The sequence below is a fragment of the Chitinophaga varians genome (assembly GCF_014529945.1).
In the GTDB taxonomy this organism is placed as follows: Bacteria; Bacteroidota; Bacteroidia; order Chitinophagales; family Chitinophagaceae; genus Chitinophaga; species Chitinophaga varians.
The window spans coordinates 1-230,686 of sequence record NZ_JACVFB010000003.1 but is presented as its reverse complement, the minus strand read 5'-3'; the positions used below and the strand labels follow the sequence as shown (position 1 = coordinate 230,686).

Annotated in this window: 177 protein-coding genes and 2 tRNA genes (1 of these 179 cut by a window edge); 98 read left to right on the top strand and 81 right to left on the bottom strand. The window is 49.9% G+C overall.

The genetic code is table 11. From position 1 onward, the window contains the following. Together ICL55_RS15360 and ICL55_RS15355 are read left to right on the top strand one after the other, a co-directional pair. On the top strand, positions 1 to 631 hold the 3' portion of the coding sequence (locus ICL55_RS15360) for a TlpA disulfide reductase family protein (RefSeq protein ID WP_188098750.1). The gene continues 557 nt to the left of window position 1, outside the view; 631 of the gene's 1,188 nt are visible here — the last part of the coding sequence; its start codon lies beyond the left edge, outside the window; its stop codon occupies positions 629 to 631. A gap of 104 nt (positions 632 to 735) precedes the next feature. Beyond that, entirely contained in the window at positions 736 to 1,986 is a 1,251-nt protein-coding gene (locus ICL55_RS15355) for a hypothetical protein (protein ID WP_188098748.1), read from the top strand. A gap of 7 nt (positions 1,987 to 1,993) precedes the next feature. Here the strand turns inward: ICL55_RS15355 and ICL55_RS15350 are convergent, their stop codons facing one another. Further along, positions 1,994 to 3,106, bottom strand: a complete 1,113-nt coding sequence (locus ICL55_RS15350; RefSeq protein WP_188098746.1) for a phospholipase D-like domain-containing protein — start codon at positions 3,104 to 3,106, stop codon at positions 1,994 to 1,996. Positions 3,107 to 3,475: 369 nt separating this feature from the next. On the opposite strand from ICL55_RS15350, the gene ICL55_RS15345 reads away from it, so the two are divergent. The 5 genes from ICL55_RS15345 to ICL55_RS35085 all read left to right on the top strand — a co-directional run bounded on the left by ICL55_RS15345 (position 3,476) and on the right by ICL55_RS35085 (position 11,648). Continuing rightward, positions 3,476 to 4,072, top strand: a complete 597-nt coding sequence (locus ICL55_RS15345; RefSeq protein WP_188098744.1) for an RNA polymerase sigma factor — start codon at positions 3,476 to 3,478, stop codon at positions 4,070 to 4,072. Positions 4,073 to 4,198: 126 nt separating this feature from the next. Next, entirely contained in the window at positions 4,199 to 5,227 is a 1,029-nt protein-coding gene (locus tag ICL55_RS15340) for a FecR domain-containing protein (RefSeq protein ID WP_188098742.1), read from the top strand. A gap of 33 nt (positions 5,228 to 5,260) precedes the next feature. Beyond that, on the top strand, positions 5,261 to 8,809 hold the full coding sequence (locus tag ICL55_RS15335; RefSeq protein WP_188098740.1) for a SusC/RagA family TonB-linked outer membrane protein: 3,549 nt from the start codon (positions 5,261 to 5,263) through the stop codon (positions 8,807 to 8,809). 11 nt (positions 8,810 to 8,820) lie between these two features. Further along, positions 8,821 to 10,143, top strand: coding sequence for a RagB/SusD family nutrient uptake outer membrane protein (locus ICL55_RS15330; RefSeq protein ID WP_188098738.1), 1,323 nt, complete (start codon positions 8,821 to 8,823; stop codon positions 10,141 to 10,143). A gap of 23 nt (positions 10,144 to 10,166) precedes the next feature. Further along, positions 10,167 to 11,648 carry a TlpA family protein disulfide reductase gene (locus ICL55_RS35085; RefSeq protein WP_223151466.1) on the top strand — a complete coding sequence of 494 codons (1,482 nt, stop codon included), beginning with the start codon at positions 10,167 to 10,169 and terminating at the stop codon, positions 11,646 to 11,648. Positions 11,649 to 11,847: 199 nt separating this feature from the next. Here ICL55_RS35085 and ICL55_RS15320 read toward each other — a convergent pair whose 3' ends face one another. Continuing rightward, positions 11,848 to 12,306 carry an RrF2 family transcriptional regulator gene (locus ICL55_RS15320; protein WP_188098736.1) on the bottom strand — a complete coding sequence of 153 codons (459 nt, stop codon included), beginning with the start codon at positions 12,304 to 12,306 and terminating at the stop codon, positions 11,848 to 11,850. Between the two features lie 46 nt (positions 12,307 to 12,352). After that, the gene (locus ICL55_RS15315) at positions 12,353 to 12,784 is read right to left on the bottom strand and encodes a 6-pyruvoyl trahydropterin synthase family protein (protein ID WP_223151464.1); all 432 of its coding nucleotides are present in this window, start codon (positions 12,782 to 12,784) and stop codon (positions 12,353 to 12,355) included. Positions 12,785 to 12,887: 103 nt separating this feature from the next. Between ICL55_RS15315 and ICL55_RS15310 the strand changes: the two genes are divergently transcribed. Both ICL55_RS15310 and ICL55_RS15305 read left to right on the top strand, forming a co-directional pair. Beyond that, positions 12,888 to 14,675 (top strand): hypothetical protein, encoded by a 1,788-nt coding sequence (locus ICL55_RS15310; protein WP_188098732.1) that lies wholly within the window; start codon positions 12,888 to 12,890, stop codon positions 14,673 to 14,675. A gap of 39 nt (positions 14,676 to 14,714) precedes the next feature. Beyond that, a complete protein-coding gene (locus ICL55_RS15305) occupies positions 14,715 to 14,990 on the top strand; it encodes a hypothetical protein (RefSeq protein ID WP_188098730.1) in 276 nt (91 codons plus the stop codon). Positions 14,991 to 15,030: 40 nt separating this feature from the next. Here the strand turns inward: ICL55_RS15305 and ICL55_RS15300 are convergent, their stop codons facing one another. From ICL55_RS15300 to ICL55_RS15280, 5 genes are all read right to left on the bottom strand, one after another. Then, positions 15,031 to 15,942, bottom strand: a complete 912-nt coding sequence (locus tag ICL55_RS15300; RefSeq protein ID WP_188098728.1) for a DMT family transporter — start codon at positions 15,940 to 15,942, stop codon at positions 15,031 to 15,033. A gap of 352 nt (positions 15,943 to 16,294) precedes the next feature. Then, positions 16,295 to 17,002 carry a basic secretory protein-like protein gene (locus ICL55_RS15295; protein ID WP_188098726.1) on the bottom strand — a complete coding sequence of 236 codons (708 nt, stop codon included), beginning with the start codon at positions 17,000 to 17,002 and terminating at the stop codon, positions 16,295 to 16,297. A gap of 1 nt (position 17,003) precedes the next feature. Further along, on the bottom strand, positions 17,004 to 18,713 hold the full coding sequence (locus tag ICL55_RS15290; protein WP_188098725.1) for a RagB/SusD family nutrient uptake outer membrane protein: 1,710 nt from the start codon (positions 18,711 to 18,713) through the stop codon (positions 17,004 to 17,006). 11 nt (positions 18,714 to 18,724) lie between these two features. Next, on the bottom strand, positions 18,725 to 22,123 hold the full coding sequence (locus ICL55_RS15285) for a SusC/RagA family TonB-linked outer membrane protein (RefSeq protein ID WP_188098723.1): 3,399 nt from the start codon (positions 22,121 to 22,123) through the stop codon (positions 18,725 to 18,727). 291 nt (positions 22,124 to 22,414) lie between these two features. Then, on the bottom strand, positions 22,415 to 23,413 hold the full coding sequence (locus ICL55_RS15280) for a FecR family protein (protein WP_188098721.1): 999 nt from the start codon (positions 23,411 to 23,413) through the stop codon (positions 22,415 to 22,417). A gap of 118 nt (positions 23,414 to 23,531) precedes the next feature. Here ICL55_RS15280 and ICL55_RS15275 point away from each other — a divergent pair, with 118 nt between their 5' ends. Both ICL55_RS15275 and ICL55_RS15270 read left to right on the top strand, forming a co-directional pair. Further along, the gene (locus tag ICL55_RS15275; protein WP_188100580.1) at positions 23,532 to 24,158 is read left to right on the top strand and encodes an RNA polymerase sigma-70 factor; all 627 of its coding nucleotides are present in this window, start codon (positions 23,532 to 23,534) and stop codon (positions 24,156 to 24,158) included. 51 nt (positions 24,159 to 24,209) lie between these two features. Beyond that, positions 24,210 to 24,752, top strand: coding sequence for a GNAT family N-acetyltransferase (locus ICL55_RS15270; protein ID WP_188098719.1), 543 nt, complete (start codon positions 24,210 to 24,212; stop codon positions 24,750 to 24,752). 32 nt (positions 24,753 to 24,784) lie between these two features. Here ICL55_RS15270 and ICL55_RS15265 read toward each other — a convergent pair whose 3' ends face one another. Then, the gene (locus ICL55_RS15265) at positions 24,785 to 25,114 is read right to left on the bottom strand and encodes a hypothetical protein (RefSeq protein ID WP_188098717.1); all 330 of its coding nucleotides are present in this window, start codon (positions 25,112 to 25,114) and stop codon (positions 24,785 to 24,787) included. Between the two features lie 214 nt (positions 25,115 to 25,328). Further along, complete coding sequence (locus ICL55_RS15260; protein WP_169228178.1) at positions 25,329 to 25,598, bottom strand: hypothetical protein; 270 nt, start codon at positions 25,596 to 25,598, stop codon at positions 25,329 to 25,331. Positions 25,599 to 26,051: 453 nt separating this feature from the next. On the opposite strand from ICL55_RS15260, the gene ICL55_RS15255 reads away from it, so the two are divergent. Next, positions 26,052 to 26,660: a hypothetical protein gene (locus ICL55_RS15255; protein ID WP_188098716.1), complete on the top strand. Its 609-nt coding sequence runs from the start codon at positions 26,052 to 26,054 to the stop codon at positions 26,658 to 26,660. Positions 26,661 to 26,932: 272 nt separating this feature from the next. Here the strand turns inward: ICL55_RS15255 and ICL55_RS15250 are convergent, their stop codons facing one another. The 8 genes from ICL55_RS15250 to ICL55_RS15215 all read right to left on the bottom strand — a co-directional run bounded on the left by ICL55_RS15250 (position 26,933) and on the right by ICL55_RS15215 (position 38,467). Continuing rightward, a complete protein-coding gene (locus ICL55_RS15250) occupies positions 26,933 to 29,398 on the bottom strand; it encodes a YfhO family protein (protein WP_188098714.1) in 2,466 nt (821 codons plus the stop codon). A gap of 87 nt (positions 29,399 to 29,485) precedes the next feature. Then, positions 29,486 to 31,024: a DHA2 family efflux MFS transporter permease subunit gene (locus tag ICL55_RS15245; RefSeq protein WP_188100578.1), complete on the bottom strand. Its 1,539-nt coding sequence runs from the start codon at positions 31,022 to 31,024 to the stop codon at positions 29,486 to 29,488. A 29-nt stretch (positions 31,025 to 31,053) separates the two neighbouring features. Continuing rightward, the gene (locus tag ICL55_RS15240; RefSeq protein ID WP_188098711.1) at positions 31,054 to 31,794 is read right to left on the bottom strand and encodes an SDR family oxidoreductase; all 741 of its coding nucleotides are present in this window, start codon (positions 31,792 to 31,794) and stop codon (positions 31,054 to 31,056) included. A 71-nt stretch (positions 31,795 to 31,865) separates the two neighbouring features. Further along, on the bottom strand, positions 31,866 to 32,450 hold the full coding sequence (locus ICL55_RS15235) for a TetR/AcrR family transcriptional regulator (protein WP_188098709.1): 585 nt from the start codon (positions 32,448 to 32,450) through the stop codon (positions 31,866 to 31,868). A gap of 246 nt (positions 32,451 to 32,696) precedes the next feature. Then, complete coding sequence (locus ICL55_RS15230; protein ID WP_188098707.1) at positions 32,697 to 35,840, bottom strand: efflux RND transporter permease subunit; 3,144 nt, start codon at positions 35,838 to 35,840, stop codon at positions 32,697 to 32,699. Then, entirely contained in the window at positions 35,837 to 36,142 is a 306-nt protein-coding gene (locus ICL55_RS15225) for a DUF190 domain-containing protein (protein WP_188098705.1), read from the bottom strand. Before ICL55_RS15225 ends, ICL55_RS15230 begins: the two co-directional genes overlap by 4 nt. Before the next feature lie 10 nt (positions 36,143 to 36,152). Beyond that, entirely contained in the window at positions 36,153 to 37,208 is a 1,056-nt protein-coding gene (locus ICL55_RS15220; protein ID WP_188098704.1) for an efflux RND transporter periplasmic adaptor subunit, read from the bottom strand. An 8-nt stretch (positions 37,209 to 37,216) separates the two neighbouring features. Next, positions 37,217 to 38,467, bottom strand: coding sequence for a TolC family protein (locus ICL55_RS15215; protein ID WP_188098702.1), 1,251 nt, complete (start codon positions 38,465 to 38,467; stop codon positions 37,217 to 37,219). Positions 38,468 to 39,134: 667 nt separating this feature from the next. On the opposite strand from ICL55_RS15215, the gene ICL55_RS15210 reads away from it, so the two are divergent. After that, the gene (locus ICL55_RS15210; protein WP_188098700.1) at positions 39,135 to 39,386 is read left to right on the top strand and encodes a hypothetical protein; all 252 of its coding nucleotides are present in this window, start codon (positions 39,135 to 39,137) and stop codon (positions 39,384 to 39,386) included. A 31-nt stretch (positions 39,387 to 39,417) separates the two neighbouring features. Then, positions 39,418 to 40,038: a hypothetical protein gene (locus tag ICL55_RS15205; RefSeq protein WP_223151463.1), complete on the top strand. Its 621-nt coding sequence runs from the start codon at positions 39,418 to 39,420 to the stop codon at positions 40,036 to 40,038. A gap of 47 nt (positions 40,039 to 40,085) precedes the next feature. Here the strand turns inward: ICL55_RS15205 and ICL55_RS15200 are convergent, their stop codons facing one another. The 7 genes from ICL55_RS15200 to ICL55_RS15170 all read right to left on the bottom strand — a co-directional run bounded on the left by ICL55_RS15200 (position 40,086) and on the right by ICL55_RS15170 (position 49,108). Next, positions 40,086 to 40,487 carry a hypothetical protein gene (locus ICL55_RS15200; protein ID WP_188098698.1) on the bottom strand — a complete coding sequence of 134 codons (402 nt, stop codon included), beginning with the start codon at positions 40,485 to 40,487 and terminating at the stop codon, positions 40,086 to 40,088. 82 nt (positions 40,488 to 40,569) lie between these two features. Then, on the bottom strand, positions 40,570 to 41,169 hold the full coding sequence (locus ICL55_RS15195; protein WP_188098696.1) for a TetR/AcrR family transcriptional regulator: 600 nt from the start codon (positions 41,167 to 41,169) through the stop codon (positions 40,570 to 40,572). A 20-nt stretch (positions 41,170 to 41,189) separates the two neighbouring features. Continuing rightward, on the bottom strand, positions 41,190 to 42,473 hold the full coding sequence (locus ICL55_RS15190; RefSeq protein ID WP_188098694.1) for a TolC family protein: 1,284 nt from the start codon (positions 42,471 to 42,473) through the stop codon (positions 41,190 to 41,192). Positions 42,474 to 42,521: 48 nt separating this feature from the next. Further along, entirely contained in the window at positions 42,522 to 45,641 is a 3,120-nt protein-coding gene (locus ICL55_RS15185) for an efflux RND transporter permease subunit (protein WP_223151462.1), read from the bottom strand. Positions 45,642 to 45,674: 33 nt separating this feature from the next. Continuing rightward, the gene (locus ICL55_RS15180; RefSeq protein WP_188098692.1) at positions 45,675 to 46,697 is read right to left on the bottom strand and encodes an efflux RND transporter periplasmic adaptor subunit; all 1,023 of its coding nucleotides are present in this window, start codon (positions 46,695 to 46,697) and stop codon (positions 45,675 to 45,677) included. Between the two features lie 241 nt (positions 46,698 to 46,938). Continuing rightward, positions 46,939 to 47,847, bottom strand: coding sequence for a helix-turn-helix domain-containing protein (locus ICL55_RS15175; RefSeq protein WP_188098690.1), 909 nt, complete (start codon positions 47,845 to 47,847; stop codon positions 46,939 to 46,941). Between the two features lie 178 nt (positions 47,848 to 48,025). Then, positions 48,026 to 49,108: a linear amide C-N hydrolase gene (locus ICL55_RS15170; RefSeq protein WP_188098688.1), complete on the bottom strand. Its 1,083-nt coding sequence runs from the start codon at positions 49,106 to 49,108 to the stop codon at positions 48,026 to 48,028. A gap of 333 nt (positions 49,109 to 49,441) precedes the next feature. Between ICL55_RS15170 and ICL55_RS15165 the strand changes: the two genes are divergently transcribed. Then, positions 49,442 to 50,929 carry a LamG-like jellyroll fold domain-containing protein gene (locus tag ICL55_RS15165; RefSeq protein ID WP_188098686.1) on the top strand — a complete coding sequence of 496 codons (1,488 nt, stop codon included), beginning with the start codon at positions 49,442 to 49,444 and terminating at the stop codon, positions 50,927 to 50,929. Positions 50,930 to 50,940: 11 nt separating this feature from the next. Beyond that, entirely contained in the window at positions 50,941 to 51,720 is a 780-nt protein-coding gene (locus ICL55_RS15160; protein ID WP_188098683.1) for an immunity 22 family protein, read from the top strand. Positions 51,721 to 51,806: 86 nt separating this feature from the next. Here the strand turns inward: ICL55_RS15160 and ICL55_RS15155 are convergent, their stop codons facing one another. The 6 genes from ICL55_RS15155 to ICL55_RS15130 form a co-directional block, all read right to left on the bottom strand. After that, positions 51,807 to 53,255: an amino acid permease gene (locus ICL55_RS15155; protein WP_223151461.1), complete on the bottom strand. Its 1,449-nt coding sequence runs from the start codon at positions 53,253 to 53,255 to the stop codon at positions 51,807 to 51,809. An 89-nt stretch (positions 53,256 to 53,344) separates the two neighbouring features. Further along, entirely contained in the window at positions 53,345 to 54,547 is a 1,203-nt protein-coding gene (locus ICL55_RS15150; RefSeq protein ID WP_188098681.1) for a lanthionine synthetase LanC family protein, read from the bottom strand. A gap of 61 nt (positions 54,548 to 54,608) precedes the next feature. Beyond that, the gene (locus ICL55_RS15145) at positions 54,609 to 54,806 is read right to left on the bottom strand and encodes a class I lanthipeptide (RefSeq protein WP_188098679.1); all 198 of its coding nucleotides are present in this window, start codon (positions 54,804 to 54,806) and stop codon (positions 54,609 to 54,611) included. A 40-nt stretch (positions 54,807 to 54,846) separates the two neighbouring features. After that, a complete protein-coding gene (locus tag ICL55_RS15140) occupies positions 54,847 to 55,041 on the bottom strand; it encodes a class I lanthipeptide (protein WP_188098677.1) in 195 nt (64 codons plus the stop codon). 186 nt (positions 55,042 to 55,227) lie between these two features. Next, entirely contained in the window at positions 55,228 to 56,277 is a 1,050-nt protein-coding gene (locus tag ICL55_RS15135; RefSeq protein ID WP_188098675.1) for a glycoside hydrolase 5 family protein, read from the bottom strand. Between the two features lie 68 nt (positions 56,278 to 56,345). After that, a complete protein-coding gene (locus ICL55_RS15130; RefSeq protein WP_188098672.1) occupies positions 56,346 to 57,812 on the bottom strand; it encodes a hypothetical protein in 1,467 nt (488 codons plus the stop codon). A 169-nt stretch (positions 57,813 to 57,981) separates the two neighbouring features. Between ICL55_RS15130 and ICL55_RS15125 the strand changes: the two genes are divergently transcribed. Next, positions 57,982 to 58,737, top strand: a complete 756-nt coding sequence (locus ICL55_RS15125) for an SDR family oxidoreductase (protein ID WP_246496377.1) — start codon at positions 57,982 to 57,984, stop codon at positions 58,735 to 58,737. Positions 58,738 to 58,934: 197 nt separating this feature from the next. Further along, positions 58,935 to 60,101, top strand: a complete 1,167-nt coding sequence (locus ICL55_RS15120) for a glycoside hydrolase family 130 protein (RefSeq protein WP_188098670.1) — start codon at positions 58,935 to 58,937, stop codon at positions 60,099 to 60,101. Positions 60,102 to 60,172: 71 nt separating this feature from the next. Here ICL55_RS15120 and ICL55_RS15115 read toward each other — a convergent pair whose 3' ends face one another. From ICL55_RS15115 to ICL55_RS15100, 4 genes are all read right to left on the bottom strand, one after another. After that, complete coding sequence (locus ICL55_RS15115) at positions 60,173 to 62,980, bottom strand: tetratricopeptide repeat protein (RefSeq protein WP_188098668.1); 2,808 nt, start codon at positions 62,978 to 62,980, stop codon at positions 60,173 to 60,175. Between the two features lie 74 nt (positions 62,981 to 63,054). After that, positions 63,055 to 64,503, bottom strand: coding sequence for a glycosyltransferase family 2 protein (locus ICL55_RS15110; protein WP_188098666.1), 1,449 nt, complete (start codon positions 64,501 to 64,503; stop codon positions 63,055 to 63,057). A 2-nt stretch (positions 64,504 to 64,505) separates the two neighbouring features. Beyond that, the gene (locus tag ICL55_RS15105; RefSeq protein WP_188098664.1) at positions 64,506 to 65,654 is read right to left on the bottom strand and encodes a HEAT repeat domain-containing protein; all 1,149 of its coding nucleotides are present in this window, start codon (positions 65,652 to 65,654) and stop codon (positions 64,506 to 64,508) included. Positions 65,655 to 65,670: 16 nt separating this feature from the next. Next, positions 65,671 to 66,090 carry a response regulator transcription factor gene (locus tag ICL55_RS15100; RefSeq protein WP_188098661.1) on the bottom strand — a complete coding sequence of 140 codons (420 nt, stop codon included), beginning with the start codon at positions 66,088 to 66,090 and terminating at the stop codon, positions 65,671 to 65,673. A 517-nt stretch (positions 66,091 to 66,607) separates the two neighbouring features. On the opposite strand from ICL55_RS15100, the gene ICL55_RS15095 reads away from it, so the two are divergent. Continuing rightward, positions 66,608 to 66,934, top strand: a complete 327-nt coding sequence (locus ICL55_RS15095) for an ArsR/SmtB family transcription factor (protein ID WP_188098659.1) — start codon at positions 66,608 to 66,610, stop codon at positions 66,932 to 66,934. 10 nt (positions 66,935 to 66,944) lie between these two features. Further along, positions 66,945 to 67,409 carry an SRPBCC family protein gene (locus ICL55_RS15090; RefSeq protein ID WP_188098657.1) on the top strand — a complete coding sequence of 155 codons (465 nt, stop codon included), beginning with the start codon at positions 66,945 to 66,947 and terminating at the stop codon, positions 67,407 to 67,409. A gap of 284 nt (positions 67,410 to 67,693) precedes the next feature. Here the strand turns inward: ICL55_RS15090 and ICL55_RS15085 are convergent, their stop codons facing one another. After that, positions 67,694 to 69,796, bottom strand: a complete 2,103-nt coding sequence (locus tag ICL55_RS15085; RefSeq protein WP_188098656.1) for a right-handed parallel beta-helix repeat-containing protein — start codon at positions 69,794 to 69,796, stop codon at positions 67,694 to 67,696. A 145-nt stretch (positions 69,797 to 69,941) separates the two neighbouring features. Next, entirely contained in the window at positions 69,942 to 70,955 is a 1,014-nt protein-coding gene (locus tag ICL55_RS15080) for a LacI family DNA-binding transcriptional regulator (RefSeq protein WP_188098654.1), read from the bottom strand. A 265-nt stretch (positions 70,956 to 71,220) separates the two neighbouring features. Here ICL55_RS15080 and ICL55_RS15075 point away from each other — a divergent pair, with 265 nt between their 5' ends. The 9 genes from ICL55_RS15075 to ICL55_RS15035 all read left to right on the top strand — a co-directional run bounded on the left by ICL55_RS15075 (position 71,221) and on the right by ICL55_RS15035 (position 90,033). Further along, positions 71,221 to 74,373, top strand: a complete 3,153-nt coding sequence (locus ICL55_RS15075; protein ID WP_246496375.1) for a SusC/RagA family TonB-linked outer membrane protein — start codon at positions 71,221 to 71,223, stop codon at positions 74,371 to 74,373. Between the two features lie 20 nt (positions 74,374 to 74,393). Continuing rightward, positions 74,394 to 75,977, top strand: a complete 1,584-nt coding sequence (locus ICL55_RS15070) for a RagB/SusD family nutrient uptake outer membrane protein (RefSeq protein WP_188098652.1) — start codon at positions 74,394 to 74,396, stop codon at positions 75,975 to 75,977. Positions 75,978 to 75,987: 10 nt separating this feature from the next. Further along, on the top strand, positions 75,988 to 76,869 hold the full coding sequence (locus tag ICL55_RS15065) for a DUF5017 domain-containing protein (RefSeq protein ID WP_188098651.1): 882 nt from the start codon (positions 75,988 to 75,990) through the stop codon (positions 76,867 to 76,869). After that, a complete protein-coding gene (locus tag ICL55_RS15060) occupies positions 76,869 to 78,584 on the top strand; it encodes a sodium:solute symporter family protein (protein WP_188098649.1) in 1,716 nt (571 codons plus the stop codon). The genes ICL55_RS15065 and ICL55_RS15060 overlap by 1 nt, the downstream gene beginning before the upstream one ends. A 1-nt stretch (position 78,585) precedes the next feature. Next, on the top strand, positions 78,586 to 81,189 hold the full coding sequence (locus tag ICL55_RS15055; protein WP_188098647.1) for a glycerophosphoryl diester phosphodiesterase: 2,604 nt from the start codon (positions 78,586 to 78,588) through the stop codon (positions 81,187 to 81,189). Beyond that, entirely contained in the window at positions 81,179 to 82,603 is a 1,425-nt protein-coding gene (locus tag ICL55_RS15050) for an SGNH/GDSL hydrolase family protein (protein ID WP_188098644.1), read from the top strand. The genes ICL55_RS15055 and ICL55_RS15050 overlap by 11 nt, the downstream gene beginning before the upstream one ends. 157 nt (positions 82,604 to 82,760) lie before the next feature. Beyond that, a complete protein-coding gene (locus ICL55_RS15045; RefSeq protein WP_188098643.1) occupies positions 82,761 to 85,040 on the top strand; it encodes an FAD-dependent oxidoreductase in 2,280 nt (759 codons plus the stop codon). 493 nt (positions 85,041 to 85,533) lie between these two features. Then, a complete protein-coding gene (locus tag ICL55_RS15040) occupies positions 85,534 to 88,599 on the top strand; it encodes a SusC/RagA family TonB-linked outer membrane protein (protein WP_188098642.1) in 3,066 nt (1,021 codons plus the stop codon). Between the two features lie 21 nt (positions 88,600 to 88,620). Next, on the top strand, positions 88,621 to 90,033 hold the full coding sequence (locus ICL55_RS15035) for a SusD/RagB family nutrient-binding outer membrane lipoprotein (RefSeq protein WP_188098641.1): 1,413 nt from the start codon (positions 88,621 to 88,623) through the stop codon (positions 90,031 to 90,033). 41 nt (positions 90,034 to 90,074) lie between these two features. Here ICL55_RS15035 and ICL55_RS15030 read toward each other — a convergent pair whose 3' ends face one another. After that, complete coding sequence (locus ICL55_RS15030; protein WP_188098640.1) at positions 90,075 to 90,458, bottom strand: 5-carboxymethyl-2-hydroxymuconate Delta-isomerase; 384 nt, start codon at positions 90,456 to 90,458, stop codon at positions 90,075 to 90,077. A gap of 148 nt (positions 90,459 to 90,606) precedes the next feature. Here ICL55_RS15030 and ICL55_RS15025 point away from each other — a divergent pair, with 148 nt between their 5' ends. After that, on the top strand, positions 90,607 to 91,845 hold the full coding sequence (locus ICL55_RS15025; RefSeq protein ID WP_188098639.1) for an outer membrane protein assembly factor BamB family protein: 1,239 nt from the start codon (positions 90,607 to 90,609) through the stop codon (positions 91,843 to 91,845). 47 nt (positions 91,846 to 91,892) lie between these two features. Here ICL55_RS15025 and ICL55_RS15020 read toward each other — a convergent pair whose 3' ends face one another. Further along, positions 91,893 to 93,389: a T9SS type A sorting domain-containing protein gene (locus ICL55_RS15020; RefSeq protein WP_188098638.1), complete on the bottom strand. Its 1,497-nt coding sequence runs from the start codon at positions 93,387 to 93,389 to the stop codon at positions 91,893 to 91,895. A gap of 171 nt (positions 93,390 to 93,560) precedes the next feature. Between ICL55_RS15020 and ICL55_RS15015 the strand changes: the two genes are divergently transcribed. The 9 genes from ICL55_RS15015 to ICL55_RS14975 all read left to right on the top strand — a co-directional run bounded on the left by ICL55_RS15015 (position 93,561) and on the right by ICL55_RS14975 (position 108,838). After that, the gene (locus tag ICL55_RS15015) at positions 93,561 to 94,109 is read left to right on the top strand and encodes an RNA polymerase sigma-70 factor (RefSeq protein WP_188098636.1); all 549 of its coding nucleotides are present in this window, start codon (positions 93,561 to 93,563) and stop codon (positions 94,107 to 94,109) included. Between the two features lie 82 nt (positions 94,110 to 94,191). Continuing rightward, positions 94,192 to 95,193 carry a FecR domain-containing protein gene (locus tag ICL55_RS15010; RefSeq protein WP_188098635.1) on the top strand — a complete coding sequence of 334 codons (1,002 nt, stop codon included), beginning with the start codon at positions 94,192 to 94,194 and terminating at the stop codon, positions 95,191 to 95,193. A 109-nt stretch (positions 95,194 to 95,302) separates the two neighbouring features. Beyond that, a complete protein-coding gene (locus ICL55_RS15005; RefSeq protein ID WP_188098633.1) occupies positions 95,303 to 98,674 on the top strand; it encodes a TonB-dependent receptor in 3,372 nt (1,123 codons plus the stop codon). Positions 98,675 to 98,704: 30 nt separating this feature from the next. Next, positions 98,705 to 99,541, top strand: coding sequence for a DUF4397 domain-containing protein (locus ICL55_RS15000; RefSeq protein WP_188098630.1), 837 nt, complete (start codon positions 98,705 to 98,707; stop codon positions 99,539 to 99,541). A gap of 33 nt (positions 99,542 to 99,574) precedes the next feature. Further along, on the top strand, positions 99,575 to 101,275 hold the full coding sequence (locus tag ICL55_RS14995; RefSeq protein WP_188098628.1) for a hypothetical protein: 1,701 nt from the start codon (positions 99,575 to 99,577) through the stop codon (positions 101,273 to 101,275). Between the two features lie 134 nt (positions 101,276 to 101,409). Further along, a complete protein-coding gene (locus ICL55_RS14990; protein ID WP_188098626.1) occupies positions 101,410 to 103,608 on the top strand; it encodes an ABC transporter transmembrane domain-containing protein in 2,199 nt (732 codons plus the stop codon). A 6-nt stretch (positions 103,609 to 103,614) separates the two neighbouring features. After that, positions 103,615 to 106,152 (top strand): lantibiotic dehydratase, encoded by a 2,538-nt coding sequence (locus ICL55_RS14985; RefSeq protein ID WP_188098624.1) that lies wholly within the window; start codon positions 103,615 to 103,617, stop codon positions 106,150 to 106,152. A 3-nt stretch (positions 106,153 to 106,155) separates the two neighbouring features. Further along, complete coding sequence (locus ICL55_RS14980) at positions 106,156 to 107,022, top strand: thiopeptide-type bacteriocin biosynthesis protein (protein WP_188098622.1); 867 nt, start codon at positions 106,156 to 106,158, stop codon at positions 107,020 to 107,022. Further along, the gene (locus ICL55_RS14975) at positions 107,006 to 108,838 is read left to right on the top strand and encodes a lanthionine synthetase LanC family protein (RefSeq protein ID WP_188098621.1); all 1,833 of its coding nucleotides are present in this window, start codon (positions 107,006 to 107,008) and stop codon (positions 108,836 to 108,838) included. The genes ICL55_RS14980 and ICL55_RS14975 overlap by 17 nt, the downstream gene beginning before the upstream one ends. Positions 108,839 to 108,892: 54 nt before the next feature. Here the strand turns inward: ICL55_RS14975 and ICL55_RS14970 are convergent, their stop codons facing one another. From ICL55_RS14970 to ICL55_RS14920, 11 genes are all read right to left on the bottom strand, one after another. Beyond that, the gene (locus ICL55_RS14970; RefSeq protein ID WP_188098619.1) at positions 108,893 to 109,879 is read right to left on the bottom strand and encodes a DUF5007 domain-containing protein; all 987 of its coding nucleotides are present in this window, start codon (positions 109,877 to 109,879) and stop codon (positions 108,893 to 108,895) included. 8 nt (positions 109,880 to 109,887) lie between these two features. After that, on the bottom strand, positions 109,888 to 110,580 hold the full coding sequence (locus tag ICL55_RS14965) for a fasciclin domain-containing protein (protein ID WP_188098617.1): 693 nt from the start codon (positions 110,578 to 110,580) through the stop codon (positions 109,888 to 109,890). 18 nt (positions 110,581 to 110,598) lie between these two features. Further along, entirely contained in the window at positions 110,599 to 112,104 is a 1,506-nt protein-coding gene (locus ICL55_RS14960) for a RagB/SusD family nutrient uptake outer membrane protein (RefSeq protein WP_188098615.1), read from the bottom strand. Between the two features lie 18 nt (positions 112,105 to 112,122). Beyond that, on the bottom strand, positions 112,123 to 115,290 hold the full coding sequence (locus ICL55_RS14955) for a SusC/RagA family TonB-linked outer membrane protein (protein WP_188098613.1): 3,168 nt from the start codon (positions 115,288 to 115,290) through the stop codon (positions 112,123 to 112,125). Between the two features lie 808 nt (positions 115,291 to 116,098). Then, positions 116,099 to 116,281: a pinensin family lanthipeptide gene (locus ICL55_RS14950; RefSeq protein ID WP_188098611.1), complete on the bottom strand. Its 183-nt coding sequence runs from the start codon at positions 116,279 to 116,281 to the stop codon at positions 116,099 to 116,101. Positions 116,282 to 116,359: 78 nt separating this feature from the next. After that, on the bottom strand, positions 116,360 to 118,492 hold the full coding sequence (locus ICL55_RS14945) for a TonB-dependent siderophore receptor (RefSeq protein ID WP_188098609.1): 2,133 nt from the start codon (positions 118,490 to 118,492) through the stop codon (positions 116,360 to 116,362). 2 nt (positions 118,493 to 118,494) lie between these two features. Continuing rightward, the gene (locus ICL55_RS14940; protein WP_188098606.1) at positions 118,495 to 119,940 is read right to left on the bottom strand and encodes a DUF3526 domain-containing protein; all 1,446 of its coding nucleotides are present in this window, start codon (positions 119,938 to 119,940) and stop codon (positions 118,495 to 118,497) included. Continuing rightward, positions 119,924 to 121,303: a DUF3526 domain-containing protein gene (locus ICL55_RS14935; RefSeq protein ID WP_188098605.1), complete on the bottom strand. Its 1,380-nt coding sequence runs from the start codon at positions 121,301 to 121,303 to the stop codon at positions 119,924 to 119,926. Before ICL55_RS14935 ends, ICL55_RS14940 begins: the two co-directional genes overlap by 17 nt. 13 nt (positions 121,304 to 121,316) lie before the next feature. Continuing rightward, entirely contained in the window at positions 121,317 to 122,027 is a 711-nt protein-coding gene (locus ICL55_RS14930) for an ABC transporter ATP-binding protein (RefSeq protein WP_188098603.1), read from the bottom strand. Between the two features lie 58 nt (positions 122,028 to 122,085). Then, entirely contained in the window at positions 122,086 to 122,421 is a 336-nt protein-coding gene (locus ICL55_RS14925; protein ID WP_188100686.1) for a hypothetical protein, read from the bottom strand. 63 nt (positions 122,422 to 122,484) lie between these two features. Continuing rightward, on the bottom strand, positions 122,485 to 122,910 hold the full coding sequence (locus ICL55_RS14920) for a hypothetical protein (protein ID WP_188098601.1): 426 nt from the start codon (positions 122,908 to 122,910) through the stop codon (positions 122,485 to 122,487). 126 nt (positions 122,911 to 123,036) lie between these two features. On the opposite strand from ICL55_RS14920, the gene ICL55_RS14915 reads away from it, so the two are divergent. The 5 genes from ICL55_RS14915 to ICL55_RS14900 all read left to right on the top strand — a co-directional run bounded on the left by ICL55_RS14915 (position 123,037) and on the right by ICL55_RS14900 (position 127,095). Then, positions 123,037 to 123,372, top strand: coding sequence for a hypothetical protein (locus ICL55_RS14915; protein WP_188098599.1), 336 nt, complete (start codon positions 123,037 to 123,039; stop codon positions 123,370 to 123,372). Between the two features lie 21 nt (positions 123,373 to 123,393). Then, positions 123,394 to 124,089: a DUF4304 domain-containing protein gene (locus ICL55_RS14910; protein ID WP_188098597.1), complete on the top strand. Its 696-nt coding sequence runs from the start codon at positions 123,394 to 123,396 to the stop codon at positions 124,087 to 124,089. A gap of 93 nt (positions 124,090 to 124,182) precedes the next feature. Next, positions 124,183 to 125,064: a hypothetical protein gene (locus ICL55_RS14905; RefSeq protein WP_223151460.1), complete on the top strand. Its 882-nt coding sequence runs from the start codon at positions 124,183 to 124,185 to the stop codon at positions 125,062 to 125,064. Beyond that, the gene (locus ICL55_RS35080; RefSeq protein WP_223151459.1) at positions 125,061 to 125,519 is read left to right on the top strand and encodes a hypothetical protein; all 459 of its coding nucleotides are present in this window, start codon (positions 125,061 to 125,063) and stop codon (positions 125,517 to 125,519) included. Before ICL55_RS14905 ends, ICL55_RS35080 begins: the two co-directional genes overlap by 4 nt. A 55-nt stretch (positions 125,520 to 125,574) precedes the next feature. Next, positions 125,575 to 127,095: an FAD-dependent oxidoreductase gene (locus ICL55_RS14900; protein WP_188098595.1), complete on the top strand. Its 1,521-nt coding sequence runs from the start codon at positions 125,575 to 125,577 to the stop codon at positions 127,093 to 127,095. On the opposite strand, the gene ICL55_RS14895 is transcribed toward ICL55_RS14900, so the two are convergent. Continuing rightward, a complete protein-coding gene (locus ICL55_RS14895) occupies positions 127,092 to 127,943 on the bottom strand; it encodes an alpha/beta hydrolase (protein WP_188098593.1) in 852 nt (283 codons plus the stop codon). The genes ICL55_RS14900 and ICL55_RS14895 overlap by 4 nt on opposite strands. A gap of 115 nt (positions 127,944 to 128,058) precedes the next feature. On the opposite strand from ICL55_RS14895, the gene ICL55_RS14890 reads away from it, so the two are divergent. The 6 genes from ICL55_RS14890 to ICL55_RS14865 all read left to right on the top strand — a co-directional run bounded on the left by ICL55_RS14890 (position 128,059) and on the right by ICL55_RS14865 (position 136,783). After that, positions 128,059 to 128,646 (top strand): RNA polymerase sigma-70 factor, encoded by a 588-nt coding sequence (locus tag ICL55_RS14890; RefSeq protein WP_188098590.1) that lies wholly within the window; start codon positions 128,059 to 128,061, stop codon positions 128,644 to 128,646. Positions 128,647 to 128,727: 81 nt separating this feature from the next. Beyond that, complete coding sequence (locus ICL55_RS14885) at positions 128,728 to 129,864, top strand: FecR family protein (RefSeq protein WP_188098589.1); 1,137 nt, start codon at positions 128,728 to 128,730, stop codon at positions 129,862 to 129,864. Positions 129,865 to 129,958: 94 nt separating this feature from the next. Beyond that, entirely contained in the window at positions 129,959 to 133,270 is a 3,312-nt protein-coding gene (locus ICL55_RS14880) for a SusC/RagA family TonB-linked outer membrane protein (protein WP_188098587.1), read from the top strand. Between the two features lie 12 nt (positions 133,271 to 133,282). Further along, a complete protein-coding gene (locus tag ICL55_RS14875; protein WP_188098584.1) occupies positions 133,283 to 134,716 on the top strand; it encodes a RagB/SusD family nutrient uptake outer membrane protein in 1,434 nt (477 codons plus the stop codon). A gap of 20 nt (positions 134,717 to 134,736) precedes the next feature. Further along, entirely contained in the window at positions 134,737 to 136,197 is a 1,461-nt protein-coding gene (locus tag ICL55_RS14870; RefSeq protein WP_188098582.1) for a redoxin domain-containing protein, read from the top strand. 154 nt (positions 136,198 to 136,351) lie between these two features. After that, entirely contained in the window at positions 136,352 to 136,783 is a 432-nt protein-coding gene (locus ICL55_RS14865) for an SRPBCC family protein (RefSeq protein WP_188098579.1), read from the top strand. A gap of 1 nt (position 136,784) precedes the next feature. Here ICL55_RS14865 and ICL55_RS14860 read toward each other — a convergent pair whose 3' ends face one another. The 7 genes from ICL55_RS14860 to ICL55_RS14830 form a co-directional block, all read right to left on the bottom strand. Further along, on the bottom strand, positions 136,785 to 137,657 hold the full coding sequence (locus tag ICL55_RS14860) for a helix-turn-helix transcriptional regulator (RefSeq protein WP_188098577.1): 873 nt from the start codon (positions 137,655 to 137,657) through the stop codon (positions 136,785 to 136,787). Between the two features lie 9 nt (positions 137,658 to 137,666). Further along, complete coding sequence (locus ICL55_RS14855; protein ID WP_188098574.1) at positions 137,667 to 138,602, bottom strand: SDR family NAD(P)-dependent oxidoreductase; 936 nt, start codon at positions 138,600 to 138,602, stop codon at positions 137,667 to 137,669. 142 nt (positions 138,603 to 138,744) lie between these two features. After that, complete coding sequence (locus tag ICL55_RS14850) at positions 138,745 to 139,977, bottom strand: alkaline phosphatase family protein (RefSeq protein WP_188098572.1); 1,233 nt, start codon at positions 139,975 to 139,977, stop codon at positions 138,745 to 138,747. Between the two features lie 11 nt (positions 139,978 to 139,988). Continuing rightward, on the bottom strand, positions 139,989 to 141,449 hold the full coding sequence (locus ICL55_RS14845) for a SusD/RagB family nutrient-binding outer membrane lipoprotein (protein ID WP_188098568.1): 1,461 nt from the start codon (positions 141,447 to 141,449) through the stop codon (positions 139,989 to 139,991). Between the two features lie 10 nt (positions 141,450 to 141,459). Then, complete coding sequence (locus tag ICL55_RS14840) at positions 141,460 to 144,882, bottom strand: SusC/RagA family TonB-linked outer membrane protein (protein WP_188098565.1); 3,423 nt, start codon at positions 144,880 to 144,882, stop codon at positions 141,460 to 141,462. A 47-nt stretch (positions 144,883 to 144,929) separates the two neighbouring features. Further along, positions 144,930 to 145,919 (bottom strand): FecR family protein, encoded by a 990-nt coding sequence (locus ICL55_RS14835; protein WP_223151457.1) that lies wholly within the window; start codon positions 145,917 to 145,919, stop codon positions 144,930 to 144,932. A 198-nt stretch (positions 145,920 to 146,117) separates the two neighbouring features. Beyond that, entirely contained in the window at positions 146,118 to 146,687 is a 570-nt protein-coding gene (locus ICL55_RS14830; RefSeq protein WP_188098560.1) for an RNA polymerase sigma-70 factor, read from the bottom strand. Positions 146,688 to 146,954: 267 nt separating this feature from the next. Between ICL55_RS14830 and ICL55_RS14825 the strand changes: the two genes are divergently transcribed. Further along, a complete protein-coding gene (locus ICL55_RS14825) occupies positions 146,955 to 147,854 on the top strand; it encodes a Nif3-like dinuclear metal center hexameric protein (protein ID WP_188098557.1) in 900 nt (299 codons plus the stop codon). 65 nt (positions 147,855 to 147,919) lie between these two features. Here ICL55_RS14825 and ICL55_RS14820 read toward each other — a convergent pair whose 3' ends face one another. Further along, positions 147,920 to 150,373 (bottom strand): TonB-dependent receptor, encoded by a 2,454-nt coding sequence (locus ICL55_RS14820; RefSeq protein WP_188098555.1) that lies wholly within the window; start codon positions 150,371 to 150,373, stop codon positions 147,920 to 147,922. An 83-nt stretch (positions 150,374 to 150,456) separates the two neighbouring features. Further along, a complete protein-coding gene (locus ICL55_RS14815; protein WP_188098552.1) occupies positions 150,457 to 151,458 on the bottom strand; it encodes a helix-turn-helix transcriptional regulator in 1,002 nt (333 codons plus the stop codon). A gap of 166 nt (positions 151,459 to 151,624) precedes the next feature. Here ICL55_RS14815 and ICL55_RS14810 point away from each other — a divergent pair, with 166 nt between their 5' ends. The 3 genes from ICL55_RS14810 to ICL55_RS14800 are packed head-to-tail and all read left to right on the top strand — an operon-like array spanning position 151,625 to position 155,941. After that, on the top strand, positions 151,625 to 152,440 hold the full coding sequence (locus ICL55_RS14810) for a siderophore-interacting protein (RefSeq protein ID WP_188098550.1): 816 nt from the start codon (positions 151,625 to 151,627) through the stop codon (positions 152,438 to 152,440). Further along, positions 152,437 to 154,182 (top strand): ABC transporter ATP-binding protein, encoded by a 1,746-nt coding sequence (locus ICL55_RS14805; RefSeq protein WP_188098548.1) that lies wholly within the window; start codon positions 152,437 to 152,439, stop codon positions 154,180 to 154,182. Before ICL55_RS14810 ends, ICL55_RS14805 begins: the two co-directional genes overlap by 4 nt. Before the next feature lie 10 nt (positions 154,183 to 154,192). Then, positions 154,193 to 155,941 (top strand): ABC transporter ATP-binding protein, encoded by a 1,749-nt coding sequence (locus tag ICL55_RS14800; protein ID WP_188098546.1) that lies wholly within the window; start codon positions 154,193 to 154,195, stop codon positions 155,939 to 155,941. Between the two features lie 7 nt (positions 155,942 to 155,948). Here the strand turns inward: ICL55_RS14800 and ICL55_RS14795 are convergent, their stop codons facing one another. Further along, entirely contained in the window at positions 155,949 to 156,335 is a 387-nt protein-coding gene (locus ICL55_RS14795; RefSeq protein ID WP_188098544.1) for a VOC family protein, read from the bottom strand. 265 nt (positions 156,336 to 156,600) lie between these two features. On the opposite strand from ICL55_RS14795, the gene ICL55_RS14790 reads away from it, so the two are divergent. Next, positions 156,601 to 157,008 (top strand): BrxA/BrxB family bacilliredoxin, encoded by a 408-nt coding sequence (locus ICL55_RS14790; protein ID WP_223151456.1) that lies wholly within the window; start codon positions 156,601 to 156,603, stop codon positions 157,006 to 157,008. A 29-nt stretch (positions 157,009 to 157,037) separates the two neighbouring features. On the opposite strand, the gene ICL55_RS14785 is transcribed toward ICL55_RS14790, so the two are convergent. The 3 genes from ICL55_RS14785 to ICL55_RS14775 all read right to left on the bottom strand — a co-directional run bounded on the left by ICL55_RS14785 (position 157,038) and on the right by ICL55_RS14775 (position 158,870). After that, positions 157,038 to 157,415 (bottom strand): hypothetical protein, encoded by a 378-nt coding sequence (locus tag ICL55_RS14785; protein ID WP_188098540.1) that lies wholly within the window; start codon positions 157,413 to 157,415, stop codon positions 157,038 to 157,040. A gap of 57 nt (positions 157,416 to 157,472) precedes the next feature. Then, positions 157,473 to 157,961, bottom strand: coding sequence for a YbhB/YbcL family Raf kinase inhibitor-like protein (locus ICL55_RS14780; RefSeq protein WP_188098538.1), 489 nt, complete (start codon positions 157,959 to 157,961; stop codon positions 157,473 to 157,475). 93 nt (positions 157,962 to 158,054) lie between these two features. After that, positions 158,055 to 158,870, bottom strand: a complete 816-nt coding sequence (locus ICL55_RS14775; protein ID WP_188098535.1) for a helix-turn-helix domain-containing protein — start codon at positions 158,868 to 158,870, stop codon at positions 158,055 to 158,057. 173 nt (positions 158,871 to 159,043) lie between these two features. Here ICL55_RS14775 and ICL55_RS14770 point away from each other — a divergent pair, with 173 nt between their 5' ends. The 8 genes from ICL55_RS14770 (at position 159,044) to ICL55_RS14735 (ending at position 170,028) form a co-directional block, all read left to right on the top strand. Beyond that, positions 159,044 to 160,900 (top strand): WG repeat-containing protein, encoded by a 1,857-nt coding sequence (locus ICL55_RS14770; RefSeq protein WP_188098533.1) that lies wholly within the window; start codon positions 159,044 to 159,046, stop codon positions 160,898 to 160,900. A gap of 153 nt (positions 160,901 to 161,053) precedes the next feature. Further along, positions 161,054 to 161,641, top strand: coding sequence for an AraC family transcriptional regulator (locus tag ICL55_RS14765; RefSeq protein WP_188098531.1), 588 nt, complete (start codon positions 161,054 to 161,056; stop codon positions 161,639 to 161,641). 12 nt (positions 161,642 to 161,653) lie between these two features. After that, on the top strand, positions 161,654 to 162,217 hold the full coding sequence (locus ICL55_RS14760; protein WP_188098528.1) for a helix-turn-helix domain-containing protein: 564 nt from the start codon (positions 161,654 to 161,656) through the stop codon (positions 162,215 to 162,217). Between the two features lie 231 nt (positions 162,218 to 162,448). Beyond that, entirely contained in the window at positions 162,449 to 163,513 is a 1,065-nt protein-coding gene (locus tag ICL55_RS14755; RefSeq protein WP_223151455.1) for an efflux RND transporter periplasmic adaptor subunit, read from the top strand. Between the two features lie 18 nt (positions 163,514 to 163,531). Beyond that, positions 163,532 to 166,642, top strand: a complete 3,111-nt coding sequence (locus tag ICL55_RS14750; RefSeq protein WP_188098524.1) for an efflux RND transporter permease subunit — start codon at positions 163,532 to 163,534, stop codon at positions 166,640 to 166,642. Between the two features lie 18 nt (positions 166,643 to 166,660). After that, on the top strand, positions 166,661 to 167,998 hold the full coding sequence (locus ICL55_RS14745) for a TolC family protein (protein ID WP_188098521.1): 1,338 nt from the start codon (positions 166,661 to 166,663) through the stop codon (positions 167,996 to 167,998). A gap of 24 nt (positions 167,999 to 168,022) precedes the next feature. Next, positions 168,023 to 169,453, top strand: a complete 1,431-nt coding sequence (locus tag ICL55_RS14740; RefSeq protein WP_188098519.1) for an MFS transporter — start codon at positions 168,023 to 168,025, stop codon at positions 169,451 to 169,453. Between the two features lie 365 nt (positions 169,454 to 169,818). Further along, a complete protein-coding gene (locus ICL55_RS14735; protein ID WP_188098517.1) occupies positions 169,819 to 170,028 on the top strand; it encodes a heavy-metal-associated domain-containing protein in 210 nt (69 codons plus the stop codon). Between the two features lie 67 nt (positions 170,029 to 170,095). Here ICL55_RS14735 and ICL55_RS14730 read toward each other — a convergent pair whose 3' ends face one another. The 3 genes from ICL55_RS14730 to ICL55_RS14720 form a co-directional block, all read right to left on the bottom strand. Further along, positions 170,096 to 171,025, bottom strand: a complete 930-nt coding sequence (locus ICL55_RS14730) for an alpha/beta fold hydrolase (RefSeq protein ID WP_223151454.1) — start codon at positions 171,023 to 171,025, stop codon at positions 170,096 to 170,098. Between the two features lie 68 nt (positions 171,026 to 171,093). Further along, on the bottom strand, positions 171,094 to 171,981 hold the full coding sequence (locus tag ICL55_RS14725) for an alpha/beta fold hydrolase (protein ID WP_188098515.1): 888 nt from the start codon (positions 171,979 to 171,981) through the stop codon (positions 171,094 to 171,096). 74 nt (positions 171,982 to 172,055) lie between these two features. Next, positions 172,056 to 172,619 (bottom strand): TetR/AcrR family transcriptional regulator, encoded by a 564-nt coding sequence (locus tag ICL55_RS14720; RefSeq protein ID WP_188098513.1) that lies wholly within the window; start codon positions 172,617 to 172,619, stop codon positions 172,056 to 172,058. Between the two features lie 247 nt (positions 172,620 to 172,866). Here ICL55_RS14720 and ICL55_RS14715 point away from each other — a divergent pair, with 247 nt between their 5' ends. The 10 genes from ICL55_RS14715 (at position 172,867) to ICL55_RS14670 (ending at position 184,222) form a co-directional block, all read left to right on the top strand. Continuing rightward, positions 172,867 to 174,507 (top strand): AAA family ATPase, encoded by a 1,641-nt coding sequence (locus ICL55_RS14715; protein WP_188098511.1) that lies wholly within the window; start codon positions 172,867 to 172,869, stop codon positions 174,505 to 174,507. Positions 174,508 to 174,518: 11 nt separating this feature from the next. Then, positions 174,519 to 174,953 carry a hypothetical protein gene (locus ICL55_RS14710; protein ID WP_188098509.1) on the top strand — a complete coding sequence of 145 codons (435 nt, stop codon included), beginning with the start codon at positions 174,519 to 174,521 and terminating at the stop codon, positions 174,951 to 174,953. Next, entirely contained in the window at positions 174,953 to 175,165 is a 213-nt protein-coding gene (locus tag ICL55_RS14705; RefSeq protein ID WP_188098507.1) for a DUF2997 domain-containing protein, read from the top strand. The genes ICL55_RS14710 and ICL55_RS14705 overlap by 1 nt, the downstream gene beginning before the upstream one ends. A gap of 1 nt (position 175,166) precedes the next feature. Next, the gene (locus ICL55_RS14700; RefSeq protein WP_188098504.1) at positions 175,167 to 176,273 is read left to right on the top strand and encodes a ComEA family DNA-binding protein; all 1,107 of its coding nucleotides are present in this window, start codon (positions 175,167 to 175,169) and stop codon (positions 176,271 to 176,273) included. Between the two features lie 21 nt (positions 176,274 to 176,294). Beyond that, positions 176,295 to 176,927: a ComEA family DNA-binding protein gene (locus ICL55_RS14695; protein ID WP_188098502.1), complete on the top strand. Its 633-nt coding sequence runs from the start codon at positions 176,295 to 176,297 to the stop codon at positions 176,925 to 176,927. Positions 176,928 to 176,931: 4 nt separating this feature from the next. Next, entirely contained in the window at positions 176,932 to 177,537 is a 606-nt protein-coding gene (locus tag ICL55_RS14690) for a 4Fe-4S single cluster domain-containing protein (protein ID WP_188098500.1), read from the top strand. Between the two features lie 6 nt (positions 177,538 to 177,543). After that, positions 177,544 to 178,053: a hypothetical protein gene (locus ICL55_RS14685; RefSeq protein ID WP_188098499.1), complete on the top strand. Its 510-nt coding sequence runs from the start codon at positions 177,544 to 177,546 to the stop codon at positions 178,051 to 178,053. Between the two features lie 441 nt (positions 178,054 to 178,494). After that, the gene (locus ICL55_RS14680; protein WP_246496373.1) at positions 178,495 to 181,275 is read left to right on the top strand and encodes a type I restriction endonuclease subunit R; all 2,781 of its coding nucleotides are present in this window, start codon (positions 178,495 to 178,497) and stop codon (positions 181,273 to 181,275) included. 112 nt (positions 181,276 to 181,387) lie between these two features. Next, a complete protein-coding gene (locus tag ICL55_RS14675) occupies positions 181,388 to 182,668 on the top strand; it encodes a restriction endonuclease subunit S (protein ID WP_188098497.1) in 1,281 nt (426 codons plus the stop codon). A 9-nt stretch (positions 182,669 to 182,677) separates the two neighbouring features. Continuing rightward, positions 182,678 to 184,222 carry a class I SAM-dependent DNA methyltransferase gene (locus ICL55_RS14670; RefSeq protein WP_188098495.1) on the top strand — a complete coding sequence of 515 codons (1,545 nt, stop codon included), beginning with the start codon at positions 182,678 to 182,680 and terminating at the stop codon, positions 184,220 to 184,222. A 52-nt stretch (positions 184,223 to 184,274) separates the two neighbouring features. On the opposite strand, the gene ICL55_RS14665 is transcribed toward ICL55_RS14670, so the two are convergent. Together ICL55_RS14665 and ICL55_RS14660 are read right to left on the bottom strand one after the other, a co-directional pair. After that, positions 184,275 to 184,610 carry a DHCW motif cupin fold protein gene (locus ICL55_RS14665; RefSeq protein WP_188098492.1) on the bottom strand — a complete coding sequence of 112 codons (336 nt, stop codon included), beginning with the start codon at positions 184,608 to 184,610 and terminating at the stop codon, positions 184,275 to 184,277. Between the two features lie 283 nt (positions 184,611 to 184,893). Beyond that, positions 184,894 to 185,529, bottom strand: coding sequence for a hypothetical protein (locus ICL55_RS14660; RefSeq protein WP_188098490.1), 636 nt, complete (start codon positions 185,527 to 185,529; stop codon positions 184,894 to 184,896). Between the two features lie 296 nt (positions 185,530 to 185,825). Between ICL55_RS14660 and ICL55_RS14655 the strand changes: the two genes are divergently transcribed. Continuing rightward, on the top strand, positions 185,826 to 186,611 hold the full coding sequence (locus ICL55_RS14655; RefSeq protein WP_188098488.1) for a DUF6683 family protein: 786 nt from the start codon (positions 185,826 to 185,828) through the stop codon (positions 186,609 to 186,611). Between the two features lie 251 nt (positions 186,612 to 186,862). Beyond that, complete coding sequence (locus ICL55_RS14650) at positions 186,863 to 188,383, top strand: serine hydrolase domain-containing protein (RefSeq protein ID WP_188098486.1); 1,521 nt, start codon at positions 186,863 to 186,865, stop codon at positions 188,381 to 188,383. A 161-nt stretch (positions 188,384 to 188,544) separates the two neighbouring features. On the opposite strand, the gene ICL55_RS14645 is transcribed toward ICL55_RS14650, so the two are convergent. The 3 genes from ICL55_RS14645 to ICL55_RS14635 all read right to left on the bottom strand — a co-directional run bounded on the left by ICL55_RS14645 (position 188,545) and on the right by ICL55_RS14635 (position 189,716). Further along, positions 188,545 to 188,630 (bottom strand) — tRNA-Leu (locus ICL55_RS14645). 16 nt (positions 188,631 to 188,646) lie between these two features. Further along, positions 188,647 to 188,722 (bottom strand) — tRNA-Gly (locus ICL55_RS14640). 145 nt (positions 188,723 to 188,867) lie between these two features. Next, entirely contained in the window at positions 188,868 to 189,716 is an 849-nt protein-coding gene (locus ICL55_RS14635) for an RHS repeat domain-containing protein (RefSeq protein WP_188098484.1), read from the bottom strand. Between the two features lie 147 nt (positions 189,717 to 189,863). Here ICL55_RS14635 and ICL55_RS14630 point away from each other — a divergent pair, with 147 nt between their 5' ends. The 5 genes from ICL55_RS14630 (at position 189,864) to ICL55_RS14610 (ending at position 194,192) form a co-directional block, all read left to right on the top strand. After that, a complete protein-coding gene (locus ICL55_RS14630; protein ID WP_188098482.1) occupies positions 189,864 to 190,802 on the top strand; it encodes a DUF3667 domain-containing protein in 939 nt (312 codons plus the stop codon). A gap of 49 nt (positions 190,803 to 190,851) precedes the next feature. Beyond that, on the top strand, positions 190,852 to 191,748 hold the full coding sequence (locus tag ICL55_RS14625; RefSeq protein WP_188098480.1) for a DUF3667 domain-containing protein: 897 nt from the start codon (positions 190,852 to 190,854) through the stop codon (positions 191,746 to 191,748). Between the two features lie 41 nt (positions 191,749 to 191,789). Then, on the top strand, positions 191,790 to 192,692 hold the full coding sequence (locus tag ICL55_RS14620) for a DUF3667 domain-containing protein (RefSeq protein ID WP_188098478.1): 903 nt from the start codon (positions 191,790 to 191,792) through the stop codon (positions 192,690 to 192,692). Between the two features lie 48 nt (positions 192,693 to 192,740). Continuing rightward, on the top strand, positions 192,741 to 193,520 hold the full coding sequence (locus ICL55_RS14615) for an enoyl-CoA hydratase-related protein (protein WP_188098476.1): 780 nt from the start codon (positions 192,741 to 192,743) through the stop codon (positions 193,518 to 193,520). Positions 193,521 to 193,679: 159 nt separating this feature from the next. After that, positions 193,680 to 194,192 (top strand): hypothetical protein, encoded by a 513-nt coding sequence (locus ICL55_RS14610; protein ID WP_188098474.1) that lies wholly within the window; start codon positions 193,680 to 193,682, stop codon positions 194,190 to 194,192. 180 nt (positions 194,193 to 194,372) lie between these two features. Here the strand turns inward: ICL55_RS14610 and ICL55_RS14605 are convergent, their stop codons facing one another. Further along, positions 194,373 to 196,646 (bottom strand): Tex family protein, encoded by a 2,274-nt coding sequence (locus ICL55_RS14605; protein WP_188098471.1) that lies wholly within the window; start codon positions 196,644 to 196,646, stop codon positions 194,373 to 194,375. A gap of 215 nt (positions 196,647 to 196,861) precedes the next feature. Between ICL55_RS14605 and mazG the strand changes: the two genes are divergently transcribed. Together mazG and ICL55_RS14595 are read left to right on the top strand one after the other, a co-directional pair. After that, the gene (gene mazG, locus ICL55_RS14600) at positions 196,862 to 197,629 is read left to right on the top strand and encodes a nucleoside triphosphate pyrophosphohydrolase (RefSeq protein WP_188098469.1); all 768 of its coding nucleotides are present in this window, start codon (positions 196,862 to 196,864) and stop codon (positions 197,627 to 197,629) included. A 126-nt stretch (positions 197,630 to 197,755) separates the two neighbouring features. Next, positions 197,756 to 201,565, top strand: coding sequence for a sensor histidine kinase (locus ICL55_RS14595; RefSeq protein ID WP_188098467.1), 3,810 nt, complete (start codon positions 197,756 to 197,758; stop codon positions 201,563 to 201,565). 519 nt (positions 201,566 to 202,084) lie between these two features. On the opposite strand, the gene plsX is transcribed toward ICL55_RS14595, so the two are convergent. From plsX to ICL55_RS14580, 3 genes are read right to left on the bottom strand one after another with little or no spacing between them, the layout of a single operon-like run. Next, on the bottom strand, positions 202,085 to 203,032 hold the full coding sequence (plsX, locus tag ICL55_RS14590) for a phosphate acyltransferase PlsX (RefSeq protein WP_188098465.1): 948 nt from the start codon (positions 203,030 to 203,032) through the stop codon (positions 202,085 to 202,087). A 47-nt stretch (positions 203,033 to 203,079) separates the two neighbouring features. After that, positions 203,080 to 203,274, bottom strand: a complete 195-nt coding sequence (rpmF, locus tag ICL55_RS14585; RefSeq protein WP_073079237.1) for a 50S ribosomal protein L32 — start codon at positions 203,272 to 203,274, stop codon at positions 203,080 to 203,082. 12 nt (positions 203,275 to 203,286) lie between these two features. Beyond that, positions 203,287 to 203,829 carry a YceD family protein gene (locus ICL55_RS14580; RefSeq protein WP_188098463.1) on the bottom strand — a complete coding sequence of 181 codons (543 nt, stop codon included), beginning with the start codon at positions 203,827 to 203,829 and terminating at the stop codon, positions 203,287 to 203,289. A 247-nt stretch (positions 203,830 to 204,076) separates the two neighbouring features. Between ICL55_RS14580 and ICL55_RS14575 the strand changes: the two genes are divergently transcribed. Beyond that, positions 204,077 to 206,509 carry a PAS domain-containing hybrid sensor histidine kinase/response regulator gene (locus ICL55_RS14575; RefSeq protein WP_188098461.1) on the top strand — a complete coding sequence of 811 codons (2,433 nt, stop codon included), beginning with the start codon at positions 204,077 to 204,079 and terminating at the stop codon, positions 206,507 to 206,509. On the opposite strand, the gene ICL55_RS14570 is transcribed toward ICL55_RS14575, so the two are convergent. Further along, complete coding sequence (locus ICL55_RS14570) at positions 206,503 to 207,381, bottom strand: fructosamine kinase family protein (RefSeq protein WP_188098458.1); 879 nt, start codon at positions 207,379 to 207,381, stop codon at positions 206,503 to 206,505. The two genes, ICL55_RS14575 and ICL55_RS14570, sit on opposite strands and share 7 nt — an antisense overlap. Here ICL55_RS14570 and ICL55_RS14565 point away from each other — a divergent pair. Next, positions 207,342 to 208,478, top strand: a complete 1,137-nt coding sequence (locus ICL55_RS14565) for a DUF3810 domain-containing protein (protein WP_343067797.1) — start codon at positions 207,342 to 207,344, stop codon at positions 208,476 to 208,478. The genes ICL55_RS14570 and ICL55_RS14565 overlap by 40 nt on opposite strands. Here the strand turns inward: ICL55_RS14565 and ICL55_RS14560 are convergent, their stop codons facing one another. Beyond that, positions 208,479 to 209,426 (bottom strand): arginase, encoded by a 948-nt coding sequence (locus ICL55_RS14560; RefSeq protein ID WP_168872552.1) that lies wholly within the window; start codon positions 209,424 to 209,426, stop codon positions 208,479 to 208,481. Between the two features lie 247 nt (positions 209,427 to 209,673). Between ICL55_RS14560 and ICL55_RS14555 the strand changes: the two genes are divergently transcribed. From ICL55_RS14555 to ICL55_RS14540, 4 genes are all read left to right on the top strand, one after another. Beyond that, positions 209,674 to 210,813, top strand: a complete 1,140-nt coding sequence (locus ICL55_RS14555) for an acyl-CoA dehydrogenase (RefSeq protein WP_188098454.1) — start codon at positions 209,674 to 209,676, stop codon at positions 210,811 to 210,813. Between the two features lie 82 nt (positions 210,814 to 210,895). Then, positions 210,896 to 211,582, top strand: a complete 687-nt coding sequence (locus tag ICL55_RS14550; RefSeq protein ID WP_188098451.1) for a YggS family pyridoxal phosphate-dependent enzyme — start codon at positions 210,896 to 210,898, stop codon at positions 211,580 to 211,582. A 3-nt stretch (positions 211,583 to 211,585) separates the two neighbouring features. Then, positions 211,586 to 212,824, top strand: a complete 1,239-nt coding sequence (locus ICL55_RS14545) for a peroxiredoxin family protein (RefSeq protein ID WP_188098449.1) — start codon at positions 211,586 to 211,588, stop codon at positions 212,822 to 212,824. A 390-nt stretch (positions 212,825 to 213,214) separates the two neighbouring features. Continuing rightward, positions 213,215 to 213,517 carry a YtxH domain-containing protein gene (locus ICL55_RS14540; RefSeq protein WP_188098447.1) on the top strand — a complete coding sequence of 101 codons (303 nt, stop codon included), beginning with the start codon at positions 213,215 to 213,217 and terminating at the stop codon, positions 213,515 to 213,517. A gap of 132 nt (positions 213,518 to 213,649) precedes the next feature. Here the strand turns inward: ICL55_RS14540 and ICL55_RS14535 are convergent, their stop codons facing one another. Beyond that, positions 213,650 to 214,366, bottom strand: a complete 717-nt coding sequence (locus ICL55_RS14535; RefSeq protein WP_188098444.1) for an SRPBCC family protein — start codon at positions 214,364 to 214,366, stop codon at positions 213,650 to 213,652. 165 nt (positions 214,367 to 214,531) lie between these two features. After that, a complete protein-coding gene (locus ICL55_RS14530; protein ID WP_188098441.1) occupies positions 214,532 to 215,173 on the bottom strand; it encodes a tetratricopeptide repeat protein in 642 nt (213 codons plus the stop codon). Positions 215,174 to 215,272: 99 nt separating this feature from the next. Here ICL55_RS14530 and ICL55_RS14525 point away from each other — a divergent pair, with 99 nt between their 5' ends. Together ICL55_RS14525 and ICL55_RS14520 are read left to right on the top strand one after the other, a co-directional pair. Then, positions 215,273 to 216,121, top strand: a complete 849-nt coding sequence (locus tag ICL55_RS14525; RefSeq protein WP_188098439.1) for a 3-keto-disaccharide hydrolase — start codon at positions 215,273 to 215,275, stop codon at positions 216,119 to 216,121. 251 nt (positions 216,122 to 216,372) lie between these two features. After that, positions 216,373 to 217,593, top strand: coding sequence for a DUF4272 domain-containing protein (locus tag ICL55_RS14520; RefSeq protein WP_188098437.1), 1,221 nt, complete (start codon positions 216,373 to 216,375; stop codon positions 217,591 to 217,593). Between the two features lie 99 nt (positions 217,594 to 217,692). On the opposite strand, the gene ICL55_RS14515 is transcribed toward ICL55_RS14520, so the two are convergent. Continuing rightward, positions 217,693 to 219,447 (bottom strand): DUF885 domain-containing protein, encoded by a 1,755-nt coding sequence (locus ICL55_RS14515; RefSeq protein ID WP_223151453.1) that lies wholly within the window; start codon positions 219,445 to 219,447, stop codon positions 217,693 to 217,695. Between the two features lie 337 nt (positions 219,448 to 219,784). Between ICL55_RS14515 and ICL55_RS14510 the strand changes: the two genes are divergently transcribed. The 8 genes from ICL55_RS14510 (at position 219,785) to ICL55_RS14475 (ending at position 230,541) form a co-directional block, all read left to right on the top strand. Beyond that, complete coding sequence (locus tag ICL55_RS14510; RefSeq protein WP_188098436.1) at positions 219,785 to 220,498, top strand: RNA ligase family protein; 714 nt, start codon at positions 219,785 to 219,787, stop codon at positions 220,496 to 220,498. Then, entirely contained in the window at positions 220,479 to 221,585 is a 1,107-nt protein-coding gene (locus ICL55_RS14505) for an AAA family ATPase (RefSeq protein WP_188098434.1), read from the top strand. Before ICL55_RS14510 ends, ICL55_RS14505 begins: the two co-directional genes overlap by 20 nt. 118 nt (positions 221,586 to 221,703) lie before the next feature. Continuing rightward, positions 221,704 to 222,252: an RNA polymerase sigma-70 factor gene (locus ICL55_RS14500; RefSeq protein ID WP_188098432.1), complete on the top strand. Its 549-nt coding sequence runs from the start codon at positions 221,704 to 221,706 to the stop codon at positions 222,250 to 222,252. Positions 222,253 to 222,296: 44 nt separating this feature from the next. Further along, positions 222,297 to 223,415, top strand: a complete 1,119-nt coding sequence (locus ICL55_RS14495; protein ID WP_188098431.1) for a FecR family protein — start codon at positions 222,297 to 222,299, stop codon at positions 223,413 to 223,415. A 96-nt stretch (positions 223,416 to 223,511) separates the two neighbouring features. Beyond that, the gene (locus ICL55_RS14490) at positions 223,512 to 226,853 is read left to right on the top strand and encodes a SusC/RagA family TonB-linked outer membrane protein (protein ID WP_188098429.1); all 3,342 of its coding nucleotides are present in this window, start codon (positions 223,512 to 223,514) and stop codon (positions 226,851 to 226,853) included. 18 nt (positions 226,854 to 226,871) lie between these two features. Next, the gene (locus ICL55_RS14485) at positions 226,872 to 228,293 is read left to right on the top strand and encodes a RagB/SusD family nutrient uptake outer membrane protein (protein ID WP_188098427.1); all 1,422 of its coding nucleotides are present in this window, start codon (positions 226,872 to 226,874) and stop codon (positions 228,291 to 228,293) included. A 13-nt stretch (positions 228,294 to 228,306) separates the two neighbouring features. Continuing rightward, entirely contained in the window at positions 228,307 to 229,065 is a 759-nt protein-coding gene (locus ICL55_RS14480) for a DUF4843 domain-containing protein (RefSeq protein ID WP_188098425.1), read from the top strand. 36 nt (positions 229,066 to 229,101) lie between these two features. Next, the gene (locus ICL55_RS14475; protein ID WP_188098423.1) at positions 229,102 to 230,541 is read left to right on the top strand and encodes a PKD-like family lipoprotein; all 1,440 of its coding nucleotides are present in this window, start codon (positions 229,102 to 229,104) and stop codon (positions 230,539 to 230,541) included. Positions 230,542 to 230,686: the final 145 nt, after the last annotated feature.

The following is a 230,686-nucleotide window of genomic DNA, read 5'->3' as shown; positions in this document are numbered from 1 at the left end:
GGAGCACCCGCATACGGGAATGATGCTGAAACTGCTAAACGAATACACCCGGACAAAAATTGATCCCACGGTGATTGGACCGCTATACGAAGGCATGTTGCCGTCCTTAAAAGCATCTCCCGAAGGGGTAGCTTATGGTCAACGGCTGGCCAAAGCCCGGGAAATAGCACCCGGCATGCCGGCGCCCGCAGTGGCCCTGAAAGACCGCCAGGATAACCTGATCACGCTGGCATCCCTCAAAGGGAAAGTGGTGCTGCTCGATTTCTGGGGCAGCTGGTGTTATCCCTGCCGCATGAGCCATCCGCACCTGCGCGAAGCGTATGCCCGCTACAAAGACGCCGGATTTGAAATCCTGGGCGTGTCCAACGAGCGGGGAGATGCCGCTAAATGGAAAGAAAGCTGGACCAAAGCCATGGACGCCGACCAGATGACCTGGCTCAATGTCCTCAATACCGCCGCCAGTACCGATAAAGACAAAGGGGTGCTGGACGCTTACGATGTAAAAGCTTTCCCTACCAAAATACTGATCGACCGTGAAGGCAGGATTGTGGTAAAGCTGGTGGGCAACAGCGAAAGCAGCCGGGAAGCACTGGATACAGCGCTGGAACGCTTGCTGGGCAAAGGAAAATAATATTGTTTTTGGCGGCTGCCATATAGCAGTCGCCAAAATTTTTATTTTATAAAAGATGTTTTTGTCTTTATTGTACATTTGCTCCGGAAAAAAAATGCTGGCCTATGAAGCGTGCAAACACCGGGGACACGGAGCGGAAATGGATCACGATCGCCCTGATCAATCTGATGATCGTGGCCTTACTGGGATTATTATTACGGACAAACACCCTGTTTCCTTTACCGGGATTTAATTTTGGCAACTGGTTGTTTGCCCATACCCATTTCGCCTTCGGCGGATGGATAACCCTTTGTTTATTTACCCTGTTGACCTACCGGTTGTTACCGCCCGAATACAGCGGCAAACGTATATATCCCCGTTTACTGGCCGGTGTATTCATTACCTCGGTGGGCATGTTGATCAGTTTCCCTTTTCAGGGGTACGCCCTTTTCTCCATTATTTTTTCCACGTTGTTTATTGTCTGTACCTGGCTGTTTGAATGGGTATTTATCCGCGACCTGTTGAAAGCCGGCGTGGAGAGGTCTGTCGCCCTGCTGGCCACAGGCTCGCTGGTATCGTTGGCATTATCGGCCGTAGGGCCTTTTTACCTGGCTTATCTGATGACGCAACATCAGAAAGATACCATCCTGTACCACGATGCCGTATATACGTACCTGCATCTGCAATACAACGGGTTTTTCACATTGGCGGTGTTTGCGCTTTTCTGTCATCATCTGGGACCGGCAACCGCAGAGAAAATCCGTTATCGTTTTGCGGTGGTGTTATGCGCCGCGGTGCTGCCTACGCTGTTTCTCTCTTATCTCTGGCATCAGCCGCCGGTAGGTATCCGGGTGATGGCTGGCATAGGCAGTACGCTGTTGTTACTTGTGCTGGCCCGTTTTGCGGAACTGGCCCGTTCTGTAAAATCGGAGTTATATGGTGTGAACCCCCTCGCTCATCGTATTGGCGCATTGGCGCTGGTCGCTTTTGCGCTGAAAACCATTGCTCAGCTGCTGACGGTTTTCCCGGCTATCGGAGATGTCGTCTGTACCAATCGCCCGGTAATTATCATGTACCTGCATCTGGTGATGCTGGGCTTCGTGACGCTCTATATTTTTGCCCAGCTACTGTACGCTGGTTATTTTACGTCGCTAAAAGTGCTGGCCGGACTGGGAATGATCGTGTTCACCCTTGCCATGGTTTTGAATGAGGTACTGCTGTTGATACAGGGAATGTTTAATATTGCTGCGGAAGTATACCCGTGGGGGTTATGGCTGGCGGCTGCCGGCTTACTGGCAGGAACGGGCATGGTGGCGCTGGCGGCTGTGCGGTATTTCTTAAGGAAGGCGGATCTACCATATCGCAGCCATAGTTGAGGCTTTATCATGTATTATCACTACCTTCTAAGTATAAATAATAGTCTAATACGGTAAGGTTCCTGATGCCGGTCTCTATACAAACCTGTTTAAGAAATTTGCAGGTGATTTTATATTTTTCTCCTGCGGTTAGTCCACGGGGTAGCTGTATTCCATATATTCTCAATGTTGTTTCACTTTTATTGTTTTTTACGAAATATAGATCTGGTCTATGGGCGGCGAGAATTTTTGAAATAAATGCTTTGCCAACTCCGTCAACTTTTAAATCACCTGTAAGAACCCTGTTATACCGTTGGGCAATGTCAATATTTTCATCACACAAATACTTTAAAAGCCTTTTTAATTGCGTTATATTTCTCATAACTATTGGACGGGAAATGGCTATTAAATGTCCTAATTCCCAAATAGAAAAATATTTCTCAAGGTCAATGTTTTGATAGTTAGGATAGTCAAGGCTATCTCTCAATTCTGTTACAGCATGCCGCCTCTCTCTGACAATTTTTCCATAGTCCTCTTCACTTCGATACCGTATTAATTTTTCTATAAACTGGGTTTTCTTTGAAAGAGTGACTTCAAATTCCTTGTTTAAAATTTGTTTTTCCTCAGTTGAAATTTTCTCCTCTCTTTTCTTTCGATCCAACCTTTTGGCATATTGGACCTCATATCGTTTTATGAAGGAGTCGGTAAGAGGTTGACCAGACTTAACATGTTCTTCAAACCATTGGAGCAACTGTTTACCAACTATTTGATCCCTTGTGTGTGTTGTTAGCTCAATATTATTATTAAATCCCCCATTAGTACAATTGGCTGAACCCACAAATGCTGAAAATTTTCCCTTACTCTTTATCAGGTAAAGTTTTGGATGAAAGTACTCTCTTTGGGTATAAAGCTGAACACTCAGATCAGATTTAAATTGCAGCTTGTTGAGTTTTGCCAAAGCCTTCGGGTCAGTTGGTAGGTCAAAACCTATTAAATAGTTTTGTTTGCAGGACGGTCTTAAATTGTTAAGAATAAAATTAAGTCCATCTGCACTCATAAGCGCTACTGCAACCCAAATTTCGTCTGCAGTCTTTATTTCACTGCGTAAGTTCTCGGAAAGCTTAGTCAATATTGTAGTCATCGAAAATTATTAACCTGAAAAATAAAAAACTCAATATGACACCTTAATTGTTGACCAAATTGGTTTTTCGGAAATTACTCCATTTTTACGGGTAAAAAAGTGTTTGTTATAACAGTTCCGAACGCTGTTTATCATAAGTATAGCACAACGATGCCTAAAGGATATCCTTGTAAATGATTGAAAATCTTACAGATAGACGTATTTTGAAATGTTGAATATGAATCCTGGTGCTCTACTTCTAATACCCATTTTCACTTCCTTCTCAAACTTTCCCTCACATCATGTAAATTCGCCATGTCCATTTGACCATTTCCTGCCAAATGCGGAAGCCGGCCGCAATGAGACACCTTTATTAATGACCCGCTTATCATGAATGAACTGGCAGCTAAACCTATAACGTGGTGGAAATCTTTTCTGGGAGGGGATAAAGACGCTTTGTCGGCCCTCTACCGGTATTATTTCCCGGTGCTGTATGAGTATGGGGTGCGGTTGCACGACCAGGAGGAGTTGGTGAAAGACTGTATCCAGGACCTGTTTGTGAAGCTGTGGACGAACCGCAGCACTATACAGGAAGCCCGGGACCCCCGTCTGTATCTGCTGATAGCCCTTCGGGGAGGTATCTATAATAAACTGAGGCCGGCAGGTGTCCGTAGGGTGATACCGTATGAGGCGCACCATGATTTCCGGCTGACTTTCTCCGCCGAATCGGCCTATGTGAAAAAAGAGGCGGCGGGGTTACGGTCCAAACAGCTGTTGCAGGCCCTGGAAAAACTAAGCGCCCGTCAGAAGGAGATTATTTACCTGCGCTTCTATGAGGAAATGGAATACGAGGACATCGCGGCTATCATGGGAATCACCGTTAAAGCGGCCTATAAACTATATGCCCGTGCGCTCGACGCGCTGCGGGGACTGCTGAACATATCCATGTCTGCCTTGCTGGTGTTGCTGGCACAGCATAAAGGCTGACCATCCTTTGTCTCCTTTTCCCCACGGTCTGAAAAAAATAAAAAAACTTTAAAAAGCGTGGGGTGTTTTCTACTGTTGTGGCTGTCCTATATGTCTGGTATGTCAAAAAATTAAAAGAGAAAGGTATTGGACTATCATCAATTTGATAAGAACGACTTCCTGGAAGACGCCTCCCTGCTGGCTTACGTAAAGGGAGAAGACCCCGTCGTGATGCGCTTTTGGGAGGATTGGATACAGCAGCAACCGCCTAATATCCAGGAGTTCAGAAAGGCCATGTTCCTGTTGCGCCACCTGTTGTCCGCCGAAAGGGTGAGTGCCCGGCCGGGAACGGAGCAGGAGGTGTGGGACCGTATTGCGCAGTCGATAGATACCGCCGACGCTACGCCGGTGCGCCGCATCGGGCTGCGCAGATGGGTGGCCGCTGCGGCGATATGCCTGTTGCTGATCGGCGCCGGGGCAGCCTACTACGTGTACCGCTATACTGCTACCCAAACGGTGTATGCGGCTTATGGCACCAAAAAACAGGTGGTGCTGGAAGATGCTTCCGTGGTTACGCTGAATGGCAACTCCAGTCTTCGTTATGCCCGCCACTGGCGGAAAAACAGCGTGCGGGAGGTATGGCTCGATGGGGAAGCCTACTTTGAGGTACAGCACCTGAAAAAAGACAATCTCCCACTGAAAGCCGGCGAACGTTTCCTCGTACATATTGGTCAACTGGACGTCGAAGTACTCGGTACTACCTTTAATGTAAAAGACCGTCGCGGGATAACGACCGTATTCCTGAAAGACGGAGCGGTGAAAGTGGGTGCCAACAAGGCAAACGGCCTGGTGATGAAACCCGGGGAGGAAACGGAATACCACCAGCGGGAGCGCCTGCTCATCAAACATCCCGGTGATGCGGAGGCCGCAGCTGCCTGGATGGACAACAAAATGGTGTTGCATAATACGGCGGTGAAAGACATCATACAGGTACTGGAAGATACCTATGGCTATAAGGTGGTCCTGACGGATACCACTGTGGCCGACCGGAAAATCAATGGAGTGCTGCCATTAAAGAATACTGAAACATTATTGTATATACTGTCCAATATGCTGGATGTGGAGATAGACGTCCATCAGACAGACAGTACACTGCTGGTCAGGCCAGGTAAATAGTATTGTAGAAAAAACGTTAACCATTCCCTTTCGATGAGAAAAATGCTACCTTTTTGTAGTTTCCTGCTGTTGCTGTCACTGATCTCGTGGTGTGCCGCGGCGCAAAAAAAGATGTCGCTGATCGAGGCGCTGGACAAGGTGTCAGCTGTTCTTGGCACCCGTTTCGTATATGAAGCGTCCCTGCTGGCCAACAAAACTACCACGGCCGATCTTACAGACCTGAAAAATAAACCGGTAGAGGAGGTGCTCAAATCCATCCTCTATCCCCATGATTTGCTGTTCCTCTATGTGGATAAAAACCATTATACCATTGTGGCACGTAAGACCACCAAGCCCGGTAATCCGGAACAGCTGCAGCCGGCGGATGATACCCCTTTCCCTGGCGATGCTATGCGGCTGATACGGGGCAAGGTGTTGAGCAACTACAACGAGCCGCTGGCGGGTGTTACACTCAGGGCCGGCCACTATGCCGCGGCCACCAACAACGAGGGCGATTTTACGCTGAGAGTAAGCCCGCAGGAAACAGTCCTGGATGCAACTGCCATCGGCTGGCAACCGGTGCACATCGACATCTCCCGAAAAAACGGATCGTGGTACCCCATTACCATGCAGGCTTCTACCAGCCTGCTGAAAGAGATCGCCATCGTATCTACCGGCTATCAGAAAATTGAAAAATCACAACTCTCCGGAGCAGCCACCGCCATGTCTGCGAAGGATTATGATCAACGTGTAGCCGTTACCGGTAACTTCCTGGAAAACCTGGAAGGTAAAATGCCGGGACTGGTGTACAACAGCATCTCCCGTGACCTGTCTATCCGCGGCGTATCCACATTCGATGCGGTCAAACGCCCGCTAATAGTGGTAGACGGATTTCCGACCGAGATAGATATCAGCACCATCAACCCTAATGATATCATCTCGGTATCGGTGCTGCGCGATGCGGCAGCAGCGGCTATCTACGGAGTACAGGCATCTAATGGTGTCATTGTTATAGAAACCAAGAGGGGCAAAAGCGGCAAACCGGTTTTTAGCCTGCGTGCGACTTATGCTATGCAGGCTAAACCGGATTTCGGATATATGCACTATATCGGATCGGAGGAATACGTACAGCTGATGAAAGATCGCGTGGAACAGACCGGCTTTAATCGCAGGAACGTTATTAATGGGGCGCCGATTGATCCGGTATATGATATGCTGTTTCAGGTGCAGGAAGGTACTGTAACTGCCGAAGAGGGTAACCGCCGTATTGCGGCCATCGCCAGCTACAATAATCTGGCAGATTACAAACGCCTCTTTTATCAGACAAGAACTGCTCGCCAGATAGACTTCGATGTAAGCGGCGGTAGTGAAAAAAGTACCTATCTGCTTGGTATCAACTATCTGGGCGAAACACCGGTGGAAAGACGCTCCGACAATCAGCGCTTTGTTCTGAACTTCGCTAATACCTATAAATTTTCTGATCGTTTTTCATTCGATTTTCGGGCGGTATATAACAACAGTGTTAACAAAAGTGGGGAAGTAGCCCCCTACACGCATGTGCAGCCATTTCAACGGTTGGCTGATGAACAGGGAAACCCAGTAGCCTCCGTGTACGGACCTCGCCGGAACAGCCTTTTAGCCACCACCGTTGCTGACAATGAGAAAATAAAAGCTTTGGGCCTGTATGATCAGTTGTATTATCCTTACGGCGAGTTGTTTGCCAATACACATAAGGTCAACCTGTCTGCGCTACGGCTGCAGGGACGCCTCAATACAGTGCTCACCAACTGGCTCTCACTGGACCTGGGCGGTGCATATGAAAACCAGCTGGCGACTACCAGTGTATTAAATACAGATGATGCTTACGCCGTTCGCCGGTTGATCAACACCCGGGCAAAGAAAGATCAGTTTACCGGAAAACCGCTGTTCATCGATATTCCACAAGGAGATATCTACACACAGGATAATGTCAGAGGCATTGCCTATACAGTACGTGCCCAGCTGAATGTAAACAAAGACTTTGGCAACAACAGACATAATATCTCCGCTATCGCTGGTATCGAACAACGGCAACGGACCGAATCAGGCATCAAAAATTCTTACTTTGGTTATGACGGCCAGTCATTGATCAACAAACCCATTAATGTACAGGCGCTGAGCTCCTGGATTGTGCCGGCTTTCCGGGAAACCGGCCGGACGGCTTCCACTTTCTTTCCGGAAGATTATTTCAAAGAAACCAGCCTCGACAGAAGGTTCATATCGTACTATGCGCAGGCTACCTACATCTATCTCAATAAATATATCGCTACCGGCAGTTTCCGTATTGATCAATCCAACTTGTTTGGTGCTGACCCGGCCTACAAAAATAAACCGCTGTGGTCTGCCGGCGCCAGCTGGCGCATGCACGAAGAAAACTTCCTTAAATCCGTCAGCTGGCTCAATAATCTTCAGTTACGTGTAGCCACCGGCTTTAATGGTAACGTTCCTTCCAGTACCAGTGGCCCGTTTTTGTTGTTGTTCACAGGCATCAACGCGGTGCCTGCGGAAGCCGTAACTTACAACGATGTATTGTCGCCGGAAAACCAGTCCCTTCGCTGGGAGACCACCCGTAATTTCAACGTGGGCCTCGACTATGCACTGTTCAATAACCGTATTTCAGGATCTGTGGATATCTACCGTAAAAAAACAGCAGATGTGTTTGGCGCTGCGTCTGCCGATCCCACCACAGGGTTTAATACCTATAACGCCAATACAGCGTCTATCAGCAACGATGGCCTGGAACTGATGATAAACAGTATCAACATCAAAAAACGGCATTTCAACTGGCAGACACAGTTGACCGCCTCTTTCAATCGTAACAAGGTATTGAAAGTGATGGCTGATGAAAGGGAGGCTTCTGTTGATTTGGTGGCCGGAATGCAGTTACGGGAAGGATATCCGATCAATCCCTTGTTCAGCTACCGTTACGGCGGACTCAATGGACTGGGGCAGCCGTTTGTATATAACCGCAACCAGGAGGAGAAAGTGATGAACACATCAGGCGATAATATTGTGGATGTACGTTTTGATGATTTGGTATTCAGCGGTACTACGACGCCGAAATATGCGCTGGGTTTGAATAATCAGTTTACGCTGGGCGACTTCGATCTTTCCTTTCTCTTTATGTACTATGGGGGCCATGTGATGAGAGTAAAGCCGCCTTCCCCCTATGAGGTGGTGTTAGGGTATCCGTTGCCGGGGGCCTCCAACTTCTGGAAAAAGCCCGGTGATGAAAACCATACCGTGATACCGGGTTTTCCCAAAATCAACCAACCCGGTGAGTTCAACTATACTGCCTTGTATGGTTATACCTATGCCGATCGGTTTGTCCGTAAGGCTGACTACATCCGGCTTCGCGATCTGATACTGACCTATAACATTAAATCCGCTTTCCTGCAGCGAAGTGGATTAAGCCGTACCCAGCTGCGGCTACAGGCGCAGAATATGTTTCGCTATACTTTCAGCGGAAATGATATCGACCCGGAGGCCATCGACCGGGAGACAGGCGTCCGCAGCCTGCCGGTGGAACCATTTTATAGCTTTTCTTTTTACACTAACTTCTAATACTGTTGATGATGAAGAAAATATGGATCATAGTATTGATAACAGTATGTTGCTCATGCAATAAATTTCTGGAAGTAAAACCCAAAGGGGTGGTCATACCGGAAAAACTGGCCGATTTTGAAGGGCTGCTGAATTCACAAAGGATGATACTCAGTTTCCCGGAGGCACTGATGTATTGCACCGACGATTATTATGGCGTATACAACGTACAGGAAAAAAGTATGCAGGCCAATGCCTATTACTGGCGATCTGATATTGATATCAATGACCAGGTAAGCCCCGCCATATGGGGAAGCGGTTATGAAATTATTTATCGGGCCAATGTGATTATCAATAACGTGATGAAAGCTACGGAGAGCAATGAGCAGCAGCGCCGGCAGCTATTGGGAGAAGGGATGGCGGCCAGGGCCGAGGCTTATTTTAACTTGCTGACCGCTTTTGCCAAAGCATACAACCCCGCCACCGCCCAAAGTGATCCGGGCCTGCCGCTGGTAACCAGTACAAATGTAACCACACAGGTCCCCCAGCGCTCTTCGCTGCAAACAACACTCGATTCTGTTATCCACGATCTGCAATTGGCGGTTACCATGTTACCGGAACAGAATATTAACCGTTTTCGCTGTACTAAATATGCAGCCTGCGGTATGTTATCACGAATCTATCTGTATATTGGCAACTATGGGGAAGCGGACCGGTTTGCCGACAGCGCCCTCAAAGCAAGACACGAACTGCTGGATTACAATAATTTTCAAAGCTGGGAGGATTTTCCCGTGACTGATTTTAATCCTGAAATTTTGTGGCAACGGGGTACTGATAATTATATGTTGCCAGGCAGTATGTTATATGCGGACACCTTGAAAAGTTTGTTTCAGGAAGGAGACCTGCGATATAGTTACCTGACCGACAACACTTCGGACGGAATCATGAGGGCAACTACCGCTGGTGCAGCTAACTTCGGCATTACCTTCCCGGAATTATACCTGACCCGGGCGGAAGTAGCAGCCAGAAAAGGAAATATTCCCGCTGCCATGGATTTCGTAAATTTCCTTCGGAAAGCCCGCTTTGAAAAAGACACCTATACGCCTACTTCCGCTGCCACACAGGAAGAAGCGCTCGACATTGTGCTGGCAGAGCGGCGCCGTGAACTGGCCTTCGGAGGCCAGCGCTGGATGGATATGAAACGCCTTGACCGTGACGGCAGAATGCCGGCGATCAAACGGGTGAACAGGGAAACAGGCGCGGTGATCACCGTCCTCGAACCTAACAGCAGACACTATACGTTTCAGATACCGGCGCGCGTTAGGAAATTTAATCCGGATATGTCTATCAACTAACCTAAGTCAATAAAACGCCATTTATGAAACCTTGGTTAAGAAACACTGTACTGAGCATGGCCGCCACTGCTGCGGCTTTTCCTGCTTTCAGTCAGTCAAAAATCAGCGGTAAACTATTGCCCGGTCAGGAAACAAGCCTAAAATTTACGCAGCCGGGAATGGAAACATTAGAAGTACCGGTAGATAAGGCCGGCAATTTTTCGTTTGCCACCGGGAAGCTGCCCAAAGGCATCTATCAGCTCGAAGAGATCGGCCAGGTCTATCTCGAACCCGGCTACGCGCTCGAAATCACTCCGGAAGGCGGAGATTACCGCTTTAAAGGAAAAGGCAGTACGGAGAATAATTTGATCAGGGACGCAGGGAGCCAGCTGAAAGACTATGTGCCCATGAGCAAAGGGGACTATCTCTACTCCTTTTATATGTTGAGCCTGCCTGAATTCCGGCAGAAAATGAATGCCTGGCAACAAGCTGCGGCTAAAACGATGGAAAAATCAGGCAACCCTTATTTTATCGGACTGCAAAAGGCTGCCGTAAATTTCCGGATAAAAACCATCACACAGGACTGGTGGATCAACTACGGGGTAGATTCTGTAAAACGTATCGCGTTTCAAAAACTGCTGGAAATACCGCCTAATCCAAAAGACACGATGGCCCATGTGAAGTTCAGAAAAGCTTTCGATGAAATGCATCTGAAAAAACTGACCAAAGAAGAGAAAAAAGAACTCGATTCGATGATGTATGAAGGTTGGGACATGAACAACGAAGAATGGTTCCGCAATGTGGCTTCCTACCGTGATGTGCTCGACGGCAAGATTACCAACATCATGTACGCCGATTACCAGAAGGAGTTGATGGCCGGTAGAGAGATGGCTGTGCTGAAGGCGAGAGTGGTAGACACTAAAATTACTTCCCCCTTCATCCGTGAGTACTATCAATATGTTCAGGCATCCAGCGTTATCAAAATGAGCGACGATGACATCGAAATAGATACGGTGTATAAAAAATTTATCGCGCAGTCGAACAATGAGGTCTACAAAAAAAGTGTCAGCAACATATATAAGAACTTCAAAAAATATGGTGATAACCAACTGGCGCCAGACTTTGAGTTTGAAAACAACCATGGCGCGAAAGTGAAGCTGAGCAGCCTGAAAGGGAAATACGTCTACATCGATGTATGGGCCACCTGGTGCGGCCCCTGCAAAAGGGAAATCCCCTTTTTGACCTCCATCGAGGAAAAGTTTGCCGGGAAAAACATACACTTCATCAGCCTGTCGGTAGACAGACAGTCTGATAAAGGAAAGTGGCTGGATTTTGTGAAGGAAAAACAATTAAAAGGTGAACAATTGATCACTGATGACGACTTCAATTCTGACTTCATCAAAAACTTTAACATCAATGCTATCCCCAGGTTCATATTGATAGGGCCGGACGGGAAAATTGTTTCGGCCAGAGCGAAGCGGCCTTCAGACCCAAAACTGGAAGAACAACTCAGTAGTTTGCTATAATAGTGTACGGGGCCGCAACGATGAGCGGCCCCTGTTTTTTTAAATATCTTTCTTTCTGAAAATCCTCACCGCCAATATCAGTGGAATAACCATCCGGCACAACATACAGGCGGCGGTATAAATGGTCCCTGTGGCAGACCCCATAAATTTTTTAAACAATGCTGGGCACAAAAAATATATGGCTTGGGAAACGAGTGGGTTAACAAGGTTTGCGGACGCCTTTCAGGTTGTCAATAAAATAATTGCCTTTATTGAATTCTTCTACCAGCTGCTGGATAGATGTTTTTTCGAACATCTGTTTCAGCTGTTTTTTAATGTCTTTGTATTGGGTGTGCATGGGGCAGGGCCTTGTTTCGGAGCATTCTTTGAGGCCCAGTACACACTTGGTGATCACGTTCGCTTCTTCCACTGCTTCCAGGATCGCTTTTACCGGCAGTTTCCGGGCGCGGTCTGTCAGGAAAAAACCACCATTGGGGCCACGTACGGAACTGATCACACGGTTGTTTTGTGTGAGCAGCTGTAGTATCTTGGCCGTAAACGATTTGGGAGAATCAATGCCTTTGGCTATTTCTTCGATACCCAGCTTATCGTCTTCCGACCCTTTCAACGCAATGTATATGGTTGCCCTCAGGGCGTATTCAGCAGTTTTCGACAGCATAAGATCAATTCATGACGTTGCAAGATAGTAAGAAATGAGGTACCGGTCAAACCGCCGGCACCCATTCCGCGTAGGAATCACTGGTCTCATAGAGACGCAGGCCCGCCAACACTACCTCTTCGGGCAATGCAGCCCGCAACACCCGCTGCATATACAAGACCATGTTTTCCGCTGAAGGCTCCATGTCCCATACCCACAGGTTGTCCTGTGTGCCGCAACCAGGATGCGCCTGCATATAGGCGGCCGACAAGATCAGGCGGTGATCGAAATGCTGCACAATGGTTTGTTGCACCAACTCCTTGATTACCTTAAAATCCACCAGTATCCCCGGTGCCGGCAGATAGTCTTCACTACTGCTCCGGCCTCGTACCGTTACATGTAACTTATAGGAATGCCCATGAATGTTTTTGCATTTTCCATTATACGCGTGTAAGGCATGCGCCGTTTCAAAACTGAATATTTTCGTCAGTTGTAACATATCTCCCGTCTGTTGTTTGTAATGAATTGACCAAAGGTACATTTAAAAAAGGATATTTGTGTCCTTTTTTACTAATATTGCTGCCTGAAACAACTTCATCAACATGCACACATTCCATATACCTGTGATGGGACTGGCGTATACGATCGACAGTCCTATTAAAGTAGCGCGGTTTGGCATCTCTTCTGTCATCTCTATCATCGAAGACCGGCTCATTGAAATGATGCGGAGCCATTATTACCCGACAGTCGGGGAGACATACCGGCCCATTCCGGCAACGGAGCCAGACTACCGGGCCCGGCGTATTACGGATTACCTGAACCTGGTGAACCGTATCGTGAAGGAACAGATGGAGCAGCTCAAAAACAAAGCCTTTGAAGCCGGTTCCGAAATTGTCCGTTACTTCGAGATGTTACCCGAGCAGCATCCGCTCCAACAAATGTACCGGCAAATGACCCGCACAGCAGACGCCCGGGAGAAAGCCTCACTGGCGTCAGGCCTCTGCAAAGCCATCCGGCCCGGCAGCATCGATGTCAACATCATGACAAAAACAGACAAGGACAACTTCGATGCAAACGGACAGCCCATCACCGACGGCTCCGATGCAATAGCCGCCCTCAGAGGGTATGTCAACAGTGACCTGACCGATTCTTCCATCGTTTTCTCTGCGGGCATGAATCCCCGTCTGTACAACTACCTCGAGAAATACCCACAGTTCAACGCCGATGCAGCAGGCAACTTCAGCAAAAAAATCATCGTCAAGGTCAGCGATTTTCGCTCTGCCCTCATACAGGGAAAGTACCTCGCTAAAAAAGGCATCTGGGTCAGCGAATTCCGGATAGAGTCCGGACTGAACTGCGGCGGACATGCCTTCCCCTCCGACGGCACGTTAATGGGCCCTATTATGGAAGAGTTCAAACAGCGCAGACAGGAACTCATCGATACACTATTCGCGCTCTACAATCCTGCATTAGCCAACAAAGGGCTTACCACCTTTCCCGCTCCGCCACAGCTAAAAATTTCCGCACAGGGCGGTATCGGCACCGCCGCGGAAGATCAGCTGCTGCATACCTACTACGGACTGGACAGCACCGGATGGGGCACGCCTTTCCTGCTGGTACCGGAAGCCACCACCGTAGATGCTGACACACGCCGGCGCCTGCGCAAAGCCACCACGGCAGATCTCACGTTGAGCTATCATTCTCCCCTGGGCGCCCGCTTCCATTACCTGAAAGGCAGCACGGCCGAAAAAGAACGACTGGCACGTATCCAGGCCGGAAAACCCGGCAGCCCCTGCACAGAGAAACACCTGTCGTTTAATACTGAATTCACGGAAAAGCCCATCTGTACTGCCTCCCGCCAGTACCAACGCCTGAAAACAGCACAACTGCAATCGCTCCAACTGCCGGAAGACGTATACCTGGAACAACTGGCAGCTGTATTGGACAAAGAATGTTTATGTGTTGGGCTTAGTAATGCGGCCGCTATTGAATATGAACAGCCGTTCGTGAAAGGGCAGCATGCAGTCAATATCTGCCCCGGACCAGGCATCGCATACTTTAATAAAGAAGTATCGCTGCAAACCATGACGGACCATATCTATGGCCGTCAGGATATAATGGAAGGAAGCGCAAGACCTCACATGTTTATCACAGAACTAAAGCTGTACCTGGATTACCTGACCGAACAACTGGAAAAAGCCCGGCGGCAGCACACACTGGCGCAGCAACAAAAATATTTCCGCGCTTTCTGTGAACAACTCACCAAAGGCATCGATTATTATCATCATTTAACCACAACAGGTGTGTTGCCGGCGGAAGAACTATTAACAGGCCTGGAACAGGCTAACCTGCAACTGACGAATATTATAACGGCGTATGCACTCGCGTAAATCAATGAGGCATATGTCGCAATATAAATTATAGAGGGCATGCGTCCTCACACGAACGATCCCAGGGCTAAAGCCCTGGGCTATGATGTTGTTCAAATTTCTTTAATGATAAATGTTTTCGTTTACGAAGCATTACAGCATAGCCCGGGGCTTTGGTCAGAATCTTCTATCAATAACAGCATCCATCATCGAAAGAATTTGAATAACATCATAGCCCAGGGCTTTAGCCCTGGGATTAATGGGATGATTGGGATGATTGGGATCAATCGAATCAATCGAATCAATCGAATCAATCGATTCAAACAAATTCAATGAGATCTAATGGAATCCAATCCGATTTAATGGATGGATGAATCTAATCCTCCGAAACCTCCAAAGCACTACCATTCCCAGCCAATCTACGTTTTTGCCGCACTGAAATCACTGTTTGCAAAATCACAGAAACGCCTACCAGCAGCAGTCCCACATAAAACGCTCCATTTACCTGCTTGCCTTCTCCAAAGAACAGGAAAGCCATGGTGATGGCGTATATTGGTTCCATATTAAAACTCAGGTTTACCGTGAAGGCAGGAATCCTTTTTAAAGATTCTGCAAACATAATGTACAGTCCAACGGTGCAGATCAGGGATAACAGTAACAGATATACGGTGTCTTCGAGGCCCGGAATAATATTTTTTACCGGGAAGTAATGCAGGTATACCGGCAATAAAACTCCCCAGCCAATAGTGCCGCCCATCATCTGATAATAGTTGATCAGTTTACTGTCGTATTTTTTTACCAGCCGTTCGTTGTAAATGGTATACAGCGCGGCGAACGCAGACGAAATTGTGCCTAGTGCGATGCCCAGCTGATAAGACACATCGAAGTGAAAGATGAGGCTGATGCCCAGCAGGGTAAAGAGGCTGAGCACCAGTTCGGTGACGGCGAACTTCTTCCTGTTGATCAGCGGTGCGAAGATGGCCGTGAAGAAGCTGGTCAGGCAATAACAGACGGCCCCGATGGAGATATTACCGTATTTGATACTGCCATAAAAAAATATCCAGTGGATGGAGATCAGCAAACCGATTTTGGCAATATCCCACTTCTCCCGTGTGGAAATGGCGGTGTTTACCTTAAACAGTTTCACGATGAAAAACAACCAGACAAAAGAAAAGCATATTCTATACCAGACCAGAAGTCCTTCGTTGAGTGAAATGAGTTTTCCGAATATTCCGGTAAAAGCGGCGATGATCACCGATAAGTGTAAGATGAGATATGTTTTTTTCATAAAGAATTATCCGCCCGTTCTCGCGGAACAGGCACGTGAATGTATGAATCAATGGAAGAGGGTGGCATAAACAGACTGCCGGGGGGAACACTGTCGGCTATTGTCTTCTGATGAAGTAATACTAAGGTCCCGGAGGGGGGAGACAACTCTTTCTGTTCATATTTGGCGCAGTAAGGTTATCAAATATAGAAAAACAAAATTGTTTTCCGGGTCATTATTTCGTCAACTGTGGAGATGGAGGGAAGGGGGCTGCATTATTCCGGATAATAGTAGCCCCGGGCGGGAAGCCCGGGGCGTTGTAAAACGTGCATCACTACATTCCGATGAGTCGGGATGACATTTTTCCAGGTATTTATAAAGTTGGCCGGCTGGCGTAGTCCTGCCACAGGTCATCCAGTGTTTTGCCTGTCTGGGTTTGCCAGATGCCGGGTGAATAGGTTTTGCTCCGCATGCTGGCATCCAGTGTTTTGACGAGTTTGTCGTTGACATTTTTCTCCAGCCATACGAGGAAACGCGCAGTGATGCGGTAGCTGTTGTCGTATCGTTGCGACGGGGTATAGTCGGGCATGGCCCATCCGGCGCCGGCATTGTCCACACCATAACGGTAACGCACATAGTCTGCGATGCCTTCGGTGAGCCAGCCCGGGCCGGCTCCTCCCGGGTACGCCTGTACGATATGCATCACTTCATGTGTCACCACGTCGATGTCGCCGGGGTGCTGCCGGAACCATTCGGGGTTGTAGACTACCCGTCCACCGCTGGTGGCGGCCACGCCGGTGTAGCCAGGGTCTATCACAAAGGTGACTTTCTTCAGCGTGTTAGGGTTGTAGGCATTGGCCAGCACAGGATATACGGTGAAGAAAGTATTGATCATTCTTTCTTTCACCTGTTTGTCGAAAGTTGGCGACTGGTTGATGAACACCAGCGTATAGTCGCCACGGGTAATGGAATCGGTGGTGGCGGCTATCGTTGTGGCCTCCGCGGCGGGAGTACTGTTGTCGTGGGCACAAGCTTGGATGAACAGGCCGGTGCTGAGTATGAGTAATCGGATCGTTTTCATATTACCAGCCCTCATTTTGTTTTAATGCGGTATTACGGAGGGTTTCATCCGTCGTGATAGGAATTACATACATCGCGTTGCGCCACAGGCGGTCTTCTACTTTAAACCGCTCGTAGCGGTAGCCATCGGGAGCGGAGGCGTCGGCGATGGGACGCATGCCCCAGATGGTTTTTTCGGTGTTCTCTGCGATCTTCCAGCGGCGTACATCCCAGAAGCGGTGGTTCTCGAAGCTCAGTTCAATTCGTCTTTCGTTGCGGATACGTTTACGCATGTCTGCCTGCGTGAGGCCTGCAGGCAGTGGCGGTTGGCCGGCGCGGGCACGTATCAGGTTGATGTATTTGGCGATATCGGCATTACCGGGATCGTATTCGTTGAGCGCCTCTGCGTAGCTGAGGTAAAATTCAGCCAGCCGGAAGAAGATACCGTGCACATCGCGGCCAGGTCCCTGGTTGATGGTGATGCTTTCGTCGGCCAGTTTACGGCAACTGTAGCCGGTACGGCTGTGATCTGTTTGGGTGCTCTGTTCGTCTTTCCCTCTTTCGAACGTTTCTATTTTCCGTCCTTTCCAGGGGGCGCCGTTATAACTGATGTCGGTGTAGAACCGGGGATCGCGGCCGATGTAGGGTTTGGCGGGATCATAACCGGAAGCAGGGTCGCTGATGGGCAGGCCGTTGGCCATTTCATAATCGTCTACCAGGTTTTGGGTGGGAGAGCAGCCAGACCAACCGTTGCTGCCGTAGGGAAACAGGTAGCGGTCATAGTCCTGGTTGGTTTCTTTCATCCGTACCCAGATCACTTCCGGGCTCAACAGCGTGTTGCTGGTGAACATGGCCAGTCTGCCGGCCAGTGTGCTTTCCAGGCGGTAGGCGACGCCTCCCTGCGGTGTTTGGAGGTCTATCACCGCTTTGGCGGCTTCGGCAGCTTTGCGCCATTTCTCCGGGTCGGAAGCGGTGTTATTGGAGCTGATATCGGCCAGGAAACCGTTTTTACCGGCGATGGCCCAGAGGGGACTGGCGCTGTATAACAGCATGCGTGCTTTGAGCGCGAGACAGGTGCCTTTGGTGACGCGGCCTATCTGCGTGGAAGAATAGCTGACAGGCAGCCGTTTCATGGCCTCGTCGCAGTCGGCCAGTATCTGATTGATACAGGCATCATAAGGGCTGCGGGGTTGATTGAGGGCGGCCTTGTCGTTCTGGTCAATGGTTTTGGTAACGATGATCACGCCACCAAACTGACGCACCTGTTCTGCCAGATAGTAGGCGCGGAGGAAATACACTTCGCCGATACGGTTGGCCAGCGCGCCTGGGTTGTTGGCGTCGTCCGGGGTTTTGTATTGGGCGATGCCTTCCAGAATAGCGTTGGCCTGACGGATAGCGACATAGTTATCGCGCCACGTATTGCCGATAGGGTTGTTGTTGCCGGACCAGGAGCCGTTGTTGAAACTCATGGAGGCCATCCAGTTGGAGGCGTCTTTGGCTTCATCGGTGCCGGACGACATAGAATAACCACCGAGGTAGGTATAGGCGCCGCGCAACCGGGAATACAGGTTGTTGACTACCTGGTCGGTCATCGCAAAATTGGTGAAGATGTCTTTGTCCTGTTGCTGGGTGGTGGCGGCCCTGTCAAGAAACCCTTTTTTGCAGGCACTGAAAGTGAGGGTGGCCAGTACACCTAAGAGGATGATTTTTTTATAGAGAGATGAATATTGCATAACGTTCATTTTTAGAATCTTACATCGATACCGAAATTCCAGATGCGCTGAATGGGATACATGGCGCCGTTGCCATCACCGATTTCAGGATCTACCTGATAGTCTTTCAGTTTGTCCCAGGTAAAGAGGTTCATACCGTTGGCGTATAAACGAACATAGGAGAGGCCCACCTGTTTCACCCAGTTTTTGGGCAGTTGATAGCCTATTTCCGCGTTTTTTAGGCGCAGGTAGCTGGCATCTTTTACCCAGAAAGAAGAGCCACGGTGATTGTTACCGTTGGTGTTGCTGTGCAGGCGCGGATAAGTGGCGGTGGCAGCTGTTTCCGGTGTCCAGCGGCCGAGATGGAAAGGCTTCACTTTACCGCCCTGAAAGAATTCATAGACGGCTTCGTTGTTGAGCATCACATCGGTGTGGGCTGCTCCCTGGAGCAACAGGGAGATGTCAAAGCCTTTGTAGGCTGCTCCCAGCGTGGCGCCGAACATGATCTCCGGCGTACGGGCGTAACCGATAGCTGTTTCATCGAAATCGGACTGAATAAAATCGTATTCTTTACCGGTGAGTTTTTTGTATTTGAAGTCACCGGGGCCATAGGCAGAGAAATTCTGGAAAGGACTGTTGTCTACGTCAGCCTGGTCTTTAAAGAAGCCTTCGGAGATCAGGCCGAATTTGGTGCCGATAGGGTGACCGGTACGTTTCATCCAGGAATAGGCCCGCGCCACTTCATCCTGGTACACGATGTTGTTACGGGCAAAAGTGACATTGGGCTTGATGAAATAATGTACGCGGCCAATGGTGTTCTCATGGCTCAGCTCCAGCTCAAATCCTTTGTTGTCCACAATACCGATGTTTTGTGCTTTGATATCCTGACCAAATACATCGGAGAGGGTATTGCGACGGATGAGGATTTTGCTTCTGCGCTGGGTAAACAGATCGAGGGATACGCCTAACAGGTTGTTCCAGAAACGGGCTTCGAGGGCTACGTTAGCCTGCCTGCCGCGTTCCCAGGTAACGCCGGGGTTACCGATGGGGCCTTGTTGCCAGCCGTTAGCCTGACTGGCATTGGTGCCGAAATAATACTGGCTGCCGCCGCCCCAGGAGGTGAACCACAGGAAACGGTCGCTGCCCGCCTGGTCGTTACCTACTTCACCATAGGAGCCGCGTATTTTCAGGAAGTTGATGGCCGGAATATTGTCTTTGATGAAACTTTCTTCAGACAGCACCCATCCGGCGGAGATGGAGGGAAAGAAGCCGTAGCGACTTTCTTTGGGGAAATTCTCAGAGCCCTGATAGGAAGCGCTGAATTCCAGCAGGTATTTCTGCAGGTAGTTGTAAGTGCCGCGAAAGAGCAGCGACTGATAAGCCCGGGGAATGGACGATCCGTTTTCGTTGAGGCGACGGTTCCATAACACCATGGCGGTAGCTTCATGGCGGCCGAACTGCCGGTTCCAGTTGGCCGTGGCCTCCAGGTAAGTACTGCGGTTGGCGCCGCCTCCGCTGAAGGAGCCGTTAGGATCTATTTTGGTATCCTGACCGGATTGTTTGTAGTTGGTGATGTTGCCCTGTGCGTCGTATAATGGCTCAAATACAGCGTAGTTGCGGGTATAGGAGGCAGATGGCGAGTTGGTGTTGTCGTACGAAAAAGAAACTTTTGCCGTCAGGTTTTTAGTGATGATATCCAGTTTGCGGGTGAGGGCGAAGGTCCCTTGTACGGTATTGTTGTACCAGCGGCGGTATCCTTTCTGCGACAGTTCCCCGAGTATGTTGGACTGAAAGGTGCCGTTGCCCCAGAGGGAACCGTCAGGGTTCACGATAGGGTAGATGGGCGCCATGCGGTTGGCCAGGTTCATGATAGTGCTGGCGGAGTTGTTACCATCGCGGCGGTCGGTCATGATACCGGCAATGTCTACGCGGGCAGCCAGATCGGGAGTGATGTCCACGTCTACGTTGGCGCGCAGGTTGTACCGTTTCATATTGTTGTTGCCCGTATAGCCGTCCTGGTTTTCTTTGGTATGGGCGTAGAGGCCGTCCTGCACGTTGTAGCCGGCGGAGATGAAGTAGCGGGCGATGTTGTTACCGCCGCTGACGTTCAGGTTGCCCTGTGCTACGGTGGATGGTTTCATGATGAACTTGTAATAATCGGTGTTGGGCAGTTTCCCGCTTTTGTAGCCATCCAGCTGTGCTTGTGTGAAGGCAGGCTGGGCGCCGTCATTTTTCAGTGCTTCGTTGAGCAGCGAGGCATAATCGTAGGAGCCCAGGTATTGCGGCAGGCGGGTGGCTTCGGTGATGCCTGTGGAGGCGCGGAAGTTCACGGAAGGGGCGCCGGCCTTGCCTCTTTTGGTGGTGATGAGGATGGCCCCGTTGGCGCCGCGCATACCCAGTACGGCGGTGGCGGCGGCATCTTTCAGGATGGTGAGTGTTTCGATATCGTTGGGATCTACATAATCCATGGGCCGCTCGATACCGTCTACCATGATGATGGGGGAGGCGCCGTTGAGCGTGCCTACGCCGCGGATGTACAGGTTGCTGGCATCTACGCCGGGCTCACCGCTGCGCTGGGTGGTGATGAGGCCGGGAAGGCGTCCTGCCAGGGCGTTGGTGAGGTTGGACACGGGGCTCTGCACCAGTTCCTTCGTGCTGATGGAAGCGATGGCGCCGGTGACGGTCGCTTTTTTCTGTTGACCGTAAGCCACTACCACTACGTCTTTCAGGCCGAGGCTGGAAGGCATCATGGTCACGTCTGTCTGGTTGGAGGCGGATATTTCCACTTCTCTCGTTTCATAGCCAATGAAGGAGAACACCAGTGTTTTCATGTTGGCAGGCACCTGTATGCTGTAGGTACCGTCGCTTTGTGTCTGGGTGCCTCTGCTGGTCCCTTTTACCTGTACAGACACGCCGGGGAGTACCACATTGGTTTTGTTTTCCATGACCGAGCCGATAATGGTACGCATCGCGCCGTTGGATGCCTGCGGGGCCGGACGTACCGAGGTATCTGCGGTATGGCCGTTTTGCTCCGACGGGCGAAAAATGATGATGATGTTGTCTGACTGCCGGAAGTGCAGATAGGTGTCCGTCAGCAACAGCTCCAGGGTTGTTTTAACGCTGCGGGTGGCTTTAGGCAGACTGACATTTTTGTACAGGTTCACTTGTTCGGGCGGATAGGCGAGGCGGAAGCCTGACAGGCTTTCTACTTTGCCCAGGGCGCTTTTAAGTGTTTCATTTTTTAGTGTCAGGGTGATTTGTTTGGTAGAGATGTCTTGCGCTCTGCCGGGGGAGGCAGAGAGTACGGATGACAGTAACAGGATGCTGAGCAGGGCCAGGGTGATGGTTTTTGCCATGTGCCGGCCGTGGCGGAACATACAGGGCAATAGCGTGGCTGTCAGCTGTGTGGTCACAGCTAAAAACTTGTGCATAACGGGCATTCTTTTAAAATTGTTAGGAAATAGGCAGCCGTTAACAGCAGGATGCTGCTGTCACGACTTTCAGCTTTCAGGCTGATGAAAGTGTTTTACTTCAGAACGTGTTGTTTGATGGTGATCATTGTGGTTTCATGCGATGTAGATTTTAGTGATGCATAGAATCAGTAACGGCGCACTGGTGGCTGATTTTGATGCTAAATTGATTTAGCAAACAGGGCGCACTTTGTCCATTTAACTTGTTACAGTTATCAATTTTGGTTTTGAATGATGTGTTTTATCGTCGTCTTAGCAGCCTTTGCCTTTTATGAGCACGTCGCGGCCGTTTTCTATTTGATACGTGGCGTTTCTGACACCGCAGATCACATCGAGGACTTCTTCGAGTGATTCAGTACCTGCGAAGGATACGCGGACAGGGCATTGTTTTAAAGCGTCATCACTGAATTGTATGTTCACTTCATAACGTTTACTGAGTGTATTGGCGATGTTTTCGAAAGTGGCATTTTCAAAAACCATCTCGTTGGTGGTCCAGCTCGCCCGGGCGGCCGCATTCACGGCTTCCTGACGGGCGGCTGCATTTTTTGTATTGTAAACGATTTGTTGATCGGGTGTCAATACGGCCAGCACTTTGGTGCCATCTTCCACTTTTACTTTTCCACGTGTAACCGACACCGTTATCTCCGGCTGCTCCGGATAGGCGCTGATGTTAAAAGCAGTGCCCAGTACGGTCGTTTTCAGTTGACCGGTATTGATGACAAATGGCTTCGCGCTGTCGGACCGGATATCGAAATAGGCTTCCCCCAGCAACGTTACCTCTCTGGAGGGGCCGTTGAAGTGCTCCGGTACCACCAGCCGGCTGCCTCTGTGCAGCACAACGGTACTGCCATCCGGCAATGTCAGGTAACGGTCAAAATTCGTTTGTCCGCCAGCGTAGCGCCGTACACTCACTGCCGTAGGATTACTGCCGGTACTGTACCACCAGTAACCTGCGCCGGCCAGCACCAATACGCTGGTCCAGATAGCAGCATAACGCCCCGCCTTTTTCCAGAGGCTCCGTTTCACTACCGTCAGTGACGCTGCTACAGGAGCTACAGACAACCGTGCCCGTAATGCCAGCAGCTGTTGCTGTGTGAGTTGCCGCGCAGCCTCGCTTTGCGGGTCTATCACTTCATCAGGCAAATCCTGCCCGAGCATGGCATACCAGGCCTCCAGCGTCGTAAGCTCTTCTTCAGTGCAGGCACCCTGGCTATATTTCTGTAACAGTACATACAAATTTTGTTCATCCATAACGGTAATGATGCGACTGGCTACATTAAATAACACCAATTTAATCTGTTGCCGTTATCCTGTCCGAAAATTTTTTTTCAGGATAAGCAGGAATATAACAACGGTAAAATACAAGTGAATAATTATTAGATTTGATAAAAATCGTATAGCCATCGAACCACACGCGGAAAATACCGATACAGCCCTGCTCCGGTCCTGGCAAAACGGCGATGAGAAAGCCTTTGACCAGCTTTATGCCCGTCATTATATCAGGCTGGTGAACCTGGCCTATAAAAAGACGGGCCATATGGAGGCATCGCAGGAACTGGTACAGGATGTGTTCCTGTCGCTCTACCGCCAACAGTCACGGTTACCCGAAAACACCGTTCTGGAAAACTACCTTTTTATTGCCACACGTAACCGTATCTATAACCATCACCGGCAACAGCTGTTGCAACTGAAAAAGGAAGCCCTGCTCCGTGAAAACTATCTGCCATCTGCTGGTATCGGGCCGGATAAACTGGAACTGAAAGAACTGGAAACCAGGCTACGCCGCAAAATACAGCAGCTGCCCGATCAGTGCCGCGCCGTTTTCCTCCTCAGCCGCGAAGAACAACTCTCTAATAAGGAAGTGGCTGAACGATTACACATTTCCGTGAATACCGTGGAACAACACATGCGTAAAGCCCTCCGCATCCTCAGAGCTTCTATCAACGATGAGCTGATCATGATGCTGATAACAGTAACCATGATTCACATGATTTAATGCTGATGTACCTGCCAACGGAAAAATAAAAAATAACAAAATAGGTAAATAATGAAGGTCGATCTTATCGCAGCAGCTCTAAAAGACGTCAGCCTGCTGCATGATGTTTGCACAACAGCTTATACACAACATTTCACGAACCAGTGGGAGTCCGCCGCCGCCCTGGAACAGTATCTTGCCGGCTCTTTTTCTGCAGAGCGCCTGACGAAAGATATCCTGGACCCGGGCACCACTTATTACCTGATCTATGCCGACGATCAGCCTGCGGGCTTCGTTAAACTCAACGACCAGCTGAAAGCATCCGATCAGGCATTGCGTTTCCCCAATGCGCTGGAGCTGGAACGTATTTATATGCTGGCTGAAGTTAAAGGTACCGGCGTAGGTAAAATAGCCATGGAGAAGATAGAAGGAATTGCCCGGGAGAAACAGAAATCCGCTATTGTATTGTACGTAGTGGACGTCAATGAAACAGCTATCCGGTTTTATGAGCGCAACGGGTTTATGAAGACGGGAAAAACGAGGCTGGAATTGCCTGGGTTCAGAGAAGAGGTGAAACCTACCACTATTATGTCTAAAACGTTGCCAGACTTATAAAGTCAGGCTTGGGGAGACAGATGATCGGAAAATTATCTGACTTTTTTTTCGCCGGCAGATTTGGCCGCTGCTTTCTTTGCTTTGGCTTTTTTAGGAGGGCGCTGACTGATTTCATTGAGGGCGAGGGTCATCACCTCCTGAGGCGTTACATACAGTACAGCAGCCAGTTTCACACATTCAGCTATTTTCATCAGTTCCGGCTGGGCCAGTTTTTTTGAAAGAGTGGCTTTATTGAAGCCGGCGTCTTTGGTTAATGCCGTATGCTTGACGTATTCCAGCAGTGTCTTGAAGTTATAAATGCCCGGGTCCAGGCTCCTTTCCTTCTCTGGAAGCGCGGCTTCGGCGATTCCCTTTCTGATCAATCCGGAAAGTGTATGTCGTTTTGATTCTGGAATTTCCATGGTGACATGCTCAGTTTCCCAAATTAACTGAGATGTATTTTTTATTGCCTTGACAGTTTACAAAATTGGATTTATTGTTTATAAAATTGTATATTGTGTTTACGTTTTTGACTTTTATTCACCAAAACACGCGTCTGGATGGGGATAACCGTAAATCTGGAGGGGGACAGGAAATTTAGGAAGACTTTTTATGCATCTGGTTAAGTGCCAGTGTCATGATCACCTGTGGCGTCAACCCGAATGCTTTACCCAATAAAATACATTCTTCAATTTTTAATAACCCGGGATTCATCAGTTTTTTGTACAGGGTGGACTTGTGGATACCTACCGCCGTTCCTACGGTGGTCATTGGAATAATATCATAGATACCTCTGAGGTCCTTGATCTGACCTCCCTCTATCAGTGTGCGCACTGCCTCAAATCTGGGATCTTTTCCTTTTGCCATTTCTGAATGTTTCGAATTGGAAAATACATCTAGTGGGGTTATTCTGCTGTTTGTTATTCTAAAATTGACTGTAGTAGATATGAAATAGCATTTATAGTTTATAAAAATGACTATTTTTTTCTCAACACTTATGGTATACCAATAATCAGTCCACTGCCATATGATTTCCCTCAAATCATTACCGCAATGGAAGATCCGTTTTATGACGATCACGATGGCTCCTTTAAATGGTTCATCATTGTTTTCGTATTCTTTATGGTGCTGCTTTGGACTTTTGCCTGGATAGGCGCCGAACAATAGTTCTAAGGGTTAAACGGCTGTGAGGCGTTGTTTCTACAATCTGCCTCACCATCTCAACAAATACATAATCCATTTCAACGGCGGTGGTGTCTACCACTGCTATTTTTTTAGACAGGCAGTTTTTATCTTTGTCTGTCAAATACCCAACCGAGCATGCAGCGAAACACCGAATACGAAAGCACGTCGACCCCGGCCATGGAATGGTTTTGGGTGCCTGGATTGTTTTTTACCTTCCTGTTGGCCAATTCCGTACTAGGCATCCGGCTTCGGGAAGGGCAGTGGGACAATCCGGCCAATCTGATCGGGTCTCAGCTTGTCATTTTCGGCTGGTGCTTCCTCGTCTGGATCATCGCTGCCTTCGCGGTACAGACCGACTATATCCCCCGGTGGCTAAAGCTGGCAGGTACTTTATGCCTGGCGGCCGTCACCTCCATCATTTTTTATTACCTCTCACCTTTTGAAGATTTCCCCCTGGATGCCTACCCGCAACGTCCCTGGGGCAGGGTGCTGATCCGGTTGACCTACCGCGCATTATTGGTAGGATCGCTGATATACCCGGTGGTATATTATCTGGCGGCCGCCCGGAGACTGACGGCAGAAAAACTGAAAGTGGAAAGACAGGAACGGGCATTGCTACAGATCAGGGCCAACCAGCTGGAAGCCATGGTGGCGGAACGTACGGCTGCCCTGGAAAAAACCATTGCGCAGCTGGAACAGGCGCGGCGCCAGCTGGCGGACAACAATTCCTCCGACCAGGCATAATTGCCGTATACCCCTCTCCGTAGTAATCTGACTACAACGATTTAATATTATTGCTACAAATGTGGATGCGCGGGAGCGCTACTTTTGCTGTATTGCAGCTAAAGGCCATTCAGCCATTGTTACAGCATATTGTCTGCTATCCTGCCATACGGCTGGCAGACGATGTTCATCCCGGCAGATGGTGCTGCCTTACTGGTCTAATCGGAAATGGACAATAAACGGACAGTTTTTTAACCTCAATGGCCGGGGATAACATCCCCGGCCATACTTTTTTACTGGCGGAAACGACGCCAGCTTTCCCAGAGCAATCCCCCGGCCACCATCGCTATCAGTATCCAGGAAGAAACCGCTGCAATCTTACGGCCGGTAATGAATGTCTTCGGACGGAATTCAAACACAATGTCATGTTTCCCGGCAGGAATCTTCAACCCCCGCAGGGCGTAGTTCACCCGGATAATATCCGCTTCCTGCCGGTCGATATAAGCTTTCCAGCCTGCCGGGTAGTAGATATCGGAGAAAACAGCGAAACCGTCATGCGTATTGTGACTGCTGAAATGCAGATCGTTCAGACTGTACTTTGTCAACGTAATACCGGCACCGCTGTCCTTTACAGGCGTGAAATTGCCCACCTGCGCCTGAAAGCGGCGATCGATGACCACCGTGTCGGCCGGGTTAAAGCCGTCCATGGCGCTCATCTCTGCATCTGCATTCGGCGCCCAGTGAATACCATTTACAAACCACGCATTGCCCAGCGCCTGCGGATTGAACTGCGCTACCGGCTGACCGGTGGACGGGTCCGGCGCAATAATGTAACGCGTGTTCAGCATATTGAGTACCGCCCGGTTGTTTTTCGCAATCTGATGTTCAATCAGATCCTGATAGATCCACAGCTTGGCCGGGCTTTGGCCACCGATCGACTTATGCATATACGACGTATTGGCATCGAGGAACGGGTTGGTGGTGGCGTTCAGTACCCGGAAATACGGCGTTTTGTCCTGAAGGATTTTTTCATCTGCAGCCGTCGGTGAAATGTAGGATGCCAGCCGATCGGGATTCATAAAGCTCTCTTCGCTCATGTAGTTTTTGTCTACCTGAAACAAATCAAACAACACAACAGCCGTCATTATTACCAATGCCGGCATGGCTTTCAGCTTGTCTTTGAGATAAGCCCACATCACACCATAAGCGATGGCGATCAGTACCAGCGCGCGGATACCATCCCGCAAAAGCAGGCTGCTACGGTCTTTTCTCAATGCAGCCATCAGGGTATTGGCTGCGTCTTTACTACCCAGCATCTGCGTGTATTGTTGCAGAAAAGAGGCATCCTTAGGACCACTAAAAGAATAGATGAACGGCCCGAAAATAGCGACTCCAATAACAAGGCCGCCGGTGATGACAGTCGATTTTTGCAAGGCCTGCATCAGTTGCGCTTTGGGCAATTTGTTGTCTATCAATTCCTGCAACGCCCAACAGGCCAGCACGACAAAGCTCACCTGTACGATCACCAGCGCCATGGTAGGCGCCCTGAATTTGTTATATAACGGGAGATGATAGAACAAAAAGTTATTGAAGGCGGCAAAGTTATGGCCCCAGCTGATCACGATGGCGAAGGCCGCCACGGCTATCCACCACCATTTGTGCGGACTACGGATAATCAATAGTGACAGTACCGTTAACAAACAAATGATCACGCCCAGATACACCGGTCCGGCTGTCATGGGCTGCCCGGCCCAGTATAGCGGCCACCGGCGGCTGTTGACCAGTTGTTCTGCCTGCACGGCGGGCACGCCCATGGCTGTCAGTGCTTTGTAGGTGTGTGAGCTGACTGACAATTTCTCTGACGTGGAATTGCCCACCACGCCGGGTACGAGCATGGTAAACGTTTCTCCGGGACCGTAGCTCCACTGAAAGGCATATTCCACATCCAAACCAGGTTGGCCCTTTTGTTTGCCGCTTAGTTCAGATTCGCTGCCGCGGATAGTGTAACGGGTGTATTCTTTTAATATCAACAGGTTGTCCATATTGGGCAGTATCGCCAATACAGCCGCTACCACCAACAACGCCGAGGCTTTGAAGAACGAGGGCAATTGTTTCGCCCGAAGGGCAAAAATAAAAGTGCTGATCACCAGTCCCATCACCATGATAAGTGTGTAATAGGTGATCTGCAGGTGATTGTTATAAATAAGCAAAGTGGTGGCGATGGCTGTTAAACACGCACCAGCTATCCATTTCCCGCGATAGGTGAGGATAATGCCTGCCAGTACCGGCGCCATATAGGCCATGGCCATAACTTTGGTGATATGCCCCGTTTCCATGCTGATAATACTGAAGGTGGCAAAACCATAGGCAATGGCACCCAATATTTTTATCCAGTAACGAAAGTCGAGCACACACAAGAGCAGGTACATGCCCAGCATATTCACAAACAGCATGTCTGCCGGATTGGGCAGCCAGAGCGTGAACAGTTTGTTGAGATACCAGATGGCACTCACCGGCGGACCGGTAAAGATCACATACGTAGGCATTCCGCCAAACATGCTGTTGGTCCACATCGGTATTTCTCCGGTGTTATTATAGAAGTCCAGTGCTTCTTTTTGCATGCCCTGGTGATGCATCATGTCTGATTGAAAAAGGGCTTTGCCGTCCAGTACGGGACTGCAGAACAGCAGGGCCAGGCCCGCAAAAAGCGCTATGGCAGCCAAATGCCACCAGAGGGTTTTCATCCGGTTGTTATTCATCGTTGATTTTTTCGTACTGGCGTTAATGCCAGACGGGCGTCAAAATAACGAATTTGTGTGACCGGCGAAAATCTGTACATGATAATATTAGTGGTCCATGGCCACTACGGGAGGCGTATTCTTCTTCCGGCCGGAAGCCACCAACAGCAATGGCAACGACACCAAAAATACGAGTCCCATCACCAGAAAGGCATCGCTGAAACTGAGCAGCATTCCCTGCCGCGTGATGCTATGGTCCAGCAGTTGCACTGCCTGCTGCTGCGCATGCGACGTGGACGCTCCCTTGCTCTGGAAAAACTGCGTATAGCCGTGCAAACGGTTATACACGGCCGGATTTGAGGGATCGAGATGGCTCACCAGATCGTAACGGTGCTGGGCATTGCGTTTTGCGAGGTAGGTGTTGATCAGCGCAATGCCAAAGGAACCTCCCAGTTGCCGCATCATGTTGTTCAATGCCGCACCTTGTGGAATGTCGGCAGGCGCCAGCGATGATACGGCGAGCGTGGTAAGCGGCACTGTCATCAACGCCATGCCGAGGGCGCGCCATATCAGCGAACCGCTGATGGCTGCCGCCGTGGCGTTCTGGTTCAACTCCGACATTTGCCAGCTGAAGAGGATGAACATGCTCATGCCGGCTAATATGAGGTACAGCGGTGAAAGCCCCCGCTGTAGCAGCCGCGCACTGATCACCAGTCCACCGATGGCGAGAAAGGCGCCGGGCAACAACAACATCCCCGTTTGCAGCGGGGTAAAATAAAGCAGCCGCTGGGCAAACACCGGCGTCAGGAATACGGAGGCGAACATGCCCGTGCCCGATACAAAAGTGAGTATGGCGCCTACGCTGAGGTTTCTGCTTTTTAATACCCGCAGGTTTACTACGGGGTGGGCTATACGTAATTCCCACCAGATGAAGATGCCGATGCCCAATGTGGCTATGACGCTCAGCCAGGTGATGTAGGCTGCTTCAAACCAATCGTCCGTTTCGCCACGCTCCAGCACCGTCTGCAATGCGCTCACGCCAACGGCCAGCAGGATGATGCCGGTCCAGTCGATGCGGGCAGGCTGCGGCTGTTTGGGTGGTTCGTCCAGCAGCAGGTAACAAACAAAGGCCACGAGTATACCGATAGGCACATTGATATAAAATATCCAGGGCCAGCTGTAGAACTCTGTGATATAGCCGCCAAGCGTAGGACCGATGGTCGGCCCAACGAATACGCCTATCCCAAAAATGGCGCTGGCCACGTTCTGTTTTTCTTTCGGAAATTGCCGGAACACGATCACCTGTGATACCGATAGTAATGCGCCGCCGCCGATGCCTTGCAGGAAGCGGAAGATCACCAGCGTCCAGATATTGGTGGCCTGCCCGCACATGAACGAGAAAAAGGTGAAGGCAAGAATGGAGCCGATGTAATAGTTGCGCTGCCCCAGTCTGGCGGCGAGGAAACTGGTGATGGGGATGATGATCACGTTGGCGATGGCGTAGGCGGTGATCACCCAGGAGGTGTCTTCCAGCGTGGCGCCGAGGTTGCCGCTCATGTGCGACAAGGCCACGTTGACGATGGAAGTGTCTATCAGTTCCATGATGGCCGCGGCGATGACCGCGACCACCAGTATTTTATTTTTCATACCGATTGGTATATTTTGTGGCGAAAAAATCAGGAACGGATGGCATTGACCGTTTGCAGGGCCTGTGCCGGTGAGGTGGATTGCAGCAGTTGCCATACTTGCCGGGTTTGACCGATATGGATTTCATACTCATCATTTTTCAGCGCTTCCATAAAGCCGGCGGCTACTTCCTGCGGCGGGATACCTTTATCGCCGCCAATTTCGCGGGAGAAATCGGTATTCACCATGGGCGGCATCAGTTCAAATACGCGTATAGGCGCCACCGATACCCGCAGGGATTGGGTGTAGGAGTGGAGCGCTGCTTTGCTGGCCGCATAGGTAGGCACTGCGGTAAACGGCACCAGGGCTGTAACGGAGCTGACGTTCACGATGGCTGCTTCCGGCTGGCGCTGTAGTAATGGCAGCAGATATTCCGTCAGTTGCAGGATCGCGAGGTAGTTGGTCAGCATTTCATCTGCCGCTTTATCGATGGCGCGGGCCGTGTCTGTCAATGCGTAGGCATGTGCTTTACCGGCATTGTTGATCAGGATATTGAGTTGCGGATAGTCCTGTTGCAGCGTTTTCACCATCGCTTTTACCTGTGAGTCTTTGGTGACATCGCATACGATGGGGACCAGTCCGGGTGTGGCGGCAGCTGCCTGTTGCAGCCGCGCTTCATCTCTGCCGGTGATGATCACCTGGTTGCCCGCCGCTGATAATGCCTGTGCCAGCGCCAGTCCTATGCCGGCACTGCCACCGGTGATTAATACTGTGTTACCTGCTGTTTTCATGTTAAAATGTTTATACCGATCGGTATATTTAAAAATAAAAAAATAGCGCAATAAAAAAATTAGCCCCATGATCAGAGTTGGCCCACAAAGGTTTCGAGCGATTGCATAATAGCATTGCGGTAATGCATTTTACCGGTCAGCTTGGTGATCATGATACAGCCTTCTATCATGGCGATGATGGTAAGCGCTGCCTGTTCCGGATTGGTCTGTGAACTGAATTCTCCCTGACGGATGCCATGCGTGATATCCCGTTCGATGCTCTCTTTCCATTTGCTCACGGCTTCCGCCGCGCGCTGCTTGAGGGCAGGGTGCGTATCGTCTGCTTCCGTGGCGGTATTCAGGATAGGACAACCGCCCGTGGGGAATGGATGCTTCAGAAAATTAGTGTATACATGCACATAAGCCAGCAGCTTGCCGCGGTAGGTTTCCTGCTTCGCTTTTTCCTGCCGCACAATATCCGTCACCTGCCGGATATTGTACTCGAAAGCCGCCAGCGCCACTTCGTCTTTATTAGCGAAGTTACCATATATGCTGCCTTTCGTTAGTCCGGTAGCATTGGTCATGTCTGTCAGCGAGGTGCCGGCATATCCCTTCTCGTTGAACACAGGAGCGGTCTTTTCTACGATAAACTGTTTCGTTCTGGCTGCTTTGTTCATATTCTCCACGTTTGATGAAACAAAATTATACCATTTGGTATAAAATGAAAAATCTTTTTTGGGTAGCCGGTGGCCCGGGGCTTCAGCTCCGGGACCAAAATGAACATCCGTATGCCGCTGCGATGTGGCGGTAACTCAGGGGACTGGCGTTCGCAGGCAGTCAGACATCTCCCGAAAACCAACATACCGGGGATAAAAAAGGGCTGGCCCAAAGGCCAGCCCTTTTCCTCAATGTATTAAATCAGCTTATTCCGCAGGTTCCTGTGGTGACGGCGGTTGCGGGTGTCTTTTCTTCTCAGCCCAGTAGTACAGCGGTGGGATCACCACCGGTGTAAACAGCAGCGTGAAGGTCAGTCCACCGATGATCACCGTTGCCAGCGGCCTTTGCACGTCAGAACCGATACCGGTGCTGATGGCGGCGGGCACCAGACCAATGATGGCTACCATCAGCATCATCATAATGGCCTTGAACTGGTCTACCGCTACACGTTGCACGGAAGCGCGCAGGGTGAGGGGAGATTTGTACATCTCGCGGTTGAGCGCCGATACCAGCAACACACCGGCCATCACCGAGATACCAAAGATGGACACAAACCCTACGCCGGCAGACACGTTGAAGTGGTAGCCGCGGAGGAACAGCGCCACGATACCGCCGGCCAGGGCCACCAGTATGCAACTCATGGTCACGAAGGTGTGTTTCATGCTCTTAAACAGCATAAACAGGAATACGAACACTATTACGATGGTCAGCGGAATGGTGAGTGACAGCTGCTTGCCGGCACGTTCCAGGTTCTCGTATTGACCGCCATAGATAATATCATAGCCTTTGGGCACATGTACGCTTTTATCGATTTTTTCCTGTAACTCTTTTACAAAAGAGCCCTGGTCGCGGCCTCTTACGTTGGTACGTACCGTCACCATACGTTTGCCGTCGATACGGTAGATGTTGGTCTGCCCGTCGATGAACTGGACATCCGCCAGCTGGTCCATCGGTATCAGCGCGCCGGTGGCGGCAGGTATCTGGAGGTTACGGATGGCTTCCACCGTACTTCTGTCCTGTGGCAGGTAACGGATAACGATATCGTACCGTTTGGTGCCGTCGTATAATGTACCGATCGGTTTGCCACCGATAGCGGCTTCAATCATGGCCTGGATATCGCTGACATTGATACCGAAGCGGGCGGCGTTTTCACGGTTGATGTTGATGGCCAGCTGCGCCTGGGTGCCTTCCTGTTCGATGTTCACGGAAGCAGAGCCCTGCGTGGCTTTCACGATCGCCGCGATGCTATCGGCTTTGGGCCGCATCAGGGCGAGGTCGTCGCCCACAACGGAGATCGCCAGATCAGCAGCGCTACCGGTCACAATTTCCATTACCTGGTCAATGATCGGCTGACCGGAGTTGAAAGAGGTGCCCGGAATATTTTTTTCCAGATCGGCCTGTATACGTTTAACGAGTTCCTTTTTGGTGATGGTATCGCTCCACAGTTTGTAATCCTTCAGGCCCACGAGTATCTCGGTACGGTTGGCCGGGAAAGGGTCGGTACCATCATCGTTACGGCCGGTTTGGGTGATCACGTATTTCACCGGCGGATAGGAGGAGATCACCTTCCGGATGATGGGGGCGATCTTGGCGTTTTCCTGGATGGTTACGCCCGCAGGCATAAACGAACGCATGAAGATGGAGCCTTCATCCAGTTCAGGAAGGAATTCCGTACCCAGCTTGCCGGCGAGGCCTATCATCAGCACAATGATAATGGTGGCGATGATCACCGTTTGTCGGTGGAAGCGCAGGAAGAAATTGAGCGATCGCTGATACAGATGTTCCAGAAAATCCAATATCCTGTTGCGGTGTTCCTTCATGGGTTTGTCGGACGACAACGCTTTTTTGTAGGCATAGGAGATGAGCACCGGTATGAGCGTGAGGGCGCAGATCATAGCGCCTATCACGGCAAAAGCCAGTGTCAGGGCCATGGGAGAGAAGAGTTTGCCTTCCACGCGGGTCATCATCAAAATCGGCGTATAGGCGAGGATGATAATGGTTACGGAGAAGAATATTTCACGGCCTACTTCCTGTGCAGCAGAGAGGGTAATACCGATGATACCGCCCTGTTTCTCCTGCGGCGTAGCATTGCGATAGCGGCGTATCAGGTGTTCGGCCATCACACAGGCGCCGTCTACGATGATACCGAAGTCGATAGCACCGAGTGACAGCAGGTTGGCCGGAATGCCGGTCAGCCGCATCAGGATAAACGCAAACAGCAGGGAGAACGGGATGGTAGCAGTTACTACCAGCGCCGAACGGATGCTGCCCAGGAAAAACACCAGGATGATCACCACAATGCTGACGCCCATAAAGAGGGTATGTGCCACGGTTTCCAGGGAGTGATCGATCAGGAAGCTGCGGTCATAGAGCACGCGCAGTTTCACGCCTTCCGGCAGTTCTGTTTCCGACAGCAGGGCCAGTTTTTCCTTCAGCGCTTTCAGTGCGATACTGGGGTTTTCGCCACGGCGCAGCAGGATGATGCCTTCGGGAGAACCTACCTTGTCGATGTTTTCATCGGGCACCGCGTAGCCCATTACGCCGGAAGGCGGCGGGGGCGCGGTTTCCACAGTAGCCACATCTTTTACATATACCGGTACGCCGTTTACCGCGGTGAGCACGATGTTGCGGAGGTCTTTTTCAGACTTTACCGCACCGAGGCCTCTCACAGCGAAACCCTGGCCGCCGCGTTCGATGACGTTACCGCCGGTATTGAGGTTGTTTTTCTGTACCGCATCGATGACAGACTGCAGGGTAAGGTTGTACTTACGCAGTTTGTCCGGAGAGGTGAGAATATGAAATTGTTTGAGTGGTCCGCCGAAGTTGGTCACATCGGCAATACCGGGCACTTGCAGGATGGCCGGGCGTATCACCCAGTCCTGTAAGTCTCTCAGCTGCATGGGCGTGAAGCTGGGAGGTGCTTCCACCACGTAGCGGTAAATCTCGCCTACGGCGGTGGTGAGTGGCGCCAGTTCCGGCGTAACGCCTTCCGGCAGGGAAAGGGAAGAGAGTCTTTCTATTACCTGTTGACGGGCGAAGTAATCGTCGGTGCCGTCCTGGAAGGTGAGCTGTACTACGGAGAGACCGAAGATGGTACGGCTTCTGCGGTCGAGCACGCGGGGCACGTTGTTCAGTGCCCGTTCAATGGGAATCGTTACCTGTTGCTCCACTTCTTCAGCGGCGCGGCCATCAAAGGGCGCTACGATGATCACGTTGGTGTCGGCGATATCGGGGTAGGCTTCAATTTTCAGCTGGGTAAAACACCAGTAACCGATTACCGACAAGACCACAGCACCAATGATGACTGCCCAACGGTTACGTAAAGAGAATATCAGAATGTTACGGATCATGCTTCAAATTGATCTACGTGATGGGTAATAATAAAGCCTCCTTTGTAGGTACTCCTCAGCAGTGTCAGCACTTCGCGCACTTTTTCATCTTCATCTATGAGGGTGATCATCATGGGAGGTTCGTCAAAAGAAAAGATTTCATCCGGGCGTTTCATGCGCTGGTTGATGCCGAAGCCCATGACACCGCGGTATACGGTAGCTCCTTTGACGTTGTTGTTCATCAGGAGCTGCATGATGTATTCGTACAGGGGGCGGGTACCGTACATATCATCTTTGTCGATAAAGATTTGTGCCTGTAGCATAACTGTATTTTTAGTAGCCGAATGAAATACCTTTTAACTGCATGGAGCCGTCAGTAACGACTTTGTCGCCGGGTTGCACGCCGGTGAGCACCACCATGCGATCGCCTACCTGAGCGGCGGTCAGCACTTCGCGGCGAACGAAGGTGCGGTCATCTGTTCTGACGAAAACATAGTTTTTGCCCTGCACGGTCACCACGGCGGCGCGCGGTACAGAGAGGGTGTTGCCTTCACTGACACCGAATTTAACGGTGGCATACATGCCGGCGCGGAGCTTATGCTGGATATCGGCAATGGTAATTCTCAGTTTCACCATGCGGGTGATATTGTCTACCACCTCGCCCACGTTTTCGATGACGCCGGTGAAGGTTTCACCGGGGTAGGAGTTGAACTGCAGTTTACAGCTGCTGCCTTCTTTTACTTTGGTGATCTGGTTTTCCGGCATTTCGCAGATGAGCCAGGTTTTATCGGTTTTGGCGGTTACGAGCGATTGCGGATCGAAGCCGGCCAGTTTCAGTTTGGATTCATGCTCGATGATAGATGTCTTTTCATTGGCGAGGTCTGTTTCCGCGATGGCCATGTCTGTCTGCGCGGAGATGAGTTCGGTTTTGGCATCAGACACGTCTTTGCCGGTGCCGGCGCCGTGTTCGGCGAGGTCTTTAAAGCGGTCCAGTTCTATTTGTTTCTGGGCGGCGATCGCTTTTTTCTGCCGGATGATGTTGCCTTTTTCCCGGATGTTGATGATATGTTGCAACATTTCGGTGTAGCTGGCGGTGATGTCCGGATTGTCGAACAGGACGATGTTTTGTGAGGCGTTGCCGTTGGAACGTACCACGGTGGCGGCCACGTGTGCAGGCGCCATCAGTTCGGCGTTCAGGTCGCTCTGGGTGGCTTCCTCAGTTTTGAAAAAGTGTAGGGTAAGGCTGTCGGGGGGCAGTTTAATGGTGCGTCCACTGTCTTCCACCACGGTTTTGGTGGCGGCGGCAGGCTTGTTTTCATGGTGCTGTCCGCAAGACATAGCCAGCCATGCGATGCTTGCTATCGATAAGCCAAAGGCAGTCTTTGTCATCTGTTAAATTATAGTTGATTAATCAATCCGGTTACCTGTAATAATTGTAGGTAGCTTTTACGGTAGTTGTACAGTGCGTCGTAATACATTTTCTGGGTATCAAACCAGGTCCGTTGTGCATCCAGAAAATCTATGATGGTAGTACCGCCTTTCGTATAGGCGTACTTTACTGATTGCAAAATGTTTTCTGCTTTGGGCAGGATATTTTTGTATTTGTCGACTGTTTCCCGGTTTACCTGATAGATACGCCAGGTGGATTGTACTTCGGTACCGACCTGCTGTTGCAGGGCTGACAGGGACTGCTCCGATTGTTGCAGCAGTATTTTGGATTTTTTTATTTCCCCCTGGTTGCGGCTGAAGAAAGGCAGTTCTATCGTGGCATACAGGCCGAAGTAGGGTACCCTGTTCTGGGGGTTCCAGATAAAGCCCAGTTCCGGGGAGGGTATGGCCAGTGACCGCTGCAGGGAGATATTGCTTTTCGCTGCTGAGATGGTGGCCTGTGCCTGTTGTACATCCGGGCGTTTGGCCAGGGAGAGGGAGAGGAGGCTGTCGAGCTGCTGGGTCATTTCCAGTGACATGACCGGGTCCTGATCGTCGATGGCCACGCTGTCGGTTTGACCGGTCAGCAGTTTCAGGCTTTGCAGTTCATTGCGATAGCGTTGGGTGGCGTTTTGGTATTCGATCTGGTATTGTTCCAGCAGTAGCTGGGTACGGGCCAGTTCACTGGAGCTGATCACCTGGTTTTTCAGGCGGATTTCCTGTGTTTTAACGAGGCTGTCGACGTTCTGTTTGGCTTCAAGGATCAGTTCCAGGTTGACTTTATTGTACCAGACATCGAGCCATTTGTTGCCCGTTTCGGTGAGTACGCCCCTTTCCGTGTCGGCATAGGCTTTTTCAGCGACGGACACATTTCCGGCAGCGTATTGTTGTTTGTATTTCCGTTGACCGGCCAGTTGGAACTGTTTGGTCAGCTGCCACCAGTACTGGTTGTTCTTTCCATCGAGGAACTTAGTGTCCGGCGCCCACTGACTGGAGTTGGCCATATGCAGCGTCTGGTTGTTCAAAACCGGGTTGGGCCTGAGCCGTGCCGTGACCACATCGCTTTGGGCGACGGCCGTGTTCAGTCTGGCCGGTTTAAGGAAAGGGTTGTTGTCTCTGGCGGCATGGAGTGCTCCTGGCAAGGTAAGGGTAGTCTGTGCCTCCGATATGAGAGGCAGGCCTACCGTACACGAGAAGATAAGAAAAATGGCGTAACGCATTCCTGATTTGTGCTGTTTGCTATAGATAATTACTGTTGTGTTGCGGTTTTTGTTCAATCACCGGTAATATTACCTTGCCGGTAAGGGGTTTGTTCACATGGCCAGTCTGCTAAATCGGGGGGCAAGATAGGGAATATCAAAGGATGTAAAGGAGGGATCAACCTTAAAATTCGCTTAAACAATTTAGCGGGGAACGGGAACGGATATGGGAAAATGTGCCTTTTTTTTGGGTGTAATGGTTAATCCTGTATATTTGTAAAACAACCATATTTGTAAATAATTATATTGATATTTTATCGTTTCGCTTTATATCTAATTAATTGATTAGTATTTGTTTTTACTTTTTTGTAAGTATTTATTATTAAAAATTTAAAAAGCGTTACGAATGGAAAGACCACAAAACAAGTATTTCAGGGCAATAGCCGGGCACTTTCAGCCGATCGAAGCGATGTTCAAAAAACAAATCGCCACCCTTACGACAGAGGTTTGGCCAATACCGGAAAGATGCCGGGGTATGTCCTTTAATAGTTCGCCCCGGGGCTAAGGCAGCAATAGGTAATTATTCTCTCTAAGTATTTTTTAAATCCCCCATATCTCTCACAACATGCAGGATGAGGGTGGATTTGTATTTCCTGTAAGCATTTTTATAACTATTTAAAAAATTGTTATGATAGAAAGACCCAAATATCGATATGTAGGAAGCCCTGGTGAGCATTTCGAGCAAGTGATGGAAATGCTGGAAGAGGAAACGAAGCGCATCGCCACGCTTACAAAGGAAGAAAAAAAGCAATATCTGATTGATGCAGGAGTATATCACTTATTAGTTCGCCCTAAAAAGAGAATTCCCTGGCGTAAAAAGAGCACGCGACGAAAAGCGAAGGATGTAGCCAAATTAATGAGACTTAAACGACATAAATAATTTTTTGTACCCTAAAACCATTGTTTGAAAAATGACCCGAATAATCTCCGATTCGATGTACGCCGCCGTGCCCGGATTAATCATCGGCTTTCACGGTTGTGAACGCTCTTTACGGGACGATGTCATCACTGAAAGAAAAAAACTTCGTCCCAGTACGGGAAAGTACGAATGGCTGGGACATGGAATTTACTTCTGGCAAAGTAACTATCAACGAGCCCTGGAATTTGTGACCCATCCGCCAGATGGAAGAAAAATAATACATCCAGCTGTATTGGGAGCAGTTATCAGTTTGGACTATTGTTTGGATTTAACTGATGCCAGGGGAATTAAAGCTGTCGGCTACTCCTTTACGATGTTGGAAGCCTCCCTTGAAGATGGAGATGTACTACCGCATAATAGGAATAGGCGTAGCGCCGACAATCTAAAGGATAAGGTAATTCGCGAACTAGACTGCCAGGTTATTGAATCGTTGCATGAAGGGATGCGCCGGAAGGGAGTAAAACCCTACGACTCTGTCAGAGGCGTTTTCATCGAAGGCACCCCGATCTACGAAGACGCCGGCTTCTTCGACAAAACCCACATCCAGATTTGTATCCGCAACCCTAACTGTATTAAAGGGTATTTTATTCCGCGGGAGGAAGAGCAGTGGTGATCACGGAAAAGCCGCTGTGGTAATGTGCTACAGCGGCTTTTTTATACTTACTTTTCGTTCCCTAATGATTCTTCTACTTTTAAATTGACCAGCTCCGGTTTATCATGATCAACGTTAAATGTTAAGGTGAAAGCGATTTTACCACAGACAGAAGTACATGCGTAACTGAAATGTGCAGTCGTCTTTCCGCTTTCATAAGTCATCCCGGTGGAAGTATTCCAGCATTCTTTCGCCTTCCAGTTACAGGCCTGTAACTTTTTTATCAGATCGTTTACCTTGTCAGGATTAAAGTACTGTTCCTGAAAATATTTGATAGTGGCGGGCTTGTCAAGATTGTCAACAATATGGCGGGCCTCTTTTTCAGCCGCATCCGCATTGTAAACGGTTTTGCCGGAGCAGCCGGCAAACAGCCATAGGAGCAGCAACAGGATGGATAATTTATAGTACATGGTACAGGCTTGTGTAAAAAGCCTGAAAAATAGTTAAATCCCATAAATAAACAAGGCACCGGTAGATACCAGTGCCCGGGGTTTAATTTACCTGTTTTTCATAGATGAATTTCATGCCTTTCAGGTTCACCAGTCCGTGGAGATAGATGATATTAAGCTCCCGGCAGGCGCTGGGGATGGGGCATTCCGGTGGGATTCTGTCTTCCACGACCAGCGCCAGGGGGGTGAAATACAACTTTTCCAGTAACGCCTGATCGAGATTACGTCGGTAAATGTCTTCGTGCAGCCCTCTCCGTATGTTCAGCCGAAGGAAAGCCGCCAGCTGGTTTTCACGGAAATGCACCACGCTGGCCCAGATGGAAGGATACATCTCCCGCAGGTCCCGGAAAAAGACGGGCTGAATAGTCTGTACCACCCTTTCGGCTATACGGAAAAAATTGCTCATCTCAATAATGGCATTGGAAGAGATGTGCCGGTTGAATGACAGGTACCGGTCGGTTTTTTCCAGCCAGGTGCTGATGATACGGGCTACCAGACTTTCTTTGCTGTTGAAATGTTCATAGAAGCATCGTTTATGCAGCCCGCAGTGCCGGGCAATTTCATCGGTGCTGGTAGCCCGGATGCCTTTCCGGGCAAAGAGGGTGGTGCTGCTGTCGAGCAGTTGATGCCATTCTTCTTTCATACAACATTGTTTTATGTAGGTTAATGCAAAGTGCCGGTTGCTTTCCTGTATGCTGCTTCCTGTATCCTGTATTCTACTTTACTATCAATGCTGCTGCTATAGGCCTGTTGCCATATCGTTTGTGCTTCCAGCACATCTTTGCCGGTGATAGTGCCCGCTTTGAGCCGGTCGTTGGCCAGTTTGAGGTTTTCTGCGGCCTGCTCCAGTGACAGGCGAGAGGTCCGGATCTTTTTCACGGACTGGTTCAGCGCCAGATAAGCCTGCTGCACTTCAAGGCCCAGCAGTTCTTTGGTATTGTCCAGCTCCTGTTGACGGGCAGCGATCTTCCATGTTTGTTCTTTCACTTTCCCCGCTTTTTTACCCCAGTCGAAAATAGGGACGCTGATACTGGCGATCCCATACCACGAGGCCATCAGGTCTTTGCCATTGCTGATGTTCACCTTTTTGCCGGCGGCGCCCATCCCGGCAGCGCTCACGCCGAAAGTGGGCAGGAAATCGGCTTTCAGCATTTTGCGTTGCAGCTGTTCTGCTTCCAGCACACGGTTCAACAGCCGTATCTCCGGCCTGTTCTCCGCGGCGGAGGCGAGGTCCGGGGATGTCTGTTCGGGGAACTCGCCACTAACGGAGTCGGCTACGTTAAAATCAGTCTGCCCGGCCATACCGGTCACCTGCGCCAATGCCAGTTTGGCCATCACCAGGCCGTCATGGGCCTGGTTGAGCTGTAAGGAGGCTTCGTTCAGGTTTACTTCTACCCGCAGCAAATCATTTTTGTATATGAGGCCGGCATCGTAGGCGTTTTTCAGTTCACGCTGTAGCCCCTGCAACATCTCCTGGTATTTTTGGGCGAGGATGATTTTCTCTTTCACCTGTACTACCTGCCAGTAGGCTTTGTTGACATTAAACAACACGTCTGCCGTGGAGAGTGCCTTTTGCTCCTGCTGTATGCTCACCCCTTTGGCAGCCGCCGCTTTGCCCAGCTGTATTTTGCCGCCGGCATAAATGGGCTGGGTGACGGACACGGAGGCGCTGCCGACATATTCCGGTATCATGCCGTTGAGGGCGCCGCCGATCGGTTTGCCCAGGTAAACGCCCATCACAGACCCGTCGATGGAAGGATAAGCACCGGCATGGGCCGACTGCACGGCGGCATTGGCAGCGTCTATCTGGTATTGTGCGGCTTTGAGCTTTTTATTTTGTGTGATCGCCATCTGCTGACAGTCGGCGACGGTGAGCACGGGCGCCTGCGCGGAAACCTGTTGCACAGCCATGGCCGCTGCCAGCGTGCATATTATTCTGAAATTCATGATTGTCTTTTTTAATGGCAGGCGGCGCGATGGCCGCCTGCGGATAAATTAATGGGCTGGTTTGTACATGATCTCGGCGTCATGGTCCGGTGCTGTTACCGGTTCTGGTGCCGGGCGTACAAACAGATAATACAGCACGGGCACCACAAACAGCGTCAATATCATGGACACGATCAGGCCGGAGGCCAGTACGCTGCCCAACGGCGCCCACAGCGGCGATTTACCAATGATCATCGGCACTACGCCGATGGCGGCGGCTGCCGATGTCAGGAAGATGGGACGCATACGTCGTTTGGCGGCGCTGAGTGCGGCGGCTTTTATCGTATAGCCGTGGTCGCGGATCAGTTCATCGGCATAGTCTACGAGGATGATACCATTGCGCACCACAATACCTATGAGGCTGATGATACCCATGAAGGCGGTCATGCCCATGGGATTGCCGGTGAGATACAGGCCCAGGAAAGCGCCCAGCAGACTAAGCGGGAAGGTGGCGAGGATGATCAGTGTTTTACCAAAAGTTTTGAACTGGAACAACAACGTGATCAGGATCAGTATCAGGCTCGTGCCCAGCGCTTTGCCCATTCCCGGCGCGTTCTCTGCGGATGATTCAGCATCGCCGCCATATTGTATACGGATACCGGCAGGCAACTGCAGTTTTTCAATTTCCGGCCGGGCCTTTTTCAGGATTTCTGAGGCCATAATGCCTTTCTGTGCTTCAGACAGCACGGTGAGGGTACGCAGACCGTTACGGTGTGCGATGACGCCGGTATGCCAGGAAGGTTGCAGTTCGGCCACTTCTTTCAACGGCACTTTGGCGCCATACATACTATTCAGGTGCAGGTTGCTCAGATCGTTGAAATCTTTGCGGCTGCCGGCTTCCATACGAAGGAAGATATCTACGGGCTTATCACCTTCCCAGAGCTGTGATACGGCAAAACCTTTCAGTCCGGCGCCTATCGTCTGGGTGATCAGTTGATTGGGCACGCCCAGCCGCGCTGCTGCATCTTCCCTGATGCGGAGGCTCACGCCCAGGTAGTCATCTTCATAATCTGTCCGTACCCAGTTGGTGCCGGCGGTGTGTTGCAGGATCTCTTTGATCTGTGCGGCTACCTTTTTCTGATCGCTCATGTTTTCGCCGATGACACGGACAGCCAGCGGGGAACCTTCCTGCATGCTCAACTGGCGTAGGCGCACATATCCGTTGGGAACAAAATTCTCAAACCGGGGCAGGTATTCTTTCACCAGTTCGTTGGTGGCATCGCTGCCGGTAGTAGTGATAAATACCTGTGCGAAGTTCCGCCGCGGCATCTCCGGTGCATAGGTCACGTTAAAGCGGGGGGAGCTGGAACCCACGAAGCTGGCGATGCCGGTCACCCGCTTGTCTTTCTGCAGTTCTTTCTCTACCAGCTTCACCACCCGCTCTGTCTCTTCGAGGGATGTGCCATTGGCCATCCATATTTCGGCATTGAATTGTTTGCTTTCACTCAGCGGGAAGAATTCCTGCTTCACCTTTCCTGCCAGTACGATCGCCAGTACAACGGCAGCTACTGCCACGCCAACGGTCGTTTTAGGATAGTTGAAGGCCGCCTCTGCTGCAATGTTAAAAGAGTGCTGTAATCTGTCGAGCAGGCTTTTGCTCTTTTTGGTGGTGCTGACTTTATGCTTCAACCCTTTTTTGATGAACACATAACAGGTATAGGGCGTGAGCAGCAAAGCTACGGCCATGGAGGTGATCAGCGCTACGGCGACGGTCACCGGCAACGCGGCAATGAAGTCTTTGGATATGCCATTCATAAAGAGCGCCAGCGGTGCGAATGCGAAGATGATGGCCAGCGTAGCGGTGAAAATGGGGAGCGACAGCTGTTGGGCCGCCTGCCAGGCTGCGGTCCACGGGGTAATGCCTTCATCGAGTTTTTCGATGTAGTTGTCCACTACCACAATGGCATTATCCACCACCATGCCCAGCACAATGATCAGCGCGGCCAGCGTTACCTGGTGCAGCTCTATTCCCATGATGTTGATCAGGCCAAAGGTGATCAGGATGGAGATGGGCGCCGCCAGGGAAGATACAGCGGCTACACGGAACGGCAGCAGCAACATCACCACGATGATCACAGAGGCGATCGCCATACCGAATTCTTTCATGAAGTGACGGATGCTTTCATCTACCACTTCGGGCTGGTTGACGATGGTATTGATTTTTACATCGGGAGGCAGGTCATGCTCCAGCGTTTTCAGCCGGTCTTCCACGAGGTGGCCGAACTGTACGATGTTGTTGCCGGGTTGCATCTCGATGGCGAGCATCATCACCTTGTTGTCACCGATACGGATAAACGAAGATAGTTCTTCATAACGCCGTTCTATGCGGGCCACGTCACGCAGGCGTACCACGGTGCCTTGCGGCGTGGTATAAATGATCTGGTTCCCCAGATCATCTGCCGTTTTATAGCGACTGTTGGTGAATACCGGAAAGGTGTTGGAGGAGATGGTCATTTCACCGGAGTAGCCGGTGATATTCTGCATCTGTAATGTCCGGATAATAGTAGACAGGTCAAAACCATACTGCTGCATTTTTTGATCGTCGATTGTAACATAGAGCTGTTGCTTTTGGCCACCGGACCGGTTTATTTTAGACACTTCCGGAATGGTCTTGAGCCCGTCTTCTATTTTATCCAGGTATTTTTCTATTTCTGCGTAGCTGCGTTGGGGTGAGGACACGGTGATGATCTGTGCCGTCACGTCGCCGAAATTGCTGTTTACGATCGGGCCTATAACGCCCTGGGGCAGTATCTGCGGTGCGGCGCTGTTGAGGCCGTGCTGCAGGGTGCTCCAGAACTTCTTACGGTCTTTTATGCGGGTGTGCAGTTCTACGGTGATGAAAACCTGTCCGTCTTTAGTTTGGGACTTGGTTTTCTCTTTGTTTACTTCTTCAAAGGAAAACAGGTATTGTTCGATTTTATTGGTCACCTGTTTTTCCATCTGTACTTCATCGGCGCCGGGGTAAAAAGCATATACCATCGCTGTTGGCATATCTATCTTCGGATTTTCCGCCCTGGGCATGTTCAGGAGGGAATAGAGCCCCAGCAGCAGTAACAGCACCACCACTACGATGGTCACCTGTTTGAACTGCATGGCCGCTTCTATGAAACTGATTTTATTTTTTTTCATGCTTCCGTTTGTTGGTCATGCTGAATAATGCTGTTAGAGGCTCACGGCGGTGCCGTCTTTGATGTTGGTGAGCCCGGAGGTGATGACCTGTTCACCGCCCTGAAGACCGGTGGTGATCACGACCTCATTTTTGCCGGTGAGGGCGCCTACCGTCACTCTTTTGCGGACGGCCTGCTGTTTTCCGTTGGTGACGAAGACATAGGTGAGGTCATCTGCATCACGTACCACCGCGGTGGCAGGCACGGTCAGGTTGTTGGCACTTCTGCCGGTGTTCAGCCGGATTTCGGTGAGCATGCCGGGAAGCAGGCGTCCGTTGTTGTTGGATAATTTTATTTTGATGTTATAGGTGCGGGACGCTGCATCCGCTTGTGGATTGATGATGGTGATTTTCCCTTCTACGCTGTCCTGTAATGTGGGGATATACACCTGTGCGCTGCCACCGCGGGGAATGGCGCCTACTTCGCTTTCCGGAACGGAGACGCGGGCATATACCATGTCTGTTTTTACAATGGTGAAGGCAGGAACGCCGGGTGCTGCGGCGCTGCCTCTTTCTATTTTACGGGCGCTCACAATACCGGTGATCGGTGCATATAATCTGCTGTCAGCAATGTGTTTGGCGCTGATTTCTTTATTGGCTTTGGCTTGTGCCAGCTTTGTTTTGATATCGATATAATCTTTGGCAGGAAGACTGCCTTTCTGGTACAGATCATTTAGACGGCGGTACATATCTTCCGCCTGGTCCAGTCCTGCGTTGGCGATAGCCAGTGCGTTGCTGTATTCTGTGGCGTCAAGCGTGGCCAGTAATTGGCCCTGTTTAACGATCTGTCCTTCTTCTACGAGGATGCCGTTGACCACGCCCGGTACGGCAAACCCGATATCGGCGGTGTTGTCAGGCTCTATGGTGCCGGAGTAGGTGAAGGTCTGGGGCATATCATTGAAGCTGACTTTTGTAGCGGTCACTTTTACCGGTGCCTGTTGTTCCTGTTGCGCTTCCTTGCTGCCGCAGGCGGCCAGCAGGGTGGCGAGGATCAAAAAAGAAACGGGTCTGTACGTCATCGGCATAATCTTATTTTATAGAATGAGTGAATACAAATTGTTTTCGCGCAACAAAATTAGCTGCGGTACAGGGGCAGGAAAAGGTTGATACATCGGGAAATCTGGTCAGAATGTCGGTTTGTTTTGGGAGTATAACTATAATGACTATACGAAAATAAGGCCGGAGCAGGAGTGCTTCGGCCTGTAATTAAAACCTACAACTGTTACACTGTTAGTAACAAGAATTTTTCAGGGGGAACATTCATTGTCCCAATGCCCGGAAAGCTTTGGGGGAATATCCGGTATGACGTTTAAAATATTTTCCAAAAAAAGACTGGTCGCTGAAATGCAGGATCTCTGCAATCTCGGCCACGCTGAGTTTGGGATTGTCGAGCAGCATTTTGGCTTCCAGCACCACATAATCATCAATGACTTCACCGGCACTTTTACCGGTAAATTCTTTCACGGTTTCGGTCAGGTATTTGGCGGTGACGAACAGCTGCTCTGCGTATTGCTGCACGTTGCGCTGGTATTTGAAATGCACCTGTACCAGGTTGGTGAAGCGGATCACAAGACTTTCTTTTCTGGACACGGCCGGATTTATCAGCTCCGTATATTTTGTGCTGAGAGCGGCGAGTTCATAAAGAAATAACAGAAACGTATGTTGTAATTTCTCTTTGGCAAAAGGTTGTTTTGCTTTCATGTCCTCTATGCGGGCCGCTACCTGCCTGAAATGGGTAAGCATCAGCCGGGCGTCTGACGGAGAGAGTTTCCAGTGGGGAGAATACTTCGAGGTGAAATAGTCGTACAACTCCATTTTGGTGGCCGGTAACCCTATCTCCACCAGGAAATCGAGGGTGAAATTCAGGCCGGAGATAATACAGGATTTGTCTACAGCGACTGATTTTTTCATGGTCTGCGGTGGAATCAGCAGCAGGTCGTTGGCTTCCAGCTGATACACCTTTCTGTCCAGGTTGCCCTGCATTTTTCCCTGTTGTATGAGCAAAATGCTGGTAAAGTCCGACCGGAAATTGGATTTAACATGATCGTATGCTATCATGTTAATATCGGTAGACACAAAGAGCCCGATGCCTAGTGGATCTTCCAGCCCGGTGCTGCGAATGAATTCGGCCTGTTTTATTATTCCTCCGTGTTCTTTCCGTTGTGTCATATATCTGTTCGCAGTACTGTTTTTCGGACAGGGCAAAGGTCAGCCTATCCATGCTGTTATCAAAGGTTCATTAGTCGGTAAATCTGGTCAGAAAGTCGGTTGCCGCTATGGCAAAAAAATACCCCCGCAATCTACTATAAAAATAGGATCACGGGAGTATATCACGATAAAAACCGGGTCAGTTCTGGACTACTTCCATGGGATCGTCCATCGGGAAGAAGAGCACCTTATCGGTGTTAACATACTTCATGAGGTCAATCATGTGCAGGGTCCTGTTGTTGACGGTATGGAAATAGAGCCGTTTGTTTTTAAGGTCATTGGCGGAGGTCCACAGCGTATATACGTTGTTGCCGGGATGCGCGCGGTCTTTGATCACCCCCTTGGGGATATCAAAGGCGTTGAGGATCTGGAAGGCCTGCGTCACTGCCTCATCTGCCGTAGGGGATGGATCGAGGCTCTGGGTATACGCTACGGCGCGTACAAAGCGGGAGGAAGGCGTAAAGTCGCCGGGGATGCCTACCAGCCCATTGCCTGGTCCGAACGAACGGATAGTATCTTCGCCCATTTTTACGCAGTTATCGGAAGGGCGGGAGTTCAGATACTGTTGCAGGTTGGCGAGGTGCCAATCGAACGTAGGGGAGTTGGTTAATACCCCTAACGGGTTGTAATAGCTGTACAGCTTCCCGTTTACGCATTCTATCACCAGCGACTTGCCCTCTGCGTCGTGTACGCTGTAATGCAGCGGGAAAGGAATGCCGCCATTGACATACAGGGGAATGCCTTTGTTGATCAGAATGCCGCTGTCTACCGCCTTCTTTACCTGATCTACGGTGGCGAAGTTGGACAACAGCCACGCAGATACGTCGGTAGAGCTGAGCGATTTGGCGATTTTCTTGGGCGAAACGTTCATGTAGCTCGCGTATCCGGGCAAATAGTACATGCCTACTGCCAGGCCTTTTTCGTTCATGCCGTCAGCGATAGCATCTTTGCCCATGGAGTTGATGCCTACAATGGCGTACCGGGCTTTCCAGTACAGCCCTTTATTGGCGCCACCGGGACTAACGGCGTTGAATGGATAGTTTCTGGGGTAAACGACTACCTGGGCTTGCAGGTCGTTGTAAAATTCCAAAGTACGGGCGCAGATCACGGCGCCGTCTCTTGCCCTCAGCTGAATACCTGTACAGGCCGGAACGGTGATAGGAGAGGCCAACAGCGAAATACCGAGGGAATAACACAGGGTTTTAAATAATCCGGTTTTCATTGCAATGTTATTGGGGTGTGAATAAATCAAAGGTATTGGTCCGGTAAACACCAGTATAGGCTACAACAAGCGCCGATTCCCGATTGTTTGAAATAAAATGTTATCCCTGTACGAAAACTATTTTTCACATAAAAAAAAAGTACACTGTATCTGATGTTTTTGGGCGATTGGCGGGCTTTTTCCGATGTTACTTTTGCTGTTTTTATCGCTTACCAAAAGGACTATACGATGGCTGTCCACCACCTCCTCATAACAACACTGCCTATGGAAAAAATGAAAAATTGTCTGTCTTCCTGTATTTTGTTGCCATATCCGGAGTAAAAACTACGAACAATGAAAAAGATTCTCCTGACAGCAGCCTTGGGACTGTCTGCTGTGGCCCTTTTCGCTCAATCGCCCGACTACCGTCAATCATTTGACAAGAACCCTTCCTGGCAAACCTGCGCCGGTGTGGAGGGCACGGCGCTCAATCTTGACAACAACGTGGCGGTGCGCCACCCGGTACCGTTGACCGGTTTTTCCGGACCGTATAAAGGGTCTTTTACCGCCCAGTGCTGGGCAAAGGCCGCTCCCGACGATGCATCTTATGCGCTGCTTTCCGCCACCACCGGCAACAGTGAAGGCTGGGAACTGGGCGTACAGGCCAACGGGGCCTGGTATTGGCAAACGGTGAATAACAATGCCCGCTATACGTATTACCCCACCCCACAAAGGCAAAGTATCCGTAACCAGCAATGGCACCAGTTGACCTATAGTTATGACGCTGCCAAAAAGGAAGCGGCCCTCTATTACGATGGCCTGCAGGTGGCGATATACCATGTGCCGGCCCTCCCTGCCGCCTCCCTGGCCGATACCCTCTTTGCAGGCGGCCGCCCGTCGGGCGACCAGCAGGAATGGAATACCTTCAATGGCGCACTGGATGAAGTGACCCTGTACAAGTCGGTGCTGTCCCCTCAGCAGGTGCGCGCTTCCTACGTCCGTTACTTTAAGGCCGCACCCGCCCCTGCGATGCCGGCAGGGAAGCTGCTGACCGTCATGAACTTTAACATCTATCATGGCGGCAATGAAACCGGCAAGGGTGCCGGTCCGCGACGCGTGGTGGACATCATCCGTCAATCAGGCGCAGATATCGTTTCCATGCAGGAAACCTATGGCTCCGGAGAAAAGATTGCCGACGCACTGGGATATTATTTTTACCTGCGCAGCACCAATCTGAGCATCATGAGCCGTTACCCCATTGCGGAGACACTGGATGGTGCTAAACCTTTCTGCAACGGCGGCGCCTATATCCGGTTAAATGAACACCAGCAGGTGGCTTTCATTACTAACTGGCTAAACTATCCGCTGGACTACTGGGAGCTGCTGGAGAAAAAACAGCCGTTGCCGGATACGCTACTGGCGGAAATGGAGCGGGTCAATGCCTCACAGCTGAAAGACAACCTGAAGGCTATCCGGCAGCCGGCAGCAGACGCAGATAAAATACCCGTCATCTTCTGCGGGGATTTTAACAGTGGCTCTCATCTCGACTGGATAGAAAGTACGCGCCACCTGAACGGCGGTTACGTGATGGCTTTTCCGCAGGGCCGTATCATGCAGGAAGCCGGTTTTACAGACAGCTACAGGTACCTGCATCCCGATCCGTTGAAAGACAGGGGGATTACCTGGAGCCCCATGTTGCCCCAGGCATTTAAGGACCGGATTGATTATATTTATTATAAAGGAAGTAAACTGCAACCACTCCGGTCCTTTACCATCACCACCCATCCGGTGCGTTACCCATCGGACCATGCGGCGCTGGTGACGGTGTTTAAGATCAATTAAAAAAAATAGCCATGGGGAAAATGCATATCTGGACAGGTAATTTTGAATCTGAAGCTGCACTTGAAAAGTATTTGGACCAAAAGGAATATCTGGCAGCCTGGGCTGTTTATGACAACGGGCTGCCTGCAAAAGAGGACGTAGACGCCTCCATGCCGGATCCGGCATTAAGATGTGCGTTCTGTGAAGAAATAGGGATAGACTTCTATGATGAAGATGCTATCATCGTCAGGTATTATGACCATTTTGTAGAAGTGACTACTGTCGCCCATGATACACTAACAGATAAAGCAGCGCTTGAAAAGCTGTGGAAGAAGCAACTGCCCAATAACGTGAATGTGGTCATTGCTTATGAAGACAAAAATCTAAATGCAAAGAATGCCACTAAAACAAGCCTTGTCGATTATCTGGGAAAGGTAGGCAGCGTTACAGCCAACAGCGCTGAAGTCCATCATTTATGGGTAGGTGAAAGAGAGACACTATCAGAGCAGGTGGTGGATTTTATGGGCGATGCAAAAGCTATCATCAAAGCAACAGGCATCAATAAAGAAGAGGTCATCAAAGTAAACCTGTATTATAACGACAGAAAGGAGAAACTGGATGAGATGATTATCACACAGGTAGAAGATTTTAGCATTGCAGAAGACATGATTTTAAAAGTGGATAAGATGGATATATCAGCTACCGCCAATGCTCTTTTGGATTTGGTAGCACGTAAAGGTTCAGCCATAGACGGGCTGAGAATCAGTGCTGCGCTGGGGATGCGGTATATCGGAAGATTTGAGGGGGAGTGATGCGTGAAAAATCCTGCCGGAAATAAAGCGGCCGTCAGCGGAATATCCCGTTGACGGCCGTTGTATTTTTTATCGATAGGCAGGGCTTAGGCCACCTGCGTGTTGCTGTTTCTTTTTAAGATGGCGTAGCAGATATACAGGAATACCAGCCATATGGGAATCATTTCTACCGGCAGTTTCATACCGGTAATCCACATCAGTACCAAAATACCCACAAGAAATACCAGACAGATATAGTTGGATAGGGGGTAGATGAACGAAGGGAACCTGGTAGGCAGTTGTTCCAGTTTCTTCTGGTGCCTGAACTTCAGGTGTACCACGCTGATCATGATCCAGTTGATGATCAGGGCAGACACCACCAGCGACATGAGCACTTCCAATGCCTGTTCCGGTATCAGTTTATTGACCACAATACAGATAGCGGCAAACAAAGCCGATACCAGCGTGGCTTTCACGGGTACGTGGTTTTTGTTGAGGTGCGATAAAAAAGCCGGTGCGTTACCTTGCTGGGCAAGACCGTACAGCATGCGGCTGTTGCTATATACGCAGCTGTTATATACCGACAGGGCAGCCGTGAGCACAATGAGGTTCAGCACATTGGCGATCAGGCTGGTGAAATAAATGGTTTTGCCGAAGAGGGTAAATTCAAATCCTTTCAGGCTTTCAAATACCATTACAAACGGGCTGCTGTCTGTCGTAATGCTTTTCCAGGGAGACAGTGAGAACAGGATGATCAGCGCACCTACGTAGAAAATAAGGATACGGTAGATGACCTGGTTGGTGGCTTTGGGGATGGTTTTCTCCGGTTTGTCGGCTTCCGCGGCCGTAATGCCGATCAGCTCCAGTCCACCGAAAGAGAACATGATCATCGCGATGGCCGCAAAGAGGCCCTGGTATTTGCCGTCAGCGCCTTTGTCGAGCAGGCCTTTCGGGAAGAAGCCGCCGTCGTTCCAGAGGTTTTCCACGCTGGCCTGTGCGCCACCGCTACCACTCACCAACAGGTATACCCCGAAAACGATCATGGAGATAATAGCGATCACCTTTACAATGGAGAACCAGAATTCCGCTTCCCCGTATACTTTCACAGAGCTGAGGTTCAGTGCATTGATAGCCACAAAAAAGAACAGACTGGAAGCCCACAGGGGTACTTCCGGCCACCAGAAATGCACATATACACCGATGGCAGTCAGTTCGGACATGCTCACCAGAATATACAGTATCCAGTAATTCCAGCCGGAGGCGAAGCCTGCGAAAGAGCCCCAGTATTTATAGGCAAAGTGGCTGAAGCTGCCGGACACCGGTTCTTCCACGACCATTTCGCCCAGCTGGCGCATGATGAAGAAGGCGATAACGCCCGCCATAGCATATCCAAGGATAACAGAAGGGCCGGCCAGTACAGCGGCGGGACCTATACCCAGAAACAGGCCGGTGCCAATAGCGCCGCCCAGTGCAATCAGTTGAATGTGTCTGTTTTGCAGGCCTCTCTTGAGCTTCTGCGGTGATGGTTGTTCTTTGGTTTGTATCAGTTCTTCCAAGGTAAAAACGGTGGGTAAGGTTGCAAGATGCGTTAATTTCTGAAAAATGTAAACTAATAATATTTCACTTATTATAAAAGTGAATTATATCAGGACAGCAGGAAAGCCTCATCCCAGGCCAGCGGAGTGTCGAGCGTATGCGATAGCAGGGATAGGCCGATGCCACTGCTGCCATCCAGCAGGTCCCAGCAATATTCCCATTGTTTGTCTATTCCTTCCCAGCCGCGGATGCCGTAAATGCCGGGTTGGTCGGAGAACACCACTTTTTGCAGGGTATGCTGATGCCAGTGCTCCGCCGCGGTCCGGAAGGCGGTCTCGCCGGTTTCCTGCCAGAAGCGGCGATAAAAGGCCGCGATACCGGCGGAACCATGGCATAGGCAGGCGTCTACGATGCCGGCTGTTGAGTCGGTGTCCCGCCGCAGGGTATAATGCATCACCTCTAATGCCTGCTGCTGCCAGACGGGTTCCTGCAATGTTTTGCCACAGTGCCATAACGCCAACGCTACATTAAAATCACCATAGCACCATGACAGGCGGCTGTACGGCGCCCGTCCGTCGAGGATGCCGGGAAACAAGGCATGGGGCGTATCCGGTTGACGGGGGTTCTGGTGATGCCACATAAAATCGATGCACTCCCGGATCAACTGCCGGCAGGTGTCCGGGGCTATACCGGCAACGTACGCCCGTGACAGCAGTATCAACAGGCTACAGGTGCCGTGTGCCAGACTGAAAGTGTCCACACCGGATGCTACAGGTGTTTCAAACAACACAAATACCGGAAGGCTGCGGCCATGGCTGGTCATGCTGCTGGCGGCTGATAAAGCGGTTACAAATTTTTCCAGATGCATACGAACAGCCTGCCTATGCGTATAGTCGAGCAGATGATGACAGATACCGGCGCTGCCATGAAGGAAATCGAAGTTTTTGGTTGATAGACACTGTTCACTTTCCGCAATGGCGGCGGGAATATAACCGTCAGCCAATCCTTCGACATCGATATCAAGAAAATGATGTTTATGCAGATGGTGCAGTAACCAGAACGGACCCGTGGTGCCATTACAGTACGAATAGCCGGCCACAGGCTGCGGCTGTAGCGCACTGTATAACTGTTGTAACCAGCTGCCGGCACAGGGGGCACTATTGTCTACATATCTCTCGTAATAAAAAAGGTAGAGCAAGACACCCCAGGGCCCTTTGAAGAGGCTTTCTGCCAAATAGGGGTCATAAGTTTTGGATGCCAGTAACCGGAGATGGTCCTGGTAAATGCGGGTCAGCACCGAGCCGGTCGTCATATGTACAGGATTAAAAAGAGCATGACAGGACCATGCCCCGCCATGCTCCATCAGAAAAAAGTCAGTTGGGACAGCCGGCCTGGGTATTAGGCTGTGCGCAGCAGGGCCAGCAACGTGCCGGAGAGTCCATGGAAAGCGCAGTACGGAAAGGTGCACTGATAGCTTGCGGTGCATCAATCACGTCTGTTTCGGTCATAACAGCAATGGTCTCTTTCTGGAGAAAGAGTTTTTTGTCGAGGGACAGTTTTTCTGGTTGCATACTATGATAGTTTACTGGTTAAGAAAAGCGGAGGGAATCATTAATTGCAGTTAAAAGTTAAAGGCGGCTCTGCGCAGCAGGGAAAACAACGTGCCGGAGTGTCCATGGAAAGTGCTGTATAGTAAGGAGCGCTAATCGCCTGCGGACCTTCTGTTACATCAATGGGATTCATCACGGCAATAGTTTCCTTCTGAAGGAAGAGTTTCCTGTCGAGGGATAATTTTTCAGGATGCATAGATTTATCGTTTACGGGTTAAAAAGGCTGAGGGAACGATTACAGGTATATACTAAATGTAGCCTTTTTATTTCGTTCATGGTGGGGATATGGGACGAAAAATTGCACATGGAAAGTTTCCCCGACTACTGCCGGAGTGTGCCGTTATGCAATACTAATAGGGTATAAAACGAATAAGATATGTTATTATTTCCCGGCCATTTCCCGGATGAAAGTTGTCTCAGCTGCATTAAACGGCGTACCGTCTGCCCGGAAAATATCGTGGTACCAGATGGCTGGTTCCGGCTCTCCGCCTTTATTTCCCTGTGGATAGTTGGTCTGTGTTTTACCGGCCACCAATCCCCAATTGATGGCGCCCACACCGGCTTTTTTCATCATCGGCAGATGCGTGGCGAAAGTGCTGTTGTTGGGGCGTTTCATGTATTCAGAACAGATAACCGGTCTGTTGTACCGGCGAAGTGTATCGATCGCTGATTGCATAGAGGTGCTATCACGATAATTATGGAAGGTGATGATGTCTGATTGTTCCAGTTGATATTGGTTGAAGTCAGTGAACTCGCTGTTCCATATACCGATTGTCAGCGGCTGGTCCGGTGCTTCGGCGCGTGCCCAGGCGACTACATTTTTCAGCAGGGGCCAGCTTTTGGCGCCGTGTTTGAAATGCCCCGGTTCATTGTACAGGTCCCAGATAGTTACCCGTGGATCTTGTTTATAGGTACGGATGATATCCTGCACATATACACGCAAGGTATCCATGAGGGTGGAATCGCGGTCTATCAGTCCGCCGGGATCTTTCAGCCAGCCGCTGTTATGCACACCGGGAACAGGCGCCGGCTGCGGACCAGGCTGGTAGGTGTCGCGCCAGCAATCATCAAAGAAAACGAACATGGTACCGATATGATGCTTTGACGCGATGTCGAGGTATTGGTTGACCCGTCGTTTGAAACCTTCGCGGTCCTGCTGCCATGCCAGGTGATGCAGGTATACCCGCATGATGTTAAACCCGGTGGCGGCAGCATAACCCAGTTCTCTGTTGATCGTGGCGGTGTCAAAAGTGGATGCCTGCCACATTTCAAGTTGGTTGACAGCTGTGGAAGGGATGAAATTGGCTCCCAGCAACCAGCCCTGCTGCTGATACCAGGCAGCAGCTTTCTCTGCCGGCCATGGTGACTGGGCGCTGGCAGACAAACGACAAAATAACAGCAGTAACAACAGGAGACGGACAGGGTATTGCATGATGATAGCAGGTTAATAATGCCGTCAAATATCCAATATCCTTTTCATTCGACAATGTTAATTCATCTTTACTGTAGTTCTGGTTTAAGTTTATCGATCAGGACACAGATGAACAGAAAACAGACGATCATCGGAAATACCTGGTATCGGAAAACGATCGGAGAGGCGAGGATGCCGAACCCTGCGTTGACCAGCAGCGCCACGAACACGAGCAACAGGCTGTCGCGATAAGGGCGGTCAACTGATTTGCGTGTGGCAGACAAGAACCACTTGCCGATCAGTCCTATGAATACCAGATTCAGCAAACCGAATATAAAGGGGAAGAAAAACAACAGGGCGCGCTGTGCTCCGATAGAGGCCACTGAACTCAGCTCTTTAGACGGATAATGAAACCATTGTACGGCTACGCCGGATACCTGATAACTGCCAAGGTTATATTGAGATAACTTCTCCAGCGGCGGCACGAAGTAATTCAGTGTGTTAGGTAACAGGAAATAACGCGCAAAGTAGAAAGGATGCTGCCGGATCATGTAACTGCCGTATTTCCCAAATACAGGAGATACCATGCCCCACGACTGGATACCACCGGTGGAGTCATCTTTGGGACCGTAGGTGAGCAGCATGTATTTTTTTAGGGGCGCATTGGGATGTTTCAGGTAAACAGCACCATCAATGGGAGAAGGGATACCACCCCCTTTGGGAACGATGTCCCGGAAGAAATGCACTACCTCTTTATGGAAAGCTTCGCAGCCTGCCGGTGGCTCGGGATAATCTTTCAGGTAGGGAAACATGTACAGGGCGTTGTTAGCTACCTGCCAGCCGCCAAAAACGGAAAACTGGGCCGTCCCGGTCACCTTACGGGCAGCCTGCTCCGTGAATTTGATAAAACCAAATATCAGTATCAGCGGGGCTACTATCCCCAATACCTTAAACGGAATTTTCTGTGGACAGCGCAACAATACCAATGCGGTGATCAGCGGGTAATACATGGCGTTGTAACGCACCGTAAAGGCAATGGCAATGACGAGGGTGTGGGCCAGCAATAAGGGATAAGAAGGCTTGTATATCAGCCAGAGTAACTGGGTAAACCAAATGAGGCTTAACCCGAGAAACAGCCCGTCGCTGGAAATATAGTTGCAGATGTAAAGGATCAAAGGATTAAAAAGCAGCACATAAAAAATTACTCTCCGCGTTTGCTCGCCGGGCTGCAACCAGTAGCTCACCGTAAAAAACAGATAGAGTGCTGCACCTTGTGCCAGGATGTACTGAAAAGCGACCAGCGCGATGTCTGAATGGCTGATCGCGTGGAAGAGGCGCAGGAAAACGGTATACCCGATAGGCCAAAGACTTACTTCCTGTTTGAGGGCTGCCGCGTAGATATAACTATACGAGTCGGAAAAAAAATCACCATAGGGATAGAGTATCTTAAAAATCACCAGCTGTACCACAATGGCAATGGCTGCGATCTTCAGGTACTGGCGGTTGAATGGGTTTTTCAGTACATATTGCCGGAATGTTTGAGGGAAATAGGGCATAGCACAACTTATTTGTTACTAATATTAAACACAACCACTGCTTTCACACTGACAGTTGGAGCGCCGACGGGTTAAGAAATTATTATCTTTTTACTGCGGCATTACAGCAATAATCGGGTTTTCAGATGATTGCGCGATCAGCATCTTTGCCCTATAATTTACTGATAACATGATGCAGCAATTTAACGGAAAGGTAGTCTTCATTACAGGAGGCACCAACGGAATGGGCTTTGCCACCGCCCAGGAATTTATCAGGGCAGGCGCCCGCGTGATCATTACCGGAAGAAGCCGGGAGACGGTAGATAAAGCGGTAACGGCATTGGGACCGGCCGCAACCGGCATCGTCTCCGATGCGGGAAAAATGGCAGATATCCTCGCACTGCCGGCACAGTTACAACAACATACTGCTACGATAGATGTATTGTTTGCCAACGCAGGATACGGAAAGTTTGCACCGATGGAACAGGTAACGGAAGCGCATTTTGATGAACTGTTCGATATACTGGTAAAAGGAACTTTTTTTACCGTGCAACAGTTGCTGCCGCTGATGACCTCCGGTGGTGCTATTATCCTCAACACTTCTTTTGTGACCGCATTCGGGATACAGCATTTCTCGGTGTATACAGCCGCCAAGGCAGCGGTGCAGTCTTTTATCAAAACCTTCTCCATGGAATGTACGGCAAAGGACATCCGGGTAAATGGCATCAGCCCCGGATATATCCGGACCAATATCTTTAACAATACCGGTTTGTCGGCGGAAGAAATCAAAGGAGCCGTTGACAGCGTGATACCAACGTTGCCGTATAAACGTTTTGGCGAGCCATGGGAGATTGCCAAGACGGTATTGTTTCTCGCTTCCCCGGATGCAGGGTATATACACGGTGCAGAGATACTGGTAGATGGTGGTTTGTCAAACGTAAAATGATCTCACAAAAACTAAAGGGGACGAAGATCAAACACGGTCTTCGTCCTTTGTATGCTGGTGAAGCAATGCAGGGATAGACAAATACCGGCTGTTCTGTTTAGTATAAAAGCCAGGTTGTGCCTGAAGGTCAAACAACAGATAAAAAAGTACTACAAAGGCGTAACGTGCAGTATTAGTTTTGAGGCAAATTCTCCGTTATGCAATTCAGTGACCGTTTGGCAGCGCTGGAACAACAACATCGCCTGCTGATAAACAGCAACAATGAAAAACTGACTCCCGGCAACGGTATCTTCGACCGCTACCGGTATCCGGTGCTCACGGCCGCTCATACCCCGCTGCCGTGGCGCTATGACCTGAATCCTGTTTCCAATCCCCATCTGATGGAACGTTATGGTATCAATGCCGTTTTCAATGCGGGGGCTATCAAATGGAACAACCGGTACGTGCTGATGGCCCGTGTGGAGAGCGTAGACCGCAAGTCGTTTTTTGCACTGGCTGAAAGTGATAATGGTATTGATCGGTTCCGTTTTCGGGAATACCCCGTGCTCATTGCGGAAACAGAAAATCCGGACACGAACGTGTATGATATCCGGTTGGTGCCACACGAAGACGGCTTCATATATGGGCTGTTCTGTACAGAACGAAAAGACCCTGCAGCAGCTGCCGGTGACCAGTCTGCTACCATTGCTGCCTGCGGCATTGTCCGCTCAAAAGATCTGCAACACTGGGAACGGCTGCCCGATCTGAAAACACCATCGCCACAGCAGCGCAACGTGGTACTGCATCCGGAATTTGTACAGGGGAAATATGCTTTTTATACCCGTCCGCAGGATGATTTTCTCAGTGCGGGTAGCGGCGGTGGTATTGGATTGGGCCTATGCGATGATATTACCAACGCGGTGGTCACGGAAGAAAAAATCATCGATCCGAAAGTATATCATACCATAGCGGAGCTGAAGAACGGCCTCGGGCCCGCGCCGATTAAGACGCTCCATGGCTGGCTGCATCTGGCGCATGGCGTGCGCAACACCGCCGCAGGGCTGCGTTATGTGCTTTATCTGTTCATGACGGACCTGCATGATCTCACCCGTGTCATTCATAAGCCTGCGGGATATTTTATGGCTCCGGAGGGCGGGGAGCGGGTGGGCGACGTGTCCAATGTGCTTTTCTGTAACGGTTGGATCAGGGAGGAAGATGGAAGGGTATTTATCTATTACGCTTCTTCAGATACGCGCATGCATGTGGCTACCAGCACGGTGGACAAGCTGGTGGATTACGTGGTCCACACACCGGCGGACGGACTACGTTCAGCCGTGACCGTGAATGCCATTTGCCGTATGATTGATCAAAATAAAAAGCGATAACATACAAGTGAATGAGTTAACCCGATACGTGTAAGGAGGGCGCTAAGGCCCTCCTTTTCTGTTGGTTTTCTTTATTTGAAATTCCAGAGGAATAACAAATATGTATCAAATTGATGCAGATATGATTGCTGAGGTATTTGTTGTCTTGTCCACGTGCCGTAGGCGCCGATGGTGACTCTTTCCCGGATGTTTTTCTGGAAGCCTGCCGTAAGTGAAGTAGAGGTGAATCCTGCTACTTTGCCAAACTGGAAGTTACGGCTACGGTCGTCCGGAGAAGCACCGATATTGCCAATCAGGGCGATGAAGTCTTTCTGGTCGTTCAGGTAAAAACGGTTGGTGAGGGTGTATGCCTGATACCATTGGTGTTCGTCGCTGGTGAAGAAGGCGCGCAGGTTCACCCAGTAGTTACCAAAATATTTCGCCACGGAAGCCACCGCGGAATAAGTATTGATGGTGTCACTTTTTACGTAACGTGCACCCAGTTCACCTTCCCAGCCTTTATTGAAATTACGGAAGAGGGAATAGCCGGCGCGGATGGTGGGGAACACGTCGGAGTTGGACCATCCGAACAGTCCGTAGGAATAGTACCGTGGATTGTGGGTGTAGTAGGTCTCTGCTTCCAGCTGGATACCGTTGCCCGCTTCTCTGGTACCGTAGTTGAGCCTTCCGGTAACCGTGCCCCGCTGAAAGCGGTGGAGGTATTGCAGGGAAGTGATACTGGCAGGTTCGAGGTCTCTGCTGTAAACAGATTGCAGGTGAATTACCCCGATCTGGTTTTTATACGTATAACCGTTGAGGTGATCAGCATACTGTTGCCATTTCTTTTCTCCGGGTTGCAGTTTGCGGAGCTGTCCTGCTACCTGGGCAGCATCTGCGTAGCGGTGCAGCTGTTCCAGCGCATTGGCTTTCTGTGCCAGCAGTGTAGGCTGATGTGCGTTTACAGCCAGGCCTTTGTCGGCATATACCAGCACGGAATCATACTGTTTGCGGGCCGTAGCGGTGGCGGTAAGGTTGTACAGCACGGAGGTGTCTGCGGGCGCCAGGGCATAGGCGGTCTGATACAAGGCCCAGGCGCTGTCCCACTGTTGTGATTCGCGCAACTGTTTGCCATGCGCCAGCAGCTGGTCGAGGTACATCTGCCGCAGCGCGGTGTCTGCGGGGTACCGGCGATGCAGGTCGGCCGCAATGGCGTAGGCAGCGGCATATTGACCGTCCTGTTGCAGCAGGGCGGATTTCTTTTGGAGCAACAGCGAATCATTGTTCAGGTGATGCAGGGCACGGGAGGTATAATCCAGTGCCTGTGTTGTTTGTTGCTGCCCGTTTTTCATGTTGATCAGATACAGCCAGGCATCTTTATGGATCGGGGCATACTGCAACACTTTCAACAGTAATGGCTCTGCGGCATTGTATTGTTTTTGTGCGATCGCATTTCTGGCGGCCAGCATCGTTTGATCTATATATGCCTGGCGGTAACGCGCTACGGTGGGGTAACGTGCCATGAGCCCCTCGCTGATGGCAGCAGCCTCGCTGTAGTGTTGGGTAGCTTCCAGCAGGCCAGATTTTTTAAACAGCAACGCGGTGTCGGCCGGCTGTTTGGCCAGCACCTGGTCCACCAGTGATAACGCTGTCTGAGGCTCGCCCAGTGCGGTTTTTACATTGGCCAGCAGGAGCAGCAGTTCGCTCCGGCCAGGCGCTTGTTTCAGGGCTGACTGCAGGACGGCTGCAGCTTCTTCCGGCTTTTGCATTTGTACCAGCCTGTTGGCCCGTGAGAGTTGCAGGTCGGTATAGATTTGCTCATGCGTCGTGCCGGGATGAAGCTGCAACAGCTTGCCAGCCGTAGCGGTGGCCGTGCTGTGGTCCTGCATTTTTTCCAGTATGCCGATCTGTTTTCTCAAAATATCGACATCACCGGAAAATACCTGTAATGCTTTGTTGCACCAATCATTGGCAGCGTTATAATCGCCACGCTGATCGGCCTGATTGATCAACTGAATATATAATGCTTTATTGTCTGGCTGCAGTGCCAGCAACTGTTCGGTGTATACAGCGGGGGCGTTCTGCTGGCGTGTCAGTGCTGTATATACGTCGGTCAGATGTTGTTTGTACACAACGTGCCCGGGATATCGTTTATACAGCCATTTGGCGTCTTCCAGGGCAGCGGCAGGGTTGCCGTTGACCAGTTGTATCGAAGAACGTTTCAGTCGCCAGGTGGCACTGTCCGGCTGAAGGGCCGACAATTGACTGTAATAGGAAATCGCTTCCCGGGAACGGCCCTGTCTTTCCATAACGGAGGCCAGTCCCTGTAAGGCTTCGATGTTATTTTTGTCTTTTAGCAGTACCTGCCCGTACATTTTTTCAGATCCGTCCAGATCGCCGGTTTTGCGGCCGTGGCGGGCTGCCCGCATCTGATAATCTTCCAGCAGGGAAGCTACTTTGGGATCGGTAATGTAGTGGGTACGTAACAGTCCCATGGTAGTGGCCTGTGTTACCACATCGCCGCTTTCCTCTGCCAGCCCGTATTTTTTGAGCAGCAGGTCTTTGTCGAGCGGCGTTTTCGCAAGCAACATATCTACATAACAGGCGGCTTCGGAAGCATTACCCTGACCGTAGTAGAGGTTGACCAGTGAATGCAGGGCGTCGCTGTTGTCCGGATCTTTTCTGAGTACCACATTCCACTCAAAAGCGGCTGCCACGGGCTGGCCGGTTTCCTGATATAGTTTACCCAGCAGGAGGCGGATGTCTGTATAATCAGGGCTTTGGGATAAAGCCTTTTTACAGAATTTGATCGCTTTGGGATAATCTTTTTCTTCGTTGCGTGCTTTTAATGCCATTTTATACAGCACGTCGGAAGAAACGAGGCCGCTGCGTTGTGCGCTCACTCCTGAGTATATTAGTATTAAAGAGAAGAAGAATGCAATACAACTCTTTTCCACACTCCGCTGTAACATGATCTTTAGATGGTTTTTTGAAGGTTTGGAGATTGATTGAATCCTTGCCGTTGCATATTTCCCCAGGTATGTTTTTTACCGGTAAGCTGATTGAAATATCCTCTGATGGCGCAGAAAAGCACCGTGGGATGATAGATGAATGGTTCTGCCAGGGCGAGGATACAGAGCTGCCATACTTCTTTCCAGCTTTGATAGTAGCGGAAAATCAGCTGGTCCCACAACATAGAAAGGGAAGTGATCAATATGGAAAAAGTATAGATGAACACCAGGAGGATGATCGCATAATCCCAGTTGATCAGATGGTTCACGATGATGTAGATGTAATAAATGATACCGGCAAACTCGATCAATGGCGCCAGGAGCTCAAAGAAAAAGTTATACGGGAAGATGATCAACCCTAATTTTTTGTATTTCGGGTTGAATAATACCTTTCTGTGTTTGCCGAATATCTGCGCGAGGCCTCTGGCCCAGCGTACCCGTTGCCGGAAAAATATTTTGTAGGTGGCGGGTACTTCTGTCCAGCAAAGCGTTTCCGGGATGTAGTGGATGCGGTAAGGCAAGTCTTGTTCGCACATGTACCGGCACATACGTACTACCATGTCCATGTCTTCGCCGAACGAGCCGGGGTCATAACCGCCGGATTTGATCACAATGTCTTTATCGAACAGACCGAGGCCGCCGGATACGTTAGGAACGGCGTTGATGAAGGTCCAGCCCATTTTTCCCAGCAGGTAGGAACGGATATATTCCATCTCCTGGAAGCGTGGCAGCAACGATCGGGGTACCCGTACGCGGGTGATCACGCCGGCTTCCACATCGCAGGAGTTGGCCGCACGTAAAGGGGCGCCGGTGGCAATCACTCTTTGCGGATCATCCATGAAAGGTTTGATGAGCTTCAGCAGGGTGTCGCGGGCCAGGATACAATCCACGTCTGTATTCAGGAAATAATTGAAAGAAGACGCGTTAATACCTGCGTTCACCGCGTCAGCTTTGCTTTTGCCGTTGACTTTATCCAGTACCAGCAATTTGGAATAAGCCGGATTGGTGGACTTAAAGAAACGTTTCACGGCCTGACTGGGAATCTGCTGACGGTAAGCGAAGTTGACTTCTGTCAGTTCAAATTCGTCGATTAGTTTTTGCAGGGTATCGTCTTTACTGCCATCGTTGACGATCACTACTTCAAACCGGGGATAGTTGAGCGCCAGCAGCGACCGCACATTGGAGATGATGGTCACGCCTTCGTTGTAGGCTGGCGCAATCACCGATATGCCGGGCGTCAGGGGGGAGGCTACCAGCATTTGCTGGCCTCTTATTTTATTTTTCCACAGACTGCGGCGGATGGCGATGAGTGACAGGACGGCCAGCAGAATGTAAAAGAGGAACAATCCGGCGCAATAGACAAATATTGCGCTTTCGTAAAAATCAGTAATATGTTTGAGTATCGCAGTGTGCATGATTAATATTTAATCAGGGGGTTCAGACTGTGTTGCAGTACTTGCTGCCGGGTGCCGGTGAGCGATTGCTGTAACCGGGCTATCAGGCCACTGGCAAGTGCTTTATGGGCTACAATGGAGTGTGCGGCATGTTTCATCAATAGAAAATCTTCGGTTTGTTCCAGTTCCTGCCGGAGGAAATCGATGAAGTCACCAGAGCCGATACGGCCCAGCGCTTTCAGTATTTCCAGTTTGCAACTGTCCGGTTGTTGGGGATACATCTTCACCAGTATTGGTTCAACTTCCAATGCCATTAATTTACCGAGGTTGTTGATCGTGAGGGCCCGCAGTTGTTCATCCGGGGTATCCAGCATTTTAATCATCGCAGGAATCGCTTCCGGCTGCTGGAAATAAGCCGCCAGTTTGAGACACAGGGAGATGACGCTGGGGTGGTACTGTGGATCGATCCACTGGGCAAAAGAGGGCATGGGGATATCTTTCCGGAGAGAAATAATCCGGAATAATTCAAACTGTTCCCATGCCAGCAGTGGTTCTTTTACGTGACTGAAAAATTCAAAAGGTGCATCAGGAGAACACTGTACCCAGTAAGAACACGCAGATTCACGGATGTACCGGTCGCGGCTCTGTGTGAGGGCCAGTACGTGTTCTTTTTCCAGCAGTACGCCCATGCCGGATAATTCCACGAGGGCGTTGATGATAGCTTTACGATGGCCGGACCTCAATACGGTAGCGGATTTGTGGTGCAGTCCCAGGTCGAGGTAAAGCTGACGGAGCAGTCGCGGAATATCGCCGGTGAAGTTATTACGATATTCCAGCAACTGGTCGATCAGTACATCGGCCACCCATTTTTTATGCAGGGGAAGCGCTTTAAAGTCTTCCAGCGGCAATGCTACGGGTGCATCCGGGTCACCTACTGATTTGTAGATGATATGTTCCAGCAATAGTTCGTTAACCTGCTCACGCAGCGGCCTTTCTTTTTTTGCCTGTCGCTGTTTCTGCCACCGGAAAAGAATCATGTACACATAGGCCACGATAGTACCGGTTACAGCCAGCACGCTGACAATGATAGCTATCTGTATCACCAGCGGGAAGTAGGCGAAATAATAGATGAGATCGTCCAGCCACTCGCGGAGCGATGTAATGGTATCCATTAAGAGGAGTTAATAACTAATGAATCAAATGGTTTTTTTCTTTTTGCTGAATCAGACGTTTTACTCTTGAAGACAGTTCCGCAGGATTAAACGGTTTCTTCAGGTAATCATCCACGCCTATATCAAAGCCTTCCGTGATGGTTTTTTCGTGTGTCACAGCAGATAAAACCAGTATGGGAACATCCAGATGAAGTTCATTACGCATTTTGCTGACCAGTTCCATACCATTGGCGTATGGTAACATCAGGTCGGTAATAACCAGGTCAAATTTTGATTTTTGCAGATACTGCATGGCATCCTGTCCATTTCTGGCGATGCTGATGATATAATCCTGTTTTCTTAAAATGATTTCAATTGCCTTGCAAACAAATTCATCATCTTCCACTAAGAGAACACTATACATAAGTGATTGTTTTTGATTGATTAAAAAATCCATTTTTAGATAATTGCATGACAATGACCGGCCCTGATCGCATGGATAGTTACATGCAATTTGCACAGTGATTAGATACGATAAATAAAAACAGGAGTTAGCCCATCCCTTGCTCTTAAGGGGTTTACAGAGGTTTCATGGTAATAACAAGCAGGTTAACTCAATAAAAAGATGGCATTTTTTAGTGACTCAAAACTCGAACTTCTTGTCAAGCAAAGATATGCATATTCTATGCCAAATACGTAATCATTAACAATACGTTTACTATGGGGAAGAAATTAATATGTATTGAAAATAATACCCATTAAATATTTAAGTCATTTTATCGCGTGGTTTGGGTGCCTCCACCGGCGGCTTTCCGGCATAAAGATGATCCTTCGTTTTCCGCTCCCAATAAGCTGATGGCATGGTAGATGCGGTAGGTTATAAACGGAACATAGGGCATCATAAGAAAGGCTGAAAAATAAATTTGTGTAACAATCTTGTTACCTTTAAATTTGTAACAAGATTGTTACAAGTTATGGAGACGAGAAGAGATGTTTTTCATGCCATCGCTGATCCCACACGCCGTGCTATCCTGCACATGCTGGCCGGAAAAAAAATGAACCTGAACGCTGTGGCGGACCAGTTCGAGATCAGTCGCCCGGCAATTTCCCGGCATATGAAGGTATTGACCGAATGTGGAATGGTCATTATAAAACAGGAGGGACGTGAGCGTTATTGCATCGCCAACCCTCAGCCATTAAAGGAAGTAGAGGCATGGATGAAGACGTATAAAGATTTTTGGGCTGATAGCCTCGACGCTTTGGATGAGTTCCTGAAAAAACAACGTACCCGTAAAAAATAAGCTTCACCATATGAAAAAAGTAACCGATAAACGCGTTTTTGTTCAGGTGGAAAAGACTTTTGACGAGCCGGCCGAAACCATCTTCGATGCCTGGCTGGACGTGGAGATGCTCAGCCACTGGATGTTTGGTCCCCTGGTACGCAACGAGGAAATCCTGAATCTCACCAACGACCCACGCCCCGGCGGCCGCTTCAGCTATCAGGTGAAAAGAGGGAACGATATCCTCAACCACATCGGTGCCTACCTGGAAGTAAAACGGCCCTCGCTGTTGGTATTTACCTGGGGCGTAGACCAGGAGCCGGGAGAGGAAAGCGTGGTCGCTATCCGCATAACGCCCACCGCCACAGGTTGCCTGTTGCAGCTGGAACATGACATGGACCTGAAATGGTCAGCGTATGCAGATCGTACCGAAGAAGGATGGACTTATATGACGGGATTGTTGCATGACTACCTGCAACGGCAACGTGCTAAGTAATAAAATACCCCAATGTTTTGAATGCTGTATTTGGATGGGGGGATTCGTCCATGTTTGAATGCGGGAGATTCATTCCATACCTGGCCCGCGGGATTCATCCCACATTTGAACCCCGGGCTCACGCCCGGGACTAAGATCTTATTCAGGCTTTTACGTGGGGTACGTATCCAATGGAAGTTTGAACAACATCGTAGCCCCGGGCGTGAGCCCGGGGATTAAATGTGGGCAAACGCATTGATCAAAACGTCAGCGCCGCCATGCCGGCTCTCCCTGCGGCATTCCGATCATGGTATTACCACCACGTTAGTAGAATTGGTCTGTTGTATCACGGCTGTCAACGGGCGTGTTTCTCCGGTGAAGTTGTTCCGGCTGATGGTGCAGCTGTCCGTTGTATTAAGATAGATACCGTAATGTGCGCCGGGCTGAATATATCCGCTGACGTTACTGGTGAAGATGTTATTTCCTACCTGACTGCCGGTAGCATTGAACAGTGTAATGCCGTGCTGGGCAAAGTTTTCCACTTTATTATTGTTGATCAGTATGCCATTGTGCGGTCGCGTGGGTGCGATGGCGTCTATATAACGGCTACCCTGTAAAACGATCTTCCTGAATTTGACGGTGATAGCGCCTTCGTCGATGCCGAGGTTGTCATAGGCGCAGTCGCGGATGTTGTTACGTAAGATACTTACCCGGCTGCTGTACAGGCCGTTGAGCCATTGTGCGGCTTCGTTATACAGTGCTACAGCGGGAGACGAGCAATTGTACAGGCGGTTGCTGTCTACCGCTCCGTTGGCGGAGCGCAGGATCACGCCGCGGCCACGGACTGTGAATGTGTTGTTATACACATAAAACTGTTCATTGCGTCGTGTGCTGTTGTACAATTGTGCGTTCTGTTGCTGGTCGGACAGGTTTACGTCTGTAATGGCCGCATAGCTGCTGTCAGCGATGGCGGGGCTGAACAGTACCGTAAAGGTGCCTTGCCCGGTGTTGGGTTGTACACTGTTGACCGTGAAGTTTTGGGAGATGATATTGCCTGTTTTCGGAATATAGATATCGAAGCGATCACCTGTTTTGAAGTTCATGTAATCGCTCTTTACGGTGAGGCTGTTGGCAGCGTTTTTAGCGGTGATCACCATGCCTTTGTTATAGAGGGCGACGCCGTCATCGCCATTGCCGGTGAAGGAAGAGTTTTCTACCCATGGACCGATGGTATTGCCGCGGCAGTGTACACCGTCGGCGTTGGCAGATACAAAGCGGGTATTGTCTTTTAAGGCAGAATGGCAATGGAGCACTTTCATATCGCCACCATCAAAAGCATAGTAACAGCCCATGGGGCTGGCGTAGTTGGTGATGTTGCTGAAGGTGAGGTCCGTGCAGTTGGTGGTGCTGATAAAGGAGCCCATGTTGGTGCGGCACAGGATGGTCAGGATATCGCCGGGGGCGAAATATTTGCCGGAGGTGGAGCCGGGATGCACAATATTATATTCCGCCGGATTGGTACCGGCGATATACGTAACATCGCCGGGGACGAGGCCGAAAGCATTGCCAATACCGGGTTTTACGGCGCCGGGATGAGCGGGGTCCAACAGGTAAGCCCATGACCAGTGTGTGGTAAACGACGGATTATTGGTGATGGCGGGGTAGTAGGGCGACGTTTGTCCCGCTACGCTACGCAGCCTCGCGCGGATATTGAGCGTATTCGGATTGCTGGTATCTACCTGTACCACATCCAGGAGCGAGTGAGGCAGCGGGTCCCAGTCGACCGTAAAACCTTTCACCGTAATACGGTTGGAATTGCGGAAGTTCAGAAAACCGGTTTCCGGATGGTTCATCACGGTGATAGCCGCCTGGTTGCCATCGATAATCAGGTCGTTGATACCGGTGTAAGTGAACATAAAGCTGCCGGCGGTACCGGGGTCCAGGGCATAATGGCCGTTGGCCGCAAACTGCACGATGGCCGGCGTATGTTTGACGGCGGTATCCAGTATAGCTTTCACCTGTGCATAGTTACTGTTGTCCGGCACCGTGTATACGTTGGCGGGAGTGGCCACGGTGTAGCTGAAACGTGCGGACCATCCGCTGCTGTTTCCTGCGGTATCGACAGACCTCACCCGCCAGTAAAGTTTGCCGGCAGGTAATGGGTCCAGGGGCACATAACGGGTAACGGGCAGGCCTGCACGTTGTGTGAGGATGTTGGTAAAACCGGTATCAGCTACAACCTTGATCTCATAACTACCGGCGCCTGGCACGGGGCCCCAGGTAAATCCCGGATGGGCCATATAGCCGGTACCGTTATTCAGTGGTGTGACAGGCATAGGGATGGTTTGCGCATGCAGGGACAGGGCGCCAACAAACAACAGGGTAAAAAACATACTGATCTTTTTCATACGTGAATAATTTTCGTGAGCAGTTGACAAGGTCATATCACTTCAAAGATTCTTTCCTCACCGCATACCCGCAAAAAATACACGACGTTTTTTCCGTGGGAACATTCCCTTTCCGCGGGAATGTTCCCACGGAAAGGAGTTAAGGTCAGCTGGACTCCCGGACGATCAGTTCGGTTTTAAGTACCCGGATAATGCTCTTCCAGTCAGCCAGGTCCCGGTTGATCTGGTCTATCAGCAACTGTGCGGCCGTTCGGCCGATTTCTTTTACCGGCTGCGCTACCGTCGTGAGCGACGGATGTATCAGTCCCGATGCGAAGTCATTGCTGAAGCCTACCACGGCAATATCTTCCGGTACCCTGAGCCCTTTCTTTTTGATGACCTGGATGATTTCGATGGCCGTAGGGTCGCTGATGGCGAAGATAGCGTCTGGTGGCTTGGGGAGGCTGAGCAGATGCGTCACGTAGATATGTACCATGTCGGTGTTGAGGTCGTAAGGAATGACGAGGCTTTCATCGTAAGGCACGTTGTATTTTTTCAGCGCTGCCTTGTAGCCGTTCAGTCTCTTTTCGCTGATGCGCAGCGAGGTGGGACCGGAGAGGTGCGCGATCCTTTTACGGCCTCTTTCCAGCAGATGGCTCACTGCTTTGAAAGCGCCTTCAAAATCATCCACGATAACTTTAGGCACGTCCATATCGTCGCATACACGATTGAAAAAAACAATGGGAATACCTTTCCGCTGGAAAATCTTCAGGTGGTCAAAATTCCGGGTCTCTTTGCTGAGCGATACAAGGATGCCATCTACCTGATTGGCCAGCATCACTTTCGTATTGGCCACTTCTGTTTCATAGCTTTCGTTGGACTGGCAGATGACGGTGTTGTATCCCGCTTTGCTGGCCACTTCCTGCGCGCCGATGGTCACGTTGGGGAAGTAGGAGCTGGTGAATTCAGGAACGATAATACCGATGGTATTGGTTTTCCGCGTAATGAGGCTGATGGCCAGCATGTTCCGCTGGTAGTCCATTTTCTCTGCCAGTTCCAGTACCGCCTGACGGGTATCGGCTTTTACGCTGGGATGGCCCGTCAGCGCCCGGGAGACGGTGGATTTGGAAAGCTGCAGCGCTTTGGCGATGTCGACGATAGTCACCTGATGTCGTTTCATAGCTCACAATTGTATGAAGCCAAAGAAACAAAATAACCTTGAAATTTGGGAACATTCCCATAAATTGGGAATGTTCCCAATAGAAAAGCGCGCCATTTTTGTAGCATCTGTGCCCGTTTGTTTTAATCTTTGGATAACAAATTCACACGTATGGAAAAATAGTTGTCAACAACTTTATGAGTGGGCAAGCTATACCTGAACATTTCCACAGCGCCACTTCCCGACAGGAGCAGAAAAACTAGTCATTAAAAAAACAGCAAGGGGAATGCAAAAAAAGAGTTTCACGTTAACGGGGTATTGGCTACTCCCGTTTTTTATCATCTGTACATGGATGAACAGTACTGCGCAGCAACCAACCCCGACGGTGACGGGAAAAATCACCGAAGCTTCCGGCACGCCACTGCCCGGCGTAACCGTCCGCGTAAAAGGCGGTAAGGTATCAGCCGTGACCAATGAAGACGGCGCCTACAACATCAAAGTGAATACCGTTCCCGGTACCATTCTCCTGTATTCGTATATCGGGTACGTTAGTCGCGAAGTTAAGCTGACTGCCGGCAGGACCGTCTACAACATCACCCTGGAGCCATCTGTGAAAGGGCTCAACGATGTTGTGGTGATCGGCTATGGCACGGTGAAACGCAAAGACCTCACCGGCGCTGTAGGCGAAGTGAAAATGGCCGATATGGCCAAAGCACCGGTGCCTTCGTTTGAGGAAGCCCTTGGCGGCCGTGTAGCCGGAGTACAGGTATCGGCCAGCGACGGGCAACCGGGCGCTCCGCTCAATATCGTCATTCGGGGCAACAACTCCGTTACACAGGAAAACTCTCCCCTCTATGTGGTAGATGGCTTCCCCATGGAGAATCCTTCCAACAACATCTTCAACCCGGAAGAAATTGCCTCGATCGAAGTGCTGAAAGATGCTTCGGCTACCGCCATCTACGGCGCCCGCGGCGCTAATGGCGTTATCCTCATCACCACCAAAAAAGGAAAGACAGGCGCCCCGGTAATCACTTATCAGACCTGGATGGGATTCCAGCAGAACCTGAAAAAACAGCAAATGATGGACCCGTACGAGTTCGTGAAATTCCAGTTGGAACAGAACAGCACCCTCTACACACCCATCTACCTGAAAAATGGTAAAACACTGGAAGACTACCGACATGTAAAAGGTATCGACTGGCAGGACCAGGTGCTGCGGAATGCTTTCATGCAAAACCACAGCCTTTCCATGAGAGGTGGCAATGACAGAACAAAATATGCCCTGTCAGGCTCCCTGCTCGATCAGGACGGTATCATCATCAATAGCGGATTTAAACGCTATCAGGGTCGCATCGTGCTGGACCAGCAGGTGAGCGACAAAATAAAAGCAGGCATCAACCTTAACTACACCGCTACCAAAACATATGGCGCCTTCGCTTCCGCCACCAATACAGGACCTACGTCCAGTCTCATGTACAGCGTATGGGGCTATCGACCGGTTACCGGCGATTCCACCAACGGCGGTTCGTTGATCGACGAACCGTTTGACCCGGATGTGGACCCGTTGAGCGAATACCGCATGAACCCAATTATTTCCAATCGTAACGAATACAATCCGGCGTTTAACAATACCCTGATCGGTAATGCCTACCTGGAATATAAGCCGGCCAAATACTTTACCCTGCGGATCAGTGGCGGTATCACGAAAGAGGCTGTACGAAAAGAAGTATTCAATAATTCCAATACCCGGCTGGGCAATCCCAAAAGCAGCGCACTGGGCGTCAATGGCTCGGTGAGCAATGCAGAGCGTAATAGCTGGCTCAATGAAAATACCCTCACTTATGCCCGTGTTTTCAATAAAGATCATAACCTGAACGTGATGGGCGGCATGAGCATGCAGAAAACACAGACCTATAGTTATGGTTTCACTGCTTCTCAGGTGCCCAACGAATCGCTGGGCATGAGCGGCCTCGATGAGGGTATCATCACCACCGCGCCGACGGCCCGTTCCGCCAATACGCTGATGTCTTTTCTGGGAAGAGTGAACTATGGTTATAAATCGCGTTACCTGCTCACGCTCTCTTTCAGGACGGATGGTTCCTCCAAATTCCCTGTCAACAGCCGTTGGGCATATTTCCCCTCGGGAGCGCTGGCATGGCGTATCATCGAAGAGCCGTTCATGAAGGAGGTGCGTATCCTCTCCGACGCCAAAGTACGGGTGGGGTATGGGACTACCGGCAACAACCGCGTGCCGGATTTCGCCTACCTCACGGCACTGCAGCTGTTCCCATATTCAGGTTATGCTTTCGGCAACTCACCGGTACAGGGTATTGTGCCCAACAACCTCGGATATCCTGATCTGAAATGGGAGACTACCGCACAAACAGATATAGGCGTTGACGTTGGGTTCCTGAAAAACAGGATCACACTGTCGGCCGACTACTATAAAAAAAATACGCGCGACCTGTTGCTGAATGCCACACTGGCGCCTTCTATGGGCTATCTCAGCGGTATCCGCAACATTGGCAAAGTATCTAATGAAGGGCTGGAAATCACGATCAATAGCACGAATATCCAGCGAAAGAATTTTACCTGGTCCACCGGTTTTAATATTTCCTTTAACCGCAACAAGGTATTACAGCTCAATGAAGGCGAGCCCAGCTACGCTTCCCGCATTACCTGGGGCAATTTTAACAATGCTTATCCCTATATCGCTATTCCCGGTCACCCGATCGCTCTGTACTATGGCTTTCTGTTTGATGGCGTCTACCAATACAATGACTTCAACAAGTTGCCCGATGGCTCCTATGTGTTGAAAAACGACGTGCCCAACAATGGCAACCCGGCCAGCAGCATTCAACCCGGTCATATTAAATTCAGGGACATCAATGGCGATGGTAAGGTAGACAACAACGACCTGACCATCATCGGTAATCCCAATCCGAAGCATATTGGCGGGCTGTCCAACAATTTCACCTATCGCAATTTTGACCTGAACGTTTTCCTGCAATGGAGTTATGGTAACGACCTGCTCAATGCCAACCGTATTGAGTTTGAGAATGGTGATGTGACCCGCAACTTCCTGAATATGTTCGCTTCCTATGCCGACCGCTGGACGCCGGAGAACCCGAGCAACAGCCTGTATAAGGTAGGCGGACAAGGCCCGCTGGTGTATTCTTCCCGCACGATAGAAGATGGTTCCTACCTGCGGCTGAAGACGGTCGCCCTCGGCTATACGTTGCCTGCGAAAACGCTTAAGGCAGCGAAGATAAAATCGCTGCGGGTGTATGCTGCTGCGCAGAACCTGCTCACCTGGACGAATTACTCCGGCCTTGATCCTGAAGTATCCGTGCGAAATTCCGCACTCACACCCGGGTTTGACTGGTCGGCCTATCCTAAAGCGCGGACCGTCACCTTTGGATTAGACGTAACCTTTTAATGACCTTAAAAGTTGTGAAGATGAAAGTTCATATCAAAACATATATCGTGATGTGCTGCATGCTGGCGGGTTCCCTGTTCAGCGCCTGCAATAAATTTCTGGATACCAAGCCGGAAGATTTTGTGACACCGGAAAATTATTTCAATACCGAAGCGGACCTGGACCGCGCGCTGAACGGCGTCTATAACCGGTTGATCGATACCTATGGCAGAATGTATTCCCGCGGGCTTTACAGCTTTCTGTCTATCAGTGACGAGTTCTTTTACAAGAACGTGTCGGTCAACAACCTCCGGGTGCTGGACTTTGACGCCGGACAGCTGGACGTAGGCAAGCTGTGGGAGGTAGCTTATCAGGGTATTGACCGCGCTAACCTGCTGCTCGAAAATGTGGACAAACCCAAAATGGATGACACCAAACGGAAGGTCATCAGGGGGCAGGCGCTTTTTCTGCGGGCTTATTTTTATTTCGTGTTGGCAGATAATTACGGCGGTGTGCCATTGAAGATGGCTTCCACCACTTCGCCTACGGCGTCTAATCTGCCGCGTGCTTCCGTGGCTGAAGTGTATGCCGCCATTGTAGCGGATATGAAAGCCGCTGAGCCATTGGTGAATGATATCAGTGCCTATACGAACAATGAGCGTGTAACCACCACCGTGGTACAGGCCATGTTGGCAAGGGTGTATCTTACCATGGCAGGCGAGCCCCTCAAAGATGTGTCGAAATATGCCGATGCACTGGCGTATGCGGATAAGGTGATCAATTCAGGTAAACATTCCCTGAATCCTTCTTACAGCAATATTTTTATTAATCATTCCAAAGATATCAACGAGCCACAGGAGTGCCTCTGGGAGATAGGGATGTATGGTAACCAGCAGGGCGCTGCGCAGATAGCCGGTGGTGTAGGCATTGAAAATGGCCTCGAATGTCCGGATGATAATATCGGTTATTCCGGCGGAGCGGTGCATCCTACCGCGAGGCTGTTTAATCTTTTCGAGACGGCCGATCAGCGTCGTGACTGGGCTATTGCGCCTTACCGATATGTTTCCACTGCCGGTGTGGTCTCCAAATCATTTTACACGGCTGCGCAGATATACGATCGTACGGCCGGCAAATGGCGCCGGGAGTATGAAACGCAGGTGCCTAAGAACCGGTTGTATAATTCCACCAATTTCCCGGTGATACGTTATGCCGATGTGTTGCTGATGAAAGCAGAAGCAGAAAATGCGGTGAACGGCCCGGTAGCTGCGGCATACAGCGCGGTCAATCAGGTAAGGAGGAGAGGTTACGGCAAAGCCATCAATACACCTGATGCAACAGTAGACCTGCCGGCAGGACTGGGCAACAGCGATTTTCTGCAGCGGCTACAGGATGAAAGAGCACGGGAACTTTGTTTTGAAGGCATGCGCAAACACGACCTGCTTCGTTGGGGTTTGTACGTTAGTAAGATGCAGTCGCTCGCCACAGAGGTTAATAATACTGCGCCGGCTGCCTGGAAATACGCCGGTAGCGCGGGTAAAAACACGACCGCGCGGAATGTGCTGTTCCCCGTCCCTAATACAGAAATGACGATCAACCGTTTTATCACTCAAAATCCCGGCTGGTAAAAACATGACGATGCGACCTTTTTTATACCTGATGATCATCACCGCTTTTTGCGCTTGTGCCAAAGAGAAGGTGACTACGCCGACGCTGGAGGTGATGACTGCCGGCACTACTTTTAAAGCCGGTGATACTGTGGCATTTGCCTTTCAGGGCAATCCGGACAATATCACTTTTTATTCCGGCGAACCCGGACGGCAGTACGAATACCGCCATCGTACCACGGCTGATAATGATTTACAGATCGACTTCAGTACCCTGGTGCAGTTTGGCAAGATATACCCGAACCTGCAGCTGATGGTGTCCAACGATTTTACCGGCATCGTGGATATGGAACACGTGAAAGCTGCTACCTGGAAGGACTTATCGGCCAAAGCAGTATTTTCTAACGGGCAGGACAATACGCCTTCGGGGGTGATCAGTCTGAAGGAATTTGCCGATTCGTCCCGTCACCCGCTGGTTTATATCGCTTTCCGGTATACCGATACCAATAAGCCCGAAGGGCAGAACCGCTGGGTAGTGCGGACATTTAACGCCAACAGCGTATCGGCCGATAAGGTAGCCACGCCGCTGGCCACCATGGCCACCGCTGGCTGGAAGGCGGTAGACTTTCGCAATCCGGCCTTTGGGTGGACGATCACCTCGGCACAGCTATTGATGCCGAACGGTAAAAATACGGATGACAACGAAGACTGGGTGATCTCCAAAGGATTTGATCCTACTGCTGTAAAGCCCGATCAGGGCGTGGCACTGAAGAATATCAGCACCACGCTGCAAGTATACAAGTATGTGTTTACCCGCCCCGGCACGTACCGGGTGGTATTTGAAGCCTCTGCCGTGCGTTATAACGGAGAGAAACGTATTGCCAGAGCACTAACCTTAACGATTACACCGTGATGAATGCTACTATAGATACCGCCGTTATTGTTGTTTTTTCCCTGTTTATCATGCTGGTAGGATTTTCCTTTTCCAGAACGGGGAGAAACCTCAAATCTTTTTTCGCCGCCGGCGAGGCCGTGCCCTGGTTTATCGGCGGGCTGTCTCTTTTTATGAGTTTCTTTTCTGCCGGCACTTTTGTGGCGTGGGGATCTATCGCCTATCAATACGGATGGGTGGCGGTCACCATACAGTGGACCATGTGCATCGGTGCGCTGGTGACAGGGTTGTACCTGGCGCCGCGCTGGAAAGCCACCGGTAATCTGACGGCGGCGGAATTCATCCGCGAGCGGCTGGGCGAAAAAGTACAGAAAGCCTATATCTATATTTTTATGCTGGTGTCTTTGCTGATCAAAGGCTCCGTGCTGTATTCGGTGGCCCGGCTGGTGAGTGCATCGCTCGGGCTGCCGCTGATGCCTTCCACCGTGGTGCTGGGCCTTTTTATGATCGCTTACACCGCAGTGGGCGGGCTGTGGGCCGTCATGGTCACAGACATTCTACAGTTTGTGGTGCTCACCGCAGCGGTGCTGATCATTATCCCACTGGCTTTTGATGCGGCAGGTGGCGTGCAGCATTTCCTGCATTTCTCTCCCGAAGGTTTCTTTAGTGTGGTCAATGGCGAATATACGTGGGGCTTCATCCTGGCGTTTGCCTTGTATCATGTGTTTTATATCGGCGGCAACTGGACGTTTGTGCAACGCTACACCAGTGTAGACACGCCGAAGTCCGCCTCCAAAGTGGCGTATCTTTTTGCCGCGCTGTATATCATCAGCCCGGTATTGTGGATGCTGCCGCCCATGTTGTACAAAAGCATCCATCCGAGGCTGCATGGCCTGGAGACGGAGAATGCCTATCTCATGATCTGCCAGCACGTGCTGCCGGCAGGTTTAATGGGACTGATACTCACCGGTATGTACTTTTCCACCTCTGCTTCCGCCAATACAGCATTGAATGTGGTATCCGCCGTTTTTACCAACGATATCTACAAAGGTTCTGTTAATCCCGGTGCTTCCGATAAAACACTGATGCGCGTGGCAAGGGTATCTTCCTGGTTCTTCGGGCTGGGTATGATCGCTATTGCGCTGATAGTGCCCTATATCGGCGGTATCGTGGAATTCACATTGAGCATTGGCGCCATCACGGGAGGACCGCTGCTGGCGCCGCCCATCTGGGCGTTGTTTTCCAGGCGACTAACGGGGAAGGCTACCCTGTATATCACCACCGTTAGTTTAGCAGTGAACCTGCTGTTTAAAGTGATACTACCGCTCACCGCGCAGATGAAATTAAGCCGGGCCAATGAGATGCTGCTGGGGGTGGGACTGCCTTTTGTGCTGCTGGCGCTGTACGAGTGGTACCAGCGCAGTAAAGGCGCTGTCAGCGATGAATACGTGCACCTGCAACGCCATCGTGCACAGCGCAAGGCCGAGGTACAGGAAATCAGTGCGGAAGAGTCTATCGAAATACAAAAACAAAATCAGTTTGGATTGAAAGTGATCGCTTTCTCGCTCGCTTTTATCGCCTTGTTGTTATATGGACTGTGTTTCTTCTCACAAAAAAGTACCGGCGTAGTAGCCGCTATTGCCACTACTATCCTCATCGTAGCCATTATACCGCTGAGGGCTGCACGGAAAACGAAAATCACCGCCCAGCCGGAACCGGTAGAAAGTATGCATTAACATGAGAAAAATTATATTCATAATCCTCTGCTGTATTGCCGGCGTACTACCGGTAAGAGGCCAGTCATCTGTCATAACGATGAGCAACAGCGCGCTTCGGCTGTCCTGGACGAACGGGGCTGCCGGTTGGCAACTGGAGCATGTAGCCGTGAAGCGTAAACAGGGGTGGCAGTCGTTACCGCATGTCAGCGGAGAATATACACTACTATACAGTGCGGAAAAGCCGGGCAACCAACGCTTACCCCTATACGATAAAGCCGGTAAAAAAATCATTTTCCCCGAGCCGCAATACCGGTACATTATTCCGGTGTGGGAATCCGCTTTGTCGCCAGTGGCGATGAATACCGCGGGCACGGCATGGCATTTTTATCCCACTGCTGCAACTAAAGCAGCAGACGGCTCGTTGTCGTTTACCGGTGAAAACAATACAGCGGTGCTTACGGCCAGCTGGCGCCTCGATCCGGCCTATCCTGGTGACATCTGTGTGACCATGAACCTGCGGGCGAAAGCTACCGGTTATTATTCAATGGCTACGCCCACGTTCAGCACCATGGAGGAACAGGATTTGCAATGGGCGGGCATCCCCGGTTATTTTCAGAGCAATCATATTGAGAAAGATTTTATCAGGGCATATGCATATATGCAGGGTATTCCTGATAAACCGGTTATTGTGAGGGAGCGGACGGCCACCACGCTGGCGCCTTTTATCCAAACCCGTCAGCAATTGACGCTGGCTGTGATACCAGCGCCGGGCATCGCCCGCGACCCGTGGGAGAAAGATCAACGCAGCAACAGCAACTGGCAGCTGGGCCTCTCGCTGATGAACCGTAAAGCGGCGCTGACACCAACCGCTTATCATCCGGTGCTGGGCGAAAAAGGATCTTACCTGCAAAAAGGGGATACCGTGAATTTTACTTTCCGCTACAGCCTGCAACCAGCCGACTGGTACACGGTGTATAAACACGCGGTGAATGATATCTATCGCTTCCCTGATTTTTTGTCGCTGAAGAAAACAAAGCAGTCCCTCACCAGCCGTATCCTCCGGATGCATCATTATCTCGTGGATGACAGCACCTCCCTGTGGAAGGTGGAAAACTATAAAGGCGTGGACATCGGCGCACAGGCTTACCTGGGCGGTGTTTATGGTTCAGATAAAGACGCCTTTAAAAACTCAGATTATGGCGCCATGTGGATGCTGGCAAATATCACACAGGATAGTGTATTGCAGCGTACCCGGCTGCCGTACGCACGGAATTTTAAACTGATGCAGCAGGAGCAGCAGCCGGGTTTTTTCCGGGGCGCTGCGGCAGGGCAGTATTACCTGGCTAAAAGCCGGCAATTCACCGAAGAGTGGGGGCCTTATGTAGAACCGATCGGTACAACCTATTACATGCTGATGGACATCGGTAACGTGTTACTTTTTAACCCTCACGACACTACGCTGCAAAGAGCGCTGCGTACGGCGGCCGACCGGCTGATGAGCTGGATGGGACCTGCCGGTAAATGGGTCGTGGCGTATGATCATACCAGCGGTAAGCCTTTGTTTACAGAAGTGGAAGATTTGCGGCCTACCTTTTATGGCTTGCTGATAGCATATAAGATTTTGGGTGATCAAAAATACCTGTATGCAGCAAAGAAGGGGGCTGACTGGTATATTGCCAACGCCACCGAAAAAGGCTGTTTCCTTGGCGTATGCGGAGATGCGCGGTTTGTTCCCGACTTTGCCACAGGTCAAAGCGCCGGTGCGTTACTGGAGCTGTATGAGGTTACCAAAGACGTGCGATACCGTCAGGCTGCTATTCAAACCGCGAAATTGTATACCACTTCCGTGTATACGCAACCGATACCATCTTTGGAGAAGAAGCTGGTAAACGGCCGGCAGCGGGAGGACTGGGAGATCAGCCAGGCTGGACTAAGCTTTGAGCATGGTGGTATTATGGGATCGGCCAATCACCGTGGACCGATTGCGCTGGCCAGTCATGCCGGCCTGTTCGTCCGGATGTTTGGACTTACCCGTGATTCGCTGTTTCTCAATATGGCCAGGGCTGCGGCCCTCGGCAGAGATGCGTTTGTGGATAGCGCCACCAGCGTAGCTTCTTACTACTGGGATGCCATGAACAAAGGCGCCGGCCCTTATCCGCATCATGCCTGGTGGCAGGTGGGCTGGATCACCGATTACCTGCTGTCCGAAATACAACTGCGTTCAGCCGGTAACGTGACATTCCCGCATGGATTCATCACCCCGAAGGTAGGACCACATCAGACGTACGGATTTGCACCGGGCAGGGTGTACGGCACCGCGGCGGACCTGTTGCTGCGGGAAGACATGCTGCAAAACACCAGTCCCTACCTCGACTACTACTGCGCCATCAACCGCAGGGAGAAGAAGCTTTTCCTGTTGTTGCTGAATAACAGTCACCTTCCTTTGAAAGACACCCTGCAGGTAAACTATGACAGGGTATTATCCGGTAAAGTGCTACAGCCGAAGCATGCCGCCTATACGGATGCAGGCGGTAAAGAGCGGGCTGCCGGTGTAACACAGGCTTTCCCGCTGGATATAGCACCTTATGAGCTACAAGTAATTGCCATTCACTATGAACTATAAACGTTTTTGCACGATACTCGCCGGCAGTCTGTTGTTGCTGGCCTCCGCCTATGCCCAGAACCGTGAAGAGGCGGAAGAGGCACGGCTCATTGCGGCTTCCCAGGCGGGCGCTTCGCCCTTGTATTTTAATCCGGGAGATACCACTGTGCCCCTCGTTGGTACAGGTAGTTATTATAACGGCAACGAATGCACGGTGCGGGGTGGTTTGCCGCATTTCTTTCGCAAGGCGGCAGCTGGTCAACCGCTGACCATCGGTTTCATCGGTGGCAGCATCACACAGGGAAATCAGTGTTACCGCCGGCAAACAGCGCGATATATACAGTCCATGTTCCCCGCAGCGGTCATGAAAGGCATTAACGCCGGTGTTTCCGGAACAGGGACAGACCTCGGCGCCTGCCGCCTGCAGGAGCAGCTGATGCGATATCACCCTGATCTGGTATTCGTGGAGTTTGCGGTAAACGGCGCCTGGCCTGAGGGTATGGAAGGTATTATCCGGCAGATCAGAAAAAGATCGCCACAGACGGATATCTGCCTGATCTATACAGTCAATATCGGCCACACGAACGCATATGCAGCGGGCCAGGTACCGGAACATATACAGGGACTGGAGCAGCTGGCGGCGCATTATGCGTTGCCCTCCATTCACCTTGGCATGGAGCCCACCATGCTGGAGCGGGCAGGAAAGCTGATATGGAAAAGCGCAGAAGACGTGCCCGGAAAGATCGTCTATTCCCGTGACGGGTTGCATCCCATTATGGCGGGCGGTAATTTATATGCCGCGGCCATCGCGCGGGGCATGCAGAAGATACAGGCTGCCAAGAGCGTACGGCCGTTGGCGTTACCAGTGCCGTTGTTAGCTGATAACTGGGAAGATGCGGGCATGTACGACCCGTTACAGATAGGCACTTTCAGCAGCGGGTTTAAAAAGACGGCCACCGACCAGTTGCCGCTGAAGCAGTTCCAGGGCTGGTTTCCTTATGTGATGGCAGCAGAACAGCCGGGAGCCTCGTTCACGTTTCATTTCACCGGCACCATGTTCGGTATCTTCGATATCGGTGGTCCGGAAGCAGGTCAACTGGAAGCCGTGGTAGACGGGCAGCGCATGAAACTGGCCAGCCACAGTCCCAAAGGGACGCGCTTTCTGAGCGAGGCGGAAGAAACCGACAGCAGTGGCAGCTTTATCATCAACCGATTCAATAATTTTTGTAATAACCGTTATCGCGGGCAGTATGAGATGATCATTCTGCCACCGGGCAAACATACCGTCACCTTGCGCCTGTTGGCCGAAAAGGCGGACAAACGCACCATCCTGGGGGCTGCGCAACTGGAAGATATTACCCGTCATCCGGAGAAGTATGACCGTAACGTTGTATACATCGGCAAAATTTTATTGCGGGGACAACCCGGCAAGTGATGCACCTGTTGTGATGCGAAACCCCGGTGCAGCTTGTTGGGAACATTCCCGGCAAATGGGAATGTTCCCGTTTTTTTTAGTGGCCGTAACGCTTGCCGTTGCCGGACACGGTTTGTTAATTTGACTTGCACTCTACTAAAACTATAACTGAAGAATCATGATTACATCCGGAACAACAGGAGACCGTGCTTTCCCGACCGTGGACATTAACGCAGACCTGGTGATCACTGGCGGCGGACTGTCAGGCGTATGCGGCGCTGTTACCGCCGCCCGGCAGGGGCTGAAAGTAGTGCTGGTACAAGACCGGCCCGTACTGGGTGGTAACGCCAGCAGTGAAGTCCGTTTATGGATATTGGGCGCCACTTCCCATATGGGCAATAACAACCGCTGGGCCCGCGAAGGCGGACTGGTAAATGAAATACTCGTGGAGAACACTTTCCGCAACCCGGAAGGTAATCCGGTTATTTTTGATATGGTCCTGCTGGATAAAGTAACGCAGGAACCTAACATCACCCTGTTGCTGAATACCGCCGTATATGCAGTGGAGAAAAAAGACGAAGCTACCATCGGGGCGCTGAAGGCTTTCTGCAGCCAGAACCAAACCACCTATACGTTAACAGCTCCTTTGTTTTGCGACGCTTCCGGCGATGGCGTGGTAGGCTTCCTCGCCGGCGCCGCTTTCCGCATGGGTGCAGAGAGCCGGGAAGAGTTTGGGGAGAAGTTCGCCCCTTCCGTTGAATATGGCGAATTGCTGGGACATTCCCTTTACTTCTATAGTAAAGATACGGGTCGACCGGTACAGTACACCCCGCCTGCTTTTGCGCTGAAAGATATCACCGCCATTCCCAGATTCAAATCTTTTAACGCCGGTGATTTCGGGTGTAAACTGTGGTGGATAGAATATGGCGGACGGCTGGACACCGTGCACGACACGGAGAAAATAAAATGGGAACTGTGGAAGGTAGTATATGGCGTATGGGATTATATCAAGAACTCAGGCAATTTCCCGGAAGCAGAAACCCTCACCCTGGAATGGGTGGGCATGATACCAGGCAAAAGGGAGAGCCGTCGCTTTGAAGGGGACTATATGATGATACAACAGGATATCATCGAACAGCGCGCGCATGCTGATGCTGTGGCCTTCGGTGGCTGGTCGGTAGACCTGCATCCGGCGGATGGTGTTTTCAGTGAGAAACCCGGCTGTAATCAATGGCATAGCAAAGGCATTTATCAGATACCTTACCGCAGTCTCTATAGCCGCAATATCCGTAACCTGTTTCTCGGCGGCCGTATCATCAGTGCTTCCCATGTGGCTTTTGCCTCCACCCGTGTGATGGCTACGGCGGCTTATGCCACGCAGGCCGCAGCAGTGGCAGCGGCTATCTGTAAAGAACAACAGGTATTGCCTGCGGATGTTTTTCATCAGGGGCTGGTGCCTGTGCTGCAAAAGAGATTGCAGCAAACCGGTCAGCATATACCCGGGCTTAGGTTACAGGATAGGGACGATCTGGTACAATCCGCTACCATTACAGCTTCCAGTGAACTCGTATTTACCGGTTTTCCGGGAGCCACTTTCACACAGCCGTTGCAGTTATCCGTAGCGCAGCTACTGCCTTTGCCCAAAGGTGGCATCGGTCCGATGGTGTTTCATGCAGACGCTGCTGAAAATACCTCGCTGGAGGTGGAGTTGCGCATCAGCAGCAGAAGCGGCAATCATACGCCGGATGTTACGCTGGAAAAACAAATCGTGGCACTGCATCCGGGGAGGAACTGTGTACCACTTTCCTTCAGCACTGTGCTGGAAGAGGATGCCTATGCGTTTGTCATCTTTCAGAAAAATCCGTTGGTACAGCTGCATCGTACCCATAAGCGGCTCACCGGCGTGTTATCCGTTTTTAATACGGTGAACAAAGCGGTTTCCAACTATGGTAAACAAACGCCGCCTGAAGATATTGGCATGGAAGCGTTTGAATTCTGGTGCCCGCAGCGGCGTCCGGAAGGCCATAACATCGATCTCAGATATGAAACCGGTATTGCGTTGTTTCAGGCGGCGCATATCCGTAACGGGACCGACAGGCCGGTCAATGGTCCCAATGCCTGGGTGGCCGACTGGGCCGACCCTGCGCCGCATTTGACGCTCCGTTGGAACGCTCCCGTCACCATCGGGCATATGGACCTTTTCTTTGACGCAGATTATGATCATCCGATGGAGTCGGTGCTGATGACACATCCGGAGACAGTGATGCCTTTCTGCGTGCGCAACTACCGGATAAAAGATGCCACCGGGCGTATATTGGCCGAAGTAACCGGCAACTATGAGACACATAACCGGCTACAGTTGCCACAGCCATTCACTACAGATCAAATAACAATAGAAGTAGAACATCCTTCTGCCGATGTTCCCGCCGCGGTATTTGCAGTACGCTGCTATCAATGAACTTTAACTACATCTTGCCCCGGGCTTTAGCCCGGGGTAATGATATAATCGTTTTTTTTTATCAGATGTTATCTTATTTTGCTGTAGCTAGAATAGTTAATTTACTTGTTTGTTTCCTGTAATCCTTTTCTGTATTGTGTTTTGACGATCTTTGTTGTTGATGTAGATAAGTTAGCCCTGTTAATTTTAGTAAAGAAGTGGTTAAATATAATGTAATCACCTATCCCGATGTGACCTAATTTCAACCCATTATCAGGAGACTGAAAAATATAGTTATTGCGCCGAGAGGATATCAACCACAACAGGTGGCAGTGGAACGCTGCACCGGTAATTTTTTGATCGCTTTAAAAGAACACAACAGAGGTGCGCTGTTAATGACAGCGCGCCCGGTAATTCACGTATACAAAAAACAGATCTATCGCTGTCTTAATGAAATCGCTCACAAGCACCGGCTGGCATATGGCCGGCTGATCATTCTATCAATGTAACACTTATGAAAAGACAATTTTTGATAGCAGTCATGCTGCTATTAGCGCTATCCGTTGCCTATGCGCAGACCCCGTTTATATCGGGTAAAATTACCAGTAAGGATGGTGCGCCGGTGCCGGGGGCTTCTGTCCGCGTTAAAGGCGCTAATACCGGCGCCGCCGCTATCGGTGACGGTACCTTCCGCATCGCTGCCAAAGAAGGGGATGTGCTGCTGGTAACAGCTATTGGTTACAACACCACAGAAATCAAAGTAGAAAAAAACGCAGTGATCAATATCACACTGGATGAAAACTCGCGCCAGATCAATGAAGTACTGGTGACTGCGTTAGGTATTAAACGCGACAAACGCATGCTTACCTATAGCGTTGAAGAAGTAAAAGGCGCAGCGCTGGTAGACGCCAAACAGGATAACGTGGTGAGCGCACTTGCCGGTAAAGTGTCCGGGGTGCAGGTCACCAGCTCCAGCGGTGTGCCGGGCAGCTCCGCCAGAATCGTGATCCGTGGCGCTACTTCCCTGGTAGGCAACAACCAGGCGTTGTTTGTGATCGACGGTGTGCCCATGGACAATAGCGAGGCTGGTAACCCCAACGGATCTATGTATTCCGGGGGTACCGTGAACCGTGGCGGTGATATCGATCCTAACATCATTGAAAGTATGACAGTGCTGAAAGGCGCTGCTGCCACAGCGTTGTATGGTTCTGCCGCCGCGAGGGGCGCTGTGCTGATCACTACCAAAAATGGCAGCGGAAAAGGGAAACAGGGAAAACCCAATCTGACTTTCAGCAGCAGCTATTCCTTCCAGAATCCTATTCTGCCGAAGTTTCAGGATAAATACGCACAGGGTAATCATGGTAAATACGATGATGGTAACGCCGGCGTTCAGAACTCTTCCTCCTGGGGGCCAGCCATCGATACCCTGAAAGTAAACGGGGTGCCGGTAAAAAAGCATAACCCCGCGAAAGAGTTTTTCAAAACCGGTCATACCACCGATAATAATATTAACGTTTCCGGCTATACGGACCGCTCCAACTATATGGTGTCCTATTCTTACCTGAAGACCAACGGAACCATACCCAACACGGATTACAGCCGGCATTCATTGTTTGTAAAATATGGCGTTAAACTGCTGGACAACCTGCAGCTGTCTACCCAATTCAACTACATCCAGTCGGACAACCATCGTTATCTGGAAGGAAACAACTTCGTGAATCCTTTGTGGACCGTATACGGCGCCCCTATTTCCTGGGACCCTTTTCCCACGGTGAATGAAGACGGTTCGCAGCGTTTATACCGTGGCTCCCGCAATAACCCTTACTGGATACTGGACAACACCGGCCTGCGCGATCGTAACAATCGCATCATCCCTGTCGTTACCCTCAGCTACACGCCGCTGTCATGGCTTACTGTCACCGAACGTGTAGGCGCAGACATGTATGTGTCCACCACCGATTATCACGAAGCGCCCGGCGCCATCGGATGGGGCAACAACGGCAGCACGCCTGTGAACGGCCAGATGTACAAACGTGACATCAAGAGTCAGCAGTTTAACCACGACCTGATGCTGGAAGCCAAAAAGGAATTTGGCAATGACCTGTTCGGTAGCCTGTTGATCGGTAACAACATTCTGGTGAACTATAACGACAACAACTATGTGCAGGGTGTGGGCATCTCTGTAGAAAAGCTGTACAACATCACCAACTTTGCAGAGGTTACTTCCAACTATAACTACTATCGTACACGCAAAGTAGGCTTCTATGCGCAGGCCAATCTGGAGTACAAACGTATGCTGACCCTCGCGCTTACCGGTCGTTATGATGGTAGCTCTGTACTATCCAAAGACAACCAGTTTTATCCTTATGGGTCTGCCAGCGTAGGTTTTGTGTTTACCGAGCCGCTGAAGATGGCAGACAACCCTGTGTTTAATTTCGGTAAAGTAAGAGTATCTTATTCCGCAGTAGGTAATGATAACGTTGGTCCTTATGCCCTCAGTAATCCCTATTTCAGGGCTTCTCCGGGTGCCAACTTCCCTTTCTTCGGACAGAACGGCTATACGCTGACCAGCACCTATGGCTTCCCGCTGCGCAACGAAAAGCTGAAAGAATTTGAAGTGGGGTTGGAGACTAAATTTTTCCGTAACAGGGCCTCTCTGGAAGTATCTTACTTCGATAAAAAGAGCACTGACCTGTTGACACCTGGTTCTCCCGTTTCGCCTGCCACCGGTTTCACCGGCGCTTCCCTGAATGCTGGTTCTATGCAGAACAAAGGGGTGGAAGTAACGCTGGGCGTTACACCCATTAAGACCGCCAACCTCACCTGGAACGTCAACGTCAACTATACAAAAATTACCAACAAAGTGCTTAGCCTGGCCGATGGGGTGAACTATATTCAGTTTGCCGGCTTCAACAGCCCGGGCATCTTTGCCTATGCCAACCAGCCTTATGGTGTGATCTACGGCAATTACTACCTGCGTAATGACAACCACCAGCTGATCATCGATGATAATGGTTATCCTATTATCAGCACCGATATGGGGCCTATTGGTAATGCCACGCCGAAATGGCTGGGCGGTATTTCCAGCTCGCTGAATTATAAAGGGCTTACTTTCTCCTTCGTACTGGACCACCGTCATGGTGGTGATGTGATCAATCTCGACAACTCGTATCTCTATTTTTATGGTACCGCTAAAGCGACGGAGAACAGAGGTGAAACCGTTGTGTTACCAGGCGTAAAACAAGCTGACGGTAAGCCGAATGATATTGCCATTAAGCTGGATGAAACGTACTACAGGAATTCATACTCCAAAGTGAGCGAAAGCAGTGTAGAAGATGGTTCTTTCCTGAAGCTGCGTCAGGTGGCCCTGAGCTATGATCTGGCGGCTTCGTTGCTGAAAAACAAAGGGTTCCGTTCACTGGTGTTATCCGTTACCGGTACCAACTTCATTCTGCATAAAAACTATACCGGTTCTGATCCGGAAGTGAGCCTCGACGGCGCCGGCAACGGTCAGGGTTTCTCCAACTTCAACGTGCCTTCCAACCGCAGTGTGGTGGTGGGCCTGAAAGTATCCTTTTAATGACTATTTAAAGCTAACTACATGAGAATAATTAGAACACTCGCCTTTATGGGTTGTGCAGTGCTCCTGACTACCGGGTGTAAAAAATTCCTGGATATTAACGATGATCCTAATAATCCGCTGAAAGTAAGTGAAGCGTTGATGTTGTCTCCGGTGGAAGTAGCCACGGCCAGCCAGGTGATGGGCGGCGCCAGCAACTCCAATACGAATGTTGTCTCTTACTGGATGCAGCACTTGTCGCTAAACCAGCAATCACCCAATCTGGAATCTTATTTTATGACCAGTGTGGATGCAAACAGTGCATGGGGTGGTGCCTTGTACACGACCATATTTCAGAACCTGCAGGTGATGAACAATCAGGCGACCGCTGCGAAGCATTACCAATACGTGGCTATCGGTAAAACCCTGTTTGCCTATAACCTGGCCATTACCACCGATTTGTGGAACAATATTCCGTATTCCGAGGCATTCAAAATGCCGCAGGTGACCAGACCGAAGTATGACAGCCAGGAATCGATATACAATGTTATCCAGCAGCTGCTCGACAGCGCATTGTATTACATGGACCAGCCGGCCAGCAAGATCGCTCCGGGAGAGGACGACTTCATTTACCAGGGCGATATGGCACAGTGGAGGAAGTTGGTGTACACGCTCAAAGCCCGCTATTATCTGCGGCTGACGAAAGCCCCTGGTCATACCGCCGGCCAACAGGCGGACAATGCACTCGCCGCCCTGGCAAAAGGTTTTGGCGGTAATGCGGACAATGCGGCTGTTGCCTATCCGGGTACGGGCAATACGTCAAATCCATGGTATGCCATTATCAGGCCAGCTTCGGGAGGCGTAGTATTGGGACAGTCATTTGTCGATTCCCTGAAGGTCCGCCAGGACCCCAGGTTGCCGATCATCGCCACCAAAAACAACAAAGGTGAGTACGTAGGTCGTAATGTGAACGATGCTCCGGCGTCTGATCTGAATAGCTTGTCGACGATCAACAGTTTTTATGCCGGCGCTACCGCCAGGCTGTTTCTGATAACGTATAGCGAAGCCTTGTTCCTGAAAGCAGAAGCCACCTTCATCAAACAGGGCGCTGCTGCAGCGGAACCGATATACCGGGAGGCTATTGCCGCACATATGTCGATGTTGGGCGTAGAGCCTGCAGCGCAGACAGCATACATCAACGCGCGGCCGGCACTAGCGGCTGACAACGCGGTACAGCAAATTATCACTGAAAAGTATATAGCTAATTTCCTGTCGCCGGAAGCATACAACGACTGGCGTCGTACCGGCTACCCGCAGCTGAAGCCTTATATTGGCACTACGGCGAAAGGTATTCCGAGAAGATGGCCTTATCCGGCAGTGGAAGAACTAACGAATCCGCAACCAGATCAAAAGGCAACCATAAACGATCGTGTCTGGTGGGATACGAATAACTAGAAGGAAAAATGAACAAGGCCGGCTGTTTAGCCGGCCTTTATTTATGGCTGGAAAAACCGGTCGCCGGTGGTGTTGCGCGGATCAACGAGGGACCTGTTGCTGTAAGTGGCCCGCTCAAACTCGTCGATGCTAACAGACAGGAATGAAACATCGGGTAGCAACGGTGCCAGTTGCCGGGTGATTGTTTGGGAAAGGGTGGCCTGTTCTGCTGTGGTGCGCCCGCCCATAATACTGCCGAAGATGTGCAGAAAACTATTTTTACCTGTTCCCAGCTTGTAAAGTTCGTACGGCTGTAACCGTACCTTAATATCATTTTCAGCAAAAAGGCCCGTTGATTCAGCTGCCTGGTAAACGGTGTCCATGATAACTTCCGCTGGTTGCATGTCCAGTATATTTTTGGAACATTCTATCACGAAATGTGGCATATGAAGCATGGTTTGTTGTGCTTCAAACTTAACGATAAGCCTTTAATTGACGGATTTTATTATTTTAAGTGCCGATTACTGTACTAAACGCAGTTTTATATACATAACCTACAACCTCATGAAATATTGTTTAACGGTTTTTCTGCTTATGATGGCTAGTCATGTCATGCTTGCCCAACATCAATTTGGTGCTTTCCGTCAGCTTTTTAAGGTAGATGATAAGGTGTTTGCCACACCTGCCGTCTTTGGTGAATCTATCCTGATAGCCGGTATGAACGGACGTCTGCATGCAGTTAATAAGAAAACAGGTGCCCTGCAGTGGACCGCTGCGGCGAAAAAAGGGATAGCCACCAGTCTGACCGTATCAGGTAATACCGTCTTTGCCGGTAGTTATGATGGCCACTATTACGCTTTTGACGCCCGTAATGGCAAACAGCGCTGGAAATTCCGTACCGGCGGTGAACGCATGATCGGCGCCAAAGGGCTGTGGACCATGCAACCAGATACGATGTACATGGAAGACCAGTATGATCTCTATTTGTCTTCCCCTGCTACGGACGCGACGTCCGTTTACTTCGGCAGTAGCGACAGCTGTATCTATGCCCTTGATAAGCATAACGGACAGCTGCGCTGGAAGTTCAAAACCAACGGGCCGGTACACGGCGGCGCTGCCTGTGCGCAAGGCATGGTGCTGGCAGGCAGCTGGGACACCTACGTATATGCGTTGGATGCAGCTACCGGTAAATTACGCTGGAAGTTCAAAACACAGGAAGATCTGAAGTACCACCATGTACTGGAAGGCATACAGGCGGCGCCGGTAGTGGCCGGCAATACGGTATATATCGGTGCAAGAGATGCCCGGTTGTATGCACTGGATATCCGCACCGGCAACAAGCAGTGGGAATACAGCGCCGGTGATGCCTGGATCGTGGGCGCTGCCACGGTGGCTAACGGGCACGTATATGTGGGCACATCCGATAGTTACCTGATGGTGGACCTGGATGCGGCCACGGGAAAAGAGCTGCATCGCCACAAAGGTGGTGGTTACGTTTTCAGCGCACCAGCGTTGTCTGGTGCAGCGCTATGCTATGGTGATTTCACCGGGCGGCTTTTTCTGATGAATACAAACAACCCGCAACAAATAGACTCATTTGATACGCCCGGCCGGAAACAACTGGCGGCGCAGCACCTGGATAGTACCGGCCGCATTCGCTTCCGGCATCTGGCCGCCGGTGCAGACCCGGCACTGTTTTCTACCACCGTGGCCGTTATGAATAAATTATATGAACTGGAACCTTTCGCCACGGCGCCGGTCATGGAAGACAATAAGATATATGCCATTACGGCCTCGGGCCGGTTGTATGTCATTGAGTTAGCGAAAAAATGAAAATAGCCGAAGGGAACAGGGGTGTCACAAATGGACACCCCTGCCGGTTATCTTGAAAGTACTATCTTATATGTTTGTGCCGCTTTCTCCTTTGTTGTCAGCGTGATCATATAAACCCCGTTGGGCAAGGTGGAGGGCAGCTCAAAATTGCTGACGTTGATGCGTGTACGATATACTGCTGTGCCTGAAGTATTTTTTACAGAGACGTCCAGTTCATTTATGGCCATACCTTCTCCAATACTAAGCCTGCCGGTGGTAGGGTTAGGGAAAAGGCGGGGCGTTTTTCTTTCATGCTGCATTTCCGCCGGCTGCTTCAACCTGGCATTTTCAATAGACATCGTTGAAGTCTGACATCCTATGCAATTATCATAATACCAGCTTCGGATGGTACGGAAAGACTGGACTCTCTTGTAAACAATCATTTCATCGATCTGCGCCTGATTGAGTGAGATTTTTATATGACCATCAAGTGGAGGAGTTACGTGTTGCTCCAGTGGAACAGGCGCCTCGGTTCCATTTACAAATAAACGTAGCTGGTTGCCGGCTGTTGGACTGGTTGTGACGACATAGAGATTTAATTGTCCGGAGTTGGCCAGGTAGGCGGTTTTACAGCCCAGTCCCGATTTACACGCGGTGATGGAGTCGGTAGTGACCGTAAATGCAAACGGTGGGATCTCGACATGAAGCCTGGGTGCCACTGTGCAGTAAGACTGACTGTCGATACGGGCCCAAAACCCGATTGTTCCTGTGTCTCCAAGATTCCAGGTGTTCTGTGTGCGTGGCAAAACATTTTCGAGGCAGGGCAACGAGCTGAGTCCCTGCCTGCCGCATAGCATACCGTCTTTATAAACCGGTACTAACGTGCTGGTCAGGTCCTGACCGGAAATCAGTTCTTTTGTATGCCCGTCAAAAGAGTAATAAAGTATTTCCCCGGCAAAGTGAGGAACGTCGCAAAGCGAGAAATTACCATAGGTTTGATCAGCGGAGTAAATCCGTAGTTCATCATTGATGTCCACGAGCCCTCCGTTTAATGTTATCCTGACACGGTCATACGGTGTTGAGGTAATAAATTCAAGTTCTCCATGCGTAGAATCTTCCCATATCTTCAGCATTTGGGCGTCTACTGGTCGGAGATCGTTGTTGGAGGTATCGCCGGAGAGGGTTTCTATGTATAGCTGGCCCAGCAGGCGGACAGATAACCGCGTGTGGCCGGTACCAATTTTAACCGTGAGTTTGGTGAATCTGTCGATGGTGCGATGCTGGAAAATCAGTGTTTGCCGTATGGTGCCCAACACGGCCAGTCCCATTTTAAAGGTAGCGTAATCCTGCGTATTGTTGCCCACGGCCCTTTCCGGATTCTCTATCACGCATCCAAGACAGATACCGGATATCTGGTGTGTCTCGCTGGTGGCAAATTCACGGTAGATGACCGGAAGCTTTTGCTGGGAATACGCATCTGACCGGATGATACAGCAAATAAAAAATAACTGTCCGAGGAGAAATGACCACACGTGGCTACAGGAGGGTAGAGGATAGTTTTTCATATCTATTTTGAGGGTATGGTTTACAGAATACTATCCTGAATTTACACAATAACACAGCCATTATACCACACTTTCTTTCCGTTTAAGTCCTGCCATGCATACGAATTCATACATTGGTAACATACAGTCTCCTCAAATCATTCTAATTTAGTGTATTAAACCAGGTCTTTCGTGCCGCAACAAGATATTCAGCAGAACATAGTTTCCTGGCTGCAAGGTGATCACACACAATACGAAGCCATTTTTTTCCATTACCATCCCCGTTTATATAAATACATGGTCCGTTTCATCAAGGACCATGAATGGGCGGAGGAGATGGTGATGGATGTTTTGTACAAGGTATGGGAGAAACGAAAAGATATTCAGGAGGGGACCTTCGAAAATTATATGTTTACCATCGCCCGTAATCTGCTGATCAGTGCGTGGCGGAAAAAAGTTGACAGTTTATTGTCGCTCGACGAGGCCGCTCAAACCCCGGCGGAATCAGGATTAGACACGCTCGTATATAAAGAACTGGAACACGTTTATCAGCAAAGCCTCGCTGCTTTACCTCCGCAGCGGAGACGTATATTCCTGTTGCACCGGCAGGAAAATCTGAGCTATCGCCAGATAGCGGAGCAACTGCAATTATCTCCCAAAACAGTGGAAAATCAAATGGCCAGTGCCCTCAAACACTTACGCGACGCGATGATGCGCTATCTGCACAGCGTCATCCTCTGAGAGCCTGTGTTAACAAATTGTTACTCAATGGGGGAAAGAATACATGATTGCGTATGCATCAGTGTATTCAACTACTACCGGCATGTCACAGCAGAAAGCAGCAGACCAGGCGTTGTTCAGACAATATCTGGACGGGGAATGTACCAAAGAGCAGTTGCTCATCATTCAGCAGTACCTCACCGATAAGGCCTATACGGAAAGCATCCAAAGCCTGATGGCTGCGGAATGGCAACAGATACAGGCGGAGCAACACGCTGTTACGCCCGCTTTGCAGGAGCGTTATCAGCTGTTTTTGACAAAAACGAATCAAACAACGCCGGTCCGCCGCCTCTGGGCAGGCTGGCGACGTGTAGCCGCTGCCGTGACCCTGCTGGTGTTATCAGGCGCTGCTGCCTACCATTGGTATACCACCTCCTCAAAAACCACGAAGGTCACCGGTCAGTGGACGCTATTGGAGAATCCACCCGGTAAAAGGTCCCGCATATTACTGCCCGATAGTTCTATCGTATACCTCGCCGGTGGCAGTAAGCTCCGCTATCCCGCAGGTTATGGCAGCAATCATCGCCAGCTGTTCCTGGAAGGGGAGGCCTATTTTATGGTGAAGCATGATACCACACCTTTTAAAGTAACGACCGGCAAGATTACGACGGTCGATGTCGGCACCGCTTTTAATATCCGCTTCCTGAAAAATCAACCGGAAATCAGCATCGCGGTGGCGGAGGGGGTGGTGGACGTGGTGCACGCTTCCCGGCAATTGGCCAGTCTCACACGGCTGCAACAATTACGCTACAATATTAACACAGGCGTCACTAAAAGGACGGTGCTGGAGCATGAAGCCCAGATCGGCAGCTGGCGGGAAGGTATACTGACATTCAGAAACCAGCCGCTGCGGGAAGTGGCTGCCGAGCTGGAAAGATATTATGGTGTCACGATACGGTTTGTGCAACCGGAGCTGGCGGATATTTCCATGATCACCACCTTCAGGAATGTTCCGCTACAGGAGGCGCTGAACATCCTATCGCTGACCGCCATGGTACACTGTAAACAGGAAGGGAATGTGGTGAAAATAAGCAGGATGAAATAAAAAATCCGTTCCGTGATGAGACGGAACGGATAGGAAAGATCGTCATTAAAGGCCACGGGAGGGCAATCCATATGGCCATTGTCATAACCATCAAACAGTCACTAAAAGTATGAAAAAAAAGCGAACCATCGCCCGTCATGTGGTGGTCCGGTGCAGCTACCGCATGGTGTTGCTGCTGACTTGTATCCTTACAGGTCTCAGCCTGACAGCACAGGACATCAACAAGAAACTACATGTGAATTTTAAAAATGCCACTTTACAGGAGGTGAGCGCCGGACTGGAAAAATTATCTGGTTATGCTTTTTCCTATACCGCCGGCAGCGCGCAAGACTATGGTAAAAATGTTACACTGTCACTAAACAACGTCACGATCACACAGGTGCTGGAACAGCTTTTTCAGGGCAGTCCCCTGAGTTATCTGATAAAAGGCAATATGATCTACCTGCGTCCTAACCCGGCCTATCGTAAGCCGGGCGCTAAGGGAGTGATGAAGGGTAGGGTCGTGGATTTTGAAACTTCGCAGCCACTGCCCGGCGCCACGGTGCAGCTGGCCGGCACAACATACGGTGTGACGACCGATGAGAAAGGGTTTTACAGGTTGGAGAACGTTCCGGCCGGCGCCTACGATGTGGTGATCAGTTATGTGGGGTATAAGCGGGATGTGCTGAAACATATGACGGTAGAGGAAAATAAGGAGCGGAGCTATGATATCAAATTACAGGTGGGGGGATCACTGAAAGAAGTAGTGATAGACGCCGGACCCCGTAAGGTGAGGGCGGTGACGCATAATACCGAGCAGCAGTTGTTGCAGGAAATCCGCGGCGCTACCGGCGTGGTATCCGGTATCTCCAATGAAATGATCAGTAAAACAGCGGACAGGAACGCGGCGGAAGTCGTAAAACGTATCTCCGGTGTTACCGTAATGGACGATCGGTTTATTGTGGTGCGCGGGATGAACGAACGTTACAACCTTACCTATCTGAATGGCAGCATAGCACCCGCTACAGAGCTGTACAGCAAAGCCTTTGCGTATGACCTGCTGCCCAGCAGCATCATCGACCGTATTCTCGTGTATAAGTCACCGGTAGCTGACCTGTCGGCTGACTATGCCGGCGCCGGCGTGAAGATTTACACCAAAAACGCGATGCCGGTAAAACACCTGGACATAGGCGTGCAGATAGCGCACCGGCCAGGGTCCACTTTCACGGACATCAACAGCTACAACGGCGGGAAGTATGACTTTCTGGGTTTCGATGATGGCTCCCGTAAGCTGCCGTCGTTCTCACCGGATTATTTTAATTCCAGTCAGACGAAAACAAGTGTGACGCAGGCGGATATGGTGAAAGGATTTTCTCCGGTTTTGTCTTATGGCTCCCGGAAAAGCAGCCCCGATCTTCAGTTTTTTCTGAATTATTACGATTCCTATCGGCTGGGTGGTAAGAAACAGTTGTACAACCTCACCTCTGTTACCTATACCAAAGAGACAAAGTTTTACGACAATTACCGCCAGCTGGGCAATACCAACGCTAATAGCGGACCTATAGATACTACCAGCGTACAGAATGATGCTGACAAAAATATCGTTATGAACAGCCGTCAAACCACGGAGATCGGGAAGATCAACGTGATGGAGAACCTGGCGCTTAAGCTGAATGACAAACACCAGGTTTCGTTCAATAATTTTTTTGTGAACGAAGGGCGCCGGTTGACATCTATCAATAACAGCCGCGCCAATTCACCGGAAGAAATATGGATGAAATATGGCCTCAGCCGGGATATCATCTTATCCTTCCAGCAGCGTATGCTGTACGCCGGTAATCTCCTGGGTAAACATACGCTGGGCGCCGGAGGGAAACATGAAGTGAACTGGAACCTGAGTTATACATTTGACAGGCAGGACGTGCCAGACCTGCGTATCATGCATTTCTACCATCGTAATACTTCCGTGGAAGGAGAGGATTACGGCTTTACTTCTCCCATAACCGGTTTCGGTGGTATGATGGCCCGACTGTTTATCCGCAACCAGGAGAATGTATACAATGCGTCCGTGGATTACACCTGGCAGCTACATCCTAAGTTCACGCTCAAAGCAGGTACTTTTCAGCTGTATAAATTAAGGCAGGTGGGAAGGCGCGTGTTCTGGGTGAACCGCGGCGGACTGTCGTCCGGCGATATGTTCGGGCAGCCTACCAATGATCCGGAGATGGGCTGGCTTAACGATTGGGGCCATAACGACTGGAACATCCAGTCCTATCGTCAGCAGGACTTGCCGAAGTTGTGGAATACCGCCAACTTCCGGGATGATAACACCGGCCTGAAAATATATGATCTGACCACCCCGGTGGATGCCTATACCGCCAGTGAGCAGAATAATGCCTTCTACGTTATGGCCGATGGAAAAACATGGGGGGATAAATTAACGCTGAATGCAGGGGTACGCGTGGAATATGACCGCCAGCATTTGTCCGGAGCCATACAATACTCAGGTGTGATTGCGTCCATACCGGTGGATAAGCGTAAAACGATGGTACTGCCTTCTTTCAATGTCTCCTTCCGCCCTGATTCGTTGTTTGTAGTGCGCGCCGGTTATGGACGTACCCTGAATCGCCCGGAATTCAGGGAAATTACGCCTTACAACGACTTTGACTACCAGTCCAATGAGTTCATCTGGGGAAATCCCAAGACCGTTACGGCCACTATCGATAACTATGATCTCCGTTTTGAATTCTATCCCAATAGCAGGGCTCATAATGAGGTGTTTAACCTGGGTGTGTTTTATAAACACCTGCAAGACCCGATTGAAAGATTCCGTAAGGATGTGAATACCGCCCGGTATAATGATAGTTATTATAATACCACGATCACTTTTGGAAATGCCGTCTCAGCTGAGATTTACGGTCTGGAACTGGAAGTGAAAAAGAGCCTTGGCTTTATACCGGGCGCGTTGTTCCGCAACCTCTCCGTTATGCTGAATGGAGCATTGGTTAAAAGTACCACGATAGAAAGGGTCCAGAATGAAATTTACTGGGACAGCGCTACCGTATCCGGTACCCCGTTACAAGGACAATCCCCCTATGTGCTGAATGCAGGTATGTTTTACGAGAATCCGGGATGGGGAACTAAAATTGGATTGGTATATAACGTAAGTGGGCCCCGCATCTATAGTAAAAGCGTATTCATCAGCCCTAAGTTTGAAGACTACGCGAAACGCATCCGTCCTGACCTGTTGGAGGTTCCCCGTCATTTACTCGACTTGTCGGTTACCCAACGTATCGTAAAATCGTTACAGGCGAAATTCAGCATACAAAATCTGTTGGCTGAGCCGGTGCGTATTGTGGAAGATTATGGACGTGATCAGCGGTACAATAAGGAAGAGCAGGTCTTAAACCAATATGGCCAGTTAGTATACCGGGGCGATAACATTTTTAACAGTTATAATCCCGGACGGTATTTCATTCTATCCTTATCCTACGCATTTTGATAACAGATTTTTACCTACAAAAGATATTTTATGAAAACAATCAATAAAAGCACCTGGTTGGCAGCTGTGATGGGATGCATGATAGTAGCGGCATGCAGCAAAGAAGTGACTGTTCCGGATACAGCAGATGCGCAAATCAGTTTTTACAATGCCTCGGAGAAACTGGTGGGTGAAGCGAAGTTGCTGATCGGTGGCAATAGAGTTTTTGTGCTTGTTGACAGCAAAGACACTAATTATGTTCCGGTAGACGCCATCAGTAAACATCCTTTTTTTGCGGATGAGAACCCGTATCAGTATCCTCACCCATTATCGTACAACAATAAACAGCTGGTGCAGTGGCAGGTATATATGCGCATGGCGCCCGGCAAACATACGTTGTTGCTCACAGACAGCAGTCGCCGTACATTAATTAATAGCGAGGTAACGACTGCCTACGGACTGCCGGTGACGGTTTTTTACGCAGATAAAGACGGCGTGTTCTCCACCTGGGCGGTGCCGGACCATCTGCAATGGGAAGACAACAAGGTGAGGCTGCGAATGATGAACTTCTGTCCTGATGGCGCCCCTGTTTTTTTTACGATTAACGGTAATGTGCCTACGGAGTTTGCTGCTGAAACAAAATATGGCGATATACAGGATTTTAAGTCCTTTGCGGCCAAACCACTGGACACCATGCGTATTAAATTCTATCATACAGCCGATAAGGAAAATCCTGTGGCGTCTGCCACATTGTATACCGAAGCAGGGCATTCCTATACGGTCCTGCTGCGTGGATATGAAAATGCGCACACCTATGTCGATCCTGTTACAGGGCAAAATGTAGGTATGCCCGCTACCCTGAAGGCGGTCGCCTGTAAAAACTATTAATGAACTGCGTTGACAGCATAAAACGAATGAACGATGTTGAACCTTTTTCATATCAATAATAAATACTCGTATTGGAGTATAATGATCACCTGTTTGCTGTTGGTGTCCACAGCCTGTAGAAAAGTAGATCAGAATATTACAAACGTGCAGGAACGGCCCTGGTTGGTCACCAGCGAGGTCAATCTTCAATGGCGGGATGCTACCAGGTATAACTACCCGTTGAATATGGTGACAGGAGATACGGTAATGTTGCTGGGTAACTTTTTTCCGGGAAAGCCTGGTTCCGTTATCCGCGTCGGTAATGTAGAGATAGTGCCCGTGGAAAGAGGGACTACACCCTGGCGTATCAGCACGCCCTGGGACAGGACAGACTCCGTCACAAAAAAACTGGATATGGTGCGATTTGTGGTGACAAAGGAGATGGGCCTCGGCAACAGGATTCCGGTTACCGTTACAGCGAATGGCTTTACCTATGAAGGACCAGTGGTATCTATCCGTCAGCTGTCGCCGGGACTTAGCAGAACAGATACCACTTTATGGGTGGATAAGGTAGGGAGCTATTTGCCGGCAGATCTGAGCGGCTACCGGCCGTTTTTTAACCTGATGGTAAATGATCCGAGCGTGAGCGGGGCTGGGCATGTCTATTTCAATAATAAAGATGGTCTGTACAAATTGGCGGATGGCGTGGTGACAACGATCATAAAGAACAAACAAAAGCTGACATCGGGCAACGAATCTTTTGAAATAGCACAAATCAATTCCTCCGCCGTGTCTTTTGATGAGGAGACGCTCTATTTCTCTGCGGCGGTAAAAGAAGATACGCCTGACACCACTAATAATTATATCTGCCGTTTTATCAAAATGGATATTGCTTCCGGCGCCATTTCCACGCTCAATAGAACATTGGTAAGGAAGAAAGGTAGCCAGAAGGAGCTGATCTCTAATTTCCAGGGAAGTGTTTCTTCGTTGAAACTGGTGGCCGGACATCTCAAAACTACGCCGTCAGGACAGCTGTTTTTTATTAACATTTACAGACCGGAGATTCCTGAATCTGGAAACAACACCTGGTATGAGAATTATATTCTCAATAACAATTATGATATGACCGGATATTCTGCTGAGGTCATTAATAATCTCTGTTCACTGAATGCGTCATTGCAGGTACGGTCGGTGGTGTCCCAGCAGGAAAGTGCCGCCCCGGGCGCGCCTGGTTACAGTGCCTTCCTGACCACGTGTTATTTCCCTTCCACGGATGGTACGAGCGCGTTGTTCTGTGATAAAGCGGATTTCAGTTATAGCCTTGGATTGCTGGACCTGCAGGAACAAGAGCTGGTGAGTACCTCCACCGACCATTGGATGAACTACCTTTTCAAATCCTATGATACGGTGAAGGCCACCAATTACTCCGAAAAGGAAGTATTCTTTGGTATTGGGGATATCAACAATGGCAACTATATGCTGTTGCCCGATAATAATATGTTGACGCAGTTTAATAATTCCCTGGTTTCTGTCAACCTGGCGGAGAAATCCATGTATTGTTACGCCGGCATGGAAGCAGGCCTCACCAAGTTTCCCCCTGAGCAGAACCAGGAAACGGGGAAAGCTAAATATATAGCTTTCAACAGTTCCCTGCGTTTTGCCGGTGTAGACAGGCAAGGGGCTATTTACTACTATCAGTATAAAGGCGACTACTATAATGGGGTGACGTTTTACAAGCTATACCCGAAAAAATAATTTTCTACCTGAAAACCCTATCTTTTATTGAACACCGCCGGTTGTACTCCACAACCGGCTTTTTTTATTTATTTAGTTTTTGAAACATTGTTGCAATTATTTTCTATCTTTAAATTTGCAACAATGTTTCAAAAGTGTTTCGAAAAAAAGTCTTCCCTTTTTACCGGCAGTCGGACGCCATGGACTGTGGCCCTACCTGTCTGAAGATGATAGCGGCCTATCACGGCCGCGTATATCCGTTGCAGGATCTCCGCCACGCCTGCCGCATATCCCGGCAGGGCGTCACTTTTGCGGACATGATGGCTGCGGCAGAACAGCTGGGGTTTAAAACATTGCCGGCGGAACTGCCTTTTACGGTGCTGGCTAAAAAAGCGCCGTTGCCCTGTATTTTGCACTGGAATAAAGAACATTTCGTGGTGCTGTATCGTATCACGGATACCGTGATATACATCGCCGATCCGGCGTTGGGGAAACAAAGCAGGTATTCCCTGCCGGAATTCATGGCGGCCTGGCAATTGGACGCGCACTCCGGCTACGGCCGCGCCCTCTTCCTGGAACCAACGCCGGCATTTTATGCTGCTCCGCCGGTGGAAGAAAACCAGGCACCTTTACGCGCGCTCTGGCCCTATCTACGCGCGCATCTTAAGCATTTATCACCGGTAGTGCTGACACTATTGCTGGCCAGCGTTTTTGCCCTGCTCACACCACTGCTCACGCAGGCGATCGTGGACAAAGGGATCCGCCACCGGCAGCTCTCTTTAATACTGCTGATCTGCACCGGCCAGCTGGCGCTGTTTCTGGGCCGCATGCTGGCGGAATTTGTCCGCGCGCGGTTGCTGCTGCGGATAGGCGCCCGCGTGAGCACCGCTATGCTGAAAGACTTCCTGCATAAGCTCCTGCGCCTGCCGCTCTCGTTTTTCGATAACCGGCAGGCGGGCGATAATATGCAACGGGTGACGGACAACCAACGGGTGGAGGATTTCCTGACGGTATCGCTGGTGGGCTTCGCGTTGTCGGTGGTAACGGTCCTGGTGCTGGGAGGCATGCTGCTATATTATCACTGGCAGGTATTCGCGCTATTCATGCTGGGTGGCGCAGCAGGTATTTTGTGGAACCACGTCTTCCGGGAAAGACGGGGGCGGCTGGACCAGAAACGTTTCGGCATCTTAGCCGCCAACCAGGATATGCTGCTGGAGATGTTTGGCGCCATGCAGGAGATAAAACTCACCGGCAGCGAGGCAAAGAAAACAGCGCAGTGGGAAGATATTCAGGAGCAGGCCATTGCCGTAAAGCTGGAGAGCCTGCGGCTGGACCAGCTGGTGCAGGGCGTGTCGCTGTTCATCAACGAAACCCGTAACGTACTGGTGACCTGCTTTGCGGCCGTGCTGGTCGTCAACAATCAACTAACGCTGGGCGCCATGCTGGCGGTGACATATACCTGTGGCCAGTTGAGCGCTCCTGTATCGCAGCTCACCGATTTTATCCGGGCTATGCAGAACACCCGCTTCAGCCTCCGCCGCATGGCGGAAGTGCATCACGAGGCGGAAGAAGATACGCCGCAGTTAAAGCAGCTTCCTGCCGGCGGTATAACAGGAAAGGACATACGCCTGCACAACCTCTCTTTCCGTTATGGCCACCGCCATTCTCCGTGGGTGCTGCGTAACATCAGCCTGCTGGTACCTGCCGGCAAAGTGACCGCCATCGTAGGGATGAGCGGCAGCGGTAAAACCACGCTGCTGAAATTGCTCCTGAAATTTTATCCGCCGCAGGAAGGTGCGATACTACTGGGGGATACATCGTTGCAGGACGTCTCGGCCCGCTCCTGGCGCCGGCATTGTGGCGTAGTGACGCAGGACGGACATGTGTTCCGCGACACGATTGCCGGCAACATCTTCGCCGGAGATACGGAGAAAGACTACGGACGGCTATACGAAGCGTGCCGCATGGCCTGCATACACGACTTTTTTGCCTCGCTGCCTTTCGGCTACGAAACACGGATCGGGAAAGATGGCTACGGCCTCAGTGAAGGACAGATACAACGTCTCCTGCTGGCACGCCTCATCTACCGCAATCCCTCCATCGTATTCCTGGACGAAGCTACCAATTCCCTCGATGCGCACAATGAACGCGCCATCCTTCGAAACCTGGAACAGTTCTTCGCCGGAAAAACCGTGGTGGTGGTGGCCCATCGCCTGAGCACCGTTAAACATGCCGATCAGATACTGGTGATGGACAAAGGCGCCATCGTGGAAAGCGGCACACACGCCGGACTGTCGGCCAGCCGCGGCGCTTACTATCAATTAGTGAAAAACCAGCTGGAGCTGGGAAAATAAATACGCATGACACTGAAAGTTTTTCCCTACGCGCTGGTGCGCTATGCTGCGATGACGTTCACCTCATTAAAAGCCATAGAGATAACAGCCATGGACACACGCCTCGCTGCCATCGCCAGATGGGAACAGGATTTCCGCCAACAACAGGACCAGCTTTGCGAGCGCTTGTATGCAGCTATACAGGCGGCTGCTGATGATCATGCCCGGCAACTGCTGCTGCGATGGAAACGTGCGGTGTACAACGGGCGTAACCCTCCGGAGGACATGCCGGAAGGCCTGGAAGCACCTATGCAGCATTACCGGCAATTGCTGCAACAACGACAACAGGAGCAGGAAGCCTGGCAGGCGCACTATCTGGCGCAGCTACAGCAGCATCGGCGGCAGTTGCAGGCCTGGTCCGGTGAAGAAGCGCTGAAGAAAGGCATTTTGCTCTCCAGCCCGGTGTTGTATGCGCAGCTACGTTCTTTCGCTGCAGCCGATCCCGCGGCTTTCAGGGCGAAGGAACTGAAAAATGAGTATAGCCTGCTCCGTTATATCACCCGAATGGCGGCTAAAACATCCCCTTTTAGTACGTTTACCTATACGGGCATCAGCGCGCTACAGCCTCCGCCGATAAAGCCACCGCGGTCTGGTGTTAGCAGCAACATCCGCCTCAATAACAGCTTGTTTACCTACCTCCGCAGCCTGCTGGTGCATCATCCGGTGCTGAATGAAATCATGGAGGTGAGGTTGAATGATACCACCATGATCGATGATACACAGCTACATTTTCTGGTGAACTACTTTAACGTGGAGGCATTTCAAAGTCTGCCTGCCCGCAGTGTGGCGTTGTGGCTGTTTCACCGGCTGAAGGAACCATGCCGGCTGGCTGTTCTTATTGACACGCTTGCCGCAGAGATGCCAGGTACGGCGCGAGAACAAATTAAAACGTTTCTGTTAAAACTCGCTGCCAGCGGCCTGCTGGAGCTGGGCATCGGTTGCTCCGGCATTGACCCTGAATGGGACCATGCGCTGATCAGTTTTCTGGCGGATAGTCCACAACAGCCTGCGGCGGTGGCGGCGCTGCGGGAGCTGCTACAGTCGCTGCAAACCAGCCGACGGGCTTATGCTGCCACGGATGCGGCTACACGCACGCAACTGCTGGACGCTTCTGCGGCTATGCTCAATACGGTGCTGGACCAATTGAAAGAGGAAGCCTTGCTGCCGGATATAACTGCAACACCTGCGTCCGCTACCGCTTTTGAAGTCCATCATTTTGCGCCGCGACTTTTTCAGTCGTCCGATATTTTTTATGAAGATGCCAGCGCACCGGAAATAGCTGTCCTGCCAAACGAAGTGCAGGCACTGGCAGAAAAGGCGGAGCGCTTATGCACGTTACTCGCGCCTTTCGACCCGTTGCAGGAAGAGAAAAACCGCCTGCGTGATTTTTTCCTCCGGCAATATGACCCGGCACAACAGCTGCCGGTGACAGATTTTTATCAGGCTTATTATCTCCACATAAAAAAACAACAACCGGATACCGCCAGGCCAACGGTGATGGATATACCGGAAAATATACAGCTTACTATCAACGATGGGATAGTGGATATTACGGGGCTACCGGTGGAAAGAGTTGCGCCTGTTGCCCGCGGCATGTTCGTACAGCTATGCCAGCTGAAGGACCATGCTCCGCTGATGGGCGTCGTTAATGCGTTGCTGCCGGGCATGGGCAAGGTGGCCGGCCGCTTCCTGCATCTGTTCGAACCTGTTGTCACGGCGACTTTCAAAGCATGGAATACAGCCCTGTATCCCGAACATCTGATGATGGAACTAAATGATGGATCGGTTTTTAATGCTAATATACATCCGCCGCTGCTGGACCATGAAATCACGATACCTGGTGGCAGCAATAACTATCCCCCGGAAAAGCGTGTATCCCTGAAGGATATTGTGGTGCAATATGAGCGGGTGTCTGACCGGCTGGAACTAAAGCATACAATCAGCGGAAAGCCGGTATATGCCTACGACTTATGCCTGGAATCGTTTTACAACCGGTCACATTTTTACCGGCTGCTGGCACATTTTAATCCGGAGCCACGAGTGCCGCTCCGGAATTTTATTGCCGCGGTAGATCGGCATTATGCTTCCGTGTCCGGCGCGAGTGGACCGGTACAACGCCTGCCACGCATCGTCTTTGAAGGGCGCCTGGTATTAAGAAGACAGAGCTGGCTGATTCGTTTGGACTCCATCCCTGCTCCGGTAAATACCGAAACAGAAGCGGATTATTTTCTCCGCTTACAACGCTGGCTGCTGGCGCAACAACTACCGCAACAAGTATTCGTCTTCCTGAAGTCACCCTATATACCCGCTGCGGCTGCGAAGGGTCAGTTGCACCGGGATGATTATAAACCACAGTATATCAGTTTTGTGCAACCGCTGTTGGTATCCGTTTTCAGGAAGATGATCAGCCGGGCGGGCGAATATCTTTACCTGGAAGAAGTGCTCCCGGATGCTTCTCAAACGGATACGGTAACGGAACATATGCTTCACTGGTATAAATATTAACCGATGCAAAGTACCTGGTTGTCTGTACACTTCTTCCATGCCGGAGATCACGACCGGCTGCTGCAACTGCTGGTCAGCCCGGTGGTGCAGCGGGCAGGCTGCCCTTATTTCTTTATTCGTTATTGGGAAAAAGGCCCCCACATACGCCTGCGGCTATACGTAGAGAATGACCGGCAGGCCGATGTAAAACAACTGCTCGAAGATGCTGCGCAGACTTATTTTGAGACGCATCCTTCCTGTCGGCAGGATGATGCCTGGCCATCGCAGCAGCTGCTGCCCAACGATAGCTGGCAGTACATCCCTTATGTACCAGAGATCAGTCGTTACGGCAATGCACAAACGATGCCGCTGGCGGAGCGTCAGTTTTACCTTTCTTCGGTCTGTGTGTTACAGGAACTCAATCCGCCCGGCGCGCTGATGCAGGCCATCCGGCTGAATCTGGCGCTATTGCAGTCATTGCAGCTAACGCCTGCGCTGACACTGGATATCTGTCACCGTTTTATACAGGGATGGCTGCCGCGGCTGTATCTCCCGGATCAGGACCGGCAGCAGCAGGAGACCTATTACCTGCAACGGATGCACGAAAAGTATATCACCTACGCGCCAGCTTTAACGCACATCGCTGTAGACCTGTGGCAGCGGATAGTACAGGGAAGCGCTCCGCCTGTGCTACAGCGCTTTGTGGAAGGTAACAGCCATGTTTTTGCACAGTACCGGCAGCTGGGATTTGGGGACAGTCAACTAGCGACCGTGGCAGGCAGCTTCCTGCACATGGGGCACAACCGCCTCGGCGTTTCCAATCCCGATGAAGCTTATATCATGTATTTCACCCGTAAATGCCTGGAACATATCTATGGAATCACCGGATAAAAAAATCATAGACACGGAATTGCGCCGTATTGCGCAGGCGGTACTGCCTGCGCTTCAGCCGGCAACAATAGCGGAAAAAACAGATTTGTTCAACGGCAGCGCCGGTGTTATCCTGTTTTACCTGCGACTATACGAATATTACCGGGAGCAAGCCTATCTGGAAACCTGTATCACGGCAGCGGATACACTGTTGTATCATCCCAAAGTGTTACAGCAGCAATACTATACGTTTTGCACCGGTGCCACGGGATTGTTATATACCTGCATCAAAATGTACGAAGCCACGGGGCATCGGCGCTATCTGGACCGGGCGCTGGAGCTGACAGCACATTTCAGGGATGGCATACTGCACGGCGTGTTACAGGACGACTGGCTGAGCGGCCATGCCGGCAATATGTTTGTGCTTACTTACCTGCACGCACATACGCAGGAAGGGAGTTTGCTGCCACTGGTCCGCTCCCTGACGGATATCCTGATACAACAGGCGCGCGTAGCCCCGAATGGACTGAGGTGGGGACATGTGAAGATGAGTTATGACTGTCTGACAGGCTTTTCCCACGGCGCTTCCGGCATCGCCTATGCGCTGATGCAAGTGGCAGCTTACTTTAGGGACGAAGGGCTGCAATTCCTGGCCGACCAGGCACTGGAATATGAGATGCAGTACTACGATGCCACGGCCCGCAATTGGCTGGACCTGCGCCTGACTAATACCTGCCTGGAACGCGACGACTTCTTTCACTGGGATATCCGGCGTTTCCGGAAAGATGCTGCTGACACCAATACCTGGGCGCATGGCGCGGCAGGGATAGGCATCGCCCGTTTGGCGGCATACAAACAAATACCGCAGCCGGCATGGTTGCAGCACGTAGAAGACGCCCTGCTACGCACTATGGAAGATGCGCAGCTATCGCAACGGGGCGACTTCACCCTATGCAGCGGTTACGGCGGTATGGTGTCGCTATTGTTGCAGGCAGCGGAAATACTGCAACGGCCGGTCCTGCGGGAAACGGCAATGGCGATGGCATTGCGGGCCATTCGTTACTACCATCGCCACGCTACCTATAACAGTTATGTGCCTACGATGATGCAGGACCCCGGACTATTCTCCGGCCTGTCCGGTGTGGGGTATATGCTGGTTTCCGTGTTGATGCCCTTCCGGGAAGATGGGGTGCTGCATCCTGTTATCGGTGCAGACCGGCATACGGCGCCTTTATATGCCGCCGGGGCACTCAAGCAACAGCTGTTTTCTAAATACTATGGGGGCACTTTCCATCAGTTGAACAAAACCGGATGGACATTACCTGATGTGCATAACATCGCTACGCTGGAAGAAATACTGTTGCAGGCGATACATGCGTTGCCGGAAGAACGCCACGCACAGGTGATGGACTGCTTTACTTTTGAGCAGCAACGCACTTCCCTGTGGAAAGAACACAGGGGGCTATTATACTATACCAAAAGAAAAGAAATGTTCGGGGCGCTACAGCAACCAGCACCGGAGATGTTGCTACAGATGCAATGGACTGTTGTGGAACAGGTACGGTTATGTTGCACCCAATGGCCATGGAACGATCCTGAAGCACCTGGTGAGGCAGGGGAGTACTACTATCTGCTGCAGGCGGATGAATACGGTGTGGCGGCCTTTCCGGCCGGAAAACTGACAGCCACCATCTTTGATCATCTACAGGGCGGATATACGCTGGAAGAGATATTGGTCCGCTGCTTTAATGTGGCCGACAGAGAACAGGCGGTGGCGGCATTGGTGACACAAACACTTTCCATGCAGCGACAGGGTTTTATTCAACCGGTTAGTTGAAGTGACCGCCCCAATAGTAAAGTTACTTTCAGGGCGATCACTTTTTTTTAACTATCAGACGCTTTTTCTGGTGACTTTCGGTATTTTGACGGTCACTTCATAGGTGCCCGGGACCAATAGCCTGAACGAAAACCGGGGATTCACGCTATAGACGGGGTCGTTTGTTGGGGCCACACCCGGATCTATTTGCACAAAGTCGCTGGGTATCCTGTAATACATCAGATAACCATATCCCGGTACTTCCTTCAGCGGGAAAGGGGTAACCTCAAAATCACAGATCATGGTCGTGTCGGTGTACTGTACCGGATGGAAACGGGAATAGCTTTCAAACAGCGGCCTGTCGCCGCGTTTGATCAGCTCTCCCGCTTTCGGGTTGAACGGCTTGCCGTTTTTGTCCGTGACTTTCAGTATCACCCGGAATCCATCTATGGACAGCTTTTTATAACTGACGTCGGGTGAACCGATATCGCCGCTGGTGGTAGTGTTATTCTTGAACCAGGCGCAGCCCTTGCTGATGTCCTGGAACTCCAGCAGGTACAATTGCAGTACGGATATGTTCTTGAATATCTTGGTACCTCTTTCATTGGATACGCTGATATCGAAAGTATAATTACCATTGGGAATATTGATGGACCCGTTGTTGACGATCAGCTGCCCTGATTTTTCCACGATCTGCAACGGCGGCACGCGCTGTTTGGTACGGATCGCATTCAATTGTTCCACGGTAGTGTCCCTGTTGGGATCGAACAGTTTCGTGAATACCAGTATTTCCTGTGAATCAGTAAAAGCCTTGATCGATTTACCGGTGGCGAGCTCGCGGATATCCACCAGCTTTACGCTCAGCGGATAGCTGGTGCCATCGCCCTGGAAGGAGCGGGCGTCTGCTGTAAAGTACGTGCCTTTGGGCACGCGGAAGGTATCGTCCACGTACCTGATCTGGTCACTGATATAACCAGGGACAACTTTTTTGCAGGATATAAAGGCTGCGATGATCAGCAGTGCCAGCAGCCCTTTTTCGTATATGTGATGGAGTAGTTTCATAGTCTGACTTATTTAGGTTGCTTGGCAAAAGTGAAATTATGTGAGTTGCCGATGACGTGTACCACCCCGTTGTTGGTGATAATACCGGACGACTGGATGATGTCTTTTACATCCCGCTGTGATTCCGGCAAGGCGGCCAGCGAGTCGGGATCTGCCGGGTCCCGGGTACCGAAGATTTTAGTGATATAGATATACTTCGGGCGCTCGGTGAAGCCGGCATTTACGTAGGTGTTGCTGGGATCTTCTTCCAGGGTGACGAGACGCTGCTCTCCGTCTTTAGCCGTATATAGCGTGCCGTACTTACTCAGTGAGTCACGGATAATATTTCCCGGGAAGATATAGGCCCGCAGGGAGTCTTTCAGGCTGGGGAAATCCAGCTGGTCAAAGTTGAACACCAGGTTTTCATCGCCGGTCTGTAATTGCAGTCTGGTCTGTACCACGTTCTTTACATAATTGTAGATGCAATAATTGGTCGGTGCGAAGAAAGTGGTGTTGTTGGCGTTTACTTCGTCTTTTAATCCTGTCTTATCGATCAGAAGGACGAGCGTATCAAACAGGTGGTTGGTATGAAGATATTCATACGTGCTCCCGTTGAATTTGGCGGAATGCAGGTTTCCGCCGGTGATATAATCCTTTTTGCAGGACTGGAATGCCACCAGCATAACACAGCAAAAGAGGGTATAGTGAATGATCTTTTTCATGATCTTTTTTTTAGATGGTTACAGTCTTCCGTTCCAGTAAGGTGTTTGTTTCATCAAAGGATTGTCTTTGAAGATATCCCGGTTGATGGGCCAATATGTTCTGCCGTAATTGGCATTGCCCGGAGTGAATGAGCCGGAAAGCTTGTCGTTAAAATCTCCCAGCTTTTTGGTGCGACAGAGGTCCCAGTAAGTCTGTCCTTCGGCATATAATTCTCTCACTCTCTCGTATACAATAAAAGTGAAGAGGTCGTCCCCGGTAAGGGAGGGATCGGTAGGTGTTACACCGGCACGTTGGCGGATCTTGTCTACCAGTAAACGTGCACCAGGCTCATCACCAAGTTTGGAGAGCGCTTCTGCGCGGAGCAGGATGATATCTGACAGACGGGAGATCAGGATGTTGTTGGAGAACCAGGGGTCCCGTTTGATATCACCGTCTTTATAGATAACGCTGGAATACTTCCTGAGCATGGGCCATCTGCCATCCAATGCATAATACCACACTTTGAAACGCAGATCGGTCGTATCGTCGCTGAAGCGATCATAGATTTTATCGATCGTTTCCATATTCACCAGCCAGGGCACGTCGTCGGTATTAACCGGCTTGCGGGTGGCCAGGAAGGGGTCGTACAGCGTTCTTTCACCGATACCTTTTTTGGAGCCTTCGTTTTGATTGTAGTTGATATTGATTTCGAAGATGCTTTCGGTAGAATGCCCGAGGGTCATCTTCACATAGGTGGCGGAGTCAGTGATGAACGTGAGGTTAAATTTGCCGGGATTGTTCACGATCTCGCGGGTGTTCTCTTCACATTTGGCATAGTTGCCCATCCAGGCATAGATATGAGCTTCCAGTGCCAATGCAGTAGCGAGACTGGCCCTGACGCCACGGTCGCCGGTGTTCTCGGTCGTTACCGGCAGCAGTTTCTTGGCCTGTTCCAGATCGGCAATAGCTTGTGCGAGTACTTTCTGTTGTGCCTCGCGGCCATAGTTTTTAGCTTCAGACACATCTTCCACGGCATCGGTAACAAGTGGTACGTCTCCCCACACCTTTGAAATGAAGAAATAGTTGAACGCACGGAGATAGTAGGCCTCGCCGAGAAAATAGTTTTTCCGGTCCTGCACTTTAAATGCGTCAGTGGGGATGGTAGGTATTTTCCTGATCAGCAGGTTAGCCTGAGCGATGGCTTTGTAGAATGGTGTCCAGTCCTGCAGGTTCTCCAGGTAACCGTAATAGGAGCCGTCAAAGGAGCCGTCGCGCAACTGGTGTATGGCATAGTCGCTGCCATAGGTGATCAGGAACGTGTTACAGGGTACATCACCGTATACGTAATAGCGGTTTTCGTTGGTCAGTGCGTCGCGGAGGAGGGAATAACCGCCCAGCAGGCCGGCGAGCGCATCGTTTTCATTCTGCCAGTAAACACCGCTGGATGGCGTTTCCCGTGGATTTAGCTCCAGCACTTTTTTACAGGATATCACCAGTATGCTGGTCATACACAACAGGCAGGTAATTATATGGATTCGTTTCATATCTATTTATTTTAAACGTTAAAAGCCCAGATCAATTCCCAGTGTGAATTTTGTGGGGATAGGATACCCGTCGCCGTCATAAATACCATAGGCATTCACGGCTTCTGCATCCGGGATAGTGGACCGCTGTAGGGTGAACACATTATCCATGATGCCGTACACCCGCAGCCGGTTAAGACGCAGTGTTTTCAGTACGCGCGGATTAAAGGAATAGTTAACGCTGATGTTTTTCAGGCGGCAGTACGACCCATTCTGGATATACATCGTGGAGCCGTCCAGCCATGCGTAGTGATAGTCACGATCAGCCGAACGCAGGGAGAGTGAGGGGATGTCAGCAACGTCTCCCGGCTTCTTCCAGTAGTTGACTTTGCTCAGATCGAAGAGGGCGCCTTTGGCCAGTTTGGTTTCACCGTCATCACCGCTGCCGTCGAACAGGTTGACGTAGCGACGGATCATATAGGAGTTCAATATCTGGCGTCCCAGGGTGAACGTGAGAAAGAAAGAAAAGGAGAATCCTTTGTAGGAAATGGTGTTGTTAATACCACCGGTATATTTCGGATTGGGATCACCGCCTACGATCTGGTCCATCGGTTCTTTGATATTGAAGTTGCCTACCTGGTCCACGATGATGGGGTCGCCGGCTTTGTAAGCTACGCCCACTACATTTTTCAGCGGCTGACCGGTGAGGTAGTCGAAAGGCACGTCGGAGTCTTTGGAGTAAACGCCTCTGTTTTCGAATACGAACATCTGGTTGACAGGTTTACCTACATCCAGCAGATAGTCGAAGCCATAGGCGCCACCGTTATAGGACACGATCAGGCTTCTGCCGCCGTTAGGCAAACTGGTGATCACATTCTGGTTATAGGAAATATTGAAGTCGGTGAACCATTGTACGGCGCTTTTTTCCGACAGGTTTTTGCTGTTGATCATGAGCTCCACGCCGGCATTGCGGATACCGATGGCATTCGTCTTGGCCAGGTCATACCCGCTATATATTGGCAGCCGGTAGTCGAAGAAGCCCCTGCTGGTACCGCGGGAATAGGCGTCTACGGTGAGGCGTATACGGTCTTTAAAGAAAGTGGCCTCCAGCCCGATATTGCTTTGTATGGATTGTTCCCACGAGAGGTTTTGTTGCGCAATCCCGCTGGTGTAGTTGGGGATGATCACGGAGCCACCGTTATAGGTGGTAGCGGGGGAGTTGTTCTTATCGCCGAATTTGGCGGCATTTACCGTGTAGGTGTTATAGCCCAGGTAATTTTCCTGTGGCTGACTTCCGGTGATGCCGTAGCTACCTCGGATTTTCAGGTAACTGAGCCAGTTGTCGCTGCCTTTCATGAAAGGCTCGTCACTGATGATCCAGCCGGCTGACACGGAGGGGAAATAACCCCAGCGGTTGTTTTTGCCGAACTTGGAAGAGGCATCGGCATTAAAAACGGCAGACAGCAGGTATCTTGACTTGAAGTCGTAGTTCACCCTGGCAAACAGGCTTTGAAGGCCATATTCCTGGAAGGCGGAACTGGCGGTGCTGAAGTTCTTGTTGGCGGTGTTTACGGTGTTAACATAGTCGCTGGCAATGAAGTCGGCATCGGCATACGTATTACGGTAAGCGTTGTATTCCATATTCTGTCCGCCGATCAGGTTCACGGTATGCTGGCCTAGTTTTTTCGTGTATTCGAGGGTGTTAAAGATGGTCAGGTGCTCGGATTTATCTGCGAAGGAAGAAGCGAAGCCGAAGCCGTTGTCCCTCACCACGCTGGGTGAATAGTAGTCACGGTTGGAATTGGACGCCTCGTAGGAAACAGTGGTATTGAACATCAGTGAGGGAAGGACCACATAGTTGAACACGGTGCTCAGCTGCAGGCTGTTGTTAATGTTCTTGTCCATCTTGCGGCCGTTGCCTACCAGAAAGTCTTCACCGGAAGGGGTAAGCCTGTAAAACGAGGCGGGCAGCGCGTCACTGTTAAAAGAGAAGTTACCACCGGTACGCTCATTGACGGAGCGCGGCCGGTCTGTTCTGTACAGCCGGAAAATGGTGCGGTTACTGAGCTTCGGCGTGATCTGTATACTTACGTTGGAGATCATGCTGTATCTTTTGAAGCCGGTATTTTTCAGGATGCCTTCTTCGTTATAGTGGCCGAGGCTCACGCGGTAGTTCACCTGGTCTGTGCCGCCGGAAATAGACATGTCATAATTGTGGATCATGCCCCGCTGATAGAAAAGCCCTTGCCAGTCGGTGTTATTATTGAAGGTAGGGTTGAGGCTGTCGGTCAGCATCTGGGGCAATTTGTAATTGTCTTCCCATTGGTTGTACTGGTTGAGCACATCCAGTTTCATTCTGCGTTCTTCAGCCCCGGTTACCAGTTCGGTGAGCTTACGTTGTTCTGACATACCATGGTAGGTGCTGAAATTGAACTGCGCTTTTCCGGCATGTGCTTTTCTTGTTTTGATGATAATCACCCCGTTAGAGCCCCTGGAACCATAGATGGCGGCGGCGGAAGCGTCTTTCAATACATCGATGGATTCAATGTCGTTCGGGTTTAAACCCGCCAGCAGGTTGGTATTGGTGCCTTGTCCGTATGTTATCTGGCTGATATCGTCGGTGGTGGTGGGGATACCGTCGATCACGAAGAGGGGCGAACTGACGGCCCTGGCCGCATCGTAGCCTCTGAGCACGGACGTGTTGCCCCTTACCACGAAGCTATTGCGTACTCCCGGCTCACCGGAGAAATTCTGGACGTTCACACCGGCTACACGGCCTTGTAGCAGCATGTCAAAGCTGGGGGCCGGGATGTCTTTGATCACATCTCCTTTTACGCTGGAGATCGCGGCGGTATTCTTCTTACGGGACACTTCCTGGTAGCCGATCACCACTACGTCTTTGAGCGATTTTGAATCAGCCGACATCGTGATATTCACATTGTTCTTTCCATTCACGTTTATTTCACGTGACAGATAGCCGACAAAGGAGAACAGCAATGTTTTCGATGAGCCTTTTAAGGTGATGGTGAAGATGCCATTGCTGGCGGCGGTGGTGCCATTGGACGAAAGTCCCTTCTCAATAATGGTAACACCCGGAAGCGGTGAACCGGTTTCGTCCCTGACGATACCCGTTACCTTCAGGTCCTGCGCCTGCACGGATAGTGCAAGACACAATAAACTTAAAGCATGTAAAAATTGCTTAATCATTGTACTGTTTTTTTGGATGATGATGGTTGATAATAGGCATTGCACGGCCTGGCCCTGCTATAGCAGCGCCTTTTGCCTGTATACAAACAGGCTGGTCAGTTGGAAGATTTTATGAACTTAACAGGCAATAACCGGCCATGCCCTGTGGTGACAGGGCGGCGGATAGTAAACTATCGTTCATAAAAAATTACATCTGCATGCCGTGCAGATACGGCTTAGCTGCCACGAATGTGGTCCCGGAAGAGGAGTGTAGACATGTTATTGATTTTTGGTTGATGGGAAGATGTTATGCATGACGTATGCATCACCTGTTTTTCATTATTCAACGGTTAAATCCAGTGCATTAGAATCAGACAGATCTCCTTTCCTTTCAGAAAAAAGCGTCAACTTAATTCCGGCAGGAAAAAATCATTGGAACAATACATTATCAGCGTTAGTGAGAAGAATGGTTAAATCAATTTAAATTTTGGTTGACATAAAAAAATTTAGAAGCTAACTACACGCGGCCCGCGACTAACAAATCAAGGATAGAATAACAACGTTTTTTCAGTGTTCATTTTTCTTCAACTAGCTCATGCTTTCATTCGTTGTGTAACGGTTTCGAAATTGTCTAGTAAATTAGGGCTTAAATCCCTACTCAGGCTGCATTGGATTGTTTTCTGACAATTTGTTTACAAAGCTCTAAATTATCTTGCAGTTATTGGTAAAGAGTATGCAAATATTGTGCTGTTTGGGGCGAAAAAAGAAGGCTGACCAAAAGTAGCTTCCTACTTTTTGGCCAGCCTTTTACTTTTCCGTTCGTATAACCTTAGCAGATGATGGTGGTGCACAGGTGGTGCTCATCATCTGTCTGCAGGGTATGCGTGGGATGGCTTTGGCCTGCCAGTCCGCCGGCGAGGCGCATGTTCATTTCGTTGTCGAGGCTGGTAACGAAGCTGTCAATTTTCAGATCGTCGATGCTCAGCTGGAGATGGATGGATTGTTCTTTCATAAAATAGTGTTTTTGATAGTTAATGCCTACTATTATGGGGTTTCGGCTTATCCCCTTATTGCGCAATAGTTTTGAAGACTACAGTCTGATGCCCGCAAAGGCTTTGAATGAAAGCGGTGCTCCTTCTATATAGTAGTAGCTTTTAACACCTTCATGAATAGAGCCGATGAGAATGTCGCCACTGGAGAAATATCTTTTATTGGTGAGATTGTCCGCTATCACGCGTATGTACCAACGACCGGCATCCCAGGCAACGCCTGCGTCCAGTTTCGTATAGCCTTTCAGGTATACGTCCGGCGTATAGGTGGCGGTGCGGGTGACGGTGCTCTGTCCGGCGCTGATGCTCAGCCGTGCCTGTGCGGTCACCGGGATAGCATACTGCACCCAGGTGTTGATCATCTGTTCCGGCGTAAAGGCCAGCCGGGTACCTTCATTTTCCGGGCGGCTGTCTTTACTGGTAATAGCATACGTATAGGCGTAGTTGGCAGATACGGTGAAGCGGTCGGACAGCCGTCCGATGATGTCTGCTTCCACACCGGTGCTGGTAGCCTGCCCTATCTGCCGGCTGAAACCGGGATGTTGCAGATCGGATACCAACAGGTTGTTTTTGATGATATGATAACCTGCCAGTGTGGTGATCAGTTTACGCTGGAACCATTCGCGCTTGGCGCCTACCTCGAAGCTGTTGCCCCGCAAGGGTTTGAAGTTGTTCCCGGCAAAGTCGGCGCCAGCCTGCGGAATAAACGACTGATCGTATACGGCATACACGCTGGTGTTTTCACCCAACAGGCGGGTGATACCCAGCCGGGGAGAGAAAGCGGTTTCATTTCGAAGGGGCGTCTTCGCGTTGGTGGTGACGGGCATATTGAATGTAAAACGACCGCCATAGTTGAAGAGCCAGTTTTGGTGCACCCGGGTGGTATTGTAGACAAAAGCAGACCACCAGTTGTTTTCCCGGACAATCAGTCTCGGTTTGCCTAATGCCTGCACGCTGTCTTTCGGTAAGCCATACTGTGGCTGGTTCCGGTCGAATACAAATTTGTATTGCCCATAGGCCACGGAGAAATCGTCTTTGCTGTAATTGTAGTCGATGCCTGCCACCAATTGATGGCTGACGGAGCGGCCCGTGTGGAAAGTACCGTTGATATACGCCTGTGCTGCCGCTACCCGCCCGTTGACATAGCTATATTGCGACATGCGCCTGGTGATATTCGTACTGTCGAAATTAACCGGGGAGTAGTTGTCGGAGAGCAACGACCATGCGGCGCTGGGCGTAGCGGTATACTTCGACTGGATCGTCATTTTCCATCGGCTGTTGAAACGATGGGAGAACATCAGTCGCACGCTTTGGGACATGGTGTAAGACTGCGGCAGATTCGGATCGCCGGCGTAGTTGTTGCCGATGCGGTGTTGCAGTACATCTGCCTCGGTACCGGTTTGTGTGACGCTGCTGCCGCCGTCGGCGGTCATGCGTATGAGGTTGTACTCTGCCAGCAGCCAGGTACCGGGACTGAAGTTGTATTGTATCACCGGCGACGCGATGTATTTCCGCGTTTTGATGAAATCCTGAAAACTTTGTTGTTGCTGATAGGCGGCGTTGATACGATAGGAAAATCCTTTGGGCTGTACAGCCCCGCCTACGTCGGCGGCTACACGCAGGAAGCCGAAACTGCCGCCGGCGGCTTCTATCTGCCGGATGCGCTGTGGGCCGGGCGTTTTGGTGGTGATATTGATACTGCCGCCGGGTTCGCCGGAAGAGAGCAGAAAACCGGCGGGACCTTTGATGAAGTCCACCCGATCTATCATGGCGGCATCGTCTATGAGCGCGCCCATGGTGCTACGCTGCGGCATACCGTTGACATAAGTGATGGCGCCAAAGCCCCTGACCATCACCGTGGTGGAGGCATCGAAGACGGAGCTGTTGTACCCCATCTTTACACCGCTGGCGTTGCGGGCGATGTCTTTTATCTCCAGCCCGCCCTGTTCGCGGACCAGTTCACTGGTCACGGAGGTGATGTTTTGTGGTGTCTCCAGCAGCCGGCCTTCCAGTCGTAAGGTAGACGACATGCTGTCTGCTTTCATGGTTTTCTTCTTGTCCAATACGATGACTTCCCGCAATCGTTGTTTGCGCAGGCTGTCGGTATGATGCTGGCCATAGCTGTACAGGGAGATGGTACTAAGACCTATTAACACAGGTAATGTTTTATGCATGTTCATATTTTATGGAGATCAGTCAGTTTTCTTTTCAGCACCAGTGTCCCGGCGCCCAGCCCGGCGGCGGTCAGCGCCAGCAGGTACAGGATGCCGCTACGCCAGCGGGCAGGACTTTCAGGGTCGTAGGATGGATGATAAACCGGCAACGACTGGTAGGCTGCATCCGTTAGCAGCTGGTCATGAAAATGTCGCTGGTAAAAGAATTGTTTCCACTGGTCCCGGAAGCGGCGGGCCTCTTCCCGGAAATGATCATAGTCGGCTATATCCGTGCGGGAGATACTGTTGAGCAGTAACTGCGTGTATACTGCCGGGTTATATCTCAATGAGATGTTGAGCATTTGTTGGCCGGTATGTTGGTGTGCTTCCTGTGCATCAACGATACGTTGCATGCGCTGGTCTACCAGGGAATAGTAAGCCATCGCGTGACGGGAGCTGGTCATGCCTGTATCGTAGGCCTGCGCATTGCGGTAGTGTGGATAACGCTGATAGAAGCTGTCCAGCAGCTGTCGTTTGGGAAGGTCCCAGGTGTCCCATTCCAGCGCTCGCTGCACCGCGGCATTAGCTGCGGTATCATCTGTCCGTGGCCGGGCAGACATCAACCTATAACCGGCGGGTAATACAATCAACAGCAACAACCAAAGGCTGAAAAGTGATATCAGATTGGTAGTGGTATGCAGGTTCCAGGCAATCACAAACCAGATGAGGCCCATCCAGAAAGAGAGCCAGACGGCAGTTACACCCACCCAGGCAGCCCATTCCATCCAGGGGAAACCCTGTTTCGGGGCAGACAGGGCCATGCCCACCGTGACTATTATTACCATCCCCGACAGCAGAAGGAGGTACCTTATCAATAACCTTAACAGGAGTAGGCCTGTGAGTGCGCCATGTTGTACCAGAAGCAATGATAAGGTGCCTTGTTCTTTTTCCTGTGATAACAGCTGGCAACTGATGCAAATGGCGAGTAACGGCATCAGGTAAATCAGCAGGAAGGCCGCATCAAAATTGCCGGTGGCCAGTTGCAGCGGATTGCTGATTTTTTCTTCGGTAGGCGCGTAGCTGCTCTTCACCGCAATGGGGTAATAGTATTTTGCCAGATCGCTCATGCCGATGGACAATGCAGCTCCCGGCGATGGCGGGTACCACACAACGGCATGCAGCCGGTGATCGGCCACGATAGGCCAGGTGGCGGCTATGTAAGCCGCTTTGCCCTGTGGCGTGCTGGTGTCTGCCTGTAGTTGGGCGCGCAGGGTGGTGAGCTGTTGTTGATAGTGCTGTCGCAGACTATCCACCGTCACCTGTCGTTTGGCCGACACCGTATGACCATAATACAACGCTATCAATGCCGCGGGCAGCAGGATGGCGGCAACGACCGGCAGTAGCCTGGTACGGCATAGCAAGCGCCATTCCTGATGCGCCACGGACAGGTATTTATTGAATCGATGCATGTTTGGCAGAACGGTTTAAAAGTGAGATACTGATGATCAGCCATAACAGCAAAGACAGCGCGGGCAACCACTGTCCACGGAGCACCTGCGCGGTGGCAGGCGGCTCATAATGAAAAGCGGGCATCTGCCGATAGAGGCTGCGGCCCTGCTCTCCACCATAAGCCATGGCGTTGTTCAGGCGGCGGATGAACATGTTGCGGTACTGCACTGCCGCCTGATTAAAATGATACTGATGCGCATAGTCGGTGCCGCATAGCGCCATGGAAATACTGCGGATGGCGAGATAGGGATCAGCCAGTACCAGATAATGTTGCACATTGTTTTGCAAGCGTACCAGGCTGTCGATCTTAGCACCATATTTTTCGTATACCCGTTGGGCATAGTCTTCATCGGCCTGCAGCCTGATCGCGTCAAAGTTCACCGGCAGCTGCTCAGGAGAGCTAACCTTATACTGCTGCAACACGGCCTGTTCCAGGCGGGCGGTACGGGCATCTCGGGGATCGTTGCCATCGATGCCTGTTTTGATGGCCTGATCGATTTTTTCCTGTATAGCTGGTTGGGATGGTAATGGATAAAGCGCTTCTCCCGTAGCTGCCGCCAGCCGGGGCAGCAGGATGTGCCAGCACAACCAGATGCCGCATAGCAGTAGTAACGACTGCCCGGCGTGGCGGGCCACGGTAGAGAGCCATAGACCGAGCATGACGAAGATGCCGGCATAACTGCCATAACTAACCACCAATAGTAAGATGTGGGGTAACGCACCGGAAGTGGTCATCATCGGGAAATACAGTAACATAGACAGTAATAGCATGGCCGCCATGATAACCAGGTACAGCAGGGCCTTACCGCGTAGGATGCTGCGGAGAGTGGCGCCCTGTATCAACTGTAAGCGCAGCGTGCCACTGGTTTTCTCCTGGGTATAACTGTTGAAACACAGGAAGAAAAGTAACAGAGGAAAGAACAGTTGTAGTACTGTTGCGGGGGTGAGTGCACCAAAGCGGAGATAAACATCAGCAGGGGTCAGGGGAGGGGTGGCCATGGTGTGCTGCACATGGGCTTCAATCCGCATGGCGTTGCCGGTGAAGGGTTCTAGTCCACTGTCGAACCGGCTCAGTGGTGTGAGCGGTTTGAAGATATAAGTACCGAAGTGGGCTGCGCTGTGTGGATCATCAGCGCGCAATAGTTCCCACTGCTGGCGGAACTGCCGGTTGGCCGCTTCCCGTTGTTGCTGCTCCTGCCGGTACAGCAGGCGGGAGCCGGCTGCCGCGATGCCGGACAGCACCAGTGCAGACAACAGGGTAATGGCCACGGTGTAATTACGCCACACCATGTGCCATTCTTTGATGGCAATTATACTGAACATAACAGGATGTTTGTTACCAGGTGGATGTTTCCATGTATTCCATGTAGCTGTTTTCCAGCGTGTAGTGGTCTATGGCCGCAGCGTCCATGATGGTCATCAGGTGCCCGTCCCGCATGATACCGATGCGGGTGGCGACTTCTTTGGCGCGGTAAATATCATGGGTGGCCATCAGTACGGCGCGGCCTTCCTGGCTGAAGCGGCGCAGCAATGCGGAGAATTCATTGCTGGCACTGGGGTCCAGCCCGGAGGTGGGCTCGTCCAGCAACAGAGCGCCAGCTTTTTTAGCGGTGGCTATCGCGATGCCTACTTTCTGCCGCATACCTTTGGAATAACGCTGTACCGGCCGGTGAATGGCGGATTCCTGCAAACCAGCCTCCAGCAATAGCCCGATGGCGATGGGTTTGGGAAGTTGTTCACCGGTGAGCGAATGGAAAAAGGTGAGGTTCTCCAGACCACTCAAATACGGATACAAGGTAACGGTCTCGGGTATATAAGCGAGATGCCTTCGTGCTTCCTGTGGCCGGCTAAACACCGATATTCCATTCACCAACGCTTCTCCGGACGTGGGAGCGAGGAAGCCCAGAAAACAACTGATGGTAGTGGTTTTGCCGGCGCCGTTAGGCCCCAGCAGGCAGAAAATTTCACCTTTGGCGACAGACAGGTCCAGCGCATGCAGCGCGGTATGCCGGCCAAATGTTTTGGTTAACGCAATAGCTTGCAGCATAAGTTACAGCAATACGGGTACAATGAAACAGAAATGGAAAGTGTCTTTGAGAAAAAGATCACGCGGCCGGAGGCCCTCTGTTGGCCTGCACTTGTTGTGCGCCAGGGTGCCCGTTTGCTGTAATGAAAGAGAAGGTAATGTATGGAATGGATAGTAGTGGAGGAGAAGAAATAAAATCCGGAACGGTGGCATCTTTGGCCAGCTGAAAGTCACAGATGTCGCACGCATGCGATGTCTGCAGCTGTTGGTCGTTCAGTCCGTGATGATGCGTCGTATAGCCCTGGGCGGTAGCCGGGTGGTGGTGAAGCAGTTTTACCATCTGCACAAACACCAGCAGGGCCATCAGGAAGAAGGCTGTTAGTCTGCGGGTGATATGAAATGGTGTTGGGTGCATAGGGCAAATATAGGATATGTATTTTGAAAATGAAACGTTGTTGCAAAAAAAATCTGCAAGTTGTTAACCGGGCCAGTCGAAAAACTCGGCGTCCTGCCAGTTGACGGCAGCCGGTTTTTCTTCCGGGCGCCGGAAGAACTGCGTAATAATCGCCAGGGCCGTGGTCATGCTCACAAAAGAATGGGTCGGTACATATTGTTCATCACCGGCGTCGGTGGTGGTACGGTCATGCATATCCGTAACGCTGTACCATGCGGTGCCACGGCGGGTATCAGGAGCATTGTAGTCATACCGGAAAGAAATTTCATCAGGGGTCCGCATAATAAAGAACAGCACGATCGCAGCACCTTCATCCATCAGGTACTCGAAATATCCGCCATTGGTTTCCTGGAGATCTTTTTGGCGAAGCCGGCTGAAGACATCTGTTACCGTTTCCAAAGCGATGGCCTCCTGATAGGTCTGGTCGAGCAGTGTGGTATAGATAAGCATATGATCAATATAGCTTTTTTCTGTTGATTTTACTGTATTTTTATAGCATCCGATGCTGGTATATCATTCGGAGGTGCATGTTGAAAGCGGGTTTGGCAATGGAATGAATTTTAAACATTAAATGCTATGAAGCAATTTAGTTTGCCGATATACAACAGATTTAAGAATGGTGATTTTATTGCACTTGAACTTTCAGCGTCAACAACCGGGAATAGAAGATGGATGGCGATTTATCATTATGTAGAAAACCCGGTTCAAAGAAATATACCTGCGCATAAATATTCTATTTATGATTTTGAAGTGAGTGAAGATAAGCTGGGGGACTATTTTAGCCCCGACGATATTACTCATCGCAAAAGATATTATGTAGATAGCGAGCAAGCGTTGTTTTTGAAACTGGGCGAATTGAATGTGGACCCGGCATTATTTACGTACCCGTGGAAATGCGACTACCCATTATAATGTTAGCAATCATTGATAACAATGGAAACAAACACCAGAGAGATATTTTTAACCGCCTGTGCGAAGATCGCGGAGCAATTGTCTGTATATGGTTTTAAACCCATGCAAAAAGCACAGACACTGAGAAAAACTACCCGCAATAAAAAAATATATTTCGATATACATTTTCAATCGAGTGTTAAAAACTGGAACGGCGGTATTACCCTCTGGCCTTATCTGAGCATCGCTTCGGGAGAATTAAAGAAGTGGCAGGTGCAGCAGCATCAGGATAAAGATGCTACCGGAACGATCTTCGCCACCCGCCTGGAAAACCTGACACCACTGAAGAATAAAAACCAGGACTGGAATATGGCCGTCAGTAATCAGGAAAACGTTATTCCTAAGTTATGTGAACTGATCATCACTTATGCGCTGCCGTTGTTCGATAAGTTTGAAGATACTGATCAGGTTGTGCAGGATATGGTTGCCAACGGTGTCGCTTTTAATGAACATTTTGATACCCGCCATCAGAACCTGCCTATAGACTTCCTTTGTTGCTTCGGTTCTCCGGAGCTGGCGCAGACGGCCTTTGATAATTACCTCCGGCAACAGAAACTAACGGCGGGGGCTAAACGTATCTACGATGAAATGGCTGCTCAGAAACTGCCGGTGAACAAAAACATTACCGATAGTACCATGCGGGCGGCTTACCGGAATCATCTAACAATAAACTCATAACAGCCGACAGCATATTGTCTGTCTTTATCTGCCTGAGGCCGTAACGGCCGCCGGGAAGGCATTGTTATTGTGTAACAGGTCAAAACGCCTGTTATGAAAATCCCCCTCTTGTTGATAGCCTGCGTTTGCTGTTTCAACCTGCCCCTTATCGCCCAGCACGAACATCATAATATGGGTCAGATGAAAGACAGTACCGGAAAAAAGGGCGGGATGGAGCATATGCAGATGCCCATGAGCCACGCCTTTTCACTGAACCTGCCCATGAACCGGAACGGCTCCGGCTCGTCCTGGCTGCCGGATGTCTCTCCCATGTATGGTTATATGTTCCACTCCCGCAAATGGATGTATATGGTACACGGTAATGTCTTTCTACGTTATACGTATCAGGATATCGGTCATAAGGGGGCAAGAGGCGGCGATCAATTCGATGCGCCCAACTGGTTCATGCTGATGGCGCAGCGAAGAGTGGGCAAAAAGGGACTATTCCACTATGAAGTGATGATTTCCTTTGACCGGCTCACCGAAGGTGGAGCGGGGTATCCGCTGTTGTTCCAGTCGGGCGAGAGCTGGAAAGGTCAGCCGTTGGTAGACCGGCAGCATCCGCACGATCTTTTCTCCGGATTGTCTGTTGGGTACTCCTATGCATTGTCAAAGTATGCTGATGTATATGCCAGTTTTGGTTATCCGGGAGAGCCGGCATTAGGCTCGGTGGCCTTTATGCACCGGCCGTCGGCCATGACCAACCCGGATGCCCCTGTCAGTCACCACTGGAACGACGGTACGCACATCACTTTCGGTGTGGCCACGCTGGGTGTCCGGCTATACGACTTTAAGCTGGAAGGCAGCGTGTTTACCGGAAGAGAGCCGGATGAAAACAGGTACAATTTTGATAAGATGAGATTTGACTCCTGGAGCGGAGGATTTCGTATAACCCTTCCCGTAACTGGGCATTGCAGGTGTCTCATGGGCGGGTGAAAAGTCCGGAACTCCTGCATCCGGAGGAAGATATTAATCGTACTACGGCATCTGCTATTTTCAGTCAGCCGCTGCAACAAAATAATCACCTGAATATAACCGGCCTCTGGGGATTGAATAAAATCGAAGGTCACCCGGGAGAAAACGCGGTGCTGCTGGAAGGGGCGCTGAATATGCGGCGGGTAGCGGTTTATACCCGGTATGAATGGGTACAAAAATCAACAGAAGAACTGAACCTTGATCCCGTACAGTATGGCGCGGATAAGTTGTTTACGGTCCATGCATTGACTGCCGGCGTTAGCTACGACCTGCTACGGGTAGCGCATACACGCTTGGCTGTAGGCGCCCAGGGCAGCGTGTTTTTTAATGAGCAAGCTTTGCACCGTTTGTACGGCTCCCATCCGTTGGCAGGAGAAGTGTATTTGAGAATATACCCCGACCTGATGAAGCCGTAATCATGACGCTTCCATGGCATAAAATTTAGTCTTATTTAAAAAAAACAGCAAGGTCATGATACAACGTGATGCACACACCATCAGCCTCTGGCAGGATTATGCCGGTGGTTATAACACCATCAACAAGGCTGATCCGGAAAAAACATATGATGTTATTATAGCCGGTGGAGGCATTACCGGCATTACTACCGCCTTTCTGTTGCAGGATGCCGGTAAGACCTGCCTGCTGGTGGAAGCCGTTAATCTGGGGTATGGTACGTCGGGTGGCACCACGGCGCATCTCAATACGCTGCTGGATGTGCCTTATGATACCATACAGCGCAATTTCGGGAAGAATGAGGCCAGGCTGGTGAAGGAAGCTTCGGCAGAGGCTATTCAATTAATTCAACATCATATTGACCGGTTTGATATCCGGTGTGGATTTGAATACGCAGATGCGTATATGTTTGCCCAAACGGAGCGGGAAGTGGCGGCGTTGAAAGACATAGCGGAGGCTACATTAATGACGGGACTGGATGTGTCAGGTGCGGCTAAGATACCGGTGCCGATTGCCTATAAGAAAGCCATCAAAGTGGGCGGCCAGGCGAAATTCAGTCCCCTGCCGTATATACAACGGCTGGCTACTGCCTTTGAGCATATTGGTGGCACTATTTTGCAGCAATGCCGGGTAACGGCGGTGCAGGATAATGACCCTATTTTGGTGATCACCACGCAGGGGTCATTTCATTGCCGGCAGTTCGTATATGCTACGCATATCCCGCCGGGGGTGAACCTGCTGCACCTGCGCTGTGTGCCTTACCGCAGCTATGTGATCGCCGCCACGCTGGCGGATAACAATTATCCGGAAGACCTGAGTTATGATATGCAGCATCCTTTTCACTACTACCGGACACAGGTGATGGATGGCCAGCCGTATCTGATAGCCGGAGGAGAAGATCACCAGACGGGGCATCAGGGAAATACGGAGACCTGCTTCCGTAAGCTGGAAGCCCATCTCCGGGAATCATTTCAGATAGCAGATATCCGTTACCGATGGTCATCGCAATATTATGAACCGGCAGATGGTTTACCTTATATCGGCCGGTTACCGGGACAAGTGGGTGAAATATACGTTGCCACCGGATTTGGCGGCAACGGGATGGTATTGGGCACAGCAGCGGGGTTACTGCTAAAGCGCTTGTTGTTAGGGCTTCACAGTGAATACATCAAATTGTTTGATCCCAGCCGGATCAAGCCGGTAGCGGGATTCAGCACTTTTGTGCCACATAATGCCGATGTGGTGAAACAGTTGGTCGGTCGGCTGCTACCGGCAGAAAAGCTGGAGCAGCTCGCAGGGCTGGCGCCGGGAGAGGGTAAAGTGGTTAATTACGATGGGTCGAAGATAGCGCTGTACAAAGATGAACAAGGAGCGTTGCACGCTGTAGATCCTGTTTGCACGCATCTGGGTTGTGAAGTTCATTGGAACCAGGCAGAAAAATCGTGGGACTGCCCCTGCCACGGGGCCCGCTACGGCATTGATGGACAGGTATTGAACCCTCCGACAGGCAGAGGGCTGGACCCGCATGATATCCGTTAAATGATCTGCCTGTCTGTTAAAAACAGATGAATGGCGTGGGCTACGCCCGCGGGATTTTCTTCAGGTGTAAAATGCCCGCTGTCATCGATGATGGCTCCTGTCACCTCCTGACAACCGCTTTTTCGAAGACCTTCTATATAGGAGGAAAATTCGCCAGGTTCTTTATGGCCGCGGAGGTACAATACCGGAACCGCTACGGGATGAACGGGCGCCAGCTCTTTTTCGTCTTCCGAAAATGCCCGGTACCAGCCGAGGCTTGTGTTCAGCGCGGACGCTTTCCTATACAGGTCCACGTACTGTTGCCTTTTTTCAGGCGTAATGGCCGCCTTGTTGTAAGCCAGCGTATCATAGAAATAGTGGCACAAAGGCGATTCATGACCAGCTATCATCGCTTCGGGCAAATGAGGCACGGCGAAGAAAGCAAAGTGCCAGATATAGGGATTTCGTTTGACTTCTTCCCAGGGCATGACGCCGGGAACAGCAGTACTCATGATCACAGCAGCAGAAAGCAGGTGTGGAAAATGGCGAAGCAGGGAGAAGGTGATCATACCGCCTATGTCATGTCCGGCCACAACCACGCGGGAAAGTCCCAGTGAGGTGATAACGGCGGCTATGTGGGCAGCAATCGCCTTTTTGGAATAGTTGCCGATGTCTGCTGAATCGCCAATACCCGGGAGGTCCACTGCCAACACATAGTAGTCTGCCGACAGCAGTTGCATCACTGCTTCAAATGCAGACCATGATTGTGGATAGCCGTGCAGAAACAAAATAGCGTTGGTCGATTTTTTTCCGGCCGCCACTACCTGCATACGCCGGCCATTGATCATGATATCCAGATGCTCAAACATAGCAATAGCTTTGGTGGAACTGGTGACAAAATTTAAGCCGTCGTCCTGCCCATTGTTGACGGCACGTGGATAATTAGCGCTCTTTTTTTATTTTAGTGCCCGAAAAAGAAATAATTTGATAAGGAGTGATGCCTATAGTGACCTTGAGCTGATAAGCCTGCTGAAGAGGGGAGAGGTGGCAGCCTTTGATCTGCTGTACTCCCGCCATTGGTCGGGTATGTATCAGGCCGCTTTTTACCTGCTGCGTGACCAGAACGCCTGTATGGACATCGTTCAGGATATTTTCGCCTGGCTGTGGGAGAAGCGGGAGCAGCTGGATATACAGGCCGTTCCTTCCTATCTGCGGAGTGCCGTTCGGTTTAAAGTAGCCAACTATATCCGTTCCGGTAAGATCCGGGATGAGTTTTATACGGAGCTGTCTGGCCTGTCGCTGCCGGAAACGCCCGGCCCGCAGGACTTTCTGGAGTTGGATGATCTGAAAACAATCATCACACAGGTGGTGAACAACCTGCCTGAAAAATGCCGGGAGATTTTTCTCCTGAGCCGTGATGGCCAACTGACGAATCAACAGATAGCTGATTTATTGAATATTTCCATCAAAACTGTCGAAGCGCAAAAGACCATCGCGCTGAAGCGCATCCGGGCAGCCGTGGACCCTCACCTGCTCGCCTTGTTACTACTTCCCATCGTGACCTGTCATTAATTTTGCCCGTCTCAAAAAAAAATTGAGTTGTTTTTAAGGGTGTGTGTTTTTGCAAGTGCCTATGTATAGGATAGGCTACATATGAGAAAAGAGGAAGCCATATTATTAGCGGAAAAAGTTGCCTCCGGTACGGCCACCGATGCGGAGATGATGCAATACAACCGGTTGTTCAGCGCTTTTCAGCAGCAGGGTGACTGGGATGAGCAGGTATTGGGCAACAAACAGCAGCTGGAGGAAGTGATCCGTCAGCGGTTGCAGCCTGTGCTGCGCCGTCGGCGTTCCGGTAAAATAGTGTACCGGTACAGATGGGCCGCAGCAGCTGTTGTAGCGCTGTTGTTGGGCAGCGGGTATTATTTTTTACAAACGCAGCCACCGCCACGCCTGCAGCCGCAGGCAGTCCGCTTCCGCAATGACGTTCCGGCGCCCGTCGGAAATCATGCCGTGCTCACACTCGGCAACGGTCAGCAGATACAGCTGGACAGCGCCGGTAATGGCACGCTCGCGGTACAGGGACAGGTACAGGTATCCAAAAATGCCAACGGCCAGATTGTCTACGCTGGTACGGACACGAACGGCAGCCTTAACACCTTACAGCTGCCAGCAGGCAGCAAACCACTCGCCGTGATCATGGCGGACGGTACCAAAGTATGGATGGACGCCGGTGCTGTACTGACCTATCCCACTGCTTTTCATGGCGGCAAAAGAGAGGTGTTTGTATCCGGACAGGCTTATTTTGAAGTGGCCCGGAACAGTCACCAGCCTTTCATCGTCACCTCCACTACCAATAACGCTACGATCGATGTATTGGGGACCACCTTTAATGTGCGTGCTTTCCGTGATGGCAGCAATATGCAGGTGACCCTGCTCAGCGGCGCGGTGAAAGTGAATAGCGGCAATGCCTCGCAGCTGCTGCATCCGGGAGAGCAGCTGGCGGTGAATACAAAAGGCGCGATGCAGGTGACTGCCGGCGCAGACATGGAACAGGCCACTGCCTGGAAGAACGGACTGTTTTATTTTAATGGTGCTGATATCACCGCCATCATGTCAGAACTACAACGATATTATGATATAGACGTCGTCTATCAGGCAGATGTCAAAGATGCTTTTGTTGCTAAAATTCCGAGGGATGTTCCGGTATCCCGACTACTGAACCTGCTGGAGATGACCAATCTCGTGCATTTCAAAATTGAAGGACGGAAAGTAACCGTAATAAAGTAGATCATACACCAGTCCTTTTGTACTGTCCTGTAAGACCGGCCATCTTACAGGGTGGGAGTGTATTTTATTGTTTACCAAAAATCAACCAAACGATATGCTTGTCAGAAAGCTAATCAAAACGCTATGCCTTTCGGGAGCTAATTATTACAGGGGATGCCTGCTGGCTGCCTGTCTGCTGATGACGACAACGCTGTTTGCACAGAAAGTGACCATCAACATGAAATCCGGTCCGCTGGAAAAAGCATTCCGGGAAATCGAAAAACAAACAGGATACAGCTTTATCTATGGAAAAAACCAGCTCAGTCAGGCAGCTCCTGTCAGTATCGCCGTAGAAAATCAGGAGTTGAATGACGTGCTGAAAATGCTTTTCAATAACCAACCATTCACGTATTCGCTGTCGGGCAAATTTATTGCCATTCGCCTGAAGAGCGCGCCAGCCAACGAGTCCGGAGCAGCGGAAGGGGGGATTACTATCCGTGGCAGGGTCACGGATGTGAAAGGAAACCCGCTTCCGGCTGTATCTGTGGTAGTACCGGGTACGCCTTTCGGCGCCATGACCAACGACAACGGCGACTATGTCATCAACCGGGTGCCTGTGAACGCAGTGCTGGTGGTGTCTTATCTCTCTTATGAAGCACAACAGATTGCGGTCAACGGTCGTACTACGCTCAACGTCGTATTAAGTGAACAGCTGAAATCCCTCGATGAAGCAGTGGTGATCGGTTATGGTACCACCACCCGGCGAATGAATACCGGCGCTGTCAGCAGTATCACTGCCAAAGACATGGAGAGCCAGCCGGTGTCTAACCCGCTGGCAGCGTTGCCGGGCCGTATTCCCGGTGTGCAGATCACGCAGCAGAACGGTCTGCCGGGCAGCGCTGCCGTAGTGCAGATCCGCGGCCAGGGCTCCATGAGCTCCGGCACCTTGCCGTTGTACGTCATTGATGGCGTACCCTATACCAACTTCAACGGTTCTTATCCCCCGTCTGACAACCTCAACTCCCTCGGGACCACCGGCGCTAACGGTGGTATCAGCCCTTTCAGTATGATCAACCCCGATGATATTGAAAGGATGGACATCCTCAAAGATGCGGACGCTACGGCCATCTACGGCGCCAGAGGCGCCAACGGCGTTATCCTCATCACCACTAAAAAAGGGAAGTCAGGAAAAACAAAAGCTAACGTAAACGTATACACGGGATCTGGGAAAATCGGCCATTTTATTCCCATGATGAATACGCAGCAATACCTCGATCTGAGAAGAGAAGCGTTCAAAAACGACGGCGTTACACCCAACTCCGTGAATGCGCCGGAGCTGACGGTATGGGACCAGCACGCATATACCGACTGGCAGCGTTTCCTCGCCGGTGGCACGGCGCGCTCCACCGACGCACAGGCGTCCGTTTCCGGTGGAGAAGGAAAAACACACTTCCTCTTCAGCGGCGGCTATCACAAAGAAACAACGGTATATCCCGGCGACTTCAACAGCCAGCGTTTCACCGGCCGCCTGTCTGTGGACCATCGCTCAGCTAATGACAAATTCTATGCTGCTATTACAGCTAACTATTCCAATGATAAAACCGTACTGCCAGGGTCAGACCTTATTTCGATGTACAACCTGCCCCCCAACATGCCTTTGTATGACAATGCCGGTAAACTGTTGTGGTCCAGTGGTTTCAGCAATCCGGTGGCGTTGATGCAACGCCGTTATACCAGCAATACCGGTAATCTGATGACGAACGCCAGCCTGCGTTATTCCATCATCAAAGACCTGAATTTTAAGCTGAGCCTCGGCTATACGAATACTACGCTGGACCAGGTGAATCCACTGCCGGCATCTACACAGAACCCGCTTAATAATCCCCAGTCGTCCGCTACGTTTGCGAATACACGATCACAGAACTATATCGCTGAACCGACGCTCGACTATACGATGGAAGGAAAGCAGGGACGGCTCAATCTGATGGTGGGCGGTACTTATCAGCGTAGCCTCTCTACCGGCCAAAGCATCGATGGCCGTAACTACAGCAGCGAAGGGCTGCTGGGCTCTCTGGTTGGCGCAGGCACCATGGTGTTGAATTCCAGTTCTTATTTCGATTATCGTTTTGCCTCCTTGTTTGGCCGTATTAACTACGATTATCAAAGGAAGTATCTGTTGAACGTCACTTTCCGCCGCGATGCTTCTTCCCGCTTCGGGCCCGACTATGCCATGGGCAATTTTGGCGCGGTAGGCGCCGCATGGCTGTTCTCCGAAGAACCCTTTGCGCAGGACAACCTGCCCTGGCTGAATTTCGGTAAGCTGCGCGCCAGCTTCGGTACCACCGGTAACGATCAGATCTCTAACTATATTTATTTGCCACTGTTATCGTCCGCAGGCACTTATCAGGGCAACGCTGCCCTGGCCCGCGGCACGCTGCCTAATCCGGGCATCAAATGGGAAACAACCCGTAAGCTGGAGTTTGGGCTGGAGCTGGGTTTCCTGCAAGACAGGATTAAATTCTCCGGAGATTATTACCGGAACCGGTCCACCGATCAGTTGCTGTCTGCCGCACTGCCTACGCAGTCAGGCTATAACAGCTACACCGTGAATATGCCTGCGCTGGTACAGAACAGCGGCGTGGAGCTGGAACTGACTACCCTCAATCTGAAAGCTTCGAATTTCGGATGGACAACAGCTTTCAACGTGACCTTTTACCGTAATAAACTGGTGGACTTCCCCGGTATTGAAAAATCTTTTTATGCCAGTAGTTATTTGATCGGTCAACCGATAGATGTTGTCAGAAAGTATCTCTATACCGGCTATGATCCTAAAACGGGCGTCCCGCAATATGCAGATCTGAACAACGATGGTTCGATCGATTTTAATAATGACCGCCAGGTCATTCCTCCGGGCAACCCTTATTTCGGCGGCATCAATAATACCATCTCCTATAAAAACTGGGACGTTAGTTTCTTTTTACAGTTCCACCACCGTAAGGGCAGTACCAACAACATCAGTACGCCGATAGGCAGCAGCAGAAGCAATCAGAACACTTCCGTGCTCGACAGATGGCGGCAGCCCGGCGATATCGCTGCTTATCCTGCTGCCAGCACTACACCCGGCACGCCTGTCTATCTCGGCTATACGCAATATGGCAGCGCTACTGCTTTATGGGGAGATGCGAGCTATCTGAAGTTACGCTCTGCTTCCCTCAGTTATTCTTTCCCTAAGATGTGGCTGAAGAAAGCGAACATCGCCAACCTGAAAGTATATGCAGAAGGACAGAATCTCTTCACCTGGATGAAAAACAAATACCTGTACGATCCGGAGACCAGCGTTCCCGGCGGCCCTCCGGGCCTGGGTACCGGTATGATCGCCATGCCGCCGTTGAGAACTATTGTGTTTGGTGTTAACTGTTCATTCTAAAATCTGATTGTTATGTTGTCTTCTACTATTCATAAAAAAGTGATGTTGTCGCTACTACTGGCGGGCAGTGTTTTGTCTTCCTGCCGAAAGCTGGTGGAAATTGGTCCGCCTACCACCCAGGTAGGACTTGACCAGGCCTTTGCTGCTGAAGCTACGGCTACCAGTGCCGTGCTGGGTATTTATAACACTTCTGCGATACGGGATTTGTTGTTTCCCTTAGCTGAACTGCCGGGCCTTTCTGCCAACGAGTTGCAGAACAATGTTTCCAGTCCGTCGTACGATGAGTTTAAAACCAACAACATTGCGGTAACTAACGGGCTTGCCAATACTACGTTGTGGGGTTACAGTTATACCACGATAGCGCAGGCCAATGCCATGATGGAAGGGATCGGCCGCAGCACAACACTTTCTCCTGCCGTCAAAAATCAGTTGTTGGGAGAAACGAAAGTGTGGAGAGCTTTTATATATGGCTATCTCGTGAACATGTTCGGCGACGTGCCCATGCCGCTGAAAGATGATCCGTTGAGCAATGCTACCTTACCACGGACGGCCGCTTCGCAGGTATGGGCGCAGATCATCACCGATCTGACAGAAGCGCAGGGATTGCTCACCGATGCTTATCCGGCTACGCTGCGAACAAGGATCAACCGGCAGACGGCCAACGCGCTGCTGGCGCGGGCCTATCTGTACCAGAAAGACTGGGCCAAAGCAGAAGCCGCGGCCAATGCGGTGATCAACTCCGGGATATATAGCCTGAATAAAGACCTGAATACCACTTTCGGCAATACCAGCAATGAAGTGATCTGGCAGCTGGCCACATTGACCGGTATTTCCACGTATACTACCAACCGTGATGCCAACGGTGGCAGCTATGCCGCTGCGCCAGGCAGCATTCCGGCTGTAACGCTGACGGATACACTGTATAATTCCCTGGAGTCGGGAGACAAGCGCAAAACCAGCTGGGTGGCCGCTACAGACATCGGCGGACAGAATTATAAAGTGATCACCAAATACAAAATGAGGGTACTGGCCACCGGCGCTACTATGGGCAACGAGTTTAACGTGATGCTGCGACTGGCGGAACAATACCTGATCCGCGCAGAAGCACGGGCGCAGCTGGGCAATCTCACCGGCGCTATGGAGGATGTAAACACCATTAGGGACAAAGCTGGTCTCCCTGGCCTGGACAACAGCATCACACCGGCCAATCTGTTACTCGCTATAGAAAAAGAAAGAAAGGCAGAACTGTTTGGCGAATGGGGGCATCGCTGGTTTGACCTGAAGCGTACACCCGCCATTTCCGGTGGCGGTAAAACCCGCGCTGATGAGGTGATTGGCGGCATGAGGCCTGCTACGTGGACCAGTACCGATGTGTTGTACCCCATACCGGATGCGCAACGCGTGGCCAACCCTGCACTGACGCAAAATCCAGGATATAACAATTAACATAAAACCAACCCTGTTATATGAAGAAAGTATTCCCAATCGTGCTCGGTGGCTGCCTGCTGGCCGCCGGCCAGTCAAGCGGTCAGGCGCAGATAAGCCCCGACTCGCTGACGCGCTACTATAGCCGCCTTGCCAAAGGCGACGATGCAGAGAAAGCACTGCTGTCAAACAAAATGTATGCATTGACCAAAAGCAAAAAAGAAGCCGACTGGCTCACCGCCGCCCGTTTCTTCTACCAGCTGAAGAAAAATAACGTCGGTGATTCCATTCAACAGGTAGCTGCTGAACATTTTCCCACTGGCTTTGCTGCCCGTAACAACGCGGTGCAGGTCATCTATCATGAAACCGACCCGGTGAAGAAAGAAGCACTTTATAAAGCATGGCTCAAAAAGTTCCCGCGGGATAAACAGAACAAGGACGCGATCATCTATGACTACGCCACCAGCAGCGTTGGTACTGCCTATGCGCAGGCCGACAATCTGCCTAAAGCGCTGGAATATGCCGACCTCATTGTATCGCCCTTCTGGAAAGGACAGGGGTGGGTCGGTACCGCAGAGCGGATTCTCAAACATGGTCATACCGCTGAAGGAAAAATGCTGTATAAAAAAGCCATTGAAGATGCCTATGAATTCAGGACTACCCGTAAAAACGAGGAAGGTGCAGCATTTGCGGCCATGGGCTATCCTGGTTATCTCAGCTCCTATGCGCTGCTGTTGTTCAATGACAAAGAGTATGATACTGCATTGGTGTACCTGAAACGCGCCGAACAAGCAGAAACACCGGTGCGCCCGCAGGTGAATGAAATGTACGCCAAAGTGCTGCTTGCCAAAGGCGAGTACCAGCAGGCTTTCGCACGTCTCAGCGAGGTAGCTGCACAAGGCCGACTGAATGCGGACAACAGAGGGATACTGGCGGAAGCTTACGCCAAAGTGCGCGGCGACAATCGGCTGGAGCAATACATCGATTCCCTGAAAGGTGGCCTCGATGATAAGATGAAGGAAGAATTTGCCAAACAGATCATCAAAGAACCGGCGCCCGGATTCACACTGAAAGATGCAGATGGTAATACCGTGTCACTGTCTGACTACAAAGGAAAGACCGTGGTGCTCGACTTCTGGGCCACCTGGTGCGGTCCCTGCAAAGCTTCCTTCCCTGCGATGAAAAAAGCGATGGAGAAATACAAAAATGATCCAAACGTGAAGTTCCTGTTCGTACACACGTGGGAGAAAGAAGAGAACGCCACCGCCAGTGCTAAAAAGTTTATCACCGGCAATGGTTATCCTTTTCAGGTGCTGATGGACCTGAAAGATTCCGCTACCGGTATCAACAAAGTGGTGGACAGCTATAAGGTGCAGGGCATCCCCACGAAGTTCGTGATTGACGGGAAAGGCAATATCCGTTTCCGCTTCACCGGATTTAGCGGAGGAGATGACGCGGCCGTTGCGGAAGTATCCGCCATGGTAACGCTGGCCAATCAGTGATTTTTGATGATGCAATAGTAGCCTGCCTACGAAAGGCCCGGGATTTCCCGGGCCTTTGTTGTATGTCCCAATCGCCCCGCAAGAATGTCTCTTTTGTGCCTCCCGTAAGCAACAACAAGCAGTTAAATTTGTTATTCAACAAAAAACCATCATCATGGTCAATATTTGGCACAGATTAGTGATTAAAGTTGCTCCGGAAGAAGTTTACAAGGCCCTTTCCACACAAACAGGACTGGCCGGATGGTGGACACCGGACACCATTGCAAAACCTGAGATCGGCAGCATTGCCCGTTTTGCTTTCGGAGACTATTTTAAAGAGATGAAAGTGACTGCGCTGCAGCCTTCCAAACAAGTGAAGTGGGAGTGCCGGAAGGCGGTAGATGAATGGGTCGGGACCACCATTACCTTCGACCTGGAACCGCATAAGGACGGTACTACGTTGTTCTTTCATCACGATGGATGGAAAGACTATTCACCTACCTATGCTGTTTGCACCTATGACTGGGCCATGTTTTTAAGAAGCCTGAAAAAGTTGTGTCAAACGGGAAAGGGCGCACCTTATCCGGACCAGAGCAGGTTTGAATAACCTATTGATGGGTTCCCCGGAAATCATGGGGACTTTGTCCGCTCATTTTACGAAAGAAGACGGTGAAGTTGGAAGGATGTCCAAAGCCAAGGCAGTACGCGATCTCACCAATACTCCAACTGGTAACGCGTAGTAGGGTTTGGGCTTCCTTCAGGAGGTGGTCGGCGATGACCTGCGTAGTGGTTTTGCCGGTAACCGTCTTCACTGCTCTGTTCAGGTAGTTCACGTGTATGGACAGTTGTGTGGCAAAAGCTGCCGCCGTTTTCAGTTGTACCTGCTCATGTACGGTGGTAATGGCGCATTGTTTGGCCAGCAATTCCAGGAACAGCGTGGTGATCCTGTGGGCGGAGTTTTGCGGTTGCCAGGTAGTGGGAGGCGTTATCTTCATCGCTTCATGATACAGCAACTGGATATAGTTCCTGATCACCTCGTTCTTTTGTTGATAGTCTCCTTCCTGCTCTTTGATCATCATCTGAAAGATGAATGTTAATTTCTCCGCAATCGTTTCATCCGGAGGCAGCACATGATCGCCACGGACGTTGAAGACAGGAGATGCTGCCAGATTATATACAAACGAATCGGTAAACAAACAGAAGTAGTAACGCAGCTTGTCAGACCGGCGCTCCCAGGAGTAAGGGATCATCGGGTTACTGAAAATAATGGCTTTGTCCTTTACCGTAATGCTTCGATCAGCATAGGTAATTCCGATCTCACCTTCCAGTATCAGGGTGATTTTGTAATAGTTACGCCGGATAAAAGGAGAAGGAAGGTCCGGGTGATCATCTCCCACATAAAATGCATAATACTCCTGTAGGTTGGAGTACGGCTGGTTCCTTCTGGTGAAAAACTGTTCGATCTGTTCGACTGACTTCATGTACCTAAGTTACGAAAATCTGACACCTGTGACGCGCTGGCTCAGTTGCCACAGGACAGTCGCCTGTACGGGATCAAGCGCATACGGTCGGACGCCGTATGGTACGGTAACGTCGGCGGGCACACGTTCGGAGATGTTGCAGTTTTCGCAATATACCCCACCGATATCGGCCAGTTGAGAACTAAGCCCACACCAGACGAGCGTAGCGGCGCCTTGTTGCGGTGTCTTAAACGTTTTGATGGGCTGCGCCCAGGTACGGTATTCGTCCGGACTCATATACCGGAACACATCCGTTTGGACCGCCCCGGGGTGTACCGCATAAGCCCTGATGCCATATTGCTGCCCGATACGGTCCAGCTCCACGGTAAACAGCACATTGGCCGTTTTGGATTGTCCATAAGCTTTTCTCGTATCAAAAGGTTGCTTTTCAAAGTTGATATCATCGGGTTGCAACGCCATATGCCGATGCCCGATAGAAGCGGTGTTGATCACCCTGGCCCTGCCAGCTTGTTTCAACGCCGGCCATAGTCTGCCGGTCAACTGAAAGTGGCCCAGGTGATTGACCCCAAACTGTAGTTCATACCCCCGCTTGTCTGTTTGAAAAGATGGTACATTGAACAATCCTGCATTGTTGAACAGATAATCGAGTTTGTTATGTTCTGCCAGCAACTGCGCTGCAAAGTTGTCTACGCTATCAGGATCAGATAAATCCAACGGGATAAAGGAAACATTTGGAAGCTGTTGCAGTACCGCTGCGGCTTTACCGGCATCTCTCGCACCGACGATCACCTGCGCTCCCGCTTCGGCGAATACCCTGGCTATTTCCAGTCCGATGCCGGAGTTGCCGCCGGTAACGACCGCTGTTTTCCCGTTTAAATGATGTCCGGAGGCGACTTCCGTGGCAGTGCTTTCTGCGTTGAAGGGGGAATTGATAGGTTGTTGCATGGTTTCCTGTAAGGTTTGCATCACAAAATTAGCACCTGGGGAGACGGGAAAATTATGGGAATCAAACCAATGCTTATGCGAAACAGGAAGGCGCAAAAAAACAACGGGCGCCTATCATGGCGCCCGTTGCTGAAAATATGGATCACAGTTTTCCTACCCATCGGTTGACCGTATTATCCGGTCCTTCCATCACGACTTTATAAAATCCGGAGGGCATGTCTTTCACACTGATGGTGGCATGTTCCTGCTGTAGCGGTACTTCGCCGAGCAATTTATAGGTGTCCTGGCCACCGGTTTTGAAATGGTTGGTGGTGGTCACCCATACTTTCACGTTGCCTTTCTTCTCGCGGGCTTTCCAGGTCAGATGCAGCGAGCCATTGTCCAGTGTGGCGCCTGGCTGTGTCAGCGATACTTTGCCTGTCAGGGGCGCGCCATCGAGTTCGCGGGCGTCCGGCTGGGGAATATTAATCTGCAGGAAGCGGGCCATTGTAGGCAGGATGTCCACAATACCGGGTTGACCGGTCTTGAAGTAGTCGTTCAGGCCTTTGGCATTGGTGAACATCCAGGTGGTGCGCTCGCGGTCCGACTGGCCACCGTGGCCTTTCCCGTTGCTGGCGGTGCGACCATGGTCTGTGGTGATGAACAGCTGCCACTCTTCGCCGAAGTTTTTGCGGCGGTATTCGAGTGCGTTCCAGATGCGGCCAATCTGATCATCCATCATGTTGACGGCGGCATAGAACTTTTCACTGTCGCCATAACGGTGCCCCATGTCGTCGGTGTATTCGAGGTATACCCATGTGAGGTCCGGCGCTTGTTTACGGATGTAATCGGCGGCGCTGTCTACCACGGCTTCATCGATCAGGTGCATGTACCAGCTGTCTTTATCATGCGGGAAGCGGGCGGTATCTTTCTCCAGGCCGTCTACATGGTAGTCAATTTTCAGGTTACCGGTTTGTGGCAGGCCGTCGCCCACCAGTTTGGTGCGGTTATCGAGCCAGGAGGAGAAGACAGCCGTTTTCTTTTGCGGGTATGCCTGCCTGAAAAAGCGGAAAATACTGCCGTAGCTGTAGTTCTGTGCGGCGATATCATTATCCCACACATTGTGTTTGTTGACCCAGGTACCGGTAAGCAGGCTGTTATAGCCTACTGCCGAGATGGTGGGTGTCTGGGAGTAACCGTCTTTCTCTCCGCCTACATAGGCGCGGGTGTAACCGCCCACTTTGGCGATCTCACGCAGATGCGGCGTTGGCTGTTTTTCGATAACGTCCGCCGGGATACCATCTACAATAATAAACAGGGCTTTCTTTTTCTGTGCCTGTACCATCAGGGTGGTGCAGGAGAAAGTAACGATGGAAAAGATAAATGCTTTTAACATGGATCACATTTTTATTCTTTTACGAGCAGCCACATGACGCCGTTGATGTTGTCGCCCTGCGGATATTGCCGGGTGATGGCATCGCTCACGTGCTGTCTGTTGAGGTTCAGCTCTGGTTCAGGATACATCCAGCGTTTGGGTACTTTTTTATTGTTCAGCACCCCGTTGCCGGAAACATCGAATACCGGCAGTCCTGTACGACGTTGTTCATAGAACACCTGCCAGCCGGAATTCATAAAGAAACCGATATATTTCTGATTAAAGATACCTTCCAGCTCTTTTCCGGGTACCAGTTGCACAGATGGCTGTGCAAGATACGCCGTGATATCTGCCGGTGCTATTTTACAAAATTCCATGGATGCCTGTATTCCTTTTTTATAATAATCGGCGGCATTGCCGCTGATCCAGCCACGCACCACGGCTTCGGCCAGCACAAACTGAAGCTCTGCATATCCCAGTACTACGCTGGGCTCATTAACAGGGTCGTTGTAGTAACGTTTGGCTATTTTGGATACTTCACCGTTCACGACGCGGCTGTTGTTTTCGTCGATGGTGGCGCTGCCTTTGGCTCCGCCGTAGGCGTTGAAATCATTGTCCGGCAGTCCGGCATATTTGGTGGCTTTCTGCGCAAAACGGAATAACCGGGGATCCTGGTACTGTTTCAACAGGTCCACAAAATTCTCTTCCAGATAGAAGGCTGTTTGCATACTGTTGTTGTTATAATACGGATAACGGTTGTCCTGCAAATCGGCAAACACCAGCTGTCCGTTGTCAGCGCTGCTGCCCAGCAGCGGATATTTGGACGGATTGTTCACAATTTCGGCAAAACGTTCCTTTACTTTCAGCTTGACGTTGCCCTCTTTCTGCGACAGGCTCATTAATACCCGCAGGGAGAAACTGTTGATCAGGCGCTTCCATTGTTCTTTTTTCCCACCGTAAATAACATCGCCCCGGATCTCCCCGTCTGCTGCGGCCAGTTGATCGCCGGCAGCTTTGAGGTCATTGAGGATGTTGAGGAAGATGTCTTCCTGACGGTCATACACGGGGGTAAACATCTCTGAAGACCCTTTCAGCGCTTCACTGTAAGGGATATCGCCGAAGGCCAGTGTCAGTTTCATAAAAAACCAGGCGCGGAAGAACTTGCCCAGCGCCAGATAAACGGGCTGGTTGATGCGGGTAGCTTCTTCTTCCATCTTCACTACCTGACGGAGGCTGCCAAACTCGCCAAAGCCGGACCGTTGCCAGTTGTAATACTGGTAGGAATCTATCCCGTCGGTATTGACCAGGTAGCGGGAGGCAAAGGCGGCCGAGGTGCTGATGTCATTGAAGGCGGTGGTTTCAATGTTGGTCAACAGCAGTTCTGGTGTGGCCTGGGTGGGTTTGTTCGGGTCTGTCTGGAAGTACTCAAACTTCTTGCAACTGCTGAAAGCCGTTGCCAGCAAACAAAATATGATAATTGATGATGTACGCATGATGCAGTGATTAGAACTTTAAATTCAGGTTGAAACCCATGCTGCGGGAGGATGGCGTCTGTAACTCATCTTTCCCGGTATCCGGATCAACGTTGGGTAATTTGGAGAACAGCAACAGGTTACGGCCAACGAGCGACAAAGAGGCGTCTTTGATAAATGTCCTGCTCATCCACTTTCCGGGCAGCTGCCAGGTGAAGTTCACTTCGCGCAGCTTCAGGAAGGTCTGGGAATAGTAGTTATTGTTGGTGTTGGCGTTGTTGCTGGTGTTGATCATATAGTCGATGTAGTTCACCGCTTTGGTATTGGGCGCGAACTTACGGGTGTCGGAGGTGATGTTACCATCTGCGTCGTACTGGATGTCTCCGGAAGTAACGATCACGCCGGGACCTACGTAGGTGTTTTTGCCGGCGTTGGCGTCATCCCTGAAAGGATTGACAGTACCGGGATGGGTACCACCCCACCACATTTTGGCGTTGGTCATAGAGTACATCATGCCACCGATACGGCCGTCTACGAGGAAACGCAGGGTGAACTGTTTGTAGCGGAATGTGTTTTCCATGCCATAGGTCCAGTCAGGATCGGAATTGCCGATGTAGCGTTGGTAAGGGTCACTTTTCGGGAAACCGTTGCTTTCGTATACAATGTTGCCGGAAGGGTCTCGTTCGTACACATAATCAAATATTCTGTCCATCCGTTCGCCCACCCTGATTTTATTCAGTTCGGTAGCGCCGCCATAGATCTCCTGTAATACCCTTTTGTATTTGCTGAAGTTCACCATTACGTCCCAACGGAAATCGGTATTGCGTACAGGCGTGCCGGTGAGCATGAATTCCCAGCCGGTGCGGAGGAATTCGTTGCCGTTCACCAGGTAAGAACCATAACCACTGCTGATGGCTACCGGCAGTTTCACGATGTTGTTATAGTCGCGGGCACGGTAGTAGGTAACATCCAGGCCTATACGATTGTCGAAGAGTTTGGTTTCCACGCCGGCTTCCCAGGCCCCGGTGGTCTGCGGATGGATGTTGGGATTGCGCAGGATATCGCTGAAGTTCAGCGAAGGGATGCCGTTCCACTTAATACCCTTGTCGTAAGTAGACAGGTGGGAGTAGGTGTAGTCATTGTTCACCGTGGCCAGTACGCCGCTGGATACCTGCGACCAGGAGCCTCTGGCTTTCAGATAAGATAACCATTTCGGCATCTTCATCAGCTCCGACAATACCACCGATCCGGATACGGAAGGGTAGAAGAAGGAGTTGTTGTTGATCGGCAGCGTGGAAATCTTGTCGTTACGACCGGTAAGTGACAGATAAAAAGCGCCCATAAATTCCATGTCCACAAAACCATAGAGGCTGCTGGTCCTTCTTTCTTCGATGAAGTTGGTGCCCAGAATGGGATTGGCGGAGTTGGAGAGGTTATAAAAACCGGGAATGGTGAGACCGTCCGTCGTGCTCCGCTGATACTTGTCGTTGCGGTAGTAGTTGGAACTGCCTACTTCGGCGTGTACGGAAAAGTTTTTGCTGAAAGCATGTTCGTAGCGGCCAATCAGGTCGGTCACAATGTCGAAGTAGTTTTCGGAACGGGCCACATAATTACCTCTGGATTTGCTGCTGTAGCCGATGTAGCTGGCAGGCTCTTTGGTGTCTTCATTCAGTCCGAAGGCATTGATGCCCGACCGCAGTTTCACGCTGAAATCCCGGTTGATCTTATAATCCAGCGTCATGGAGCCGAAGGTGTTATTCTTATAATAGCCCGTCAGCAGTTCATACGCCTGGAAATAGGGGTTGTTGTACCAGGAGGTGTTATAATTGCGCTGTTGCAGTTTTTCTTTTCCTGGCTCCCAGTAGTTGCGCAGGTCGCGGATATCCACATCGGAGCCGGTCCATAATACGAGGTTGTACAGGTAGTTCGTAGGGCCATAGCCGATAGTAGGATAGTTGTCGGAGTATTGCCGGTTGTAGGTGATACGGGCATCTACGTTCAGCCTGTCGGTAAGGTTATAGTTACCGGCGATGCTGAAAGAGCTGTTATTGAGTTGTGTATTGGGAACCACGCCCAGCTGATAGATGTGCGAAGCAGAGGCCCTGAAATTGCCTTTGTCGCTGGATTTGGTGATACTGAGGCTGTTGGTGGAGATCACGCCGGTCCGGAAGAAGTTGCGTACGTTGCTTTTTCCGCGGGACACAAACGGCAGCGGTACCAGTTTACCGGTGGCCGGATCTACCGGGCTGTTATATTGTGGTGTTTCCCAGTAGCCGCTCGGCGTGGTAGGATCTTTCTGGTCCAGCTTGGGGCCCCATATCCAGCCGGAGCCTTCTGTGCCGCCGCCGGAGCCGTCCACGTAGGCGTATTTGCCTTTAGCGCCGTTGCCGTAGGTGGTTTGTACGTCGGGGATGCGGATGAAAGAAGGCTGGAACATGGTAGAGGAGTTGACGTCCACCGACAGGTCTTTCCCTTTGCCTCTTTTGGTGGTGATCATCAGGGCGCCGAACTGACCGATGGAGCCATATAGGGCAGAAGCGGAAGTGCCTTTGAGCACGTTGATGCTTTCCACGTCATCGGGATTTACTTTCCACATGTCGGCTGTCTGATCGGGGATACCGTCTATCACGATCAGGGGCTTCTGTCCACGCAGCTGGATGGTAGCGTCGCGGAACATATCGGTGGAGTTGCGGATCACGAGGCCGGCTACACGACCGGTGAGAGAGCCGATGAGATTGGGTTCCCTGGCTTTGGTCATGTTGTCGCCTTTCACGGTTTGTACCGCATAGCCCAGCGATTTCTTTTCTTTCTGGATACCGAGGGCGGTCACCACTACTTCACTCAGTCCGGCTACATCCTGTTGCAGCGCTACGTCTATCTGTGTGCGGCCGTTCACCGGTATTTCCTGTGACTTGTATCCTACGAGCGAAAAACGCAGCACATCGCCTTCTTCCACGCCGGGCAGCGTATAGTGGCCTGTTTCGCCGGAGTTGGCCCCTTTTGTTTTTCCTTTTACGGAGATGATGACGCCAGGCAACGGGCTGTTATCTTTGGCATCGGTCACCGCACCTTTAACCGTTATCTGCGTTTGGGCGTGACCGATACCGGGCAGCGCTTTCACCGCATAGTAGTTGCCCTGTATCGGCTCACAGGTGAGGCCATAAGGACGCAGCAAGGCAGGCAGTTCGGTCGCGGGATCAGCCTGTTCCATTTTTCTGAATGTCTGTGCGCTCACGGACTTACCCGCGAGGAGGGCGCTGTTGTAGCTGAAGTTGACTTTATGTGTGTTTTCCAGTACAGGGAATACCTCCGACAACAGATAGCTTTCACGTGCGTGTTGTCTGACGGTTCCTTTTGCCATGATGTTCTGCGCTTGTGTGGTGAATGGCACAGCGGGCATCAGGCACAATAAGATCCCTACTACCTTATGATGTATAAGTAGTTTTCGTTGCATAACAATGCGTTTTAATAAAAATCCCGGGTTCGTTTAGGTGGTAATGATCACCTGGCCAGCATCATCATTACCTGGTTGTTGTGTTTATCGATCCTGATATCAAGTGATTTGGTAAGAATATGCAGCAGCACGTCCAGATCGTTGGCGGGCGTGGTGCCGGTAAATCGTAACTGCGACAGTTGTGGTGCAGCGAAGGTAACCTCTGCGCCAAATTGTTCTTCAATAAAGTCGGCTATGTCAGCCAGTGTGGCGTCCCGGAATACTTTCTGATTGTCTTTCCAGGAAGTTAGTTGCAGCGTGTCGGCCTGGAGCCGCGACAGTTGGCCGTCGCCGGCATTATAGCAGGCCATTTCTCCCGGTTGCAGTACCAGCGTGTGTCCGTGGCTGTTATCCGGCAGCCCTACTTTTACTTTACCGCTGTTGAGCACCACCTGTACGCCTTTCGTACGGGCAGCCACGTTAAAGCGGGTACCCAGCACCTGTACCGTGAGTTGGTCGCCCGCATGCACCATAAATTTTCCGGCCGCATCGGGGGCCACATCAAAGAAGGCCTGACCGTTTATCCATACTTCGCGGGAGCCTGGCTGCCAGCCAGCACTGTCGTATTGCAGCGTGGAGTTGGCATTCAGGGTAACGGCGGTGCCATCGGGCAGCATTACTTTTTTCATACTGCCGTAGCCGGTGGATACGGCTGTCAGTACCGGCTTTTGCCGGGCGGGATGGTACAGCAATACAATGGCTGCCGCCACGGCCGCTGCGGCGGCACTAACGGTAATGACCCTGCGCAATAAAGTGCGGCGGCGTGCAGGCTGTGTCACAGGCGTAGTGATAGCGGAAAGCTGCTGAAACACGCGTGTGGTGGCCGCTACATCCATGTGGGGAGCCGGTATATCTTCGATCTCATCGGGCAGCGGCATCAGGTCTTCATTACCCTCCTGCTGTAGAAACGCGATCAGCTCGGCTGTTTCTCTCGGAGTAATAGAACCATTCGCATGCTTAATAAACAACGCTCTTATATATGCCGGGTCCGGGTACATCGGTATGCTTTATTATATGATACAATTGAAAAAAAGGAAAGGACGATCCAGGGGAGAAATTTTTTTATTTTTTTTATTTCTTCATTTGAATATTGGATTTATGGATCTTGGAATTTTTTGATTTGATATTGGGGGTGTCCCTGATAACAACGAGGTCAAAAACAAATTCCAACATCAGAAAATCTCAAATTCTGTACATCAAATAAAAAAATAGAAAAATAGCAAAATGACCAAATGTTCTATCTGCTGGCGCAGGAAACGGCTGGCTTTTACAATCTGGTCTTTGACAGTATTTTTGGAGATACCCAGACGGAGGGCTATTTCTTCATGGGAGAGGCCTTCGATACGGCTGAGGCAGAATATAAGTTTACGTTGCGGAGGCAGCATGTCCAATACCCGGCTTTTCGCCCGCTGAAGGTCTGCGGCATTAACGGCATCTTCTGTGGTATTCACGGCAACAGGCTGGTGGCGGAACACGGATTGACGGAGGTCCTCATCCAGCGCGGCTTTTTTCAGAATGTTGAAAACGCAGTGCCTGACGGCCGTATACAGATAGGCTTTAATAGAAAGGGAAGGGTCGAGCTGTTGCCGGTTGATCCATACTTTCATGAATACCTCCTGTACTGCCTCTTCGGCCATTTCCGGCGCGCGGCATAACTTGCAGGCGTATCCGAAAAGAGCGTCCTTGTAGGCATAGAACAGCTCCTGAAACGCGGCAGCATCCCCATCTTTTATTTTAGATATACATTCCACTCCTAATTGACTCATGACGATATGAGGTACAAAAATCAGAACTATTTATTACCGGAATATTAAGGATCAATTAAAAACTCAAAAAGGTCCACTGCGATTTTGGTGATTTTTTCGGTGCTTCCAGGCTTTCGGAGAACTAATCGGGGATTAAGTTAGTAAAAAAGAATAATCCCGCAGGAAAAATTTATCTGCCCCCTTTTTATCTTGTGACGACCATCTTCTGCCCCCGGAAGCTTTGTTGGGCGGCATTTTTTGGCTATTTTAAGTCCAAACAACAGACTTATGAAATCAACTGGAATCAGCCGGAGAATGTTTCTTTCATCCGGCGCTGTCCTTGCAGGATCGGCGGTACTGGCTGGTAGCCCGCTGAAAGGCTGGGCTTTTACGGAGGAAACCCCCACCGTAGGACAGATCATCGATGCGTTTATAGCCCAAATCCCTTCCGGCGCTATCCCGGGCACGGTAGATACGCTCAAAGCCGGTTCCCGCGATACAAAGGTCACCGGCATCGTCACTACCATGTTCGCGACGATTGAGGTCATCAGAAAGGCCATCGATGGGAAAGCCAATTTCATCATCGCCCACGAACCTACCTTTTATAATCACCTCGATGATGTCAGCTGGCTGCAGCAAGATGATGTCTACCAATATAAAAAGGCCCTGTTGGACAAACACGGGATCGCGGTATGGCGCAATCATGATTATATCCATTCCATCCACCCCGACGGCGTCAGCAAAGGATTGGAAGATACTTTCGGCTGGCAGCCATATGCGGTGAAAGGGGAACCGGTGTATAATCTCTCTGCCCCGCAATCCCTGAGCAGTCTGATTGCCTTCTTTAAAAAGAAGCTGGGGGTGAGCAGCATGCGTTATGTGGGCGACCTGCAACAGCGCTGTCAGAAAATACTCGTGCTGCCGGGCGCTTATGGTGGTAAAACACAGATAGAAGCAATCGGGAAATACAAACCGGACGTGGTCTGTTGTGGTGAGATCTCTGAATGGGAAACGGCGGAATACGTGCGCGATGCCCGCGCCAAAGGAGATAACCTCTCGTTGGTACTGTTAGGGCACATCGCCAGCGAAGAGCCGGGGTCTGTTTTTATGATCGACTGGCTGAAGCAACATTTCCCCCAGGTGAAGGCGGCACACGTTCACCCGGGGCACTCCTTATCCTTTGCCTGAAAATAAATTTGCCTTCAACCACCGGAGCAGGTGGCTGAAGGCAAATACAGGTTAAATGGCTGGTATCAGAATTTGAAAGCGATGCTGCCGCTGAAGTTCCTGGTCTTCTGCGGATTGACGGTAGAATAACCGATCCAGTATGCTTTATTGGTGATGTTATTTAATTTGAAACCAAAGCGGAAACGGTCATTTTCATAGAAGATGCTGCCATTGAGGAGCGTATAGGCCGGCAGGTAAAAATAACCCAGCGCCTTGTCGTTCACCACTTTGTTATCGCTGGCATAGTTGCCCCCTGCGCCAAAGCCCAGTCCTTTTACCGCGCCCTGCTGGATGCGGTAGCTTACCCACAGGTTCGCCACGGTAGGGGAACCGGCGGTAGCAGGACGTAGCCCTTCCAGATTTTTCTCGGTCTTTTCGTATTTGGAGTCGTTATAGGCATAACCAGCCACTATGTCCAGGCCACGTGCAGGATGCGCAATGACTTCCACTTCCACACCTTTACTGTATTGCGTTCCATCCTGGATAGACACATTAGGAACATTGCCGGGACGGATAATATCTTTCACCCGGATATCATAATAACTGATGGTACCGGTGATCATGTCCTGAAGCAGCGATACTTTCACGCCGCCTTCCATCTGATTGGCCTGCTCCGGTTTGAAAGGTTTGCCGGAAGGATTGGTGGTCGGTTTGTTGGTGAATCCGTTCTGATAGTTGGCAAAGAGAGATACCTTGTCTTTGATAGGCTGGTACACGATACCGAATTTGGGAGACAACGCTGTTTGCGTGTAGCCGTTCTCGTATTTACCACTGACGTCGCTGTAATTTCCTTTGTTGTCGAAGTAGTCTATCCGTAAACCAGCCTGTACCAACAGGTTATCGGTGATGTTCAGCACATCGGAAACATAGGCGCTGTAAGTATTGGAGATATAATGCGAAGGGAAGGTAAAGGCCAACCCTTTGGTATCATATACTTTATCGAGGTTCCTGCGGTTGAAATCACGATAGGTAGGAATATTGCCTTTGGCGTAGATGGTATCATAAGTATTCCCACCGAAGAACTGATTGGAATGGTGATGGAAGAAGTCGATCCCGCCCACGAAACGGTTCCTCAGACTGCCGATGTTAAAGTCGCCATTGAAATTGTGTTGTATCTCCAACACGTTGTCATGGCTGTTGTTGGTGAACTGATCATTGCGGGAGATGTAACCGTTGCCCACTGCGTTGGGATCGTTCTTTACTTCTGCATCGGTGAGCAGATAGAAGTAGGGCGAAGGTCCGTTGGAGTAGCTGCTGGTGGTGGTAACGTTCGTTTGCATGCTCCATTGTGATGACAGGCGGTAGGTCATCTGCCCGAACAAATTGGTATTGCGGGAAGTCTGATACAGGTCATTCGTGGCGTAGGCGCGTTTGTAGTCGATGTTCAGTTCATCCGCCCGGTTGGTGCCCAGTTTAGCGATGGGCTGCCCGTAGGAGAAGAAGAAGGCGCTGAGGCCCGTGTTCTGGCCTGCCATGTATTCTGCATCGAAGTGGAAGGAGAGACGGTCGTTCACGCGGTAGCTGAGGCTGGGGGCTATGGCCACGTTTCTGCTGAAGCCGTAGTCCTGGAAGGAACCTTCATAGTTATAGGCAGCGTTTACCCGCATCAGCACATCCCGGTTTTTATCGAGGGGCGTGTTGATATCAGCGCTGAAGCGGTTGAAGCCGAAGCTGCCGGCTGCAAAACCTACTTCGCCACCGAAATGGTCATATGGCTTTTTGGTGACACGGTTGATCAACCCGCCGTAGCTGGTGAGGGTGCTGCCAAACAGGGTGGCAGACGGTCCTTTGATGACTTCGATCCTTTCCAGGTTAGACGCATCAATGCGGGAGGTAACGTTGCCGGCTATACCGTTGCGCAGCTGGCTCTGTACTACAAAACCACGCATGTTGTAGTAACCGCCGCCATCGCCGCCGCGGCCGGTGGCGTCCCACATCTTGGTAACACCGGTAGCGTTTTGCATGGCGTCGTCTACAGAAAATACCTGCTGTTGTTGTAACAGGTCCTTCGTAATAGTCGTATACACCTGCGGATTCTCTATATTTTTAAGCGGTATTTTAGCGACGTCGTAGGTGCTGCTGCGAGAGAGCTTGTGATGGTTGCCGGTAACGACCACTTCCTGCAACGCTTTGCTGGAGGCCTCTAAGGTAAAGGAAACAGTAGCCGTTTTGCCTTGTTCTACGGTCACTTCCCGGGTAGTTGTGCTGTAGCCGGCCACGGATATCAGCAGGTGATATTTGCCCGGCGCAATATGACGGAACACAAAAGAGCCGTCTGTTTGTGTAGTGGTGGTGATGTTAGGCTCTGCCAGCACAATCATTACTGCTTCGGCGGGGCGTGCGTCGGAGGTGAGTACTTTGCCGCGGATGCCACCCGTTTTCTCCGTCTCCGGGTCGCTGGCGGATGCGTTCAATACAAATAATAACAGTAATCCCAGTGTGACGATCTTCGATATTACAATGCCATAGCGGCGTTCCATACTTTTAAATTTTTTACAAAATTGGGAACTACCGGCCGCCGGTTTATATCGGATCAGGAAAAATAATTTACGCAATCAGGAAATTAATCCAGCGCGTCCCGGGTAAAGAGACCAGGGGATACGCCAAACTTCTTCTTAAACATCTTACTGAAATATTGTATAGAAGAATAACCAAGCTCTTCTGCTACATGCTTGATAGGCACGTTGGACAACAGCTGCTCTTTGGCCTGCACGAGTTTATATTCATTCACATAGTTAATAATACTATCATTGAATACCTCCCTGAAACCTTTCTTGAGCTTGAATTCATTGAGTCCGGAGAGTTTGGCCAGCTCACTCAGACTGGGCGGGGCAACTGCGTTGGCGATCAGGTAGTCTTTCACAAAGTGTATCCTGTCCCGGTCGTAATCTGATTTTAAGGCGCTCTTTTGATTGTTTTTCAGATGCAGATCGTAGGCCTGCGCCTCCAGTACCAACAGCTCCATACATTTAGCCTGCAGGAAGAGCAGTTTGAGCCCTCCCTGGTAGGGGCAGTTCAGGATATCGTTGATACATTGCATGGTGGCTGAACTCGAAGGAAGGCCATGCTCCGAAAGCTGCATGTCCCTGCCGGCAATGATATGATCACAAAAGGTCTGTAGTGCCGGTCCGCAGTCCTGTACCAGGTGCAGGAATTTATCTTTGGTAAAATGTATTTCAAAAAAGCGAAAGGGAATATTGGGGTCGCACTCTGCTCTACCGGAGAACCGGGGGGTGTAAAATATATTCTGCCTGTTAGGCGCCAGTACAATGGATGAATTGGCAATATGATTGGTGATCACCCCTTTGCCGGTCAATATAAAATGCAGTTCCACAATATCCCGGTAATCCGGCGCTTCCATCTGCACCCAACGGTCACGGATACACATGTCGCCATAAACGATATAGATCTCCGGCAATACAATATGCCGGAATTCAACATCTCCGAAAGATAAACTGAACTTGTCTATCCTTTCCCTGACCAGCGTTTGATTGATATCGAACAAACCGGGCATTTCAACCAGTTCCAGCCATGTGCCCGATGCGCTGCGAAAATTCATTCCCATACAACATGTTTATAAGGCGGTGAGCAGATAATAATCCGTATTGTATCAAAACAACTCCCTATTGTATAAAAAACATGAAAGCAATTTCATCAAACTTTGCGAATGCATTCGCTCCGATCCGGAAAATTTTCCGGGCGGACATCAATCAACTGTAAATCAGTACACCATGAGCAAAAAGACGATACAAGCCGAACTGACAGTCAAAAGGAAAACAACGATTACCCCTCACTATATCAGGATAACGCTTACCGGCGATGAAGTGGCACTTTTTGCCAACACCACGCCCGGCGCCAACAACAAGATTTTTATCCCCCCTGCGGGGGTCGACAAAATCTATTTCCCGGATTTTGACTACGAAAAAAAGCAATGGGTCCATCAGCCCGGGGACGTGCGCCCCGTGGTCCGTACCTATACCCACCGCGGTTATGATGCCGTCAATAGAGAGATGTACATCGATTTTGTGGTACACGGCGACAACGGCCCGGCTTCCGCATGGGCCCTGCGGTGCCAGCCCGGCGATGTATTAGGCGTGGCTATGCATGACAGGGCAACGGAGCTGGTACCAGCGGCCAACTGGTACTTCCTGATTGGCGACGCTACCGCTATCCCGGTGCTGAGCAATATCCTGGAGACCCTGCCGGCCACGGCAAAAGGCCGCGCTATTATTGAAGTACACGACGAGGCAGATGAACAGGTGATCCATACGCCTTCCGGTGTCAGCATCGACTGGCTATATAACGATAATCCTGAAGCCGGTAGCTTATTGGCTTGTACTGCGCGGAGGCAACACCTGCCGCAGCCGGGCGTGTCAAAATTCGCCTACGTGGCGGCGGAATTTTCCACCGTAAAAGCGCTGCGGCAATACTTCCGCCAGGAGCATCACTGGACAAAAGAAGAGCTGTACGCTTTCGCTTACTGGAGGGCCGGAACATCTGAAGAGCAATCCGCTCCCGAACGTCATAAAGAAAACCAGGAACTATGAAACAAACCTCTAAATCAGGCGTCGCACGACTGCTGGAAATAGCCGGCAGCAGGAAAAATATGCTGTCGCTGTCGGCGCTGCTGGCGGTACTGTATGCGGTGTTATCCCTCATCCCTTATGCGCTGGTCTACTACATCCTCAAAGCGATTACCGCCCCTCCGGTGGATATTGCGCTGGTACAGCGGTATGTCATCTGGGGCGTGGCGGCTATGCTGGCTGCCAGCGCTTTCCTGTATGCTTCCGGCATGGCGTCGCATACGGCGGCTTTCAATATCCTGTATGAGCTGCGTATGCAGATGGCGGCCAAACTGGCGAGGTTACCGCTGGGGTATATCAATAATAACAACTCCGGCGTGCTGAAAAAAATCATGGCGGACGATATTGAGCGCATCGAAAATTTTGTGGCGCACAGCATCCCTGATCTGGTGAAAGGGATCGCGCTGCCGGTACTCACACTCGGGTATCTGTTTACGGTCAACTGGCAGCTGGCACTGGTGAGCTGTATTCCCGTTGTATTGCTGGCGGTGATCATCCCGGTGATGTTCAATAAAAGTCGTATGGCGCTGATGAAGGCCTATCATCAATCTATCGAAGATATGAACACCGGCATTGTGGAATTCGTGCGGGCCATGCCGGTCATCCGCATTTTCGGTCATGATGCGGACAGCTTCGAGCGTTACAACAGCCGGGTAGATGGCTTTTATGACATGGTGATAAAATGGGTGCGGCAATCATCGCCGCCATTCGGGGTATTCATCAGTTTTGTAAGCAACGCTACGCTGCCGGTGCTGGCGCTGGGCCTGTACCTCTACTTCTCTCATGGGCTGCAGCTGTCGGTACTGTTTATGTTCCTGCTGCTGGGCGTGGGATATATACGTCCGTTGTTTTCTTTGTCCAGCCTGGGTTCGCAGATATCCGTTATCAGTCACGGTGTAAAGCGGCTGGATGAAGTGTTGTTCAGCGAAGAGCAACAAACAGCAGGGAACGAAACGTTGCGCAACGGCTATGATCTCCGGTTTAAACAGGTTTCGTTTGGGTATGATGATACACGGGAAGTATTGCGGAATGTGAGTTTCACGGTGCCGCAGGGCACCGTCACCGCCCTGGTGGGACCTTCGGGCTCGGGCAAGTCCACTATCGCGCAGTTGATACCGCGCTTCTGGGATGTGCAACAGGGAACGATTTACATCGGAGATACAGATATAAAGCAGGTAGCAACATCGGAGCTGATGCAGCTGGTGTCTTTTGTGTTCCAGGATAATTTTATGTTCCGGCAAACGCTCTATGATAATATCAGGATGGGGATGGACAAGACCGAGGCAGAAGTGATAGCCGCCGCTAAAGCGGCACAATGCCACGATTTTATTATATCACTACCGCTGGGTTACCAAACGCTGTGGGGCGCCGGCGGCGTGCATTTGAGCGGTGGGGAGCAACAGCGCGTCCAGCTGGCGAGGGCTATTCTGAAAGACGCGCCCATCATCGTGTTGGACGAAGCCACTGCATTCAGTGATCCGGAGAACGAATACCTGATACAACAGGCCTTTGGTAAACTGATACGGAACAAGACCGTGGTGGTGATCGCGCATCGGCTGAGCACCATTACGAATAGTGATCAGATTATTGTGATGGACAAGGGGCAGATAACGGGCCGCGGCAGACACGAAGAATTATTGCGGGACTGTGCCCCCTATCAGCGCATGTGGGACGCGCACACCCGTGCGAAATCTTTTGTTATTTAATATTCATGGTATGATCCAAAACCTACGCTATATTTTCAAAGCGGCGCCGGCATTGGTGAGGAAAAGCATCCTGCTGGAATGTTTGCACAGCATGTTTGTGGCGGTGCCAACAGGTTTCCTGTTGCTCATTATTCAGGAGCTGTTTTCACCTAATCCTCATCAGCAGCGCTTGTGGAGCTACGTCGCTATCATGACGGGGCTGTTACTGATACAACTATTTGTTTCCGTGAAGACGTTTGTCGTCTCCAATAAAATGACCTATACGCTCTCCACCGTTTTACGGGTGAAGCTGGGACAGCAGCTGCAAAAAATCTCCATGGGTGCTTTCAAACAGCGGGACCCGGGAGATCTGGCTTCGGTGGTACTGCAGGACGTGGCCAATTTCGAATTGATTTTCGGGCATACCGTGGGAGGTTTGGCGGCGGCCTGTTTCGCTTTTGTCATCGTATCTGTTTTTCTCTTTATCACAGACTGGCGGTTGGCGCTGGTGCTGTGGCTGGCATTGCCGCTGGTATGGCTGTTGACGCAGGTGGCCACCTGGCTGATGCAGCGGCCGGGCGTGAAACATATCGAAGCCCGTAACGCTACAGGCGCGCGGTTCCTGGAGTATGTAACGGGTATCCGGCATATCAAATCCTACGGCATGACGGGTGACCGCTTCAGCACCTTACAACAGGCGTTGGATGATTTTCGTCGCGCCAGTATCCGTACGGAAGGCATTCCGGGGCCTTTTATGCTGCTCGCGGCTGCGGTGCTGGAAGCCTGTTTTTTGGTGATGATATTGGCAGGGGCCCATTTTTTTGCCGGCGGTAGTTTGTCTATTCCCGCACTGGTGGCTTTCCTTATTATGGGGTACCGATTATATGAACCGATCAAAATTGTGCTGGTGGACTATACGTTGCTGCGTTATATGAACATTAGTATGGGCCGCATCATTGAAGTGTTGGAAACGCCGGTGCAGCAAGGCGGACGGGCATGGCACCCTGCTGGTCACCATATCTGCTTTGAACGGGTAAATTTCTCTTACCTGCCTGGGCAGCCGGTATTGCAGGACGTATCATTTCATATTCCGGAGAAAACACTGACAGCCCTTGTGGGGCCATCCGGTTCGGGGAAGACTACGGTTACCTCCCTGATCGCCCGCTTCTGGGATGCCGATAGCGGCAGTGTGAAAATCGGTGGCGCCGATGTACGGGACATGGAGCCGGCCACGGTGTACAGCCTGATCAGTGAAGTGTTTCAGGAGGTGTACCTTTTTGACGATACCATCTACAACAACATTCGCTACGGTAATCCGCAGGCCACCTATGAACAGGTGATCGACGCAGCAGACCGTGCCCTCGTGATGGAGTTTGCCTGGGAGATGCCTGACGGCATCAACAGCAGGGTTGGAGAGAATGGCAATCGCCTCTCCGGCGGACAGAAACAGCGAATCAGCATAGCACGGGCGCTGCTGAAAAACGCGCCGATCGTATTGCTGGATGAAGCGACGGCCTCACTGGACCCGGAAAATGAGGTGCAGATACAGCAGGCTATCCAGCAGCTGGTAAAAGAAAAAACAGTGATCGTTATCGCTCACAAGCTCAGCACGATCGTTCGGGCCGATCAGATACTGGTGCTGAAAGACGGGCGCATACACGAAAGCGGAAACCATGCTATGCTGTTGGAAAATAAAGGGCTGTACGCCAGACTATGGGACATACAACAACGTGCCGGCGGATGGAAGTTAAGCCAGGAGGAAGTTCCCCAGGTGTTGTAACGACATACTACATACGAAATACGTTGAATTTATGGCCGTCAGGATCGGTAAACACGAAACCGTAATAATCGTTTCCAAACGCTTCCGGTTGGGAAACGATGGTCCCTCCGGCTTGCTGTATCTCTTTTGCCCAGCTGTCCACTTCTTCGTTCGTATCGGCAGCAAGGGTGAATATAATTTCATTGCCGGTACTGGTAGCCATGAGGGGCCCCTTCATGGCCGGTTCGAGCACGTCCTTCAGAAAAAAGTGGATGATAAAACTATCATCGCCGACGAAGAAACTGGTCAGCTGCTCCGAAGCGCCGTTGTGTTTGAAGCCTAGTTGTTTATAAAAAGCAGTGGTGCGCTCTAAATTCTGAACGCCGAAATTAGCCCAGATTTTTTTCGTTTTCATAACTGACGGGTTTAATGATGAAAGGTTTTTTATGAAGTGTGTTGCTATGGATCTCAAAGATATGTCGATAAGCTTATTGGCAGGGTGGTCGTTTGCGAACTTTTTCGGGGCGTTTCCGACATTCTGAAATCTGCGTCAGAAAAAAAGAGACCTCTGTAAAGCGGTATCTACCGATAACATTTTGGTGATTTTGATGTTATAAGACGTGATATGATTACCCTTTTTTTAAACCTCAAAACAGATTGTTATGCCCTACTCCCCGTTAATGATTAAACCATTTAAAGATGAGCTTCTTGACGTAGGCGTAAAAGAACTGCTTACTGCTGCAGACGTAGACAAAGTGATGTCCGAGTCCGGAACAACACTGGTGATCATCAATAGTGTCTGCGGCTGCGCCGCCGGTATGGCCCGCCCCGCCATCCGGAAAATCATGGAAGATAGCAGTATTAAGAAGCCGGACCGGGTCGTGACGGTGTTTGCGGGTCAGGACCTGGAAGCTACTGCGCGTTTTCGCAGTTACATCGCAGACATTCCACCTTCTTCACCCGCTATCGCCCTGTTTAAAGACAATGAACTGGTGTATTTCATTCCGAAGTTCAGGATTGAAAGCAGGGATGCGAACGCTGTCGCGGAGGACCTGATGAGTGTCCTTGAAGAGTATGTTGCCGTATAAATAATGGCCGGGTCATTACGATCCGGCTTTTATTTCACAGCGCTTTCTGCTGCTTTAAATATCTCCGGACACACTTGCTGTAGCCTCAACTGGCACACTATCTCCCGGGATATCTGCTGTTGTGTCAACAGTCCCTGCGGCAACAAAAACAATCCTTTCAACACGCAGGGCGCTTTACTGACAGTGATGGCAAATACACAAAAGCCGTGAGGAATACCCTCTCTTTTAGGATAGTAGCGGTTTTCATATACACTGATGTAGGGGTCTGTTAATACCAGATCATATTTACTGCAAACCAGTGAACCATTCTCCAGGTAAAAATGATGATGGAAGCCTTGTGCCTCATAGTGTCTGCTGAGGCTACACAGCTCCTGCTCAAGATCTTCGCAGATGTATGTTGAATGCATGGCGTATGATGTTGAAGTACAATAGTCCCGGTACCGTCATCATACCGGGACATGCTTTTAATGTTTTTGGCCGTACACCACCATTGAAGCCCTGGCCAGTGTAACAAAGTGGAGATTAAAGCCTACCAACGCCGGTGTGGCCTCTTTGTGCAGTTCCAGTTTTTCACGGAGGGCGTGTACGGTGATCAGATAACGGTGAGCCGGGCCGTCATTGGGAGCCACGCCGATGTAACCGGGCATACCTGCATCTGTATTACTTTGTATCGCTCCTGCCGGAAGCAGGTTTTTCTCCGGCGTACCGGCGCCTGCAGCCAACTCATGAATGTCTGAGGGGATATTGAAAACCACCCAGTGCCAGAAACCGCTGCCGGTAGGCGCATCCAGATCATAGATGGTGACCGCGAAGCTTTGTGTAGCGGCGGGCGCATGCTCCCAATAGAGTTGTGGCGACTGGTTATTGCCCGTATAGCCCATACCGTTAGCATAATGTTGAGGGCCCAGTTGTCCGCCTAATTCGTTGCTCTTTAAAGTGAAAGACGTTGCCATATTCTTTTCTTTTTATTTGAATGATGGCTCAAAGGTAGCGCCCATGCGAGGCTGCAAACGATAGGCAACCGGTCAGAAAGTATGGCTAAACGTTCAATTTGACAGTTGATACTGTTTGGGGGTGATACCGTAAATCTGTTTGAAGGATTGAATAAAGCTGGAAAGATTTTCGTAACCCAGCTCATAGTAAATTTCACTGGCCTTGCGGTTGTCCTGCCGCAGCATGGTGGCGGCCCGCTCCATTCTTTTCTCCAGTAGCCATCTGTTGGGGCTGTTGCCATACATCCGGGCAAACTTACGCTTGAAAGAAGACAGGCTCATATTACAGAGAAAGGCCAGCTCTTCTACCGTGATGCTGTGGTCCATATGGGAAGTGACCGCCTGGCGGATCATCAGGTCTTCGCCCGCTTCGGTATGCATATTCCGCATCCGTTGCATTTGTTCCGGGCTGTGTATGGCCAGATACAGGAACAATTCTTCCAGTTTTACTTTTCGCAGATCGGGGTGGATAGCCTGCCCGCTCCGGAGCATACAATCCAGCGAGTGAATGAAACTTACGAGGAACTCATCTTTCTCAAACAGCACAAACGGTTCGGCAGACGTTTGGGTAGACTGGCCCGACAACGAAGGGTGACGGTCAAAAAAATCGGACAGCAGTTTACCCTCAAAGAGCAGGAGAATGGCGTGATAGGCCGCTTCTTTGGAGGCCAGCTTTTCACTCATCAGACAGTTGCCCGCAGCTAACATGATAAACTGGTGCGGCTTTACGGTCACCTGTGTGCCGGCAAAATGAACTGTTTTCTCTCCCTCCAGCAGAAAGGTGAACATATTTTGTTGCAGGGTTATCTGTGCCCTGGCAGCAGGTTGATGGGTGCGGTGGCGAAGAATGGATAAAGCATGGTCCTTCATAAAAACACTGATGATAATGATACCGGCGACGGCATAAAGTTAGCGCATTCCGGTATATAATCCGGCCGGCATAAGTCGTTGCTTTTTTGATAGTTAGCATTTTTTAACTATTTTTCGCCCGTAAGGGTTTGTTATATCCAATTCCCCCATGTTTTAAATATTAATAACGATCAATGAGGAAAACCGCCATTCGATTTAGTACATGCGTAGCAGTGATGCTTGCTTCGCAGGCATGTAAAAGCCACAAGCCATCCCAGTTTGTAGTAGACTTTGTAAAACAATTAGACGGCAAAAGTCTGGACGAAGCGAAAGCACAATTGGAAGACGAAAATGAAAAAGTAGGCGCTTTCATCCGATTCATGGGAAATTTCAAAGACGAGGATAAGCCGCAACATTTTAAGCCGGAAGATGAAAGAGAGGGCACCCCTTTTTCTATTGCAGATCCGGCGCAGATGGAGGAGGCCTATCAGTTGGCCCTCAGCGATGTGGGTTTCAACCAGAAGTATGGCAACGGCTACAGCCAGCTGGAACCGGACGGACCTTCCCTGCGTAGAGGCTCCGCGGAAACGCCCGTTTTTGTTACCAAAGAAATATACTTCCACGACGGAAGCAAACAATCAGAGAAGCTCGACCTGAGTGAGTCTCACCGGTTAAGTTCCCTGAAAACAATCGATAGTGTCCTGACAGAGGCAACGTACAGTTATCCGGTGAAAACGGCCGTTATTCAGTTGGATAATCAGCATGATAAGGCCGACTTTAAAGGTACTGCCGTTAAATTGGTGCGTATCCAGGACAACTTTGTCCGGGTGTCCCTGAAGAAGGAAGCCTACAAAGGTTACCTCGAAATGGAAGCATTTAATAAGGATGGTAAGCAGCTGGACCGGACCAGTTATACCAGAGCACCGGAAGGTGGCGAAAACATCCAGGTGCTGCTGAAAGACTATAAAAAAATAGTGGAAGGACTGTTGAAAAACCTGGAGAAAGGCGCCTATAAAGACATGGCGGCCCTGCAGAAAGACATCCTGGACAAAATGCCGTCCGAAACACCTTTCGACGATGTGGACGAAGGTTACGTGGATGCCTACTTCAAAGGAAATGTGGCGAAGATCAAAATACATATCCAGGATGGGACTAAAGAAGGAAAGAAAACCATCGTCTTACGTAACCTGGAACCTAACCATACCGGTTTGATGATGGTAGGAGAGGGCGCCAGCGGTAAATTCGGATTTATAGACGCCGCTACCGGCAAAATAGCGGTCCCTTACAAGTATGAAAACCTGCATCAGATCACGCCCTGGTTCTTTGCCAACGGCAAGGCCCCTGTGTTTCAGTATTATCGCCTGGATACCGCTGCCAAACAGCTGGTGCCCATTAAAGAACATGTGGAGTCCCTGTCAGAGGACCTGGTGAAAGCTTCTCCCAACAGAATAGAAGACAGGATATTTGGCGTGATGACCTCCGCTGGCCAAATGCTGCTGCCCATGGAATTTGTGGACATCACCGTTGATCCTGCCACCAAACTGATATTCGCTAATAAATCGGAAGAAGATGGACCACTGGCCGGTGTGACCACTATTTACGACCGTACCGGCAAAGCGGTAGCCGGCCCTTACGTTACCTCCGGCGTTTTCACCAATGGCTTGTTGCTGGTGACTGACAAACAGGGCAACAGCTTCTTTATCAATCCTCAGGGTGGTAAGGTGATCAACCTGAAAGGTTACTACAATATGAGGCCTTTTAGCGATGGTCTGGCTATGGTGACGAACGCAGATGGTAAGTATGGCTTCCTGAATCCACAGGGTAAGGTAGGCATTCCGTTTGAATACAAGTCAGCTACAGACTTCAACCTTGGCCTTTCGCAGGTGGTCCGTATGAATAATGATGTAGAGGAAGTAGCGCTGATCAACACTTCCGGCGCTGTAGTAGTACCGTTCGCCCCTTCTGCTCACAACGATACGGATGGCGAGGGCGCATCCAGAATATACACCATGCAAGACAAAAAATTCGATGCATGGGGTAAACAGAAGTAGTCATATTTTATCCATAAAAGGAAACGGGTTACAGCAACTGTAACCCGTTTCCTTTTATGTCATACCAACAATAATATAAATGTTTTTAAAAATTGTATAACAATATCCCGGTGGCTTATGACAATTTTGCATAAACTCAAATAATTGGGGCTTATGCTAAGCAACTACAAGGTTTTTATCAAAGGGATGGTTTGCGACAGATGTATCCTTACTATCAAAGATGTGTTCCGGGACCTGGACATTCCGGTGGTCAACATCAACCTTGGAGAGGTGACTACGGTGTCTGCCCTGTCTGCCCCCGATATGGTGATGCTCAGTAAAAGGCTGGCCGCACTGGGTTTCACGCTCCTGGAAGACAGGAAAACAAAACTGGTGCGTGACATAAAAATGCTGGTGGAGCAGGTGTATTCAGGCAATTATGATTTCCCGGACCACTTCCGTTTCTCCGATGTGGTCATTCATTCGCTCAACAAAGACTATGACACGGCTGCCGCGATTTTTTCTGAATCGGAAGATGTTACACTGGAGAAATACATCATGGAATACCGAATAGAGAAAACGAAGGAGCTGCTGGTATATACCGATGAAACCCTCGCCGACATGGCGTATAAACTGGGATTTAGCAGCGCTGCGCATTTATCACGACAGTTTAAAGCTACAACAGGGCTGAATACATCCTATTTCAAAGAAATCCGTAAAACCAAAATCGCTCTTTCACAGGAAGAAGAGCCCCTGCCTTAAAATAATCATCCTATGGAAAAAGTCAGCATAAAAAACATGGTATGCAACCGCTGCGTCATGGTGGTAGCACAACATGTTGAAAAACTGAATATCGGCCTTCAGCAGGTGACGCTGGGGGAATTGACCTTTAAGCACCATATTACTACTGCACAAAAAAAACAGGTGACCCATACGCTGATGTCATTGGGGTTTGAAGTGATTGATGATGAAAAAACAAAGATAGTAGAGAGAATAAAACATATTATTATAGACCTTGTGCATCATCAGGAAAAAGAGGTCAACAGTAACCTTTCCGCTATCCTCAGTACAGATTTAAATTGCGCATACAGTTACCTCTCCGGTATTTTTTCAGAGATCACCGGTAATACTATTCAGAAGTATTACATCGCCCAGAAGATAGAGCGGGCCAAGGAACTGCTGGACTACGATGAACTTACTTTAAGTGAGATCGCCGACCGTCTTAATTATTCCAGCGTGGCCTATTTAAGCAACCAGTTCAAAAAGGTGGCCGGGCTGGCCCCGAGTGCGTATAAACAGCATCGGCGTGGAAAGCGAACGGCGCTCGATAAATTATAACGTCAAGCCCGGGAAAATCATGAGCCTCCTCACCGGTTCCGGCTTTTAGCCTGAAAGAAATTGAATAACATCTTAGCCCAGGGTTTCACCCCCTGGGTTTTTTATTTTAGGTCGGCCCCGGTATATAATCTTACAAACCTTTACGCCTATAGTATAATAGACAGGGCTATGGCCGGTTCTACATTTGTGGTGAATAAAAAAACAATAAGCATTCACATTAATCACCATGTTATGTTGCGAATTCCCATTTGTCCGATCCTGTTGTCACTGGCTGTTTCCGCGAGCTTCCTGGCTTCGTGCAGCAACGGCAAGTCTGCTCCGAAGGGAGCCACTGTGACAGCAGCGCCATCACCGGCACTTCCCGTTGATATAATACTGGCCAGGGAGGAAGCCCTCCACCAGCTTGAAAGCATATCCGGTACCACACTGCCTTTCCGGGAGGTGACTATCAGAAGCGAAGTACCACAGCGTGTGCTGCATGTGGGCTTTCAGGACGGCGCCCATGTTGCCGAAGGACAACTTTTATACAAGCTCAATGATGCCGAGCTGCAGGCGCGACTGAAGCAGCTTTCCGCAGAACTCGAACTGGCAGGGATAAACGAAAAACGATTCGCTGAGCTGCTGAAAACAGAAGCGGTAAAACAGCAGGAGTACGATGAAGTGGCCACCAGGCTACATGTACTGAAGGCTCAAAAAGAACTGCTGCAGGCCGAGCTGGCGAAAACGGCTATCCATGCACCTTTTGCTGGTAGGATAGGTATCACTAAAGTAGTGGCCGGCGCTTATGTAGCGCCTAATGTAGAGCTGGTAAGCCTGCAGGACCTGAACCAGATCAAAATCAATTTTGCGGTGCCGGAAAAATACCTGCCACTGATTCAGACAGGTGGCACCGTCCATTTCACCACAGGCGTTTCCAGCGAGGAATATACCGCTGTCATCAAGGCAACAGAGCCCGGTGTGGACGCAGACAACAGAAGTATGCTGGTGCAGGCCGTGGCGGCCAACCCTGGCGGAAAACTGAAAGGCGGCCTGTCTGCCAGGATCTTCTTCTCTACGGCCGGTGCTGACGCCAAAGGCATTACCATCCCCACAGAAGCACTGATTCCAGGCGGCAACGGCTACGCTGTTTTCGTCAAAAAAGGCGGAACGGCCAGGATGTCGCCGGTGGTGATCGGCAGCCGAACGGAAACACATGCCGTCATCACTTCCGGGCTGCAGGACGGCGACAGCGTCATCGTCTCCAATATCCTGCGGCTGGGTGATGGCGCACCGGTACAGGCAGTGGCCTCAAAATAAGACTTCAAACTATCTATCATGAACTTACCAACAATAAGCATAAAAAAGCCGGTTCTGGGAGGTGTATTCTCCGTCCTGATCATCATCATGGGACTGGTAGGATGGAAGAACCTGGGCATCCGGGAGTTTCCGCTGACGGAAGCGCCGGTCATCTCTGTGGTCACCTTCTATCCCGGCGCCAGCCCTGATGTCATCGCCTCTAAGATCACGCGGCCAATAGAAGAGTCGCTGGCGGAAGCCGGCGGCGTGCGCACCATCTCCTCTGAATCCAGAGAGCAGGCCAGCGTCATTTCTGTGGAATTTAACCGCGATGTGGACCTGGAAGATGCGCTGAACGACGTGCGTGACAAGGTAGCGAAATCCCGCAACCAGCTGCCCGCCGACGTAGATCCGCCTATCGTGGAGAAAGCCAGTTCCGCAGACAACCTCGTGGCTTTCCTCGAAGTGGAAAGTGACACCAAAGACATCAAAGAAGTCAGCCACCTGGCGGCTACCGTCATCAAAGATCGGATGCAGTCCATACCAGGCATCAACCGCGTGGCCGTGGTGGGCGAACACAAATACGCGATGCGGTTGCGGTTCGACCCCGTGAAACTGGCAGCTTACCGCCTCACGCCGGAAGACATCCGTATGGCGCTGCTCCGGGAAAACATGGACCTCCCTTCCGGAAAAATTGAAGGCAGCACCACGGAGCTGAGTGTCCGCACCATGGGAAGACTCACCACCGCCGCGGAATTCAACGAAATGATCATCAAACAGTCGGGCACCTCGGTGGTCCGCCTGAAAGATATCGGTTTTGCGGAACTGGGAGAACACAACGAACGCACCGCCATCATCAATGAAACAGGCAATGCCAACCGCGTAGGCATAGGAATCGCCATTCAGATACAACGCGGCGCCAACGCTATCGAAGTGGTGGATGAATTCTACCGCCGCCTCGAACAACTCCGCAAGGAGATCCCCAAAGATTACCGGCTGATCGTCGGTTTCGATTTCACCAAGCCGGTGAGAGAGTCCATCAAAGAAGTGGAAGAAACGCTTTTCATTGCCTTCGGACTGGTGGTGCTCATCATCTTCCTGTTTCTGAGAGACTGGCGTTCTACCATCATCCCCGTGCTGGCTATTCCCGTATCTATCCTCTCTGCGTTTTTCATTATGTACATCGCAGGCTTTTCCATTAACGTACTGACGTTGCTGGGACTGGTATTGGCTATCGGCCTGGTGGTGGACGATGCGATTGTGGTGTTGGAAAACATCTACAAAAAAGTAGAAGAGGGCATGACACCGGTACAGGCGGCATTCAAAGGTTCCAAAGAAATCTACTTTGCGGTTATCTCCACCACTATTACGCTGGCCGCCGTATTCCTGCCCATTGTGTTCATGGGTGGTATCAGCGGACAGCTGTTCAAAGAGTTCGCCATTGTGGTGTCCGGATCAGTGCTGGTATCGGCGTTTGTGGCACTAACGTTGTCGCCTATGCTGAGTGCTTACCTGTTGAAGAAACAGGAAAGGCCTAACTGGTTCCAACGAAAAACCGAGCCTTTCTTTGTGCGCCTGAATAACGGTTACGCACATATGTTGAAACGTTTTATGAAGGTGCGCTGGATGGCGTGGGTATTTCTGTTAGGTGGCGGTGTCGTGATCTGGGCCGTGGGCAGGAAACTGCCGTCTGAGCTGGCGCCCGTGGAAGACCGCTCTAATATGAGCCTGATCGCGATTGCGCCGGAAGGCGTGTCCTTCGATTATATGAAAAAACATATGACTGAAGTAGGCCGGTACGTGAATGATTCTACGGAAGGGCTGTACCAGACCTATTCTATGGTGGCGGTGTCGTTTATCCCTGCACCGGCGCCGACCAGTTTTGCCGTGCAGAGCATCTACCTGAAAGAACCCAAAGAGCGGAAGGTGACGGTGCAGCAACTGTATAACCAGTATGCGGCCGCATCCGGCAACTTCAGAGGAATGCTGCTGTTCCCTTATCTGCCGCCTACCATCGGAACACGCTACGGTGGCGGTATGCCGCTGCAGTTTGTATTGCAGGGCCCTACGCTGGATACAGTTTCCGCTGCCTTGAACAAGTTCCTGCAGGCAGCGCGGCAAAGCAGCAAACTGATGTTCGTAGATGCCGACCTGAAAATTAATAAACCTGAGCTGCAAATCAGCATCGACCGCCAGAAAGCGGCGCTGATGGGCGTTTCCATACAGGAAGTGGCGCGGGCGCTTCAGCTTTCGTTGTCGGGTCAACGTTATGGTTACTTCCTGCGCAACGATCGTCAATATGAAGTCATCGGCCAGCTGGAGCGGGAAAACAGAAATAAAATCAGTGATCTCAAAACGATCTACGTGCGCTCCGCAGGCGGTGAAATGATTTCGCTGGACAACCTGGTAACGATCAAAGAAAGCATCAGTCCCGCTTCTATCTATCGTTATGATCAATATACTTCTGCTACAGTATCTGCCGGATTAGCGCCGGGGATAAGCCTTGCAGAAGGGATTGATGAGATGAAACGTATTCAGCAGGAAGTGCTGGGCGCTAATTTCAAAACCTCCCTCGCGGGGCAGTCGAGAGACTATGAAGAGAGCCAGGGTAACATTGCCTTTACGTTGATCCTGGCGCTGCTGCTCATTTACATGATCCTTGCCGCTCAGTTTGAAAGTCTCCGTGATCCGCTGATTATTATGCTGACCGTACCAGCAGCGGTAATGGGCGCGCTGTTAAGCCTCGATTGGTTCAGCCAAAGCCTGAATGTGTTCAGCCAGATCGGTATTATCACGCTGGTGGGACTGATCACCAAGAATGGCATTCTGATCGTGGAATTTGCCAATCACCTGAAAGATAGCGGACTTTCAAAATTCGATGCCGCTATTCAGGCCGCAGAGCAGCGTTTCCGGCCCATCCTGATGACCTCTCTGGCCATGATATTCGGCGCCCTGCCGATCGCGATGACGAACAACAGCCGTCAGTCGCTCGGCATCGTCATTGCCGGCGGATTAATTTTCGCCGGTATCCTCACCCTGTTCATCATCCCTGCTGTGTATTCCTACCTGTCCGGCAACAAGCGCCGTAAGGTGGTAGAAGAAGAGCCCGACGAGGTTTTATCCGCAGTGGAAACAGCACCTGCGGGTTGATCATAAAAAAATAAAGTAATGAAACCAAGTAATCTCATGATACCGCTGCTGCTCGTTGCCCTTCACGGCAGCGCGCAGACAGCCAAAAAAATAAGCCTCGCCGAAGCGCTGTCGATGGCCGCCACCGGCAACAGGCAGTTGCAGATACAGACGTTGGAAGAAACGCACCAGAGAGAGGTGACCAGAGAAACAAAAAGCCGGCTTTTACCCAATGTGGCAGCCAATGGCGGCTACCTGCGCTATTTCGACCGGCAGGTCATCTTTCTGCCAGGCTCCTTTGCCGGTACCTCGAAGCCGGTACAGGACGTGGCCGTAGGCGGCAAGAACGCCTTCAATGGCGTGGTGGCCGCCAGCCAGCCGCTGCTCAACGAAACCGCACGGCGTCAGACGAAAGCCGCCGTATATGACGAAAGAATCCAGCGCGAGAAAACTGCCGACCTGAAAGCGAACCTCGGTACCGAAATATCCGTCGCCTATTTTGATATGCTGTTGATGCAGTCGCAGATAGCGCTCCACCAGCAGAGCCTCGTCCGCAACGAAAAAGCGCTGAAAGACACCCGTTCCCTGTTTGCACAGGGCCGCAGCCTGAAACAGGACACCCTCCGGGCTTTCATCGCGGTGGAAAATCTGCGGTCATCGATCTCCTATCTTCATAATAACCTCGAGGTGGCAGGCATACAACTCAAAAGACTGATGGGCATGGATGACACCACCGCCATCGAATTGTCTGACACCCTCGCCCCGGAAGCCTTTGCTACAGACGCTTATGAGCTGGCTGACGCTATGACGACCGCTGTGCAGCGGCGCCATGATATGGCAGTACAAAAGCTGTCTACCGAAAAGAGCGGACTGGAGATCGCTATCGCCAAAGCTGAAAGACTGCCGCAGATAACCGCCGTAGGTCAGTATCAGCTACAGGCACAGGCCGACAACTACAAGTTTGGTCAATATGTATGGCCGCCTACTTCTTTCGTGGGCGTACAGATTGCGATGCCCATATTCAATGGCAACCGTATAAAAGCGAAAATCAGTCAGGCTGAAATCCGCCGGAAACAGGAGACCATCGGGCAGGAAGACCTGGCGCAATCGGTCAGATCAGAACTGGCCTCGCTGCTGTCGCAATGGAAAGAAAGCAACGAGCAGCTGCGCATACAGCAAAGGACCGTTGAACTGGCAGAGATCAGCTACACCATGATGGACGACCGCTACCGCAACGGTCTGAGCACCCGGCTGGAACTGACGGATGCTGAACTGGCGCTGACGCAGGCAAAGCTTAATCACCTGCAGGCCATCTATCTTCAGAAGGTAGTCCACGTCCGGCTTCAGCGTGCGCAGGGACTGCTGCAACTTCAATAATCATCTTACAAAAACATTAACGATATGATTTCAGAAACAGTTGTTGTGCCGATACACGCGGCACCTTACCGCAAACGATGGGCTGCCCTTTTCGTGCTCTGTATGGCGGAATTCATGGTGATCATGGATACTTCCATCATCGGCGTGGCATTGCCGGCCATTAAAAGCGACCTTGGTTATTCACAGTCGGGTCTGCAATGGATCTTCAATGCATATGTCATTTTCTTCGGCGGTTTTCTGCTGCTGGGCGGAAGACTCTCCGATCTGTTCGGCGCCCGTAAAATATTTATGTGGGGTTTCGTTATTCTCTCCGCCGCGTCATTGCTGGCGGGCGTGGCCTGGTCCGAAGCCTCGTTGAATATAGGCAGGGCCTTGCAGGGATTAGGTTCTGCCCTGATAGCCCCGTCGGCGCTCACCCTGGTACTCACCAAATTCACAGATCCCAAAGAGCTGAACAAAGCGCTCGGTTTTTGGGGCGCCTCCGCCGCCGCCGGCGGATCGGCGGGCGTATTCCTCGGCGGCGCCATTACCCAGTGGCTTTCGTGGCATTGGGTGTTCCTGATTAACATCCCCATCGGGCTGGTGGTGCTGGCGCTGAGTCCTTCGCTGTTGTTGAAAGGAAAACACCGTAAAGGGAGTATTGACCTGGGAGGCGCCATGCTGGCCACCGCTGCATTTGTGCTGATGGTATACGCCATCGTGGCGGCAGAAAGCGCCGGCTGGCAATCCCTGCAGACATGGGGACTGCTGTTATTATCAGTGGTGTTGTTAATCGCTTTTGTGGCCTTGCAGAAAAACAGGAGAGAGCCCTTAATGCCATTGTCGATTTTTAAAGCGTTCAATCTCTCTGCGGGCAATCTGGTGATGGCACTGATGGCCGCGGCCTGGATTCCATTGTGGTTTTTCCTGAACCTGTACCTGCAACAGATATTGCATTTTCCGGCCTTCAACAGTGGCCTGGCATTATTACCGATGACCATTACCATTATGCTGTTTATGGTCATCATCACCGGAAAACTGATGGGCAGGTTTGGCATCAAACCTAATCTTGTAGCTGGTTTGCTGGCGCTGACGGTGTCTCTGTTATTATTCAGCATCGCCCCTGTCAACGGTAGCTTTATGACGCATGTACTGCCGGCTTCCCTGTTAGGCGCCATCGGCATGTCGCTGGCTTATATCCCGGGAACAGTGGCGTCCATTTCAGGAGCGCGGCCGGAAGAATCCGGACTGGCGTCAGGGCTGGTCAATACCAGTTATCAGATAGGTTCTGCATTAGGCCTGGCCGTTATTGTAGCCATCTCTTCTGCGAAAACCGGTATCCTTAAAACAGGTGGACTCACAGATGTGGAAGCATTGAACGGTGGCTTCCAGACAGCGTTTATGGCGGCAGCAATCGTGAGTTTTGTGGGAGCGGTGATCGCCGCTGTGGCGATTAAGAAGGCGCCGCAGGGGTAGGAGTCAGGTGATAGTGTGGTAGGTTGTAATAGTCCGTTGGTTATTTAGATAAGGAAATTATCCAGATAACCCGGACTATTGTTTTTGTCAATGAAATGCCAGCTAGTTCTGTTTGTATCCCTACTGAACATGTACTGGGCAGAATGTGTGCCATCGCGTAATTAGTGTTTGGTCATGCAGGAATTTTTGAGTACTTTATTAATAAAACCAGTAATGACAGCCTTAGAATACGAAACAGCTCTTATACCGGGATGGAGAGATGTATGAAAAACAAAATCTTGTAAAACATCCGCATAATCTTGTAACAACTGTTCAGGTAGCTTTTTTGAAATTTGTGGTATCAAAAACAAATAAAAATTACTACCATGAAAAATCAAATATTCAACGTTCCAACGATGAAAAGTGCGCACTGCCAGGCAACCGTTACAAAAGCGATTGAAGCAGTGGAAGGAGCCGGGATTCAACATATCGGTCCTGGTACCGTAACCGTAACACTGGCTGCTGACGATTTACAGGCTACTGTTTTTACAGCGATTGAAAAAGCAGGTTACCGGGTCCATCTTAACGAACAATAGTGATTGCCACATAACGAAACACAGAAAAGGCTGCTTTTTAAGGCAGCCTTTTCTGTGTTGACCAGCATTATTTGCCTGCTTTTAAAAATACGTTTATCCGCTCCGCTATCTCCACCACATACTCTTCCAGGGCAAAGTGGCCGGTAGGATAGAAGTACATTTCAGTAGCCGGGATATCTTTCTTAAAGGCCAGGGCGCCGGGTTTGAGGAATACAGGGTCATTTTCTCCCCAAACGATCAGCACGCGGGGAGCAAGCTGCCGAAGGGTTTGTTGCCATTGAGGGTACTCCGCGATGTTGAACCGGTAGTCGTATTTCAGTTTGTACTGGATCTCTTTGTTACCGGGCCTGTCCATCAGCAGTTGATCGAGTTGATAACTTTCCGGAGATACTTTTGTGGGATCACTTACACCGTGGAGGTATTCGAATGTAGTGTATTCCAGCTCAAACGCCTTGTATACCAGTGCGCGGGACGCTTCCGTGTTTTCATCAATATTTTTCCGGTAGTTCTTGAGTATATCACTCAGGCCTTCCGCGTAGATGTTTCCATTTTGTACGACGAGGTGCTCCAGGATAGCGGGGTTGCGCTGGATGATCCTCATGCCTACCGGCGCGCCATAGTCGAACAAATACATGCTGCATTTCGTCACGCCTTTCAGGGAAAGGAATTTTTCGATGTAACGGGAGTAGTTGTCAAAAGTGTAATCGAATTCGGACATGGGTGGCATATCGCTGAATCCGAAGCCGGGGTAGTCGGGCGCCAGTAGGTGAAAATCATCTTTCAGCAGCGGGATGAGCGTTCTGAAATTGTGTGAAGAAGAGGGAAATCCATGCAGCAGCAGGAGCGTAGGTTTGGTGGGATCGCCGGCTTCGCGGTAGAAGATATTGATACCGTCCACGTGGATGGTCCTGTGGTAAACGGGGAATGTCTCTTTTGCGGCGGTGCTGACAGTATTGATCATAAAAATCAGGATTAAAAAGAATAATGGGCGTTTCATGTGAGGGTAATTTTTAGTGGGGACCGGGAGTGGCCATGAAGCCTTACTCCCGGATAGTGAGCCGTCAATCAGGCGGTGGTCAATGGTTTGGGAGAAACTTTTAGACGGAGAAAGTTTTTGATGGTAGCAGCAATTTCTTCACCGTGTGTTTCCAGTGCGAAGTGACCGGCATCGAACAAGTGGTATTCCAGGTTCTTTACGTCTTTTTTGTACGCTTCGGCGCCGGCTACCGGGAATATATAATCGTTTTTGCCGTATACGATCAGCATGTCAGGATTGTAGGTGCGGAAGTATTCCTGCCATTGAGGGTACAACGTCACGTTATGCTGATAGTCGTGGAAGAGCTGGAGCTGTATCCTGTCGTTGCCGGGGCGTGACAGGTGACGGAGGTCGTGTTCCCAGTTATCCGGGCTTACGAGCGCGGTGTCAGCGACACCGTGGGTATATTGCCATTTCAGTCCGTCGATGCTGTGAAATCCTTCCAGGGTGCGTTCGGCTACTTTATTGTTTTTGTCTTTCCAGTATTCCTTGATAGGGTCCCAGAACTGCTCCAGTCCTTCGTCGTAGGCGCAGCCGTTCTGCACGATCAGGGTCTCGATTTTTTCAGGATGTGCCGTGGCGATGCGGTATCCTACCGGTGCGCCGTAGTCCATAAGGTATAGGCTGTAACGGTCCAGGCCCAGTTGTTCCAGCAAGCCCTGTACGATAGCGGCAAAACTGTCGAAAGAGTAGTCGAAGTCGGTCATGTGCGGCTGGGCGCTTCTGCCGAAGCCAGGATAGTCGGGCGCGATCAGGTAGTAGTCGTCGGCCAGGCGTTGCATCAGGTTGCGGTACATATGAGAAGAGGTTGGGTAGCCATGTAATAATACCAGGGCGGGTTTACCTTTCTGACCAGCTTCTCTGTAGAAGATCTCGATGCCATTAACGGTGGTGGTATGGTGTCTTACAGTGTTCATGTTACTTGATTTTTATTTTTAGGATGATGTATATTTATTACCGAACGTTCGGTAAAATGATAAAGAAAAAAATTTTACTCGTTGGCGAAAAGCAGTTTCAGATCGGTGAGGGCTTTATGGAAATGGGAAGGATCGCCCAGTCCTCTGGCCAGTACGAGGCTTCCCTGCACGAGGATCAGTGACTGCCTGGCTTTCGCTTTGGCCTGCGCCGTAGTAAAGCCCTCTTCAACGCCCAGGGCGGTGAAGGCGTCTATCCACAGTTGCATCGCTTTGCCGATCTCATCGCCCAACACCACCAACCCTGAATCGAGGGAGAGGGCATTGAGGATACAGCTTTTATCTCCATTATGGTACAGTTGACGGATATGTTGTATGGCCCGCTGCAGTTTGGTGGCTGGCGCCACGTCTTTCTCTGTCAGCACCAGGTACAGGTTATCCTTGATCCATTCATAGACGAAACGGAGCACCATCATGGCAATTTCATTCTTTCCGCCGGGAAACCGGTGGTAGAGACTTGCCTTTTGCAAGCCAGAGGCCTGGGCGAGGTCGTTAAGACTGGCACCTTCAAATCCTTTCGATTGTAACACCGACATCAATCCTGCTATCAGCCGGGCATCATCTATTTTCTGTGGTCTCATGGAACAAAGGTAGGCGAAATATTTATATTACCAAACGTTCGGTAAAATAATTTTTGAAGACCATATATCCACAACCGGTATCACTGGCATGCATAAACGATGAAACTCCGCTACAGCATTGGTGTAAGCTCTTCCGGTATTTAAATTGAGGGAAAATAATATATATTTACCCGGATATTTTCGATGCTGTAACAGTAATGACTATATCCCTGCCCGTGGATTGTCCGGAGTAAATAATTAAACCGATATGCCTGCTACTGATTTTACGAAAGAACTTGCGGCCCTGATTAAAGCGCGTTTCCCTATCATCTACGTTGTTACCTGGGAAGAAAAGCGATTTGTTGACACCGTAAAAGGAATGCTACAAGATACGACCCTGTTTAGTAAACCCAGAGCGGTATGGGAATGGACCGTGGTGGATGGTTATGTCAAAAATAACAGGATAGAGAAAGGGGATGTGAAAACGCCCATGCGGGCATTGGAGTTTGCGGATGAACTGGAAGAAGACGGCGTGCTTATCCTGAAAGACATGTACGCGCAACTGGCCAACCCTAATTGTGAGCAGAACATCATCCGCAAGTTAAAAGACCTGGTGTGGCGTATTAAAGAAGGCGACTGGCTGAAAACGGTGATCATTACCGGTCATGATAAATTTATTCCGGATGCCCTGCAAAAAGAGATACTGATCAAAGAATTTGCCCTGCCAACGGCGGATGAAATCCAACAGGTATTACTCAACCTGGTGGAGCAGAACAGGCAGAACCAACGCCTGCGCTTCGATCTGAATGCGAACAATGCTGTGGCCCGTTTATGCGAAGCCGCCTGCGGACTTACCCTTAACGAAGCGGAAAATGCCTTTGCCCTGTCGATGGTGAATGATGGGGTGCTGGACGTTCATGATATCAGCACCATCGCGGAAGAAAAGAAACAGATCATCCACCGCAACGGCCTGCTGGAATTCAGCATGCCTAAGCTAAAGATGGAAGACATCGGCGGATTGGAAAATCTGAAAAAGTGGTTGGAAAAGCGCGCTGACAGCTGGTCCGAACAGGCCCGCAAATATAATATCCCTGCTCCCCGTGGCGTGCTGATCACCGGTTTACCTGGTTGCGGTAAAAGTTTAACGGCGAAAACGGTCAGCACTTCCTGGAATGTGCCGCTGCTGCGGCTGGATATGGGCGCGGTATTCAGCGGTCTTGTCGGCAGCAGCGAACGTAATATGCGTACCGTGATTCAAACAGCGGAGTCGATGGCTCCCTGTGTGTTGTGGATAGATGAAATTGAGAAAGCATTTTCAGGTGTAGGCTCCTCTGGCGACAGCGGCACCGCTACCCGCTTGTTCGGCACATTCCTCACCTGGATGCAGGAGAAGGAAAAGTTTGTATTTGTGGTGGCCACGGCCAACAACATCGATTTCCTGCCACCAGAGCTGATGCGCAAAGGCCGTTTTGATGAAATATTTTTTGTAGACCTTCCTACCAGAGCGGAAAGAAAGATCATTATAGATATCCACCTGAAAAAGCGACTGACACACCCGGAGGTAATAGGTAACCTGAAACTGGACGACAGTTTTATTGATCCGTTGGTAGAGCGAACAGAAGGATTTACCGGCGCAGAAATTGAACAGGTCGTGATCAGTGGATTGTTTGAGGCATTTTCGGAGAACAGGCCTATTACGATGGATGATTTTATCACAGCTATTGAAAATACCGTTCCGCTGGTGGTGACGCAGTCTGAGAAGATCCGCGCCATCAGGGAATGGGCAAACGTCCGCGCGGTATCTGCCACGTCTGTTAGTCATAAAATACCCGGTAATCCGTCTGTGACCAACGATCCTAAAAAGCCGGAAGAAGAGGCTTCACGAGGTGGCCGCAGCATAGAATTCTAAAATTTGTCTCCATGAGCGTAAGATATGATATAAGACCCATCATTGTATTGGGAGAAGCTAACTGGAACCGGTCGGCCGAGAAACAGAGCGCTTTCACTTTTCCAACAAATATGAAAAGCGAGGGGCTGATCAGAAATACTTTGACCAAGTTGTACCAGGCGAAAATAAATGGTAAAGGCAACCTCTTCGAAACCGTGATAAATGATTGCCAGCTTGTATTCCAGATGAGCGGGTCCGGCTTTTATGAAGTGAATTATTTCTATTCCCAGGAAGCCGGCGATGTTGCGGCGCTGATAAGCGACATAGAAGCGGAATACAAAGGCATGGTGCAGGACTACATCTACAATACCATAAAAGCGAAGGCAGCAGAAAAAGGACTGGTGCTGGAACAGGAAGCTGTTCAGAAAAATCAGTCTATCGTATTAACATTTAATTTGAATGGCTGATGTCTACGGAACGCAAATTGATCATCTCCATCGATAAGGACGGGAATGTGACTGCGGAGATTAATGGCGTAAAAGGGCCGTCCTGCAAAGATTACACAAAGTTGATCGAACAGCTCATCGAAGGGAAGATCATCAACGAAACACTGACTTCCGAGTACTACGAGCAAGAAATTAAAACAGACGACCGCTCACATCTTTCAAATAATCTCTAGTATGTCTTTAAAACGACTGTGGGGCATATTGCTGGGCATCGTTGTCGGCATTATCCCGCTTGTTAACACCTTCGGCGCCACGATTTTTTCATATAAACTGAAAAAGAAGCAGTGGACGACTATTTATGGTGTGATAGCTGGTATCACCCTGGTGTTGGCCGTGGTGATAAACATATATGGCAGAAAAGAGAAACCTATTAAAGCCGCATTCCCGGAGGCTTTCCGGAAGAATCTACAGATGGTGTCCGTGAAACGTGATATGCTGATAGATTCTGTGGGGATGGAAACTGCGCTGCAACAGGTTTTAAGAAATACAGCCCATCAACTGGTACAGGAAGATGAGAAAAACAAGCCCCTGCTGGAAAACGCGCAGCAGGGTAAGTTGTCCGCAAAACCTCAGGCGGCATTTCATCAGCTCAGCCAATACCTCTACAGGGATTATCTGGATAAAGTAAAGGCCGGAACGGAAAATGACAAGTACGATCTGACGTTCGATACAGAGAAGCTGGCTGCCGATCAACAGGCTACCAGGCATATCAACAATTTCACCGAAGAATATCTTACCGCCGAACATGGGGCGATGTATGCCGCCATGAGCGGGCTGGTATTAATCGGTTATGTCATCGCCTGTGTGGGATGTATCAGCAGCGGCGCTAATTTATTTCTCACGCCGGGTGAAGAGGCGACGAATGTCCGTCGCGCCGGCGTGGATGATGAAACGGTTAGCCGTTCTTTCAACCGGCAGCCGGCGCCGGAGCCGGAGCCAGAAAGGGAGGAGCCGATCGTGTCTCCGCCTGCATTTCAGCCACCACCACTGCCTCCGCGAACGCCTCCGCGAACGCCGCCACCGTTGCCGCAGCAGGAGCCTATATCGTCTGTTGTAGTCAAAGTAAACACCGCGGAAGAAGAGGAGCTGATGCAGTTGCGCGGTATCAACCGGATATTGGCAAAGACCATTATTTCGGAGAGAAATACCAACGGTAACTTCACAGACATCAACGACCTGAAAAGACGTATGGAGCTCTCTTCTGAGCAGGTCGACAGGATAAGGGGAAACGTGGATTTCGATGCTCCGAAAAGGGGAGGAGGAAGAGTAATTGAATATTAATCGCCCTAAAAATAAAAATACATGTTTGGAAAACGGCTGGGAGGCTTTTTACTGGGACTGGTTTTGGGTGTCATTCCTTTGCTGAACGCATTGGTGTGTGTGGTGTTTGCTTTTACGCAGAAAAAGAAGCGGCTGGGAATTTATTCCATTGTGCTGGGCGTGGCTACCGCCGGTTCGCTGGCGATGCTGGAACATGTGAATGGCGGCGCGCTATATGTTTGTAATCTACTGTTTGCATTGGGATATATGGGCAGTCTGGGCATGAGCATCGTATTGGGATTGAATGCATTTGTGACGGCAGAAGATCATAACAACAGGGCCAATGTCACCGTTTTCATTCCGGACGAAACGATAGTGCCTGACGTGAACATCAATACCGCGGGGGAGAAGGACCTGATACAATTGCCCGGTATCAACCTGATACTGGCAAAGGCCATCATCGACGAGCGGCGCAGGAACGGCTATTTCGCGGATGTTTTTGATTTGGAACAAAGGATGGGGTTCACACCGGCGTTGATGAGCAACCTGATGTTGACTACCTCTTTTACCGTGAATGGCATGAATCTTCAACCTGAAAGAAGAGAAGCGCCGGCGCCCAGAGATGATAAAGGAAAAGAGATAGGGCCAGGCAAAGGCAGGGTTATAGAATTTTAAGTGAATGGAACCACTATACATCAACGCATTTATTCCGGTAACAGCGGCAGAAGGGCCAGGGCTCAGGGCCTGCCTGTGGGTACAAGGCTGCTCAATCAGATGTGAGGACTGTATGGTTCCACATACCTGGGACCGTAACAAAGGAAAGATTACAGACCCATCAGCCTTGTTGCAGATACTCTCCGCAACGCCGGAGATCGAAGGCCTTACCGTTTTGGGCGGGGAACCCATGGACCAGGCGGCAGCACTGCTGCCGTTCCTGCGGGAAGTGAAGGCATTGGGATTGTCGCTGATGCTTTTCAGCGGCTATACGAAAGAAGCCATCCTGGAAAGCGGTTGCCCGCATAAAGTCGCCATCATAGCACTCTGCGATATTTTTGTGGATGGTCCGTACGTAAAAGCACTGACCAGTTTTGAACGCCCATGGGTGGGCTCCACCAACCAGCGTATTTTTTTCCAGACGGAGCGGTATAAACATCTCGAAGATAAGCTGCACACCATCAAAAATAAAGTAGAGGTGCGTGTTGAAGATGACGGCACTATTGCCATTAACGGCATGATGCCCAAGGAGAAATTCCTGGAACTCCGCCAATCCTTAAGAAACATTTAATTTATTGTGGAGAAGATCACCAAAGCGCCTCAGCGCATTTTCCTGAAGAGTGTACTTTCGTTTGTTGGCCTGATTATTTTAGGCTTTTTTTCGTATTTCAGGGCCGGGTTGAATAAGGCCGATCTTCAAAAGATTACCGGCAACATCAACTATCTGGAGAAGACGTTTAACAATTATCCTCCTGCCAGAAATAGCGGAAAATGCCGTTATATCCGGGTGGATAATTATCTCGATGTGTTTGAGATTTTTATCGGGAAAGACAAAGGAGACTTTGCTCCCGTGCTGGAGAAAATTGACAGTCTCCGTATAGGTGACGAAATCACAGTATATGTTGATAACCTGATATCTCCGCAGGAAGATATTATTAACTCCAATGTGAGGTTTATTGACAGGGGAAATGAACCGGTATTCATCAGGGGTAATTCCCTGAAAAACGTAGCCATCTTTTTGGTGGGCTTATCGGCGCTTTCCCTGATCGGGTTGGTAGTGCTTAAAAAGAAGGGGAAAATAGCATAGGGTTTGACATGGAAATACAGTTTTACAGGCCATCTAATGAGATTTTGAAAAAGTATATAGAAGGCTTCTGTTTTATTGATAAAAATACTGGAATTTTTAACAATCCCGGCGCTCATTTTATAGATACAGACGCGAATTAAAAGGTGGTGGAGGCGGAGGAGGTGTTGAAGAAGTGACTTAACTGATTGTTTTACCCAAACAGGGATTGGTGCCATACTTGATAACTATATCCGTGTGGCGCCATTTTCCGCTGGATTGCCTCAATTTTACCATTTTAAAGGTCTTTTGCGACAAAAAAGTCGTAAATTTTGCTCTAAAAGGATGTTTCCTTATTCTGGGTAGTGGTATTGTAGCTAGAAAATAAGAAATTTAGCCCATCTCAAATAGATAGAGATTGTTGTCTGTTGAAAATTTTATTTTGTAAATAAATCTTATTCCACCTTGAACCTGAACCCTGAGCAAAAAGCCCGGCAACAAATTGATAATGAATTAATGGAGAGTGGATGGATTATTCAGGATAAATCCCGAATTAATCTTAGCGAAGGTATTGGAGTTGCTATTCGTGAGTATCAAACTGACGTAGGTCCCGCCGACTATGTACTGTTCGTCAATAAAAAGCCGGTAGGCATCGTCGAAGCTAAAAGAGCGGAAGAAGGTGTTCATATGTCAATTCACGAAGAACAAAGCGAAGGGTATGCCAGGGCGAAACTCAAGTATTGCCAGAATGATCCGCTGCCGTTTGTATACGAAAGTACGGGGGACATCACTAAGTTTACCGACTATAGAGATAAAAAGCCACGATCAAGAGAGGTATTCAGTTTCCACAGACCTGAAACATTCGCGGAGTGGCTACGGGACGATAAATCCCTTAGGACGCGGATGCATGATTTGCCTCCGTTACCACATGATGGCCTAAGGGATTGCCAAATCACAGCCATCGTTAACCTGGAAAAATCGTTCAAAGATGCACGCCCTAAAGCGCTGATTCAAATGGCCACGGGTTCCGGCAAGACTTTTACTGCTATTACAGCTGTTTATAGACTGTTGAAGTATGCAAAAGCTAAACGGGTGCTTTTTCTTGTGGACACCAAAAACCTCGGTGAACAGGCGGAACAAGAATTTATGGCCTATGTGCCCAACGATGATAACCGGAAATTTACAGAGCTGTATGGGGTTACCAGATTGAAAAATAGCTTTATCCCCAGCGATAATCAGGTATATATTAGCACCATCCAGCGGATGTACTCTATTTTGAAGGGTGTTGAATTGGATGAAAGTGTAGAGGAGCAGAATCCTAACGAAAGGGTCCAATCTAAGGATCCATTACCTGTAGTCTATAACGAAAAGGTCCCTCCTGAATTTTTTGATTTTATTATCATAGACGAGTGCCATCGGAGCATATACAACCTTTGGAAGCAGGTGTTGGACTATTTCGATGTATTCCAGGTCGGATTGACTGCCACGCCGGACAACAGGACTTTCGGATATTTCAAGCAGAATCTGGTCAGCGACTACGGTTACGAGAAGGCCGTTATTGATGGTGTATTGGTTCCCTACAATGTTTTTACCGTACAAACTAAAATTACTAACCAGGGAAGTAAAATCCAGTTAGGGGAGAGCGTGGATAAACGGGAACGGCTGACCCGGAAAAAATTCTGGGAAGCGGTCGATGAAGACATTGAATACAGTGGTAAGCAGTTGGATAAAGACATTGTGAACCCCAGCACTATCCGGACTATTATCTGCGCGATAAAGGATAATCTGCCAGCTATGTTCCCCGATAGGAGGGATAAGGATGGTAATTTTGAAGTGCCGAAAACGTTGATATTTGCTAAGACAGATTCTCATGCTGAAGATATCATTGAAATAGTACGGGAGGAGTTTGGTGAGAGTAATAAATTCTGTAAGAAGATAACCTACAGAAGTGAGGATGATCCCAAAGAAGTGCTTTCCCAATTCCGCAATGACTATTACCCAAGAATTGCGGTGACGGTAGATATGATTGCCACCGGTACAGATATTCGGCCTTTGGAGGTACTGGTATTTATGCGGGATGTTAAGAGTCGCAGTTACTACGAACAGATGAAAGGTCGGGGAACGCGCACCTGCTCCCTGGAACAGTTACGGGCAACTGGCACTCCCTCTGCGAAGTTTACCAAGGATCATTTTGTCATCATCGATGCCATCGGAGTGGAGCTATCTCAGAAAACAGATAGCCGGCCACTGGAGCGGTCTCCTGGTATGAGTCTGAAAGATGTATTGCAAAATGTTGCCATGGGTAACACTAGCGAGGATATTCTCTCTACACTGGCCAATCGGCTGCTAAGGCTGGAAAAGCAGATTAATGATAAAGAAAAAGCTACCTTCGCAGCGCAGGCAAACGGACAGTCCATTAGTCAGGTTGTGCGCCATTTGTTGAGCGCCTGTGATCCCGATGTGAACTTCGATATTGAAGAGCGCACAAAGGAACAAATGGAAGGTGAAGCACCAGTGAAGATTGAGGCCGCCATTAAGCAAGCCAAAGACCAGCTCATTGAACAGGCTGTAGCCATTTTTAATAACCCGGATCTCCGGAATTATATTGTAGATGTTCGAAAGAAATATGATCAGATTATTGACCATATTAATCTCGATGAAATCACGAAGATTGGTTGGGTGAAAGACATGGACGCTGCAGCCGAATTAACCATTGGTAACTTCACCGCATGGATAGAAGCTAACAAAGGGGAAATCACGGCTCTTGAGATCTTTTATGACCAACCATTCCGTCGGCGGGAGCTGACCTATTCCATGATCAGGGATCTTAGTGAGAAGCTGAAAACGGAACAGCCGTTGTTGGCACCTTTAAACGTCTGGCGAGCCTTCGAACAATTGAAACAAACCAATGGTGATCCAAAAAATGAGTTGATGGCATTGGTAAGCCTTATCCGTAAAGTAAGCGGTATTGATACCACTCTCACCGGTTACGATAAAGTGGTAGACAAAAATTTTCAGACCTGGGTGTTTAAAAAACAGGCAGGTACTACCACCAAATTCACCGAAGAACAAATGCAATGGCTACGTATGATCAAGGATTATGTAGCATCCAGCTTCCACCTGGATAAAGAGGATTTTGAACTGGATCCGTTTAATAGGAATGGAGGACTGGGGAAAATGTGGAAGTTGTTCGGAGAGAAGACAGAGGAGATTATTGAGGAGTTGAATGAGGTGTTAGCGGCGTAGGAATTGTGAAACTGAAGTACGCCGTGTTATATGTTTTTTAAAGTTCTAATAAACTTTGTTCTAATGAGAAAATTATTTACGAATACAACTGATTATAAAAATATTTTAATTGATGACTGATTGGAAACTGATAAAATTAGAGGAGGCATTAGACTATGTTATAGGTGGGGATTGGGGTAAAGATCCGGACTATGACGACCCTGGCTACTCTTTCGCATATTGTATTAGAGCCACTGAAATTAAAAACTGGGAAACAGAAAAGGGGAAGACAGCATCATTGAGGAAGATTAAAAAAGCAAATATCGAGAAGAGGAAGCTAGTCAGTGGTGATATTTTAGTTGAAATATCGGGTGGGGGACCAGAGCAGCCTGTTGGTAGAAGTATTTTGATAGATCAGTCGGTTTTGAATTTTGAAGCTCAAATTCCAAAGATATCGACAAATTTTTTGAGACTATTGAGGCCGAAATCCGATGTTGATTCTAAATTTCTTAACTTCTTTCTAAGGTATTTTTATCATTCTGCGGATATAACAAAATATCAAAACGGGAGTAATAATCTTAGGAATTTGAGGTTTAACGATTATTTAAACATTAATTTCCCATGCCCTTCTATATCTACTCAACAAGCCATCGTTTCCAAAATTGAAGAACTCTTCAGTGAGGTAGATAAAGGCGTAGAAAGTCTACGTACTGCCCAGCAACAATTAAAAACATATAGGCAAAGTGTATTGAAGTGGGCATTTGAAGGGAGATTGACAAATGAGATTGTAAAGGAAGGTGAATTGCCAGAGGGTTGGACATGGAAGTCCATTGATGAAGTCGCAAAAATAAAAGGAGGAAAAAGACTACCGCCCAAACATCAATATTCGGAAGAGCCTACTGACTATGTTTATATTATGGCTGGCAATTTGAAATACGGAACCGTTACAAATAAGCCAACTTATATTAATGAAGAAACTTACAAAGCATTAACTAGGTATAAAGTAACTGGAGGAGAGGTTTACATTACTATTGTCGGCGCTTGCATTGGCGATGCTGGAATTATTCCCGATAATATTGGGAACTCAATATTGACAGAAAATGCCGCGAAAATCATTGATTTAATAAATGTTAATAATAAATATCTGGCTTATTGGATTAACTCAGCAGTATGTCAATCCAATATTAAGAGTAAAATTCTTTCAGCAACTCTTGGCAAACTAGCTTTAAATAGAATTGGAATGCTAGAGGTACCCGTGCCACCAATCGTTGAACAACAAAAAATTGTGCAAGAAATCGAAAGTCGTCTTAGCTTAACTGATAAGTTAGAAGAAATGATAAATCAAAGCTTGCAACAGGCAGAAGCACTCAAACAATCCATTCTCAAAAAAGCATTCGAAGGAAAATTAATCTAACGAGAAGTCATGGCGAAGAAAACAGCAACTATAAAAGAAGATAAAATAATAACGGAAAGCAGGGCTGTCAATACTTCCAGTATTGTTAGTAAAGTTTGGGCTTTTTGCAATACACTGCGGGATGACGGTGTGGGGTATGGTGACTATCTGGAGCAATTAACCTACCTATTGTTCCTGAAAATGGCAGATGAATATACCCATCCGCCGCACAACCGGAAAATGCCTATTCCTGCGGCTTATAACTGGCAGACTTTAACCAATAAAACAGGTGATGCGCTGGAGGTGCATTATAATCATCTGTTACGTGAGTTGGCAAAAGAGAAAGGTATCCTTGGGCAGATATTCACCAAAAGCCAAAATAAAATTACAGATCCGGCTAAGCTCTACAAACTTATTGCGTTGATAAATGCAGAGCAGTGGGTATTAATGGGGGTGAAAGATAAAGGTGATATTTACGAAGGGTTACTGGAAAAGAATGCAGAGGATACCAAAAGTGGGGCGGGACAGTACTTTACACCAAGGCCGCTGATTAAAGCCATGGTAGAATGTTTACGTCCGGAACCGATGAAAACGATTGCTGATCCGGCTTGTGGTACGGGTGGCTTCTTCCTGGCTGCGTATGATTGGATGACGGATAACCTGTCATTGGACAAAGCTCAAAAGCAGTTCCTGAAATACAATACCTTCTTCGGTAACGAAATAGTGGCAAGCACCAGGCGTCTGGCGTTGATGAATATGTTCCTTCACAATATTGGTGATATTGATAGTGAGCAGGTGATGATCTCTCCCAATGATTCATTGATCTCAGCTTCTGAAACCCGCTATGACTATGTACTGGCCAATCCTCCTTTCGGGAAGAAAAGCAGCATGACATTTACCAATGAAGAGGGAGAGCAGGAAAAGGAAGATCTTACCTACAATCGCCAGGACTTCTGGGTGACTACCAGTAACAAGCAGCTGAATTTTGTACAGCATATTAAATCTATGCTGAAAACTACTGGCATGGCGGCGGTTGTGCTCCCCGATAACGTATTGTTTGAAGGAGGAGCCGGAGAAACGGTTAGAAAGAGGTTATTGGAGACAACCGACTTGCATACAATACTGCGTTTGCCAACGGGGATCTTTTATGCCAATGGTGTAAAAGCCAACGTATTGTTTTTTGATGGCAAGCCTGCGAGCAAAGACCCATGGACAAAAGAGATTTGGGTATATGATTATAGAACAAATGTCCATCACACATTAAAGAAGAATCCTCTTAAACTGGAAGATCTCAGGGATTTTATCGTGTGCTATAATCCGGAGAACCGACACAAACGAACGGAAACATATAGTGACGCAAATCCGGAGGGCAGATGGAGGAAGTTTTCTTATGAACAAATTATTGCAAGAGATAAAACGAGTCTGGATATTACCTGGTTGAAAGATAAGTCATTGGCCGACTTGGATAATTTGCCAGACCCGGATGAATTGGCGGAGGATATAATCGAGAATCTGGAAGCCGGTTTGGAAAGTTTTAGGGCTATTATTGCTAGCTTAAATGCTACTAAAGCATAACAATAGAATGGCCAAGGCAGCGTTGCCTTGGCCATTCTATTTATTTTATAGGCTACTTCAAAAAATCCCCGTCCACAATCAATAGTTTGACCCCCGATTCCGTACTGGACCGGTGACTGCTCAGATCATCGGAAACGACGTAAGTCATGCCCTGCTGCAGTTCAAACTGCTCTCCGTTATCCAACTCGCTGATGAAGCTGCCTTCCAGGCAATGAACAATATGTCCCTTTTGGCACCAATGGTCGGCGAGGTAGCCGGGAGAGTAGGTCACAATGCGCAGGCGCAGACCGGGCAGCTGAAGCGTTTGCCATAAGGCTTCGCCGGTAGTGCCGAGATGGGTTGAGGGAGCAATAGCGCTCCAGTCGATACACTGAAATGGATGTTTCATGTTGATGAAATTACGAAAGTCCGGCTGATCTGCCATAGCGTTTAAAGACGAAGACAATACCTTCGCCGAATGGCAGAAAATTGTTTTGGGGTCAAGTGGTCAAAACAAAAATGGGCAGCCAGCGTCAGTGCTATTCTCTATTGATCGATGGTCTATCTCAGATGGGAGAGGTGCTTCGGAAAAATCACCTCATCTTCTGAAATATACGGCATCCTGATTACCATTGCCGATATTTAATGCTTCCATTGGTGTTACCATTGACAACTTTACATTGTACATTGGGTTATGGTAATTGCATAGCCTTATAGTAGTAAACATGCATTACAGTATTAGGACCAACCACGAAGCCAGATCTGTCGAATTGCTGCCCCGCTGAAGACATATTAAATACTTCTACTCCATTGATGACGAAATGCAGGGTACCGTCCTGTTTTGAGAGCTTCAAAACATTTACCTTTTGGCTAACAGCATCGTTGACGGTATAATCCTTATAGAGGGTAACAGCAGCACCAGGATTGTCTTTCCATGCAACAAAATACCTTTTGCCGGGAACAACAGCGAAGCAGGAACCGGTTGTTCCATTATCTGCCCAGGCTAACCCGGCCAAATTGCTGGTTCCCCCACTTATGATCTCGGTACTAATCTCGACGGACATATTGCCCTGTACGCCAGCAAAAATAGAGTCAGTGGTAATCCAATATGGTTTTACCCGGCTACGATTAGAAATAACATAGTAGCCATTTTGCACTCCGGCGTCTAATGAATCTGATGGAGAGCTGCCTGTCCACCATCGCTGACCGGAATTCCGGAAATCAGACTGAAACAACACTTTCTCTGTTCGGGCTGGGGTGTCTTTCTTGCTACAGGAATTCAGTAACAAGGCGGTTAAGCAAAACAACAGAACTAATTGAGGTTTCATCAGTTTATGGTTTTATCTTAAAAATAAAGAATATTAGTCGATTAACTGAACTACCACATTTCTTTAGCGCCAGGTTCAGTAAATTTCAACCGGCATTATCATAAATCATTTACTGATTATATATATACACAAGAGTATTGCTTTGTTGATTCATTTATGAACATTTCACTGCCTTGTAACACAGCTGCGACAAAAGTATACATATGCGATAAATATAATTATGTTATCAAATATGTTTAACAGAATCTTTCTAAATTGAATTAACTTCACTTTGTTAATCACAAAATAAATTTAATATGAAAAACCTTCCTATTTTCAGGTGTTTATTGATTGTAACTGGATGCTGTATTTCACTGGTTTTGTCAGCACAAGATATTTATCTGTCGGCATACCAGGGAGCAGTCCAAACAAGCAACGTGGCTGTAGGAAATATTTTGCGAGAAGATATTGTTAATGAAGAACTGGCATCCAGAACACATAGTAAAAACACATCTCCGGGAAAGCAGGTGAATATATTTGCTGCTTTGCCTCCGGCGAAAATTTCTTCAGTACCTGTAAAAATCACCAGCGGAAAATTTATACCAGATCCGGCAGTTACCCAAAAAGTAAATGCCATGTTTATCACCCGGATAGCAAAAGCAAGCCCTGATAAGAAAAATGATATTGCAAAAATTGTTAACGGAGGAGCCTTACAGAGGGACGCAAGTCAACGATTAACCAATTTGGGATTATCTATAAATAACGTTGTCGATGTTACGGTAACATATTACACGGTAATGTGGCAGATTATAAATGAAAAAGCCGCGTCCGATAAACAAATCATTGCTGGCTATAATCAACTGGCCCCAGGCCTGTCTCGTGGCACATTTTTGAATGGCATGAGCGATCGGGAAAAGCAGGAAGTCAGCGAAAATATGGTATTGGTTGCTATGTTGGCAATGACAACTTATCAGGGACTGGTACAACAGCACGATGTAAAAAACTTGCGACATCTAAAAGAAGGTATAAACAACATGCTTCTACAACAACAAGTTGATTTGTCTTCAGTTCGTCTTACTGACGTCGGATGGGTAAAAAAGTAAACACCTGTATCCATTGTATAGATCCACTGGCAGATAAATTTTCGTTCTGGAGTCTATATCACTTATTTTAGTACCTGTTTACAGCAATCAGCCCAATGTCTTTTATATAACGTGCCGTAAAAGCTACAACCTGATAACATAACGAAACCTCAAAACGCATCTTTCATCACAAATTCGCCCTGTTCATCCCATCGGAGAAGGTCCGTTAACAGGAAATGATATCATTGTCTTGTCTTCTAAATGCATACATGATGAGATCAATGATTATCGGAATAATTTGCCTGTTATCTGTCAGTGCTCCAGCTCAGGACAGGGATTTCGCGTTTAAAAACTATTTTGATACCCTTTCGGCGCATCAGCTTTACGATGGTGGTATTGCATTGGCGGAAAACGGGCATAAGGTATATGCTTTTTCAGGTGGATATGCGAATTATGCCGCGCAACAGAAGAATACGGAACAGTCGCGTTTTAACCTTGCGTCTATTTCTAAAATATTTACTTCTACTGCCATTCTTCAGTTAAAAGACAAAGGAAAGCTAAAGTTGGAAGATGAAGTCAGCAGGTATCTTCCCGGCTTCCCATTTCCCGGCGTTACCTTACGTCACCTGTTAACACATACTTCAGGGTTACCCAACCTAGAGCTATTTGACGAATTGGTGAAGCAATATCCTGATACGGTCATCACAAATGCTGATGTATTGCCTTTGTTAAAGCAGTGGACAAAAGGGCTGTATTTTAAACCGGGAGATGAGTTCAGGTATTGTAATACTGGATTCAATCTGCTGGCTTTGATAGTGGAAAAGGTTTCCGGACTAGATTTTCCTGCATACGTGGAGAAGTATATTTTAAAACCGGCGGGTATGAAAAATACTTATATCACTGGTATTAATCGTGCTTATGATACCTTGGTGGTAAAACAACAGTTGAAACCAACCTTCTATGATACGGCCTGGCTGGAGGCCAACAAAGTAGCTCGTTACCGATATACAGAGTATAACAACAGCGGAAGTATGGGGTCTTCCAATGTAATCACTACAATGGATGATATGCTGAAATTCGATAACGCTTTTTTTATCGGGAAATTGATATCGCTTTCCAGTGTGGAAGAAGCTATTACCCCGGTTAAACTAAATAATGGAAAAGAATATGAAGCGCATATGGATACGATGTTAGGAGATGGTGTTGGACAATATGGACTGGGCTGGGAAATATTTAGAATGCCAGGTTACGGAAAAGGAGTAGGACATGGAGGATTCAAATTTGGACTGGCCACTTTCTACTACCATAACCTAAGCAGTAAACAGGCGATTGTGGCTTACACAAACGGCAACAGCGCCCTGGGAGATAATGTGACCTCCTGTTTGTATATGCTGAATGGAAAACCTGCAATTCCTCTGTTCTTAAAGAAGTCTGCCGTCCGCGAATATGCCAGGGCATTGATGGAGCAGGGGACAGATCATGCAGCCTGTATATTACATCTTTGTATGGCGGACAGCACAAACTATTACTTTAATACAAAAGAACTAAACTTCCTGGGATATGATTTCCTTTACGGGTCTAAGGCCCGGAAGCATTTGCAATGGGCATTGGAAACATTTAAGCTCAATACGTTCCTGCAGCCGGCTGATTTCAATACTTACGACAGTTACGGAGAGGCGTTGTTGGAAGCCGGGTATCGGGAAGATGCCATAAGCATGTATAAGAAATCGCTGGAACTTAATCCTGCCAGCATAGATGGAATAAAGGCTATGAAGAAACTGGGGCTGATGTAAAGACTTATTGATACAAATTATACTCCGGGGTGTCTGATCTGTTTAAGCGCTCAGGAATTATGATCTGGCACGGCGTTACTCAGCAATTCTATCACAAAACAAAAAAGGCACCGCTTCCGCGATGCCTTTTAGCAACTTTCAGAACGCCAGTTCTGATGATGTACCCCAGATGGGAGTTGAACCCACACTCGCATTGCTGCGAACGGGATTTTAAGTCCCGCGTGTCTACCAATTCCACCACCAGGGTATCAAGGTGTAAAACCTGGAGCGGAAGACCGGGCTCGAACCGGCCACCCCGACCTTGGCAAGGTCGTGCTCTACCAAATGAGCTACTTCCGCAGATTGTCTAATATAAGAACTTTTTCAACGTTTTAGCACTGGCTTTTTTCGTTGGGACTGCAAAGATAGTAATCTTTTTGAAGCTGCAAAATTTTTTTAGCGTTGAGCCAAAAGAATTTATGCATTCCAGAAAATTTAACTGCAACTAAGGGTTCAGCTCATAGCTGTATTTTACCATGCCCAGCAGCTCTTTCCCTTTGCCATAGCAGGTTTCTTTGGAAGGGAGCCCGTTACCCTGGTACTCGTATTCCCAGATGGTGTAAGACGACGTTTGTGCATTGACGGTAGTCATCTTCGTGATCTGTCCCTGTGTATTGTATTCAAAGATATAGTCGGGCAGCATACGTTTCTTCGCAGGCTGATAGCGGTATACGTCGGTCAACTGCCCGCTTTTGTCGTAATTGTAAAACGTGCGTTTGGCGGGTGTCCCTTTGCGTTGTTCTAGTTCTTCTGTTACGTGGCCGGCACTGTCGGTTTTAAAGGTCACCAGGGCGGAATCGGTGCTGTTGCTCTTTTTCTGGACCATCTGCTGCAGGTGCCCGGCGCTGTCGTAGCTGTAGCTGCGGCTCTCATCGAACCGTATCTTGCTCTCCCGCGCCACGGAGCTGCTGCTGACAAACTGCAGTTTGCCCTGGGCGTCGTAGCGGTATAACGTGGTGGTGATACTGGCGGCAGAGCTGTCCACCGTCTTGGTCAACTGCCCCTTGGCAGAGAAAGAGGAGGTAAGAGCGGAATAGCCGGTGGCGGTAGACTGTGTCTGCGACTTCATCTGGTGATAGGTCGGACTCAGGCTGCGCTCACAACGGAAATCCCGGTCTATTTCCATATTGGCGTCCACCGTCATCACCCGCTGGAGCTGCACTTTATTCGCTTTCAGCAAAGCCATGGTAGCCACCGTCTGCTGTGTATTATAGATGTCCTGAAAATAAAACTGTGTATATGCTTTGCTGCCCATGGTCAGCATTCCCAATGCCAATAGGATCGTCTTCTTCATGTAGGTATGATCACAGATTTTTTAATGGTGACAATTATGACAAATGTAAAACGCAATTTTCATATTAAAATTTTTTAACCGCATAAACTACCTGCCGATTATTATTTATCTTGGCGACTGATTTCATATTACAACCATCTAAATCGCGTGAAAACACAACCTTTACGGTCAGAGAAAATTTGCCTCAACTGCGGTACAGAGGTGCCGGATCGTTTTTGCACACACTGCGGACAGGAAAATACGGTACAACATGAGAGTTTTGGTCACCTGGCTGGTCACGTAGTGGCAGACATCGTCCATTACGACTCCAAATTCCTGACGACCCTCAAATACCTGGTCATCCGCCCCGCCTTTCTCACGAAAGAATACTGGGCCGGCAGAAGGAAACGTTACGTAAACCCCATCCAACTGTATATTTTTATCTCCTTCGTATTTTTCCTCTTCTTAGCGATCCTCACCCATTCGCCCGCTGAGCATACCGACAGGAAAAAAACAGCGCACAAGGAAAATACTGCCCACCAGAAAGAGGATAAAGAGCAAGATGATAAAGTGGTAAACCTGAGCGCGATGGACACCAATTATAGCAGCACCGAGGAATTTGACTCGTTGCAGGCTGCCCTTCCTCCGGATAAAAGGCTCACTGGCATCGAATACCGCTGGCAGCGCCGTATCGCAGGCTTAAAAGAAGATGGCCAAACAGCAGATGACGTAATCATCGAAATGTTCACCCACAATCTGCCCAAAATCATGTTCCTCCTGATGCCATTGTTTGCGTTAATGGTAAAATGGAGCCATCGCAAACGCGGACTGCTATATACGGACCATGCCATTTTCACCATTCATATCCACTCCTTTCTGTTTATCATCCTTTTTGTGGGACTGGTACTCCGGTATTTCGTTCATGATGAGCTGCCATTGAACCTGGCGTATTGGGGAGGCTTCCTCTACCTGGTACTGGCGTTGAGAAATGCCTATCAGCAGTCTTTCCGGAAATCATTGCTCAAAGGAGTACTGCTTTTCACCGGTTATATGTTTATTGCTGCAATGGTGTTCATGGTATTCATTTTCGCAGTGCTGTCAGTCTGATGACATCCTGAACGACCCGCATCTGATCACAAACAACAAGCTACATCGCGTGAAATCACAACACTTACGCTCTGAGAAAAACTGTCTCAACTGCAATACGGAGGTGCCGGAACGTTATTGCCCTCACTGCGGACAGGAAAATACTGTCCAACACGAAAGCTTCGGCCATCTCGTGGGCCATGTGATGGCAGACATCCTCCATTACGACTCCCAGTTCCTGACAACACTCAAATACCTGACCTTTCGCCCCGGCTTCCTGACCAGAGAATACTGGGCCGGCAAAAGGATGCGATATGTGAATCCGATCAAACTATATATTTTCATATCGTTCGTGTTCTTCTTCTTTATGGCACTGGCCAACAGCCAGAAAGACCACGGAAAAAAGGCGGTCATTAAATCAGGCCTCAGGGATGTGCAAATCGGAGACGGCGGCATGGAATATCGCAGCGTGGCAGAATACGACTCTATACAGGCATCCCTGCCGGTAGATAAACGTAACTCCGGCCTGGAAAACCGCATAGTACGCAACCTGCTACGCATGGGGGAAGGTAGAAAAGGCCCCCAGGAGGTGTTTAAGGAGACGTTTGTCCATGACCTGCCCAAAATAATGTTCATTCTGATGCCGTTGTTCGCGCTAATGGTAAAATGGAGCCATCGCAAACGAGGACTGGTATACACCGACCACGCCATCTTCACCATTCATTTTCACGCTTTTCTGTTTATCATTCTTTTTGTGGCACTGGGACTACGTTTATTCCTCCACAGTGAAACGCCGCTGAACCTGACCTACTGGGGCATATTCCTCTATCTGATATTGGCGCTGAAAAACGCCTACCAACAGGCATTTTGGAAGGCGCTGGTGAAAGCGGCCCTGCTCTATTGCGGATATTTTGTCGTGGCGTTGACGGTATTCATCATGCTGTTCCTGGCAATATTGTTAGTCTGACAGGATAGATTAAAATTTCATCATACAACTATCTATATCGCGTGAAATCACAACACTTACGCTCTGAGAAAAACTGTCTCAACTGCAATACGGAAGTGCCGGAACGTTATTGCCCTCACTGCGGACAGGAAAACACTGTCCAACACGAAAGCTTCGGTCACCTCGTTGGGCATGTGGTAGCGGATATCGTTCATTACGACTCCAGGTTGCTGACATCGCTCAAATACCTGACCATACGTCCTGGCTTTCTTACTAAAGAATACTGGACCGGCAGAAGGGTGCGTTATGTGAATCCTATCAGGCTGTATATCTTCATATCGTTTGTCTTTTTTCTTTTTTTCCTGACCCTGGCCAACAGCCAGAGAGGGCATAATGCCAAACCGGGCATTCAAACAGATCTGGCGGATGTGGAGATGGGTGATATAGGTTCGGATTATAAAAGTGTGGCGGAATATGATTCCGTTCAGGCGTCCTTGCCTGCCGATAAACGGTACACCGGTCTGGAAGCCGGGATAGAACGCCGCCTCGCGAAAATGAGAGAAAACAAACAAAGCGGTAAGCAAGTGGTGAAGGATATGTTTGTCCATAATCTGCCTAAGATCATGTTCGTCCTCATGCCCCTGTTTGCGCTACTGGTGAAATGGAGCCACCGCAAACGGCACCTGGTATATACCGATCATGCCATCTTCACCATTCATATCCATTCTTTCCTGTTTATCATCCTCTTTGTGGGACTGTTAATACGTTATTTTGTCCATGATGATCTGCCACTGGACCTGGCCTATTGGGGCGCATTTCTTTATCTGGTGCTGGCACTGAAAAATGCCTACCAGCAGCCGTGGTGGAAATCGGCAGTGAAAGCGATGTTGCTATGCTGCGGATATTTCACCATCGCAGTGATAATTTTTGTATTCACAATATTGGGCGTGCTGGCCGTCTATTGATGTCAACAGGAAAAGATAAAATATTATCTTTTTTCTTTAAATTGAGTGATGCAACCGGAATTCATCATCATACACCAACAAGTGGCGCCTTATGTGGCCCACATCCAGCTCAACAGACCTAAAGAACTGAATGCCCTGAACCTTCAACTGATGGGGGAACTGCGCGATGCCCTGAAACTTCTCGATGCGGACGATCAGGTACGCGCTATCGTCCTCAGTGGCAATGAAAAAGCTTTCGCGGCGGGCGCTGATATCAAACAGATGGCGGAAAAGTCAGCTATCGATATGTTTAATACAGACCAGTTCAGCACCTGGGATACTATCAAAAGGACCAAAAAGCCCATCATCGCGGCGGTAAGCGGCTTCGCCCTGGGCGGCGGCTGCGAGCTGATGATGCTCTGCGATATGATAGTAGCCAGTGAGACGGCCCGTTTCGGTCAACCGGAAATTAAACTGGGCGTAATGCCCGGCGCCGGCGGTACACAGCGGCTCACCCGCGCAGTAGGCAAGGCCCTCGCCATGGAGATGGTGCTCACCGGCCGTTTTATCACGGCACAGGAAGCGCAGCAGGCTGGCCTGATCAACCGCGTGGTGCCGGTGGAACTATTCCTGCAGGAAGCGATCAAACTGGCTGACGAAGTGGCGGCTATGGCCCCTTTGGCGGTAAAAATGGCGAAAGAGGCCGTACTCAAAGCATTTGACACCACCCTCGATGAAGGCCTGCACTTCGAAAGGAAAAACTTCTACCTGCTCTTCGCTTCCGCCGACCAGAAAGAAGGGATGCAGGCATTTATGGAGAAAAGGACCCCCGATTTTAAAGGACAATAAATAACAGGCTACACAACACAGATTGAAAAATTATTAAACTTTTTTGTTATTTGAATTGTTAACCTGATATAGCAGATTAAACCCGTACTAGCGGCCGCAGGGTAGTGGTACCTGCCGGCTTTTGGCAACCCGTTTGTATTGATGATTAAAAATTTAACCATGACCATTAAGTTGTTACCTGTAGCGATGCTCCTGATCAACTGCTGCACAGTGGCCTGTAATGGCCCTGCCCAGGAAATCAGGGCCGTTATGCTGGCAGATGACACCACTGCACCCCCCACAGATACCATGATCGCCAACGGCGATACTATTCAAACCGACAGAATCGCCTCCTGGAAGAAATTTGAGCAGTATAACGGACAGTTCGCGGAAGAAGTGGCACTATTGGAACAGGAACCGTTGAAATCCCGCCTCAACCACCTGTTGGGCAAAAATCGCAAAACCTTCGTAGAACGCTTTAAGGTATGTCCACCCATCGAAGTAGACGAAAATACCCTTTTTAATCAGGGCCGTATGCCGGATGAAGCTGGTCCCTACGAAGCAGCCATCGCCGTCGATATGGACCGGGATATCGTCTACGCGGCTTACTCCTTCCATAAAAACGTGATGATCTTCGCGGAGAGAAATGATACCCTCTACCCGAAGAAATTCAGACAGTGGCTCAACCGGTAGTGCACGCAAAGGCGCAAAGCAGCAAAGCGCGCAAAGAAAAATATAAACATTATAAGAAAGCAAAGGAGCGAAGATCACCTTTTGATCTTCGCTCCTTTGCTTTCTTATAATACTAAAAAAATAATTCTTTGCGCGCTTTGCTGCTTTGCGCCTTTGCGTGAACCAGCGTCTTTGCGTGAACTATTTATCAAATTTATTCTTCAACGCTGCCAGCTTCGCCTGAAAATCATTCAAAGGCGCTTCTTTAGCAGGTTTCCCTTTGCGCTCCTCGCGGTGGGCGTCACGACGATCATCACGGCGTTCTTTGCGTGGGCCGCCGCCCTGGGCTTTCTCCTGGTCTTTCATAGACAGGGAGATACGTTTACGGGCGATGTCCACTTCGAGAACGGTCACCTGTACCTTCTGGTTCAGTTTCACCGCTTCATTGGGGTTGCTGATGAATTTATTGGACATATGGGAGATATGCACCAGACCGTCCTGTTTTACGCCGATGTCCACAAACGCGCCGAAAGCAGTGATGTTGGTAACAACGCCAGGCAGTACCATGCCTACTTTCAGGTCTTCGATTTTGTGGATGCCTTCTGCGTATTCAAAGATGGCGATTTCATCACGCGGGTCGCGGCTGGGTTTGGCCAGCTCTTTCAGGATATCCTCAATGGTGAGCATACCGGCGTCTTCCCGCACGAAGTCTTTCGGGTTGATTTTTTTACGCAGGTCTTCCTGACCGATCAGGTCTTCAATGCTACAGTGCTGTTTCTCGGCGATTTCTTTGACGAGGGCGTAGCGTTCAGGGTGTACGGCGGAGTTGTCCAGTGGGTTATCGCCATTTTCGATACGGAGGAAGCCGGCACACTGTTCAAAGGCTTTGTCGCCCAGACGGTGTACTTTCTTCAGCTGCGTACGATTGCTGAAAGCGCCGTTTTCCTTGCGGTATTTCACGATGTTTTCAGCGAGGGAAGGACCCAGGCCGGAAACGTAGGCCAGCAGGTGTTTGGAAGCGGTGTTGAGGTTTACGCCCACGTTGTTCACGCAGCTTACTACCACACGGTCGAGGCTCTGTTTCAGGGACGACTGGTTCACATCGTGTTGATATTGACCTACGCCAATGGATTTAGGGTCGATCTTTACCAGTTCTGCCAGCGGATCTATCAGCCTGCGGCCGATGGATACGGCGCCACGCACGGTCACGTCCTGGTCGGGGAACTCTTCACGGGCTACTTCGGAAGCGGAATACACGGAGGCGCCGCTTTCGTTGACCATAAACACGTTGATCTTTTTACCGAAGTCGATTTTTTTAACGAATTCTTCCGTTTCGCGGCCGGCGGTACCGTTACCTACAGCAATCGCAGCGGTATCGTACCGGTTCACCCATTTTTTCAGCAGGGCTTCGGCATCATCTCTTTTATAGTTTTTTTCCAGGGGGAAAATCACGTCATGGTCCAGCATATTGCCCTGATTGTCCAGCGCTACGGTCTTACAACCGGTACGGTAACCCGGGTCGATGGCGATCACGGCTTTAGGGCCGAGTGGCGCAGCGAGCAGCAGCTGACGCAGGTTCTCTGCAAATACGTCGATTGCTTCTGTATCTGCCTTGTCTTTAGCTACCGCCCTGAATTCATTTTCCAGGGATGGACGCAGCAGGCGTTTGTAAGCATCGGCGCCGGCTTTGGCCACCTGCTCGGAAGCGGCGCCCTTACCAGTCACAAATTGTTTGTTGATCAGCTCCATGGCCTCTTCTTCCTGGGGCGCGATGGTGCTGAACAATATACCTTCAGACTCGGCACGCAGAATGGCCAGTACCCGGTGGGACGGCACTTCGCGCAGGTCTTCCGAAAAGTCGAAATAGTCTTTGTATTTGTTGCCTTCTTCCTCTTTGCCTTCGGCTACTTTGGAAGTCATTTTACCGGTATGGGTAAAGAGCTTACGCAGCTTGTCACGGCATTCGGCGTTCTCATTGATCCATTCAGCGATGATGTCGCGGGCGCCTTTCAGGGCTTCTTCTGAAGAGGCTACCTGCTCATTGATGAATGTCTCCGCAGCGCCGGTATCGCCATCCTGCGCTTCAAACAGCAGTTTGGCCAGCGGCTCGAGCCCTTTCTCAATGGCCACGGTGGCGCGGGTCTTGCGTTTAGGCTTGTAAGGAAGGTAAATGTCCTCCAGCTCTGCCAGCACCCAGGTGCTCTCCAGTTTCTCCAGCAGCTCAGGGGTCATTTTCTCCTGCTCCGTAATGGTTTTGATGATAAACTCACGACGGTCGTCCACTTCTTTGTAACGCTTTTGCAGGTCTTCTATCTTACCTATCTGCACTTCATCCAGACTGCCCGTCATCTCCTTGCGGTAACGGCTGATAAAGGGTACTGTAGACCCCTCGGACAATAACACCATGGTGTTCTCTGCCTGTTTGGCGGAAATGCCCAGTTCGGATGAAATAAGCGTAATGTGTTTCGCATTCATATCAATACTTTTTGGGATTTTTTTATGTTGACGACCAGCCCCTGATACCTTCGTTTAAACGGATATTTGCCCGGTCGCCAAATACTAAAATCGCTGAATTTTTTACAGCTCGCAAATGTAATTAAAAAGCCTTTTAATCAGAAAGCAATTTTACCCCCATTACCTGCCAGCTTCAAAATGCCAAAATGACAAAATCTCTCTGTATTTTTACGGCTATGGAAAAGACAGCTACATTCGACAGATTGTTACAGATAATGGACGATTTAAGGGAGAAATGCCCCTGGGACCGCAAACAGACCATCCAGACACTGCGGCAACTGACCATTGAGGAAACTTACGAGCTGGCGGACGCCATCACGGAGGAAGACTGGAAGTCCATCAAAGAAGAACTGGGAGATATCCTCCTGCATATCGTCTTCTACGCAAAAATCGGTTCCGAAAAACAACAATTCGATATCAACGACGTCATTAACGGTGTATGCGATAAACTCATCACCAGACACCCCCATATCTACGGCGATGTAAAAGTACAGGACGAAGAAGAAGTGAAACTGAACTGGGAAAAAATCAAGCTGAAAGAAGGCAAAAAATCTGTCCTCAGCGGCGTGCCCGTTTCCCTCCCCGCCCTCGTAAAAGCCATGCGCCTGCAGGAAAAAGCCAAACAAACCGGCTTCGAATGGGATAACACCAGCCAGGTATGGGATAAAGTAAAAGAAGAAGTAAATGAACTGGAAGAAGTAGTGAACACCGGCGACCAGGACGCTATCGAAGCGGAATTCGGAGATGTCATGTTCTCTCTGGTCAACTACTCCCGCTTCCTCAATATCGACGCGGAAAATGCATTGGAACGTACCAACAAAAAATTCCAGCGCCGCTTCCAGCATATGGAAGCGCTGGCGCTCGAACAGGGCCGCCGCCTCAACGATATGAACCTAACGGAAATGGACACACTCTGGAATAAAGCCAAAGAGTTAGGCATGTAGAAATTTTGGTATTTAGTTATTGGTGGGTGTCTCCGGATAAAGGACCCATAAATATCAAAATACCAAAATACCAAAATTCGTAAATCAAAAAACTAAATAACAACATCTCTAAATAGTTAAATTCTTTTGATTGATATAAAAGAAATACGTCTCTTTTTCCTCCGGCACGGATACCTTCTGATCGTTGCAGCATGGCTGTTCACCTTCGCCTTCCTGTTCAGCAACTATTGGGCTTATTATTCTTCCCCGCAGGGCGTGAAAAGGAGCCTCGAGAAAAGCCTGCACCAGCGGGAACAATCATTCGATAAACTACTGAAAGACACTTCGGTGGTCAACAGCCTCTTTCAGCGTTCCTATGATGATAAAACACTGGAACGGATCGGTAAACGCGACTATTTCGTGTTTGCCTACGACTCCAGCGCGCAGGGCACCTGGCTTACTTTCTGGAGTACCAGCCAGGTACAGCCGGAAGATATGCCGGATGTGCTCCAACCCGGCGCACAGTTCATGAAACTGAAAAACGGGTACTACGAAATCATTACCCGGCAGGTGAAAACACCCGGCAATCATCAGCATTTTGTCGTGGCTGCCATTCCGGTACGCATGGAATATGCGATCAGAAACAGCTTTCTCATCAGCCATTTTTATAACAAATCAGAACTGGGACCAGAGTACGCCATCCATATGGACCTCCCCAGTCTCATCCTGCCAGACCATACCATCCTTCCGGTAAAAAACGGGAACGATCAAACCCTCTTTTTCCTGGACTATAATAAAAGCATCCGCGCACAGCCACCCAATACCCTCAGCGTGATCCTGCGGGTGCTGGGATGTATCTGCGTGCTCATTTTCTTTAACCTGTTCGCTACGCTGCTGGCCAAAAATACTAACCCGCTCTATGGGTTCCTGTTCCTTTTCCTCGTGGTCTTCAGCCTCCGCGTATTGAGCTACGTGTATGCTTTCCCGTTCAATTTCCGGGCACTGAACGTATTCAATCCGGTCATCTATGCGAAAGATGAAATATTCTACTCCCTTGGTGACCTGCTGCTCAACGTGCTGCTGGCTTTCTGGATGATCCTGTTTTTCCGTGAACACGTTAAAACGATCAACCTTCCTGTTATCCGCAAACGCTGGCTGCAAAGCATCGTCATCATCGTGGCCAGCCTCCTGCTATACATGGTGGAGCAGTTCCTCGCTGACCTGATCCAGAGCCTCGTGATAGACTCCCATATTTCATTCGATGTCACCAACCCGTTCAGCCTCACGGAATACAGCCTGATCGGATTTGTGGTGCTGGGGTTTATCTCCTTCAGCTTCCTGTTTTTCTCCCAGATCATCAATTATCTGCTCAATGAGCTCACCAATTTCCAGTACCGCGCCAAATACGTGTGGCTGGCAGCAGTAGGCATTATCTGGCTGCTGTTCCGTATCCACAACCCGGAACTGCCTTTCTCGGTGGCCATGGTCATCTGGTTGCTGCTGTATATTGTGCTGCTCGACTTCCTGGCCGATCGTTTTGAAAGCAGTGTGGCCACCGTGCCTTTCCTCTTCTGGCTCTTCCTGCTCACCGTCACCACTTCCGGCGCCCTGGTATATTACAACGACCAGAAAGAGCTGTCTGCCCGTGAAAAGCTGGCTGCAGACCTCTCCAAACAGAAAGATCCTTACCTGGAGATGCTGCTCAACGATCTGGGCAAAAAAATTGAACACGATGAATACATGCAGTACTTCTTTATGGACAAGGGAAGTAAACAGTCCAAAGCCCGCATGGAAGAAGTGCTGCAGCAAAATTATTTTCAGGGATACCTGAGCCGCTTCGACGTAACGTTTTATCCGTATGATGAAAACGGTCAGCCTATCTATCCGGGCGATACGACCAGCCTCATCTCGTTCAACCGCCGCATGTTCTTTGAGTCAGAAGTATCTCCTTCAGACGTCAGTGGCAATGACCTCTATTATTACGAGCCCAGTTTCAACGACTATAACTATATCGGTAAAAAAGAATTCCATAACCCGGTAGACAATACAGGAACGGGCTGGCTGGTATATGTGCTCAAACCCAAAATATTCAGCCAGGAACGGCTGTATCCGGAGTTGCTGGTGGAGGGCGACCTCTACGACCGCAGCCGGGAATCGCAGGCCAACTACTCCTATGCGATCTACGATAAAGGGGTACTGGTAAGCCATTACAGTGATTATCCGTTCCCTATCCGGCTGTATCCCGGTGATGTGCCGCCCGGAGAACTTACTATCAAGGATGTGGACCGGCATTCCGAAATGATCTATCGGGCTTCTCCCGAGAAGGTGGTGTTTGTGGTGAAACAAAGTCGTACGTTCGTTGAGTTTATCACGCTCTTTGCTTACATGTTCTGCCTGTTCCTGTTGATTATCGTGATATACAAAGTGTTCGATCTGTTGATTAAGGCCAGGATGCGCCTTAGCAACATCCGGGCATTGATCAATATCAGTATCCGCAAAAAAGTACACGGCACCATCATTTTTGTGGTGGTCTTCTCTTTCGTCATACTTGGTATTACCACCACCATGTTCTTTATCTGGCGATCGGAAGTGCAGAACCGGGAAAAGCTCAGCAAAACGATGGGAGAGGTGGCCACCGATGTGGAGACCGTGTTCCTCAATCAGCGTGACATGGACGAGATCGACAACATGTACGACCCTGTGTTTAAAGAGAAGCTGACGGCCGCTTTGGGCAATATTGCCAATGAACGCGCGCTCGATATCAACGTGTATGATGCAGACGGTAACCTGCGCCTTACCACCCAGCCACTGATGACGGAAAAAGGGCTTATCTCCGGTAAAATGGAGCCTATGGCTTACTATGAGATATCCCGCCTGCAGCATATCCAGTTTATTCAGACAGAAAAGATCGGCACCATGCCGTTCCTGTCGGGTTATATGCCACTCCGCAATCGCAACGGTGATGTCATGGCTTATCTCAATGTGCCTTATTTCGCTACGCAGACGGAGCGTAACCAGCAGATCTCCAACTTCCTGGTGGCTTTGATCAATTTCAACGCTTTTATCTTCCTCATTGCAGGGATGGTGGCGCTGTTAATCACCAACTCCATTACACGGTCGTTCTCACTGGTAACGGAGAAGCTGCGGCACGTGAACCTGGGGCAGCGCAACGATGAAATTGAATGGGAGAAAGATGATGAAATCGGTGCACTGGTAAAGGAATACAATAAGATGGTACGCAAGCTGGAAGTCAGCGCTGCCCGGCTGGCCAAGAGCGAGCGGGAAGGGGCCTGGAGAGAAATGGCGCGGCAGGTGGCCCACGAGATCAAGAACCCGCTGACACCGATGAAGCTGAGCATACAGTACCTGCAACGCGCTATCGCCGGCGATTCGCCTAATGTGAAAGAACTGTCTACCAATGTGGCCCGCACGCTGGTGGAGCAGATAGAACACCTGTCTAATATCGCATCTGATTTCTCTGCTTTTGCCCGTATTGGGGAGCCGAATAATGAAGTGGTGCAGTTGAATGAAGTATTGTCCTCCCTGACAGGGCTGTATCAGACACAGGAAGACTGTAATATCGAATATATAGAACCAGGACGACCGCTCTTCGTATTTGCAGATAAAACACAGATGAACCGGCTGTTTACCAATCTGTTGCTCAACGCTATCCAGGCTATTCCGGAAGATACCGAAGGCCGTATCCGTGTGCGGCTGCAGGAAACGGTCGACCATTACGTGATTGTAAGCGTGGCAGACAATGGGGGAGGGATTTCCCCCGAGGTACAGTCTAAAATCTTTGTGCCTAATTTCACCACCAAATCGTCCGGCACCGGGTTAGGGCTTGCTATGTGTAAAAACATTGCAGAACAAACAAGAGGGGAGATCTGGTTTGAAACCAAGCTCAATGAGGGTACTACCTTCTACGTAAAACTGCCGCTGTACGACGGACAATAATCGATCATTCCAATATTTTCGGGCGGAATCGTCCATCATTCGCGTCCCCGGGCTGAAGCCCGGGGCTACGATGTTATTCAAATTCTTAAGGGGGATACAGTTTGTAAATGGTGGGCAAAACTTTTTCCTGACCATCATTGTTTCATTCATCCTGGTAACAGTAAAGTTTTTCTTCCATCTGTTACAGTTCCGGTCACTATTTAGCAGTAAAGTCTTTCTCCCATCCGTTACAGTTCCGGTCACTATATTTAGCAGCAAAGTCTTTCTTCCATCCGTTACAGTTCCGGTCACTATATTAGCAGCAAAGTCTTTCTCCCATCTGTAGTTCCGGTCACCTTCCATCCGTTACAGTTCCGGCCTATATGCTACAGATAGCATCTTTCCCATCCATTATGCTCCATTCCCCCTTATGAACTTGAACAACATCGTAGCCCAGGGCTTTAGCCCTGGGGACAAAAATGACGGGAATAAAAAAAGGGCAAACCATCCGGTTTGCCCTTTTTCAATATCTTATTTCTCTTAGTTGTTGCTGTGGAAGCTCTCTTGGATCTTTTCCAGCAGTTTACTTTCAATCATTTGTTGTGCCAGCAGGATCATATTTTTGAAGGCAACGTTCTGGGAGATACCGTGACCGATGATAACCGGTTTTGAAACGCCCAGTACGGGAGTGCCGCCATAAGATTCTGAGTCTAATTTGTTCAGGTATTCATCGTTGATATTGCGTCTGGACGCGATGTCGTAGATGGATTCGGCCATTTTTAAGATAATGTTGCCGGTAAAACCTTCACATACAATGACATCGGCTTTTTCGGTTAAAACATCTCTGCCTTCGATATTACCGATGAAATTGATTAGTTTGTTTTCTTTTAACAGCGGATAGGTGGCCTGAGCCAGTAGGTTGCCTTTGCCTTCTTCTTCGCCGATATTCAGCAGACCCACCTTCGGGTTATCCACCTTCAGGATGTGTTTGGAATACAGGGAGCCAAGGATGGCAAATTGCACCAGGTTTTCAGCTTTACAGTCAGCGTTGATACCTACATCCAGCATTAGTCCTTGTGTACCGTTTTCACGGGGGACCAGGGTAGAAATAGTTGGGCGTTGCACACCATCAATGGCTTTAATGGAATAAAAGGTGCCTACCATCATGGCGCCGGTGTTACCTGCGCTGATGAAAGCATCTATCTTCTCATTTTTCAGTAAATGAAAGCCAATAGAGATGGAGGATTGTGGCTTCTCTTTCAGTGCCTTGGTAGGGTGTTCATTCATCCCAATGACCTGGGATGAATGAACAACTGAATATTTTGATTGGTCCACCTGCGCTTCCGCTAATAAAGGGACCAGTTGTGACTCGTCCCCAATCAGCACCAGATGCGCATCAGATGCAACGGTGTCTAAAAATAATTTTACTCCTTTTACTGCTGCTGCGGGGGCAAAATCGCCACCCATCATATCAAGCCCGATTCTCATGTAACTCAAGTTTGTCTTGTTAGCTCGGGTAAAAATAGTAAAATAAATTATTTAGCGGCGCTCTGTTTTTCCAACACTACTTTTCCTTTGTAGTACAGTTTGTTTTCTACCCAATGAGCACGATGTCTCAGGTGCACTTCACCGGTTGCGCTGTCTGTGCTTAATGTATCCGCTACCGCCTTATAATGCGTTCTTCTCTTTGCTGATCTCTGCTGAGAATGTCTGCGTTTAGGATTTGGCATTTTATTTAATTTTTAATTGTCCTTAAATTTATCCAACCCTTTCCAGATTGGGTTATCGTTCTCTTTAGCCTGCTGGTTCATACGTTCCAGCATTTCTATTACCTTGGGATCACATCCGCTTTTGCCATCAGCAGTATCAGGATGGATACGTTGCATCGGAATGCTCAGCAGGATAAACTCGTATACCCATTCCGCCACGTTCAGATGACTTTCGGTTTTGGAAATATACGCTACATCCGGATCTGCGTCCTCGCTGGCCATTTCTTCGGGATTGTCCACCATTTTCACAATCTGGTTGAACTCATCCCAGAGCTGCAGCTCGTAAGGCTGCCCACAACGGTCACAGGTAACAGTTACCGTACCGCCGATCTCAAACTTCAGTAAAAAGAAATTAATCTTCTTGTCCAGCGACAAATTCACCGTCGCCTTACAATCACTGAAGTCCCTTTCTCCTTCAAAATGCTCAAAGAAACTTTCTCCGATCTCATACTGAAATGAATGCACCCCTGGTTTTAATCCAACAAAGGCTATATCAAATTCGCGGAGTGGTTTCATATCAATGTCCTCACTTTTAGAGGGATGCAAAGGTAATTAAATATTTGCAATTGCAAAAATTTCCTAAATTTGTTCACTATCGATATCCAGATTATATATATTTATATATCAGAATATCATCCATATTGCTGTTGCTTAACAACGGGAGTGAGCCGCAAAGGTAAGTATTTCTGCCTTCATCTCATACCTGTTTTTTGCAATACAACCGTGAAATTGAAAACCTGAAGTCCCCTGGCCATCATAACCAATGACATCCAAAGGAAAGAATGCAAGGAAAATCCCGGCCACTGACACGGCGCCTACACCGCCCCGTGACACCCCGGACATCTGCTCGCTGCCTATCCACGCTTGGCTCAGCCACACCAGCGCCGGTATCCTCGTGACAGATGAACATTTCCATTGCCGCTGGACAAACGACGTTTTGCTGCAGCGCCTGCCATATCCCATCCCGGAAAATCTGCCTTTCGACGACCTCATCAGGCTGGTAACACCTTTCGTCGCCAACCCGGAAGCTTTCTCTACGAAAATGAATGCCATCCGGAACGAAAAAAAGTCGCTTTTCGGCTGGGAACTGGTACTGGAGAATGGAACTACCGTGGAAGTAGCCTATACGCCCCTGTTCAACGGCCCCGCCTTCCAGGGCAGCGTATGGCAGGTCATCAACATCACCCGCAAATACCAGTTCCAGGAGGAAATCAAACATAATGAGCACAAATTCCGCGTGATGCTCAATAACCTCAACGCGGCCATGTGTGAAACCGACCTGGACGGCAACATCACCCGGGTGTATGAAAGCTTCTGCCGCCTCTCCGGTTACACGGAAGCGGAACTGCTGGGTAAAAACATCACCGACGTGTTCGTACCGGAAGAAAACCGGTCCTTCGCCCGCGCCCTCCGCCGTAAACGCCTCTCGGAGAATATCCCCCTGCTCTATGATATGGAAATTGTGCTGAAAGACGGCTCCCGCAGATGGGTGCTCGCCAGCTCGGCCAACGTGTACGACCGCAACGGTAACATCACCGGCGGCGCCGGCATCCACATGGACATCACCGGGCAAAAACGCCTCCAGCGCGACCTGGAAAATGCCCGCCGCCTGGCAGATGAAGCCCGCCTCGCTCAGAAAGACTTCCTGGCCAGCATGAGCCACGAAATACGCACTCCCCTCAACGCGATCATCGGCATGGCCCACCTCCTCGAAGAAACCAGCCTGGACGCGCAACAAAAGGAATACGTCAACATCCTCAAACACTCCTCCGGCATACTGCTGGGCATCGTCAGCGATATACTCGATATTTCCCGCATAGAAGCAGGTGAGCTACAGGTCAACCAACGGGAATTCAACCCCCGGGAACTGATCCAGTCCCTCCGCCAGACATTTGAACTGAAACTGGGCCGCAGGCCCGTCTCCATCACCGCCGAACTGGACGCCAACCTCAACACCTGGCTGATCGGCGACGATGTATTGCTGAACCAAATATTGCTCAATTTGTTAGGTAATGCGGAGAAGTTTACCAGCGAAGGAGAAATAGCCATTAAAGCCACCCAGGAAAGCTGGCTCGATAATACCATCTGGGTCCGCTTCCGCGTATGTGATACCGGTATCGGCATCCGTAAAGATAAACTGGAGCTGATCTTCCACAATTACAAACAGGCGGAAGGGGATATCCGCGAAAAATACGGGGGCACCGGCCTTGGCCTCGCTATCGTAAAACAACTCGTGGAACTGCTCGGAGGCACCATCAGCGTGGAAGATTACCCGGGATACAACACCTGCTTTGTCTTCGATCTCCCCTTCATGGATAGCAGAAAACCGATCTCGGCATCCGGTAATAAACCACGGAAAAAGCTGAAACAACGTACCTTTGAGGAAGCCCGTGTACTGGTAGTGGAAGACAATCAGATGAACCTGCGCTACATGATGAGCCTCCTGGAAAAATATAAAATCAATTACCAGCTGGCCACCAATGGACCCGATGCCACATGGTTTCTCAACGCCCGGCAATATGACCTTATCCTCATGGATATCCGCATCCCCGGCATGAATGGACTGGAACTGGCCCAAAAGATCAGGACAGATGAAAACCAATTTAATGTGGCTACACCCATTATCGCCACTACGGCCGTAGCCATGGAAAATACTGCCTCCACCGTCAGGGCAGCAGGAATCACTGATATCCTTATTAAACCGTATACGCCGGACCAGCTACTACAGATCTTTAACAAATATCTCAACGAAGAAGAAACAGAATTAATAATGGAAGAAGAAGTGCAGAACATCAGCGGATTTGAGTTCCACCCGGAATTGGACGTTAAGTATCTCACAGCGCTCTATGAGAACAATATTTCCTATGCGGCCGACTTGTTTGAAATATTTATCCGGACCATCCGGGACGAAATCAAAAAACTAAAAGATATCGTGGACACAGGCGACTGGGAGCGGGTGAAGTTCCAGGTGCACAAACTGAAACCCAACTTCGCCATGGTAGGACTGACCTGGATCAGCGCCAAAATGCAGGAACTGGAAAATAACCTCCGCACCGGAGAGCCACAACAACCGGAAGGCACCACCCGCCTTTTCGATGAAATCGTGGCCGACGTGGATAAGTACTATCCGGTAGTGGATGAAGAATATGCCCGTATGCGGGAATTCGTGGACGCAGCCTCCCATCCACATCAATAGGCCTGCAATATTTCCCGTATACTGCTTTGATAATTGCCGCCAAATAATAACAGATGTACCAGCAAAGGATATAACTGACAAACACCAATCCGCTGTTGCCATCCCGGCGACAGCGGCCAGGCTGCCTGATAGGCATAATAAAAGCGGGTGTCAAAACCCCCAAACAAACGCGCCATCGCCAAATCCATCTCGCGGTGACCGTAATACACGGCCGGATCAAATACACAAGCCCGGCCATCCGGACCTACCATAAAATTCCCCGACCATAAATCACCATGCAACAATGCCGGCGCCTCGGTGGGAAACAGCTGCGGCAACTGCCGGCAAAGCCGCTCCGCCTGCTGCACCATGCCCTGATCGATAAGGTGCCGGTCGTAAGCCATTCTGATCAGCGGCATCAACCGGTTAAAGGCATAAAATACCGGCCAGCTGCTGTAAGGCGTATTGTATTGCCTTAATGTACCAATATAGTTCGGCGCCGGATATCCAAAATGCGGCTGCGTTTTCTTATGCTGCTGCGCCAGCGATTGCGCAAAATGTTCCCAGAAATCCTGTACGGCATTGCCTTTCAGCATCAGCTCCATCAGCAGATAGGCCTGCCCGTTGCTCTGGCCGTAAGCCAGCGGCTGCGGTACTGTCAACGCATGGGCGGCATGCAATGCCTCCAGCCCCGCATACTCGGCAGCAAACATATCCGGATAACGCCGGGCATCATTTAACTTCAGGAAAAAATATCCCTCGTTGGTGCCTATACGAAATGTTTGGTTAATATCGCCACCATGTACGCTTTTTGCGTCATTAATATGTATTTTCACTTTCAGCTGTTCGGATAATGCCGCGCTCAGTTGTTTTTGTAGAATTTCATCGATCATGTTTCGCCGCTTATATGGAAACAAAAGCCAAAATTAAAAAGAAGATCGTCCGTATTGTATTAACACTTGCGGGTATACTGTTGTTAAAGGGATGCTTCGCCTGGAGTAACCGCTTCAGCGATGCTTACTTCCATAGGTGGTACAGCAGTGTCAGTATGGTGTTTAGACAGTTAACAGGTATAGTACCATTCAGTGTTGGGGACGTAATATATACAGCCTGGATTGTAACTTCCCTGTTTTATTTGTTAAAACTATGTTATAAACTGATCCGCCTGCAATGGGGAGAAGCGGGCTGGATCACCCTGCGCGGTATTCATTTTATCCTGAAACTATACCTCGCTTTCCTCATCCTCTGGGGATTCAACTACGAACGGAACACGCTGCTGCGCGATACCGGCATTATTACCGGCGACTACAATACGCAACAGCTCTACCAGTTGTCAGATACGCTGCTGCGGCTTACCAACGCCGAAAAACAACGCCTGGGCGATACCGTCGGCGTTACCCTGCCCGATAAAAGCACGCCGCTGTTCGACAAAGCCGCTACGGCCTATCAGGCTGCTGCGGAACGCTGGCCCGCTTTCCGCTATAAGGCGCCCTGCGTTAAAAAAGCACTCTTCGGGGAATGGCTCAATTATCCCGGTGTGACAGGATACCTCAATCCCTTTACCCTGGAGGCACAGGTAAATACGACCGTGCCCCCGGTGATACAGCCTATCATCACTTGTCATGAAATAGCCCATCAGCTGGGATATGCGCCGGAAGAAGAAGCCAATTTCGTAGGATACCTCGCTGCTACCAGTATTCAGGATAGCCATTTCCGTTATGCGGCCAATTTTGACATGCTCCTCTACAGCGTGCGCCAGCTGGCCATCAGAGACACCACACTGGCAAAGGATATCTGGCACCGGGCGCTGCCCGGCGTGAAAGCGGACTATAAAAGCATCATTACTTTCTACGAAAAGTATACAGGCAAAGTGGATGACTATTCCACGGTCTTATACGACCAATATCTGAAGGCCAATAAACAGAAGAAAGGTATCCGCAGCTACAGTGAAGTGACCGGATGGCTCGTCGCCTGGTTTAAAATACGCTGATTAGTTCATCATCAGTACGTTCACACTGCGTTGCAGGATGTTGAACGCGATCTCGGCCATCAGGTTCTCCCGGTCCAGTGTCGGGTTTACCTCCGTGATCTCAAAACAGCAGATTTTACGGTGCTGCATAAACTTGGCAATCAGGTCTTCCGCCTCACGCTCTCTTAAACCATTGCTCACCGGGGTACCGGTACCTTTGGAAATGGAGGCGTCCAGGCTGTCTACATCAAAAGACACATAGATATAGTCGCAGTCGCTCAGATAACGGAACACGGAGCGGGAAATGTTTTCCGGCCCTTTACGGCGTACTTCATTGGTGGTGATTACCTTCATGCCGTACTGCTTGATCAGGTAGTCTTCTTCCTTTTCATAATCTCTCAGGGAGATGAACACAATATCTTCCGGTAATACCTTGGGTGCGATTTTACCAATATTTTTCAGGGCGTTCCACATACCAGTGGTAGGTTCATCCAGGTCATGCACCTTGCAGTCCAGATTGTCTTCCGCAATGGCGGTGGCCAGCGGCATCCCGTGCATATTGCCGGAAGGGGTGGTGTAAGGCGTGTGCAGGTCGGCATGGGCATCTATCCAGATCACGCCCAGCTTGGATTTGGGATGAGCCATTTTCAGGCCGGCGATGGTGGCGCCGGCGGTGCTGTGATCACCGGAAAGCAATACCGGGAACCAGTTGGCTTTCACCGTTTCACAGACACTTTTGCTGATACGTTCGTACATATTCACAGTACCCTTGATCCTTTTGGCATAGGGGGATTCAATGGGCTCAAACAGGAGTTTGTTTTCCGTTTCAATTGCTTCGGTGGGAAAGTGTACAAAAAAGTTGCTCATGAAGTCCAGTGCCGCTATCTTGATCGCGTCCACCCCCAGGCTCGCGCCCCGGGTACCTGCCCCTATTTCCGACTTGACTTCTATTATTTTAATGTTCTTCATAAAGTTTTCATTACCGGCAAGCTACAGGATTTTGGGAGAACGCCCAAAGCAGCCTATCGGGGAATGGTAAAAAAAGGACATATTTTGTATGAACCAAATCCAATACAGTTGCGTTATCCTGGTATTTTATTCAATAATTATTGCGATATGGTTGACAACGTTGAATTTTCCGGATGGCATTTTTTTACGTCCTGATTTATAAATAATTTGGATTTTATCAATATTATTTTAAAACACAACTAAAACCATGGACTTTCAACTTACGGAAGAGCATCTTATGATTCAAAAGGCTGCGCGTGATTTCGCCCAAACGGAACTTTTACCGGGAGTGATTGAGCGCGATGAGCACCAGAAATTCCCGGCCGAACAGATCAAGAAACTGGGCGAACTGGGTTTTCTGGGCATGATGGTAAGCCCTAAATATGGCGGCGCAGGCCTGGATACCATCTCCTACGTGCTGGCGATGGAAGAAATATCCAAAGTAGATGCTTCCGCCTCTGTGGTGATGAGTGTAAATAATTCACTGGTTTGCTGGGGACTGGAAACCTACGGTACAGAAGAACAGAAACAAAAATACCTCGTACCGCTGGCTAAAGGCGAGATTATCGGCGCCTTCCTGCTGAGCGAGCCGGAAGCCGGTTCTGACGCCACCTCCCAGCGTACTACCGCAGAAGATAAAGGAGATCACTACCTGCTCAACGGTACCAAAAACTGGATCACCAACGGTAACTCCGCCAGCGTATACCTGGTAATGGCCCAAACCCATCCGGAAAAAGGCAGCAAAGGTATCAACGCACTGATCGTGGAAAAAAACAGCCCGGGCGTGACTGTTGGGGCCAAAGAAAATAAACTGGGCATCCGTGGTTCCGATACCCACAGCATCATGTTCCAGGACGTGATAGTGCCAAAAGAAAACCGGATCGGGGAAGACGGCTTCGGCTTCAAATTCGCCATGAAAACGCTGGGTGGCGGCCGTATCGGCATCGCGTCCCAGGCGCTGGGCATCGCCAGCGGCGCCTATGAACTGGCCGTAAAATATTCCAAAGAGAGAAAAGCATTCGGAAAAGAAATATCCCAACATCAGGCCATCCAGTTCAAACTGGCGGATATGGCCACCAAAATCGAGGCGTCACGGCTGCTGTGCCTGAAAGCGGCATGGGAAAAAGACCAGCACCTCGATTATACCCTCAGCGGGTCTATGGCTAAAGTGTTCTCCTCTGAAACTGCCATGTGGGTAACTACGGAAGCAGTGCAGGTACACGGCGGCTACGGCTACGTGAAAGAGTACCACGTTGAACGCCTCATGCGCGACGCAAAGATCACCCAGATCTACGAAGGCACCTCCGAAGTGCAGCGTATCGTGATCAGCCGCTCGATACTGGCGTAATCATCACCAAATATTCCACAGCTGCCCCGGGCCTAAACCCCGGGGCGCTTTATTTTACACCAGCATTGTTTATTTTTGCCGGATGGCTATCAACATCAATGCTTATCATGACGTACTGTCCCAACTGAAGCCTTATCATGCCAAACTGGTAGCGGTGTCCAAAACCAAGCCGGTGGAAGACATCGAGGCATACTACGCAACAGGACAGCGCATCTTCGGCGAAAACTACGTACAGGAGCTCGTAGAGAAACAGGCCGTTTTACCGGCCGATATCGAATGGCATTTTATCGGACACCTCCAGTCCAATAAGGTCAAATACCTGGCTCCTTTTGTGCATACCGTCCATGCGGTAGACAGTCTCAAACTGTTGCAGGAAATCAATAAACAGGCAGCCAAAAACCAACGGGTGATCAACTGCCTTTTACAGGTACACATTGCAGCGGAAGAAACAAAATTCGGCATGGACGAGCAGGAGTTACAGCAACTGCTCACCGCGTGGAACAGCCACCAGCAGGATTTTGCACACGTCCGTATCGCCGGCTTGATGGGCATGGCCACCAACACCGATAATGAAACACAGGTCCGCCAAGAGTTCCACCAGCTCCACCAGTTATTCGGGTCTGTTAAAACCACTTTTTTTAACACACAGGATTATTTCAGGGAACTATCCATCGGCATGAGCGCAGACTATACCATCGCGCTGGAGGAGGGCAGCACCATGGTACGCATCGGTAGCCTGCTGTTTGGAGAAAGGAACTACAACAAGTAACTTATGAAACAACTTTGGATCTACTGCCTCGCAGGTATCGGCATGACCGCCTGCAACACAGGCCAGGCAAAAAAAGAACTGACGCCGGGCACCTGGCAGGCCAGCCTGCACCGCCCCGATGGCGCAGATATCGTCTTTAACTTCCAGGTAAAAGACACCGCCGGCAAAAAAGTACTCTATGTGCTCAACGCCACAGACAAACTGCTGGTAGACGACGTGAAAGTCGCCGGCGATTCTGTCTTCATCAAAATGCCTTTCTTCGATTCTGATTTTAAAGCCCGTTTCGCGGATAACGGCAGCCTCGAAGGACAATGGACACGCCATCTGGCTGACAAAGACGTATCGGTGCCCTTTACGGCCAAACCCAATACCGCAGAGCGTTTCCCTAAAGGCGCCGCACCTGCGCAACAGGTCACCGGCCGCTGGGTGACCACCTTCGTGGACAAAGACAATAAAACCAGCAACGCCATCGGTGAATTTAAACAGATGGGCGATCTGGTATATGGTACTTTCCTCACCACTACGGGCGACTATCGCTTCCTCGACGGTAGCATGGACGGTGATACCCTCCGCCTCTCTACGTTCGACGGCTCTCATGCCTATCTCTTCAAAGCGGTAGTGAAAAAAGATAGTATCATCAACGGTCGTTTCTTTGCCGGCATCGGCGATCATGTGGAAAACTGGGCGGCCATAAAAAATGATACCGCCAAATTACCCGACGAACGCACCATCGCGACCATGAAGCCGGGACAGTCAAAGCTCGACTTTACCTTCCCGGATATGAATGGTAATAAGGTCAGTATTAATGACGATCGCTTCAAAAACAAAGTGGTAGTTATTACCCTCATGGGCTCCTGGTGCCCTAACTGTATGGACGAAACCGGTTTCCTCAGCGAGTGGTACAAAAAGAATAAAGACCGCGGAGTAGAAGTGATCGGACTGTCTTACGAACGTACGCCAGACTTCGATAAATCTAAAAAGGCACTCACCGGTTTCCTGACCCGCTTTGATGTGCAGTATCCTGTACTGATCACCGGTGTTACACCGGCAGACCCGGAAAAAGGAACGAAGAGCCTGCCTCAGCTGACAGCGATCAAAGGTTTTCCGACCACCATTTTCATTGATAAAAAAGGAAATGTGAAAGAAGTGCATACCGGCTTCTCCGGACCGGGCATAGGAGAACATTATGAACAGTTCAAAGCCGACTTTGAAAGGTTGATCAGCCAACTACTGGAATCCTGAATCATACAGACAAAATAGTGCAAATCCTTCCTGGTACACGGTTATCGGGAAGGATTTGACTTTTTAAGAAAATTTATTTTTTCATCTCTTTCAAAAAGTATTGAAAAATTGAAAAAACTGCCTATTTTACTGCTCCGTTTGACTTTATGAATTCCACCATTATCTAACACGCTTGTCAATCCACCTCCGGAACAATGTCAATACTGGTATTGTTCCGGCAGGTATCGAAGCCTCCCACGTTTAGCCTTGTAAATTCCACGTATTTTTCTTTTACGGTATCTTAACATTTGTGGTGGCCGTTATGGCCTGATATTTGAAAATCTTGCTTCACTGTGCAGGTTTAAACCACGCACGCGCTTTTTTTGTTAAACCACATAAAATCTACACATTATGTCTACTACCAAATTTTTAGCAGGAGCAATTGCAGGGTTAACCACCGGGATCATTATTGGTATGTTAACAGCCCCGGAAAGTGGCGATAATACCCGTAGAAAAATCAGGCATACTGCGGATGACTGGCGTAACAAAATAAATGGTATGGTAAATCGTGGCGGTGAAGATCTCTCCGATCTCAAAGAAGTGTTTGAAAAAGAAATTGACGGCCTGCAGGACGATACACGCGAACGCGTTTTAAGGCTGATCAACAAAGCACAGGGAAAATACAACCGCTTTAAAAGAGAAGCACTTTCATAAAATTTGGTTATTGGGCTATTTTGTTATTTAGCTATTTAAAAATGCAGCGAAGACCTATGTTTTAAAAATAACAAAAGTTGATCTTCGCTGCATTTTTAAATAGCTAAATAACAAAATAGCCCAATACATAAATTAACCGATGATTTCCCCGGTTTCCATATAATTCTTGAAACGTTTGATATCCCGGTCGATCATATTTTCAAAAGCAGGATTCAACAACCAGGCAAGACCACTGCCCATATAGCCGGCGGGTGGACGATAGGAGATCATCACATCCACTTCGGTGCCGCCATTCAGGGTTTCCTGGAAGGTAACACGACCGGCCGTAGCTACAGACGATCCCGGTAAAGAGCGCCAGCCCAGCATTTCACCAGGTATCTCTTTCACGATTTCAGCATCCCATTCCAGCGTGCCAATGCCACCGGGGCCTTTTACCACCCAGTGAGAATGCAGCGGATCTACTTCCTCCACTGATTTCAGATGTCTCATAAATACCGGCAGATTGCTCAATTGCCGCCAGAAATAATAAACCTCCTCTTTGGGGTTGTCTATTTTCATCGATGTGCGGATATTGATGGAAGCGATGTGTTTATCGGGTTTTCTTCTGCCCAGCAATCCGTTGACCAGATCATTGCCGGAAATGCCACGGTACAATAGGTAGCCTGCTGCCAGCAGCTTCAGTAAACTGCCAACAGGCTTCTTGTCGACTTTGCTGATGGCACTGCCTAACAGCCACGCACCTGTGAAAATGGATACTATCCTGCCTTCCGGGGTAACATTGATGATATTTGAACTTTCGTAGAGCGGTCCCGCCTTAGGAGGTACATGACCATTTGATGGATTTGTCATTAGATACAGTTTGGGGTGAAGCAGCGAAAACCCTGCGAGTTTTATCAAAAGCAATTAACATACTAATATCTAAATGACTAAATATTAAAATTTAATTTAAATGCCTGTGGCATGATAGGGACGGTGCGTAAATAATTACACACTTCCATGCGACTGTATGGCAGCTTATTGATAAGAGGCATTCAAGACGTCATAAATATTTTTACCCCAGTTCGGTGCCAGCGCATCGGCAGGAATGAACCGCGCAAATTTCTCACCCGTTTCCACCACGGTGGGCCGTGCTCTCTTTTTACCACCCCCGAAGATCGCCGGCGTGTAATAGATGTTCAACGCCTTAACCAGCGATGCCCGCGGATTAGACGGGTCTGCATCGATGGCTTTTTCGGCGTATTGCCGGCTTTCCGCGCCCAGTGAAGCACCACGGGAAGGCACCGCATTGATGCGGGCCGACAACCAATAGCCCATCAATGTCAGCGTTTCGGTATGACCTGGCTGCAGCCCGAGCGCTCTTTTCACGAACGGCGCCGCTTTCTCGCAGTATTGCTCTGCTATTTTCTTCTCTGCTTTAAAAGACAACTGTGTGTAAGCCCAGCCGGCGTAGTATTGCAGCAGCCACTCCTGCGGATGGGCATTGGCCAGTTGTGCCAGGGTATCCGTATGCGGCGCCCATTGTGCAGGCTGTATTTTCTCCAGCGCCTGTAACTGCGCCTGCAACACGGGTTGCCAGCTACGTACGCTGTCCTGCGCAAAGAGGGAAGGGGTCAACCCGGCGGTCATCACCCAAAAAAGTAAAAGTAAAGGCTTCATATAAAAGTATTGTTGATAAGAAGGCCCGACGCCAATTATATGCCATGTTTGTATTTCTCTGGCCGATAGATTATCTTGACCGGCCAAACAACTGAACATATGAAAAAGCTACTGACCACGTTATTGCTGCTCTCCGGCCTCCACAGTTATGCTCAAAAGGAAATAGCCCCCAACAGATGGCTGAAACTCTTCAACGGCAAGGATTTGAAAGACTGGGACGTCAAAATAACCGGTTACGATCTCAATGATAATTTCGGCAATACTTTCCGCGTAAAGGACGGCTACCTCACCGTTGCCTACGACAAATACGATGAGTTTAAGGAAAGATACGGGCACATCTTCTATAAAAAGAGTTTCTCTGCCTACCTGGTGGTAGCAGAATACCGCTTCACCGGCGATCAGGTGAAAGGCGGACCAGGATGGGCTTTCCGCAACAGCGGTATCATGCTGCATGGTCAGCCGGCAGCTACCATGACGAAAAATCAGGACTTCCCCATCTCGCTGGAAGAGCAACTGCTGGGTGGTAACGGTAAAGATCCCAGAAGCACGGCCAACCTCTGCACGCCCGGCACCAATGTGGTGATGAATGGCAAACTGATCACCGATCACTGCATCGGCTCTACTTCCAAAACGTATCATGGCAACCAGTGGGTGCGTGTGGAAGCACTGGTGCTGCGTGATTCCGCGATCAAACATATTGTGGAAGGAGATACTGTGCTCGTTTACAACAAACCACAGATTGGCGCCGGCAACGTATCACATGCCGATCCTGCTGTGAAACAGGATGGTAAACTGCTCACAGAAGGCTCTATTTCCCTGCAAAGTGAAAGTCATCCGGTCCAGTTCCGGAAAGTTGAGTTGTTTGATTTATCCCCTTATATCAATGATCCCGTGAAACTCAACAGGATTATCCACTTGTTGCAACAACGGAACAAAAGCCATCAATAAAGCCGATGACAACCGCGGCCGTGGCGGATGCGGCGGCTGCTGCCTCCTCGGGGGAACACAGCTGGCGGCCAGCAGGGCCGCAGCTGTCAGCCATAATGCACACCGGTAATAAACGCGTTTGTTGACCATAGTTATGCTCCTTTTTTATCATACGAAGGCAATAATTATTCCTGACTACGGAAAAAAATGAAAATTCCAAAGGTTGATTTTTTACAGGTTTGGGCTACCTTTGGCCCCTCGAAAAAATTAGCATGGAAAATTGTACCCTCTACACGCATGAGGTAGATATGGGAAAGGTGTTGACGCGCATGCGTGCGCATTTCGATGCATCGGCCCTGAAAGTAAACGGACAGGAAGACAACTGGGAGAGTATTACCGTAGTTTCGAAAAAGAGACGTTTAAGAAAAGGCAATACCATTACAATCACTTACCGGCAACGGTCGGTGCCGGGCTACACCCTGGAACACAGTGATGAGCCCATCATCGTTAATTTGCACGGTATGCACGCATTTGTACAGCAAATCGATGCCGATAATCAGGAGCTGAAACAACGGCTGCTGGCAAAAATTCCTACCATCAATACAGAGATCGCCATCAAGGCTGAACCCTCCTTCAACGGAGATCTCCGCTCCGCCGTGATGGAACTGGCCTACGAACTGGACGCCTTCTTTTTCTCCGAAGGCAATGTGATCTTCAATACAGACGTACAGGGCTTCTGGGATAAAACAGGCGCACTCCTGCTGGACGTAAACGGTCATTCCACCGCTACCAATCTCAATGTAAATATTGAAGCCAAATATTTCGACAACCCAACGCCTCCCTCAGCGGAAGCACTGGAAAGGAAAGCCCGCAGCCTGCAACAGCTGCAGTCTATGGGTGTCCGCTCCAGCGCCATGCTGCCGGCTATCGTCGATGAAAATACCGTCGTGCTCCGCTCCCGCGAAGAAGTAGCTAAAAGGGTAGCAGTCCTTACTGCTATCAATGGCGTGGCCTTCGGCCATTTGCAGGGAAAAGACGTGATCGGCTATCTGCAAAAAAATCAACTGTGGGAACACACTTCCCCGGAAGAAAAGAGCTTCCTGGACAATCCTACGGAAGAACAAAAAACCAAAGCCACCTGGAAATGTGAAAGCATCTGGGTACTGCTGTGGGCCCTCGACCTGGTGCCGGAACTGGGATATATGACTGATCTCTGTAATCTGGACCTGGTACCGGAAGAAGTATTTCCTTTCCGCGGACTGTCCGGCGATCTGACCTTCTTCTTCGAAAAAGCGGCTGCACTGCGCCCCACAGCGGCCATCCTCGATGCCAATGACCTTTATTACCGTGCCCATTGGTCATGCGTAGATGCCCGCCTGAAAAGTGAAGAAGCACCGGTACATCCGGGCGTGGTATATGAAAGGCATTACGCGCTCAACTGGCTGATCAACTACCGCAATCAGCCGTGGGACGAGGTAACGTGCGACACCTGATCATTTGGTTATTTAGATATTTTATCATTTAAAAAAATGCAGCGAAGATGATCTCCGCTGCATTTTTTTAAATGATAAAATACCTAAATATCTAAATGTTTATTGTTTCAGCATCAGCTGTCGGATATATTTCACAGGTGCGCTGCCATAGCTCAGGAATTTCTCGTTAAAAGCTTTCAGGCTGTAATCTTTGCCCATCTTCTTTTTATAAGCTTCCCGCAGGTCGAGGATTTCTTTATAGCCGGTGAAGTAGCTGGTGAGCTGTACGCTGGTCACGCTGACCCTTCTCCATTTCCCTTCTGCTTCGGCCTGTTGCTGGAAGGCTTCTTTTGTCAGCAGGTGAATAGCATCTTCGCGGCTCATGTTTTTCACGTGTACGCTGTAATCGAGGATGGTATTACACATGGCACGCAGGTTCCATTTGTACCACATCAGCCACATTTCAGGCTCATTGTTGCCGTAGCCGTTTTCCAGCATCATCTGCTCGGAGTATACCGCCCAGCCTTCTATCATGGCGCCGTTGCCCATCAGGGATTTGATAAGGCTGGGTGACTGGTTGGAGTATACCAGTTGGGTATAGTGGCCCGGAATACCTTCGTGGATATCCAGTATTTGCAGGATGTAGTGGTTGTATTCACGCAGATAACTTTCTGCTTTGTCTTTAGGCCATCCTTCAAGGCTGCCTACGTTGTAGTAGGTATTGCCGCCTTTATCGTACGGGCCAGGGGCGCTGATGGAAGCACCGGCCACACCCGCCATGTAGGCAGGTTCTTTACGTACTACCAGCGGTTTGGAAGGATCGACATACAGCAGGTCTTTCTCTTTGATGAAAGCAATCAGCTCCGGCAGTTGTTTCTCGATGGTCGCCTGGAATTCTTCCGGTTTCACGTGTTTTACAGACAGGGTATCGATCATGCGGCTGATCAGTTCCAGCGAATCGGTTGGCACAGGCTGGCTGCCGAAATATTTGGGCCACAGTTGCCGGCTGATTTTAGCCATCTCACCATGTACATATGCTTTACGGGTTATGGCAGAATCGTAAATCTGTGAAGCGGTGAAAGAGGACTGGACATTATAGTTGAATTTCTGGTCGTATAACGGTTCACCCAGCCGGAAGCTACGCGGATGCTCCGGTTTCAGGGCTTTCAGCCACGTTGCGTAGTCTTTGATGGCTTTCACGGCTGTCTGCGCGCGGGCTATCATCACTTTCTTCTCATCAGCGCTGATGCTGGTCTTTTGCAGGGAGTCCACGAAGTCTTTTTCAAAGACGGATACGCCGCCGTTGTTCTGGTCTGCTCCCAGTGAGGTGAGCTCCGGTACCGGATCTTTGATTTGTTTTTTGGCCGCTTCATAATAAGCCGGCACGTTGCCCAGTCTGGCGGAGAAGCTGCGCAGCCTGGATTCCAGCGGTGCGTAGTTTTCGTTGAGAATAAAAGCGAAGGTGTTGCTTACGTTAAAGTAAGAAGGGTCCCATTCGTTGTTTTTCAGTTCTTTAATGCCCCATTGTGAAGACTTCAGATAGTTTTCTATCATGTGATAGTCTGTCTGGTTGGCATCGGAGAGTTTACTTAACTCATAACTTTTGAGGGAATCCAGGTGCTGTTGGGCAAATGCGAGGCTGGATTGTGCCGCCGCGCTGTCGGGTACAATCAGTACGGAGTCATATTTATGATAACCTACGCTGGTGGCCCAATCAGGGTTTTCTTTCCAAAGCTGGTCGATAAAACGTTCCTGGTAGGCCTGAAATGCTTTGTTTAGCACACTGTCTGCCTGACCACCGCCCTGGGAGCTGTTGCCGTTGTTGCAGGCAACCATGGCTGCAGCTGCCGAGGCGCAAAGAAGTATTTTTCTCATGATGGTGAAGATTTTTGTTGATTGTCGACACCTAATATAAAGAATTATGGCATATACAACAGGAGGAAGAGGATGGACGGAAACAGAAATCGAAAAGTTCATTATCTTTGCGGCTCATTTGTAAAAACAGATAAAACCTTGCGCCATGTAATTTCACAGGCATATTAACCGTCTTTTCTTCGCCGTTCCGCTCCGGAACCGGCCTGTGAATTTTTTTGTTTAACCTGAATACGTTACCAATTACAAGGAAACTCCTGGTATACAGGAGCATAGGGATACCTGTTGATTAACAGCCTCCATTCGTAATTCGTAATCCGTAATTCGTAATTTCATTTATATGGCGATTTCCCAAAAATATGGCCGTACTTATCATTATCCGTTCTCACCGGGAACCACCAGCGATGACCGTATCCAGTACGATTACTGGGACTGGCTGGCAAACATACCGCAGTTGATACACACGGAAAAGCTGGATGGAGAGAACAACTGTCTTTCCCGTCACGGCGTGTTTGCACGCTCTCACGCGGCGCCCACTACTTCACCGTGGACGGAAAGCATCCGCCGTTATTGGCAAAGTATTAAAAATGAGCTGGGTGACCTGGAGATTTTTCTGGAGAACCTGTACGCAGTACATTCTATTGAATATAAAAACCTGGACCATCACTTTTATGTGTTTGGCGTCCGGGAACATGACCGTTGGCTGAGCTGGGAGGAGACCTGCTTCTATGCCGCCATGCTGGATTTGCCGGTGGTGCCCGTAGTAGGCACTCTAACGCCGCCGGCTGTACGGCAGGACTTTGAGCGGGACACGCTGTCGCTGATTAGCGGTCGCGGTGCCTTTGATCCTCATGATGCATTTACGGGCGAGCCTACCGTCATGGAAGGTATCGTGTCCCGCAACGCGGCCGGTTATCCGGTCAGCGAATTTTCACACAACGTGTTTAAGTATGTCCGCAAAGGGCATGTGAAAACCGATCAGCATTGGACCCGCCACTGGCGCCGGGCCAGGCTTAACTACGAAGGAGGTAACTATGTGGCAGATTACAGATAATAAAGACTGGGCCGCGCTCGAACAGCAGTTTGAGTGGGTGCGGGTGATGGCTTCCGTACCACAGGATGCCCGTCACCATGCGGAAGGTAACGTGGCCGTACATACGCAAATGGTGCTGCAGCAACTGCGGCAATTACCCGCTTACAGCGAGCTGTCGCCGCAGGAGCAGGAAATCATGTGGGCTGCGGCATTGCTGCATGATGTGGAGAAATACTCCACTACCGTGCACGAGCCAGATGGCAGGATCACCTCTGCCGGACATGCGCGCAAAGGGGAGATGCGCGCCCGGCAGATATTATACCGTGAGGTTCCGGCCCCTTTCCACATCCGGGAGACGATCGCTAAACTGGTGCGTTATCATGGCCTGCCGTTGTGGGTGTTCGACAAGAAAGACCCGCAGAAAGCCGTTATCATGGCCAGCCTGGAGGTGAACACCCGCCTGCTGGCCATGCTGGCCCGCGCGGATGCGCTGGGGCGTATCTGCGATGACCAGGCCGACTTGCTTTACCGGCTCGACTGCTTCGAGGAACTATGCCGGGATAATCAGTGCTGGGGCGTGCCCCGGGCTTTTGCCAACGCAGCGGCAAGAATGAACTACCTGTTGAAGGAAGATGTGTCGCCGGACTATGTGCCTTACGAACAGCCGCAGACACAGGTGGTCATGATGAGCGGCCTTCCCGGCGCAGGCAAAGACACCTACGTGCAACAGCATTATAAAGAATGGCCGGTCATCTCCCTGGATGATATCAGAAGAGCCATGAAAATAGCGCCCACCGACAAAAGCGGCAACGGGACAGTGATACAGGCGGCCAAAGAGCAGGCGAGGGAATACCTGCGTAAAGGCCGTTCCTTCGTTTGGAATGCTACCAACATCACCCGACAAATGCGGGAACAGCTCAGTAGTTTGTTCTTTACTTATCATGCTGCGGTGACCATCGTATACGTGGAAGTGCCGGCATCCCGGCTACTGCAACAAAACGGCAGGCGCGAACACGTGGTGCCGGCAGCCGCGATGGAGAGACTGATCAGCAAACTGGAAGTGCCCTCGCTGACGGAAGCACATGAAGTCATCTGGCAGGTACGATAAAAATAGTGTGGGTAAAAAATTATGGATTGATTATCTTGGCCCGCGCTCGTGAGATATATCCATGTTTTTTTACCCATATTGTTTAATAAGAATTGTTGGGCCAACCATTTGACAACGTATGCAGGAGACTCCCTTTTCGTTGGAGCAATTTGAATTGTTGTTTAAGGAACATTTCAAATCATTAGCCCTGCTGGCATATAGTGTGGTAAAAGATAAAGATGTTGCCAAGGACATTGTGCAGGAATTCTTTGTAAAGTTCTGGGAAACACAACATACCATACAGTTAAGAGGACCATTCGAAACCTATGCTGCGCGCGCAGTAAAGAACAGGAGCCTTAACCACATTGCCCGGCAGGAAGTACAGGATAAACATCAGCAGCATTTTGCCGCCATGTCGCCGGAACATCCGGATGCCGACCATGGGGACAGGGAGCAGTTTTACCAGCGCCTGTCGCATGCCATCGACTGTATGCCGGAGCAGCGTCGCCGTGTTTTCCTGATGAGCGCTGCTGAGAATAAAAAGTATGCAGAGATAGCCCGTGAACTGAATATCTCCATCAACACGGTTAAATTTCATATCAAGGCAGCGTATGTTTTTTTGCGGAATGAAGCCTTCATGCCGCTGTGGATCGGTGTTTTCATTTTTTTGAAAAAAATCTTCCTGTAGTACCTACCCTTTTTTAATCCTTCACTGTCTAATCATTAGAAGCTATGACAGAAAATCAACCATCCCCGGAGTGGGAGAAGCTTGCAGCCAAACTGGAACAGCCCCGGGAGGAAGGACCACTTTCACCGGACGAAGCCGCATATTTCCAGATCAGGGACGCCGCCGAGGGCTGGCAGGAGATAGCCTCACTGGACACAACAACAGCCTGGCAGGAAGTAGCCGCCAGGATTGAACATACACACAGAAAAAGATATTCCATTAATTGGTTCCGGGTAGCCGCTGCGGCGGTTGTTACCGGATTGATTGCAGGAGGAGCGGTATTCCTGTTGAAACCACCGCGTCAACAACCAACCACCAGCGTAGTGGCGCATGCTGCCGGAAACAATCAGCAGATCCAACTGATTACCGGCAGCGGCACTACGATCATACTGGATACGGCAACACAACTGAAAGAAGCTGATGGTACCCGCATTACCGCCGGTAAAACCGGCGTCTCGTATCAGTCTGCCCAAACCAGCAACACACCGGTGTTTAACACCCTCGTGGTACCCCGCGGCCACACCTATAAAGTAGTACTCGCCGATGGCACACGGGTATGGCTCAACGCCGATTCGAAGCTACGTTTCCCGGTGGCATTCTCCGGCGACAGGCGTGAAGTGGAACTGGAAGGAGAGGCCTGCTTTGAAACAACACCCATGGCCGCCAAACCCTTTCTTGTAAAGGTGGGCGACGTACAGGTAACAGTATTGGGCACGGAATTTAACATCAACGCTTATACGAATAAAACACTGACCACCCTTGTTTCCGGTAAAGTAAAGGTAGACGCAGGCGCACTCGCCAAAGAGCTCTCTCCCGGCCAGCAGGCGGTGTACGGGCAGGGAAATATGACCGTTGCCCACGTGGACGCTGAGCAGTTTACCGCCTGGAAAGAAGGCCTCCTGATATTTGACAACGAAAGCCTGGGCGATATCATGACCCGACTGGGCCGCGAATACGATTATACCATCCACTTCGAAAATACAGCTATACAGCAACAGCGGCTCGGCGGGAACCTCGAAAAATCCCCCTCCGTTGCACAGGTGCTGACTTTGTTAGAACAAATGGCAGATATTCACTTTGTAATAGATCAACCAAAACGTACCATCATGGTAAAACACAAATAAAAAAACGAACACGTTGTAGCATGTTCGTTTAGTGAGCAAGCCCTGTAAGACACAGGGCCCGGATCATCATATTATAATTCAATCAACCTAAATGTAATGAAAAAAAATTACATGCATGGCGAAGCCATGTCCCGGAAAAGATATCAACCATTATTGCTCTTACTTTTCTGTGTATTATGGTCTGTTGCGGTAAGCGCCCAGACGCAGCCCAAAGTCACGCTGAAAGCCAATAACATGGCCGTACCGGAATTTCTCCGGCAGCTTAACAGGCAAACTAAACTACGCTTCCTCTATAATCAGGAGGAAATGATGCAACTGCCCCCGGTAACTTTACAAGTACGCAATGAGCCACTGGATAAGGTACTGGAAGCGGCCTTCAAAGGACAACGCGTTTATTACAACATCACCAACGGCACCCTGGTGCTGCGTTATCGTCCCACATTGGAACAAACGCCCGTACAGGCAACACAAACACCGCCGCTCACCGGCACCATCACCGACGAAGAAGGCCAGCCGCTCTCTCACGCTACCATACAGGAAGCAGGCACCAATCGCGGCACCTATACCAACGAAAAAGGTTTTTTTACTTTTCCCGTTACCGACGGATCGATTCTCCGCATCTCCTATGTGGGCATGGAACCGCTGACCATGCCTGTCGGTAAAAAAAGGGACATGAAAGTGTCGCTGAAGCGAAATGCAGCTTCTAAAGAAGTAGTGGTAACCGGTATGGTTACACGTAACCGCGAGAGTTTTACCGGCGCCGTGGCTACCTTCACCGGCGCGGAACTGAAAGCGATCGGCAACCAGAACGTGGTACAGAGCCTTAAAACACTGGACCCCTCTTTTGTGATTGTGGAAAACAACTCCCTGGGCGCCAATCCCAACGCGATGCCTAATGTGGAAGTACGCGGTAAAACCAGTCTCTCTACTTCCCAGGTGAAAGACCAGTTTGGGCAAGACCCCAACCTGCCGCTGTTTATCCTCGATGGTTTTGAAACACAACTACGTAACATCATCGACCTGGATATGAACCGCGTGGAATCTATCACTATTCTGAAAGACGCTGCCTCTACCGCCATGTATGGCGCCCGTGCGGCCAACGGGGTAGTGGTGGTAGAAACCCGCAAACCCAAACAGGGAGAACTACAGGTATACTACAGCGGCGATTTTCGCGTGGAAATACCAGACCTGCGCAGCTACAACCTCATGGATGCCCGCGAGAAACTGGCGTTTGAAAAGCTCGCCGGCAGATATACCAAACGCGAGTCGGACCAGGCGCAGAGACAGGTATACCTGGACAGTATCTACAGCGCACACCGCGCCCTCGTGGAACAAGGCGTAAATAGCTACTGGCTCAATGAACCGGTACAAATCGGCTTTACCCAGGGCCACTCTGTGTATGCAGGCGGGGGCGATGAGCAGCTGCGTTATGGCGTAGGGCTGAACTACAAAAAAATCAATGGCGCCATGAAAGGCTCCGGCAGAGACGCCTGGGGCAGTACGGTAGACCTGACCTATCGCCGGGGCAGATTTAACATCAGCAACAAACTGAACGTGTCCGGCTATACGGCGCATGAATCGCCCTATGGTTCTTTTTCCAACTTCGCCGGCGCCAGTCCCTATTTCCCGAAAAGACTCCCCGATGGCAGCCTCGCCAAATACCTGGATAAACCGGAAGGCGATTCCCTGAACAAAACCATCAACGTGGTGAATCCGCTGTACAACGCCACGCTCAATAGCTTCGATGTCACTAAGAACATGGGCGTTCAGGATAACCTGCAAATGATCTGGTCATTCAATAGCTATCTGCGCCTGCAGGGTGGTCTGCAATTAAGCAAAGAGACTACCACCCGGGAGAATTTTGTCTCACCGCTCAACAGTACCTTTGATAACAACAGCATCTACGAAAAGGGCACGTATAAGAATACGAGAACAGACGTTTTCAGTTATCAGGCTAACGTTATGCTGACTTATGCCCGCGTACTGAAAGAACACTCCATTACCGGCAATCTTCGTGCAGAAGCCCAGGAATCCGCTACCAGAGGGTATATGACGGCAGCACAGGGTTTTCCTGAAAGCAGCAATGGCAACCCCGCGTTTGCGTTCTCCTATCAGACCAACAGTCGCCCGGGCGTCACTATCGATAAATACCGGAGAGTGAATGCGCTCGCCAGTGTCAACTACATGTATGACAGCCGTTATATGCTCGATCTCACCTACAGGATAGATGGCTCCACCGCTTTCGGCAGTAACAGGAAATTCTCCCCGTTCTGGTCAGCCGGTATCGGCTGGAACCTGCACCAGGAAAGTTTCTTCCGTGGGCTCACCTGGGTTAACCGCCTCAAGTTGCGGGCAGACATCGGCAGCACCGGTAACCAGAACTTCAGCAGTTTCTCTTCCGCCGACCTGTATCAGTACTATCAAAATATCAATCCCTTCGGACAGGGCGCCGCTTTGCTGGCCGTAGGTAATCCTGACCTGAAATGGCAGAATACCCTGAATACCAATATAGGCACGGATGTTACCCTGTTTGATAATCGTTTCAACCTGACGTTTAACGCCTACAACAAAAAAACAGATCCCTTAATTGTGATCCTCACACTGCCCACTTCTACCGGTTTGAGCGGATTCCCCGCCAACCTGGGTTATATGATGACCAGAGGGGTGGAAGCACTGGCTAACTATGCGGTGATCTATAAACCCAAACAACGCATCATCTGGCGTGTGGGCTATACCGGTAGTATGGTGCGCAGCAGATATGAAGGCTTTAATAATCAGCTGGACGGCCTCAACAAACAACAGCAGGATGCCAAATCCCTGGCGCGTTTCCGGGATGGCCGCAGTCCCGATGATATCTGGGCGGTACCTTCTCTGGGGATCGATCCTGCCACCGGCCGGGAAGTGCTCGTGAGAAAGAACGGCGAAACCACTTTCGACTATAATACGGATGATATCGCCGTGGTAGGTAATTCCAGACCCCGCATGGAAGGCGTTGTCAGCAGCAACCTGACGTATGGGCCTTTCAGCCTCGGTATCAACCTGCGCTACCGCTGGGGCGCAGACCTGTTCAACACAGCGCTTTACAACAAAGTAGAAAACATCAGCCGGGGCGCCCTGGCATATAACCAGGATAAAAGAGCGTTGTACGACCGCTGGAAAAGTCCGGGAGACGTGACCGCGTTTAAAGGCATCTCTATGACTTCGAAAACGGAAATGTCTTCCCGTTTTGTACAAAGAGAAAACACCATGGTGGGTGAATCCATCAATATGGGTTATGAAATGCTTACCCAGCCCTGGTTAAAGAAAGCAGGTATGCAAAGTCTCCGCCTCAATGCTTATCTCAACGATATCTTCAGATGGTCTACCGTACGGGCAGAGAGGGGAACAGAATATCCTTTTACCAATACGATAGCTTTCAGCGTAAGCGCTTCTTTCTAATGCTTCAAACACGATCACATGAAAAAGATATACTACCTGCTGATAATGGTTTCCCTGGCGCTGGCGTCCTGCAATAAATACCTGGACCTGAAGCCGGAGGATAAGTTTACAGAGGACGACCTCTATTCCACAGAGGCCGGATTTAACAATGCGCTCAATGGAATTTACCTGGCGCTCGCCGATAATAACCTGTACGGCGCTAATCTCACCCTGACAACGGTGGAAGTGCTGGCACAACGCTACAATGTAAGCGGTGATCATAATTTCACCAGCTTCGCTACCTATGCCTATGGCCAGTCTGATGTAATGGCCCGCTTTGATGGTATCTGGACATCGGCCTACAAACAAATACTGAATATCAACAAACTCCTGGAGGCATTGGACAAACACAAGGGCATTTTGTCCAAAGAGAAGGAAGACCTGATCAGGGGCGAGTGTATGGGATTAAGAGCGATGATGCACTTTGATTTATTGCGCCTGTTCGGGCCTGTATATGCCACCGGTAAAGACAAAAATGCTATCCCTTATCATAAAACCACTACAGCCGCACCGCAGCCGATACGGTCTGCTGCGGCTGTGGCGGACACAGTATTGAGTGAGTTGACCGCTGCACAACAATATCTTGCTGCCGATCCGGTGACTACAGAAGGGATACAGGATTTTAAAAGTGATGGGCGCGACTGGTTCCGCAGGAGAAATATCCGTTTCAATTACTTTGCTGCCAAAGCATTGCAGGCGCGTGTGCTGCTGTATACCGGGAATAAACCTGCCGCGCTGGCTGCTGCGCAGGATGTGATCACCAATGCCACCAAATGGTTCCCCTGGGTGAAACCCACCGACATCAACTCGGAACCTGTCAATCCCGACAGGATTTGTTCCACGGAGATATTCTTCGCCCTGTATAATCCCAATCTGTATAACAACCAGCGTGATTACTTCGCTGCTCCGCTGCAGCCTGCCGCCATTCTGGCGCCGGTACAATCCAAGCTCACAGCGGTATATGAAGGACTGGAAGGAGATTACCGTTATAAGTCGTCCTGGATACTGCCTTCTGTTGGCGGAAAAACCTATCGCACCTTCGTAAAATATGAAGATGTGCAGGATACCAGGAAACTATTTCGCTTCCTGCAGCCGCTGGTGCGTATGTCGGAGATGTATTACATCGCGGCAGAATGCACCACAGACGCCACTGCGGCGTTGCAGTACCTGAACACCGTCCGCTTTGCGCGCGGGCTGGTAAACCTCGCGGCTACGGCCAATATCACCACGGAAATAGGGAAGGAATACAAGAAGGAGTTCTTTGGAGAAGGACAACTGTTTTTCTACTATAAAAGAATGATGACGCCAAAAGTGATCAACGGTGCAGCTTCCGCAGCGGATATAGCACCTAACTACGTATTGCCGTTGCCGTTATCAGAAACCAATCAGCGGACCAACTAAAAGTACTTTGTCAATGAAAACAATTCACGGTATAATAGGGGCGGTCATGTTATCTGTCCTCTTTGCCTGTCAAAAGGATGCGCTGCCCACCTGGTCGGGCACCAATGATATTTATTTTGAAAACAGCGTCGTGATGGACGCTGCGTCACGTCAGACGGACAGCCTGAAGGTGCTTTTTATCTTCGCGCCACAGGGAACGAAAGACTCGGTGTTGAAAATAGCGGTCAAAACCATGGGTGCGCCTGTAGCCTATGACCGCACTTTTAAAGTGAGCACGGACCAATCGACCGCCGTGCCGGGAAAACACTACGACGCGCTGCCCGACTCGTTTGTAATGCGCGCCAACCGTGTAGTGGACACCATTCGCCTGCGCCTGGTCCGTACCCCCGACATGCTCACCGATACCGTTTCCCTGGTGCTGCAACTGAAACCCAACCATCACTTCACCACCAACATGACCCGCGTAGCCATTGGTAACAATACTTATCTCAGTACCACCACGCTGCGGATACGCATGACGGACGTGTTGTCACAGCCCGACCTCTGGTATTTTGCCGTATTTGGGAAATTCAGTCGTAAGAAGTTCCTGCTGGTCTGCGCATTGACCGGATATGACCCGGCCAAACTGGCCAATGAATCGATAATTGCAGATACCTACTACCTCGGAAAAGTAACCCAGCGTTATCTGGACGAACAGGCCAAGGCCGGCAATATCATCCTGGATGATGACGGTAGCGTGATGACGATGGGCACGTCCATTACCGGGGGATGATCGGTTTTATATTAACTAACCTTTTGTGATTACGATATGTATAAATATATTCTGGGTATCCTGTCTATCATCGCCCTGGCAGGATGTTACAAAGACAAGGGCAATTACGACTACCACGAGCTCAATGCGGTAAAAATCAGTGGTATCGACAGCAGCTATTCGGTGTTACAGGGCACCCGTTTGCAGATCAAACCTGTACTGGCGTTTACAAAAGATGCGAGCGGTGATACCAGCAAATACAGCTACGAATGGTTCGTGATAGAAAAAATCGGCAACCTGCCCCTGGGCGCACGTACCGATCTGGCCACCACCCATGACCTGGACGTGAGTATTACGCTGGCGCCTTCCAGAGACTATACCGTGTATTACCGGGTAACAGACAAGGCTACCGGTGTTACTTTTAAATACCTCTCTAACCTGACCGTGTCCATAGCGATCTCCAAAGGCATGCTGATCCTGAGTGAGGTGAATGGTAAAGCGCGGCTGGACATGCTGTCGGAGTACCCTAAGAAATATACGATGTATACCGACGTGTTGCGTATGCTGAATTCTACCGTACCCCATGATGGGGCGCCGGTGGAAGTGGCGATGGTGACAACCGGCTATTATATCTCCACCACAGCGGGAACACATAAAATCGATAACAACACCCTGGGGTGGAAACCCACCAACAGCATATCTTATGAGTTTCAGTCGAAAGTGCCGGAAAACCTTGTTGCCCAGCGATTGATGTCGGGTTTTATGAACAGCGCCCTCTGTTTTGTCAACGGTGATTTGTACGTGTACAACCAGGTGTATCAGGTGAGATACAACCTCCCTGTCAATTACCTCACCGAGAGCAAAGAGACCTTTAAGGTATCACGGCACATCGCTTCCCATATCCAGTACATGATACCCATCTTGTTGTATGATGAAACGAATCACCGCTTTGTACGCTATACGCCCCCGAATTCAGAGTGCACGCTGATGCCGCCGGGAACGATCTTTAACTACCAGGATGCTGCAAAAGACCTGCTGTATATGACCTGGAACAACTACAACGGCGGGATGGTATTCGCGTTGCTGAAAGACCGGCCCACCGGAAAAGTGTTCCTGGCCCGTATCAATGTAACCACCTCCATCCTGCAGCAAAGCAGCTACGATGAAATGAATGTTCCCGATATTGATAAAGCTACCAGGTTTGCCGTGGACCCGGTCAACGGCTACATTTTCTACAGTGCAGGCGGTAAGCTGTATGAGTATGATGTTTCGCTGAAAACAGCCAAACTGATGCTGGACAGGCCGGGGTCAGAAATTACCTTGCTCACCGGCGCGGCAGATGGACTGGTAGTAGGGTTTTACCAGCTTTCCGGTCCCGCTGAAACCGGGGGTTCCTGGGAGAAGTATACCGTGCCTCCTGTAAACGGGCCACTACAGCTGAAGGAGTCTTACACCGGCTTTGGTAGAATTGTAAGCTGGATACCGAAGGTTTCCTGATCACGCAAAGGCGCAAAGCAGCAAAGACGCAAAGATGATATAAGCGAGCAGAGAAAGCAAAGGAGCGGAGATCAAATTTGATCTCCGCTCCTTTGCTTTCTTATTATTCTTATCAATCCTTTGCTTTCTTATTATTCTTATCAAT

What these genes read in the sequence shown, in the direction of transcription:
- ICL55_RS15120 (WP_188098670.1), top strand. Translation starts at nt 58,935, where the DNA reads ATGCAATTCAGTGACCGTTTGGCAGCGCTGGAACAACAACATCGCCTG.
- ICL55_RS14635 (WP_188098484.1), bottom strand. Translation starts at nt 189,716, where the DNA reads ATGAAGAAGACGATCCTATTGGCATTGGGAATGCTGACCATGGGCAGC.
- ICL55_RS15320 (WP_188098736.1), bottom strand. Translation starts at nt 12,306, where the DNA reads ATGCTGTCGAAAACTGCTGAATACGCCCTGAGGGCAACCATATACATT.
- ICL55_RS14500 (WP_188098432.1), top strand. Translation starts at nt 221,704, where the DNA reads ATGCAGGAGACTCCCTTTTCGTTGGAGCAATTTGAATTGTTGTTTAAG.
- ICL55_RS15165 (WP_188098686.1), top strand. Translation starts at nt 49,442, where the DNA reads ATGAAAAAGATTCTCCTGACAGCAGCCTTGGGACTGTCTGCTGTGGCC.
- ICL55_RS15045 (WP_188098643.1), top strand. Translation starts at nt 82,761, where the DNA reads ATGATTACATCCGGAACAACAGGAGACCGTGCTTTCCCGACCGTGGAC.
- ICL55_RS15125 (WP_246496377.1), top strand. Translation starts at nt 57,982, where the DNA reads ATGATGCAGCAATTTAACGGAAAGGTAGTCTTCATTACAGGAGGCACC.
- ICL55_RS14550 (WP_188098451.1), top strand. Translation starts at nt 210,896, where the DNA reads ATGGCTATCAACATCAATGCTTATCATGACGTACTGTCCCAACTGAAG.
- ICL55_RS14495 (WP_188098431.1), top strand. Translation starts at nt 222,297, where the DNA reads ATGACAGAAAATCAACCATCCCCGGAGTGGGAGAAGCTTGCAGCCAAA.
- ICL55_RS14945 (WP_188098609.1), bottom strand. Translation starts at nt 118,492, where the DNA reads ATGCATAAAACATTACCTGTGTTAATAGGTCTTAGTACCATCTCCCTG.
- ICL55_RS15305 (WP_188098730.1), top strand. Translation starts at nt 14,715, where the DNA reads ATGCGTCCTCACACGAACGATCCCAGGGCTAAAGCCCTGGGCTATGAT.
- ICL55_RS15310 (WP_188098732.1), top strand. Translation starts at nt 12,888, where the DNA reads ATGCACACATTCCATATACCTGTGATGGGACTGGCGTATACGATCGAC.
- ICL55_RS14920 (WP_188098601.1), bottom strand. Translation starts at nt 122,910, where the DNA reads ATGCTTATCTATACCACACTGCTCGACCAGACCTATCAGGAGGCCATC.
- ICL55_RS14805 (WP_188098548.1), top strand. Translation starts at nt 152,437, where the DNA reads ATGAAACAAACCTCTAAATCAGGCGTCGCACGACTGCTGGAAATAGCC.
- ICL55_RS14950 (WP_188098611.1), bottom strand. Translation starts at nt 116,281, where the DNA reads ATGAAAGAACAATCCATCCATCTCCAGCTGAGCATCGACGATCTGAAA.
- ICL55_RS15250 (WP_188098714.1), bottom strand. Translation starts at nt 29,398, where the DNA reads ATGAATAACAACCGGATGAAAACCCTCTGGTGGCATTTGGCTGCCATA.
- ICL55_RS14870 (WP_188098582.1), top strand. Translation starts at nt 134,737, where the DNA reads ATGAAGAAAGTATTCCCAATCGTGCTCGGTGGCTGCCTGCTGGCCGCC.
- ICL55_RS14900 (WP_188098595.1), top strand. Translation starts at nt 125,575, where the DNA reads ATGATACAACGTGATGCACACACCATCAGCCTCTGGCAGGATTATGCC.
- ICL55_RS15260 (WP_169228178.1), bottom strand. Translation starts at nt 25,598, where the DNA reads ATGGCAAAAGGAAAAGATCCCAGATTTGAGGCAGTGCGCACACTGATA.
- ICL55_RS15000 (WP_188098630.1), top strand. Translation starts at nt 98,705, where the DNA reads ATGAAAACAATCAATAAAAGCACCTGGTTGGCAGCTGTGATGGGATGC.
- ICL55_RS15070 (WP_188098652.1), top strand. Translation starts at nt 74,394, where the DNA reads ATGAAAGTTCATATCAAAACATATATCGTGATGTGCTGCATGCTGGCG.
- ICL55_RS15170 (WP_188098688.1), bottom strand. Translation starts at nt 49,108, where the DNA reads ATGAAAACCGGATTATTTAAAACCCTGTGTTATTCCCTCGGTATTTCG.
- ICL55_RS15075 (WP_246496375.1), top strand. Translation starts at nt 71,221, where the DNA reads ATGCAAAAAAAGAGTTTCACGTTAACGGGGTATTGGCTACTCCCGTTT.
- ICL55_RS15050 (WP_188098644.1), top strand. Translation starts at nt 81,179, where the DNA reads ATGAACTATAAACGTTTTTGCACGATACTCGCCGGCAGTCTGTTGTTG.
- ICL55_RS15030 (WP_188098640.1), bottom strand. Translation starts at nt 90,458, where the DNA reads ATGCCACATTTCGTGATAGAATGTTCCAAAAATATACTGGACATGCAA.
- ICL55_RS14925 (WP_188100686.1), bottom strand. Translation starts at nt 122,421, where the DNA reads ATGCACCCAACACCATTTCATATCACCCGCAGACTAACAGCCTTCTTC.
- mazG (WP_188098469.1), top strand. Translation starts at nt 196,862, where the DNA reads ATGGAAAAGACAGCTACATTCGACAGATTGTTACAGATAATGGACGAT.
- ICL55_RS15145 (WP_188098679.1), bottom strand. Translation starts at nt 54,806, where the DNA reads ATGCAACCAGAAAAACTGTCCCTCGACAAAAAACTCTTTCTCCAGAAA.
- ICL55_RS14840 (WP_188098565.1), bottom strand. Translation starts at nt 144,882, where the DNA reads ATGCAACGAAAACTACTTATACATCATAAGGTAGTAGGGATCTTATTG.
- ICL55_RS15140 (WP_188098677.1), bottom strand. Translation starts at nt 55,041, where the DNA reads ATGCATCCTGAAAAATTATCCCTCGACAGGAAACTCTTCCTTCAGAAG.
- ICL55_RS14770 (WP_188098533.1), top strand. Translation starts at nt 159,044, where the DNA reads ATGAGGAAAACCGCCATTCGATTTAGTACATGCGTAGCAGTGATGCTT.
- ICL55_RS14485 (WP_188098427.1), top strand. Translation starts at nt 226,872, where the DNA reads ATGAAAAAGATATACTACCTGCTGATAATGGTTTCCCTGGCGCTGGCG.
- ICL55_RS14695 (WP_188098502.1), top strand. Translation starts at nt 176,295, where the DNA reads ATGTTTGGAAAACGGCTGGGAGGCTTTTTACTGGGACTGGTTTTGGGT.
- ICL55_RS15290 (WP_188098725.1), bottom strand. Translation starts at nt 18,713, where the DNA reads ATGCAATATTCATCTCTCTATAAAAAAATCATCCTCTTAGGTGTACTG.
- ICL55_RS15205 (WP_223151463.1), top strand. Translation starts at nt 39,418, where the DNA reads ATGACCCGAATAATCTCCGATTCGATGTACGCCGCCGTGCCCGGATTA.
- ICL55_RS14475 (WP_188098423.1), top strand. Translation starts at nt 229,102, where the DNA reads ATGTATAAATATATTCTGGGTATCCTGTCTATCATCGCCCTGGCAGGA.
- ICL55_RS15270 (WP_188098719.1), top strand. Translation starts at nt 24,210, where the DNA reads ATGAAGGTCGATCTTATCGCAGCAGCTCTAAAAGACGTCAGCCTGCTG.
- ICL55_RS15345 (WP_188098744.1), top strand. Translation starts at nt 3,476, where the DNA reads ATGAATGAACTGGCAGCTAAACCTATAACGTGGTGGAAATCTTTTCTG.
- ICL55_RS14675 (WP_188098497.1), top strand. Translation starts at nt 181,388, where the DNA reads ATGACTGATTGGAAACTGATAAAATTAGAGGAGGCATTAGACTATGTT.
- ICL55_RS15210 (WP_188098700.1), top strand. Translation starts at nt 39,135, where the DNA reads ATGATAGAAAGACCCAAATATCGATATGTAGGAAGCCCTGGTGAGCAT.
- ICL55_RS14955 (WP_188098613.1), bottom strand. Translation starts at nt 115,290, where the DNA reads ATGATTAAGCAATTTTTACATGCTTTAAGTTTATTGTGTCTTGCACTA.
- ICL55_RS15350 (WP_188098746.1), bottom strand. Translation starts at nt 3,106, where the DNA reads ATGACTACAATATTGACTAAGCTTTCCGAGAACTTACGCAGTGAAATA.
- ICL55_RS14995 (WP_188098628.1), top strand. Translation starts at nt 99,575, where the DNA reads ATGTTGAACCTTTTTCATATCAATAATAAATACTCGTATTGGAGTATA.
- ICL55_RS14775 (WP_188098535.1), bottom strand. Translation starts at nt 158,870, where the DNA reads ATGAAGGACCATGCTTTATCCATTCTTCGCCACCGCACCCATCAACCT.
- ICL55_RS14705 (WP_188098507.1), top strand. Translation starts at nt 174,953, where the DNA reads ATGTCTACGGAACGCAAATTGATCATCTCCATCGATAAGGACGGGAAT.
- ICL55_RS14785 (WP_188098540.1), bottom strand. Translation starts at nt 157,415, where the DNA reads ATGCATTCAACATACATCTGCGAAGATCTTGAGCAGGAGCTGTGTAGC.
- ICL55_RS15335 (WP_188098740.1), top strand. Translation starts at nt 5,261, where the DNA reads ATGAGAAAAATGCTACCTTTTTGTAGTTTCCTGCTGTTGCTGTCACTG.
- ICL55_RS14795 (WP_188098544.1), bottom strand. Translation starts at nt 156,335, where the DNA reads ATGAAAACGAAAAAAATCTGGGCTAATTTCGGCGTTCAGAATTTAGAG.
- ICL55_RS15245 (WP_188100578.1), bottom strand. Translation starts at nt 31,024, where the DNA reads ATGAAAAATAAAATACTGGTGGTCGCGGTCATCGCCGCGGCCATCATG.
- ICL55_RS14850 (WP_188098572.1), bottom strand. Translation starts at nt 139,977, where the DNA reads ATGTTAAAAGCATTTATCTTTTCCATCGTTACTTTCTCCTGCACCACC.
- ICL55_RS14570 (WP_188098458.1), bottom strand. Translation starts at nt 207,381, where the DNA reads ATGATCGATGAAATTCTACAAAAACAACTGAGCGCGGCATTATCCGAA.
- ICL55_RS15130 (WP_188098672.1), bottom strand. Translation starts at nt 57,812, where the DNA reads ATGCCCTATTTCCCTCAAACATTCCGGCAATATGTACTGAAAAACCCA.
- ICL55_RS14715 (WP_188098511.1), top strand. Translation starts at nt 172,867, where the DNA reads ATGCCTGCTACTGATTTTACGAAAGAACTTGCGGCCCTGATTAAAGCG.
- ICL55_RS14985 (WP_188098624.1), top strand. Translation starts at nt 103,615, where the DNA reads ATGACACTGAAAGTTTTTCCCTACGCGCTGGTGCGCTATGCTGCGATG.
- ICL55_RS14975 (WP_188098621.1), top strand. Translation starts at nt 107,006, where the DNA reads ATGGAATCACCGGATAAAAAAATCATAGACACGGAATTGCGCCGTATT.
- ICL55_RS14830 (WP_188098560.1), bottom strand. Translation starts at nt 146,687, where the DNA reads ATGAGTCAATTAGGAGTGGAATGTATATCTAAAATAAAAGATGGGGAT.
- ICL55_RS14750 (WP_188098524.1), top strand. Translation starts at nt 163,532, where the DNA reads ATGAACTTACCAACAATAAGCATAAAAAAGCCGGTTCTGGGAGGTGTA.
- ICL55_RS14755 (WP_223151455.1), top strand. Translation starts at nt 162,449, where the DNA reads ATGTTGCGAATTCCCATTTGTCCGATCCTGTTGTCACTGGCTGTTTCC.
- ICL55_RS14815 (WP_188098552.1), bottom strand. Translation starts at nt 151,458, where the DNA reads ATGGGAATGAATTTTCGCAGCGCATCGGGCACATGGCTGGAACTGGTT.
- ICL55_RS15080 (WP_188098654.1), bottom strand. Translation starts at nt 70,955, where the DNA reads ATGAAACGACATCAGGTGACTATCGTCGACATCGCCAAAGCGCTGCAG.
- ICL55_RS15020 (WP_188098638.1), bottom strand. Translation starts at nt 93,389, where the DNA reads ATGAAAAACTATCCTCTACCCTCCTGTAGCCACGTGTGGTCATTTCTC.
- ICL55_RS15150 (WP_188098681.1), bottom strand. Translation starts at nt 54,547, where the DNA reads ATGACGACCGGCTCGGTGCTGACCCGCATTTACCAGGACCATCTCCGG.
- ICL55_RS14525 (WP_188098439.1), top strand. Translation starts at nt 215,273, where the DNA reads ATGAAAAAGCTACTGACCACGTTATTGCTGCTCTCCGGCCTCCACAGT.
- ICL55_RS15160 (WP_188098683.1), top strand. Translation starts at nt 50,941, where the DNA reads ATGGGGAAAATGCATATCTGGACAGGTAATTTTGAATCTGAAGCTGCA.
- ICL55_RS14565 (WP_343067797.1), top strand. Translation starts at nt 207,342, where the DNA reads ATGCCGCGCTCAGTTGTTTTTGTAGAATTTCATCGATCATGTTTCGCC.
- ICL55_RS14940 (WP_188098606.1), bottom strand. Translation starts at nt 119,940, where the DNA reads ATGCATCGATTCAATAAATACCTGTCCGTGGCGCATCAGGAATGGCGC.
- ICL55_RS14540 (WP_188098447.1), top strand. Translation starts at nt 213,215, where the DNA reads ATGTCTACTACCAAATTTTTAGCAGGAGCAATTGCAGGGTTAACCACC.
- ICL55_RS14580 (WP_188098463.1), bottom strand. Translation starts at nt 203,829, where the DNA reads ATGAAACCACTCCGCGAATTTGATATAGCCTTTGTTGGATTAAAACCA.
- ICL55_RS15055 (WP_188098647.1), top strand. Translation starts at nt 78,586, where the DNA reads ATGAGAAAAATTATATTCATAATCCTCTGCTGTATTGCCGGCGTACTA.
- ICL55_RS15100 (WP_188098661.1), bottom strand. Translation starts at nt 66,090, where the DNA reads ATGGATTTTTTAATCAATCAAAAACAATCACTTATGTATAGTGTTCTC.
- ICL55_RS14960 (WP_188098615.1), bottom strand. Translation starts at nt 112,104, where the DNA reads ATGAAACGAATCCATATAATTACCTGCCTGTTGTGTATGACCAGCATA.
- ICL55_RS14860 (WP_188098577.1), bottom strand. Translation starts at nt 137,657, where the DNA reads ATGAAGTCAGTCGAACAGATCGAACAGTTTTTCACCAGAAGGAACCAG.
- ICL55_RS14510 (WP_188098436.1), top strand. Translation starts at nt 219,785, where the DNA reads ATGGCGATTTCCCAAAAATATGGCCGTACTTATCATTATCCGTTCTCA.
- ICL55_RS14515 (WP_223151453.1), bottom strand. Translation starts at nt 219,447, where the DNA reads ATGAGAAAAATACTTCTTTGCGCCTCGGCAGCTGCAGCCATGGTTGCC.
- ICL55_RS14740 (WP_188098519.1), top strand. Translation starts at nt 168,023, where the DNA reads ATGATTTCAGAAACAGTTGTTGTGCCGATACACGCGGCACCTTACCGC.
- ICL55_RS14720 (WP_188098513.1), bottom strand. Translation starts at nt 172,619, where the DNA reads ATGAGACCACAGAAAATAGATGATGCCCGGCTGATAGCAGGATTGATG.
- ICL55_RS14650 (WP_188098486.1), top strand. Translation starts at nt 186,863, where the DNA reads ATGAGATCAATGATTATCGGAATAATTTGCCTGTTATCTGTCAGTGCT.
- rpmF (WP_073079237.1), bottom strand. Translation starts at nt 203,274, where the DNA reads ATGCCAAATCCTAAACGCAGACATTCTCAGCAGAGATCAGCAAAGAGA.
- ICL55_RS15085 (WP_188098656.1), bottom strand. Translation starts at nt 69,796, where the DNA reads ATGAAAAAGATCAGTATGTTTTTTACCCTGTTGTTTGTTGGCGCCCTG.
- ICL55_RS14845 (WP_188098568.1), bottom strand. Translation starts at nt 141,449, where the DNA reads ATGCGTACATCATCAATTATCATATTTTGTTTGCTGGCAACGGCTTTC.
- ICL55_RS15315 (WP_223151464.1), bottom strand. Translation starts at nt 12,784, where the DNA reads ATGTTACAACTGACGAAAATATTCAGTTTTGAAACGGCGCATGCCTTA.
- ICL55_RS14710 (WP_188098509.1), top strand. Translation starts at nt 174,519, where the DNA reads ATGAGCGTAAGATATGATATAAGACCCATCATTGTATTGGGAGAAGCT.
- ICL55_RS15035 (WP_188098641.1), top strand. Translation starts at nt 88,621, where the DNA reads ATGAGAATAATTAGAACACTCGCCTTTATGGGTTGTGCAGTGCTCCTG.
- ICL55_RS14745 (WP_188098521.1), top strand. Translation starts at nt 166,661, where the DNA reads ATGAAACCAAGTAATCTCATGATACCGCTGCTGCTCGTTGCCCTTCAC.
- ICL55_RS14545 (WP_188098449.1), top strand. Translation starts at nt 211,586, where the DNA reads ATGAAACAACTTTGGATCTACTGCCTCGCAGGTATCGGCATGACCGCC.
- ICL55_RS15355 (WP_188098748.1), top strand. Translation starts at nt 736, where the DNA reads ATGAAGCGTGCAAACACCGGGGACACGGAGCGGAAATGGATCACGATC.
- ICL55_RS14970 (WP_188098619.1), bottom strand. Translation starts at nt 109,879, where the DNA reads ATGAAACTACTCCATCACATATACGAAAAAGGGCTGCTGGCACTGCTG.
- ICL55_RS14615 (WP_188098476.1), top strand. Translation starts at nt 192,741, where the DNA reads ATGCAACCGGAATTCATCATCATACACCAACAAGTGGCGCCTTATGTG.
- ICL55_RS15330 (WP_188098738.1), top strand. Translation starts at nt 8,821, where the DNA reads ATGAAGAAAATATGGATCATAGTATTGATAACAGTATGTTGCTCATGC.
- plsX (WP_188098465.1), bottom strand. Translation starts at nt 203,032, where the DNA reads ATGAGAATCGGGCTTGATATGATGGGTGGCGATTTTGCCCCCGCAGCA.
- ICL55_RS14895 (WP_188098593.1), bottom strand. Translation starts at nt 127,943, where the DNA reads ATGTTTGAGCATCTGGATATCATGATCAATGGCCGGCGTATGCAGGTA.
- ICL55_RS15220 (WP_188098704.1), bottom strand. Translation starts at nt 37,208, where the DNA reads ATGACAAAGACTGCCTTTGGCTTATCGATAGCAAGCATCGCATGGCTG.
- ICL55_RS14605 (WP_188098471.1), bottom strand. Translation starts at nt 196,646, where the DNA reads ATGAATGCGAAACACATTACGCTTATTTCATCCGAACTGGGCATTTCC.
- ICL55_RS14820 (WP_188098555.1), bottom strand. Translation starts at nt 150,373, where the DNA reads ATGGAACGCCGCTATGGCATTGTAATATCGAAGATCGTCACACTGGGA.
- ICL55_RS14555 (WP_188098454.1), top strand. Translation starts at nt 209,674, where the DNA reads ATGGACTTTCAACTTACGGAAGAGCATCTTATGATTCAAAAGGCTGCG.
- ICL55_RS14610 (WP_188098474.1), top strand. Translation starts at nt 193,680, where the DNA reads ATGACCATTAAGTTGTTACCTGTAGCGATGCTCCTGATCAACTGCTGC.
- ICL55_RS15025 (WP_188098639.1), top strand. Translation starts at nt 90,607, where the DNA reads ATGATGGCTAGTCATGTCATGCTTGCCCAACATCAATTTGGTGCTTTC.
- ICL55_RS14875 (WP_188098584.1), top strand. Translation starts at nt 133,283, where the DNA reads ATGTTGTCTTCTACTATTCATAAAAAAGTGATGTTGTCGCTACTACTG.
- ICL55_RS15300 (WP_188098728.1), bottom strand. Translation starts at nt 15,942, where the DNA reads ATGAAAAAAACATATCTCATCTTACACTTATCGGTGATCATCGCCGCT.
- ICL55_RS15185 (WP_223151462.1), bottom strand. Translation starts at nt 45,641, where the DNA reads ATGAAAAAAAATAAAATCAGTTTCATAGAAGCGGCCATGCAGTTCAAA.
- ICL55_RS14910 (WP_188098597.1), top strand. Translation starts at nt 123,394, where the DNA reads ATGGAAACAAACACCAGAGAGATATTTTTAACCGCCTGTGCGAAGATC.
- ICL55_RS14980 (WP_188098622.1), top strand. Translation starts at nt 106,156, where the DNA reads ATGCAAAGTACCTGGTTGTCTGTACACTTCTTCCATGCCGGAGATCAC.
- ICL55_RS15235 (WP_188098709.1), bottom strand. Translation starts at nt 32,450, where the DNA reads ATGAACAAAGCAGCCAGAACGAAACAGTTTATCGTAGAAAAGACCGCT.
- ICL55_RS14665 (WP_188098492.1), bottom strand. Translation starts at nt 184,610, where the DNA reads ATGAAACATCCATTTCAGTGTATCGACTGGAGCGCTATTGCTCCCTCA.
- ICL55_RS14560 (WP_168872552.1), bottom strand. Translation starts at nt 209,426, where the DNA reads ATGAAGAACATTAAAATAATAGAAGTCAAGTCGGAAATAGGGGCAGGT.
- ICL55_RS14575 (WP_188098461.1), top strand. Translation starts at nt 204,077, where the DNA reads ATGACATCCAAAGGAAAGAATGCAAGGAAAATCCCGGCCACTGACACG.
- ICL55_RS14480 (WP_188098425.1), top strand. Translation starts at nt 228,307, where the DNA reads ATGAAAACAATTCACGGTATAATAGGGGCGGTCATGTTATCTGTCCTC.
- ICL55_RS15295 (WP_188098726.1), bottom strand. Translation starts at nt 17,002, where the DNA reads ATGAAAACGATCCGATTACTCATACTCAGCACCGGCCTGTTCATCCAA.
- ICL55_RS15090 (WP_188098657.1), top strand. Translation starts at nt 66,945, where the DNA reads ATGAAAAAAGTAACCGATAAACGCGTTTTTGTTCAGGTGGAAAAGACT.
- ICL55_RS14865 (WP_188098579.1), top strand. Translation starts at nt 136,352, where the DNA reads ATGGTCAATATTTGGCACAGATTAGTGATTAAAGTTGCTCCGGAAGAA.
- ICL55_RS14915 (WP_188098599.1), top strand. Translation starts at nt 123,037, where the DNA reads ATGAAGCAATTTAGTTTGCCGATATACAACAGATTTAAGAATGGTGAT.
- ICL55_RS14535 (WP_188098444.1), bottom strand. Translation starts at nt 214,366, where the DNA reads ATGACAAATCCATCAAATGGTCATGTACCTCCTAAGGCGGGACCGCTC.
- ICL55_RS14520 (WP_188098437.1), top strand. Translation starts at nt 216,373, where the DNA reads ATGGAAAATTGTACCCTCTACACGCATGAGGTAGATATGGGAAAGGTG.
- ICL55_RS15180 (WP_188098692.1), bottom strand. Translation starts at nt 46,697, where the DNA reads ATGACGTACAGACCCGTTTCTTTTTTGATCCTCGCCACCCTGCTGGCC.
- ICL55_RS14505 (WP_188098434.1), top strand. Translation starts at nt 220,479, where the DNA reads ATGTGGCAGATTACAGATAATAAAGACTGGGCCGCGCTCGAACAGCAG.
- ICL55_RS15285 (WP_188098723.1), bottom strand. Translation starts at nt 22,123, where the DNA reads ATGCACAAGTTTTTAGCTGTGACCACACAGCTGACAGCCACGCTATTG.
- ICL55_RS15010 (WP_188098635.1), top strand. Translation starts at nt 94,192, where the DNA reads ATGTCACAGCAGAAAGCAGCAGACCAGGCGTTGTTCAGACAATATCTG.
- ICL55_RS14490 (WP_188098429.1), top strand. Translation starts at nt 223,512, where the DNA reads ATGAAAAAAAATTACATGCATGGCGAAGCCATGTCCCGGAAAAGATAT.
- ICL55_RS15175 (WP_188098690.1), bottom strand. Translation starts at nt 47,847, where the DNA reads ATGACACAACGGAAAGAACACGGAGGAATAATAAAACAGGCCGAATTC.
- ICL55_RS14835 (WP_223151457.1), bottom strand. Translation starts at nt 145,919, where the DNA reads ATGTACCCGGACCCGGCATATATAAGAGCGTTGTTTATTAAGCATGCG.
- ICL55_RS15240 (WP_188098711.1), bottom strand. Translation starts at nt 31,794, where the DNA reads ATGAAAACAGCAGGTAACACAGTATTAATCACCGGTGGCAGTGCCGGC.
- ICL55_RS14725 (WP_188098515.1), bottom strand. Translation starts at nt 171,981, where the DNA reads ATGAACACTGTAAGACACCATACCACCACCGTTAATGGCATCGAGATC.
- ICL55_RS14760 (WP_188098528.1), top strand. Translation starts at nt 161,654, where the DNA reads ATGGAAAAAGTCAGCATAAAAAACATGGTATGCAACCGCTGCGTCATG.
- ICL55_RS15190 (WP_188098694.1), bottom strand. Translation starts at nt 42,473, where the DNA reads ATGAATTTCAGAATAATATGCACGCTGGCAGCGGCCATGGCTGTGCAA.
- ICL55_RS14730 (WP_223151454.1), bottom strand. Translation starts at nt 171,025, where the DNA reads ATGAAACGCCCATTATTCTTTTTAATCCTGATTTTTATGATCAATACT.
- ICL55_RS15040 (WP_188098642.1), top strand. Translation starts at nt 85,534, where the DNA reads ATGAAAAGACAATTTTTGATAGCAGTCATGCTGCTATTAGCGCTATCC.
- ICL55_RS15105 (WP_188098664.1), bottom strand. Translation starts at nt 65,654, where the DNA reads ATGGATACCATTACATCGCTCCGCGAGTGGCTGGACGATCTCATCTAT.
- ICL55_RS14660 (WP_188098490.1), bottom strand. Translation starts at nt 185,529, where the DNA reads ATGAAACCTCAATTAGTTCTGTTGTTTTGCTTAACCGCCTTGTTACTG.
- ICL55_RS14800 (WP_188098546.1), top strand. Translation starts at nt 154,193, where the DNA reads ATGATCCAAAACCTACGCTATATTTTCAAAGCGGCGCCGGCATTGGTG.
- ICL55_RS14930 (WP_188098603.1), bottom strand. Translation starts at nt 122,027, where the DNA reads ATGCTGCAAGCTATTGCGTTAACCAAAACATTTGGCCGGCATACCGCG.
- ICL55_RS14765 (WP_188098531.1), top strand. Translation starts at nt 161,054, where the DNA reads ATGCTAAGCAACTACAAGGTTTTTATCAAAGGGATGGTTTGCGACAGA.
- ICL55_RS14885 (WP_188098589.1), top strand. Translation starts at nt 128,728, where the DNA reads ATGAGAAAAGAGGAAGCCATATTATTAGCGGAAAAAGTTGCCTCCGGT.
- ICL55_RS14855 (WP_188098574.1), bottom strand. Translation starts at nt 138,602, where the DNA reads ATGCAACAACCTATCAATTCCCCCTTCAACGCAGAAAGCACTGCCACG.
- ICL55_RS14670 (WP_188098495.1), top strand. Translation starts at nt 182,678, where the DNA reads ATGGCGAAGAAAACAGCAACTATAAAAGAAGATAAAATAATAACGGAA.
- ICL55_RS14825 (WP_188098557.1), top strand. Translation starts at nt 146,955, where the DNA reads ATGAAATCAACTGGAATCAGCCGGAGAATGTTTCTTTCATCCGGCGCT.
- ICL55_RS14810 (WP_188098550.1), top strand. Translation starts at nt 151,625, where the DNA reads ATGAGCAAAAAGACGATACAAGCCGAACTGACAGTCAAAAGGAAAACA.
- ICL55_RS14780 (WP_188098538.1), bottom strand. Translation starts at nt 157,961, where the DNA reads ATGGCAACGTCTTTCACTTTAAAGAGCAACGAATTAGGCGGACAACTG.
- ICL55_RS35085 (WP_223151466.1), top strand. Translation starts at nt 10,167, where the DNA reads ATGAAACCTTGGTTAAGAAACACTGTACTGAGCATGGCCGCCACTGCT.
- ICL55_RS14935 (WP_188098605.1), bottom strand. Translation starts at nt 121,303, where the DNA reads ATGTTCAGTATAATTGCCATCAAAGAATGGCACATGGTGTGGCGTAAT.
- ICL55_RS15200 (WP_188098698.1), bottom strand. Translation starts at nt 40,487, where the DNA reads ATGTACTATAAATTATCCATCCTGTTGCTGCTCCTATGGCTGTTTGCC.
- ICL55_RS15110 (WP_188098666.1), bottom strand. Translation starts at nt 64,503, where the DNA reads ATGCACACTGCGATACTCAAACATATTACTGATTTTTACGAAAGCGCA.
- ICL55_RS15065 (WP_188098651.1), top strand. Translation starts at nt 75,988, where the DNA reads ATGCGACCTTTTTTATACCTGATGATCATCACCGCTTTTTGCGCTTGT.
- ICL55_RS14655 (WP_188098488.1), top strand. Translation starts at nt 185,826, where the DNA reads ATGAAAAACCTTCCTATTTTCAGGTGTTTATTGATTGTAACTGGATGC.
- ICL55_RS15280 (WP_188098721.1), bottom strand. Translation starts at nt 23,413, where the DNA reads ATGGATGAACAAAATTTGTATGTACTGTTACAGAAATATAGCCAGGGT.
- ICL55_RS15135 (WP_188098675.1), bottom strand. Translation starts at nt 56,277, where the DNA reads ATGCAATACCCTGTCCGTCTCCTGTTGTTACTGCTGTTATTTTGTCGT.
- ICL55_RS14690 (WP_188098500.1), top strand. Translation starts at nt 176,932, where the DNA reads ATGGAACCACTATACATCAACGCATTTATTCCGGTAACAGCGGCAGAA.
- ICL55_RS15215 (WP_188098702.1), bottom strand. Translation starts at nt 38,467, where the DNA reads ATGCGTTACGCCATTTTTCTTATCTTCTCGTGTACGGTAGGCCTGCCT.
- ICL55_RS14700 (WP_188098504.1), top strand. Translation starts at nt 175,167, where the DNA reads ATGTCTTTAAAACGACTGTGGGGCATATTGCTGGGCATCGTTGTCGGC.
- ICL55_RS14790 (WP_223151456.1), top strand. Translation starts at nt 156,601, where the DNA reads ATGATTAAACCATTTAAAGATGAGCTTCTTGACGTAGGCGTAAAAGAA.
- ICL55_RS14530 (WP_188098441.1), bottom strand. Translation starts at nt 215,173, where the DNA reads ATGAAGCCTTTACTTTTACTTTTTTGGGTGATGACCGCCGGGTTGACC.
- ICL55_RS15195 (WP_188098696.1), bottom strand. Translation starts at nt 41,169, where the DNA reads ATGAAAGAAGAATGGCATCAACTGCTCGACAGCAGCACCACCCTCTTT.
- ICL55_RS14880 (WP_188098587.1), top strand. Translation starts at nt 129,959, where the DNA reads ATGCTTGTCAGAAAGCTAATCAAAACGCTATGCCTTTCGGGAGCTAAT.
- ICL55_RS15095 (WP_188098659.1), top strand. Translation starts at nt 66,608, where the DNA reads ATGGAGACGAGAAGAGATGTTTTTCATGCCATCGCTGATCCCACACGC.
- ICL55_RS14965 (WP_188098617.1), bottom strand. Translation starts at nt 110,580, where the DNA reads ATGAAAAAGATCATTCACTATACCCTCTTTTGCTGTGTTATGCTGGTG.
- ICL55_RS15225 (WP_188098705.1), bottom strand. Translation starts at nt 36,142, where the DNA reads ATGCTACAGGCACAAATCTTTATCGACAAAGATGATATGTACGGTACC.
- ICL55_RS14905 (WP_223151460.1), top strand. Translation starts at nt 124,183, where the DNA reads ATGAAAATCCCCCTCTTGTTGATAGCCTGCGTTTGCTGTTTCAACCTG.
- ICL55_RS15230 (WP_188098707.1), bottom strand. Translation starts at nt 35,840, where the DNA reads ATGATCCGTAACATTCTGATATTCTCTTTACGTAACCGTTGGGCAGTC.
- ICL55_RS14735 (WP_188098517.1), top strand. Translation starts at nt 169,819, where the DNA reads ATGAAAAATCAAATATTCAACGTTCCAACGATGAAAAGTGCGCACTGC.
- ICL55_RS15060 (WP_188098649.1), top strand. Translation starts at nt 76,869, where the DNA reads ATGAATGCTACTATAGATACCGCCGTTATTGTTGTTTTTTCCCTGTTT.
- ICL55_RS15255 (WP_188098716.1), top strand. Translation starts at nt 26,052, where the DNA reads ATGCAGCGAAACACCGAATACGAAAGCACGTCGACCCCGGCCATGGAA.
- ICL55_RS15005 (WP_188098633.1), top strand. Translation starts at nt 95,303, where the DNA reads ATGAAAAAAAAGCGAACCATCGCCCGTCATGTGGTGGTCCGGTGCAGC.